155 protein-coding genes and 3 pseudogenes are annotated in these 230,041 nt (G+C 42.6%); 92 read left to right on the forward strand and 66 right to left on the reverse strand.

Annotated features, from left to right (window positions below; genetic code table 11):
* The 6 genes and pseudogenes from DWW10_RS02495 to DWW10_RS25950 form a co-directional block, all read left to right on the forward strand.
* Window positions 1–130, forward strand: a pseudogene (locus tag DWW10_RS02495) (UDP-N-acetylglucosamine 2-epimerase (non-hydrolyzing)); the annotation flags it as partial.
* Between the two features lie 8 nt (window positions 131–138).
* Window positions 139–1,350, forward strand: coding sequence for a glycosyltransferase family 4 protein (locus tag DWW10_RS02500; RefSeq protein ID WP_022394447.1), 1,212 nt, complete (start codon window positions 139–141; stop codon window positions 1,348–1,350).
* Window positions 1,351–1,377: 27 nt separating this feature from the next.
* The gene (locus DWW10_RS02505) at window positions 1,378–2,274 is read left to right on the forward strand and encodes an NAD-dependent epimerase/dehydratase family protein (RefSeq protein ID WP_022394446.1); all 897 of its coding nucleotides are present in this window, start codon (window positions 1,378–1,380) and stop codon (window positions 2,272–2,274) included.
* A 97-nt stretch (window positions 2,275–2,371) separates the two neighbouring features.
* On the forward strand, window positions 2,372–3,322 hold the full coding sequence (locus DWW10_RS02510) for an MraY family glycosyltransferase (protein ID WP_022394445.1): 951 nt from the start codon (window positions 2,372–2,374) through the stop codon (window positions 3,320–3,322).
* 148 nt (window positions 3,323–3,470) lie between these two features.
* On the forward strand, window positions 3,471–3,977 hold the full coding sequence (locus tag DWW10_RS02515; RefSeq protein WP_022394444.1) for an HU family DNA-binding protein: 507 nt from the start codon (window positions 3,471–3,473) through the stop codon (window positions 3,975–3,977).
* A gap of 93 nt (window positions 3,978–4,070) precedes the next feature.
* Window positions 4,071–4,166, forward strand: a complete 96-nt coding sequence (locus DWW10_RS25950) for a smalltalk protein (protein ID WP_022394443.1) — start codon at window positions 4,071–4,073, stop codon at window positions 4,164–4,166.
* A gap of 156 nt (window positions 4,167–4,322) precedes the next feature.
* Here the strand turns inward: DWW10_RS25950 and DWW10_RS02520 are convergent, their stop codons facing one another.
* The 9 genes from DWW10_RS02520 to DWW10_RS02560 form a co-directional block, all read right to left on the reverse strand.
* Window positions 4,323–5,207, reverse strand: a complete 885-nt coding sequence (locus tag DWW10_RS02520; RefSeq protein WP_118421067.1) for a TraB/GumN family protein — start codon at window positions 5,205–5,207, stop codon at window positions 4,323–4,325.
* Window positions 5,208–5,286: 79 nt separating this feature from the next.
* Window positions 5,287–5,799, reverse strand: a complete 513-nt coding sequence (locus tag DWW10_RS02525; RefSeq protein WP_022394441.1) for a C40 family peptidase — start codon at window positions 5,797–5,799, stop codon at window positions 5,287–5,289.
* The gene (locus DWW10_RS02530) at window positions 5,796–6,641 is read right to left on the reverse strand and encodes an ABC transporter ATP-binding protein (protein ID WP_022394440.1); all 846 of its coding nucleotides are present in this window, start codon (window positions 6,639–6,641) and stop codon (window positions 5,796–5,798) included. Before DWW10_RS02530 ends, DWW10_RS02525 begins: the two co-directional genes overlap by 4 nt.
* A gap of 8 nt (window positions 6,642–6,649) precedes the next feature.
* Window positions 6,650–8,143, reverse strand: coding sequence for a DUF5687 family protein (locus DWW10_RS02535; RefSeq protein WP_118421066.1), 1,494 nt, complete (start codon window positions 8,141–8,143; stop codon window positions 6,650–6,652).
* Between the two features lie 100 nt (window positions 8,144–8,243).
* A complete protein-coding gene (locus tag DWW10_RS02540) occupies window positions 8,244–11,081 on the reverse strand; it encodes a M16 family metallopeptidase (RefSeq protein WP_022394438.1) in 2,838 nt (945 codons plus the stop codon).
* Between the two features lie 151 nt (window positions 11,082–11,232).
* The gene (kdsA, locus tag DWW10_RS02545; protein WP_022394437.1) at window positions 11,233–12,036 is read right to left on the reverse strand and encodes a 3-deoxy-8-phosphooctulonate synthase; all 804 of its coding nucleotides are present in this window, start codon (window positions 12,034–12,036) and stop codon (window positions 11,233–11,235) included.
* Window positions 12,037–12,134: 98 nt separating this feature from the next.
* Complete coding sequence (locus DWW10_RS02550; RefSeq protein ID WP_022394436.1) at window positions 12,135–13,061, reverse strand: diacylglycerol/lipid kinase family protein; 927 nt, start codon at window positions 13,059–13,061, stop codon at window positions 12,135–12,137.
* Between the two features lie 75 nt (window positions 13,062–13,136).
* Window positions 13,137–14,057, reverse strand: coding sequence for a tRNA (adenosine(37)-N6)-dimethylallyltransferase MiaA (gene miaA / locus DWW10_RS02555; protein WP_022394435.1), 921 nt, complete (start codon window positions 14,055–14,057; stop codon window positions 13,137–13,139).
* Between the two features lie 474 nt (window positions 14,058–14,531).
* The gene (locus tag DWW10_RS02560; RefSeq protein ID WP_022394434.1) at window positions 14,532–15,281 is read right to left on the reverse strand and encodes a DeoR/GlpR family DNA-binding transcription regulator; all 750 of its coding nucleotides are present in this window, start codon (window positions 15,279–15,281) and stop codon (window positions 14,532–14,534) included.
* 229 nt (window positions 15,282–15,510) lie between these two features.
* On the opposite strand from DWW10_RS02560, the gene DWW10_RS02565 reads away from it, so the two are divergent.
* Window positions 15,511–16,026, forward strand: a complete 516-nt coding sequence (locus DWW10_RS02565) for a 5' nucleotidase, NT5C type (RefSeq protein WP_022394433.1) — start codon at window positions 15,511–15,513, stop codon at window positions 16,024–16,026.
* Window positions 16,027–16,108: 82 nt separating this feature from the next.
* On the opposite strand, the gene DWW10_RS02570 is transcribed toward DWW10_RS02565, so the two are convergent.
* The gene (locus tag DWW10_RS02570) at window positions 16,109–18,928 is read right to left on the reverse strand and encodes a M16 family metallopeptidase (protein ID WP_022394432.1); all 2,820 of its coding nucleotides are present in this window, start codon (window positions 18,926–18,928) and stop codon (window positions 16,109–16,111) included.
* Between the two features lie 248 nt (window positions 18,929–19,176).
* Between DWW10_RS02570 and DWW10_RS02575 the strand changes: the two genes are divergently transcribed.
* From DWW10_RS02575 to DWW10_RS02635, 13 genes are all read left to right on the forward strand, one after another.
* Window positions 19,177–21,675: a glycosyl hydrolase 115 family protein gene (locus tag DWW10_RS02575; RefSeq protein ID WP_022394431.1), complete on the forward strand. Its 2,499-nt coding sequence runs from the start codon at window positions 19,177–19,179 to the stop codon at window positions 21,673–21,675.
* 22 nt (window positions 21,676–21,697) lie between these two features.
* Window positions 21,698–23,626 carry a sialate O-acetylesterase gene (locus tag DWW10_RS02580; protein WP_022394430.1) on the forward strand — a complete coding sequence of 643 codons (1,929 nt, stop codon included), beginning with the start codon at window positions 21,698–21,700 and terminating at the stop codon, window positions 23,624–23,626.
* 682 nt (window positions 23,627–24,308) lie between these two features.
* A complete protein-coding gene (locus DWW10_RS02585; RefSeq protein ID WP_022394428.1) occupies window positions 24,309–27,470 on the forward strand; it encodes a SusC/RagA family TonB-linked outer membrane protein in 3,162 nt (1,053 codons plus the stop codon).
* A gap of 11 nt (window positions 27,471–27,481) precedes the next feature.
* Window positions 27,482–29,422: a RagB/SusD family nutrient uptake outer membrane protein gene (locus DWW10_RS02590; RefSeq protein ID WP_022394427.1), complete on the forward strand. Its 1,941-nt coding sequence runs from the start codon at window positions 27,482–27,484 to the stop codon at window positions 29,420–29,422.
* A gap of 44 nt (window positions 29,423–29,466) precedes the next feature.
* Window positions 29,467–32,331 (forward strand): SusC/RagA family TonB-linked outer membrane protein, encoded by a 2,865-nt coding sequence (locus DWW10_RS02595; protein ID WP_022394426.1) that lies wholly within the window; start codon window positions 29,467–29,469, stop codon window positions 32,329–32,331.
* Between the two features lie 18 nt (window positions 32,332–32,349).
* On the forward strand, window positions 32,350–34,158 hold the full coding sequence (locus DWW10_RS02600; RefSeq protein WP_022394425.1) for a RagB/SusD family nutrient uptake outer membrane protein: 1,809 nt from the start codon (window positions 32,350–32,352) through the stop codon (window positions 34,156–34,158).
* A 27-nt stretch (window positions 34,159–34,185) separates the two neighbouring features.
* Entirely contained in the window at window positions 34,186–35,232 is a 1,047-nt protein-coding gene (locus DWW10_RS02605) for a DUF5627 domain-containing protein (RefSeq protein WP_022394424.1), read from the forward strand.
* A gap of 60 nt (window positions 35,233–35,292) precedes the next feature.
* Complete coding sequence (locus tag DWW10_RS02610) at window positions 35,293–35,700, forward strand: hypothetical protein (protein WP_022394423.1); 408 nt, start codon at window positions 35,293–35,295, stop codon at window positions 35,698–35,700.
* 49 nt (window positions 35,701–35,749) lie between these two features.
* The gene (locus DWW10_RS02615; protein WP_118421162.1) at window positions 35,750–37,930 is read left to right on the forward strand and encodes an endo-1,4-beta-xylanase; all 2,181 of its coding nucleotides are present in this window, start codon (window positions 35,750–35,752) and stop codon (window positions 37,928–37,930) included.
* 413 nt (window positions 37,931–38,343) lie between these two features.
* Window positions 38,344–40,308, forward strand: coding sequence for a cellulase family glycosylhydrolase (locus DWW10_RS02620; RefSeq protein WP_409012344.1), 1,965 nt, complete (start codon window positions 38,344–38,346; stop codon window positions 40,306–40,308).
* A 296-nt stretch (window positions 40,309–40,604) separates the two neighbouring features.
* Complete coding sequence (locus tag DWW10_RS02625; RefSeq protein WP_022394419.1) at window positions 40,605–41,486, forward strand: alpha/beta hydrolase; 882 nt, start codon at window positions 40,605–40,607, stop codon at window positions 41,484–41,486.
* A 33-nt stretch (window positions 41,487–41,519) separates the two neighbouring features.
* Window positions 41,520–44,744, forward strand: coding sequence for a glycosyl hydrolase family 95 catalytic domain-containing protein (locus tag DWW10_RS02630; protein ID WP_022394418.1), 3,225 nt, complete (start codon window positions 41,520–41,522; stop codon window positions 44,742–44,744).
* A 38-nt stretch (window positions 44,745–44,782) separates the two neighbouring features.
* On the forward strand, window positions 44,783–46,039 hold the full coding sequence (locus DWW10_RS02635) for a family 8 glycosyl hydrolase (RefSeq protein WP_022394417.1): 1,257 nt from the start codon (window positions 44,783–44,785) through the stop codon (window positions 46,037–46,039).
* A 104-nt stretch (window positions 46,040–46,143) separates the two neighbouring features.
* Here the strand turns inward: DWW10_RS02635 and DWW10_RS02640 are convergent, their stop codons facing one another.
* From DWW10_RS02640 to DWW10_RS02700, 13 genes are all read right to left on the reverse strand, one after another.
* Entirely contained in the window at window positions 46,144–50,244 is a 4,101-nt protein-coding gene (locus DWW10_RS02640; protein WP_022394416.1) for a hybrid sensor histidine kinase/response regulator transcription factor, read from the reverse strand.
* A 245-nt stretch (window positions 50,245–50,489) separates the two neighbouring features.
* On the reverse strand, window positions 50,490–51,680 hold the full coding sequence (locus tag DWW10_RS02645) for a clostripain-related cysteine peptidase (protein ID WP_022394415.1): 1,191 nt from the start codon (window positions 51,678–51,680) through the stop codon (window positions 50,490–50,492).
* A gap of 111 nt (window positions 51,681–51,791) precedes the next feature.
* Window positions 51,792–53,822: an alpha-glucuronidase gene (locus DWW10_RS02650; RefSeq protein ID WP_118421063.1), complete on the reverse strand. Its 2,031-nt coding sequence runs from the start codon at window positions 53,820–53,822 to the stop codon at window positions 51,792–51,794.
* Window positions 53,823–53,843: 21 nt separating this feature from the next.
* Window positions 53,844–54,824 (reverse strand): Gfo/Idh/MocA family protein, encoded by a 981-nt coding sequence (locus DWW10_RS02655; protein WP_022394413.1) that lies wholly within the window; start codon window positions 54,822–54,824, stop codon window positions 53,844–53,846.
* A 17-nt stretch (window positions 54,825–54,841) separates the two neighbouring features.
* Window positions 54,842–55,819: a glycoside hydrolase family 43 protein gene (locus DWW10_RS02660; RefSeq protein WP_022394412.1), complete on the reverse strand. Its 978-nt coding sequence runs from the start codon at window positions 55,817–55,819 to the stop codon at window positions 54,842–54,844.
* Window positions 55,820–55,840: 21 nt separating this feature from the next.
* Window positions 55,841–58,540, reverse strand: coding sequence for an endo-1,4-beta-xylanase (locus DWW10_RS02665; RefSeq protein ID WP_022394411.1), 2,700 nt, complete (start codon window positions 58,538–58,540; stop codon window positions 55,841–55,843).
* Between the two features lie 15 nt (window positions 58,541–58,555).
* Window positions 58,556–60,052, reverse strand: coding sequence for an MFS transporter (locus DWW10_RS02670; protein ID WP_118421062.1), 1,497 nt, complete (start codon window positions 60,050–60,052; stop codon window positions 58,556–58,558).
* 31 nt (window positions 60,053–60,083) lie between these two features.
* The gene (locus tag DWW10_RS02675) at window positions 60,084–61,757 is read right to left on the reverse strand and encodes a sialate O-acetylesterase (protein WP_022394409.1); all 1,674 of its coding nucleotides are present in this window, start codon (window positions 61,755–61,757) and stop codon (window positions 60,084–60,086) included.
* A 37-nt stretch (window positions 61,758–61,794) separates the two neighbouring features.
* Window positions 61,795–63,486 carry a GH35 family beta-galactosidase gene (locus DWW10_RS02680; RefSeq protein ID WP_409012346.1) on the reverse strand — a complete coding sequence of 564 codons (1,692 nt, stop codon included), beginning with the start codon at window positions 63,484–63,486 and terminating at the stop codon, window positions 61,795–61,797.
* Window positions 63,487–63,794: 308 nt separating this feature from the next.
* Window positions 63,795–66,098, reverse strand: a complete 2,304-nt coding sequence (locus tag DWW10_RS02685) for an endo-1,4-beta-xylanase (protein ID WP_022394407.1) — start codon at window positions 66,096–66,098, stop codon at window positions 63,795–63,797.
* A 31-nt stretch (window positions 66,099–66,129) separates the two neighbouring features.
* Entirely contained in the window at window positions 66,130–67,539 is a 1,410-nt protein-coding gene (locus DWW10_RS02690) for a glycan-binding surface protein (protein WP_022394406.1), read from the reverse strand.
* A gap of 15 nt (window positions 67,540–67,554) precedes the next feature.
* A complete protein-coding gene (locus tag DWW10_RS02695; protein WP_022394405.1) occupies window positions 67,555–69,240 on the reverse strand; it encodes a RagB/SusD family nutrient uptake outer membrane protein in 1,686 nt (561 codons plus the stop codon).
* A 21-nt stretch (window positions 69,241–69,261) separates the two neighbouring features.
* Entirely contained in the window at window positions 69,262–72,411 is a 3,150-nt protein-coding gene (locus DWW10_RS02700) for a SusC/RagA family TonB-linked outer membrane protein (RefSeq protein WP_022394404.1), read from the reverse strand.
* Between the two features lie 366 nt (window positions 72,412–72,777).
* Here DWW10_RS02700 and DWW10_RS02705 point away from each other — a divergent pair, with 366 nt between their 5' ends.
* Window positions 72,778–76,872 (forward strand): hybrid sensor histidine kinase/response regulator transcription factor, encoded by a 4,095-nt coding sequence (locus DWW10_RS02705; RefSeq protein ID WP_022394403.1) that lies wholly within the window; start codon window positions 72,778–72,780, stop codon window positions 76,870–76,872.
* Between the two features lie 161 nt (window positions 76,873–77,033).
* Here the strand turns inward: DWW10_RS02705 and DWW10_RS02710 are convergent, their stop codons facing one another.
* From DWW10_RS02710 to DWW10_RS02760, 11 genes are all read right to left on the reverse strand, one after another.
* Window positions 77,034–78,965 (reverse strand): transglycosylase domain-containing protein, encoded by a 1,932-nt coding sequence (locus DWW10_RS02710; protein WP_118421060.1) that lies wholly within the window; start codon window positions 78,963–78,965, stop codon window positions 77,034–77,036.
* A 5-nt stretch (window positions 78,966–78,970) separates the two neighbouring features.
* On the reverse strand, window positions 78,971–80,182 hold the full coding sequence (locus DWW10_RS02715; protein ID WP_022394401.1) for a hypothetical protein: 1,212 nt from the start codon (window positions 80,180–80,182) through the stop codon (window positions 78,971–78,973).
* A 47-nt stretch (window positions 80,183–80,229) separates the two neighbouring features.
* The gene (locus DWW10_RS02720; protein ID WP_022394400.1) at window positions 80,230–80,874 is read right to left on the reverse strand and encodes an ATP-binding cassette domain-containing protein; all 645 of its coding nucleotides are present in this window, start codon (window positions 80,872–80,874) and stop codon (window positions 80,230–80,232) included.
* 12 nt (window positions 80,875–80,886) lie between these two features.
* Entirely contained in the window at window positions 80,887–82,443 is a 1,557-nt protein-coding gene (locus tag DWW10_RS02725) for a DUF4836 family protein (protein WP_022394399.1), read from the reverse strand.
* A 24-nt stretch (window positions 82,444–82,467) separates the two neighbouring features.
* Entirely contained in the window at window positions 82,468–83,166 is a 699-nt protein-coding gene (locus tag DWW10_RS02730; protein ID WP_022394398.1) for a 16S rRNA (uracil(1498)-N(3))-methyltransferase, read from the reverse strand.
* Between the two features lie 6 nt (window positions 83,167–83,172).
* Window positions 83,173–83,775 (reverse strand): bifunctional nuclease family protein, encoded by a 603-nt coding sequence (locus DWW10_RS02735; protein ID WP_118421059.1) that lies wholly within the window; start codon window positions 83,773–83,775, stop codon window positions 83,173–83,175.
* Window positions 83,776–83,821: 46 nt separating this feature from the next.
* The gene (locus DWW10_RS02740) at window positions 83,822–85,078 is read right to left on the reverse strand and encodes a nucleoside permease (protein ID WP_118421058.1); all 1,257 of its coding nucleotides are present in this window, start codon (window positions 85,076–85,078) and stop codon (window positions 83,822–83,824) included.
* A gap of 286 nt (window positions 85,079–85,364) precedes the next feature.
* Complete coding sequence (locus tag DWW10_RS02745) at window positions 85,365–86,546, reverse strand: class I SAM-dependent rRNA methyltransferase (protein ID WP_022394395.1); 1,182 nt, start codon at window positions 86,544–86,546, stop codon at window positions 85,365–85,367.
* 56 nt (window positions 86,547–86,602) lie between these two features.
* Complete coding sequence (locus tag DWW10_RS02750; RefSeq protein WP_022394394.1) at window positions 86,603–87,235, reverse strand: 3'-5' exonuclease; 633 nt, start codon at window positions 87,233–87,235, stop codon at window positions 86,603–86,605.
* A gap of 11 nt (window positions 87,236–87,246) precedes the next feature.
* Window positions 87,247–87,891: a DUF5063 domain-containing protein gene (locus DWW10_RS02755; RefSeq protein WP_118421057.1), complete on the reverse strand. Its 645-nt coding sequence runs from the start codon at window positions 87,889–87,891 to the stop codon at window positions 87,247–87,249.
* Window positions 87,892–87,956: 65 nt separating this feature from the next.
* Complete coding sequence (locus DWW10_RS02760; protein ID WP_022394392.1) at window positions 87,957–90,059, reverse strand: BT4734/BF3469 family protein; 2,103 nt, start codon at window positions 90,057–90,059, stop codon at window positions 87,957–87,959.
* A gap of 604 nt (window positions 90,060–90,663) precedes the next feature.
* Here DWW10_RS02760 and DWW10_RS02765 point away from each other — a divergent pair.
* The 6 genes and pseudogenes from DWW10_RS02765 (at window position 90,664) to trxB (ending at window position 102,099) form a co-directional block, all read left to right on the forward strand.
* Window positions 90,664–94,710, forward strand: a complete 4,047-nt coding sequence (locus tag DWW10_RS02765) for an AlbA family DNA-binding domain-containing protein (protein WP_022394391.1) — start codon at window positions 90,664–90,666, stop codon at window positions 94,708–94,710.
* 509 nt (window positions 94,711–95,219) lie between these two features.
* The gene (locus DWW10_RS02775; protein WP_022394390.1) at window positions 95,220–95,825 is read left to right on the forward strand and encodes an HU family DNA-binding protein; all 606 of its coding nucleotides are present in this window, start codon (window positions 95,220–95,222) and stop codon (window positions 95,823–95,825) included.
* Between the two features lie 200 nt (window positions 95,826–96,025).
* Window positions 96,026–97,757: pseudogene (locus DWW10_RS02780) on the forward strand (DUF4091 domain-containing protein).
* A gap of 130 nt (window positions 97,758–97,887) precedes the next feature.
* The gene (locus DWW10_RS02785) at window positions 97,888–100,389 is read left to right on the forward strand and encodes an FtsK/SpoIIIE family DNA translocase (protein ID WP_022394387.1); all 2,502 of its coding nucleotides are present in this window, start codon (window positions 97,888–97,890) and stop codon (window positions 100,387–100,389) included.
* A 14-nt stretch (window positions 100,390–100,403) separates the two neighbouring features.
* Window positions 100,404–101,048 carry an outer membrane lipoprotein periplasmic chaperone LolA1 gene (gene lolA1, locus DWW10_RS02790; RefSeq protein ID WP_022394386.1) on the forward strand — a complete coding sequence of 215 codons (645 nt, stop codon included), beginning with the start codon at window positions 100,404–100,406 and terminating at the stop codon, window positions 101,046–101,048.
* A 100-nt stretch (window positions 101,049–101,148) separates the two neighbouring features.
* Window positions 101,149–102,099 (forward strand): thioredoxin-disulfide reductase, encoded by a 951-nt coding sequence (trxB, locus tag DWW10_RS02795; protein ID WP_022394385.1) that lies wholly within the window; start codon window positions 101,149–101,151, stop codon window positions 102,097–102,099.
* A 96-nt stretch (window positions 102,100–102,195) separates the two neighbouring features.
* Here trxB and DWW10_RS02800 read toward each other — a convergent pair whose 3' ends face one another.
* The 3 genes from DWW10_RS02800 to DWW10_RS02810 form a co-directional block, all read right to left on the reverse strand.
* On the reverse strand, window positions 102,196–104,640 hold the full coding sequence (locus DWW10_RS02800; protein ID WP_118421056.1) for a glycoside hydrolase family 20 protein: 2,445 nt from the start codon (window positions 104,638–104,640) through the stop codon (window positions 102,196–102,198).
* 90 nt (window positions 104,641–104,730) lie between these two features.
* Window positions 104,731–105,432, reverse strand: coding sequence for a Crp/Fnr family transcriptional regulator (locus tag DWW10_RS02805; protein WP_118222702.1), 702 nt, complete (start codon window positions 105,430–105,432; stop codon window positions 104,731–104,733).
* A gap of 260 nt (window positions 105,433–105,692) precedes the next feature.
* Window positions 105,693–107,882: a glutamine synthetase III family protein gene (locus DWW10_RS02810; RefSeq protein WP_007666314.1), complete on the reverse strand. Its 2,190-nt coding sequence runs from the start codon at window positions 107,880–107,882 to the stop codon at window positions 105,693–105,695.
* A gap of 514 nt (window positions 107,883–108,396) precedes the next feature.
* Between DWW10_RS02810 and DWW10_RS02820 the strand changes: the two genes are divergently transcribed.
* From DWW10_RS02820 to bglX, 14 genes are all read left to right on the forward strand, one after another.
* Window positions 108,397–110,499, forward strand: a complete 2,103-nt coding sequence (locus DWW10_RS02820) for a DUF5686 family protein (protein WP_259320411.1) — start codon at window positions 108,397–108,399, stop codon at window positions 110,497–110,499.
* 210 nt (window positions 110,500–110,709) lie between these two features.
* The gene (locus tag DWW10_RS02825) at window positions 110,710–111,234 is read left to right on the forward strand and encodes a hypothetical protein (protein ID WP_147350450.1); all 525 of its coding nucleotides are present in this window, start codon (window positions 110,710–110,712) and stop codon (window positions 111,232–111,234) included.
* A gap of 44 nt (window positions 111,235–111,278) precedes the next feature.
* Window positions 111,279–114,362 (forward strand): tubulin-like doman-containing protein, encoded by a 3,084-nt coding sequence (locus DWW10_RS02830; RefSeq protein ID WP_022394379.1) that lies wholly within the window; start codon window positions 111,279–111,281, stop codon window positions 114,360–114,362.
* 11 nt (window positions 114,363–114,373) lie between these two features.
* On the forward strand, window positions 114,374–115,081 hold the full coding sequence (locus tag DWW10_RS02835) for a flagellar basal body-associated FliL family protein (protein ID WP_022394378.1): 708 nt from the start codon (window positions 114,374–114,376) through the stop codon (window positions 115,079–115,081).
* A gap of 15 nt (window positions 115,082–115,096) precedes the next feature.
* The gene (locus DWW10_RS02840; RefSeq protein ID WP_022394377.1) at window positions 115,097–116,224 is read left to right on the forward strand and encodes a PH domain-containing protein; all 1,128 of its coding nucleotides are present in this window, start codon (window positions 115,097–115,099) and stop codon (window positions 116,222–116,224) included.
* Window positions 116,225–116,228: 4 nt separating this feature from the next.
* Complete coding sequence (locus tag DWW10_RS02845) at window positions 116,229–117,041, forward strand: hypothetical protein (protein ID WP_147350451.1); 813 nt, start codon at window positions 116,229–116,231, stop codon at window positions 117,039–117,041.
* A 64-nt stretch (window positions 117,042–117,105) separates the two neighbouring features.
* Window positions 117,106–118,095 carry a hypothetical protein gene (locus DWW10_RS02850; RefSeq protein ID WP_022394375.1) on the forward strand — a complete coding sequence of 330 codons (990 nt, stop codon included), beginning with the start codon at window positions 117,106–117,108 and terminating at the stop codon, window positions 118,093–118,095.
* A 19-nt stretch (window positions 118,096–118,114) separates the two neighbouring features.
* On the forward strand, window positions 118,115–119,233 hold the full coding sequence (locus DWW10_RS02855) for a formylglycine-generating enzyme family protein (protein ID WP_022394374.1): 1,119 nt from the start codon (window positions 118,115–118,117) through the stop codon (window positions 119,231–119,233).
* Between the two features lie 2 nt (window positions 119,234–119,235).
* A complete protein-coding gene (locus DWW10_RS02860) occupies window positions 119,236–120,240 on the forward strand; it encodes a metallophosphoesterase family protein (protein ID WP_022394373.1) in 1,005 nt (334 codons plus the stop codon).
* 391 nt (window positions 120,241–120,631) lie between these two features.
* On the forward strand, window positions 120,632–123,787 hold the full coding sequence (locus tag DWW10_RS02865; RefSeq protein ID WP_118486971.1) for a SusC/RagA family TonB-linked outer membrane protein: 3,156 nt from the start codon (window positions 120,632–120,634) through the stop codon (window positions 123,785–123,787).
* A 27-nt stretch (window positions 123,788–123,814) separates the two neighbouring features.
* Window positions 123,815–125,365, forward strand: a complete 1,551-nt coding sequence (locus tag DWW10_RS02870) for a RagB/SusD family nutrient uptake outer membrane protein (RefSeq protein ID WP_022394371.1) — start codon at window positions 123,815–123,817, stop codon at window positions 125,363–125,365.
* 20 nt (window positions 125,366–125,385) lie between these two features.
* Window positions 125,386–126,789 (forward strand): hypothetical protein, encoded by a 1,404-nt coding sequence (locus DWW10_RS02875; protein WP_022394370.1) that lies wholly within the window; start codon window positions 125,386–125,388, stop codon window positions 126,787–126,789.
* Window position 126,790: 1 nt separating this feature from the next.
* The gene (locus DWW10_RS02880) at window positions 126,791–127,906 is read left to right on the forward strand and encodes a family 16 glycosylhydrolase (protein WP_118421049.1); all 1,116 of its coding nucleotides are present in this window, start codon (window positions 126,791–126,793) and stop codon (window positions 127,904–127,906) included.
* 10 nt (window positions 127,907–127,916) lie between these two features.
* On the forward strand, window positions 127,917–130,169 hold the full coding sequence (gene bglX / locus DWW10_RS02885) for a beta-glucosidase BglX (protein ID WP_022394368.1): 2,253 nt from the start codon (window positions 127,917–127,919) through the stop codon (window positions 130,167–130,169).
* A 62-nt stretch (window positions 130,170–130,231) separates the two neighbouring features.
* On the opposite strand, the gene eno is transcribed toward bglX, so the two are convergent.
* Complete coding sequence (eno, locus tag DWW10_RS02890) at window positions 130,232–131,512, reverse strand: phosphopyruvate hydratase (RefSeq protein WP_007666300.1); 1,281 nt, start codon at window positions 131,510–131,512, stop codon at window positions 130,232–130,234.
* A 104-nt stretch (window positions 131,513–131,616) separates the two neighbouring features.
* Window positions 131,617–131,991 (reverse strand): fluoride efflux transporter CrcB, encoded by a 375-nt coding sequence (gene crcB / locus DWW10_RS02895; RefSeq protein WP_022394367.1) that lies wholly within the window; start codon window positions 131,989–131,991, stop codon window positions 131,617–131,619.
* A 227-nt stretch (window positions 131,992–132,218) separates the two neighbouring features.
* Here crcB and DWW10_RS02900 point away from each other — a divergent pair, with 227 nt between their 5' ends.
* From DWW10_RS02900 to DWW10_RS02985, 18 genes and pseudogenes are all read left to right on the forward strand, one after another.
* Entirely contained in the window at window positions 132,219–134,375 is a 2,157-nt protein-coding gene (locus DWW10_RS02900) for a glycoside hydrolase family 97 protein (protein ID WP_022394366.1), read from the forward strand.
* 559 nt (window positions 134,376–134,934) lie between these two features.
* On the forward strand, window positions 134,935–135,483 hold the full coding sequence (locus tag DWW10_RS02905) for a UpxY family transcription antiterminator (protein ID WP_115502495.1): 549 nt from the start codon (window positions 134,935–134,937) through the stop codon (window positions 135,481–135,483).
* Between the two features lie 32 nt (window positions 135,484–135,515).
* Complete coding sequence (locus DWW10_RS02910) at window positions 135,516–135,989, forward strand: UpxZ family transcription anti-terminator antagonist (RefSeq protein ID WP_022394364.1); 474 nt, start codon at window positions 135,516–135,518, stop codon at window positions 135,987–135,989.
* Between the two features lie 115 nt (window positions 135,990–136,104).
* A pseudogene (locus tag DWW10_RS26305) lies at window positions 136,105–136,258 on the forward strand (GDP-mannose 4,6-dehydratase); the annotation flags it as partial.
* Window positions 136,259–136,578: 320 nt separating this feature from the next.
* The gene (locus DWW10_RS02920) at window positions 136,579–137,607 is read left to right on the forward strand and encodes a pyridoxal phosphate-dependent aminotransferase (RefSeq protein ID WP_259320403.1); all 1,029 of its coding nucleotides are present in this window, start codon (window positions 136,579–136,581) and stop codon (window positions 137,605–137,607) included.
* A gap of 2 nt (window positions 137,608–137,609) precedes the next feature.
* Entirely contained in the window at window positions 137,610–138,947 is a 1,338-nt protein-coding gene (locus tag DWW10_RS02925) for a Gfo/Idh/MocA family oxidoreductase (RefSeq protein ID WP_022394362.1), read from the forward strand.
* A gap of 5 nt (window positions 138,948–138,952) precedes the next feature.
* Window positions 138,953–139,747 carry a GNAT family N-acetyltransferase gene (locus tag DWW10_RS02930; protein WP_022394361.1) on the forward strand — a complete coding sequence of 265 codons (795 nt, stop codon included), beginning with the start codon at window positions 138,953–138,955 and terminating at the stop codon, window positions 139,745–139,747.
* A 35-nt stretch (window positions 139,748–139,782) separates the two neighbouring features.
* Window positions 139,783–141,249 carry a lipopolysaccharide biosynthesis protein gene (locus tag DWW10_RS02935; RefSeq protein ID WP_022394360.1) on the forward strand — a complete coding sequence of 489 codons (1,467 nt, stop codon included), beginning with the start codon at window positions 139,783–139,785 and terminating at the stop codon, window positions 141,247–141,249.
* Window positions 141,250–141,277: 28 nt separating this feature from the next.
* A complete protein-coding gene (locus DWW10_RS02940; RefSeq protein WP_182021343.1) occupies window positions 141,278–142,489 on the forward strand; it encodes a CDP-glycerol glycerophosphotransferase family protein in 1,212 nt (403 codons plus the stop codon).
* Between the two features lie 136 nt (window positions 142,490–142,625).
* Window positions 142,626–143,579 (forward strand): glycosyltransferase family 2 protein, encoded by a 954-nt coding sequence (locus DWW10_RS02945; protein ID WP_022394358.1) that lies wholly within the window; start codon window positions 142,626–142,628, stop codon window positions 143,577–143,579.
* Between the two features lie 52 nt (window positions 143,580–143,631).
* Entirely contained in the window at window positions 143,632–144,768 is a 1,137-nt protein-coding gene (locus tag DWW10_RS02950; protein WP_022394357.1) for an O-antigen ligase family protein, read from the forward strand.
* Window positions 144,765–145,979, forward strand: a complete 1,215-nt coding sequence (locus DWW10_RS02955; RefSeq protein WP_022394356.1) for a Coenzyme F420 hydrogenase/dehydrogenase, beta subunit C-terminal domain — start codon at window positions 144,765–144,767, stop codon at window positions 145,977–145,979. The genes DWW10_RS02950 and DWW10_RS02955 overlap by 4 nt, the downstream gene beginning before the upstream one ends.
* Window positions 145,969–147,018, forward strand: a complete 1,050-nt coding sequence (locus DWW10_RS02960) for a polysaccharide pyruvyl transferase family protein (RefSeq protein ID WP_022394355.1) — start codon at window positions 145,969–145,971, stop codon at window positions 147,016–147,018. Before DWW10_RS02955 ends, DWW10_RS02960 begins: the two co-directional genes overlap by 11 nt.
* Window positions 147,015–148,082 carry a glycosyltransferase family 4 protein gene (locus DWW10_RS02965; protein WP_022394354.1) on the forward strand — a complete coding sequence of 356 codons (1,068 nt, stop codon included), beginning with the start codon at window positions 147,015–147,017 and terminating at the stop codon, window positions 148,080–148,082. Before DWW10_RS02960 ends, DWW10_RS02965 begins: the two co-directional genes overlap by 4 nt.
* Window positions 148,083–148,089: 7 nt before the next feature.
* Window positions 148,090–149,256: a glycosyltransferase gene (locus DWW10_RS02970; RefSeq protein WP_022394353.1), complete on the forward strand. Its 1,167-nt coding sequence runs from the start codon at window positions 148,090–148,092 to the stop codon at window positions 149,254–149,256.
* Window positions 149,237–150,016 carry a glycosyltransferase gene (locus tag DWW10_RS02975; protein ID WP_118421048.1) on the forward strand — a complete coding sequence of 260 codons (780 nt, stop codon included), beginning with the start codon at window positions 149,237–149,239 and terminating at the stop codon, window positions 150,014–150,016. Before DWW10_RS02970 ends, DWW10_RS02975 begins: the two co-directional genes overlap by 20 nt.
* A 64-nt stretch (window positions 150,017–150,080) precedes the next feature.
* Window positions 150,081–151,301, forward strand: a complete 1,221-nt coding sequence (locus tag DWW10_RS02980) for a DegT/DnrJ/EryC1/StrS family aminotransferase (RefSeq protein WP_022394351.1) — start codon at window positions 150,081–150,083, stop codon at window positions 151,299–151,301.
* A complete protein-coding gene (locus tag DWW10_RS02985; RefSeq protein ID WP_022394350.1) occupies window positions 151,301–151,888 on the forward strand; it encodes a sugar transferase in 588 nt (195 codons plus the stop codon). The genes DWW10_RS02980 and DWW10_RS02985 overlap by 1 nt, the downstream gene beginning before the upstream one ends.
* A gap of 109 nt (window positions 151,889–151,997) precedes the next feature.
* Here the strand turns inward: DWW10_RS02985 and DWW10_RS02990 are convergent, their stop codons facing one another.
* Window positions 151,998–153,395, reverse strand: coding sequence for an MFS transporter (locus DWW10_RS02990; protein ID WP_022394349.1), 1,398 nt, complete (start codon window positions 153,393–153,395; stop codon window positions 151,998–152,000).
* 169 nt (window positions 153,396–153,564) lie between these two features.
* On the opposite strand from DWW10_RS02990, the gene DWW10_RS02995 reads away from it, so the two are divergent.
* The 3 genes from DWW10_RS02995 to gcvT all read left to right on the forward strand — a co-directional run bounded on the left by DWW10_RS02995 (window position 153,565) and on the right by gcvT (window position 157,463).
* The gene (locus DWW10_RS02995; RefSeq protein ID WP_022394348.1) at window positions 153,565–154,977 is read left to right on the forward strand and encodes an amidophosphoribosyltransferase; all 1,413 of its coding nucleotides are present in this window, start codon (window positions 153,565–153,567) and stop codon (window positions 154,975–154,977) included.
* 160 nt (window positions 154,978–155,137) lie between these two features.
* Complete coding sequence (gene pepT / locus DWW10_RS03000) at window positions 155,138–156,361, forward strand: peptidase T (protein WP_022394347.1); 1,224 nt, start codon at window positions 155,138–155,140, stop codon at window positions 156,359–156,361.
* A gap of 16 nt (window positions 156,362–156,377) precedes the next feature.
* Window positions 156,378–157,463, forward strand: coding sequence for a glycine cleavage system aminomethyltransferase GcvT (gcvT, locus tag DWW10_RS03005; protein WP_007212859.1), 1,086 nt, complete (start codon window positions 156,378–156,380; stop codon window positions 157,461–157,463).
* Between the two features lie 115 nt (window positions 157,464–157,578).
* On the opposite strand, the gene DWW10_RS03010 is transcribed toward gcvT, so the two are convergent.
* Window positions 157,579–159,099 carry a M48 family metallopeptidase gene (locus DWW10_RS03010; RefSeq protein WP_022394346.1) on the reverse strand — a complete coding sequence of 507 codons (1,521 nt, stop codon included), beginning with the start codon at window positions 159,097–159,099 and terminating at the stop codon, window positions 157,579–157,581.
* Window positions 159,100–159,277: 178 nt separating this feature from the next.
* Window positions 159,278–159,532: a type B 50S ribosomal protein L31 gene (locus DWW10_RS03015; RefSeq protein ID WP_007212861.1), complete on the reverse strand. Its 255-nt coding sequence runs from the start codon at window positions 159,530–159,532 to the stop codon at window positions 159,278–159,280.
* A gap of 259 nt (window positions 159,533–159,791) precedes the next feature.
* On the opposite strand from DWW10_RS03015, the gene DWW10_RS03020 reads away from it, so the two are divergent.
* Window positions 159,792–160,799: an endonuclease/exonuclease/phosphatase family protein gene (locus DWW10_RS03020; protein ID WP_022394345.1), complete on the forward strand. Its 1,008-nt coding sequence runs from the start codon at window positions 159,792–159,794 to the stop codon at window positions 160,797–160,799.
* A 281-nt stretch (window positions 160,800–161,080) separates the two neighbouring features.
* Complete coding sequence (locus DWW10_RS03025; RefSeq protein WP_022394344.1) at window positions 161,081–162,085, forward strand: class II fructose-bisphosphate aldolase; 1,005 nt, start codon at window positions 161,081–161,083, stop codon at window positions 162,083–162,085.
* A 958-nt stretch (window positions 162,086–163,043) separates the two neighbouring features.
* On the opposite strand, the gene DWW10_RS03030 is transcribed toward DWW10_RS03025, so the two are convergent.
* A complete protein-coding gene (locus tag DWW10_RS03030) occupies window positions 163,044–163,613 on the reverse strand; it encodes a YdeI/OmpD-associated family protein (protein WP_022394343.1) in 570 nt (189 codons plus the stop codon).
* Window positions 163,614–164,015: 402 nt separating this feature from the next.
* Between DWW10_RS03030 and DWW10_RS03035 the strand changes: the two genes are divergently transcribed.
* Together DWW10_RS03035 and DWW10_RS03040 are read left to right on the forward strand one after the other, a co-directional pair.
* Window positions 164,016–164,549: a DUF5034 domain-containing protein gene (locus tag DWW10_RS03035; protein ID WP_022394342.1), complete on the forward strand. Its 534-nt coding sequence runs from the start codon at window positions 164,016–164,018 to the stop codon at window positions 164,547–164,549.
* An 11-nt stretch (window positions 164,550–164,560) separates the two neighbouring features.
* On the forward strand, window positions 164,561–165,283 hold the full coding sequence (locus DWW10_RS03040) for a hypothetical protein (protein WP_022394341.1): 723 nt from the start codon (window positions 164,561–164,563) through the stop codon (window positions 165,281–165,283).
* 3 nt (window positions 165,284–165,286) lie between these two features.
* Here DWW10_RS03040 and DWW10_RS03045 read toward each other — a convergent pair whose 3' ends face one another.
* From DWW10_RS03045 to DWW10_RS03115, 15 genes are all read right to left on the reverse strand, one after another.
* A complete protein-coding gene (locus DWW10_RS03045; protein ID WP_022394340.1) occupies window positions 165,287–166,882 on the reverse strand; it encodes an MFS transporter in 1,596 nt (531 codons plus the stop codon).
* A gap of 12 nt (window positions 166,883–166,894) precedes the next feature.
* Complete coding sequence (locus DWW10_RS03050; RefSeq protein WP_022394339.1) at window positions 166,895–167,962, reverse strand: HlyD family secretion protein; 1,068 nt, start codon at window positions 167,960–167,962, stop codon at window positions 166,895–166,897.
* Window positions 167,963–167,999: 37 nt separating this feature from the next.
* Window positions 168,000–169,325 (reverse strand): TolC family protein, encoded by a 1,326-nt coding sequence (locus tag DWW10_RS03055; protein ID WP_118421047.1) that lies wholly within the window; start codon window positions 169,323–169,325, stop codon window positions 168,000–168,002.
* Complete coding sequence (locus DWW10_RS03060) at window positions 169,303–169,743, reverse strand: MarR family winged helix-turn-helix transcriptional regulator (protein WP_007215588.1); 441 nt, start codon at window positions 169,741–169,743, stop codon at window positions 169,303–169,305. The genes DWW10_RS03055 and DWW10_RS03060 overlap by 23 nt, the downstream gene beginning before the upstream one ends.
* A 232-nt stretch (window positions 169,744–169,975) precedes the next feature.
* Window positions 169,976–171,112, reverse strand: coding sequence for a 6-bladed beta-propeller (locus DWW10_RS03065; RefSeq protein ID WP_022394337.1), 1,137 nt, complete (start codon window positions 171,110–171,112; stop codon window positions 169,976–169,978).
* Window positions 171,113–171,147: 35 nt separating this feature from the next.
* Window positions 171,148–171,663, reverse strand: a complete 516-nt coding sequence (locus DWW10_RS03070) for an energy transducer TonB (protein ID WP_022394336.1) — start codon at window positions 171,661–171,663, stop codon at window positions 171,148–171,150.
* Window positions 171,664–171,834: 171 nt separating this feature from the next.
* Complete coding sequence (locus DWW10_RS03075; RefSeq protein WP_118421158.1) at window positions 171,835–173,016, reverse strand: helix-turn-helix transcriptional regulator; 1,182 nt, start codon at window positions 173,014–173,016, stop codon at window positions 171,835–171,837.
* A gap of 320 nt (window positions 173,017–173,336) precedes the next feature.
* Window positions 173,337–175,187, reverse strand: coding sequence for a glycoside hydrolase family 13 protein (locus DWW10_RS03080; protein WP_022394334.1), 1,851 nt, complete (start codon window positions 175,185–175,187; stop codon window positions 173,337–173,339).
* A gap of 111 nt (window positions 175,188–175,298) precedes the next feature.
* Window positions 175,299–176,666: a tetratricopeptide repeat protein gene (locus DWW10_RS03085; protein ID WP_022394333.1), complete on the reverse strand. Its 1,368-nt coding sequence runs from the start codon at window positions 176,664–176,666 to the stop codon at window positions 175,299–175,301.
* Between the two features lie 184 nt (window positions 176,667–176,850).
* A complete protein-coding gene (locus tag DWW10_RS03090; RefSeq protein WP_118421046.1) occupies window positions 176,851–178,011 on the reverse strand; it encodes a sodium ion-translocating decarboxylase subunit beta in 1,161 nt (386 codons plus the stop codon).
* Between the two features lies 1 nt (window position 178,012).
* Window positions 178,013–178,438, reverse strand: coding sequence for a biotin/lipoyl-containing protein (locus tag DWW10_RS03095; RefSeq protein ID WP_007212901.1), 426 nt, complete (start codon window positions 178,436–178,438; stop codon window positions 178,013–178,015).
* 22 nt (window positions 178,439–178,460) lie between these two features.
* Window positions 178,461–179,393: an OadG family transporter subunit gene (locus DWW10_RS03100; protein ID WP_118421045.1), complete on the reverse strand. Its 933-nt coding sequence runs from the start codon at window positions 179,391–179,393 to the stop codon at window positions 178,461–178,463.
* Window positions 179,394–179,425: 32 nt separating this feature from the next.
* Window positions 179,426–180,979: an acyl-CoA carboxylase subunit beta gene (locus DWW10_RS03105; RefSeq protein ID WP_007212903.1), complete on the reverse strand. Its 1,554-nt coding sequence runs from the start codon at window positions 180,977–180,979 to the stop codon at window positions 179,426–179,428.
* A 122-nt stretch (window positions 180,980–181,101) separates the two neighbouring features.
* Window positions 181,102–181,509 carry a methylmalonyl-CoA epimerase gene (gene mce, locus DWW10_RS03110; protein ID WP_118421044.1) on the reverse strand — a complete coding sequence of 136 codons (408 nt, stop codon included), beginning with the start codon at window positions 181,507–181,509 and terminating at the stop codon, window positions 181,102–181,104.
* A 144-nt stretch (window positions 181,510–181,653) separates the two neighbouring features.
* A complete protein-coding gene (locus DWW10_RS03115) occupies window positions 181,654–184,065 on the reverse strand; it encodes a TonB-dependent receptor (protein ID WP_118421043.1) in 2,412 nt (803 codons plus the stop codon).
* Window positions 184,066–184,215: 150 nt separating this feature from the next.
* Here DWW10_RS03115 and DWW10_RS03120 point away from each other — a divergent pair, with 150 nt between their 5' ends.
* The 9 genes from DWW10_RS03120 to DWW10_RS03160 all read left to right on the forward strand — a co-directional run bounded on the left by DWW10_RS03120 (window position 184,216) and on the right by DWW10_RS03160 (window position 191,423).
* Complete coding sequence (locus tag DWW10_RS03120) at window positions 184,216–184,449, forward strand: YecH family metal-binding protein (RefSeq protein WP_007212906.1); 234 nt, start codon at window positions 184,216–184,218, stop codon at window positions 184,447–184,449.
* A 263-nt stretch (window positions 184,450–184,712) separates the two neighbouring features.
* Complete coding sequence (coaW, locus tag DWW10_RS03125; RefSeq protein ID WP_118421042.1) at window positions 184,713–185,537, forward strand: type II pantothenate kinase; 825 nt, start codon at window positions 184,713–184,715, stop codon at window positions 185,535–185,537.
* A 226-nt stretch (window positions 185,538–185,763) separates the two neighbouring features.
* Window positions 185,764–187,560: a 30S ribosomal protein S1 gene (gene rpsA, locus DWW10_RS03130; protein WP_007212914.1), complete on the forward strand. Its 1,797-nt coding sequence runs from the start codon at window positions 185,764–185,766 to the stop codon at window positions 187,558–187,560.
* 196 nt (window positions 187,561–187,756) lie between these two features.
* On the forward strand, window positions 187,757–188,554 hold the full coding sequence (locus DWW10_RS03135; protein WP_118421041.1) for a hypothetical protein: 798 nt from the start codon (window positions 187,757–187,759) through the stop codon (window positions 188,552–188,554).
* Window positions 188,555–188,581: 27 nt separating this feature from the next.
* Window positions 188,582–189,496, forward strand: coding sequence for a ribonuclease Z (locus DWW10_RS03140; RefSeq protein ID WP_118421040.1), 915 nt, complete (start codon window positions 188,582–188,584; stop codon window positions 189,494–189,496).
* Window positions 189,497–189,598: 102 nt separating this feature from the next.
* Complete coding sequence (locus DWW10_RS03145) at window positions 189,599–189,919, forward strand: T9SS type A sorting domain-containing protein (protein WP_022393293.1); 321 nt, start codon at window positions 189,599–189,601, stop codon at window positions 189,917–189,919.
* 20 nt (window positions 189,920–189,939) lie between these two features.
* Window positions 189,940–190,494: an RNA polymerase sigma factor gene (locus tag DWW10_RS03150; protein ID WP_007212919.1), complete on the forward strand. Its 555-nt coding sequence runs from the start codon at window positions 189,940–189,942 to the stop codon at window positions 190,492–190,494.
* Between the two features lie 48 nt (window positions 190,495–190,542).
* Window positions 190,543–190,917 carry a hypothetical protein gene (locus DWW10_RS03155; protein ID WP_022393292.1) on the forward strand — a complete coding sequence of 125 codons (375 nt, stop codon included), beginning with the start codon at window positions 190,543–190,545 and terminating at the stop codon, window positions 190,915–190,917.
* A 32-nt stretch (window positions 190,918–190,949) separates the two neighbouring features.
* On the forward strand, window positions 190,950–191,423 hold the full coding sequence (locus DWW10_RS03160) for a hypothetical protein (RefSeq protein WP_007212921.1): 474 nt from the start codon (window positions 190,950–190,952) through the stop codon (window positions 191,421–191,423).
* Window positions 191,424–191,576: 153 nt separating this feature from the next.
* On the opposite strand, the gene mazG is transcribed toward DWW10_RS03160, so the two are convergent.
* Complete coding sequence (gene mazG / locus DWW10_RS03165; RefSeq protein WP_022393291.1) at window positions 191,577–192,365, reverse strand: nucleoside triphosphate pyrophosphohydrolase; 789 nt, start codon at window positions 192,363–192,365, stop codon at window positions 191,577–191,579.
* A 12-nt stretch (window positions 192,366–192,377) separates the two neighbouring features.
* Window positions 192,378–193,427 (reverse strand): DUF3810 domain-containing protein, encoded by a 1,050-nt coding sequence (locus DWW10_RS03170; protein WP_022393290.1) that lies wholly within the window; start codon window positions 193,425–193,427, stop codon window positions 192,378–192,380.
* Window positions 193,428–193,547: 120 nt separating this feature from the next.
* On the opposite strand from DWW10_RS03170, the gene DWW10_RS03175 reads away from it, so the two are divergent.
* Both DWW10_RS03175 and DWW10_RS03180 read left to right on the forward strand, forming a co-directional pair.
* Entirely contained in the window at window positions 193,548–194,189 is a 642-nt protein-coding gene (locus DWW10_RS03175; RefSeq protein WP_007212924.1) for a hypothetical protein, read from the forward strand.
* Between the two features lie 65 nt (window positions 194,190–194,254).
* Complete coding sequence (locus tag DWW10_RS03180) at window positions 194,255–196,888, forward strand: valine--tRNA ligase (RefSeq protein WP_022393289.1); 2,634 nt, start codon at window positions 194,255–194,257, stop codon at window positions 196,886–196,888.
* Between the two features lie 6 nt (window positions 196,889–196,894).
* Here the strand turns inward: DWW10_RS03180 and DWW10_RS03185 are convergent, their stop codons facing one another.
* The gene (locus tag DWW10_RS03185) at window positions 196,895–197,473 is read right to left on the reverse strand and encodes an RNA polymerase sigma-70 factor (protein ID WP_118421039.1); all 579 of its coding nucleotides are present in this window, start codon (window positions 197,471–197,473) and stop codon (window positions 196,895–196,897) included.
* Between the two features lie 122 nt (window positions 197,474–197,595).
* Here DWW10_RS03185 and DWW10_RS03190 point away from each other — a divergent pair, with 122 nt between their 5' ends.
* From DWW10_RS03190 to DWW10_RS03205, 4 genes are all read left to right on the forward strand, one after another.
* A complete protein-coding gene (locus tag DWW10_RS03190; protein ID WP_118486973.1) occupies window positions 197,596–198,618 on the forward strand; it encodes a FecR family protein in 1,023 nt (340 codons plus the stop codon).
* Window positions 198,619–198,871: 253 nt separating this feature from the next.
* The gene (locus DWW10_RS03195; RefSeq protein ID WP_259320404.1) at window positions 198,872–202,249 is read left to right on the forward strand and encodes a TonB-dependent receptor; all 3,378 of its coding nucleotides are present in this window, start codon (window positions 198,872–198,874) and stop codon (window positions 202,247–202,249) included.
* A 23-nt stretch (window positions 202,250–202,272) separates the two neighbouring features.
* Window positions 202,273–204,237, forward strand: a complete 1,965-nt coding sequence (locus tag DWW10_RS03200; RefSeq protein ID WP_182021345.1) for a RagB/SusD family nutrient uptake outer membrane protein — start codon at window positions 202,273–202,275, stop codon at window positions 204,235–204,237.
* A 73-nt stretch (window positions 204,238–204,310) separates the two neighbouring features.
* Window positions 204,311–205,696 carry an arylsulfatase gene (locus DWW10_RS03205; RefSeq protein ID WP_118421156.1) on the forward strand — a complete coding sequence of 462 codons (1,386 nt, stop codon included), beginning with the start codon at window positions 204,311–204,313 and terminating at the stop codon, window positions 205,694–205,696.
* A 75-nt stretch (window positions 205,697–205,771) separates the two neighbouring features.
* Here DWW10_RS03205 and DWW10_RS03210 read toward each other — a convergent pair whose 3' ends face one another.
* From DWW10_RS03210 to lnb, 5 genes are all read right to left on the reverse strand, one after another.
* The gene (locus tag DWW10_RS03210) at window positions 205,772–206,218 is read right to left on the reverse strand and encodes a hypothetical protein (RefSeq protein WP_118421037.1); all 447 of its coding nucleotides are present in this window, start codon (window positions 206,216–206,218) and stop codon (window positions 205,772–205,774) included.
* A gap of 66 nt (window positions 206,219–206,284) precedes the next feature.
* The gene (locus DWW10_RS03215) at window positions 206,285–207,394 is read right to left on the reverse strand and encodes a DUF6340 family protein (RefSeq protein ID WP_022393832.1); all 1,110 of its coding nucleotides are present in this window, start codon (window positions 207,392–207,394) and stop codon (window positions 206,285–206,287) included.
* Window positions 207,395–207,552: 158 nt separating this feature from the next.
* Window positions 207,553–210,849, reverse strand: coding sequence for a preprotein translocase subunit SecA (gene secA / locus DWW10_RS03220; RefSeq protein WP_118421036.1), 3,297 nt, complete (start codon window positions 210,847–210,849; stop codon window positions 207,553–207,555).
* A 189-nt stretch (window positions 210,850–211,038) separates the two neighbouring features.
* The gene (locus DWW10_RS03225) at window positions 211,039–212,607 is read right to left on the reverse strand and encodes an alkaline phosphatase family protein (protein ID WP_044534293.1); all 1,569 of its coding nucleotides are present in this window, start codon (window positions 212,605–212,607) and stop codon (window positions 211,039–211,041) included.
* Complete coding sequence (gene lnb, locus DWW10_RS03230) at window positions 212,608–213,795, reverse strand: lipoprotein N-acyltransferase Lnb (RefSeq protein ID WP_409012345.1); 1,188 nt, start codon at window positions 213,793–213,795, stop codon at window positions 212,608–212,610.
* 336 nt (window positions 213,796–214,131) lie between these two features.
* Here lnb and DWW10_RS03235 point away from each other — a divergent pair, with 336 nt between their 5' ends.
* The 11 genes from DWW10_RS03235 (at window position 214,132) to DWW10_RS25875 (ending at window position 229,892) form a co-directional block, all read left to right on the forward strand.
* Window positions 214,132–215,706 (forward strand): hypothetical protein, encoded by a 1,575-nt coding sequence (locus DWW10_RS03235; protein WP_118421035.1) that lies wholly within the window; start codon window positions 214,132–214,134, stop codon window positions 215,704–215,706.
* 318 nt (window positions 215,707–216,024) lie between these two features.
* Window positions 216,025–216,372 carry a helix-turn-helix domain-containing protein gene (locus DWW10_RS03240; protein ID WP_118222790.1) on the forward strand — a complete coding sequence of 116 codons (348 nt, stop codon included), beginning with the start codon at window positions 216,025–216,027 and terminating at the stop codon, window positions 216,370–216,372.
* Window positions 216,369–216,944 (forward strand): BT4734/BF3469 family protein, encoded by a 576-nt coding sequence (locus DWW10_RS03245; protein ID WP_118222791.1) that lies wholly within the window; start codon window positions 216,369–216,371, stop codon window positions 216,942–216,944. The genes DWW10_RS03240 and DWW10_RS03245 overlap by 4 nt, the downstream gene beginning before the upstream one ends.
* Window positions 216,914–218,833, forward strand: coding sequence for a DUF3987 domain-containing protein (locus DWW10_RS03250; RefSeq protein ID WP_147350452.1), 1,920 nt, complete (start codon window positions 216,914–216,916; stop codon window positions 218,831–218,833). Before DWW10_RS03245 ends, DWW10_RS03250 begins: the two co-directional genes overlap by 31 nt.
* A 353-nt stretch (window positions 218,834–219,186) precedes the next feature.
* The gene (locus DWW10_RS03255; RefSeq protein WP_118420820.1) at window positions 219,187–221,115 is read left to right on the forward strand and encodes an argonaute/piwi family protein; all 1,929 of its coding nucleotides are present in this window, start codon (window positions 219,187–219,189) and stop codon (window positions 221,113–221,115) included.
* A 430-nt stretch (window positions 221,116–221,545) separates the two neighbouring features.
* Window positions 221,546–222,253, forward strand: a complete 708-nt coding sequence (locus tag DWW10_RS03265; RefSeq protein ID WP_118420822.1) for a DUF6266 family protein — start codon at window positions 221,546–221,548, stop codon at window positions 222,251–222,253.
* A 94-nt stretch (window positions 222,254–222,347) separates the two neighbouring features.
* On the forward strand, window positions 222,348–222,791 hold the full coding sequence (locus tag DWW10_RS03270) for an N-acetylmuramoyl-L-alanine amidase (protein ID WP_118420823.1): 444 nt from the start codon (window positions 222,348–222,350) through the stop codon (window positions 222,789–222,791).
* Window positions 222,792–222,866: 75 nt separating this feature from the next.
* The gene (locus tag DWW10_RS25955; protein ID WP_158580793.1) at window positions 222,867–222,959 is read left to right on the forward strand and encodes a smalltalk protein; all 93 of its coding nucleotides are present in this window, start codon (window positions 222,867–222,869) and stop codon (window positions 222,957–222,959) included.
* 93 nt (window positions 222,960–223,052) lie between these two features.
* Entirely contained in the window at window positions 223,053–226,067 is a 3,015-nt protein-coding gene (locus DWW10_RS03275; protein WP_118420824.1) for an RHS repeat domain-containing protein, read from the forward strand.
* A 21-nt stretch (window positions 226,068–226,088) separates the two neighbouring features.
* Window positions 226,089–229,283 carry a DUF6443 domain-containing protein gene (locus tag DWW10_RS03280; protein WP_118420825.1) on the forward strand — a complete coding sequence of 1,065 codons (3,195 nt, stop codon included), beginning with the start codon at window positions 226,089–226,091 and terminating at the stop codon, window positions 229,281–229,283.
* 195 nt (window positions 229,284–229,478) lie between these two features.
* Window positions 229,479–229,892: a hypothetical protein gene (locus DWW10_RS25875; RefSeq protein WP_147350454.1), complete on the forward strand. Its 414-nt coding sequence runs from the start codon at window positions 229,479–229,481 to the stop codon at window positions 229,890–229,892.
* Window positions 229,893–230,041 lie beyond the last annotated feature (149 nt).

Here is a 230,041-nt window from a genome sequence, read left to right on the forward strand (position 1 = left end):
GATGAATCGTGCCGGAGCTTTGGGTATCCCTGTCGATGACTATACGGATGAGAATGTTTCGGTTAAGGTTGTGAAACTGATTCAGAGCTACACTGGGGTAGTGGATAAGATGGTTTGGAGAAAATATTGATATACTATATGCGTTCTAAAAGAATATGGGTTATTTCAGAAATCTATTATCCCATTAAGACTTCGACAGGCTATTATGTAACTGAAATCGCTGAATATCTGTCAACTAAGGGCCTTGATGTTCATGTGATATGTACCGGTTCTACCTATGGTGAGGGAGAATCTATGCCCCTTTTAAGAGAAGAGTACCATAAAGGAGTAAATATCCATCGAGTTTTCCCTCCTAATCTCGACAAAAATAATTTCTTTAAAAGAACCTTGAGATTATTTTTTTCTAGTTTCCGATTATTTTTGAAGGTGTTGTTTTTGGTACAAAGAGGTGATGAATTATTAGTAGTAACTAATCCGGCATTTTTGATTCTGATGATGCCTTATGTAGCATGGAGGAAGAAGATTAATTATACAATTCTTGTGCATGACATTTTTCCTGAGAATTTAGTAGCAATAAACAAAATGTCATCTTCTTCGATTGCTTATAAATGTTTAAAACGAGTTTATGATAAGGCTTATTCTAAAGCTCGTATTTGCATTTCAATAGGGCGCGATATGACTGAAGTCTTAATATCTAAAACTTGTGCGAATACTAAGATTTCTTTTATTCCAATATGGGCAGAGAATAAAGTCATTTATCCATTGGATAAAAGGGATACCCATTTGTATAAAAAATTAAAACTAGAAGGAAAATTCGTTTTTCAGTTTGCTGGTAATTTAGGTCATGCACAGGGCATTGATAATCTTTTGGCTGCAATAGAAAAGATAGATATTGAAGATATACATTTTGTGTTTATAGGGGGAGGGGCGAAGTTCGATGAGATTTCTTCGTTTATTAGTCATAGAGAGCAAAAGAATATTTCATTATTGGGTTTTCAAGACCGTTCACAGCAGAATGATTTCCTGAATGTATGTGATATTGGAATTGTTACGTTGAATGATGGCATGTATGGTTTGGGAGTACCTTCCAAATCATATAACATATTGGCTGCAGGTAAACCTATACTATATATCGGTGATGATAACTCGGAAATAGCTTTATGTATTAAAGAATTTACTTTAGGCTGGATTGTGGCACCTAATGATCCACATGCATTAAAGAATATGATTGAATTCATATATGATAATAAAAATAATCTGTCTTCTATAAGAAATAATGCCAGAACTGTATCAGACACCATATTCGCTAAAGATCAGATATTGGAAAGATATTATACCTTATTAAAGTAATTGTAGCTATATTAATTTTGCTTTTAAATGAAACTTTTATTTACTGGTGCTTCCGGTTTTCTGGGTAACAATATACGCCCTTTTTTAGAGAAAACCTATGATATTGTAACAATTGGTTTATCGCCGCAAGATAATTATATCGTAGATCTTTCAAAAGAAGTCCCGGAATTGCATGATAGATGTAATGTCGTATTGCATGCTGCTGGGAAAGCTCATTTTATTCCCAAAACAACACTGGAAGAACAGATTTTTTTTGATGTGAATTTGCAAGGTACCAAGAATCTTTGTTCTGCATTAGAAAAGGTTGGAACTCCTATATCTTTTATTTTTATTTCTACAGTAGCAGTGTATGGCTGCGATTATGGAGAGAATATAACAGAAGAACATCCTTTGAATGGAACTACGCCTTATGCAATGAGTAAGTATTTGGCAGAGGAATACCTACAGAAATGGTGTTATGAGCATAATGTAGTTTTAGGGATTATTCGTCCTTCATTGATTGTAGGTCCTAATCCCCCTGGTAATTTAGGAGCGATGATAAACGGTATCCGTAGTGGAAGATATTTCAGTATTGCGGGTAGTAAGGCACGTAAGAGTGTGTTAATGGTACAGGATATTGCTAATTTAGTTCCTTTACTTGCCGAACGAGGAGGTATATACAATGTATGTGATAGTTATCAACCTACATTCAGGGAATTGGAAATACTGATTTGTCAGCAGATGAATAAATCATTACCTTTATCAATTCCTTATTGGTTGGCTAAAGGAATGGCTTTGCTCGGAGATTGTTTCGGTAAGAAAGCACCTATTAATTCTTTAAAATTAGGTAAAATAACAAAATCACTGACTTTTAGTAACGATAAGGCAAAATGTGAGTTGGGATGGGAACCAATGAACGTGTTGGAAAATTTTAAAATACAATGAGATTATTCTCTGGAGTCATTCTTTCTATTATTGGAATTATGGTGCTTCTGTTTGTAGGCATGCAAATCTGGTTTCATTGGATTAATAAAAATGAATAATGTATTATGTTATGATTTTGGTTCTGCTATTTATAGCAGAACTTTTTTATTTTAAGATAGCCGATAAGTGTAATATCATTGATAAACCTAACGAGAGAAGTTCTCATACTCGGGTTACTTTGCGTGGTGGTGGAATTATCTTTTACTTTGGTGCTTTAGCATATTTCCTGAGTAATGAATGGGAATATCTTTGGTTTATATTGGCATTAACTCTGGTCACATTTATCAGTTTTGTAGATGATATCCGTTCTACCTCCCAAAGGCTAAGGCTTGTGTTTCACTTTTCTGCTATGACTTTGATGTTCTATCAATGGGGGCTTTTTTCTCTTTCCTGGTGGTGGATGATCATTGCATTGATAATTTGTACGGGTATCATCAATGCCTATAATTTCATGGATGGTATTAATGGCATTACAGGTGGTTATTCGCTGGTTATTCTTGGTGCACTAGCTTATATTAATGCTGAAATAACGCAATTTGTAGAACCTGCTCTAATCTATACGGTTCTCTGTTCCGTCTTAGTCTTTTGTTTCTTCAATTTCCGTAAGAAAGCGAAGTGCTTTGCCGGTGATGTAGGCTCTGTGAGTATTGCTTTTATTATTCTTTTCCTGATTGGGAAGCTAATTATTCAGACAGAAGATTTCAGTTGGATAATCCTATTGGTAGTTTATGGCGTCGATAGTGTTTTGACTATCATTCACCGTTTGATGCTTCATGAAAATATAGGTTTACCCCACCGAAAGCACATGTATCAGTTGATGGCGAATGAGTTGAAAATGCCTCATGTGATAGTATCATTGATCTATATGGCAGTACAAGCAGTTGTAATAATAGGATATATAGAATGTTTGGATCATGGCTATATATTTTTGCTATGCACTGTTCTATTACTTAGTTTTATATATATATGGTTTATGAGGAAATTCTTCCGATTACATCAAAATGCTTAAGATCAATTAATTATATATTAATATTAGAAAACAGCTCCTGGTGGGCTGTTTTTTTTGTTTATACCTGGTAATATCTTCACCTTTGCACTGTTGATCAACACAAGCTAATAAAAATGAAGTTGAATTTAAAAGCAAAAGGAGAAAGATTATGCCTTTATTGTATTATGCGAGACAATCGCAATTGAAAACGAAAGAAGGTGCTAAGCAGTGGCATCTGGCATTGAAGAAAGTGGGAAGAGCTGTTAATCTGCAGCAGTTGGGAGAAATGGTGGCTGAAAAGTGTTCGGCAACACCGGGTGATGTACATAATGTGGTCAGAAACCTGATGTCGGTGATGCGTTTACAGTTGTTGAACAGCCGTTCGGTTCGTCTGGATGGTTTGGGAACATTTACGGTGATTGCACGAACACGCGGAAAGGGTGTGGATGCAGAGAAGGATGTGAGTCCGAATCAGGTGACGTCATTACATTTTATGTTTACTCCTGAATATACACGTCCGGCTGCTCTGGGAACTACCCGGGCTTTGTGGCAGGGTGTTGAATTTGAGAAGTGGACGGGTAAGGATGTTTCTTCCGATGATGGTAAAGATCCGGATGATGGTAACGGAGGTGGTTCCGGTGGAGACGGAGGTATTGAAGATGATCCTCTGGGATAGGGTCTAAAGCTGGGGCTTTAGAATTTAAAGAATTAGAAATTAAAAATTAAAGGCTGCGCAGTCTATGAATTATTGAAATGCAAAGTAATTGATATGAAAAAGACGGTTTGGGATAAGATTTTAAAAATTGTAATCGCTGTAGCATCGGCGGTGTTGGGAGCTTTAGGAGCCAATACGATGAATATGTGATGATGAACATATACTAAGATTAGAGGGTATGTCGGGGGTATTTCCTGATGTACCCTTTTTTATAAAAGCGGGTGACCACAAATCACTTGCAATCACCCGGTATCTTGCATTTTCTTAGTTTTCAGAAAATGTCAGTAAAGAGAGAATTTATAGTTTTTATTTCATAGGTTCTACAGTATATCCCTGCTGTTTCAGCAGATTCAGGACTCCGTTAGTTCCTGGCAGGTGGCCTGCACCGACAACAAAAAGGGTAGGAGCATCCTTTATGAGAGCAGGCATTTTCTCAATCCATGCTTTGTTACGGTTATCCAGCATAGCTTCCATTTCGCCCGGTTGCGGATCGCACGAGCTGCCATCACGTTCTTCTATCAGCTTCAGCATTTCATCCAGGTTCTGAGCCTTGTATGCGTTGTTGAGACGTTTAGTTTGTTCCATAGCTTTATCTATGTCACTTACGAGGCAATAGAGTAAGTTTGCCTGACGCTGTAGAGTCTGACTTTTAAATAGCATATCTAACTGAGACTGCGGAGTTTCCAAACCACCTATTTTTTTACCGCTTTGTAATGCTTGTTGCTGGAAGTAAGTATCTAATTGCTCCTGTGGATTAAAACCACCCAGATGCTTCATGCATAATATCAGGGTCAGTTGTTGGGTTATGGCAGCGGGTTTTAATTTGCCCAACATGGCTATATCTGCCATCAGGTTCTCTTTCACTACCTTGCCTACTACTTCATATTGTTCCGGGGTAAAAAGTTTCTGGAGAGTAGTGTCGCCTGCCATCATCATGCTTTGTTGCATTACCTGCATGAACTCGGGTGACATCATATCGGACATGACTACTTCTCCGTATACCTGAGTAGTACCTTCTATGGCTTGTGGCAATCCGGCAATGCTATCTTTGATACTGAGAGGTGCCAGATGGTGGGTACCTAAAATGTATGAGGGCTTTTCTTGTCCGTTACCGGAGATTTTCCAAAGTAATTGTGCGTTGGCGTTCAGCGCAAGGCCGATAAAGAGAAGGACACCTAAAATCTTTTTCATCATTTTTCCTTTTTAAAGTTTTATTTGAACTATAAGTCGGGGAGGGAAAGGAAAAATCACAGGGGAAGAAAAAAGATTCTTATTTTACTCTGCCGCCGCAAAGCCAGTATTGCGTATAGTATTGTTCGTTGAGGCTACTGACAATAACTCCTTTGCTGGTACTTGCATGAATAAACTTCCCGTTTTTGAGATAGATACCCACGTGTGCCACCCTCTTCTTAGATGCACGGCTGGTGAAAAACACCAAATCTCCCTCACGCAAATTGCGGCGGGAGACTTTGTTGCTTTCTTTAAGTAGACCATCGGTGCTTCTGGCCAAACGGATATTATATACTTCTTTATAGAGTTGCGATACCAGTCCGGAACAATCTACTCCGTGCTTGTTGTCACCGCCTGCGCGGTAGCGGACACCCATCCACTCCGCAGAGGCAATGTACAACTTGTGGTTATCTTCCATATTTATGTCAACACCCATGCGGACAGAAGCTTTTGCCAGTGCCTTGTAATTGAGCCGGGGCGCTGATGTATGGCATGAGCTTAAACTGAATGTCAATCCGATGAGGGCAACTATATATAAGAAGTATTTTTTCATTCCTGTTCTTCTTTCTTTTCCGGTTGAGTGGAGGGTTCTTCAGTGATAGGTTCCTCAGCAATAGTTTCTTCAATGATTGTTTCCTGAACAGGTGTTTCTTCAATCACTGTTTCTGCCAGTTCTTCCTCAATTTCTTCTTCCACTCTTATGTTGAAGTAATCTTCAAGTTCTTTTTCTGCTGAGTTATGTTCATTTTGTATGTCACGGATGATGATACCATTTTCCAGCAAAGCAATGCGAGGGCATACGTCTACTGTATGGTTCAGGTTGTGGCTTGAAATGATAACCGTGGCATGGTGATCTTCATTATACTTCTTCAGCAGGTGTTTGATGATGGACTGTGAACTCGGATCAAGGAAGTTGAACGGTTCGTCCAGGATCAGCAATTGCGGATGATGCAGCATAGCGGATATGATACCGATTTTCTGCTTGTTTCCGGCAGAGAAGTTACGGATGAACTTCTTTTGTCCGATGACCTCATTATTCATGAATCGTTCGAAAGGAAGCAGGCGCTCATCTACTTCTTCTTTCTTCAGATCGTACATCTTACCGATAAAGTAGAAGTACTCTTCGGGAGTAAGGTAATCGATCAGGAAGCCATCATCGATGAAAGCACCGGTGAATTGTTTCCAGTCTTCGCTTTTGGCTACATCGATATCATTAATGGTTACATTGCCTTGATCTGCCTGGAGTAAGTCCAGCATCAGGCGGAAAAGGGTTGTTTTACCAGCTCCGTTGTTGCCTACCAAACCCAGCATGTCACCTTGTTCTATGACATATTTGTCAATATCTACGGCTTTCTTTTGGCCGAAGTTTTTTTGAAGATTGTTTATCTCTATCATATTCGTAATTATTTTTGTCTACTATCGTGAAATCCTTCCATATTCTTATACCGGCGCTTCATGAAGCGATGGTATACATTCCTTAACCACCATCTTGAAGTTAGGATAAATACAAGCCCGATACCAATAAGTACCCATGGTGTAGCTTCTTTGCCAACCGTTACCTTTAACCCGAACATCAGTAGTAGGGGCACACCAAATGCACCAGCTGAAATAAGGTTCTGTAATCCTGTTCCCACGTTTTGACGACCGGTCATCTTGGCATTCAGATTGAGGGTCTTGTTATTGTACACTGCCAGTTGGAACATGCAGAAATAGACGCAGCCCGGAACAAATACAAGCCATGAGATACATTGCAAGACAGATACCCTACCTGTCACCATACCGGGGATCATCAGTATAAACGGAATGATTAGAGCCAGGCTATATAAAATATATTTAGCACGTAGTAACGAATAGATGGATTCTTTACGACTCATTAGCCCGTCAATGTAGTTGCCCTCGTAGCTCATTAGAGGCGAGAGGAACAGAATACCGAAGATGATATAGTTGTAAAGCACGAAGAAGTCGCGTGCCCCTCCCTCATAAAGGTCAGAAAAACTGATAATGAGGCTAAAAGCTAATACTACAGCAGTGATGTTATAGAGTGATTTTTTGCAGACTTTATTACGAAGCAACAGCTTCAACTCTAACCGGATATATTCACCGATTTCACCATAACGATCCAGAAATTTGTATTCGGATACAGTCTTTACCTGTACGGTTGTATCTTCTACCTTGTTTAGTTCGTTATAGACTAATCTTTGCATGATACTCCTGTTGATGAACCACATGATAGCAATGGCTACCAGAACTCCGATAAACGTCAGTATATTTCCGGTGATGAATCCTTCACCCAAATTGACTGAAAAGGCAAATATCGGGCTGTTGTCCGGAATGAAAAGTGCAGCAGCAATACCACCATATACGGCTACCGGTAGGAGGAACCACCAGATGCGTTCGTCCATCAACGTACGGCACAATAAATACCAGTAATTATTGAATACGATAAGTAGCCAAATACCAATACAATAGGTCAACACACCTGCCACTCCATAAAACTTAGTAACTGTGATGATGGCAAATGGGACAAACAAGAAGAGCCAGAGCAGATTGAAACTGTTAAGCCCGGAACGCAGGAGAAGGAAGTCAATCAGACGACTCCGTTTTACGGGAAGCAGTAAGTAGGGTTTGACTTCCTGTGTAGGTGTCTTCAGGAAGGGTAAGCGCATGAGAAAGTCGAGGGCGAGCACAAATATGAGTCCGCTGTTCATTACATGGTAGGCTTCTCTGGCTCCACCGTCGAAAGCAAAGGCGAAGGTTGTTCCGAAGAATATGAGATAAGCTGCCCAGAACACACTCATGAAGTACATCCAAAACTTTCCGAACTTGCTCTTCTCGTACATCGGATGTCGCTTTTCTGCTAACTTTCCATGTTTACGTAGCTCAAGAAATAGATTCATGTTTTTAGTGATTAGTCGTTAGTGATTAATTGGTGATTAGTCGTTAGTGATTAGTGATAAGAACTGTATTTTCACTTATCACTAATCACTACTTCCTTAATCACTTTTTAGGTACCGTCATCGTTACCTCGATCTCATTACCTTGTTTCAGCAAGTCTGCTGCAAACTTCTGGATATCTTTGGCAGTGATACTGTTTACGATATCTGTATATCCTTGCGTCATATCCATATTATAGTAGAAGTAATCGTTCAGGTTGTTCAGCCAGTATGCATTTTCCTTTTGGTTATCAGCATACTTTTTTAACATGTACTCTTTTACCTTCTGCAAATGTACATCAGACGGTCCTTCTGCTGCCAGTTTCTTCAGCTCGTCTACTACGATACCGGCCAGTTTATCTTTCTTTTCAGGATCGGTCTGGAAGACAATCTGCATCAGCAATTGTTCTTTCGGATACTTCTGTAAGCTACCCATACAGTTTACACCGTATGTACCGCCTTCTTTTTCGCGTACTTCTTCTGTATAAACCATGTTCAGCACCTGGGTCATATAGCTCAACAGAATTTCATTTTTCAATGTATAAGGAGTTTTTCCGGTATACAGGAATACGATAGTTGCCATTGGCGTCTGTTGCTCTTTGGCAAATTCGTTCTTGTATGTACCTTTGCGGATCTCCATCTTGGTATCCTTGAAAGTCTCTTTACGGTTGATGGCAGGCAATGCACCCAGATATTCTGCAATCAGCGGTTTAGCTGTTTCCAGGTCAATGTTTCCAACGAAATAGAATGTAAAGTCGCTGGCATCTTTGAAACGGTCATTGTACATTTCCAGAATACGGTCATAGTTGATCTGATCTACCATTTCCGGTTTCATTATTACCATGCGCGGATGGTTGTTGTACATGGCTTTCTGCAATGTGTCGTTGATGGAAGAAAGCGGATTAGCTTGTGCACTTTCCAGTTCGGCCTTTGTACGGTTCTTATAAGACTCGAATGCTTCCATGTCCTTGCGGGGGGCGGTGAATGTGAGATAAGTCAACTGCATCATGGTCTCGAAGTCTTTCGGAGAACAAGTTCCGAATACATTTTCAGTAGTAGCACCCAGTCCGGCACGAACAGAAACTTTCTTTCCGGCCAATACCTTTGTAAGGTCTACCTGGCTGAAGTTACCCAAACCACCTACAGCAACCACATTGTCCATAACAGCAAAGTTCAGTGCGTCCTTATCGGGGAAAAGAGATTTACCACCCAGGCTGGTTGCTTTCATACGGATCTCATCTGCCTTGAAATCAGTTTTCTTGATGTAAACAGTTACACCGTTGGACAGAACAAGCTTCGTACTACCATAGATTTCACCTTCTTTCTCAGATACGATTTTGCCACCTTTCGGTGCTTCTTTCATCAGAGGTTCATCAGAAACCTTGTCAACATACGGTTGCAGATCGAGGCTCTTCATACCTTTCAGCAAAGCAATAACTTCTTCTTTCTGCGGATATTTTAATCCTTCTTTTTCGGGACCGGCAATGATAACTACCTGGTTGCTGTCCGGAATGAGTTGCTGGATTGCCATGTTTATAGCCTGTACCGGGAGGTTAGGAGCCAACTGGTTCATCATGGCATATTCTGTTTCAATACCGGGGATAGGTTCGGCATCCAGGAAGTTACGTACATACTCACGTACATAAGAACCGTGTTTGGTCTTCTCACGCTCATTGTATGCAGATTCCAGACGTTGCAGATAGTTAGCGCGGGCACGGGCGTATTCAGATTCAGTGAAACCGAAACGACGGGCGCGTTCTGCTTCTTGTAACAGGACTTTCAGGGCTTCTTCAATACCGTTCGCTTTACTTGAGGCTGAAAGATTGAGGGCCTCTTTGGTTTTAGCTACAAAGAAATTACCGTAACTGCTATATGCACGGTTAAACGGCGGATTAGCGCTCTGGGTCAGCTCACTCAGACGTGCGTTCAGCATACTGGTGATCATGCTTGTCATATACTGGGAAGCCAGATAACCTACGTTATTCTTTTCTGAATCGGGAGTTGCATCTTGTTTGAAGTAAACCTCGATAGACGGATCGTCTACTTCCTTATCTGTACCGATGGCTACGATAGGTTCCTTATTATCGGCAACAGGATAATAAACACGTTCTGCCGGATTTACAGCCTTCTGTACGTCGGCAAATACTGCTTTCAGTTTGGCTTCTACAGCGTCCACATCAATGTCACCTACGATAACGATACCTTGCAAATCGGGACGATACCATTTGTGATAATAGTCACGAATATCTTTGTAGGGGAAGTTATTGATCACATCGATAGAACCGATAGGCATACAATCGGCGTATTTGTCACCCGGATATATGGTGGGAAGCAGGTCGGTATAAACGCGCAACATACCACTGTTACGACTACGCCATTCTTCACGGATCACTCCACGTTCCTTGTCTATCTCGTCATCTTTGAGCAGGATGTAGTTAGACCAGTCGTGCAGAACCAGCAAACAAGAGTCCAATACACCGGCACGGTCTATCGGGGCATTGCTAATATTGTAGACGGTTTCGTCTATGCTGGTGTAGGCATTTAAGTTTGTTCCAAATTTGATACCTACGGTTTCACACCAGGGGATAACGCCGAGGCCTTTGTCATCGCCGGGGAAATTCTTTGTGCCATTGAAAGCCATGTGCTCCAGAAAGTGAGCAAGACCACGTTGTTGCGGCTCTTCGAGGATGGAACCTACTTTCTGGGCAATATAAAATTCAGCCCGGTTTTCGGGCAATTTGTTATGACGGATGTAATACGTCAAGCCATTGTCTAATTGGCCGATACGGACATTCTTGTCCACGGGAAGAGGCGGAAACTGCATTTGCTGTGCTACCGCTTGTTGGAAACTGGCGCATAAAACGAATGCTACCACCAGTAAACTACGAAATGAATGTTTCATATTAATGAAGATTAAAATTGTTTCTTGCTCTATTTGTCGAAAGACAGAAAAAGAAATCACAAGAGGAGGATTGTTTTTTTACACAAATGGGAATCTAGCGGCAAAACTTGCTAAATTCCCATTTATCTCAGTGCACTTTACAAGAGTGAACTTATTCTTTTATAGCCTCTCTTATCCGTACTAACTTAGTCAGCAATCTTTCCAGCAGATCCAGCTTCAGCATGTTGGCGCCATCGCTCTTGGCTATTTCGGGATGCTCATGTGTTTCAATAAACAATCCGTCGACACCTACGGCAATACCGGCTTTGGCTACAGTTTCAATGAGCTGTGGCATACCACCTGTAACTCCGCTTGTCTGATTGGGTTGTTGCAGCGAGTGGGTGACGTCCAGAATAACCGGATAACCGAAAGTTTGCATCTCCGGTATTCCACGGTAGTCTACAACGAGATCCTGATATCCGAAAGTCGTTCCACGTTCGGTGATCATCACCTCCTTATTGCCGGCTTCCACTACCTTTTCTGCAGCAAAGCGCATGGCAAGAGGGGAGAGGAACTGACCTTTTTTGATATTTACGACCTTTCCTGTCTTTGCGGCAGCTATCAGAATGTCCGTCTGACGGCAGAGAAATGCCGGAATCTGTAGTACGTCCACGTATTCGGCAGCCATGGCAGCCTCCTCGGCAGAATGAATATCTGTAACTGTGGGCACGCCAAACGTATCATGTACTTTCTGCAATACTTTCAGTGCTTTTTCATCACCTATTCCCATAAATGAGTCCAGGCGTGAACGGTTTGCCTTGCGGTAAGAACCTTTAAAGATGTAGGGAATCTGTAGTTTCTCTGTGATGTTTACCACACGTTCGGCAATGCGCATTGCCATTTCTTCCCCTTCAATCACACAAGGACCTGCCAATAAAAAGAAATTTCCGGCAGGGTTATTTTTTAATTCAATCATAAGTATTTAGTGTTTAGTGATTAATGATAAGTGATTAGCAGGTGATAGCACAGCTTGCTAATCACTTATCACTAAACGTTAATCGTTAATCGTTATTCTTAGTTGGGTATAATCAAGGTGATTGCCTCATGCATAATGCCGATGTCCAACGGGAAGTGCCTGTCGAGGAGGCGTCCATCCAGATCGACAGAGGCATTTTGTGCACGCAGTACTTTCACTTTCTGTGTCCGGTAGGGCATTACGACCTTATGGTTTAATATACGTCCCTGAATCAGCATCCATAAGCCTGATACAAGTTGTAGCAATTCCGGGCGGTAGATAACGGATACATCGAGCCAGCCGTTATAGGGAACGGCGCTGGGAGCTTGTCCATATCCCCATGCACTACCGATGCAAACCGTCATGATACGTCCGCGGATATGTTCTCCGTTTATTTTAAGATGCATCCGGTAAAGCTTGCGTTCAAAGAAAAGCGAAATGAGTGCCATGAGGTAAGATAAGAATTTCACTCCCCAGAAACGTTTGGTCTGATCACTGATCTTCACAATGCGGGCTCCTAACCCGATATTGATGGCATTGAGGAAATAACGGGTGACGTGCTTCTCGCCGTCGTAATAATTACAGAAGCCGACATCGATTTTCCTGCGACGGTTGTTGATGATGCAATCCACCGCATCTTTGTATTCCGAGGTCATTTCCCAGTATTTGGCGAAGTCATTCCCGATACCGTTCGGAATGATGCCTATGGCGATTTCTCTTTTATCTTCTGCATTGGACGACATGATGCCGTTAATAGCATCATTCAGTGCACCGTCACCACCTACTACGACAATAGTGCGGTATCCGTTATTGGCAAGAATACCGGCCAAACGTTCCACTGATCCGAACCCCTCGGACTGCACGTAGTCATAAGACACGCCTTTGCTGTCCATATATTCTTTTATTTCTTTCCACCGTTTCTGCACTTTTCGTGTGCCGGCTTTGGGGTTATATATCACTCCCCACTTTTCGGGTTCTACGCTCATATTGTTATCTCTTAGTAAAGTCCTACATAATCATTAGTTACCCTCCCAGGCTCCGTCTTTGCTGCTCCAAAGATACTAATTCCCTTTGAGTTTCGCTTGTACAAAAGCAATCTTTTCTTCCATCGGCAGCCCGGCATCCATCCAGTGAATGGTAAATCCGCGGCGTTCCATCCCCCGGAACCAGGTCATCTGCCGTTTGGCAAATTGGTGAATGGCGATTTCCAGTTCCTGGTACATCTCTTCGTAAGTCAGCTTGCCGATGACGTAAAGCGTCAGATACTTGTACTCCAGGCCGTAATAAATCAAGTCATCCGGTTGGATGCCTTGCTCTATCAGCCGGCGCACTTCATCCACCATTCCTTCGTCCAGACGTTGGCGCAGTCGGCGGGATATCTTTTCGCGACGTAATTCCCGGTCTATATCCACACCGATGATGAGGCTGTTCAGTTGGGGGAATGTACGCTCGTCTACCGGTGTATGTGCGTAATATTCTTCTATTTCAATCGCACGGATAGCACGCTTGGCTGTATCTACATCCGTTGTGTTGTGCAAGGTCTTGTACTGTTGCAGTATCCCGGTTAATTCTTCCAAAGACTTATCAGCCAGCCGTGCACGCAGTTCCGGATTTTCGGGAACAGGGAGCAACTTATACCCTTTCAATACGGACTCCAAGTATAACCCTGTACCTCCACACAAAACGGGTAATTTCCTTTTTTGTTTAATAGTCTCGTAAGCTGTCAGAAAATCACGTTGATATTCGAAAACATTGTATTTGTACCCTGGATCGGCAATATCAATCAGATGATAAGGGATTTGTTTACCATTTACGGTGTAGTCGATGAGGTCTTTACCCGTACCAAGGTCCATGCCACGGTAGATTTGCCGGGAATCCGCACTGATGATTTCGGTGTCAAGAACATTTGCCAGTGCCGCAGCAAAAGGAGTTTTTCCGGAAGCGGTAGGACCTAATATAGCTATCAAATCATAGTCAGGCATAAGTCGTTTTGATTATTTTTCTACAAAGATAATGTAATCCAAAAGCAATGCAAAATAAGCTTGCTTATTTTTAGTGCTAAGATGTAACTAATCTTCGCTTTTGAACAAAGATATGAAAAAGGAAGTGAAAAACGAAGAAGATTTTCTTAAAGGGTGTTATAAATACACTGTTTTCGCACACGGAGCTTGCAAAATTCAGAAAAGTCCGTACCTTTGCACTGTGTTTTCATAGTATTAGATTTAAGGTTAACAAAGGTTGGAGTACAGCGGTACTCCTTTTTTTATGTCCATACCTCATCTTCACACTGTCGACTCCCTTTACTAAAAAACTTATTCAGATAGATATATCTTCCTCATACGTGTTGCTTAGGTTTGCCTATACTACTCCCTACCTTCTCCCTCTCTATATATTAGGAGTAGGTAAGGAGTAGGTAAGGAGAAGGTAGGGAGTAGGTAGGGAGATGATAAGAGGAATTACACGAGCACATACGAGTGTTTGGGCCAATGCTGCCTGATATAATCTATTTTCTGATCTTCTGTCACTAAATAATCCACATCTCCCAAAGAAGCGATGCTGTATGCTTCTGCAGTGTTCAGTTTATGACTATCGGCTAATACGATTCGTTTTTGTGCTCTTTCCATCATAAAGCGTTTGATGAGTGCTTCTTCCCGGTCGGGACCTGTCAGACCCTGATGGGGGTGTACGCTGCATATCCCAAGTACGAGCCAGTCCGGGCGTACGGTTTGCAGGGCTTGAAAAACAGAAACGCCGACCGTCACCTGTGAAGAGGGGAATACTTTCCCGCCTAAGAATATTAAATCCAGTTTAGGATGATTGAAGAGGGCATTTACTATCGGAAAGCTGTTGGTATATACGGTCAGTTCCATATCTGTGGGGAGGCGTCGGGCGACTTCCAGATTGGATGTTCCGCCATCTATCAACAGTACGTCTCCTGAACGGAATAGTGGGATGACTTTGGAGGCTATCTGTTGTTTTTCTTCAATTCCCGTGTTCATCCGGTCCGTAAATTCTATCGGGATACCTGATTTGGCAACAGCTCCACCATGAACTTTAGTCAATAATCCACGTTCATCCAGTTCTATCAGGTCACGGCGAAGTGTGTCGTCCGATACTCCTAACTCTGTGCTTAATGTTGTAATATAAACCCGGTAATTCTGATTTATCTGGTTTAATATGTACTGTTGTCTTTCCTCTTTCAGCATATTCTTATATTAATTAAAGTTGCATATATCCGCAAATATATATATCTTTCGTAAGAAAACCTACGAATTATGCGCGATTTTATGTAAATATGCGGTTATTTGCGGAAAATGTTTTGCGGGAATATGAAACCCGAAAGAATCTGAAAAATCCCGCATAGAGGTTTTCTACTGATTCAGGATGTTTAAATATAAAAACGAAAAGCAAATCGTTAAATAAAACAAAAAAAGTATGAAACAGAAAGTATTAGTAGACATGGATGGTGTGTTGGCAGATGTGTATTCACAGTACATTGCCTTGGAGTACAAGGATACCGGTGTAAAGCCGGTTCTGGAGGATTTATATGGAAAAACGGAAGAGGAATCTTTTCCTTCATTCCATAAGTATGTACGAAGTAAGGGGTTCTTTGAAACAGCCCCGCTGCTACCGGATGCAGTGAAAGGATTGAAATATCTGAATGATAAATATAAGGTGCTGATTGTCTCTTCCGCAACAGAGTTCCCCAATAGCCTGACGGAGAAACAAAGATGGCTGAATGAGTATTTCCCCTTTATTACTTGGGAACAAATGATATTCTGTGGACGTAAAGATAGTATTCAGGGTGATATTATGATCGACGATCATCCCAAGAACCTGAGGACTTTTGGAGGACGGAGAATATTGTTTACCCAACCTCATAATATGTGTATAGATGAAGCCAGTTATCAGCGTGTATCGGGTTGGGAGGAGATAATGAATCTGCTGTAGATGCGTGGAGGCGATGAAGTTTAATAGAGAAGGCTGCACTAATTTTAAAACATAGTGCAGCCTTCCTATTATATTACTATTGTTACTCTTTATCAGGACTGATCATTGAGACTTCTATCTCATTTTTCTGTTTGAACAGGTCAGAGGCAAACTTTTGAATATCTTTTGCCGTAATACTGTTGACTATTTGTTCATAGTCTTTTATCGGATTCATTCCGGTGAACAAGTATTCATCAATACTTCCCATCCAGTAGCTGTTTTCTTTCAGGTCTTCGGCGTGCTTCTTCAACATAAACTCCTTCACCTTGTTAAGATTGGCTTCCGACGGCCCCTCTTTGGATATGCATTCTATTTCGGCAAAGATGATTTTCATCAGTTTCTCTCTTTTAGAAGGTGCTGTATCGAAAACAATTTGTATTCCAGCTATTTCCTTCGGATATTTGGAGAGATTGCCACCTACATATACCCCATAAGTTCCGCCTTCATCTTCGCGTACTTTCTCGGTATAAACTAAATCCATAATCTGGCAAGTCATGTCCTGCAGAATGGAATTCTTTAAATCATATTTGCACGTACCGATGAAACTGACGAAGTTAGAGGCTTTAGCTGTTTCTTGTTCACGGACGAACTCATTCTTATATACACCTTTGCGGTATTCTATCTTGTTATCCTTGAATGATTCCTTACGGTTGATGGCAGGCAATGCTCCTAGGTATTCGGCTATGAGTGGTTTCATACTTTCAACGTCTACATTACCCACGAGGATGAAGGTAAAGTCGCTGGCATCCTTGTAACGGTCTTGGTACATTGCCAGGATTTTATCATAATCCATATTGTCAATCATATCGGCCTTCATGCGGATGGTACGGGGATGTCCCATTTGCAATGCAAAGGTAATACTGTCGCTGAATGCAACGTTCGGGTTCATTTCCTGGTTCAGTAATGCTGCTCTGTTGCGGTTCTTATAAGATGCAAAAGCTTCATCATCACGGCGCGGAGCAGTGAATGTCAGATAGGTGAGTTGCATCATCGTTTCAAAGTCTTTCGGAGAACAGTAGCCATTGACTGTTTCGGTCTTATCACCGATACCGTAACTTACGGAAGCCCTTTTGCCTGCCAATACCTTTTCAAGATCTACAGCGCTGAAATTGCCTAAACCGCCTGCTGAAACGGCATCCAGGCCGTTGATGTTGATGATTTCAGAGTTGGGAAACAGTGAACTTCCACCTAGGCTTACACCCTTCATGGTAATCTCATCAGCTTTGAAGTCAGTTTTCTTGATGATAACTTTTACTCCGTTGGATAATGTCAGCATGGTAGTGCCGAATACATCATCTTTTTGTTCGGAGATGATTTTTCCACCTTTCGGGGCTTCTTTCATCAAGGGCTCGTCTGATACTTTGTCTACATACGGAGTCAGCTTCTCGGCTTTTACATCTTTCAGAATCTTCTTGATAGCTTCTTCTGTCGGCATTTTCAGCTCCTCCTTTTCGGGACCGAAAATGGCGACTACCTGGTTGGTATCTGTTATCAACATCTGCATCATCTGATTCAATGCTTGTACGGGGATGGCCGGAGCTATTTGGTTGATGATGGCATATTCGTTTTCAATACCCGGTATGGGTTCGTTGTCGAGGAAGTGGCGTACATATTCATCAATATATTCCTCGTTCCTACGTGTATCACGTTCGTTGTAGTCAGATTCCATATTGCGCAGATATTCGGCACGGGCACGTTGGTATTCGCTTTCAGTGAAACCAAACTGGCGGGCACGCTCCATTTCGCGGACCAGGGTGGTGATACCGTTTTCCACTGCATCTTCTTTGCAAACAACGATGCCGGTAAAGGCTTGTTTGGTTTTTGCAACGAAGAAATCTCCATCATAGGTTCCTGCGTAGATATATGGAGGGTTGGCAGCTTGAAGCAGTTCGTTCAGTCGGGCATTCAGCATGTTATTGATGAGGTCGATGGCATAGTCTTGTATCAGATAATTCATATTGCCTTTTTCTGAGTCGGGAGTTGCTTCGTGTTTGTTAAAGATGATAGCTTGGATATGGGGTTGTTCCTTATCCCGGGCAATCAGCACAATCGGTTCTTTATTGTCATTTACCGGATAATATTCGCGTTTGGCGGCATTGGGTTGTGCGGGAACATCGGCAAACAGTTTCTTAATCTGTGCTTCGATGGCATCTACATCTACGTCTCCCACCACAACTATACCTTGCAAATCGGGACGATACCACTTTTCATAATAATCTCTTAGTGTCTGCGGCTTGAAGTTCATCACTACATCCATGGTTCCGATGGGGAAACAAGTGGCATACTTGGTACCGGCAAACATGGCAGGGAGCAACTTTTCCTGGAAACGTTGCACTGCACTCATGCGTGTACGCCATTCTTCGTTGATGACTCCGCGTTCTTTATCAATCTCTTTAGGGTCCAGAGTCAGGTCATTGCTCCAGTCGTGTAGAATTAATAAACAAGAATCGATGGCTCCCGGAGTATTGACGGGTACATTCGAAATATTATATACGGTTTCATCTACTGAGGTGTAGGCATTCAGGTTTTCACCGAACTTAACTCCAATGCGTTCCAGATATTGTTTCAGAGCATCACCCGGGAAGTGGGTAGTTCCGTTAAAGCACATGTGTTCGAGGAAATGTGCCAGACCGCGTTGGTTCTCTTCTTCCTGGATGGAACCTACTTTCTGAGCGATATAAAAGTCTGCCCGTTCGGCGGGGAGATTGTTTTTGCGGATATAGTAAGTTAAGCCGTTATCCAGTTTTCCGATGCGTACATTGGAATCGATGGGAATAGGAGGCATTTGTTGTGCAAGAGCCTGTTGGAAATTACAGCATACGACAAATGCTATAATCAATAAATTACGAAATAGATGTTTCATGTTTATGAATATTAAAATTGTTTCTTGCTATATTTGTCAGAGAAGAACGAGGAAAATCACAAGGTGCGGATTGTTTTTTTGTAATTATGGTTGTTTGCAGGGCGGATGTTACATGAATGGAAATTTATGTAACATGAAAATGCCGGATGTAACATCGACTATAGTAAGTGGGAACATGCGGAATAAGAAAATAGATTGTAATAGACTATTTTTGTACAAGACAGAAATTAATTAAAAAGTATCATACCATGAAAACAAAAATTAGTTGGGTTATCTATTGCTTGATGAGTTTAGTGCTATTACAGCCATTATCTGCGGCAGAACGGTTTGTTGCAAATGAGGGGAGTGGTTTTGTCTGGATACAGCAGGGAAAAGCTTATCCCATATTGATAGATCCGCAGGAAGATAAGGGCGTAGTGCGTGCCGTAGTAAATTTACAGACAGATGCGGGTAAGGTAACGGGTGTTACCCCTGAAATTATTAACTCTGCATCCGGGAGGCGTATGCTGATTGTCGGTTCTATAGAAAATAGTTCTTGGATTAAACAATTGTTGCAGTCCGGGAAGATCAATGCGGCTGATTTGCAGGGTAAACGTGAAAAATATATTCTACAGACTGTGAAGAATCCCATAGACGGGGTAGAAGAAGCGGTGGTGATTGCCGGTAGTGATAAACGTGGTACTATTTATGGCATTTATGAACTTGCCCGGCAGATGGGAGTATCTCCCTGGTATTTCTGGGCGGATGTACCGGTAGAAAAACATGATGTTATATCTATCAAGGAAGGAATTTATACAGATGGTGAGCCTGCTGTGAAGTATCGCGGTATTTTCCTGAATGATGAATGGCCTTCTTTGGGTGGATGGGCCAGTGCTACTTTCGGTGGTTTTAACAGTAAATTCTATGAAACTGTATTCGAATTGGTGCTTCGCTTGAAAGGAAACTTTATGTGGCCTGCTATGTGGAATAGTGCCTTCTATGATGATGATCCGATGAATGGTCCGTTGGCCAATGAAATGGGAATTGTAATGAGTACCTCTCACCATGAACCGATGGGACAAGCTCAGAAAGACTGGAAACGTCGTGGAACAGGGGAATGGAACTATAACACAAATGCTGCCGTATTGCGTGACTTCTGGCAGAAAGGTATGGAACGCTGTAAAGATTGGGAAGCGGTGATAACTCTTGCTATGCGTGGTGATGGTGATGAACCGATGAGTGAAGATGCAAATATTTCCCTGTTACAGAATATTGTGAAAGATCAGCGGAAGATTATAGAAAAAGTTACTGGTAAGAAGGCGAAAGAAACTCCACAGGTGTGGGCACTTTATAAGGAAGTACAGGATTATTATGATAAAGGTATGCGAGTACCTGACGACGTAACACTACTGCTCTGTGATGATAACTGGGGGAATGTACGTAAATTGCCCGACTTGAAAGCTAAGCCCCGCAAGGGTGGTTATGGCATGTATTATCATTTCGATTATGTAGGAGCTCCCCGCAACTCTAAATGGATAAATATCACCCAGATACAGCGTACATGGGAGCAGATGACTCTGACTTATGACTATGGTGTACGTGAACTGTGGGTGGTGAATGTGGGCGATCTGAAACCAATGGAGTATCCGATCACTTTCTTCCTGGATATGGCCTGGAATCCGCAACGTTTCAACGAAAATAATCTGTTCCAGCATACAATAGATTTCTGTCGTCAGCAGTTTGGTGGAAACTATGCCGAAGAGTCAGCCCGTCTGATTGATACTTATACTAAATATAATCGTAGGGTGACTCCGGAAATGTTGGATGACAGGACTTACAGCCTGGAAAATTATAATGAATGGCAGAGTGTAAAAGATGAGTATGCCGCATTATGCCTGGATGCCTTGAAAATTTATTATCTGATGCCTGCTGAGTATCGGGATGCTTTTGATCAATTGGTACTTTTCCCGATACAAGCATGTTCCAACCTATATGATATGTATTATGCCGTAGCGATGAATCGTAAACTGGTAGAGGCCAATGATGTGCAAGCCAATAAATGGGCTGATAAGGCACGTGCATGTTTTGAACGTGATTCTGTATTGACTTATCACTATAACCATATAATGAGTGGTGGCAAATGGAATCATATCATGGATCAGACACATATTGGATATAAATCCTGGAATGATCCGAAACATAATATTATGCCTAAAGTTACTTTTGTTCCGGAACCTCGTATTGCCCCTGCACCACCTGTATTTGTAGAAAAGGATGGATATGTATCTATTGAAGCGGAACATTATACCCGTTCAGCTAACAGTATATCTGCTAATTGGGTTACAATTCCAAATCTGGGACGTACGTTGTCTGCTGTCACTACTTTACCTGCCACAGCCGTTCCGGGAGCAGATATGTATTTGGAATATGATTTTGAAACGGAGAAAAGTGGGGATGCTACAGTTATCGTTCGTTTTTCTTCTACTTTGAATTTCAATGATTATAAAGGATTGCGTTATGCGGTTTCACTGGATGGCGGCGACGAACAGATAGTCAACATCAACGGTGATTATAAAGGTGAACTTGGCAGATTGCAGGCGGAGCACATTATTACTACCCAAACGAAACATTTGCTTGATAAGAAAGAAAAGCATACCTTGCGCATCCGTCCGCTTGATCCGGCACTTGTTATGCAGAAAATAATGATTGACTTGGGAGGTTTGAAGCCTTCTTTCCTGGGAGCACCTGAAAGTTTTATAAAGGAGTAGGAATGTTGAAAATGACAATATTATGAGATACAAATTTACTTTATTGGTAGTACTGGCCTGTATATGTTCTGTATGGGCTGAGGCTAAGGTTAAACTCCCCTCCGTTCTTTCGGATGGAATGGTATTGCAACGTGAAAGTCCCATTAAGATATGGGGGACAGCTGAACCGGGTGAGGATGTAGTGGTAACTTTTAAGAAGAAGAAATACACGGCAAAGGCTGATGAGAATGGCAGATGGCTGGTCATGCTTCCTGCTATGAAGGCTGGCGGCCCTTATGAGATGACGGTGAATGAAGTGATAGTAAAAGATATCCTGGTAGGGGATGTGTGGCTGTGTTCAGGGCAATCGAATATGGAACTGACCGTGGCACGTGTAGCGGATATGTTTGGCAAGGAAACGGCTGTTTACGAAAATTCAATGATCCGTTACGTTAAAACTCCCTATGGTAATGATTTGCATGGTCCGAAAGAAGATATTTCCCGGATGAACTGGACATCCTTGAATCCGGAGGTTGCTCAGTCTTATGCCGCACTACCTTATTTTTTTGCTATAGAGATGTATAATGAGACGAAAGTTCCTGTCGGGATTATTAATTCAAGTTGGGGAGGAAGTTCTATTGAGGCTTGGATGAGTGAGGATGCTCTACAGGAGTTCCCAAAGAATTTGCGTGAAAGGGATATTTATAATTCTGACGAATATAAGGTCTTGATGAATAAGGCAGGTGGTATGATGTCGAGGTTTTGGAATCTCTCTTTGTATAAAGGGGATGAAGGACTTCATGCTCCGGTCAAGTGGTATGAACCGGAATTGGATGATTCCGATTGGGAGGAAGTGAATATGTTTTCTTATCAATTGGGTACTAAAAATGGTTATCCGGTAAGTGGTTCACATTGGTTCCGCCAGGATATTCGTCTTACGGCTGAGCAAGCTGATAAAGATGCCGTATTGCGTTTGGGTTGTATGGTGAATGCAGACTCTGTGTATGTGAATGGTGTCTTTGTAGGTACTACTTCGTATCAATATCCGCCACGTATTTATAAAGTTCCTGCATCGGTATTGAAAGCAGGTGAGAATCTGGTGACGGTTCGTCTTATCAATTCAGGGGGTCGCCCCAGCTTTGTAAAAGACAAGCCCTATTGTATGGCGATAGACGGAGACACGGTTCGTTTGACGGAACAATGGAAATATAGAATAGGTTGTGAAATGCCTGCCGGAAGAGGTGGTGTATCTTTTCAGAATATTCCGACCGGCATGTATAATTCCATGATTTCTCCTTTGCGAAATTTGCATTTTAAAGGAGCTTTGTGGTATCAGGGTGAGACAAATGCAGGACGTCCGGGTGAATATGAGGCTTTATTGACTGCAATGATAAAAGATTGGCGAGTGAAGTTTGCAGATGAAAATCTCCCGTTCTTTATTATGCAGCTACCCAATTTTATGCAGACGCATCCGCAGCCTGTAGAGAGTGGTTGGGCGGGTATGCGAGAGGCTCAACGGCAAGTGACCTTGAAGTTGTCTAATACTTCTTTAGTCGTGGCAATAGACTTGGGAGAGTGGAATGATATTCATCCATTGAATAAGAAAGAACTGGCAAGAAGAGTGGCACTTCAGGTTAAGAAGAAGGTATATGGTCATAAGGATATAGTTCATAGCGGTCCATTATGTACATCTGTATCTGTTGAAGGAGAAAAGACCATTCTCTCTTTTGAGGAAGGAACAAATGATTTAATGCCTGTAGCCCAACTGAAAGGTTTTGCACTGGCAGGAGCAGACGGACGTTTTAAATGGGCAAAGGCTGCTATAGAAGGCAATAAGGTGGTGGTTTGGAGTGAAGGCATTACTCAGCCCATAAAGGTTCGTTACGCTTGGGATGATAATCCCCAAGAGGCTAACCTGAAGAATAAGGCAGGGCTTCCGGCTTCGCCGTTTCAAATGGAGATAGTAAAGTAGATGGGGATTTTATAGGTTTGCCAATCGTCCGGTTTTAATCTGTAATTTACAGTAAAGGTACACGGTTATCTAACATAGGTAACCGTGTTTTTTTATCTATTTCTTTAAATGTGTTAATTGCCCTTTTGCTAAATGAATAGGACAAGGGAGTTTTTTTGCCTCTAACAAGTGGGTTACATATCTTTTGCGGTGCGTTACAAACCGTTTTTTCTTCCGTTTTTTGAGCCTTTTTTTACCTGTTTCAAAGTACTCTGAATGGTCGCTTTTTTAGTAAAATATATTTCGGATTTATAAGATTTTGTTTTAGATATAACTATTTTATAATGAGTGTTTTATGTGCTATTATGTAATGCTTTCAAAAAAAAATGTAACATCAAAAAGAAAGATGTAATACTGTCAAAAAAACGTGTAGCATGAATGTGCGAATTGTTCCGTTTATGTTGGATACATTTGCTGCCAAGAAGAGAGAAGTTTTGAGAGTTGAGGTAGTTGTTTGTGAAATGTCTCTAACTTCTATATGACTAAGAATGCAAATCTATGTAAAATATTGCAAATGCTAATCGCTGGAATTATTAATCTTAAAAGACCGATGTAATTATGAAATGCATGTATGATGACAGTTAGAGCTATTTCTAAATAGCTAATGTAATGAAGAGAATGTAGTTATTAATATCTTAAACTAATGGTAATGAAAAATGTAACAAAACAAATTCAAAAGATCCCTTACTTGATTCTTTTGTTGCTATTGAGTTGTTTACCGACTTTAGCACAAAATGGAGTAACGGTAAAAGGAACAGTCGTCGATGGAAATGGCGAAACGGTAATTGGGGCTTCCGTCGTTGTAAAAAACAATACTTCAATAGGTACAATATCAGATATAGATGGAAATTTTACATTGACTGTTCCTGATGACAAAGTAATTCTTGTAGTTTCATTTATAGGAATGAAATCGCAGGAAGTCAGAATTACAGGTCAGAAGATTTTGAAGGTCACTTTAGAAGATGACTCACAGCAACTGGAAGAGGTTGTTGTGGTAGGATATGGTCAGCAGAAGAAGGCCAGTGTAGTAGGCGCTATCACACAAACTACCGGTAAAGTACTGGAACGGGCAGCTGGTATCAGTGATATTGGTGCGGCACTGACGGGTAACTTGCCGGGTGTGGTTACTACCACAGGTACAGGTATGCCAGGTGCAGAAGAACCTAAAATAACGATTCGTGGTGCAAGTTCTTGGAATAATAATGAAGATCCGCTTGTGTTGGTTGATGGTATCGAACGTCCCATGAGTTCGGTGGATATCAGTTCTGTACAATCTATTTCAGTTTTGAAAGATGCATCCGCAACTGCTGTTTACGGTGTGAAGGGTGCCAATGGTGTAATTCTTGTAACTACGAAACGTGGTGCTGAGGGCAGTGCGAAAATCGATGTGGGTTTCAATGCCACTCTGAAGGCTCCCTCTAAACTTCCCAATAAGTACGATTCTTACGACGCTTTGTTGTTTCGTAATACAGCCATTGAGCATGAATTAGCTCTGAGACCTGATTCATGGGAATACATCCGTTCCCAATCGTTCATCAACAATTATCGTAATCAGACTACTGTTGAGCAGAGAGAACGTTATCCTAATGTAGACTGGCAGAAGGCTCTGTTTAAAGATAACACGATGTCTTACAATGCCAACCTTAATATTAGTGGTGGTACAAAGTTTGTGAAGTATTTTGCTTCGGCCGACTATGTACATGAGGGTGACCTCTTTAGAATTTATGACAATGGTCGTGATTACAACTCCGGCTATGGATACGATCGTATCAATGTGCGCAGTAATCTGGACTTCAATATAACGAAGACTACCGTACTGAAGATGAACCTTGCAGGCTCCAATGCTATTCGTAAGGCTCCATGGAGCAATACGGGTAATTCGGAATGGCAGATTGGACAGCAGTGGTCGGGTGCATACAATATTGCACCGGACGTGTTCCTACCGCAGTATTCCGATGGTAGCTGGGGTATGTATCCACTTGTTTCAAACACCACGAACTCTGCAGAAAATATTTCTTTAGGTGGTACGATGCAACTCACAACTACCCGTATCAACACCGACTTTACACTGGAGCAGGATTTGAAGTTTATAACTAAAGGACTTTCTGCCCGGGCCACTGTTTCTTGGGATAATATATTTGTTGAAAACAATCGTGGTATCAATGACTTGTTTAATAGTGCGCAGCGCAAGTGGGTTGATCCGGATACCGGTCAGGTGAGATATGAACAATCGTATGACACAAATAATGGTTTTGACTGGACACAAGGAGTCAATTGGAGTACTTCTCCCGGTGCCGTGGATAATAGCCAGACGGTTCGTAACCTTTATTATCAGGCGCAATTGAACTGGATGCATAGTTTTGGTAAGCATGATGTCACGGCTATGGGATTATTTAGTCGTCAGGAAAATGCACGAGGCAGTGTGATGCCAACCTATCGTGAAGACTGGGCTTTCCGTGTTACTTATAACTATGCCGACCGTTATTTCATTGAATACAATGGCGCTTACAATGGTTCTGAAAAGTTCAGCCCAGAGAATCGTTTTGCATTCTTTAATTCAGGTGCTATTGGCTGGATGGTCAGTGAAGAACCTTTCATGAAGTTTTTCCGTGAAAAGAAGATCATTGACATGTTGAAAGTTCGTGCTTCTTATGGTGAAATTGGTTCTGACCAGTTAGGACCTGATCCGTTTGATTCAAGTCGTCGGTGGTTGTACATGAACCAGTGGGCCTATGGTGGCCACACTACTATGGATCTGAACCATACAGAAAGTATCTATACCTGGTATCGTGAGTCTGCTATTGGTAATCAGGATATACAATGGGAGGTTGTGAAAAAATTGAATATTGGTGTTGACTATTCGCTTTTTGAAGGAGTGCTGGCTGGTAGTTTGGAATTCTTCCGTGATGAACGTTCCAATATCTTTGTCTATGGTGGCGACCGTTCCATTCCTTCTTATTTCGGAGGAACTCCTCCTTCTGTTAACAAAGGTAAAATCCGTACGAATGGATATGAATTGGAATTACGTGTAAATAAGACCTTTGGTAATGACTGGCGTGTTTGGGGTAACTTTAGTATGACGCATGCTAAGAATAAGGTGTTGGTGAAAGATGACCAAGCTATGCGTCCTGCCTATCAGAAAGCAGCTGGCTTCGGGGTAGGTCAATATACTTCTTATATTGATGCGGGATACATTCAAAACTATGACCAATTGTATGGTAGCCCTGCTCATGATGCTAATGATTCTCAAAAACTGGTGGGCGACTATTACATTGTCGATTTTAATGGCGACGGTGTGGTGGATAACAAAGATCAGGCTCCTTATGGCTACACCAGTCAGCCCGAAAATACATTTAATGCTACCATCGGTTTTGAGTGGAAAGGATTCAGTGCATTTGCACAATTCTATGGTGTGAACAATGTAACCCGTGATGTGGGGCTTACTAGTTTTGGCAGCAAACTGAACACTGTGTTTGACACTGGCACATGGTGGTCAAAAAATACTCCTAATGCCGATGTGGTAGTACCTCGCTGGAATTCTACGCCGAGCTATAACGGCGGAACCCAATCTCTTTATGACGGTTCTTATATTCGTTTGAAGAACGTTGAAATAGCTTATACTTGGAATAAAGGCTGGATCAAGAGAATGGGATTAAGTAACCTGAAAATTTATGTCAATGGTAATAATCTATGGTTATGGACTCGCATGCCGGATGACCGTGAAGCTAACCTCTCCGGAGCTGGTTATCTGGGAGCTTATCCCACAGTGAAACGTTATAACTTAGGTATTAAATTTACATTATAATAATGAACAAGATGAAATATACATATAAGACTCTTTTATGTTCAGGCCTTTTGGCTCTTGCAGTGGGGCTCGGCATGACGTCTTGCGAAGACTATTTGGATAAAAGTCCTGAATCGACTGTATCTGAAGAAGATGCATTTAAGAATTTCCGTAATTTTCAAGGATTTATAGAAGAAATCTATAACTGTATTCCTGATAAGGAGAAATGTAACTATTGTACTTCCTGGAACTGGGGCGATGATGAACTCTTCAATTCCATGGGAGATGCCCACATGACGCATCAAGCCGACTTAGGTAATTTACGTGCTTGGCAAAGTAATGGACAATGTTGGTTGTATAGAAATCCTAGCAATCCTGCTTCTACTGATAAGTTTCAGCATTCTTTATGGCCGCATTCCTGGTATTGCATTCGCAAGGCTAATGTAGGTCTTGCTAATTTGGACAAACTGGTGGGTACGCAGGAAGAAAAGGACTTGATTGCAGGCCAACTTTATTTCTTTCGTGCATGGTGGCATTTTGAGTTGATGACTTTTTGGGGAGGATTGCCTTACGTTGACCAGGTATTTGATGCTACGCAAGAGCTGAATTTGCCGCGATTGACTTATCAGGAGTGTGCTGATAAAGTTGCGGAGGATTTCCGTCGTGCTGCCGATCTATTACCGGTGGATTGGGATAAGACCAGTGCGGGTAAGGCTACAGAAGGTAAGAATCAACTACGTATTAATAAAATTATGGCATTGGGCTATTTGGGTAAGAATTATCTGTGGGCAGGAAGTCCCTTGATGAAGAACGGTGCACAGTTAGGAGGTACCCAAACTTACAATTATGATGAAAACTATTGTAAGAAAGCTGCGCAAGCGTTCGGTGAATTGCTGACTTTGGTAGAAAGTGGTCAGACGCAATATGCTCTTGTTGAGTTTAACTATAGTAATATATATGATCACGAGAAGGCAAAAGGTGCCTCGAATAGCTATTCTGACCTTTTCTATACCCGTCGTCAGAACTGGTTGATGCCGGGCTCAGTCGAAGCTATTTTCCGTGGTCCTTCTGCGGATTATAATGGTAGTAACTGGAATATGACGAAGTTATGGGGTCCGAAAGTAGCAGGTCTTGTTGCTCATGACAAAATTATACACCTGCCTACAGCCAATCTTGTAGAAATGTATGGTATGGCTAATGGGCTTCCTCTCGACGATCCGCAATCTGGATTTGATAAGAGACATCCATTCAAGAATAGAGACCCGCGTTTCTACCACGACGTCGTGTTCGATGGTTTCCACTATGTTTTGGCAGAAGATAAGTTGTCAGATGCACAAAAACCTTATGCTTATTGTGAACTTTATACGGGAGCGGATATGCGTTCAGCCGATCTGGGAAGTCGTACCGGCTATTTCTTCCAGAAACTGGTTCCTCACACTTGCAATGAAGGTGACAAGGAATATGATTGGGGTAGTAACTTACATACCTATTTGTCCTACATGCGTTTGGCAGACATTTACCTGATGTATGCCGAAAGTTGTGCTGCTTTTGGTGGTTCATCTGCCAAGTCTGATAACTGTACGCTTACTTCGCTCGACGCAATCAATAAGATCCGTGCCCGTTGTGGTGCTGAGGAAGTACATTCATCCTATATTGCAGACAGCAAGAAATTTATGGACGAGATTCGTCGTGAACGTGCTGTAGAACTTTCTATGGAAGGTTTCCGCTTCAATGATCTGCAACGTTGGCTGTTGCTGACCGAGTCACCTTATACCGAGAAATATTCTGTAGAATTCGATCGGGTAGAGAGTGCAGATTTCTATAAAAATAATGATCCTGCGGAAGCTGAAGTGGCTAACTACCGTCATGAACTGATTGTGAAGCGCATATACGGTACGAAGCATTATTGGTTCCCCTTACCTGATGATGATGTTTATCTTTATCCTGAGTTCGGACAGAATCCTGGCTGGTAATCGTGGAGGACTAAAAAGTATGTTTAATAATAAATGAATAAACAATGAAATATATACAAGCAAAATTCATTCTTTGTGCTATGCTGGCTGTTTCTCCGATGTTTGTCAGTGCGCAGGCCACAGACTGGAATGAAACCGATTCATTGGTAAGTGAAAAAGACCCGATGGTACAGGTGGCCTTTCGTAAGGTAGCTCAAAAGGACCTTTTGGGTGGTGTTTCTGTAGTCAATGTGGAGGAACTAACGAAGAAGAATTATAATACTTACAGCCTGGATAATATGCAGGGCTATGTAGGCGGTTGGAATGGTAACTCATTGTGGGGAATGGATGGTGACAATGCCGGTTATTTGGTTTTGGTAGATGGTGTGCCTCGTGATGCAAACAATGTTATGCCGTCTGAAATAGCACAGATTTCATTTTTAAAAGGTGCCCAAGCTGTAGTTCTTTATGGTAGCAAAGCTGCTAAAGGTGCGGTGGTGATTACTACAAAACGTGGTAATGTAGAGGGACTAAATGTCAGTGTCAGAGCTAATACCGGATTTCATGTAGCGAAGGCTTTTCCGGAATACTTGGGTTCGGCAGAGTATATGACTCTTTACAATGAAGCCCTTTTGAATGACGATCCCAGTGCGAATCTTCGTTATACGGCCGAGCAGATTTACAATCATAGTTCAGGGTTGAATCCATATCGTTATCCGAACATGAACTACTACTCTTCTGATTATGTGAAGAAAGCATATAATCGTTCGGAAGTGACTGCCGAGATTACTGGTGGTGGCAAGCGTGCACGTTTCTATAGTAATGTGAGTTATTATAGCAACGGTGATTTTCTTGACTTTGGTGAAGCCAAAAATAATAGGACAGACCGTTTTAATGTACGTGGTAATGTAGATGTAAACATCAATAGTTTTATCAATGCCTACATCAACGCCAATGCCACGTTCTACGACTCGAAAAGTGCAAAAGGTGATTATTGGAACGTTGCATCGACTGCACGTCCTAATTTTCCTGAAAATGCAGCTCCGCTCATTCCGCTGGATATGATTGATCCCAATGCTACGGCTGCTTGGGAACTACTGAGTACTACTGGTAATATTATTGATGGAAAGTATTTTCTGGCTGGTACACAAGCTAATTCTACTAATGCTTTTGCTGACAGCTATGCTGCCGGAAGCAGTAAGTGGACGAGCCGTCAGTTTCAGTTTGATGCAGGTGTTGATGTTAACCTTAATCAAGTCTTGAAGGGGCTTTCATTTAATGCCATGTTTGCTGTAGATTATGCCACTTCTTACTCAACTTCCTTTGATAATAAATATGCAGTGTTTGTTCCTACTTGGTCCAACTATGGCGGCAAAGACGTTATAGTGGCACTCAGCAAGGAGGGGAATGATGAAAGACCGGGTACTCAAAATGTAGGTGGAAGTACAGATAAGCAAACGATTGCATTCACTGGGCAGTTCAATTATCAGAATACTTTCAATAAGGATCATAATGTGTCAGCCATGCTTATAGCCAATGGTTATCAGCAAACGGTTTCTGCACAGTATCATCGTATTAGCAACGCCAATCTGGCATTGCAGGCGGGCTATAACTATCAGCAGCGCTATTATGCTGATTTTGGTACGGCATTGATTCATTCCGCTAAGCTTGCTAAAGGGCATCGTCAAGCCCTCTCTCCTTCAGTGACATTAGGCTGGCGCTTAAGCAATGAAAATTTCCTGAAGGATTCTCCGGTGGTAGATGATTTATTACTGAGCGTATCGGGCAGTATCCTCAATCAGGACATTGACTTGGTGATGGGTGATAATGAGTTTTATCTCTATGAATCGGTATGGACTCAGAACGATGGTTATGCATGGTATGACGGTCCGGCCGGTAAATATACTATTTCTACCAGAGGTCAGAACAGTGATCTTTCGTTCATCAAGCGCAAGGAGTTTTCTGCAAACCTGAAAACTTCGCTTTGGAACAGATTGATTACAGCCGATGCTTCATTCTTCATCAACTCTATGGAGGGATATTTGATCAATCAACCTACTTTCTATCCGTCTCATTTGAATACAGGATATCCTGCAGCGTCATTTATGGCTGTACTGAACTATAACAATAACAAGCGTGTAGGCTTTGATTTCAATATAAATGCTAACAAGCGCTTTGGAAATGTAGACTTGTCTCTGGGTGTGGCAGGCACATATTATGATACTAAGATTACTAAGCGTGATGAAATCTATGATGATACCTATCGTTATCGTGAAGGAAGATCTGTTGATGGTGTCTGGGGACTTCAGAGTGCCGGATTATTCCAAAGTAAGGAAGAAATCGAGAGTAGCCCTGAGCAGAAATTGGGTAGTACGGTTCAACCTGGTGACATCAAGTATGTGGACCAGAATGGAGATAACGTAATTGATGATAAGGATGAAGTCTTCTTGGGTAAAGGCGGTTGGTATGGTGCGCCCTTTACACTCGGTATTAATTTTACTGCCAAATGGAAAAGCTTGACTTTCTTTGTGTTGGGTACCGGTAACTTCGGTGCTTACGGATTGAAAAATAGTTCATATTATTGGGTGGATGGCGATGATAAATACTCAGCCATAGTTCGCAACCGTTGGACTCCTGAAACAGCAGCCACGGCCACTTATCCCCGTTTGTCTGCCAGAAGTTCAAGCAATAACTTCCGTGCTTCGGATTATTGGTTGTACAAGACTGACCGTTTCGATCTGGCGAAAGTACAGATTACTTACGATCTGCCGAAACGTGTTTTGCGCAACACTTTCATCAACGAACTATCTGCTTACGTAAGTGGTGCAAACCTGTTGACTATTTCGAAAGAACGTAAGCATATGGAGATGAATGTGGGCAGTGCTCCGCAAAGCAGATTCTATAATATTGGTGTGAAAGCTGTGTTCTAATCTAAAATTATGATAAAAATGAAACTAAGAAATATTATATTAACTACGGTACTACTGGCAACTTTTTCTGCTTGCGAGGATATGTTCGAACCTGCTAAGGAGAACAATCGCGGTGTTGAGGAGATGCTTTCAGATCCTAATTATGCTGTGGGACTTTTGGGGTATGGTTATGCTATGCTGCCGTATGACAATTCTAGTGTAAGTGATGTAGCTACAGACGATGCGGTGACCAATGATAAAGAGAGTGGTTATTCAAAAATGGCTCTTGGCTCATGGGCGTCGAATAATAATCCGATGGAGCAGTGGCAAGCTCGTAAGGCGGTTATACAATATCTCAATACATTTTTGGGTATCGCAGAACAGGTGAGTTGGGCTGAGAATGAGGTGACGAATAAGATGTTTATTGACAAACTCAGCGGAGAAGCTTATGCCTTGCGTGCCTTGAATTATTACTATCTTCTGATGGCTCATGGAGGTTGGACGGCAGATGGACAGTTATTGGGTGTGCCGATACTTCTGGAACCGGAAGATAACAACTCTGATTTCAATCAGCCCCGTGCTTCTTTCAGTGCATGTGTAGAGCAGGTATTTACTGACTTAAATAAAGCAGTTGAATTATTGCCTGTTGATTACGAAAATATAAAAAGTGATGCTGAGGTGCCTGCAAAATACAAAGAAATCGGTGCAAAGATGGGTAATTATAATCTTGTTTTTGGAACTTATCAACGCGGACGTATTACTGCCAGAATAGCTGAAGCCATAAAGGCACAGGTAGCTTTGCTTGCTGCAAGTCCGGCTTACCGGGAAGGTTCAGGTGTGACTTCTGAAACTGCTGCAAGCTATGCTGCTACTGTATTGAATCGTATTGGTGGTGTATCTGGTCTTGATCCGACGGGTAACACTTGGTATATGAATACAAGTGATCTTGATAATCTTGGTTCAGGAGAAGTGCCCGCTGAAATCCTTTGGAGAGGAAATAAGAGCAATGGAACGGAAGATTGGGATATAGGTATTAAGCAGGAGAAAGATAACTTTCCTCCTACACTCTATGGTAGCGGGCGTATTAATCCTACGCAAAATTTAGTGGATGCTTTCCCTATGGTTAACGGTTATCCTGTTGCAGACAAAGCTAACAGCAGTTATTCGGAAAACGCTCCTTATGAAAATCGTGATCCACGTTTAGCAAAATATATTTTATTCAATGGAGCTACATTTAAGGAAAAAGCCATTATCACAGGTACTTATCCTGATGCAGACAACAAACAAGATAATAACTTGAATCAATTGAGTACCTCTACTCGTACGGGCTACTATCTACGTAAGCTGTTGCGTGAAGATTGTAATGCCAATCCGAGTTCACTTAATGCCAAGTTTCATATTCCTGTTCGTATCCGTTATACGGAAATATTTCTGGCTTATGCTGAAGCAGCCAACGATGCTTGGGGACCAATGGGCAAAGGTAGTAATACCTATAGTGCTTATGACGTAGTTAAGGCTATTCGTGCTCGTGGTGGTGTAGGAACCAATAACGGCGACGCTTATCTGGAGAGTATCAAGGGAGATAAGGAAAAGATGACTCAACTTATCCGTAACGAACGTCGCATTGAGCTTTGTTTCGAAAATAAGCGTTTTTGGGATATTCGTCGTTGGCAAATGCCATTGGCAGAAACTGCTAAGGGAATACGAATTGACAAAGTGGGCGAAAGCCTGAGCTATACCGTAATTGATGTAGAAAATAGAAACTACAAGGAGTATATGAATTACGGACCTATACCTTATGGTGAGATGTTGAAGTGGAGTAATCTGCAACAGAACAAAGGATGGTAATCACATAATTATAAAATGCAAAAGAATATGGAAATGAAAATCTATAAATTATTATCTGTAATGTTGGGGAGTGCCATGTCATTTGCTTTCTCTTCATGTGAGAATGCAAGTAACTCTTTTCCCGATTATGAGGGTGGTGTGAGTGTATATTTTGCTTATCAATATCCGGTGCGTACTATTGTATTGGGCAATGACCCGGTAGTAGATAATTCGGCTGACCGTCAGCACAAGTGTGCCATTTATGCAACAATGGGAGGGGCATACGGTGGAAGAAATATCACTATAGATATTGCTGTGGATAATACACTTTGTGATAACCTCTTTTTTGAAGATGGTTCACCTGTATTACCTATGCCTTCCACATATTATACGTTGGCTGGTGATAAAATTAAATATAATGGTGACCACTGGGGGAATGTGGAGGTGCAACTTACCGATGCTTTCTTTGCTGACGAAAAAGCCTTGAGTAATAATTATGTGATTCCCGTGGTGATGAAGAAGCAGACTGGTGCCGACCGCATATTGACAGGTACTCCTTTGATTGAAGGTGATGCGCCGGCACGTCCCAATTCGGATTATTGGAGTGTGCAGCCCCAAGACTATGTGCTTTATTGTGTGAAATATATGAATCCATGGCATGCTTCGTATTTGCGCCGCGGTATAGATCAGGTAACAGAAAGTGGAACTACAACTACCGTTGTGCGTCATGCTCAATCTGTGGAAAAGGATGAAGTCTGTGATATTACTACTCGTTCGTTGAAGACTGCTGTTTTTCCTGTTAGTACAAAAGAGGTTGATGGAACAACGATGAAGTGCGATTTACTGTTGACATTTAATGACAACGATGAGTGTACCATTGTCTCAGGTACCACAGGAATAACAGCTACAGGTTCCGGGAAATTTGTGGAAAATGGAGAGAAAAAAGCCTGGGGTGGTAAAGACCGGGATGCTATCTACCTGGATTATAGTGTAGACTTTGGCATAAAAAAGGTGGCTACGAAAGATACATTGGTATTACAGACTCGTGGAACAAACAAGATAGAAACTTTTGTCCCTAAGTATCGCGCCAATTGAACGGAAACGTTTAAACGACCAATTAACATAATGTTGGATAATAACTAAAAATATTCAATCATGAAAAAAATATTAATATCTATATTTTTATGTCTTCCTCTTCTGCTTTGGGCACAAAGCGGACCGACTGTCAATATCACGGGAAGTTATACCGCAGTGCTATCTGACCCTTATACACCTCCAATAACGGCTGATTTAGGTAATCAGATGTATCTGAATGCCTTGTCCGGATTTGTCCGTATCGTAATGGACGTGCCGGATAGTTCATTGCATTATGAATGGGAAGCTTATTCTTCGGATGGTTCGGAGGTTTCTTTGCAATATTCAGGATTGCATAATGAGCGTTATCTGAGCTTGAACGGTACACCCAGAAGTGTAACCATACGTGTATTGTTGAAGAATGGTACCGGTTCGAATAATGTGGTGAATTATAGAAGTTTCACATTTACCACTTATCGTTACCCTTGATTGCATATTGACGAAAAGAATAAGAAATATGTTAATAAATGATTATACAATGAAAACAATTAAATACTCATTATCCTTGGGTTTATTGCTATCGCTTGCCTCTTGTGCCGATGACCAATTCGTTGACTTCAAGACTGAGAAGCCGGAAAGTATAGCCCAATATGAATATCTCAATGCTTACGATGCATTGAAAACATATATAGACCGAAGTGCAAGTCCCGACTTTAAGTTGGGAATTGCGCTGTCGGCGAGTGATTTTCTGAAAGGAGAAATGGTGCGTACTATGGCCATATCCAATTTCGATGAGATGACGGCGGGTAATGCCATGAAGTACGCTTCGTGTGTGGCTAATGACGGAACAATGAGCTTCAGCACAGTGGCGAAGTTTGTAGAGGAAGCAAAAGCTGCCGGAATCACTATTTACGGACATACGCTGGCTTGGCATGCGCAGCAGAATAATAAGTATCTAAACGGATTGATTGCTCCGATACCTTTGCCTGTTGATCCAAACGCTGCTAACAATTTCTTGCATATTACAGTACCGAATGCGGGAAAAGACCCTTGGGAAGCAGAAATTTATTATGATTTAAGTACGCCGCTTGAAGTAGGCAAAGAATATGTGATTTCAATGAAAGCTAAAGCTACTTCTAATGTAGACTATAACTTTTGGCCTGGTGTTATTGATGGTGATACACAATACTTGCCTTCTTTTTCTGCTGGTGAAAAATGGGAAGAGACTTCAATTACGTTTACAGCAAGTATGCCTATCAATCGCTTGCGCTTTTGTTTCGGTCCGTTCCAAGGGGAACTCTGTTTTGATGATGTGACATTGACTTCTGCTGATGGCGAAAATCTTATTGTAGACGGTACGTTCGATACAGGCGATTTATCCCATTGGACAAAGCCAAGTTGGATGGGTACATATACCTATGAAATAGGGAAGGAAGGCAACGATAATGCTGGTTTTTGTTTGACTATGACTAATACGGAAAAGAAAGGCAATAATTACGGTTCACAAGTGTGGTATCAATTTGCTGCACCGTTGACAGGAGGAAAGGCATATACCTTTACGGCCAAGGTTAAAGCAACTGATGTATACAATTGTACTATATTTTTGCAGTCTACCAGCGTTGGCTCTCAAGGTTATCCAGGTGGATTTGATATTGGTACAGAATGGACAGATGTAAGTTTTGCATTTACGCCGGGGTTTGACCAAGTAGATAAGTTTACCTTTAATTTTGGTGATTTTGTAGGAACTATTTATATTGATAATGTAGTGTTCTCTGATGGAACATCGGAAATTTATACTACTAACTTTGAAAACCAGTCGATCGCGGGGTGGACAAGTTGGGATGGTTATCAAACGTTATCTGCTGAAGGTGAGGGATATTCTTCTAATCAGACAAGTATTGAATTGACTCCCGAAGAAAAGAAAGATACCCTTACATGGGCCATGAACAACTGGATAGAAGGTATGATGGAAGCTACTGGTGGTTATGTGACTGCGTGGGATGTTGTGAACGAAGCTATTTCCGGAGGCGGTGATGACGGAGAAGGATTCTATCTTTTGCAGTCTGCTAAAACAGCTTCTGCAGAAGATATCAAGAATAACTTCTATTGGCAAGACTACTTGGGCAACGAAGACTATGTGCGCATTGTTGTAGCCGCTGCCCGTAAGTATTATGCCGAGAACGGTGGTGTTAATCCTTTGAAACTCTTCGTCAACGATTATAATCTGGAATCTGACTGGGACGACAATAAGAAGGTTAAGAGTCTGGTACACTGGATTAAAAAATGGGAAGCTGATGGCGTGACGAAGATTGACGGTATCGGTACACAGATGCACGTGAGTTGCTATGCTAATGCTGCTAAACAAAAGAGCAAGGAAGATCATGTGGTGAAGATGTTCGAAATATTGGCTGAGAGTGGCAAGCTCGTGAAGATAACTGAACTTGATATGGGCTATATAGACGAGAACGGTACCAGTGTGAAGACAGAGAATATGACCGAAGCTCAGCATAAAGCGATGGCAGAATATTATAAGTTCATCGTGAAAAAGTACTTCGAAATAATTCCTGCTGCTCAGCAGTATGGTATCACTCAGTGGTGTGCTACTGATGCTCCTGTTGATTCAGGTTGGCGTGGTGGTGAACCCGTAGGTTTATGGGATTCTAACTACAGCCGTAAGCATACCTATGCAGGTTTTGCTGATGGTTTGGCTGGAAAATAATAGAGTTTTATAAGAAAAGGCAGCGGGGCATAGTGTGAAACCGCTGCCTTTATTGTTTTAATAAAAATCGAATAACAATGAAAAATATATCCATTAGTTTATTATCATGGTGATATAAAAGGCTATAAATTGTATGAAGGAACTATTACAGGAGATGATATTTATACCTATAGCTTTGTTCGTTATTGGTAATATTATAATAAATAAGTCTGTTTAGGCTTTCAATTAAAAATGTAACGTCAGTGAACAAGTATGTAACATAAAGATACAGATTATTTCATTGCATCTGTTACATTTGAAACGGAAAAGAAGGAAACAAGGGAACGAGGGGCTGTATAATACTTCTATGCCGCATGGAACCTTGTCCCCTTGTAAACTACTGATTCACTCCCCCTAAAATAATGAAGAATGATATGAAAAAAATAATTTATTTGTTAACACTGGTATTAGGGATGTCTTTGGCGGCTTGTTCGGATGACACTATTCCTGTGCAGCCGGAGAAGCCGGAACTGGAGAAACCAGTCGAACCGGATCCGGAACCTGAGACTCCTGCTGAAGTCAAGTTGCCGATATTGCGTGTAGAGGGGCGCTATCTTAAAAATGAAAAGGGAGAAATAGTCAATCTGCATGGCTTTACGCAAACCTACAGCCCTTTCTTCAATAATAATGCGTGGGGTAACTACGACGTGCAGGCATGCCTCAGGTATAATAAGAGTATGGTAGACGGCATTGTGGCTGCCGGATGGAAGTTTAATTTCGTGCGGATGCACCTCGACCCGTATTGGAGTGATGACCCCTCCATGCAGTCCGTGAGATATGAAGGACATGAACGGTTCTCCGAAACCCGTTTTCAGAAGTATCTTGAAGAGTTGTTTGTGCCGATGGCAGAATACTTTATTTCCAAGGGAATGTATGTGGTGATGCGTCCGCCCGGAGTCTGTCCGGCTGATGTTCCCTATCAAGGTATAGAAATAGGAGACACTTATCAGCAGTTTTTGCTCAAAGTGTGGGATATTGTTTCGCAACATCCTAAACTGAAAAATAATACGGATGTTATGTTTGAGCTTGCCAATGAACCTGTCAGAATAAAAGGTACTGACGGAACATACGGCAGTAGCGGTGACGGTCATTTCAAGAACCTCCAACTCTACTTTCAGGCTATAGTAGACAAGATACGTACTAATTGTCGCAACATTGTTTGGGTGCCGGGACTGGCTTATCAGTCATCTTACGCCGGATATGCTACTCACCGTATCGAAGGGGAGAACATAGGCTTTGCCGTTCACTGTTATCCCGGTTGGTACGGTAGCGATGCCGAGCAGGACAGCGGCGAAGGAATCGGCTCTTCCACAGGGGGAGGTTACGAAGCTTTTCAGCGGGGGTGGGATGCGCAAGTAGGTCCTGTGGCGGCTTTCGCTCCTATCATGGTGACTGAAATAGACTGGGCTCCGAAGAAATATGATGCCACTTGGGGTAAAAGTATTACAGGGACGGCAGGTGCTGAAGGCTTTGGCGCCAACTTCAAATATATAGCCGATAATTCAGGCAATGTTTCCTGGTTGTTTTTCACCACCAGATCCCATGAACTGGCGGCATTCAAGGATGTGCCGGGTGAACCGGGCAACTATACTTTTCTCAATGATCCCGAAGCCTGTCCTTGGGCGATGTACCATTGGTTTAAAGAATATGCTGATGGGGTAGTAGTGAATGGGGAATTGGAGAAACTGGAGTTGATGGGACAGGAAGGAAATCTTCGTCTGCAAATGGGTGGTACGAATTATCTCAAAGTGAAAGCTGTTTATTCTGATGGAACGGTACGGATGGTGACTGCGGAAGCGACTGTCAACAGTTCAGATACGAACGTGCTGAAAGTAGAACAGGTAGCCAAATTAGTAGCTGTGGCACCAGGTGAAGCTACGGTAACCGTTACATATCAATCGGCTGCCGGAGTCAGTAAGCAACTGACATTGCAGGTTACGGTAATTTCTCCTTTCTCACTGACGGCAGATGTCTTCAATCCTTCTATATGGGAGAAAGGCACGTTCGACGAAAACACCCGCACACTGGTGACGGGACAGTATGGTTTCGGAGGGTGGCAATATGATAGTGGACTTGATTTGTCGGGATATAAGACTGTGACCGTAGAATTGGGTAATGATAATGAAAGTGGTGTTTCGTTCCGTCTGTTTGATATAAACAATTATTGGAGTGAGCCTGCTACGTATGATTTCGGATCTTCGCGTAAGGTTGTAGTGGAGCTGAACAATATGAAAGATAAGAACGGAGGAAAGATTGATCCTTCGCATCTTTACATTGCAGGTTTTTGGTCAACAGGCGGGAAACCGATTGTGATAAACTGTATAACTTTGGCAAACTGATTTTCTCTCGTAAGCTTATCTTTTTCTCACTTAAGCGAGAATCTTTTCTCATCGTGGAGAGAGTTTTTTCTCACTATGATGAGAATTTATTCTCACTCCGATGAGAAAAGATTGAGTATATAGTGTAGTTCCCTGATATTAGTTGACTGCTTTTAATCTTGTCCCTAAGCTTGATTGACTAAGTATTATCTAATATTGATATTTAAATGTCTAAAATTGTAAAGCGATGCTCAGATTCATGCCTTATTTTTGCAGATACAAATGAATAGTCTGATAAACTTTAAATAAAAGATATGATGAAGAAGATAATTTTATGGTTGGCTGTAATGATGTATATACTATCCGGTTATGCACAAAATGCACCTTGGAATTTCCAGAGTAAAGTAGTCACGGACACTCTTTTTAGTAAAGTATTAAATTCAAAGCGTGCTTATACAGTTTTTCTGCCAAAGAGTTTTGAACAGAATAAAGAGAAAAAATATCCGGTCCTATATCTATTGCATGGTATGTGGGAGACCAATCCTGTCTGGGCCGAACGTGGTCATGTAAAAGATGTGATGGATCGCCTTGTAGCCAGTGGAGAAGCATGCGAGATGATTATTGTTACTCCGAATGCCGGTGGTAATATACATATGGAATGGAACGGATATTTTGATATGCCCGGTTGGAAATATGAGACATTCTTTTATACGGAATTCTTGCCCTATATAGAGAAAGAATACAGGGTGATAGGTGATAGACAGCATCGTGCCATTGCTGGCTTGTCGATGGGAGGTGGCGGAGCTACTAACTATGGTCAGCGCCATAGTGATATGTTTTGTGCAGTCTATGCGATGAGTGCTCTGATGTCTATTCCTGAGCAGGGAGCAGTGTCTGCTGATGATCCGAATTCTAAAATAGCGATACTGACTCGTAGTGTTATTGAAAATAGCTGTGTGAAATATGTGACCGAAGCTGATGAGGCCCGTAAGGCTGATTTACGCAATGTGGCCTGGTTTGTAGATTGTGGAGATGATGATTTCTTGCTTGATCGTAATATAGAGTTCTACCAGGCAATGCGTAATGCCGGTATACCTTGCCAGTTCAGGGTGCGCGATGGAGGACATGATTGGGAATATTGGCACTCGGCTCTTTATCAGTGTTTGCCTTTCGTAACCCGGATATTTGGTAAGGAATGAATATGTATATAAACAAACAATAATAGGCAGATTATGAGAACATTTGTATTTACATGCTTGCTTCTTTTAGGTATGACGACATTTGCACAGGACGCGAATTTCCATATCTATCTGTGTTTGGGACAATCGAACATGGAAGGAAATGCAAAGGTAGAAGAACAGGATACAGTGGCAGTTGACAGTCGTTTTCAGGTATTAGCGGCTGTCGATTGTCCTAATCTGGGGAGGACCAAAGGGAATTGGTATAAGGCAGTTCCTCCTTTGGCGCGTTGCTATACAGGCTTGACTCCGGGAGATTATTTTGGCCGGGCTATGGTGGCTAATCTTCCATCTAATGTACGGGTGGGGATTATCAATGTTGCCGTAGGCGGTTGTAGGATAGAACTGTTTGACAAGGATAACTATCAGTCCTATGTAGAAGCTTCTCCGGACTGGCTGAAGAATATGGTAAAGGAATATGGCGGCAATCCTTATGCGCGTTTGGTTGAGATGGCAAAACTTGCTCAAAAAGACGGAGTGATTAAAGGTATTCTGTTACATCAGGGAGAGTCGAATACAAATGATAAAGACTGGCCCTCAAAAGTAAAAGGAGTGTATGATAATCTTTTGAAAGATTTAGGATTATCTGCCGCTAATGTGCCTTTGCTGGCGGGTGAGGTGGTACATGCAGATCAGAATGGCATTTGTGCCAGCATGAATACAATCATCGACAGCTTGCCACAGGTGATTCCTACTGCACACGTGATATCTTCTGCCGGTTGTCCGGCTGCATTCGATAATCTTCATTTTACAGCCGAAGGATACCGGATGTTGGGGGCACGCTATGCTGCTAAAATGCTTTCTATTTTAGGATATGGAGACTGGACGTCTGCTCAGAATATGAAGTTGTGGTATAATCGTCCGGCACAAGACTGGCTGGAAGCTTTACCATTAGGTAATTCCCGTTTGGGGGCTATGGTGTTTGGCGGAACTGCCCGTGAAGAATTGCAACTCAATGAAGAGACGTTCTGGGCTGGTGGACCTTACAATAATAATAATCCTAAAGGATTGCAGGTATTGCCTGAAATACGTCGACTTATTTTTGAAGGCAAAACCTTGGAGGCTCAGAAGCTCATTGATGAGAATTATATGACGCCTCAGCATGGTATGCGTTACTTGACATTGGGGAGTCTTTTCCTGAATTTCCCCGGGCATGAAAATCCTTCTGAATATTATCGGGATCTGAATCTGGAGAATGCTACTGCTACAACACGTTATGAAGTGGATGGAGTGAAGTTTGTCCGTACGGCATTTGCCTCTTTGAGTGATGATGTGATTATTGTACGTATTCAGGCGGATAAGGCAAAGGCTTTGAATTTTGCCGTATCATACAGCAGTCCGCTGAAATCAGATGTACAAGTAAAAGGGGGCAAGCTGATTATCTCTTGTCAGGGAGCTGAACATGAAGGAATTCCTGCTGCTATGCGTGCCGAATGCCAAGTACAGGTGAAAACAGATGGTAAAGTGAGTAAGGAAGAAAGCGCACTTGCCGTGAATGGGGCTACTGAAGCTACCTTGTACATTTCAGCAGCTACTAATTTTGTGAATTATCATGATGTCAGTGCGAACGAGTCAAAACGTGCAGCTACTTATTTGCAGAAAGCCACCCGCATTCCTTACGAACAGGCTTTGAAGAGTCATATCGCCTCTTATCGCAAGCAATATGACCGTGTGGTCCTGACTTTGGAAAGTACCGGAGTTTCTGCTTTGGAGACACCTGTCCGTGTGCAACGTTTTATAGAAGGGAATGATATGGCGATGGCAGCTTTGATGTTCCAATATGGTCGTTATCTGCTGATTTCTTCTTCTCAACCCGGTGGTCAGCCTGCCAATCTTCAAGGTATATGGAATCATAGTCCGTATGCTCCCTGGGATAGTAAATACACGATTAACATTAATGCGGAGATGAATTATTGGCCTGCTGAAGTAACCAATCTGAGTGAGACGCATGAACCTCTCTTTGATATGGTGGCCGACTTGGCAGTTACAGGTAGTGAGACTGCTAAGGTTCTTTATGATGCAAAAGGTTGGGTGGCACATCATAATACGGATATATGGCGTGCTTGCGGACCGGTGGATGCTGCATATTTCGGCATGTGGCCTAATGGAGGTGCCTGGCTGGCACAGCATCTGTGGCAGCATTATCTGTTTACCGGTGACAAAGAGTTTCTAAAGAAGTATTATCCGCTGTTGAAGGGGACTGCTGATTTTTATTTAAGTCATTTAGTGGAGCATCCGAAGTATAAATGGATGGTTACGGTACCTTCTATGTCGCCTGAACATGGTTATCGGGGTTCGCAAACAACGATTACGGCAGGTTGTACAATGGATAATCAGATTGCTTTTGATGCTTTGTACAGTACACTTCAGGCCAGTCGTATTCTGGGTGGAGATAAACAGTATGAGGATTCTTTGCAGGCAATGCTGAGTAAGTTGCCACCAATGCAGATTGGGAAACATAACCAATTGCAGGAATGGCTGATTGATGCTGATAATCCGTTGGATGACCATCGGCATATTTCGCACCTGTATGGCTTATATCCCAGTAATCAGATTTCTCCGACTGCAAATCCTGAGCTATTTCAGGCTGCCCGGAACACTTTGATACAACGTGGAGATATGGCTACCGGTTGGAGCATTGGGTGGAAGATTAATTTTTGGGCGCGTATGCTGGATGGCAATCATGCTTATAAGATTATACAGAATATGCTCCATCTTTTGCCTAGTGATAAGGTTCAGAAAGAATATCCTGAGGGACGTACTTATCCTAATTTATTTGATGCCCATCCACCTTTCCAAATCGATGGAAACTTTGGTTATACGGCAGGAGTTGCAGAGATGTTGTTGCAAAGCCATGATGGTGCAGTACACTTGTTGCCTGCACTACCTGAAGCATGGAAAAAAGGAAGTGTGAAAGGCCTTGTTGCCCGTGGTGGTTTTGTGGTAGATATGGAATGGGATGGCGTTCAACTGAAAAAGGCGAAGATACATTCTCGCTTGGGTGGGGTACTGCGTATCCGTTCTTATGTTCCTTTAAAGGGAAAAGGAGTGAAAGTGGCAGACGGTGCTTGCCCGAATCCTCTTTATGCATCGGCAGTTATAAAAGAACCGGTAGTTTCCAAACTGATAAATCCTCAGGTGCCGGTCCTTTATCGTACTTACGAATATGACATTGTTACTCAGCCGGGAGAAGACTATTCGCTGGAACGTAGTATGTAATGATATTAGTAGTCTATTAATTGTAACAAAACCTTGAAATGATGAAACTTACAACTTTATTTGCGGTTAGTGTCAGCCTGATACTTTCCGGTTTTTGTTCACTTGGAGTTCAGGCTCATCCTGTTCAGGAAGACAGTAGTGGGGACCCGGTTCCTGCTGGAGCTTACTATACTGATAACTATCGGAATTTGTTTAATGAGTATTTAGGTATTTCTCAGCAACAAACCGACCAGAAAATGGAGCAAATCTGGAATCACTTCTTTGTGAATGAAAAAACAAAGGTTTACTATGAGAGTGATGACAATACTGCCTATATTTATGATACAGGGAATCAGGATGTACGTACAGAAGGAATGTCCTATGGAATGATGATATGTGTACAGTTGGATAAGCAGGCTGAATTCGATAAGTTATGGCGGTGGGCTAAGAAATATATGCTGTATACTTCGGGCAAATGGTCGGGATATTATGCCTGGCACTGTACGCCTCGTGGTGTTAAAATAGGTAAGGAGCCGAGTTGTGCTTCTGATGGTGAAATTTATTTTATAACTTCTTTATTCTTTGCTTCTCACCGTTGGGGGAATGACGGGGCATATGACTATAATCAGGAGGCTCAGAAAATATTGAAAGATGTTATGTCTAAAGATGGTTCCCAAGGCGTTTATAACCTGTTCAATACTGAGAGTAAACTCGTTACATTTGTACCGGAAAAGGTCTATTATAACTATACGGATCCTTCCTATAATCTGCCTGCTTTCTTTGAACTTTGGGCTTTGTGGTCTGACACTAATAAGGAATTCTGGAAGCAGACACCTGATGCAGCCCGTCGCTTGCTGGCTGATGCATCGCATAAAAAGACGGGGTTGTTCCCTGATTATTCTGCATTCGATGGCACTCCTTGGAAACCTAAGAATTGGGGATATGATACAAGAAGATATCAGTTTGATGCTCTTCGCTGTGCCATGAATGTCGGTATGGATTATTATTGGTTTGGAAAAGATGCTGCTAACCAGGCAGAGATGATGAGTCGATTGCTTAACTTTTTCAAGCAAGATAATTTTACGCACGAATATTTCAATGTAGACGGTTCAGCACCTGCCGGTAATTATTCAACAGGTATGATCGGTGCAAATGCTGTAGGAGCTTTTGCTTTGAATGACAAGAATCTGGCGAAAGAATGCATACAGAAATTGTGGAATGAACCATTGCCTACGGGCAAATTTCGTTATTACAGCGGTATGGTATATATGATGTCTATGCTGCATGTCAGTGGCAATTTCCGGATTATCAAGTAGCTTGATGAATAGAAAATGTCAAGTAATATAAGCATAATATTAATATTATAGAGAAAGCCAGCTAATATGTATTAGCTGGTTTTCTTTTTGTTCTGTGTTTAGTTCTATTGCTTAATCTCGTCAGAAGAAGACTTTTGCTGCTCCTCCATATAGGTTGTTGGCGGAACTCCGTATAATTCTTTAAAAGCGGTAGAAAAATATGCAATATTAGTAAAACCTGTAAGAGTAGCAACTTCAGTAATGTTATGATATTGGTTTGCCAATAGTGATGCAGCCTGTTTCAGACGAACATTGCGTATTAAGTCGCGGGTTGACTGATTAGTCAGCTCTTTTAGCTTACGGTGCAAATGTACACGACTGATACCTACTTCAGTTGCTATCATTTCAACATTCAAGTCAGGATTACCTAGATTGTCATTAATCACTTTCATTACTTTATCAAGCAATCTGTCATCAGGTGATTGGACTTTTAGTTTCTTCAACTTCTGTTCCTGCATCTGACTGCCACTGAAACTGTTACGTAGTATTTCCCTGCTCTTAATAAGATTGATTGCCGTTTTTCTCAATATTTCGATACTGAATGGTTTCACTATATACGCATCTGCTCCCATGTTTAAACCTTCCAAATTATCTTCTTCTCTTGATTTAGCTGTCAAGAGGATAATTGGTATATGGTTAATGGTTACATTCTGCTTTATTTTTTTGCAAAGTGTCAACCCATCCATTTCAGGCATCATAATATCACTGATAATCAGATCCGGCTCCTTTTTTAGGATAAGGGTGAGAGCTTCCTTTCCATTTGCACACTCATGCATATGGAAATCGCTGGCCAATTCACGGCAGATATATTTGCGTATTTCTTCATCATCTTCTACTATCAGAACATGACACTTGGTTTTGGAACGTATTTTTTCATTTTCTTCGTCAGTTGGCGAGGGGGTAGGCAGAGCAGTCGTGATATGTACAGGAGCATTATTCCCAACTGGATTATCATCAATTTCTTCTACATTCAGATGCTCTTTGTTCAAGGGTAGCCGTATGATAAACCGGGACCCTGGCCTGTTCTCATTATTTTCAGCCTTTATGGTGCCATGGTGTAATTCTACTAGCGAACGGCTTAGATGTAATCCTATACCGGTACCTACATTCGAATTGTTATGGCTATTATGGATTTGATAGAAACGCTCAAAAATCCGTCCCATTTCTTCCGGATTAATGCCAATGCCGCTGTCTTCCACTATTATTTCAAAATAGTGTTTTAGAGATTGAGAAGCATTCATATCCTCACCTATACGCAAGTATATATTGATTTCTCCGTTCTCCGGCGTAAACTTGAATGCATTGGATATTATATTCAGAATAATTTTATCGAAATTTTTCGGATCAATCCATGCTTTTAACTTTTCAGTTTCCGGCTGGAAGCTCAATGTGATATGCCTGGCATTTGCCTGATATTCGAAAGTATAGTACAAATCACGGATAAATCCTACGATATCAACTTCTTGGAATTTTAGAGACATTTGTCCCTTATCTATTTTGCGAATATCCATCAGTTGATTGACCAATCGAAGTATACGTTCCGCATTTCGATAAATGGTATGATAGTTTTTCTGCCGCTCGTTATCTTTATCAGTGGCGATTAATTTCTGTAATGGGCTTATGATGAGAGACATTGGAGTGCGTATCTCGTGGGAAATATTAATAAAGAATTGTAGTTTGGCTTCATTGATCTGTTCTGCATGTATATGTTCCAATATCGCCTGACGAGCACGGTAACGATGACGTATCTGAATGACTATACCATAGATAATAACTATCAATAGTACTCCATATATAAATTTAGCCCATCCAGAGGCATACCATGCAGGATGGATTGTGATACTAAATTCTTTGATGTCTGAATAAGAATCATTATCTTTTGCTTTTACCTGGAATGTATAGGTACCTGGATTTAAATTGCTGAATGAAACCCGATTAATTCCCTGTTGTAAGCTAATCCAATTGGAATTATTAATGCTATATGTATAAGTAATTCGTTCCGGGCTGAAGAACTCCATAGCTGAAAATTCAATGCTGAAAGAATTATCTTTGTATGATAGTTGAAAGTGATCGGCATCCATGACTGCAGTGGCAATTATGTCTTTATTCCCTGATTTCATACCTTTTTTAACCTTTTTATCATGGATATAGAAGTCTGTAATCCGAATTTCCGGTTTCTTATCGGGCATGGTTATTTCTGTGGGATTAAAATAAGTGATACCATTCGTACCTCCAAAGATAAGTTCACCTTGTTTATCGGCAAAAGCGGCTCCTTTACTAAACTCGTTACTTTGTAATCCATCACTTGCATAAAAATTGATGAAACTTTGATTTTGAGGATTGAATCGGCTGATTCCATAATTCGTACTGATCCAAAGATAGCCATTTGCATCCTCTTTGATTGCACAGATATAATTACTGGGTAAACCGTCTTTTGTTGTATATTCTTGCACCTCAACGGTTCGTGGGTTTAGTCGTTTTAATCCTTTGGATGTTCCTATCCAGATATTACCATCCTTACCTTCATGTAAGGCATAGATTACATCGCCATATAATATTCTTCTGTTTTTCATGGGAGAAACGAAATCCATTGTTTTTATATCCAGACAGCCCAATCCATCGTAAGTACCTATGTACAGTTTGTCTTCGGCAGTATGTAACAAGCAATTTATCCATGAGTTATGTAGCATATTTACTCTGGTCCAATCGGTATTATTGGCAGTTGTGGTTGGACAACGGACTATTTCCTTAGTATTTATATTCATCTGATATAATCCTCCTCCCATAGTTCCTATCCATAAGGTTTTATTGTTATCTTCTGCAAAACAATATACATTTTCCATTAGATTAGATGTCTCGTCCACTAACTTCAAATACTCGCAACGACCGGTTTTTGTATCTAATTTGGCCATACCATTCAGATAAGAACCTATCCACATATTGTGGTTGGAATCTTCAAAAATGCTCATAATGGTTGCAGGAACGGAATGAGCATTGTCAGTAGGTGCAAAGTGTACTTTAGGTGTTTTATCTGGAGTCACTGCATAAATTCCGTCATTGTCAGTCCCTACCCAAAGAGTTCCTGTATGGTCTTTGTGTACAGACATGACGCAGTTAGAACCAATCACATTGTGCCTGGAAGATTTGTAACCTAGATACTTGAACTCGTTGGTTATGGCAGGTATAATCATAACTCCTTTCTGAAAGAACCCTAACCATATATTTCCCATTCTGTCTTTCAGAATAGAATGTATCTTTGCTTTTGTAAGGTCAAATGTTGTGATATTAAAATTGGCTTCTTTAATCTTTTGTTCTTGGATGTCATAAACTTTCATTCCCGAACCATCTGTACCAATAAGAATTTGATTCTCCTCCTCAGGGTATAGGATTTTGATAGGTAAGTTGGGATTAGGAGTGTATGTAATTGGTACAAATGTATCGGTTTTATCATTATATCTGAATAGTCCTTTCTTTAAGCTACCCATATAAAGATTTCCTTGTTTATCTTCGCACATGCTGGAAACTGTATTCCAGGCTATGCTTTTTTCACCGGAGTAGTGTTTGAATTGATTGTTGTTATCGAGACGGAATATTCCATTATCGCCTGTTGCTATCCATAGATTTCCTTTTTTATCCCGATATGAATATGTAATCAGGTTGCTGGCAATAAATTGGTCTATTTGTTGTGCTTTTATACTGTCTCCTTGTGTTTCCAGTAAAAATATACTGTGACCGGAAGTTCCTATTAATATTTCTCCGTTATTTTGTTCAAGTATAACTCCTACATTAGGAGCTATTGAAGCTCCACTGGAGAGGTACATTGGGATTGTTGTAAAACTATCGGTTGCGCGGTCGTATATTTGCAGTCCGTTTAGAGAACCTATAAAAAGGCGACCTTGACTGTCTTCGAACAGTATACGTACATAGTCACTTAATAAGGAATTCGGATTATCTTTTTCATTTCTATAAACTGTAAATTTTGCTCCATCGTATCGATTCAGACCATCTTCTGTTGCTATCCAGATGATTCCGTCACGATCCTGATAGATTTTATTGAGCATGCTGCTTGATAATTCTCTATCCACTGTGAACATTTTTCCTTCTTGTCCATAACATGGAAAGGACAGACACAAGCATAATAAACAGAGTATAGATAGTGTTTTCATAAGTATTAAATTTTAAGTCTACAAATATACTTAATATCCTCTATATATTCTTTTAAAAAGTGAACTAATTAGGCCTTATTGAGTGGTGAATAAGCAGTTGACTCATGGAATACCTTGTCAACAAGAAGTTAAGAGTCTGTCAACAAGAAATTAAGTCCTTGTTGACAGGAAGTAAATTTATTGTAAGTGGTTGATAATCAGTATGGATGTAATTGCAGGATTGTCCACACCAGTATACAAATGATTTAGTGTGTCGCTTTATACCAATTTGTCTCTGTCTTATCTGCTGCTAAAGAATTTACGCTCGGATCAGATACGGTAATACCTGAGAAGGTTTTAATTGGTGTGGTAGCTCCCGTCTTCATGGAATAATAAGTTTCGGTGTGCGTTTTATAAGGTACGGCCCGTTCTAACTGTTCTTTAAACTCTTTCAATAATGATGTATCATCACACAGATGTGCTACGTAGTCACCATAATCGTAGAAGATTACCGGATAGTAACCGTCTAAAGGTTGTAACTGGTTCCGCTTTGAAGTATCAAATGTATACCGATTATTTATTTCTTTCATGATAGTGGCCAGATGATCCAATTCTGCACAATTAGTTATGCCTAATGTTCCACAAGGTTTTTCTTCATAGGTGGAATAAAATGAATAGAAGCCGTCACAGATGGCTTGATAATTTGGTTCGCCCATCAAATCTTTTCCAATGATAGAATAGGGCATACCATAAGCCATGATTTCACAGGTGGAACCAATAAGGTAGTCTGTAACGTTTCTCAGGTCATAGGCTACTTCTATGGTTGACATATAGCAATCGTCGAACAGGATATACTCCATTTTGATTCCGGCACCGGCTATACCTTCCGCAAGGGTAGTGATATCTGTCTGATATTGACTTGTCCTACCGCCAAAGTAACGGGTTCGCGGGACACCTTCATAGTCCCAGTGCATTTTCATTGAAGTTCTTGCCCGTCCCTGGGCACTATGAACTGGAAGCCATCCCATGCCGTGACATCCGATAGTCATGGCGTAAGTGGGTGCAGGGGCGAAACTTTTTACATCATTGAGAATGGAAGTAATTCCTTCAGCGGTGGTGAAAGACGGATTGTTATATTCTTTTAGAGTAATCTGTTCACATTTACCTTTCTTGCAGGTTATTTCAAATAGAGTTGCTTTTTCCGAAGTAGTAGACATAAATACGATTACCCGTTCACCATTCAGTCCGTGCTGGCTGATTGCCTTTTCCATATCCGAGATATTCGTATAGAAAAACTCGGTTAGATCGGTGGACCAAGGTAGGTACATGAATAAAGTTTTTTGGTTTTCAACAGGCTCAATATCTCCTTTTTCACAAGACAGTACAAAGAAAGAGAGAGTAATCAGACAGAGTGATAACCGTATCCATTTTATAAATAATAATGTTACTTTATTCATATTTCATATCCTTTATAATATTCTATAAGGCACAAAAATACAAAAAGAACAGTTCAATGTATCATTTGAACTGTTCTTTTTAGTATTTTCTATTTGAAACAGGGCTATTGCTTATCTTCTTTCATTCAGCATTTTGGGTGTTGGACATTCATGGTTGTCGATAGGAAGCTTCACTTGCTTCAAATCATCCAATTCATGTATCGGCCTTTCCACTTCGTATGGGGCACGCATACCCGAAAATTCCTGGAAGTATAGCAGACAGGCATCTTTCCACCATACGGCATCACGTGCCTGTATCTTCAGGCGTGACTGTACATCCTTGAAACGTTCCGTATCGATATAATTCTCGGCCAGATCCCATTTTTTCTGAAAGCTTCTTACCTGCTGTACACCATGGTCGTAGCGATAGCAAAGCTCGTCCCATAAAGTACGTCCGCTTTGCATGGTGTGTTGCCAAGAGGCATGATGGAACCACAAGAGATACTCATCCGGACAAGTACGGATGTCATCGTAAAGGTGGCAGAGTGAATCGGGATATTGGGCTGTAGCATTGCTACCCGTATGACTGCGGTCGAAACCTATCCCCTGTTTGTCTGCTTTATGATAGTAAGACGGCATCCAGTCGGGGCGTGCACCGGGCACGTCGCACCAAGGCTCCGGGCCGTAATGGTGTCCCCATGCAAAGAGGTGATGCAGCCCGAGTGGCATCATGTAGTCTACCACAGCTTCGCGGCTTTCCATCATCATGTTATGCACTTCATAAGCAATGGGTGCATGTTTGGGATTACTTATATCGAAGAAAGTCTGTTTCAGCCATTCCTCTGCGATTGTTTCCGATGTCAGGGAAGGATTCCAGGCCATGCGCCCGAAGGCGTACCAGTTGGCTTGGGCGAAAGGATGACCGCACCAGTTTGTATCTGTGCCTATATTGGCGACGCCTGCTATGGCTTTCAGTGAAGACGGCTTCACAAAGTCGAAGAACTCTTCCCACATCGGGGCAAGATAGGCAAGGTGATTGGAGAAGCCCAGATATTCTTGTGTAATCTGGAATTCGACCATCTGCGGAGTCCGGGGCATAGCGCCGAATAAAGGACTATATGGTTCGCGAGGTTGGAAGTCGACCGGACCGTTCTTTATCTGTACGATGACATTGTCGCGGAATTGTCCATCCAAAGGCTGGAATTCCAGATAGGCTTGCTTAGCGCGGTCTGCATCCGTTGGGCTGTAGACGAAAGCGCGCCACATGACAATACCTTTATAGGGCTTCAATGCATCTGCCAGCATATTGGCACCTTCGGCATGTGTACGGTTGAAGTCGCACGGGCCGGGCTGTCCTTCGGAATTGGCTTTCACCAGGAAGCCACCGAAGTCGGGGATGGTGCGATAGATCTCTTTGGCTTTCTGCTTCCACCAGGCGATGACATCTTTGTCCAAAGGATCGGCTGTGGAAAGTCCGCCCAGTTGCATGGGGGAGGCAAAGTTGATAGAGAGATATACCTTGATGCCATAAGGACGGAATATGTCTGCCAGAGCCTTTACCTTTTCCAGATATTCAGCGGAAAGGATTTTAGAGGAAGCATTTACATTGTTCAGTACCGTTGCATTGATTCCGATGGAGGCATTGGCACGAGCGTATGCTTCGTATCTGTCGGAGAGTGTGCCGGGCAGTTCTTCCCAGTTCCAGAGAGATTTGCCGGCATAACCGCGCTCGATGCTGCGGTCGAGGTTGTCCCAATGATTGAGAATACGCAGGTCATAGGCAGGATTTTCCGTTATTTCCTGGTCTGTTTCCGAAGGCTTTCCGAAGTTCTGCATTTCTTGCAGACGGATCAGGTGATAGGCAGCATAAAGCAAACCCGTTTCGCTGGGAGAAGTGACGGTGAGTTTTCCATTTACCTGTCGTATGCGGAAGCCTTCAGAAGATAGCTGTTTGTCTTTCTTCAGTACAAGCGTAACGGGGAGCCCTTTCCATGCCTGCTTCAGTTCACGGACGGCTATGTTTAGTGTCGGAGACTGGCGAGGCGCTGTAATCTGTGCGTGGACATCTGTCGATTGCCGGAGCCACAAGCGGCTGCCGTCTTCCGCGGATACGGGTCCGAGTAAACAAGATAATAATAGGAATAAAGAGAGCAGTTTTTTCATAAACAAAAAGTATTGGTTGGTTTATTCATCGGTGGGGTAGCGTACTCCCCATTCGCGGCGTAAGTCATCCATCATGCGCATGATGCGCAGGGTTTCGGCGTGAGGCATATAGGGAGATTCGAGCCACCCGTTCCTCAGAGCTTCCATGGATGCATATACCTGGTATTCGTATCCGGTGATTTGTGGCGGACAGTTGTAGACAACTGCCGTCTTATAATCTTCCGTTACCACTCTGATTCGTTGCGGATTGTTGATATTTTCAATGATCAGGTGGCCTTTGTCACCGGAGATGATGCCTTGGCGGTCGGTCATACTCAGCATACTGCTGTGCAGTACAGCGATTTTCCCATCCTTGAAGGTAAGGGTGATACTGTTCTGTGCATCGACTCCGGTATCGGTCTTTACGCAGGTAGAGGTGACACGCTCTATGTCTGTCCCGAAAACCATGGAAACAAAGTTCAGTGCATACACTCCCAGGTCGAGCAGAGCCCCGCCTGCCAGTGCCGGCTGGCGGAGGCGCTCACGGTTACCGATTGGGTAACCCAGATTGGCAGACAGCGTCATGGGGCGTCCGATGATTCCACCGTTTACAAGGTCATTGATGGTTTGCGATAGAGGCATATAACGTGTCCAGATAGCTTCGGTGATGAAGAGCTCCTTTTCTTTGGCAAGATTCAGCAGTTCTTCCGCCTGGTGGGCATTGGTGGTGAATGCCTTTTCGCATAAAACCGCTTTGCCTTTCAGCAGACTCATACGTGCATGTTCGAAATGGTGGGAATGGGGAGTGGCAATATATACCAATTCCACCTCTTCATCATCCAGCATTTCTTCATAAGAACCGTAGGCACGGGTGAAACCCCACCGGTCGGCAAAGTCACAGGCAGTCTGCAACTGGCGGGAAGCGACTGCATAAGCTTCTACTCCCTCCATTCCTTCGAGGGTGATTGCCATCTTTTCGGCAATCCACCCAGTACCTATAATACCTATTTTGACAGTATTCATACTCTATCGGGCAAAGGTTAATCCAGTCCTTCAATGGTGATAATCTTTCCTTCGGCGTCGTATTCCAGTTCGCATACTTTCAGGCTGCGCAACCAGGTGCGTCCGCCGGAAGGCACACTATCGTGATGGAACAGATACCATTTGCCCCGGTATTCCACAATGGAGTGGTGGGTAGTCCAGCCTACCACCGGAGTCAGGATTACTCCCTGATAAGTGAAAGGACCGTAAGGATTGTCACCGATGGCGTAGCACAGGCGGTGAGTATCACCGGTAGAGTAGGAGAAGTAATATTTTCCATTATACTTGTGCATCCAGCTTGCTTCGAAGAAACGGCGTTCGTTGTCTCCGGCTGTCAGCGGTTGTCCGTTTTCGTCCAGGATCACTACGGCTTTAGGTTCTTCGGCAAATTGCAACATGTCCCCGCTGAGTTTGGCAACGCGTCCGGGGATGGACGGTTCGTTGTCTGCGGGGAAAGTAGCTCCATTTTCCAAGGCTTTGTTGTCGCGATAGCGTTGCAACTGTCCGCCCCACAGACCACCGAAGTACATGTAGTAGTTACCGTCTCCATCATTCAGAACGGCAGGGTCCATGCTGTAACTTCCGTGCATCGGGTCGGGTTGGGGAATGAACGGACCTTCGGGACGGTCGCTGATGGCAACACCGATACGGAAGATATCATTCTGGTCTTTCAGAGGGAAATACATATAATATTTGCCGTCTTTCTCAGCTACGTCGCAATCCCAAAGCTGGCGTCCTGCCCAGGGAATATCTTCAGTGGTGAGTACCAGTCCGTGGTCTACGATTTCACCTTTCATGGGGTCATCGGTAGAGAAGACGTGGTAGTCTTTCATATTGAAATGGTCACCGTTGTCATTTTCGGGGATACCGCTTTCCCAGTCGTGGGAAGGGTAGATGTAAAGGCGATCGTTGAACACATGAACGGCAGGATCTGCCATATAATCTCCGGGTACTAAGTATCTCTTTTCTTTCTTCATGATTTTATGATTTTAATGTGGTTAATTCTGATAGTTTCCTGTGGCATAAATGCCGACCATGGTTCCGGTGAAACCTCCGGCTGTCTGCGTGCTTATCAGGTCGGCGGAGACAGGTTCGCCTACTTGCGTCCAGTTACCTTTAGGACTGGTGGAGTAGCTGAAGGTATAGTTTACTGCATTATCTCCTTCTACTTTCAGATATACTTTCCCATCTGTTCGGGTTAGCGGGCTGTTTGCCTGGCTGCACAGTCTGCCATGGCTGTATGTTTCCAGAAGCATGACGGGTTTGCTGTCTTGGTCCAATGTCTTTCCGAAGCGAATATAGCAATTATCATCATGGAAACAGATGATACCTGCGAAATCCTTCGGCTGTTGTGGCACGAAGTCCAAGCCGGTCTGAGCTGTGAATGTCCAGTTGTTAATCCAGCGACCGATGGCGGCAGGCTGGCGCTTTTGGTTAAGATCAGTGCTGCTGGCAGTCATTTCCAACTGCCCTTTACTGTTTATATCGTAGCAGGGCACCAGTGGAGTGCGGATGAAAAATGCTTCTTTAGCCAGTCCGTTTGCTGTCCATAGTGGGGCAGGACCGTAGGAGCGGTCGGCGGTATAAGTGATGACGTCACCCTCAGGAAGGATAATGGGTTGATTCTCTTTCCAGGTCACCGGAAGCATGAAAGTTTCGCGTCCCATCACGTCGTGACCGTTGCGATAGGGGCGGACACCAAGGAAGACGGCATACCAGTCGCCATCGGGAGTTTCCACCAGATCGGCATGGCCGACGCAGGTTACCGGGTTGGGACGATCAGCCGGCAAGCCGCGTTGCGTCAATATCGGATTGATGGCACAAGGTTTGAAAGGGCCGAACGGAGATGCAGCGGTGAAGATCACTTCCGAGTGGTTGGGGCCTGTTCCACCTTCGGCGGCCATCAGATAGTATGTGCCGTTGATGTGGTAGAGGTGTGGACCTTCTATCCAAATGGGATGCCGGGTTTTGTCTACGCCCCCGTCAATAATCATCTTCTGTTTTCCTACGGTACAACCGTTTTTCCAGTCGAATTCGTGTATCCAGATAGCGCGATGACCGTCATATTCGGGCTTTCCTGCCGGACCGTCATTGTTCACAATGTATGCTTTCCCGTCTTCGTCGAAGAGAAATCCGGGGTCGATGCCGCCCACTTCGGGCAGGAAAGTGGGATCGCTCCAGACGCCTTTCTTCGGATCATCCGTGGTGACGAAGAAGTTGCCGCCACCGTCTACGGCTGTGGTGATCAGATAGAACAGTCCGTTGTGAGGATTGTATTTGATGTCCGGAGCATAGATACCGCCGCTGATGCGCAGGCCGTCGTACATAGACAACTGTGAGGGGCGGTTGAGGACGTAACCCAGTTGTTCCCAGTTCGTCAGATCTGTGCTGTGCCAGATGGGTACGCCGGGGTAGAAGGCGAAAGAGGAGTTGACCATATAATAGTCGTTTCCTACGCGGCAGATGCTCGGGTCGGGATAACACCCCGGTAACACGGGATTCAATGTGCCCAGTGTGGTAACCTGATCAGTTGCTTTATCGGTATCCTTGGGAGCTACCGTATACGTGAACTCATCGAACACTGCCTTTTTAGGTTCCAGAATTTCTTTCAGGAAGGGCTTGGGCTGATAGTTACGGTCGAAGAGTAGGGGATATTCCCGTCTTCCCGGTACGGGCCAGTCGTTCTTCCAGGAGTCGCCGTCCGATACTCCCCAGCCGGTTACGCGTGTAATGACGTCCGAGTGCTTTATGAAGAGTTCCATGAACGATTTCATGCGTGCATTCCACAGATTGGAAACACTATCCGGCAGAGCTTCGGGATAGGGATTTAAGGCTTTCTCAAAGGCTACTTTGTCGGCAATATTTGCTCCGCGGTTTACGGTTGGCAAAGCACTCATGTCCCATTCCGTTATCATCACTTTAGCGCCTGTGGAGGCAAAGGCGAGAAGGCTGGTTTCATATTCACCTATGCTCGGGTAATCCAATCCCATGTGTCCCTGCATACCTATGGCATCTACGCGCAGTCCTTTTTCTTTGAGTGAATTGACCATGCGCACCACTGCGTCTCGGCGTCCCGGTTCGTGCATACCGTAGTCGTTGTAGTAGAGTTCCGCTTCCGGATCTGCCTCATGTGCATATTGGAAAGCCAGCGGGATATATTCTTCTCCCAGTATCTCGTAGAACTTGCTTTTGCGGTAGCTTCCGTCTCCTTCGATGGCTTCGTTTACTACGTCCCAGCCTTTAATGCGACCTTTGTATCGGCCCACGATAGTATGAATATGGCTTTTCAACCGTTCTTTCAGGACTTCGGGTGAAACATTTTTTCCTTCGGCGTCTACGCAGAACCAAGGTGAGAGCTGGGAATGCCACACCAGGCAATGCCCGATGATGAACATTCCGTTATCCTCTCCAAACTTAACGAATTCGTCTGCCAGGCTAAAGTCATATCTGTCTTCTTCCGGGTGTATCACTTCACTCTTCATGCAGTTTTCGGCCACAATGGAGTTGAAATGGCGGCGTACTACATTGACTGCGCTGGTGTCGCGACCCGCAGCCTGTTCGGAATTAATGGCGACACCAACGAGGAATTTATTACCGAGAATATCTTTTAGAGTCGGGTCTGCCGCAACAGGTTTGTCACTATTACAAGACATTAATGCGGCAGTACAAACTGATAATGCTAAATACTTAAATTTCATTCTACTTTAGTATGATTAATAATCTTCTTTACTTCTGCGTTCCGTCAGTTCGGCCTGCATTTCTTCATTATACTTCTTTGTAATAGGATAGAAGTATAGCGCTATGACACCGATAAAGAACGTAATTGCCGGAATAATACTGGATGAAAGCACGATACCATGAATAGCCGATTCGCTTTGTGCCACCCCTGCGCCTGATACATAACCGAAACCGGAGAGCAGGAAACCCAAAATAGCGCCACCGATACCCAAACCGGCTTTCAGTGCAAACACCACACCTGCAAACACGAAACCCGTTGCACGGCGGTGATTGACATATTCCGAATGATCCGCTACGTCAGCAATCATAGCCCAAAGCAATGGAACGGTGGGAGCGTATGCCAAACTCTTGAGGAAGTTCAGAACGAACATTGTCTCTACATCCGTTTCATTCGGGAAATAGAAGAAGGCGGTGAACACTGCCGTCAATGCCAGACAAACGATGAACACCGATTTCTTTCCGAAACGGTTGGCCAGGAAGCCGGACAGGAAGATGACGCCGAAGAACTGTACCACTGCTCCCAGCATGTTGAACACACCGAAGCCTACTTCATAAGCTCTTTCAGGACTGCTGACAATAAGGCCGAAAGCATTCAGTATCGTATAACCCACCGAGTCACTGGCCTGTGTAGCCACCAACCCCAGTTTATCGAGGAAGGCAAACAGTGCGCCCGAATCCACATAATTCTCAAAGTAGTAGTTCATTGCGCTTCCCCACATAGCAAGGGTTGTGAAAAGGAAGAGCGTCAGGATGAACATCGCCCGCCAGGGAATATTCTTGAATACATCCCTGATATCCTTCTTGGTATCAGTTTTCTGATTTGCCGGCGGCGTGATACGCTCTCGGCTGGAGAAGAAGGTAATAACCAGGAACACGAAACCGATGACTGCAAATAAGGAGATAGTGCACAGCCAGCCGTGCCCCTTATCACCACTTTCACCTGCGAACTTGCTTACCAACGGGAGCGTCAAGCCCTGTACCACAAACTGCGCAATAGTAGCAGCTACGAAACGGATAGACGTAATACTCGTACGTTCCTTGATGTCACTTGACATAACACCACCCAACGATGCATACGGTGTATTGTTGAACGAGTAAAGCGTCATCAACAAGGTATAAGAGATTGTAGCATATACCGCTACCAAACCTTTATCCTCGATGCCGGGATTGTAGAATGCCAGCACATAGAACACCATGAACGGCAGCGCAGTCCAAAGTACCCAAGGACGGTATTTACCCCATTTGGTTCGTGTTCGGTCGGACAATATACCTACGGTAGGGTCTACAAAAGCATCCACAATGCGGGCAATCAGCATCACTGATCCGGCAATGGCGCCTTCCAGACCGAAGACATCGGTATAAAACTTGGTTTGGTAAATCATCATCATCTGGAACACGAGGTTCGCAGAACAATCTCCTAAACTATAGCCGATCTTCTCGGCCATAGACACTTTTTGACTTAGTGCGTTCATAGTGCTGTATTATTCAGTTATTAGTTATCTGTTATTTATTATCTGTCTCCAACGCACTTTCTGCCGCACGTTGTCCCGGGGTTTTCTTATCCAATGGATGTATATCGTTCCATTCACCCAGGTCGCTGTTGCGGATGAGACGAGTATTCCGGTTGGTTTCGGCTACTTTGGCTTGTTCCTTGCGCATCTCAGCCCATGCTTGCCTACCGCTGACGTCATCTTTGGACAGGAAGTCCGCCAATTCTACAATGTAGAAAGGTAATTCCGGCTTGTCGAATGTACTGCGCCAATCAGCAATCATAGCTGTCAACAGTGCGGCATATTCATTGCGGCGGTCCACATTGGACTCTCCCTGATACCAGAGGACACCACGGATGCCATAGTTTTGTAACGGGGCAATCATGGCATTGTACAGGCATACCGGTTTGTAACAGAAGAACATCATTCCCGGAGCCGGAGGCATGGAAGCACCTAATCTGTATTTCCATTCTCCTTGCAGGCTTACTTCTTCATTTCCGCAAATAATCTTATAAGGCTTCTCTTTTACAAAGTGCGGATAACCGTTATTGCTGATGAGGCGTATAGTTACTATGTTTTTTCCCGCTTTCAGTACACCTGCCGGAATGGTATAGATGCGTGGGGGATATTGGTAAGAAATTGTGCCTACGAATGTCCCGTTTACATAGACCGAGTCTGCATCTATGATGCAACCTAAACGCAGGGTCGCTTCTTTTCCGTTCCACTCCTGCGGTACTTCCACTTCTTTGCGGAACCAGTGCGAACCGTTTATCGCATTCAAGCCGTTGGTTCCCCAGTTGGTGGAGAATAAATCGACGGTCTGCCAGTCTTTATCGTTGTAGTCGGTGGCATACCAGGGCGTTGTTTCGTGCAGTCCTGCATCTCCCCGGTATAGGGCAGTATTCCAGTGATAGAAGCTCAAACCTTCCGTTTGCTTAATGCTTTTCAAATAAGCATCGTCTTCATATTGCCGTTTGTCATTCACATACTTCGGAAATTCTTTCAGTCCTTCTTCGCTTATCCACGCCTCAACGGGAGTTCCGCCCCAACTGGAGTTTATCAGCCCGACGGGTATGCTGTTCTTTTCATACATGGCTTTGGCAAAGAAGTAGGCCAAGGCGGAAAAGTTCATTACGTTTTCCTGCGTCAGTGGTTTCCAGGCAACGTAATCCGGCAAGTCCGCTTGCGGTGCATGGAAGTTGAAGATGTTGGGTACTTTCAACTGCCGTATATTCGTGTTCTCATAAGCGGCAATTTCATCACGGAACATATCTGTAACCCGACTGACAGGTAGTTCCATATTGGATTGGCCGGAGCACAACCATACATCTCCTACCAGAATATCTTTCAGTTCGATGTCATTAACTTGCAAAATGTAAGGTCCGCCCGGTTTCATTGCAGGCAGGGTGAGGGTCCACTTACCGTTTGCATCTGCTGTAACCGTGTAAGCAGCTTTCAGTTTGCCACCTTTCACACCTGTGGGGGTGGCATTCTTCAGGAACTTCACCTGTACACTTTCTCCAGCATCTGCCGTTCCCCATACTTTGATGGGTTGCTCGCGTTGCAGTACCATTCCGTCTGAAATCAAGGCAGGCAACTTCACCTTTGCGTCTACCATGGAAGTAGCGCAAAGGCAAAGCAGCACTGCCAGACTCAACCTAACTTTATTAAAACTAACCTTATTCATATCTAATTTTATCTTTTACCCACGACTTAACTACTACCTACTTATACTCGTACAATTTCACATGAAGTATCTGGAAATCTCCCACTGAGATGCGTACATGTCGCCCTTGGTGATCCTGATCACCATTCAGACGACGGATATAAGAGAGCGTACCGTCCTCGTTCACCTTCACTTCATCTACGGATCCGATGCCACAACGTGCTCCTTTCCACATCACCTTATCATTTATCACTCCATCACTTATCACCTTATCCCCCTTTCCTCCTGCCTGGGCAAATCCGTCTTCGCCCAATGCCCGGACTTTGGCCTGATTTTCTGTAGCTTTCTCAAACTCAATAACGATACCGCTACCTGCTACGATATACTCATTGGGTGCCAGTCTTAATAATACACCTCCTCCTTCAGGCCATACACTGCCATCGGTAGCACGCGCATCCCAGGGAAGGGTAAAGAAATGTCGGCAGGTTATCTTCAGATCATCCTGATAAATGATGCGTTCCTTATTTTCCTGATCGAAAAGTAATCCTTTCATTGTTCCTTTGCCTTGGTGCTTAGCCAGCAGCGGCATGAACTCTTTAAGCGTACGATAGCTTTTTACCAACGGAGAGTTGGGAGAGTCGGAACCACCTTCGATGGAGAACGGACTGATACCGATGGCATCATGTTCACCAAAGATGTAGAAAGCTCTTACTCCATTATTGTCTGTCAGTTTGATTTCGGGGATAAACAACGGGTTGTTGTGCAATTTATATTTAGCTACCCAATCTGTAAAGCCATTGTCGTACAGGTCGGGAGCAAGAAGGTCGATGCTGGGTGCTCCGCAATGCCATATATCAATAAGGTGTGCCAGCGGACCGGCAGAAGGATATTCTCCCGGCTTCCGGTTGCGGCTGTTCATGGCAGCGTTCACGAATAGTGGAATATTGTAGATGGACCGGGCGCTTTGTGCCATTCTTTCCACATAACGGGCGTAGTGCCAGGCCATAAATAATTCATCGGTGTAGATATCGGCTCCGAATATTTCTTGCCAGGTACCTTGTTTCTTGCTACCTTGGCTTTCCCATTTCTCAAGCATCTGGGGATGGAGCATTTTCTTATTTTTCTGCAAGTAACTCATTAATTCCGTGGGTACCGGTGCATTGAACAGTGCGTTGGCTTCTTTAGAATAGTCTCTTGCATCTTCCAGCATACCTATCTCATTTTCTATCTGTATCATGACGACGGTACCTTCCTCTTTATCAATGGCTGCGACGTGTTCCATCCATTGAGAAAAAGCACGGTTGTCGGCTTGGAGTACATTTTCAGAGAATGCGCTGGCTATTTCGAGTGGCTTTCCTTTTTGCGTATAGGCACGCGGGTATTTCTTATAGTTCTCCTTGAACCAGAGGGGAGCATAGCAACTCATGGAGTTCTTCCATGCACCAAACCAAAGAAAAATAACTTTAAGATCGTTCTGCCGGGCTTGCCGGATGACTTTATCTGTGAGGGTGAAGTCGAATTGTCCTTCCTGCGGTTCTATCAAATCCCAGTATGCGGGAACGAGCACTGTATTCAGTCCCATCCGTTGCAGCTTTGGGAAGATACGTTCGATATCTTCTGTGCATGCCGCCGATGAATTTCCTAATTCACCGCCTAAAATAAGAAATGGTTTACCGTCTACTACTAATTGAGTAGCGGTGCCTTGTTTTTGTAATGTACTCTTTTGAGCATTTGCCTGCCCAACTGTCATTACACTCAAAACTAAAATTAAAATCCAATTCTTCATCGTTTGTCTCTGGTATTGATTTGAGATGTTTTCCATTGCAACAAAGATAGTGAGCTATAAATTAGAAAGCTTTTCGCAGTGTTGCAGAAAAATTCATTTCGGTTACATTATCCCTCAATGATGTTACATAATTTTTTGTTTATCGTACATCTTCCTGTTTCAGGGGGTAAAACGGATGTTTTTGCCGGATTTGCAGAATGATTGGATGAATGGAATCCGGTAAGGCTGGAGCCTTACCAGATTCCTGTCTTCACACTTTATTCAGCCGGAGTTTATTCTCCTTCTGTTTCATAGGTATTCTTCCAGTCTTCACCACTGAAATCTTCACTGATATCTTTTCCGGCGATACCATCGCATACACCCTTATAAGCATGTTTGCGTCCGTAGTTTGCATCGAAGAGATTCGGTGCATCGTCCGATAACCAATATTCATGTTCTTTCTTACTGTCGGTCAGTGTCCAGATAGTGATTCCTGATTGCTGGGCTGTCGGGATGTTCTCCTTGTAAGATTCAAAGATCATTTGATAAACGTTGGCCTGTGTGGCCAATTGGCTGGCGTCAGGAGTCGTGGTGCCTACCTGTACGTCTAATTCCGTAACACGGACAAATTTACCGGTTGCAGCCATAGTCTGGAACATGGCGTCTATCTGTGCTCTTGTAATGCTGGTCGATACGTGCATCTGGGTACCAATACCGTCTACAATAGGTTGTCCTGTGGTATTGTTTTCGTCGATGTATTTCACGAATTCAATCAAAGCCGCGAGCTTGCCGGGGTTGCTTTCTAGATTATAATCGTTTACATACAGCCTGGTTCCTGTAGTACAGTACTTGCGGGCATATTCAAATGCTTTTGCTGCATACTCTTTGCCAATGTAGTAACCCCAGTAGAAATGTCCGTTACCGGCTTCGTTACTCCAATTTAAGGTTAAACCGCTTTCTTCATTTTCTACAGGTGCGGAATCTCCATCCATGAAGGTATTATCGAATCCACGCCATTTGCTGTTATCTCCGATAGGTTCGTTGATAACATCCCATTCAGTGACGCGTTCCATTCCCGGATGTTGAGCCATACCCTTAATCCATGTTTCCATAGCTGAGAGCAAAGCAGCTTTCTTTTCTTCTGCTGATTTAGGAATATAAGTGATGGAAGTTCCACGGGTTAGGGCACGTGTAGTTGCTTTCTTTACACCAAATTTAATATTGTCTAAGTAGAAAGTGGCAGCGTTCTTGCCAAAGTTTATAAGGATACGGTTTATGCCTTCTTTGGAGCATGTATATTCGTGCTCGCATAATACCCATTCGCTACTTAAAGGAATGGCATGATATCCTTCACCCGAATAATCGTTACTGTTTTGAGTCGCAAATTGTACCCCGGCTCCTGCCAAAGATGTTTTGGCATAGAACTGGATGATATAGGTTTCGCCTACTTTCAACGGGTCATCGAAAGTATAAGCCAATTGTGCTGCATAGTAATCGCTTCCGTCTGCTGGATTAACCAGTACAATGCAGTAGTTGCTGTTGTATCCTTCTCCACTTGCCGATACCGAGGTGGTTGAACCATTACCCCAGCTTCCCCAACTACCTTTTGTACCACCTTCGAAGTCACTGTTGTCACCGGATAAAACATTGGTCATTGGGTCTTCTACTTTAAGTCCGAATTGAATATCATCGATGTAATATGTGGCACCTACCTTGCCAAAATTTAATATGATACGGTTTACATCTTCATAATCAGTGGTAAATTCATATTCAAAGTCATTCCAGTCGGTACCGATATTAAAGTCGTTGTATCCGCCTTGACTCCCGTAAGTCGTTCCGTTCTGGTACTGAAATTGTAAATGTCCGGCACCTGAAGTCGATTTAGCCTTGAATTTAATCATATACGTTTTACCGGCTTGCAGAAAATCACTGAGGCTATAGGCACATTGTGCTTCCCAAGCGTTGCCATCTCCTTTGTTTTTCAATACCATACAGGCTGTACCGTCCGAACCCGCACCTGCTTCAACGGTTTGGCTGTCTTTATTGCTTCCCCAGCTTCCCCAGCCTCCGGTGGTTCCGCCGTTAAAGTCCGTTGCGTCACCGCTGAGTATGTTGGCGACACCTCCGCTGCTTTCCACCTTCATGGTGGGAGCAATGAGCGACTTCAGATAATTCTGATTCTGCTGGGTATGCCATAGGAAGTTATGCCCATAGATTTTAATATCGGTGGGTACAGCTTGCAGAAATGCATCTATAGTAGTGAAGTCAAGACTGCCGTCAGACTTTACAACAGACTGGTGTTTCATGGCATTGCCGGTCGTAAACATCTGGAAGTTCTCGTCAGCCACTTGCTTGTATTGTGTATCGCTGATATATTGATCGGCGCCCAATCCCAAACCGATGATCATATTCGGCGTATATTGCTTCGCATACGCTTTGATATAATCATAGTTCGCTAATTTTTCCTTCAGTGCGAGGGGAATATCTGAAATCGTGATGTTTTTATCAGACTCCTTCCACTCCATTATCTGGTCGTCGCAACTGCCAAGAGTCAGTGTGCAGGCCATTATCGGAAGAATGATTCTATTTAGTTTCATTTTCTGTATTCTTTAAATGTTCTTACTATGTTTATTCTGCGGTCTCTTCATCTTCCGGATAATCAGAGATTACTACACTTTTACAAGGCACTACGCGCCAGTTGTCGATGTAGATTTCAGGTCCGGTAAATGGAGTTGAAGTAACCTTTACATCCAGATAAGAGAAGTCTGTATTCACAAAGCCCATACCGAAATTACGGTAAGTAGCGGCGTTACGGTCGTCGATTACAGTCTGGAATGTAGGTTGAGTCGCTTCTTTATCCGCAATGAGAGTTGCATACTTGTTGAACTGGCTGAAAGGAATGGTAACCGTTTGCCAGCCTTCGGTAGAGAAGGGGACAATACCTCCGCTGGTAATCCAGGGCACATAGAAAGCTACCACATTATTAGCGCCATCGTCATCAGAACCTATACCTGCATAGTTGAAGTTATTGATTAAACAGATCTGAATATATCCTGTACCCGACCATGGGCTTGCAACATAAATGTCGAATTGCAATGCTACTTCCGTGAGCGGAGTAGTAGCAGGGATATACTTAGTCATACGGGTCCAGTCATCCAGTTCATCATCATTACCGGCAGTCCAGCATTCGGATACACGCGGTTTTCCTGAACTGACACCCGCAGTGAGCAGGCGTTTTGGAACAATCGGAAGACACTTGCCACGTCCGGAACCGGTGGGATCATTTACCAAGTCGTCTGCATTGGTCATGGAACCTGTTTCACTCCAACTCCAGGAACCTTGTGTTCCGTTTCCGTCGAAATCCAGAATCATACAGGAGCTATAATTGAAATAAGACGGAGATTGTGCTTGTCCGTTGGCCCCTTCTGAGAGAATATGACCACTTTCTGTAACACCACTCGGCATTGTAAATGAATACCAGTCGCCATCTTCAGAATTGGTGATGTCGGTAACTTCTATGCCTCCGGGGAGGGTAACTTTAGTGGTCTCGTCAAGACCTGTGCCATAAACGGTGACTGTTTCTTTAGCTTTGGGCAATGTATTGCTTATGCTGGTAACAGTAGGAGATGCTGCACGTATTATGAAATCATGGGGCGTTTGTGTTTTATCTTTCACAAACAGAATGATGTTACGATCTTCGGGTTCGGCATCCACAATAGGGGTATTGCTGTTTATCTGGATAAGCATGGATTTATCCGTTACATAGGCACGGTTGAAATAAGTTTCATATCCATTGATATAGACTTTCTTCATGCCATATAGTCCACTACCTTCCACACGGATCAGTTGGCCGAGGCGTGCAAAAGTAACCGGCCGGTCGGGTACGGAAGATTCATAATCTTCCAGATAAATCTGGTCAATAACTATTTTGACGTCTTGATACTTGTCATCAAAGTATTCATCATCATCGTTGCATGAGATGAAGCCTACTGACAAAAATGCCAGGCATAGTATCCAGGTATATTTTAAACTTTTCATATCTTCTTTCCTTTGTTAGTCATTAAACAAATCAGTAACAGTAACTTCTCGTTCGCCGAATTCGTAGGCTATAGGGGCGTTGTTCAATTCCGGGTTACGTCCACGGTCAACATCGGAGATCGGTAACGTAAGGTTGTTTACAGTGGCGGTAGCTACACCGGTTCCGTCGCTGCTCTTGGCATACTGGCATGTTTCGGACTCATCCCATTCGTAACCGGCATTGCGCTCCTGGTTATTGAGATAGTTCACTACTTCTTGCTGTTGGTAGTAAGAACGGCGTAATAAGTCGTACCAATACTGTCCTTCAAGGGCAAATTCGATACGGCGTTCATATCGCAGGTTTTCGTAAGTGATAGATTTCAATTCCGGCATTCCGGCACGTACGCGTACTTTATTGAAATAGGTGAGGGCAGTCTCGTCAGTCGTACTGGCATTGTTTCCAAGAATTGCTTCGGCAAGATTCAGGTAAACTTCGGCAAGACGCATCATGTATGTATTTACACCGCTGCTTTGCTGATAACTTTGGCCGTTATCGTCGATTTTACCGATCACATGCTTCTTGATGTTACATTTGTTGTCATATCCTGATTCGGTTACATTATAAGTATAACCGCCATTCTTGGAGTTAAGCTCTGAATAGTATTCACCTACGGTACAGATCGTGTTATGGCGGCGGATACGGTCTTGCGGATCATATTCGCGTACAAGGTCGTAAGATGCGTAAGTGGCATTACCCCAGTTGGTTTCACCTACCATTGTAGACCAGGCGAAGAATGCCTGCATGGCATTGTTACATCCCCAGCCTATGGCATCGGTACTACCGGTGAGCCATTGCAACTGGAATAGAGATTCGCTGTTGTTGTTGGCTGTCTGGTAAGCAAAAAGACTTCCATAACTGTCCAACAGGGAGTAGGGGCCTTCGATAGCCTTTAATGCAGCCTGACGGGCAAGATCCAGATAATAAGTATTGCGGGTGCCGCGGTTAAAATCGGTGGCAATGTTGCTCCCGTTATACTGCCCGTCGGTAGTCAGGCCTGCCATAGAGAGATAGAGGCGTGATAACATACCGTAAGCGCTATGTTTGGTAACACGTCCTTTATCACTTGCGGTAGTCGAAAGGTTGGCTGCTGCATATTCAAGGTCACGGATTGCAAATTCGATCACGTCTACACCACGGTGCGCAGGAGCAACGGAGTTGTTTACCTTTTCAGCCGTATTTTCATAGATAATCCCCTTGCCCCACAGAGAACCAATATACCAATAGGCAACTCCACGCATAAAACGGGCCTCACCGTAAGCCTGTCTCTTGGCAGCCTCGGTTACTTTAGGACCGGAGTAGTCCTTGATATTATTAATGGCATAATTAGATTGAGCCACTACCGAGTATAACGATCCCCATGCTTCTTCAAGACCTTCACTCAGGGCTGTTTCAGTGAAGTTGGTATAAGGATAGATATAAGCTGACCAACGGGCTGTAAGATTATTGGCACGTCCGTCTCCCATTCCATAATAGAATTTATCATTGAAACTGTTCCACACATAGTTGTAAAGTGGGGCAGTAGCTGCTTCAACCGCTTTATCACTGTCGAAGAAAGTCTCTTGATTGGCATTTGTGGTATTGGTTTGTTCCAGGAAATCATCACAAGAACCGAGAACCAGTGCACCTGCCATTGCTGCTATGATTAATATTTTATTTTTCATTGTATAGTTCATTTTAAAAGATTAGAAGGATACATTTAATCCGAATGTGTAGATACGGGGTGAAGGATAGCGTCCGTAATCTACGCCGGTCATCAATGCGTCACCATACATTGCACCTACTTCAGGGTCCATGCCTTTGTATTTACTCCAGGTATATACGTTCTGTATATTGGCATAGATTCTTACATTGTTGAGGTGCGCCTTGTTTATCCACTTCTTTGGGAAAGTATAGCCGATAGAGATATTCTGCAGACGGATGTAAGAGGCATCTTCTATCAACAGGTCACTTATACGTGAGTAGTTATTGTTGGCATCGGATGCTTGCAGGGCCGGTAGTATGGCAGAGCCTCCCACTACATGCAGGTTACGGTAATCATCGGACGGACCATTTGGGTCGATTAAATCGACAACAGCATAGTTCAAGGATGATTTCAGGATATTGGCATTGGAACGGGGATCTTCAATGCGGTAACGAGTCAGGTTCAGCGCCTTGTTCCCATAAGAACCGGAGAAAAATACCGTCAGGTCGAATCCTTTGTAAGAGAATGTGTTACCGATACCGTAAGTGAATTTAGGTTCGGGATTACCGATGAAAGTACAGTCTTCGTTATTGATAACGCCGTCACCATTTCTGTCTTCGAAGATGTAATCGCCAATCCATGTACTGTTCTTGGCTATGGAATTACCTTCGGGTATCGCTACTTGCTTCACGTTGCCCTGATCATCCTTGTAATAGAAATCGGTAGGTTCGTTGAAACGACCGATTACTTTGTAACCCCAGAATTGTCCAATAGGTTGTCCTACGGTGGTCTTCGTTACGATGAAGTTGGTGGAACTGGGTTGATAAGTCTTCTCAATGGAAGAATTGTCAGTATCAAGTTCTACGACCTTATTGCGGTTCAGTGAGAAGACAAGATTCGAAGTCCACTGGAAATCTTTGTTCGTAATGTTGGTGGTATTCAGGGTTAATTCGATACCCTTATTTTCCAGTGAACCTACGTTACCCCACGGATTGGATGCTGCACCCTGACCGCTTGATCCCAGATAAGCTGGTAATGGAAGCTGGAGAAGAAGGTTTTTAGTCTTCTTGTAGTAAACATCGGCTATAAACTCGATGCGGTTCTGAAATAAGCCAAGGTCGACACCGACATTATAAGAATAGGTAGTTTCCCAAGTCAGGTCCGGATTGGCGGTATTTCCTGTCAATACTCCTGTGCCCCAAGGCGTGGTCTTATAAGAAAGTAGTGCCATATAAGCATAATCGCTGACGTTCTGGTTACCGGTGGCACCCCAACCCGCACGCAGTTTCAGGTTGTTGATAACCTCATTATTATGCAGGAATGATTCCTGGGAAGCACGCCATGCCAGAGCCACAGACGGGAACCAGCCCCACTTGTTGCCTTTGGCAAATTTAGAAGAACCGTCACGGCGGATAGTAGCCGTTAAAAGGTAACGTTCGTCGTACGAATAGAATGCACGTCCGAAAGCGGATGCCAGTGAATTGACGAAGCGTGAACCGGTAGTGGTGGATGAAGTCACATCACCTGCACTCAGGTCGGGAGTCGTATTCGTCAGGAAGCCTGTGGCTGTTCCTACCTGAGTTTCGTAATTATAATGAGACATTTCCTGGCCGACCATGATGTTGATGTTATGCTTTTGAGCTATCTGCGTATTGTAAGTCAGGATATTGCGCCATGACCAGTACTTGGTGTTGGTTTTGGTCCACTTGGAAGTACGGGTGTCGCTGGTCTTGATACCGAACTGATAATCGGGCTGATAATAATAGTAATTATTGAAATTATAGTCGGTTGAGAGTTCCGTCTTCAAAGTAAGTCCTTTTAATAAGGTAGCTTCCAGATACGTGTTAAAACGGAAGTTCATTTTACGGTTGTTGTTGGTGCGGATAGAAGCCAAACCTACCGGATTTTCGGGCATCCATACGTCTTCCGGGCCATCAAAGCTTCCGTCGGTAGAAGTAACGGCAACGGTGGGTTGTTGGAGCAATGCGCTTATGATGGTATTGTTATCAGTTCCTACACTCTGTTTAGACTCGGCAAATGAGAAGTTGATGCCACCACGTAACCATGATTTAATCTGGCTGTCGACATTGGCGCGCAATGAAAGACGGCGGAAACTGGAGCCCAGTGCAATACCGTTCTGGTCAAGGAAACCGCCACTGAAAGCATAAGTTGTCTTATCATTACCACCGCTTACGGAAAGGTTGTGGCTCGTCATTAATGCTTTGCGGAATAATTCATCCTGCCAGTTGGTTCCTTCTCCAAGTAAGTCGGGGCGAACGAAGCTGCTGCTTTGATCGACAAGTCCCAATGCTGCACGACTATTGTGATGAGTTGCATACTCACTCAGGTTCAGCATGTTGAGTTGCGTGGGCATTTCCTGCCATCCTACATAACCGTCATAAGTAACTGTAGCTGTACCTGCCTGCCCTCGTTTGGTAGTAATCATGATAACACCATTAGATGCACGCGAACCATAGATAGCGGTTGCCGAAGCATCTTTCAACACGTCCATAGATACAATGTCCGACGGGTTGATACTTGATAGCGGGTTACTGTTTTCATCATCTGTGGCAGAATCCACTACTACGCCGTCAATGACGAAGATAGGCTGGTTAGTGGCATTCAAGGAGTTGACACCACGGATGCGGATAGAGGTGGACGCACCCGGTGTACCGGAGTTTGCCTGAATCTGCACGCCGGCAGCACGGCCTTGCAATACCTGGTCGATAGAAGTCGGAACCGACTTCTTAATAGCTTGGTCATTAACCGATACCACCGAACCTGTCAGGTCTGAGCGCTTCATCTGTCCGTAACCTACCACTACTACCTCATCCAGCATCTCAGTATCTTCCTTCATCGTAACATTGATTTGTGTCTTCCCGGCCACAGGAACTTCTTGAGTCTTGTAGCCCACAAATGAAATTACGATGGTACTGTTGGATGGAACATTCAGCGTGAAGTTACCGTCAATGTCGGTAATAATACCGTTACTGGTGCCTTTCTGCACTACGCTCGCACCGATAACCGATTCTCCTGTGGCGTCCTTCACCACACCTTTCACAGTGATGTTCTGTGAAAATGCCCATAGAGGTATCAGGCATAATAAGAATAGAAGCCCCAATGGCTTAAAACAATAATTTGTGCATTTCATAATGAAATTAATTTAGTTGGATAACAATAATATTCTCTTTCTTTATTAAAGATGTGAAGACGTGCATTTCATTTTTAAGTTTCCATATTTGTATTCAATTAGATTAAGTGATTAAACATTCCTTTTCGTTTGTGACAAAGGTATTCTATAATATGAAGAAGCAGGCATTTTATTGTAGCCTGTGTTACATTTAAATGTAACATGACTTTTCCCTGTGTTACAAAATCATTTGCTGGTGTTACGTTCGGGCTTAATTGACGCCCGAAAGATAAATAATTAAGTGATAAATCCTATATTCCTTTCACTGGCTTCCCTGTCCATTTCGAAAGTTTTCTTATCTTTGCTTACCTTTAAGTATAGAATGCAATGAAAACAGCTCCTAACAAAGCCCCCCTTATAGTCTTATTGTTGTGCTTGGTTGTTCTGCCTTTGGCAGCACAGACCGGTAAGTTTTATTCCACTAACAACGAATTGTCCAGCAGTCTTATCAACCAGATCTTTCAGGATAAGCGTGGATTCATCTGGATAGCCACCGAGTACGGGCTGAACCGGTTTGACGGGCTTCGCTTTTCTAACTATAAACACATGTCCGGTGATTCTACTTCCATTAAAAACAATTACGTACGTACACTTTATGAAGACAGCCGGCAGAATCTGTTGGTAGGTTGTATTGACGGACTGATGAAGTATGATTCGGAGACGGATACTTTTCGGGAAATCCCCATGATACGTGCAGGTAAGCAGGTCTTTCCGCATGTTACGCAAATGCAGAAACTGCATAATGGCGAAATCTGGGCGGTAACTACCGGTCAGGGAATTTTCCGCCTGGACGAAGAGAAGCAGCAGGCAGTATCCATTGATGCTATCATGAAACAGGTGAATTATAATTTCCAGTCTAACTTATATGAGGACTCTGATTATAATATCTGGATTGGCACAGAAGGGCATGGACTGATTTGTTATCTGCCCGCTACACAGGAAGTCCGCATTTTCAGATATCCGGCGATTAATGATAACTATGTATCGGCTATTGGTGAAGATAAGTATGGAAATCTGTTTATCGGAACTCAAAAGCATGGTTTGTCCCGCTACGATCGTGAACAGAATCGCTTTGTTCCTGTGCCTTATACAGGTAGTGAGGAGCTATCCATTTATTGCCTGACACTGGTGGACGACCGTTTGTTGATAGGTACCGACGGTCAGGGATTGAAGACTTACAACCGGATGACCGGAAAAATAGAAGATTATAGTATCAACTCTGCTCCGCTGGACTTCTCGGAGGGAAAGATACATGCCATCCTGGAAGACCGGGATAAGAACTTGTGGGTCGGGTTGTTTCAGAAAGGTATTGTCTTGATACCGAAGCAGGAGAATCCGTTTGAATATTATGGCAATAAGTCCATTTATTACAATCCTATCGGACAAGGGTGTGTGATGTCTATCTATCAGGACAGTAATCACCACTTGTGGGTAGGGGCCGATAATGAAGGAGTATTTGAACTGGATGCGGAAGGAAGAAGACTGCACCATTATCAGCCGGGTAATAATCCGCGTTCCATGGCTAATACCATTATGTGTATGTACGAAGATACGAACGGAGACTTCTGGCTCGGTTCGTATACCCGGGGACTGGCAAAGCTAAACAGAAGAACCGGTGAGTGTGAGTACCCGCTGCCCGTTGACAACGAGAAGATATTCTCAATTACGGAAGACCGGCATAAGAATCTTTATATTGCTACTTTCGGTTCGGGTTTCTATCAGTATAATCTGGTGACGAAAGAGTTGAAACATTTCGAGTCGTCTAAAGACGAAACGGGCGACCTGACGAGGAATGAACTGGCCAATGACTGGGTGAACTATATCTTTTGTGACAGTGAGGGAATGATCTGGCTGGGGCATTATAAAGGCATCAGTTGTTTCAATCCGGCTAATGAGAGTTTTATTAATTACCGGAAGGTGAACACCCTGGTTGAAGACCGGGTGGGCTATGTAGTGCAAGAAGACCATGCCGGAAATATCTGGGCAGGTACGACAGACGGTTTATATTGCTTCAACAAGAAGACTGAGGAGCTTACTTGCTTTACGGTGGCGGATGGTTTGCCGAATAATGTAATCTGTGGAATTTGTGAGGACGAGGAGCACAATATGTGGATTAGTACCTATATGGGTATCTGCAAGTATGATGCTAAAACCGGCCGTTATATCAATTATTATGCGGGCGACGGTTTGCAGGGCAACGAGTTTACACACGGTGCATTCTATAAGGATGAGGCTGGGAAAGTCTATTTCGGTGGAATCAATGGTATCACTTATTTTCAGCCTTCATCCATAGGGAGCGTGCTGAAAGATACCAAGGTCTGGATTACGGATTTCTCTATCTTTAACCAGCCTGTACGGAAGAATACACGTTCGGGAAGACATACCGTTATTTATACGTCTGTGCCGGATGCGAATATGTTCCAGTTGGCTCATTATGATAATACGTTCAGCATTGTGTTCTCTACGTTGCAATACAACAATCCTGAACAGATATCCTATCAGTATAAGATTGAAGAACTGAGTAACCAGTGGCTTAGCACTGAGCCGGGGGTGAACCGGGTGACGTATAATAATCTTCTGCCCGGCAAATATACTTTCCATGTGCGGGCATTGAGCCATGGCAATCTTTCGGAGATACGTACTGTGAAGATACTGATTACTCCGCCCTGGTATGAGATGTGGTGGGCGTATTGTATTTATGTGTTCCTGTTCGGCTTGCTTGTATTGGGTATTGTGAATTATATCCTGTCGCGTATGCGCCATCGCCGTGAAATCATGAAGCGCGAACATGCCGAACAATTGAATGAAGCGAAGCTACAGTTCTTCATCAATATCTCGCATGAGATACGTACTCCGATGACGCTGATTATTAATCCTCTGGAGAAATTGCTGGCTGAAAAGAAGGGAGGAGAAGTACAGAAGACTTATCTGATGATTTACCGGAATGCACAACGTATTCTTCGTCTGATAAACCAATTGATGGATATTCGTAAGCTGGATAAAGGACAGATGTTCATGAAATTCCGGGAGACGGATATGGTGGGTTTCATTGACGATGTGATGCTTACTTTCGACTATATGGCGCGGAAGAAGAAGATACATTTCAGTTTCGAACACGTCATGCCGCAGTTGAAGGTATGGGTGGATATGAATAACTTCGATAAGATACTGATGAATATCTTCTCCAATGCCTTTAAGTACACACCGGAGCAGGGAGAGATTACGGTTACACTTTCTACAGGACGTGATTCCACCCGGCGCGATCCACTGAAGGAGTACTTTGAAATAACTGTGACGGATAACGGCATCGGACTCGACCGGGAGAAGATAGAGCGTATCTTCGAACGGTTCTATCAGATAGATAATGATGTGACTAAATCGAACTTTGGTACGGGTATCGGTTTGCATTTGTCCCGTTCATTGGTGGAACTGCATCATGGCATCATCCTGGCAGAGAATCGGGAAGATGCTCCGGGCAGCCGTTTTATTATCCGTATACCGTTGGGCTCTGCCCATCTGCGTACGGATGAACTGGAAGATGTGGAAGCAGCCATTACTCCTCATACCGTGTTAGTTAAACCGGAGAAGACGGATTTGGAGGGAGCCTTTGAAGAAGAAGAGGACGAAGAAAGCAAGAAAACAGGTAAGTCAAAGAATCGCATGCGCATATTGATAGTGGAGGATGAGGAAGAAATCCTCTCTTACCTGAAAGAAGAATTGGAAGGGGATTATCGGATTATGACCCGGAAGAATGGTAGGGAGGCTTATGATACTATCCTTGCAGATACCCCTGACCTGGTGATCAGCGATATCATGATGCCGGAAATGGATGGATTATCATTATGTCGGAAGATTAAGCAGAATACGAATGTCAATCATGTGCCTGTAATCTTGTTAACGGCTAAATCGAAGCCTGAGGATACTATGGAAGGTATGGCAACCGGTGCGGATGCTTATATGGTGAAGCCTTTCAATACGGAACTTCTGAAGAGTACGATTGCTAATCTGATTGCTAACCGTAAACTGCTGAAGAGCAAGTTCAGCGGTGCGCAGCAGCAGGAAGATAAGGTACAGAAGCTGAGCATGAAATCGGCAGATGAGATATTGATGAGTAAGATAATGAAGGTTATCAACGAGAATCTGTCCAATCCGGATCTCAATGTGGAAATGTTGGCAGCGAATGTCGGCTTAAGTCGTGTCCATGTGCACCGGAAACTGAAAGAACTGACAAATCTTTCGGCACGCGACTTTATTAAGAATATCCGTTTACAGCAGGCTGCTGCCTTGTTGAAAGAGAAGAAACTGACAGTATCCGAAGTAGCGTATGCTACGGGCTACACGAACTTGTCGCATTTCTCCAGTTCTTTCAAGGAAGTGCATGGCATGTCGCCTAAGGAGTATATGTTGGCGCATCAGGGATAAGTTTTAGGAATTTATTTAGTATGGACGGGTTTTGAGGGAAAGTTGACCAGTTAACAAGTTGACAAGGGGACAAGGTGCCATGCGGCACAGAAGCATTGCGCAGCCCCTTGTTCCCTTGTCAACTCGTCAACTGGTTTCCTTCCTTTCTACATCGTTTTGCTTTATTGCCAACCTTCACTTACGAAACTTGATTTAGCCACTCCTTTTAGTACCACATTATTAATGTTTACCTGTGCCGCTTGTGCATTGGTAATCACTTCTTTCTTGGCCAGTCTTTCTGCAATCAGGCGGAAGTAACCTTCCTGACTCTCTTGCAGTTTGCCGCCTGTAGTAAATGAGTTTTTGAAGTGTTTCGGTTTAGGAACAATGGAAGCAAGAAAGATAGATTCCTCTATACTCAATTGTGAAGGACGCTTGGCGAAGTAGAAGTCAGCTGCTTCATGGATGCCGTAAACCATAGGACCCCATTCGGCTATATTCAGGTAAACTTCGTACATGCGGGCCTTTGGAGTGAGGTGTTCGGTTTCGATGAGCCAGACGATAAGCGCTTCTTCCAGTTTGCGGGCTATATTCTTATTGCGGTTCAGGAAGACATTCTTTACTAATTGCATGGAGATCGTGCTACCTCCGCGGGCAAACTTACGGACTTCCAGGTCATGAATCAAAGCTTCGCGCATAGCGTCCGGCAGGAATCCCCGGTGATAAAAGAATGCTCCGTCTTCACTTTGCATAACGGACATTTGCAGCAAGGGAGAAATGCTGTCCAGTGGTGTAAAATGTTCCCATGACGGACCGACAGGGAACGTATATACCGGTTGTCCGTTTTCGTAAGCTGTATAGATAAACTCACCGGACATTTTACCCAAATCTGTCTTTCCATAATGAAGAATACGGAAATCTTTCTCCTTCAGTTCCGATTCAAACTTCAGGCTATCCAGTTGTGAGAAATCTACATCCAGTAGAAAATGATAAGCTAATTGTCCGGTAGTGCTGAGGCCTTCCAGATTCTCGAAAAGTCCTTTGGGCAGCGAACCGAACAGTTCTTCCGAAGGGAACCAGGGTTTACGAACGGAAGCTGTAAAGTGCCACTCTTTTTGATTGGTCTTTTCTCCAACGCGCTCTGCCCTTAAATAAGGATGAAAGGTCAATGCATTGAAGCGTACAAGGCTGGCGCTATCCAGTTCTACAGCCTGTGGACTGACATTAACATGGAAGTCCAGTTGGCCGCGATCCAGATTGATGGTTTCGGGAGACAATCGTTTATGATATACTTGCAATCCCCGTACTTCCGACTGGCCGACCAGGCGAGTGATTCCGCCACTTACCTTTTCCTGTGAGAAGTTACATGTCAGGCTGTCAAATTGTACTTCTGCACCAAATCGGCGGTTGATATAGGGGACAGTCAGTTGTGGGGCATGCAAAGTGGCATACAACCGTCTTTCCGAAGGATTAAATTCTCCTTCAGTATTCCATTGTTGATTTAAGCTGTCTTCCTGAACTGTTATTTCGGACAGGAAATGGTAATCTTCAATAACGAAACGGGGAATGCGGAAACTGACAAAGTTATGATCTTTCCGTTCAGTGATAGTAAGGTGGGTGAGTTCCCCATTGCCAGGTAATAATCCGAAAAGGAGGTTCAATGTTGTATTGATGCGACGGGTATAATCGGTACTGGAACTTTGTTCACTGGGAGCGGTAGGCTCGGCAGAAGTGTGGAAAAGAAAATCGTAATTAGCTATGGAGTCCTTTTTAATGAAATTGAGTGAGAGCCCGTCAATCCGGACTTCTTTAATCTTGATATCTCCCCACATCAGTTTCCAAAGGCCGATACGAACATTGAGGGATTGCAGGGAAAATAGTGTATCTCTTTCCTGCGGAACTACGCTTAGTCCGTCGATAGCGATTGTGTTCAGACCCTTCATATGGAGTTCGCTGTAGCTGATATCCAGTCCATAACGTTGTTCCAGTAGGGTAATACGTTGATCTGAGATGTGACGCAGTAGGCTTCCCCGGAAGATGAAAATTCCTGCTGATAAAAGAAATAGCAGCATGAGACATGCTACTATTATTCTTTTTGCTTTTCGTTTTATCATACTCTTTACTTTTCTTTACTTCCTTTCCAGATAGAGAGTACTTTCCTTCGTATCAGAAGTATATTCAAGGCAGATACTGCTATAAATAAGATACTTCCAGCCAAAATACAGGGTAGGAGAGACCCGGTTTCCAATTGTGGAATGAGAGTTTGCAGGACGCCTGTATAGTAAGATCTTAACCAGGCCACACCGCCTATGGCAAGGATCAGTACCAGCAAATTCAATCCTACGGTCAATACGTGATAAGGTAATGCGACTTTAGAAGGGCTGTAACCTATTAATAACAGGTTCTCCAACTTTGCCGTATTCTTTTGAAGCAGCAGGAATACGCTTAACATCAGGATATAGAAAGAGAGGATACTGATGAATAGTCCCACGCCGGAAACAATACCTGTGATAAGGCGGAGGAAATAGGTGGTCTTTCCGGCATCCAGATTGTCCCCCTCGGTCTCATAGTTCTTCTGTTGAAAATAGTCGGTGATGGCTGTGTCCGTAGGGTTCTTTACTTCTACGATCAGGCGGGAAGGCTGTGCTTCTCTTTCGGATGCGAAAGCCTGATTGGCCCATTCCATAAACGATTGTGGAACAAGAATAGTGTTCAGGCGGTTGGAGAAACCGACGATATTTCCTTTGTATTGCTCTACGCGTCCGTTGCCACGCATCACAATGTCCATTTGTATTAGTCCCATTACACCTTCCGACAACTTCGGCAGGTTGCGGCTCTGTGCAAAACCAAAGTTATAAAGGTTCAGATAGTTGCGGGGAATGATAATAGGTATGGTTTGTGTACCTTCGTCAAAGTGCCATTTGTCCAGGCTGACATCTACAAACTCATCGGGAACAGATTCAAAAAACATATCCGTAGAGATACGGATACCGGCTTGCTCCATTCCCAGTCCTGCTGATACTTTGAAAAGGGTAGGTGTAAAAGCGCCTACACTACGTGTGAAAGGTTGTGCTTCCAGTTCCTTAATTTCATCTTTGGAGAAAGTATTGCTTTGTCCGGTAATGCTGCCGAGGGTGCTGATCTTTTTGGTAGCGATGATATAATCCTTCTTCATGAAACTATCTCCCTGCGTGAAGACGGGAAGGACGTCCTTATAAAATTGCACGCTCAACAATACAATCAGCATCCCAAAGATATTGGCGAGAAAAAAGCCGGTCAGTTGTCCGATGCTGATGTGTTGGCGGAGAAGTTTCCAAACAAGTTTGTTCATTGAAGTTATATTTTTTTAGTTGTCAACTTGTCCTCTTGTCAACTGATTTATAGTTTCATCACTTTATTATATTCTAACTCTATATGTTTTCCAATGGAAGTAACAACCACTCCCGCACCTTGCCGTTCGGCCTCCTCGGTCAGTATACGTCCCATGAGTGTACCGTTATCATCATCCAGGTGGCTGATAGGCTCATCCAGAAAAATGAAATCGAACGGTTGGCAGAGAGCACGAATAAAAGCTACGCGTTGTTGTTGCCCGAAAGATAACTTTCCAGCCTTTTCATTTACTTTGTCAGTGATACCGAGCGTCTCAAAAAGAGCAAGGATTTCTTTTTTCTTCTTATAGTTAGTAAGCCGGTTCTTCAACTGTACATTCTCCAGTGCAGTCAGTTCAGGGAAGATACGTAGCTCCTGAAACAACATGCTCAATGAATGTTTTCGTAATTCCACCCACTCATGAATGGAGAGCGAACGGATATTCCGTTCATCGAAGTTAATGATACCCTGATAGTCGCGGCGATATCCGTAGATATAGCTGCATAGAGAGGATTTACCTGTGCCCGAAGCAGCTTCAATCAGATACCGCTCTCCTTTTTGTAGCACAAGGTCTTGATGCCATACGTCGGATGAAATGGCATCCCGGTCGGCAAACACTTGGGGAAGTGTTTGCCGCAGATGAATGATTTCCATTATTTATCGGGATTAGATGCCTGCAAACTCTTTGATGAAGTTTACAATCTGTTTCAATGCATTTACGTTTTTGTCTTTCAGTTGAATAACCATATCTGCATTATTATTGGGGTCGCCAACAGCCTCTACATAAGCTATCTTGTCAACCAAAGCAAAAGCTGTTGCATATTGTGTGCCGCCATATTCCGATAACATCTTCACAATCGGCAAAGCAAGAATTGCTTCAGCATTAATGACGAAAGCGCTGTTCTTACCTTTGATATTGGATGCAAATTCGGTATCCTTAATAGATGGATTAACGGCTTTATCTATGCTCTTGTACAACATTTCGTCATTCGTAGCATACAAACTATTGTTGCGAACTCCGAAGAACAGGTTCAGTGCCTTTGATTTATATACATATTCGTTTTCTCCCAGTTTCAGGATGTCGTCTCCTCTTTTTAAGCCCAGTTCGCTTTTCTTCTCATACAATAACTGTACGGGGGCGGCACTCTTTACATTGGCGTACATCAGGAAAGTAGGAGCGTTATTCATAGTGAAGTTTATCAACCCCATTGCAATATCTTTCTGGAATGTGCCGAACAACTCTTTTACTTCATTAGCCTTGGCTATGGAGAAATTCTTCTGGAACTGCTCATTTTCCAACAACATGTTATAGAACTCTTCTCCATTGATACCCATGCTGAGATACATCAGGGTGGATTTCGGGAAGTATTTCAAGAAAGTGTTTTCTATGGGGCAGGTTGCCTTCTTTTGTTTGTCGAACAAAGCTTGCAGTTCCGGGTTTTCTGTGAAGCTCTCATACTTCATGCTTACCTTACCTTTCTCAAAGGAAAGGCTTCCCAACATTTTCATATCTTTCAGGTCAATGTTGTAGGGCATATCGCTTGCTTTGATCATATTGGCATAAGGGCCCAGCAGGCTTGCCGGAGAGAACATAGTGCTGATATCTCCTCCCATCTTCTGCATCTTTTTGAAGACAGTAGTTGAAACAATGCTGTTTTCATTCGTCTGTTTCAGCAAGGCAGGAATATTCTCTTTGATTTTCTCAAGCTGGGTAGTGCCGCTATAATTGGTCAGCATAAGCACTGAAGGAGTATATGCTATGAGTACCTGGTTCCCCATTTGTGTGAACTGAAAACCGTCACCGCTTGCCAGAGGCTGACAGACTTTTTCTTTCTCCAATGTTTCCAGCAGTGCATGCAGGTCGTCTTCACTGCTGACTTTGGCAATGATAGTAGTAGGGAATGTTTCCGTGGTGAAGATATACAAAGGTTCCGATACATCGATTCCCGATTTCTTCGGATCTTTCATTATCATTTCCACTTGCTGGAATGTTGCAGCGTTCATGCCGCTCTTCAAAGCATTCGTCAGCTTTTCCTGTACTTCTTTGTTCTCCTTGTCATTGAGGCCTGCTTTGTCAGCCAATGATTTCAGGTTGATGCTGACTACCGTATGGGCATTGGCAGGAATCACATCGGTGTATTCTTGCTTCTTCTGGGAACAGGCGCTGACAAGAGCTACCACTACAGCCATCAACGCCAAACGGGGAAACAAACTTTTCTTCATATAACTATTATTTAAGTGTGATTATCATTGATTTTGTAAGTTCAGAATGTGGCAGGCCACCAGAGCTGCCGTTTCTGTACGCAGTCTCGACTTTCCCAGACTAATGGGAGTAAAGCCGTTTTCTATTGCCTTTTGCACTTCTTCTTCACTGAAGTCTCCTTCCGGACCGATTAATACCAGTGCATCTTCTCCTTTGTGGAATACATCTTTCAACAGGGGCTTTTCTCCTTCGTAACAGTGAGCTATGAACTTCTGTCCTTTGAAAGGCTGCGTGATGAACTTATTGAAATCCGTCATTTCATTCAGTTGTGGCAAACGGGCTTTAAGGGATTGCTTGATGGCTGACACCAGTATTTTACTGATACGTTCGGTCTTGATGACTTTCCGTTCCGAGAAGCGACAGTTCAGGAAAGTCAGTTCATCGAAGCCTATTTCAGTGGCTTTTTCAGCAAACCATTCTGTGCGGTCCATATTCTTGGTCGGGGCCATGGCAATGTGCAGATGTCCATTCCATAGAGGTTCCTGATAAGTAGTCTCCAAAATGTTTACCATGCAACGCTTGTTGGTAGCAGCACTGATTTCTGCACGATAGAAATAGCCTTTGCCATCGGTCAATGTAATCTGATCGCCAATATTGAGGCGTAGTACGCGGATGCAGTGTTGGGCTTCTTCTTCGGGAAGTTCGGCACGGGTTTGTATGTCGGGTGTATAAAATACGTGCATAAGTGTCTATTGCTGTTCCTTTCGTTTGCTAATTTCGTCTCTGATGTAGGCGGCGCGTTCGTAATTCTCATTGGCTATGGCTTCCAATAGAGCCTTTTCCAGCATTTCCATGGTATCTCCGTGGAGGAAAGCATCTTCGTGTGGAGAAGGATTTTCTCCCATGGGAGCTATGCTTCCCGCTTCACTTCCTGTTCCGGTTTTAAGCTGTTCCGATTCCAGAATCTCCTCGTAAATGAAGATAGGCGCCTGCATCCGAAGAGCCATGGCCACCGCATCTGATGTGCGGGCATCCATACGAATGATCGCCTCGTCCGCTTTCAGATAGATATAAGAATAGAATACACCATTGTCTACCTTGTAGATAAGGGCACGCGGCATACTCACTCCCAATACTTCCAGACACGAAGCAAAAAGATTGTGTGTCAACGGGCGTGGTGGAATAATTCCCTTCAGACTGATTAACATTGCCTGCGCTTCCGCCGCACCGATAATGACCGGTAATTGACGGGTACCCTCTACTTCTCCCAATACCAGCGCATAAGCTCCTGCCTGTTCCTGACTATTGGAGATATTTAGTACTTCTAGTTCTATTTTTTTCTTTTTATCCATAATCTTTTTCCGAGTGGGTTGGCAACTGCCAGCCATTTACTACTTACTATTTTTTATTTACTGCTTCTTCCGGCCGGTGTTTGTACTTGAATACCAAGGCAAACAAAATACCGATAGCCAGTGCATAAGCAGCAAAGATCAACCAAATTTGGGGCCATTCACGGCTTACCAGTCTACCATCGGCATATACCGAGAAGGCATCTACTACGGCACCACTGGCGTATCCTCCAATAATAGCACCCAAACCGTTGGTCATCATAAAGAATAATCCCTGGGCACTGGCACGAATATTGGAATTGGTTTCTTGTTCAACAAACAACGAACCCGAAATGTTGAAGAAATCGAATGCCATGCCATACACAATCATGGACAGGATTAACATCCACAGGCCGGAACCCGGATCTCCGAAACCGAACAATCCGAACCGGAATACCCAGGCAAACATGCTGATCAGCATGACCTGCTTGATTCCGAAATGTCTCAGGAAGAAAGGTATGGCGAGAATAAATAATGTTTCGGACATCTGCGAGATGGATAGCAGAATAACCGAATGCTTCACACCGAAAGACTCTGCATATTCCGGAATACTGGCAAAACTACCTAAGAAAAGGTCACCATACGTATTGGTAATCTGCAACGCTGCTCCCAGAAGCATGGAGAACAAGAAGAAGATGGCCATTTTCTTTTTTTTGAATAGTACGAATGCGTCCAGTCCTAAAGAAGAAATCAGCGATTTATTTCCGGTCTTGGCAGGTTTACATGCCGGCAGGGTGAAAGAGTACAGCCCCAGCATTAATGCAGATGCACCACCTACATAGAGTTGGGCGCTTGAGTTCTTGAATCCGGTAAGGTCCACCGCCCACATTGCACAAATGAAACCGATAGTTCCCCATACGCGAATGGGTGGGAAATCCTTGATGAGGTCACACTTATATTGTTCAAGCGAGTTGTACGAAACTGTATTGGCCAGTGATAAAGTAGGCATATATACCAATAAATTGAGCAGCATTGCCCAATACATCTGGTCATATCCCGTAGCCGTGGAAGCATAGAAAAGACAGGCAGCCCCTGCGATGTGGCAAAGTCCGTATAAGCGTTCTGCATTAAACCATTTATCGGCAATGATACCAATGATGCCGGGCATAATCAGAGAGGCGATACCCATGGTTGCGAAGATTGCACCGATTTGGCCTCCTTCGAAGTGGAGTTCTCTGCCCATGTAACCACCTAATGAAATTAACCATGACCCCCATACGAAGAATTGCAGGAAGTTCATGATAATCAAACGAACTTTTATACTCATGACTTTTCTAATTTGTGTGTTTCCTTTTCACATTAAATAATAGATGCAAATATAATATTTTCGTTGATTGCGTGAGCATGTTTATGTATAAAAAAAAAGAAGGCTATCTATCCCAGACAGCCAATCTTTATTAACCTTAAATCTAATACCATGAAAAACACAGTGCAAATGTAGAGGTTTTATGTTATACAACATAACGTTTTAGTGATTTTCTTCTTTGGTTTAACATCTTTTAGAATATAAAGAATGCTTTCCCCCTTTATAAGGACCAAAGTACATGCACTATTTATTCTACATACAACACTAATCCTTTCAGATATTCCCCCTCGGGATGATATATACTTACCGGATGGTCGGCGGGTTGCGTCAGTTGATGCAGGATACGAACGCTGCGACCGGACATGGCGGCAGCTGTAAAGACTGCCGTGCGGAAGTTTTCTTTGCTGACTGCTTGCGAGCAGGAGAAAGTAAATAGAATACCGCCCGGTTTGATCTTCTCGAAAGCTTTTACATTCAGTTTGCGGTAACCTTGCAGGGCATTGCGCAAAGCATCGCGGTGTTTGGCAAATGCCGGCGGGTCCAGGACAATTAGGTCGTACTGGTCGCCCATACGATCCAGATATTTGAAGGCATCTTCGGCAAAAGCTGCATGGCGGGCATCACTGGGGAAATTCAATTCTATATTCTTATTCGTGAGGTCAATTGCTTTGGCTGAACTGTCTACGGAATGTACCAGTTGGGCATTTCCACGCATACCATAAACAGAGAAGCCACCGGTATAGCAGAACATGTTTAATATGGAACGTCCATTTGCATAACGTTCCAGCAGGGAGCGGTTTTCACGTTGGTCAACGAAAAAGCCTGTCTTTTGTCCTTTCAACCAGTCAATATGGAATTTCAGTCCATATTCCATAGCTACATTATCAGTGCTGCCACCTTTCAAGAAACCGTTTTCAGGGTAAAGATCAGCCTTGAAGGGAAGAGTCGTTTCTGATTTATAATAGATATTCTCTATTTTATCACCCATTACTTCACTGAGAGCATTGGCTATTTCCATACGGTCAAGATGCATACCGGCAGAGTGTGCCTGCATCACGGCGGTGCGGGCATAAATATCAATGATTAGTCCGGGGAGGTTATCACCTTCTCCATGTACCAGTCTGTAAGTATTATTAGTTGGGTTCTCTGCAATACCAATGCTGCGGCGCATCTCATAAGCAATACTGAGTTTACGTTTCCAGAAATCGGAATCAATAGCCTCATCCTGATGGAAAGAGAGTACGCGTACGGCAATGCTGCCAATCTGGAAATGTCCTTTGGCAATGAATTCCTTCTTGGAAGTATAAATTTCTACTACTTCGCCTTCTTCGGGTTCACCGTCGAAATGAGCGATAGCACCCGAAAACACCCAGGGATGAAAACGTTTTAATGACTCTTCTTTGCCAGATTTGAGATATACTTTGTACATGCTGTTATAGTGATTAACGATTAGCTGTTAGTGATGAGTGAGTAGTATCACACTGATTATTGGGTTATAATTTCCTCTGTTTCGTCTGGTGCCAACTCATAGTCACCGCTGATTTTTAATTCTTGCAGTCGGTTATAGATGTTGAGGCATGCCCATGCATCGGTAGCCGCATACTGTTTCTGAGGTTCGGTCAGGTGTTCTGCTTCCCAGTTGGAAAGACGTTGCGATTTGGAAATCTTTTCACCGAACAGGATACCATAGATTTTCTGCAGGCTCTTGTCCTGTATGCCGAACATACGGACATATTCTTGCAATTCGATGCAGGCGCGTTGTTCAAAGGGAGCACGTTTGTGCAGCATCATAAAGTCATCCCGCAGCGAAAGTCCGACTTTGGTGACCGATGGGCTTTCCAGCAACGAAATAATCGGAAGCGTCAGGCCGGTCAGGTTCAGGCGGAAGAGGAAGCAATCTTTTTCAGAGGATACCTGTAGCAGCGCAACCTTGTGTGATTGTCCTTTGGTGAACGACGGGCGGGTTTCGCTGTCAATTCCCAGCAAAGGATATTGCTTCAGGTAAGTAACTGCCTTTTCTGCTTCCCAGGGGGTTTGTACCAGATGTATTTGTCCTGGAAAGAGAACTTTGGGCATCTCTTTGATAGCTTCCTTATTGATTGTTTTTTTAATAACCATAATTAATTTCTTTATTCGTGATGGTGATGGCCGTGGCAATGGCAATCATCATCGTCGCAATCGCAATGACCATGATCGTGGCCATGACAACCGCATTCTTCTTCATCAAAATCTTCTTCAATTGTGTCTTCTTCTTCGGCGGCATGGTTGTATTTCACGTCGTGTAGTGCACGTAGCGTATTCACCAACGTTTGTCCCCAGTACTCTTTGAACTGCTCTTGGCAGATGGCGAGAGAGTCGTTCATCGTTTCATTCAATCCCAGTTGGAAGACGAAAATGAAATCTTTGATAGCCTGGTAAATATCCGCCAGGTCTTCGGAAATATTTTTCTTGATGGGTTGGTCGCTATAAACCATATCTTGTATGAATACATCCAGATAATCATCTTTTTCGGCAAGAATACCGGCAAGGTTGATGCGAAGCACTTCATACGTTTCCTCCGTCACATAGCTTTCGGGGGCTTCATCGCCTATTATTTCCGTTTCGGGTAGCATGGCAGCCTTGAGGTAAAGTAGCGGAAGTATCTTTAATGAGGTATCGACAAATGTATCACGTTTCATCGTTTCCGCCTGTTCCAGGAATTTACAGAACTCGGCAGCTACGGTGACGAACTCCACCACATTGCGGTCGAATATCACTTGGCTTTCTTTTTTCATAATCTACTTGATTTTGAAACGCAAAGATAGTGCAAACCGAGTGCAGTAGCAAATTTATTTGCATTTTACTGAAATGAAGTCTCATTTATTATTACGTGATATTCTGTTCCCCGGTTTCTTCTCCGACTGCTGATTCCGAGTTTGCGGAGTGCACGCCCGAAGTGCGCTACTTTGTTGATAGCTAATCGGTCTTTGGTTCTTTTTTGAAGGAAAGAAAGTATCTCCATGGGTGTCATCCATGTTCCTTCATCTTCTGTTTGTGCCGCCTGAAAGTGACACAAAAAGAGTTGTTCCAACGGAGTGGGTTGTTCAAACTCTTGATTGCTCTGTTTCAGAATGGCCTCGTCGGCGGCGTCCAGCCAGTAGCGTTCACCTTGCGAGATGGCAGTCATGGCTTGGGCATAGAGTTGGCGGTAGTTGATGGTGACATTGGTGTTGATGGGGCCGGTTACTTCAATACAGATGAAGCGGCGACTACCGCTGGGATCGGTCAGTAAGTCTTTTTGATTGCTGGTGCCTATGAAGGAGGCGTAACGGCGGATCTCCTGAATGGCGGTTCCATAAGGTTTCCGCAGGTTGGCTACGGGCTTTTGCAACAGATGTTTCAGGAAACCTTGCTGACTGACGCTGATCTGGTCGAATTCGTCGATGTTGATTAGAAAGAAGCGTCCCAGACTTCGTTCGGCATCTTGCTTGCTTTTGAAGTCGATACTGTCTGTATAGCCGAAGCGCAGTTCGGGTGGTAGAAGGATGCGACAGAATGTAGATTTACGATACCCTTGTGCGCCTACCAATAGGGGAGACGTGCTGTTTCCATGCTGCCGGTCGAGTCCCCTCCAATGGGCCACCATGCTGAGGAACCAGCGGAAGAACAATTCCCGCCAATGCGGGTTTTCGCAGGGCACGAGGTCGGCCAGGGCACGGATGCGGTCTTTTCCGTCCCAGCGTCCGGTGTCGTTAAGGTATTCTTCCACAGGGTTGTAAAGTGGGATGTAATCGGAGGTAAGGTAGCGTGCCACGTCCCGGTCCCATACTCGGATACCCTCTTTCAGGGCGTTCAGGGCGATACTGCTTCGTATTCGCTGGTCGGCTGGACGGAAGTGAAAATGTATGGAATCTCGCTGGCGGTATTCCAGTTCGCCCAATACGGTGTTGTAGCGGAGTTCGTAGCGGCGTTTCATGAATTCTTCCAGACGGAAGGCTGTATCCTGTTCGGCGGTCATGCTGCTGCGGGTGCCGAAACCTTTGCATTCGCGGTAAAAATTATGTATTGCGACACGCACTACGAGCTCATCTACGTCGCGATAGTAATGCATCAAGGTTTGCCGGACTACCTCTTCCTCGGGGATACCTGCTTTGTAGCAGTGTTCGGCAAGGCGTGCCAATAGGGGGCGCAGGTCGTCACCCCGCTTCCAGTTTGTCAGTTTGTCGAACGCGCGGTTGAGCGCTGCTTCGAAGAGCATGGAGAAGGTGTTTGATGAGCTGTAGTCGGACTGCATGCGTAATAGGGGATTGGTTTCCGCCTGTTTTTGTTCCTTGAAGGTGGTTTCGCCGGGCATGGCAAGGGGTTGTTCCAGGCAGAAGGGGATGGCGGCAGGGTTGTAATAAAGTTGCTCGTCTAGTGTCATGCGGCAACTTTGGTTGAGCGATGGCTCCTTCAGGGTGATGGAGTAGGGCAGCAGAGGTTGGTAACAGTTGACTGCCAGGCGGTAAGCGTGAGCATGAAACAGTGTCATGTCACTTTCCCGTTTGGGTAGTGAAACGTCGGGCAGGGCGAAGAGTACCCATATTTTGACGCTGCGTCCGCTGCTTCCGCAGAAAGCGGCAAAAGTCTGGGGCAATAGGGAGACTTGCCGTTTCACTTGCTCCACTTCGGTGATGCCAGTCAGGTGGTTTACTTCAATCTGTACCAATCCGTTGTAGTTTTTCACCTGATGTTCTCCGTCTTTGGTTCGGCTGTATTCCACGGCGGGGTAGATGCGAGGCAACTTGTCTATGTTTAGGTATTGATTGTTTGTTCCTTGCAGTGACGGGATGAGTTGGCGCAGGGTCGATACGTGTGCGATTTTGTTCTCCTTCTTTATCTTTTTTATCAGAGTTTCAGTATCAAGAGTACTGAAGAATGTTTTGCCGGTTTCACGGTCGGTGCGTATGAGGGTGAGTTTCATCGAGTGCATTTTTAGTTGCTGTTAAATACTGCAAATTACGGTAAAAAAGGTGAGAATGCGAAAAGATTTATACATTATCGCCTGCTGTCAGAGTGATATTTCTGTCTGAAGATTGAAGAAACGTCTAATTTTTTAAGAAGAATCATCTGATAGGAGGCGAAAATATTCTATTTTGCTTTATAAATATTTATAGTTACTTTTGCAAGGGGTTACTTTCATGCGTGAAAAATGACAAGACTTTAAGGAGTGTGTAATCCTGTTGATGCAACATCCGATCATGAATAAACCCATCTCTGCTTTGATAGAGAAAATATAGTCGTGCTCTATAGATCTGTTTCCCATTTATTAGAAAAGGGAGGTTTTGACATGAGTCTCAATAAATGGCTGGAATTAGTTAGTTTGCGTACAGTAGAAGCAAAAGAGTAATTGTCTGTTTTTTTATTTCTGGTGATATAGCTTGTTTTTTTACTAATTTTCTTTGTTGCTATAAAAAAAACATATAAATTGCCATACTTTAAATTTGGTGGATTAATCTGTACTCACAAACATGTTTAAGTTGAACAGTTTCCTGTCTATGGAACGATTGCCTTGAAAAATACGAATAATGCAATACGAGAAAGATGCGATTTATTCCCTAAAGGTAACAGGGACGATGATAATAAATGATAGTCATTATTATCTGATAGAAAATGAAGGGATCAAGTATAAGGTGAAAATGCTGAAATTCCAGCAAAAACAGCCGGTTCCTGATGAAGTGAAGTGCATTGTCTATGGTTATGATGCTGACGATACTCCCCTTTTTGCACAGCACAAGGGAGAAATAGCACATAAACTTTATTCGGTAGGAAGCACTTATTCATTTGTGGTGCATCAAAAACCAAACTATCTTTCGGGGCATCGCAATGTCTTCTATGGATATGACTTGAACGGAATACGGGTTTCTATTCAGGTAGGAATGGGAAAAGAATTAACCATCGGAAGAAATGTTCGTTGCACGGTTAAACATATAAATCAGGATGGAAACCTGGTGGTCGTTCCTGCCAGTCAGGATATAGATTATGAAACCAACTTTCTCACTTTCGGGCAGCTGGTGCATAATATCCATGTGGAAACGCTACCTTCTTGCATTCAATTGGAAACATTGCGTGACGAGGCGACCGGGGATCTGAAAATACAGCAGATGCTGAAGCAATATGATAGTCATGAGGGAGAATGGCTGCTGTCATTCCTGAGTATTCTGCTTGCCAAGAGAGAAGAGAAAATTGAGAACAAAGATTGGGAGGGAGTATGTGAATTGACCCGTTGCCAACTTCTTATCTATGAATGGATGCTCGAGGATTCTTTGTTTCTCACATTCTATTCATCATCCGTAGTCCAAGCGTTGCGCGAAAGAGGAGAACGGGAAATGTCCGTTTGCGAGGCGATTTTGAAAGCCATAGAACTTATCCGGACGAATGCGACAGATGATTTTCTGAAACATATTTTTGCCAAGATACATACTTCGGGCTATTTGTCCGATCGTAACCGAAAGGCGGAATTGGTGACTGCCTTGTTCTGGCTGGACGATACGCTGTTTGATAAGAATATGTTTGCCCTGACCGGATTCTGTCAATATATAGCCTGCAACAGTTCATCTCCGGAAACGACTGCTTTGACATCGGTTTCTGAACTAATCAAGAAAAAGATAGAGAAAAATAGAACGGTGCAAAATTCTCTACCTGCGAAGACATTGCATTTGCTGGCTGTTTATTTGCTATTATGCTATAATCGCGAAGTACATACGATACCCGTCTATCGAATAATGCTTTATCGTTATGCGGCTTTGACAAACCCGGCTTCTGCCGGAATTCTGATAAATAAAGCGTATGATGTCCTGACGCAGCCCAATCAACCTTACCGTCCGGAATTTACATGGGATGATGTGGTGCATTTTAAGTCCGAGCCATTCATTGCCAAGTTGCGGGCGTTCATGACGGATATATCTGCTGATGGAGATAATTTTATAGCGCAGCACATTGCTAAGGGGAGCCGGGCACTTCTGCGTAACGGAACATTCGGGCTGTATGTGGGTTGCAATCCCGGTGCCTTGCTGCCCGAACATCAGAAGGTGGCGGAGATGCTTTCCGTATTTGATGGCAGAATCAGCGTATTTGCAAAGAAGGATATGAAGCTTAAATCGAGTGATGCGCAGAATATACCGGCACTCAGGGCCTTTTGGGGAGCATTGTACGGACAAATGTCCCGGCAGGTGATGCCTTCCGCTCCAAAGGCGTCGGTAAAAACACTTCCCTCGGTGGGTATGCGCCTAAAGATTACGTTGCGGGCATTCAACCCGCGTTTTCCGCAACTGATGTTTGCCGATGTAACGGAACCAGGATATGAAGGGAGTGGTGCGCTAATGGCGAATGAAGTCTCCCGCATTTACCTCAGCAGTCTGGATGGAGTTTTCTATGAGGGAGATACGTTTGAGGCTACCGTAGTAAAAATCGGACAGAATAACCGGTTGACATTCAGTATTCTCCGGGAATTATTTGAGTTCGTTACGGGAACGCTGAAATTCGGATATCGCACATATGCCAAGTTAATCCGGATGTCGAAGGGTAGTTGTATCTGGCTGTGCGAAGAAGGATATACTCTGTTTTCGCCGGGCGTGGCACCTTATCCGGAAGTGGGTACGGTAGCCTTGCTGGAGGTGAGGGCGATCAATGATACGGGATATATCAATGCGGCCTATATAGAAGCATCCGATAAAAATATAGATGTGACGGAGGCATTGGCCAAACTGGTAGGTGAGTATATTGACTTTTGTTCTCCAAAGGATGAAAATACGGAAGAAGAAGAGGGTAACTTCGGGCAGGTGTTCACGGATGAAGACGCGATGCTGACCGGAGAGCAATTATCGCTTCCTTTGATACACGAGTTACCTGTGCTGTTGGCAATAGTGGCATCCACTGAGAAATCGCTGGTGATGCGTTATAACTTGTTGGGTACGGCTCGTCTGCTGGCCGAGATGACCAATGATCCGGTTCTGAGTGAATATTTGTCATTGCAGATGAACTATGAGGAGAATATCTACAGTTTTGCCACTTATACCGGAGAGGTGCGATGGTCTGACTTTTCACGCATAGACGATGCAGCTCTTTTACGCTACCCCTGGTTGAGGCCCCAAAAAGAATTGTTGCATATCCTCGGGTTGTTCTATAGCCACACTTTTGATCCGGCGCTTGCCTTAGGCATTGCGACTACCAAAGATGAAAACAGGGAACATATTGTCCGGCTGGTGCTGGCACATACGCTTTTGTTCCGTACCTTGCCTCCAGCAGCGCTGCTCCCTTTGCGTAACGAACTTTTGCAACGCATCGGTGCCGGAGAATTTGCTTTACCCGATGAAAAAGTCTCACCGGTTGCGGTCGCATCCAAGCAAAAGGAAGACCTCCCTTGCTTGGGCAGGGAAAGCGATAAAGTAGAGTTTAAATCGTCGGTGGTATATCCTGCCGGGCGTACCGTTCCCGATATGAAGCAGCAGTCTGAGATCATACTGCGTACTATTACGGGATTCCTGAATGCATCCGGCGGTACGCTTTATATTGGTGTGTCTAATGATGGAACTGTTATCGGACTGAAGGAGGATTATGCCTATATGGTATGTGATTCGGATGCTTACGAGCGTTTTATCCGCCAGCGTATCATAGCTACGATGGGAAAAGATATTAATGGTATCATCAAGATGGAATTTCCCCAGTATGGCAATCGTGAAGTATGCTGCATAACGATTCCCTGTTACGGCAAATTGATTACATTGAAAGGTGTGGTATGGCAACGGCAGGGTAACTCGACGGTGATGCTCGACGGCAATGCCCTGACTAAGCAGCAGAAAAGAAAAAATGATACATTGCAGGAAGAGCTCAATCAGATTGCTGAAAAGAATGTGGAGTTAATCAGTGAGAGCTTGCAGCATACCGGTGAAGTACAGACTGCAGTTGCCGCTGCCTTTGCCGCCAGTTTGGAAAAGAAAAAGAAAAAGGTGAATGTCAAGGCCGGGATAAATACGATACAAACATCCCTGATACGATCCAACCCGTGTGCAGCTAAAGATAATCCGGATGTACAAGTGATGACTTTTTTGTCCTTACTCGATAATGGTGGATATGTATTGCAGGATGAATATTCTTCAATGGACAATGCGATACTTACGTTGGCGGTAAGTGAAGATGAAATGGGTGGTTCATTGCTCCTTTGCTACGAAAACGGCTATGTCAACCGCGTTCCGTTGAAAATCTTATTGCGGAAAAAACGTGATTATATTTACAAAAATGGAGTGAATAAGGAGTCACACCTTATTTTCGCTACCATTGAGAATGGTGAACCGGGTATTTTGGTGCGTACTCTCCGCCAGAAAAGTGAATATCTGAAGATGTATCCTATGGATAAGATAAAACAAAATATGGATATGGTCCTGAAAGGAACCCCACTTTTCTCTTACGATTTCGGCAAAGTTATTGCCTGGGAAGTGATTCCGGAAATGGAGGCTGAAAAGTTACAGAAACTTTATAATGAGAATCCGGCTCATCAGGGTTTTATGAGTACGTCGGAGACCATTGCCAAAGAAAGAGAATTGCTTGGGGTACTGGGGTGGAATTTTGAGGGGTGAGGTTTGGGTTGTGTAATTGGCAATGATAATTTGGTTGGCTGAAAATCTGAAATAGACTCCAAATGGTTGAAAAGACAGTGTGGCTGTATAGTTCATCTTTTTAGGCTTCCCCCGTTTGGTTTTAGGTAAAAGGATTGTACGATTCTGTTCTGTATGCTCGCACAATTCGGCTTCATTTATTTTCTGCCGTCTTCATCCTTATGCTTATTAAAATGTTCTCTTACTCTTTCTTTTTTAAAACATCGCCCTTTCCTTGCTTTTGCATTGCCTTTTCTTTATCTTTGTATCCATTGTTTTGCTTTGACTACAATGGTGGATTATGTGCCTCATAACTGTGATTTTGCTGCTTCATTACTGTGAAGCATCTGCTTCACCATTGTGCTCAATATTAAAACATGACTTATGAACGAAAGAAATATAAGGAATTAACGAAAGAAATATAGGACGTTGATATAAGTAACCCCCGCTTTGGACATTATTGAAAAGGGCGGCATAAAAAACAAGAAGTTATGGCAATACTATTTGATTGGTACGAGAATCCCAAAACCAAAGACCGTCAGGATGAAGAAATGACTTTGCATCCGCGTATCCGGTTGAACGGCTCCACGGACACTGCTGCATTGCGAAGATTCATACAAGAATATTGTTCGCTGACCGAAACAGATGTTTTGGCTGTACTCGATGCCCTGTCGCATTTCATGGGACGGGAGTTGGGGGAAGGACGTCAGGTGCATTTGGATGGTATTGGCTATTTTCGTCCTACGCTGACCTGTACCGAACCAGTGAAAGTGGATACTAAACGAAAAAGTACCAAAGTCAAGTTGAAAGGCATCACTTTCCGTCCCGACATTGCATTGCGGAGCGAGGTGGGTAATATAAAAGTGAAACCTCTGAAACAGAGGGATGTATTGCGGAAACCATTGACTCCGGAAGAGATTGACAAACTGTTGGAAAAATTCTTCAGTACACACGATTTCATGATGAAAGGCGACTTCTATTCTCTTACTGGCATGACACGGACTACTGCTACCCGGCACATTCGGCGTCTTTGTGAAGAGGGAAAACTGGAAAATAAGGGCTTACAGAAGCAGCCTATTTATGTGTTGAAAAAGTAATAATCGAAAGATTTACAGTGATATATGCCTGTTTTTGTAAGTGTTGGTAATTTTGCTTGCACGCCATTTTAAATTGCTGCCACCACCGCTGTATGCCCGATGAATAAAGCGATTCAGGGCGTGAGTGCAAGCGTGTAGGTAAAAGTGGGTATAAAATATATTTAGAAAAACGAGAAACTTTAAACTAATAATTGCAGTCTATGATAAAGCTCTTATTCCTGGGAACTTTTTTGTTCTCTACAGTATGCCTGAATGCTCAAGATACGGAATCTTATCAGGAAGCCCCCAATCCAGTAGCCGTCAATCCGGTTTTATGGTCTGAAGTGAAAGCCCCGCAAGTCAGTTGGGGAAGTACGGACGTACGGTATAAGAAGGAAGAACCTGCTGCTGTTTCCGGAATAAAGAAAAGTATTAATCTCACAGCCTGGAAAGGTGAAAAAGTATCTGCCCAACTGGTAGTGTGGACTCCTGAAACATTAAACAATCTGACTTTCACTGTCAGTGATCTGACTTCCGGCTCCGAATCCATTAGTAAAGACGATATTCGGACTAGTTTTGTACGCTATGTTATGACCGATGAACTGAACAAGGATGGATTGGGGGCATGTGGCTATCGCAACAGTGTCGACTTTGACTCTACTCTGGTAGCGGATGTACTCGATCATCTTACCCCTTCTCTGGTGATTCCTGCCAACTCAGCCCAAGGAGGTTGGATCAGTGTTCGGGTGCCGCAGCATGCTGAAGCAAGAAAATATACGGGAACGGTTACCGTGCGAAACGGAGATACTGCTTTGTCTGAATTGAAACTGACTGTCAATGTAAAGAACCGCATCCTTCCTGTTCCTTCCGAATGGGCTTTCCATCTGGACCTATGGCAGAATCCCTATGCTGTTGCACGCTATTATGGTGTGGAACCATTCAGTGACAAACATTTTGAACTGATGCGCCCATTGATGAAGTTGTATGCCGATGCAGGCGGGAAAGTGATTACCGCTTCCATCATGCACAAGCCTTGGAACGGGCAGACGTATGATGCTTTCGAGAGCATGGTCACCTGGCTGAAGAAGGTCGACGGTACCTGGTATTTTGATTATACGGTGTTCGATAAATGGGTGGAGTTTATGATGAGCACAGGTGTCAGGAAGCAAATCAGTTGTTTCTCTATGGTACCTTGGCGACTTTCTTTCCAGTACTTTGACCAGGCGAGCAATTCATTCAAATATCTTAATGCCAAGCCGGGAGAAGCTGCTTACGAAGAGTTCTGGATAACGATGCTGAAATCGTTTGCCCAACATCTGAAGAAAAAAGGATGGTTTGAGATTACTCATATCGCTATGGATGAACGTCCCATGAAAGACATGCAGGAAACATTAAAAGTGATCCGCAAAGCTGACAAAGATTTTAAGGTTTCACTGGCCGGAACTTATCACGCTGAATTGGTGGATGAACTGGATGATTATTGTATTACGATTGCCGAGAGATTTCCGCCTGAAACGATTGATTCACGCCGTGAAGCCGGAAAAGTAACCACTTATTATACCTGCTGTTCGGAACCTTTTTAGCCCACCTGCCGAAGCCGAATGGCTGGCATGGCATAGCGCTAAAGAAAATCTGGATGGTTATCTGCGTTGGGCATTGAATAGCTGGGTGAAAAATCCGTTGCAGGATAGCCGTTTTACCGCGTGGGCGGCAGGGGATACTTATCTGATCTATCCCGGTGCTCGTTCATCCATCCGCATGGAGCGTCTGACCGAGGGTGTGCAAGCTTTTGAAAAAGTGCGTATTCTGAAAGAAGAATTTAAGAAGAAAGGTAATAAAGGTGCTATTAAGAATATTGAGAAAATATTGCAAATGTTCGACGAGCGGAGTTTGGGAGAAATTCCGGCAGCTACTGCTGTAAACAAAGCCAAAGGGGTAATCAACAGATATTGATAGACATCTGGCAGAAAGATTGGTTGATACCTCTTCTCCATTCGGAGAATCTTTAGAAGGTAAGGTTATAAAAAGAGCAATATTTTTATTACTTTTGCACCAATCTATCATTTACTAAGGAATTATATTCATGGCTAAGAAAAATTCAATTAAAGATACGGAACAAACTCTTTCCTTGTTTGGTAAAATAAGGGCAATCTTTAAAAACGAAACCATTCACTTTGTTATTGGCTTGATACTGGTCATCTTTTCAGTATATTTGCTATTAGCTTTTTCTTCGTTCTTCTTTACGGGAGCGGCGGATCAAAGTATTATTGACTCGGGCAGTGCGCAGGAACTGGCTTCTACCAATAATGGAGTGAAAAACTATGCCGGTTCGCGCGGTGCACAGTTAGCAAGCTATCTTATTAACGACTGCTTCGGTATCTCGTCTTTCTTCATTCTTGTGTTCCTTGCAGTGGCGGGACTGAAGTTGATGCGTGTGCGTGTGGTTCGGCTTTGGAAGTGGTTTATCGGATGCTCGCTATTGCTCGTCTGGTTTTCTGTCTTCTTTGGATTCGCTTTTGTGGAGCAATACAAAGATTCTTTCTTATATCTGGGCGGTATGCATGGATACAATGTCAGCAATTGGCTGGTGTCGCAAGTGGGCGTGCCGGGCGTTTGGATGATTCTGTTGGTGACTGCTATCTGTTTCCTTATCTATATCAGTGCACGTACCGTGATCTGGTTACGGAGGCTGTTTAGCCTCAGTTTCTTGAAGCGCAAACAGAAAGAAGAAGAAGAGAAAGGCGAAACACCGGAAGAGTTTACAGATTCCTGGACGGCGAAAGGAAAGAAGAAACCTGCTCCTGTTCCTGATGTGGCGGAGTCTGATACGAAAGAAGAAGAAACTCCCATTGAGGTTTCTGAGCCGGTAATAGAACCGGAAAATGAAATAACACTGGATTTAGGTGGTATTACAGAACCCCAACCTGTCAAGGCAACAGGGGAAGAAGTTTCTATGATTATTGAAACTCCAGTCTCCGATCCTGCTCCTTCTCTTCATGAGAAACCTGCAGCGGTAGAACCTACTTTTGAAATAGAAGCTGCAGAGGATGATGACGAATATAAAGGTCCGGAAAAGGAACCTTATAATCCTCGTCTTGATCTGGAAAATTATCGCTATCCTACTGTCGATTTGATGAAGCATTACGATAATGCCGAGCCGACTATCGACATGGCGGAACAGAATGCCAATAAAGACAAGATTATAAATACGTTGCGCAGTTTTGGTATTGAAATCAGTACGATCAAGGCAACGGTGGGGCCTACGGTGACGCTGTATGAAATCACTCCCGAACAAGGCGTGCGTATCTCTAAAATTCGTGGTCTGGAAGATGATATCGCCCTTAGCCTTTCGGCATTGGGTATTCGTATCATTGCACCGATTCCGGGAAAAGGAACAATTGGTATTGAAGTGCCGAACTCTAATCCGAAAATCGTTTCCGGACAGAGTATCATCGGTAGTAAAAAGTTCCAGGAGTCTACTTATGACTTGCCGGTTGCCTTGGGTAAGACGATTACCAATGAAGTGTTCATGGTAGACCTCTGTAAGATGCCGCATATGCTGGTGGCCGGTGCCACAGGTCAAGGTAAGTCTGTCGGCCTGAATGCCATTATTACTTCTTTGCTTTATAAAAAGCATCCGGCTGAACTGAAGTTTGTGTTGGTAGACCCGAAGAAGGTAGAATTCAGTATCTATTCGGTGATTGAACATCATTTCCTTGCCAAGCTGCCCGATGGAGAAGATGCTATTATTACAGACGTAACCAAGGTAGTGCAAACGTTGAATTCTATCTGTATAGAGATGGATACCCGTTACGACTTATTGAAAGCTGCACATGTGCGTAATATTAAGGAATATAATGAGAAGTTTATCAATCGCCAGTTGAATCCGGAAAAGGGGCATAAATTCATGCCTTATATAGTAGTGGTGATCGATGAGTTCGGTGACTTGATAATGACGGCAGGTAAAGAGGTTGAATTGCCTATTGCCCGTATAGCCCAGTTGGCGCGTGCGGTGGGTATTCATATGATTATTGCTACGCAGCGTCCGACAACGAATATCATTACCGGTACGATCAAGGCGAACTTCCCGGCGCGTGTTGCGTTCCGTGTATCTGCCATGATAGACTCTCGTACTATTCTCGACCGTCCGGGAGCTAACCAGCTGATCGGACGCGGTGATATGTTGTTCCTGCAGGGAGCTGATCCCGTGCGTGTGCAATGTGCCTTTATCGATACACCGGAAGTGGCGGAAATCACGAAGTTCATTGCCAAGCAACAAGGATATCCTACTGCATTCTACTTGCCCGAATATGTCAGTGAAGATGGCGGAGGTGATCTGGGAGATGTGGATATGGGACGTCTGGATCCGTTGTTCGAAGATGCTGCCCGTCTGATTGTTATTCATCAGCAAGGTTCTACTTCATTGATCCAACGTAAGTTTGCCATCGGTTATAATCGTGCAGGACGCTTGATGGATCAATTGGAAAAAGCCGGAATTGTGGGACCTGCGCAAGGCAGTAAAGCGCGTGAAGTGCTTTGTGTCGATGAAAATGACCTGCAAATGCGTTTGAACAATTTACTGTAAATCGTGTTAAACTAATGATGAAGAATGTTCTTTTAATCTGTATCTGCCTGTTCGGTCTGGCATTGCCGCTTTCGGCACAGAAAGTGGATGCCAAAGATATATTGGACCGTACAGCTACTGCCTTCCGTCAGGCGGGAGGTATTCAGGCTGATTTTACGGTTCAGACGTATGCTAAAAGTACCTTGCAAGGAAGTTCTGCAGGAACTATCCGTTTGAAAGGAGAAAAATTCCTGTTGGATGCCGATGGCGTGAAGACTTGGTTTGACGGTCGTACGCAATGGAGTTATCTTACTAACAGTGACGAAGTGAATATCTCCGAACCTACTCCCGAAGAGTTGCAAAGCATTAACCCTTATGCCTTATTGTCTATTTATAAACAAGGATATCATATGAAGTTGGGTAAAGCTGATGCTTATGGGGGTAAACCTGCTTATGAAGTGATACTGACAGCTTCTAACAGAAAACAGGATTTGCAGTGTGTTATTATCTATGTAACAAAAGATACTCTTCAACCTCTGTGTATCAGTATGACTCAGAAGGGTGGGAATAGCGTAGCTATCCGCATTACATCTTATAAAACAGGAGAATCTTACAACGATAATCTTTTCACTTTCGACAAGAAGGCGTATCCGACTGCCGAAGTGATTGATTTAAGATAAAGGTATATACCTTACCATTTACAATCTGAAGATTGTGCTACGGATGGTAAACAAAGAGTTTTTTCAATCGTAAATTGTAAATTGTTAAATTGTAAATAGAATGATGGAAACAGAAAAAGTAAAATGTCTGATTATAGGTTCTGGTCCAGCCGGTTATACTGCAGCTATTTATGCAGGGCGTGCCAACCTTTCTCCGGTGCTTTATGAAGGATTGCAGCCGGGTGGTCAGTTGACAACTACTACAGATGTGGAGAACTTTCCCGGTTACCCGGAAGGTGTCAGTGGCCAACAATTGATGGATGACTTGCGCAAGCAGGCAGAACGTTTCGGTGCAGACCTGCGTTTCGGTATTGCAACAGCTTCCGACCTGAGTGCAGCTCCATATAAAGTGACGATTGATGAAGAAAAAGTGATTGAAACAGATACGTTGATTATCGCTACAGGTGCTACCGCTAAATATCTGGGACTGGATGATGAAAAGAAATATGCTGGTATGGGTGTCAGCGCTTGTGCTACTTGTGACGGCTTCTTCTACCGCAAAAAGGTAGTGGCAGTAGTGGGTGGTGGTGATACGGCTTGTGAAGAGGCTGTATACCTTGCCGGACTGGCTAAAAAAGTTTATCTGATTGTGAGAAAACCTTTCTTACGTGCTTCTAAGATCATGCAGGAGCGTGTGATGAAGCATGAGAATATCGATGTACTGTTTGAACATAATGCCGTAGGTTTATTTGGAGAGAACGGTGTAGAAGGTGTTCATCTGGTGAAGCGTATGGGTGAACCGGATGAAGAACGTTATGATCTGGCTATCGATGGATTCTTCCTGGCTATCGGTCATCAGCCGAACTCGGATATCTTCAAGGCGTATCTGGATACGGATGAAACAGGTTATATCATTACAGAAGGCGACAGTCCTCGTACGAAAGTGCCGGGTGTGTTTGCGGCCGGTGATATTGCTGATCCGCATTATCGTCAGGCTATTACGGCGGCAGGTAGCGGTTGTAAGGCGGCACTCGAGGCTGAGAGATATCTTTCATCCAAGTGTCTTCTCTAAATTTGTATTGTGCAAGAGAAGCTTCTCAGGTGAGTAGCAGAATAGTATAAAAAGAAAGCTCCGGATTGTGAATGACAATTCGGAGCTTTCTTTTTATTAATATACTTCTATCTCATCTACATATAAGTCTGAAGGAATAATATCTTCCGGTGAATCTTTCCGGCAGTCGATGCCATTACGCAGTGTTCCACCACTCTTCAATGTCACTTTGATGTAACGTGCTTCGGTAGGCGTACATTCCAGCGTGTCGGTGAACATTTTTCTGCCATGCTCCGGATATTCGCGAGTGTAGGATGCCTGAGCTATTTCCTTGAATTCCTTACCGTCAGTTGATACCTCTACGCGGGCTGCACTTGCAGGCAGAACACGGAAAGCAGGATTATAAAGTGTACCGAAAACGACCTTACTGATAGTGACCGGTTTCTCCATATCTACAGAGAATACGAGTTCATTGTTGTTTTTCTCGTTCAGCTTAAAAGCCACCCACGGTGTGAAAGAAGCGATATTACCTCGTTTCCCATTGGTCAATCCCAGTGTAGTGGTATCTGTGCCCAATACATCGTTTTCTCCGAAGATATCGCCACTCATCCAACCCCAATGAGGAGTGGTAGTGTATCGTTTTCCGCTTATCAGGTTTGCATACAGTTTTTTACCGTTTACTTTCCCCAGCATCTTACCATCTTTGAAGGCAGCTGCCTGTAAGTCTATATTGCCTTCCCAAATAAAAGGTTGTGTGTAAAGTTCGGATTTGGCAGTCGGCACACTTCCGTCCGTTGTGTATCTGATTTCGGCATCCGGATAGAATGTTTCCAGCACGGCTTTCAATGTGCCGTCGTATACATGGGTGTTGATGTTTACATCAAAGAAATTACGGCAAGCTTTCACATTGATAACGTCCATACGTTCGAAATCTTCTACCATGCGGTTCCGGAAACTGTTCCAGTCTTTTCTGCTGTTCTGCGTCCAGCCCGTTTCTGCCAAGGCTACGGCACGGGGGAATGCTTGGTAGTCACGGCGTTCGTCATTCTGCATATATTCGTTCCAGATATTACCTTGTACACCGATAATATGTTTCTTTATTAATTCTTCCGCATCATCGGGGACGGGATTATAACTATATGTTTTCTTGAGTGTGTTATATCCGCCGATAGTAGTCGGTGCAGTTTCCGGTTCCTCCTGGTACTGGTCCAGATAAGCGTACGGGCTTGGAGTCATAATTGCATCGTGTCCGGCTTTGGCAGCAGTGATGCCGCCTTCTACACCGCGCCAGGACATGACTGTTGCATTGGGAGCCAGTCCGCCTTCCAGAATTTCATCCCAACCTATAATGTTCCGTCCTTTACTGTTGAGGTATTTCTCTATACGGGTGATGAAGTAACTTTGCAGCTTTTCTTCTTTCGTATGCTTCTTACCGTCAATGGCATTCGGAGTGGTGTCGTCTTTCAAACCTAACTCTTTGATTAATCCTTGGCAATGTGTGCATTTCATCCAGGCATCCTTGGGACATTCGTCACCGCCGATATGAATATATGAACTGGGGAACAATTCAATAACTTCATCCAATACACCTTCCAGGAATTGGAATGTTTCTTCTTTGGGACAGAAGACTTCTTCGAACACACCCCATGTGCCGGTTACTTCGTATGTCGTATCCGGTCTGCAAGACAGTTCAGGGTAGGAGGCAAGTGCTGCAATGGCATGTCCCGGCATTTCTATTTCGGGAATGACAGTGATATACTTACTTGCTGCATAGGCTACTATATCTTTAATTTCCTCTTGGGTATAGTATCCGCCATGTTCTTTTCCATCGAAGATTTGCGGCCAGTTTACATAGTAGTAGTCTATCAGTGTCTCTTTCCGTTTTGAACCTACTTCCTGTAGTTTCGGGTATTTCTTGATTTCTATTCGCCAGCCCTGGTCATCTGTCAGGTGGAAGTGGAAAGTATTCATCTTATGCATGGCAAGCATATCGATGAATTTATAAATATAGTCGGTAGTGGAGAAGTGACGGCAAACATCCAGCATCAAACCACGGTAAGGAAAACGGGGGGCATCTTCTATTTCGACAGCGGGCAGAGACCAGTTAGCACGTTTCACTGTTGTTTTTCCATAAACAGCAGGCGGCAACAGTTGGTACATAGTCTGTACTCCATAAAAGAAACCGTTGGGATGGGATGCTGAAAGGGTGATTTCATTTGGAGTGATAGAAAGCTTATATCCTTCTTTAGGCATTCCATTTTCCGTAACGAAACGTATATCAGGTTGTTCCGGATTTTCTTGCGGATTATTTTGCAAAGAGATACCGGAGGTCAGCTGGATACGGGCGATCAGGCTGTCTGCAATGGCTTGTACTTCCGGAGTGCAACCGGCAGTGGTGACAGATACTTTATTACTCAGTTGAAAACGTCCCTCTTGAGGAGTCATTTGATTGGGCATCGGAACGATGTTATACTCATTCACTACCTCTTTTTGATTTTGCTGACAGCCGGAGGAGGCACACAGCAGGCTTGCTAATAGCAAAGCACTTAATCCTTTTTTCATGGCATTTATGTGTGTTAAGTTTATAAATAGGGCAAAACAGAAGAGAGGAAAAACAATAATTGCCTTTAGGGGGAAGACAATCACTATCCTTTATCCTATTTTACTTATTTTCTTCAGTTTTTCCTCATCGATGACCTTTATTTTCCGTCCGTCAATCGTGATCAGACGTTCGGTAGCGAATTGTGATAAGGTACGGATAGCGTTGGAGGTTGTCATATTAGACAGGTTTGCCAGATCTTCGCGTGACAGATAAATACTGAGGGTAGAACCGTCTTCTTCCAGTCCATAACTTTCTTTGAGGAAAAGAAGCGATTCAGCCAGTCTTCCACGAATATGTTTCTGTGTCAGGTTGACAGTACGTTCGTCGGCAATACCCAGGTCGATGGACAATTGCTTGATGAAGAACATGGCAAGATCATTGTTTTGTGTAACCAATGTTGTAATAGCGCTCATTGGTATCAGGCAAATAAGAGAGGGTTCGAAAGCAGCAGCAGCAGTAACATAGTCTTCTTTGGCAAAATAGGCGCGATAACCGAAATATTCTACAGGCTTAATCATGCGGATAATCTGGCTTCTGCCGCCAACACCATCCTTGTAAATCTTGACCTTTCCGTTCAAGAGGCACATAAGGTATTTCGGGGTCTCACCTTCGCAGTGAATGACCTCATTTTTCTTATAATTCTGGAGCGTAAAATGGTTCGCGAGAAATTCCCGCTGCTCTTCATTCAGGGGCTCCCACATATCGGCTATCAGCTCCGGAACATTCACGTCTGACAAATTCATTTTTACCATAACTGCTGCAAAACTGTGTTATACAGCACAAATGTAAAAAGAAAAAATTAAATATTGCACAAAAGACACGAAAAGATGCAGTAATCGGGTAGGAATTTTCAAATATGGAATTAAGTGACAAGCTACGGGATACAAGCTACAAGTAGCTTTCGGGATGTGAGTGTAAGCTACTATATAATAGTTTTCAGGCTTATAGCACAGCAACTTGTGCACTGATAGCTCATAGCTCGTCACTTAATTTAGCGCGTAGCGCTAAATTATCATTTTGTGAACAACAATTCCCTATATTTCGGCAACGGCCAAATCTCGTCGTCAACCTCCATTTCAAGGTGATCGATATGATCACGTATCTTTTCCAGATACGGACGTACATTTTCTTCGTAGGCAAAAGCCTTATCTTTGTAGCTATCCATATGATTGGCCACTTTACGGGCTTCGGTCATTTCGCGTACAAGGACTTTGATAGCAGTTACACGCTTGGAAATTTCCCGTATCAGTTCTTTACGATCGGCACTTAGTACTTCGTATTCTTCAGGAGAGAAGATTTCTTTGAGTCCGAGCAGGTTCTCCAGCAGGCGGTTCTGGTAGCTGACTGCTATGGGGACAATATGATTGATGGCCAGGTCACCCAATACGCGGCTTTCAATTTGCACTTTCATGGTGTATTTCTCCAATTCTACTTCCAGACGACAGGCGAGCTCCGTTTCATTAAAGATACGTTCGCCGATCAATACCGAGCGGGATTGGTTGTCCATATAGTGCATCAGAGCTTCGGGTACATGGCAAATATTAGTCAGTCCGCGGCGGGCAGCTTCTTCTTTCCATTGGTCAGAGTAACCGTCTCCTTCGAAACGGATAGCTTCGGAAGCGATGATAGTCTCTTTCAGGATGCGGAAAATAGCTTCATCTTTACCAATTCCTTCTTCCATCAGTTTGTCGATGGATGCTTTGAATTCATTCAACTGGTTGGCCATGGCAGCATTGATGGCAATCATGGCAGCTGCGCAGTTGGATGACGAACCGGCTGCACGGAATTCAAAACGATTGCCGGTGAAAGCAAACGGAGAAGTACGGTTACGGTCTGTCGTGTCGAGAAGGATTTCCGGAATACGTCCGATTCCCAACTTAAGAGTTGTTTTTTCTTCGGCAGTCATTTTATCGTCTCCTACCTGACGTACGATATCATCCAGAGTGGCAGATAATTGTCTGCCCAGGAATATGGATAAGATAGCGGGGGGGGCTTCATTGGCACCTAAACGGTGACTGTTACCTGCACTCATTATAGAAGCACGCAGCAAATTCTGATTCTTATAAACCATCATTAATACGTTCACCAGGAAAGTGAGGAAAAGCATGTTTCCTTTTGGATTCTTACCGGGAGCGAAAAGGTTGATTCCGGTATCGGTACAGAGTGACCAGTTATTGTGTTTTCCCGAACCGTTAACACCACTGTAAGGTTTCTCATGCAACAACACGGCAAAGTTATGTTTACGAGCAATACGCTTCATCAGGTCCATTACCAACTGATTATGATCATTGGCAAGGTTTGCATTCTCAAAGATTGGAGCCAATTCAAATTGGTTGGGAGCAACTTCGTTATGGCGTGTTTTTGCCGGAATTCCAAGTTTGTGGCATTCTATTTCCAGCTCTTTCATGAAAGCTGTTACGCGTGGGGGGATAGAACCGAAATAGTGGTCTTCCAACTGTTGGTCTTTTGCAGACGAATGTCCCATAAGCGTGCGTCCGGTCAGACAAAGATCGGGACGGGCATTGTATAGGGCGGAATCTACCAGGAAATATTCCTGTTCCCATCCCAGATTCGTGAATACGCGGGTTACATTCTTATCGAATAACTGGCATACTTCCGTGGCAGCCTTGTCCACAGCACCCAGTGCTTTTAATAATGGAGTCTTATAGTCCAGTGCTTCACCGGTATAAGAGATAAAGATTGTAGGAATACACAATGTGGTATCTACAACGAAAGCGGGTGAAGAGACATCCCAGGCGGTATATCCGCGAGCTTCAAACGTATTACGTATGCCTCCGTTAGGGAAAGAAGAAGCGTCCGGTTCCTGCTGAATCAGTAATTTGCCGGAGAAACGCTCGATTACATTTGAATTTTCTCCAAATTCGATAAAACCGTCATGTTTTTCGGCAGTACCATCCGTCAGTGGCTGGAACCAGTGAGTGTAATGAGTGACATTCAGGGATTTTGCCCAACTCTTCATACCGTTTGCTATCAGGTCGGCTATTTCGCGACTGATAGGGGTGCCTTTTTCTATGGCATCTGTCACAGCTTTGTAAGCTTCCCGGGGTAAGTACTCCTGCATTTTTTTACGGTCAAACACATGGCTTCCGTAATAATCGGATAATTTGTTCGAAGGGGTAGTAACTTCAAGAGGGCGTCGGTTGGCGAGCTCTTGCAAGGCGTAGAATCTCATTTTTGACATACTTGTCTTCCTTTTGTTGATTGTTGGGCGCAAAATTATATGTTTTTTCTGAAAGTACCCCTATTTTTTAGGGGGTATTCTTGAAAATAATGCAATTTTTCTTGCAAGTACCCCCTGAAAAGAGTGGTTTGTTTTGTAAAGTGTGAAAATTGTGATATTTGTTGTTTCTATTCTCTGGAGTATCAATGCTGTATTGGAGCCAGGTCTGGTCCGTACCAACTCCGTGTCTATACACTTGGACTTGACACGGAGTTGGTACGGTCTTGACACGGGGTTGGTACGGGCTTGGTCTGGATTAGGTGTGTATTTGGTATGTATTAAAAAAAAGGCTATTCCTTCGTTTTACAACCTTTTTTTCTATATTTGTCCCAACTAATTTGAGGATTTACGTTTGAAACATCTAATATATATATGGATAGGGCTCGGACTTTTATTTTCCGTTTTTCAAAAGGCCAATGCAGAAAATGCGGTCGATGAGCGGGATAAGCAGTTGCAACATCTGGCGGACTCTGTGATGGAACGGGTTTTCTATTTCGCACCCTTTTATGCAAATATAGTGGAAAGCTATAATGCGGAACTCTATATAAAAGGAAAGGTGAATGTGAAAAAGCGGAATTTCATTATTCATTATTTGCCTACCATGTTCCGTACCAGGAAAGGTATGCATGAATATATGATGGAAACATATAGTGAACTCCACTTCACTGCTCCCAATCGTTATGAACAGGAAGTGAAGGCAAGTATGGGAACTACTAAAGGGTTCTGGGAAGCTGACGGGCGCTTGATGGAGCATTTTCACATAAATATTTATTCTTCTACGTTGCTATATGATAAACTCCTCTCCCCTTTAGCTTCGGATGCCAGAAAATATTACACCTATTTTGTGGATTCTATTATGGGAGATTCTCATAATCGTCAGTATAAAATTCGTTTCATGCCTAAAAATAGAAGCTATCAGTTGGTGGGTGGATATATGATTGTGAATACTGATGTATGGAGCATACGTGAAATCCGCTTCTCCGGACGTTCTGAGATGTTTCGCTTTACTAATCTACTGAAAATGGGTGAAGTAGGAGAGTCTGATGAATTTTTGCCTGTGAAATATGATGTTACAGGCACTTTCCGTTTATTGGGAAATTTGATAGACGGAAGTTATGTGGCAACACTTAATTATCGGGACATCCGTCAGCGCAAACCGGCCCATCTGACGCGGAAAACGGGTTCCAAATATGATTTATCGGGAATTTATAAAATGACTGCGGTACCTGATGCATACCGCTACGATACGGCTCATTTCAATCGTATACGTCCTATTCCTCTGACTACCCATGAACAGGAACTTTACCGTACTTATTCTCAACTTAACGACTCTACCCCTGTCAAGAAGCGAAAGGTGTTTTGGGGCCACTTGGGAGATGCGATGATAGATTACTATACCGTGGATCTGAATAATTACGGAAGGCTTCGCGGTTCGCCTATTATCAATCCTTTTATGTTCGGTTATAGTGCGTTGAATGGGCTTTCCTATCGCCAGACATTAAGGTATAACCAGTTGTTCTCAGGTGATCGGCGTTTGCAGATTTCCCCGGGAGCAGGTTATAACTTTAAACAGAAAGAATTTTACTGGCAGGTGAGGTCGAGTTTTGATTATAATCCTCGTAAAGGGGCTTCTTTGTATGTGGAGTTTGGTGACGGTAATCGTGTTTATAGTAGTGCCATATTGGATGAACTGAAGGATATTCCGGACAGTATTTTTGATGTGAGCAGGCTTCGGCTGAATTATTATAAGGATCTTTATCTCACCATGAGACATAGTTGGGAGATTGTCAATGGTTTGACATTGGATTTGAATCTCTCCATGCACCGACGTAGGGATACGGCGAAAGGTAAGGCTACGGTGATAGATTCCTCTACTTCTTCCACTGCTGAATCCGAGCAGCCTTCCGCACCACCTGACATTGATGAGGAGGTATTGGACAAGTTGCCCCGTGTTTATAATAGTTTTGCTCCGGGAATACGCTTGACATGGACACCGGGACAATATTATTATATGAATGGTAATCGAAAAGTAAATCTTCATTCCAAATATCCTACAATATCATTGGATTGGGAACGAGGATTCAAAGGGGTATTGCCTAATTCTAATAACTATGAACGCTTTGAAATAGACTTACAGCATACCATTCCATTGGGATTGATGCGTGACTTTTATTATCGGTTGGGCTGGGGTACTTTTACAGAACAAACCGGAGTTTATTTTATTGATTTTGCGAATTTCCGGCGTACGAATCTTCCGACAGGTTGGAATGACGATTTTGGCGGAGTTTTCCAATTGCTTGACAGGTATTGGTATAATTCCTCGCGCAGATATTTCAGGGGGCATGTCACTTATGAAGCTCCCTTCCTGATAATTCCTCATTTAAATAAAATAAGCCAATATGTACTGAATGAACGACTTTATTTTGGGGCTTTGTTTGTTCCTCGTCTGAAACCTTATATTGAAGTGGGTTATGGTATCGGTACGCATGTCTTTGATTTTGGCTTTTTCGCCGGCTTTGAAAATTGGAAGTATAAAGAAGTGGGTGTAAAATTTACGTTCGAATTGTTTAATAGGTAATTGGAAAGGGATAATTATTTACATTTTTGTTTTGCTGGCTACTTGCTTAATTTTTTACTGATTTTTTGAGGCTTTTGCTTGTTTTTTAAATATTATATATATATTTGCAATATCTTTATTTTTAGGCGAATATTGAAGAATCTCTTAGAGTTTCTTATCAATAGGTAGGGATAAAATCTGGTAGTTAATCAATATCTAAGTAGGGTTTAAGTGATGGATATTTTGTTTAATTATATTTCTGCTTTGCTCTGGGGAATATTAATAGGATTAATATTCTCAGGTTTTGTGATGTATATTGCTCATAAAATATGTGGCATTTCTTATTTGATAAGCGGACTCATAGGGGCCTTTCTGCTATTCTTTATGACTTTTCAGTTTACAGCATTGATCGGCGCTAATAAAACAAAAAAATATGTAGAAAATGTGGTTACTTCGGCACAGACTGTTGGTGAGAATATTGACTGGACAATTGTTAAGGATAAATATTCATTGCTGAAGCCTTATTTAGGCGAAGTAGAAATGAGCTCTGAAAATGTAATGAATATAAAAACCATGATCACTGATAGTATAGACAGGTATATTTGGCGACGTTTTGGATGGATTGTGGGAGGAATATTAGTCGCATTCGGTGTGATGATTGGTGGTGGGGCGATGGAGGCAAACCGAGTTTCTAATCATCGTAGGCGTACTTCCGGTACACATCGTAATAATCGAGGGCATCGGACCAGAAGATGATAAATGATATGGCTATGTAAAAACAATAAATATATAAATTATAGATGATGGAAAAATTAGATTCTCAGAGTCCTAACCACATTCTGATAGGTTTGGGCGGTACAGGAGGCAAAGTGTTGAAAGCTCTTCGTAAACGTTTGTTTTTAGAGTTTCCTAATGAGACAGATCGCGCTCAACTATCAATTGGCTTTATCTATGTTGACTCAACACGTGAGATGATGCAGCCTGGTGACCCGTCTTTCAAAGTAATGGGTAAAGATGCTTCTTTTACAGAGAGTGAGTTTGTGGACATTAAGTCAGTTAATCTTGGTCAGATATTAGACAATGTGGATAACTTTCCCGGATTGAAAAACATTGTACGTAATGGTGCATCAATGCGCAATACATTAGGCGAAGTAGGTGCTGCTGCCGGACAAAAAAGACGTGCAGGTCGCATCCTTTTTGCTGCTAATTGTAATAAGTACGTTGCTGCTTTGAGAGCACAATACGAAAAGGTGAGGGCTATCAGCCGCAAAGACTCTGTGAATATTCATATTTTTACCGGTTTGGCAGGTGGTACAGGATCGGGAGCTATCATTGATGCTGTGGCTCAAGCGCGTGCCCAAGCATCTTTCCGTGATGCTGTTATTACGGTCTATGCTATGGTGCCGGAATTGGAGATTCCTGCCGGATGTCAGGCTGGACGTTACCATCAGAATGGATATGCCGCTCTTTGCGAGTTGAGTGCATTGAATGTAGGACGCTTCCTTCCTTGTGATGTGATTCGTGGTGATGAACACATCTCACTTGATTTGGATTCCAACAAGCAGTTTGGCTTGATGCTTTATTCCAATATTAATGAAAATGGCGTTACTGTAAACTCTTTCACAGAATTGCCACAGTTACTGGCCGATACGATTTATTTCCGTATGTTTTTGGAATATAATGCAGATACCACCGGTGATTTTATCCGTGGACTGAGTTCTGAAAATATTAATGATTTTTGTGTAGAGTATAGCGTAAAATCTAAGGGCAATGATAAAGAACGTGCTCGTACGAAAGCTATCAGTTCGTTTGGTATCAAACGTGTTATCTATCCTGAGAAGCGTATCATCGAACATATCTCTTATACTATTGGACAACAGGTGCTTCGTCAAATGCAGTATAATAACTTTAAGGATGACTTTGGTTTTGTACAGGAGAGTGTGAAGAAGGATTATAAGCAACTCTATATTAATGATGCACATTTACGTGACTGGAGATTGAGCGACTCATTCCTCACGCTTAACGAGAAGATTTACGATACGGATAAGAATTTCGATTCAATACAGGATTATTGGAAATCAACCACAAACTTCTATTCTTATGATGATGCGAAAGCAGCCGATAAGAATCCGTTGAAATATCTGGAAAGTTTTTGTGATGGTGAGTTTAAGAATAACTTCCGTTTGAAAAAAGGCGTAGAGGAATACTACCAGGATAAGGGTGATGACCGTATTTTGAAAGAGCAAGCCAGTTATATTGTGGAACGTATCGAACGTGATCTTTATACAAAATGGTATGAAGGACAACTTTCTCTGGACGACTTGCTTCACATTTGTGATGAAATCCTGATTTATATTAAGAAACGCAGAGCCAACATCGATGCAGAGATTACGACTTGTGATGAAAAGATCAAGCAGTATTCAGACGATGCCGCTGCTAATGAATATGACTGGTCGCATGCTAGCCTTATAGCACGTGCAGCCGGTGCTTCTGCCCGTCGTTATACAGATCATCAGGAAATTCTTTCAGACCTTTACGTTGAGAAGACGACTAAATTGGCTAAAAAGTTCCAGGCTTCCTTATTGGGTAAGTTGCGTGCGGCTTTTGAAGAGTTCCATGCACAGGTTACTGAATTTGCCGGTAAACTTTACATTTCGATGGAAATTGCAGAAAAGCGCATTGCAGATCGTAATCAGAAGAGTAAAGGGGTAGCTGATCTTTCTAAAGCTATTATTGAAGTATGTGAAGATGAGAAGATGATTAAGTTTGAACGTGCTATCATCTTGGATAAACATCGCCAGGAAACTCTTTCGGGAGGTTTGCGTAAGGCAATTGTCGGCAACCGGACTTTTGCTCATTTCGATGAATTGGCTGCTCAGACTACTGAGGATACTATTTTTGATCTTTTTGATCTGCAATTGGCCGGACAAATCCGTGAGATTCATGATCAGGAGTGTCAGCAAGATAAGATACTCGGCATGAATATTTTGCAGCAATTGCAAAAAGTTCTCCTGACGGATGATGATATCAGACGTTTTGCCAGTGATGTTGTAAATCAGAGTGGTGTTTTCCTTAAACTTGATGAAGGACAGCTTAGCAAAGCTTTGAATAACAATCCGAATCCTGTATCTCATCCGGAGTCCATTAATCGCAAAACGATTCTGGTAAGTTTGCCAAGTTATGAAGGTAATGATTCTCTCAAGGCTTTTGCTGTGAAATTGGAGAATGCTTTGAAGAGCTCATTTGGAAACGGTACGCCGGGAAGTACCATCCGGTTCAATATTTCAGATCAGCGCATGAATGAAATCACCATTGCGGCTGTGAAGTATTGCTTCCCTATGCGTGCTATTTCTTGGATGACAAACTATGAAAGGGAGTATAATGATATGGTCCAGAACCCAAATCCTACCGAAGCTGCAGAAGCTCGTGTTCTGCTTCACAGTGAAGGTGACGGTACACAATTGCCGGGTATTATGGGTGAAAAGATTATTCCTCTGAAAGAATTTACTCCTTATCTCTTTGTGGCTGCCGCTAACGATCTTATACAATATGCTCAGGATGCCAGAGAAGAGCAAGGATGGTGCATGATTACAGAAGATGAGTGGGGAACGCCGACTACGACTTTCATTGCTGCCAGCTTTACTGATATCCCTGTTAGTGAAGATTTCACATCTGAAATGCGTGATAGTATTCAAGAGAAAGTTGATAATATTCTGAAAAATGCAGAATTGAAAGTTAGTGAGCGTAATGCTATGGTAGAAAAGGTGAAAGTGCTAATGCGTGACTTTGTCTCGAAAGAATGCTCAAGTCCCACTTCTCCCAAGTATACGCAGTTTGGTGCGGACGCGAGAAAAGCAATAGAAATGATTAATACGAAACGTTAAGGAAAACAATTATGGCAAGAAGTAATAATGCAAGAGACAGATATATGTATGGTATCTGTACTAATCGTGATAATGGTGATGGTAAGCCTTGTCCAAAGTGTGCTGAAAAGACAATTCAGCAGATTCGTGCAGGGAAAGATTTTGTTTGCGAAGAATGTGGTGAGAACTTGACAAAAGTTGCTCCTCCGCGTACTACTAATTGGGCTCTTATTGGTGGTATTGCTGCTGCTGTAATTGTGCTTGGTGGAGGTGGTGCATATTTTGCATTTTCAGGTGAGAAAGCTGCTACAGAAACTGTAGAAACTGTAGTAAAGGACACTATTGTATCTTCTGGTGGATCTTTAGAAGGTAAAGAAATTGTGGAGCAAGAAGCAGAACAGCTTGTGACTGAAGTGGAAGATTCGATTAAAGTTTCTACACAGGAAGATACCAAGTCTACTGATGTTGCAGAAACAGTGAAAAAGGATGCTCCTACACGTATAAATCTGCCTTATGGTTATTTTGAAGGACCAACGAATGGAAGTGGTAAACCTAATGGTATTGGTATTGCTTATGTTACGAAAGGGTATTCACTCGACTTGAAAAATAGAGATAAAGAAACTTTGGACTTGAAGCCGGGCGATAAAATTATGAACGCTAAGTTTAAAGATGGTAATTTACAGCAAGGTGAACTTCAACGTAAGGATGGAACGCGTAAGACAATTCAGATCGGTGGTTGATAAACATTGAATGTTATGAAGACCATCTTCTACTCATTATTCATGGTATTTGCCCTCTCGGGGGTGAATACCATGTCGTTGATAGCTCAGAACAGTTATCAGACCGATTTATTGGCTGATATGGCAACCTCATTAAAGTTGGCAGATCAGTTGAGTACTTTGAAAGATGGTCGTTATAATACAGAACTTTTTTATAAAAAACGTCCGTTGAGTGTTACTGTAGATGGTGGAAGGGTAAGCCATATTGGTTATCTTTTGTTTTCTGAGGAACAACGTCAATTGCTACAGGTTCCTGCTGTATACAATTTCTTAGAGCGATATGTGCTGAGCATTGATCTACCATTGAAACGTGAGAAGTCTGTAGAGAAACAATTAGCAGAAGATAATATCAATTTTACAGTTGGAGAAATGTCCGATCTGCGTAAACAGGTTGGTGATACCACTTTAAACCTGACTATTGACAATCTGTCTGACAGGCGCTATAAGGTTAGCTGGTATCGGGGTGATAAACTAACTTGTTCTGTTGATTTCCCTATTAGTTATGATTTGCTTCATGGTACTGAAATGGTAGAAAACGAGCGACGTATCGTTAGTGCTATAAAACGTGCTCCTTTGTTACCGGCAGATACCGCAAAAGTTAACCCTAAGTTTTTGGTTAAGACTTGGCAGCCGAATTATTTTGTTCTTCCCGGAGATACTTGTTACACGGCTGAACTAAGTACCACCCGTTATTATGAGAAATCGGATGATGGGAAATATCAGTTGCTGTTCAATCGGAAGCATCCTTTGGAGAGCTTGGCAAACCTGCTGACAACCGTTAATCTGAAAAATGATTTTAGGATAAATGTCCGTCTGAAAAAGTATGATGCTCCTGATGAAAACTTTGAAATGCCTTTGTTGCAGTTTGTTAGTTACTTTTTGAGACAAGGGTGTACCCCTTATTTTGGAGTAATTAGCTTTGAGGGTACGCTTGCCGTTTGTGAATTATTAATGCGCAATGCCAATGAAGGATATTGCCATGTGATGAAAGTAACTTGCGATGTAGAACAGTTACTGGATAAGAAAGGAAATATAACAGCCCGTCTGACTAGTTATGTTCCCACTTTTAAAATAAAAAATTTGTTTAAGGAAGATGAAAATTAAAGGTATGAAACAACGAATTCTGATGTTGCTGTTGGGCTGCCTCTCGGTTACGGGGGCTATTGCACAAAATTCGGGTATAACGAAACAGATAAACGACATTAAACGTGACGGAAAATATTTCTATGCCGAATCTACTATGGAGACTGAAGAGGAGGCACGTGAAGCTGCCACTTTGATGTTAGCCAACTATATTAATGATTATATCAATGACAAAAACTTACCTCCTGAAAGTAAGGTTACGGAGCATAGCTTGACGAAGGTGCAATGTATAAAAGGAAAGCGTGGCACTAATATGCGTGTTTTTGTCTACGTAAATAAAGCTGATTATGTTCCTTTTGAGTCAGCGGCGGATGATACGCCGTTCGAATCAAAAGTAGAGCCGATTGCAGCACCTGAACCTGTTGAATCAGTTGCAGCACCTGAAGCAGCTCCGACTGTAACTTCTGAATCGGTTGTGGTAACTGAACCTACAGCGGCACCTGTAACCTCTTCTGAAGCTTCGATGGCCCTTCCCGTGGAATGGCAGCAGGAAGCCTTGAATGAAATGTTGCAGAAACCTAATTTACAGGGAGTGATAGGAGTCCTTAATCGCATGAAGGTAGATTATAAAGTAAAACGTTTTGGTACATACAATGAATGTAAGAATGTAGCAGAATGTTTTTGGGTTATCTTGGAAGATGATACGGATAAAAGTTTAGTGACGATTCTGGGACCTGGCACCAATGACCGGGTTAATTTCAGAACCCGCCAGTATGATTCGTTGGATAACTATTTTGGTAAGGGAAAGAGTGCAGTGTGGTTTGAGTTTTCCAAATAAGAATAAGATTTGGTTTAGAAGCTTATGCTGTTTGTGTATATATAAATAGTAATGTTATAGAAATATGAGAAAATTAGTATTCGCTTTTTGGATGTTGGGTTGTTGCATGCTTTTACAAGCACAAAACGAGGTCCTTTTTGAGTTTTCTGATGGTATTCCGGATGGTGCTTTAAAAACGAAGATAGAGCAGCAGGTGATGGGCTTGCTGACTGCTATTAATACTGCCGAATCCAGCAATTCAGACATCAATTATAGTGGTATTGACATTGATAATTTGGCTTCACAGAGCATTGGGATGACGTGGAATAATGTTCATTTTCGTACGATGGATAATGATATCGTAGAGCATTGTGTACGTTTGGAACGGAATAATGGAAGCTTGCGCGGCTTTCAGGTAAGAAATATTGGGGTGGAAATGAAGCCATTAGATGCTGCATTTGACACCCAAAAATCTAAGTATCAGGAAATTTGCATTGATTTTAGTTCCGCAGGACGGATTGTTGATTTTAATTTTGCCATGGAAACCCGGCAATATCAGCAATTGCTGAAAGAAGGCGTACGTTTGAATGATGTGGACCGTCGTTTACAAATTATTCACTGGTGCGAACAGTTCAGAAAAGCTTATAATGATAAGAATCTGAAATTTATGGAAGATATCTTCAGTGATGATGCTTTGATTATTACAGGTAAGGTAGTGATGCAAAGACAAAAAAGCGAAGTTGGGATGGCAGATGCGGCAAAAGTAGAATATGTCCAAAAGAACAAACAACAGTATTTGGCAAGTCTTCGTCGCGTTTTCGACCGTGAAAAACATAAAGGTTATATCAATGTAGAGTTCAATGATTATGAGATTAAACGTAATGGTGCTCCGGGAAAAACTCAGTACTATGCAGTGACGTTACGACAGAACTGGTATTCATCGACCTACCATGATGAAGGTATGGTTGTCCTGATCTGGGATTTTACCAATGAAGAGCAGCCCAAAATACAGGTAAGAACCTGGCAGCCTATGGGAGAAAGTGTATTCGGATTTTCAGATGTCAAATTACCATAATAACAACAAACCAATTTATATGAAAAAGATTTTTTTTGCAGCAGTTTTGCTATGTTTCTCGTTATGCTCGCTTTATGCACAAGAGTTGACCATGAGCGATTTTCATGTTGATTCATCAGATTTATCAGCTCAGGTGCATCAAGTTGCTGATTTGAATGGCGATCCTTGTGCCTTAATTAAGGTAGGATTGACTGTGCCGGATGCTAAGTTTGAGGGGGATATTGTAAAGTCTGAGTACAAGGATGGAGAATATTGGGTCTATTTGATCGGAGGCTCCAGTTGGCTTACTATTAAAACCTCAGATTTTACTCCTTTGCGTTGCGATTTTGAGAGCGTGAAGTCGAAATCCACCTATATTATGACGGTTACTAAACCGGGTGAGAATTTCCTGAAACCAAGAATTACCGTGGACTTGAAGCCACAGGCTAATATCATTGGTGTACAGACTAAAAAGCCGGTAAGTTTTGACTTGTTGCTTGTGAAACCCGGTATGTTCAAAATGGGAGCTACTCCTGAACAGCAAAATGCGGACAAAGATGAGCAGCCTGTTCATTGGGTAAAGATTACAAAAGACTTTTATATGGGTGAAACGGAAGTGACACAGGCATTATGGGAGTATGTTATGGATAGTAATCCTTCTACTTTCAAAGATCCTAATAAACCCGTGGAAATGGTTAGTTGGGATGAATGCCAGGTTTTCCTTTCAAAATTGAGTGAACTGACAGGAGTGCGTTTCCGTTTGCCGACCGAAGCTGAATGGGAGTATGTGGCTCGTGGCGGAAACAAAACTCAGCTTACACAATATAGTGGAAGTGCTAATGTCGATGAAGTAGGTTGGTATTATCCGAATAGCCAGAATACGACACATGCTGTAAAAACGAAGAAGCCTAATGAATTGGGATTCTATGATATGAGTGGTAATGTGTGGGAATTCTGTATGGACTATAAGAATGAGTATCCCAAAGGAGAAGTTTCGGATCCTATCGGATCTAAAGCTGATAAGAACCGTGTGCGTCGTGGCGGTGCCTGGGATAGTGAATCACCTGATAACCTTCGTGTAGCTTTCCGCCGCAGAGTGGAGCAGGATTCGCGTGAAAAGGGCTTAGGCTTACGAGTAGTACTGGATCTTAGTAAGTGACAATGAAACGTAATATTGTTATTTGTATCGTGTTTCTGTGCATGGCTCTTGCTGGTCATGCACAAGAACCTGCTCTTCATTTTTCTTCCAATGGAGAGTTTAAAATTGTGCAGTTTACAGATCTCCATTATAAGTGGGGAAAGAAGGCCTCAAATAAGGCTATAGAATGCATGGAAGAAGTGTTGGATGCTGAAAAACCGGATTTTGTGATGGTAACGGGAGATTTGGTTTATTCTGCTTCAGTAGCAAAAATTCTACCGATATTATTTGCTTGTATTTCGGAACGTCAGATTCCATTTGCCGTTGTATTTGGCAATCACGATGAACAATTTGATTGTACATTGAGTGAAATCTACGATATCATTAGTGCTATGCCTTATAATATACAGCCCGATCGCAACGGAGCTTTCAGTCCCGATTATGCTTTACCGGTGATGTCCAGTGATGGATCGCATGCGGCAGCAGTACTTTATTGTCTTGACTCGCATGCTCGTCCCAAACTACAGGGAATTGGCGGATATGATTGGTTGAAGTTTGATCAAATCAATTGGTATCGCGAGCAAAGTAGTGCCTTTACTGAACAGAATGGTGGAACTCCTCTTCCGTCTCTTGCTTTTTTCCATATTCCTTTGCCCGAATATGCTGAGGCTGAGGCTGACGGAAAAAATCCATTATTGGGTTCAAAAGGAGAGAATGTTAGCTGTCCGAAACTTAATTCCGGCATGTTTACTGCCATAAAGGAGCAAGGGGATGTGATTGCTACTTTCTGTGGACACGATCACGATAACGATTTTGTAGTGATGTACAAGGATATTTTGTTGGCTTATGGACGCTTCTCCGGAGGAAATACAATCTATAATCATCTGAGGCCAAATGGTGCGCGTGTGATTGTTCTGAAAGAGAATCAAAGGACTTTTGATACTTGGGTACGGTTACGTGGCGGAGAGGTGATTAACCAGATGACGTATCCGGATAGTTTTCTAAAATCAAAGAAGAAGGCCAAATAATACCTATATTAAGTAATAAAAAGAAATTCTCTCTATCTGCTGATGATATGAGAGATTTTTTTTTCTTTGTACATTTCCTGAAATAATAAAGAACGCACTTTTTCTGTTATTGACTCCCTTTGTATATTTCCTTGCTTTTATCTTATTGTATTTTTGAAAAATGCTGTTTTATGCTCTATAACATGTAATGGCGTATTGGCTGAATGTATTGTGTTTTTGTTGATATTCAGTGGTTTATCTTGTGTTGACGTATTGTTAACGTATTTATAATTTTGAATTGACGTATTTAAGAATGGGCTATGTGAAGTCCTTTTATTGCATTTTACTCTATGTTTGCAGTGTTCGATTGAGAACATAACCGAGAATTGTTAATCTTAATTTAGTAAAACTTATGAAAAAGTTATTATCAGTTTTATTTTTACTGAGCTTTACCTTAGCTTCTGTATTTGCACAAGATATACAGATAAAAGGTACGGTGGTAAGTGGTGCGGACAATGAACCCTTACCTGGAGTAAATGTGGTGGTGAAAGGTAATGCCACTACGGGAACAATCACCGGTATAGACGGTGAATTTGCTTTGTCGGTTCCCTCCGACGCAATCCTTTCCATTTCTTATATAGGATTTAAATCATTGGAAATTCCGGTAAATGGTAAGCGTGAACTTAAAATTGTTCTGCAAGAAGATTCTGAAACATTGGACGAAGTAGTAGTTATTGGTTACGGTACTCAGAAAAAGAGTGTGGTAACAGCATCCATTGCCAGAGTATCATCTGAGGATTTGGCAAATACAGCTCCGGTTCGTATGGATAATGCTTTGAAAGGCTTGGCAGCTGGTGTTACGGTTACTTCCTCTTCCGGTCAGCCGGGTGCAGCAGCTCAGATTCGCGTACGTGGTGTAGGTACGATTCGTACGGAAAATGGTGCAGCCGATCCTCTTTATATTGTAGACGGTATGCCTATTGAAGGTGGTCTGGATTATTTGAATCCGAGTGACATTGCTTCTATCGAAGTTCTGAAAGATGCTGCTTCGGGTGCTGTTTATGGTGCACGTGCTGCGAATGGTGTAATTCTTGTTACTACTAAAAGCGGTAAGATTGGTAAAACGAAAGTGACTTATGACTTTTCTTATGGCTGGCAAAGTGCATGGAAGAATCGGGATGTGTTGAATGCTACGGAATATGCGCTCATGATGAATGAGGGTGCTATTAATGCAGGTATAGCTCCCAAATACAACGATCCATACTCTTATGGTACGGGAACTGATTGGCAGAATGAAGTATTTAATGATAATGCTCCCGTAATGAATCATCAGGTGAGTGTGAGCGGTGCGAGTGATAAGGTGAACTACTTGTTCTCAGCTGGTTATTATACCCAAGATGGTATTGTGGGTGGTAACTTTAATCGTTCTAACTATGAGCGTCTGACTTTGCGTAGCAATACACAATATACTCTCTTCGATGAATCTAAGAACCGTAATTGGTTGAATAGTCTGAAAGTGACTTCCAACCTTTCTTATGCCCGTATTAAAAGTACCGGTATTGAAGCTAACTCCACTTGGGGATCTCCGTTAGGTTCTGCTTTGGCTTTATCTCCGATGTTGACCGTTTATGATGAAGGAGATGCTGCACAGGCTCAGCTTGACAAGTATGCTAATACAACGGATTACACTCCGATTTATGACCCACGTAACGGTAAGCTTTTTAGTATTCCCGGTTCGGAATTTGGTGAAATGACCAATCCGATTGCTAATCTTTCTTTGCCCGGTGCAAAGAACTGGAGCCATAAGTTTGTGGCTAATTTTTCTGCAGAATTGCAATTATGGGATAATCTGAGATTCAAGACTTCTTATGGTGCCGACCTCTCTTTCTGGGGCAATGATGGCTATACTCCTCTTTACTATTTGAGAAGTGGTGGTGCTTCATCACGCTCTACTGCCTACTCAGAGAAGCATGACGGGACTGTTTGGCAGTTGGAAAATGTGTTGATGTATGATAAGACGATTGATAAGCATACCTTCTCAGTTTTGTTAGGTCAGTCAGCAAAGAAGAATACTGGTTCATATCTTAGAGGTACACGTAACAATATTATCAATTATAGCCGTCCTTATCTCAATGCAAGTACCGGACAGGCAGCAGATGGTGATCAGACAGCAGCGGGTGCTCCTTCTGAGATCGCTACATTGGCTTCTCTTTTTGCACGGGCCAGCTATAACTATGACGAACGGTATATGTTCCAGGTTACAATCCGTCGTGACGGCTCTTCCCGTTTCGGATCTAATAATCACTATGCTGTATTCCCTTCCTTCTCACTGGGATGGAATTTGACAAACGAAAAGTTTATGCAGAAACGTCCTGAGTGGCTGACATCTACAAAAGTCCGTTTCTCTTGGGGTAAGAATGGTAATGAAAATATCGGTAATTTTAAATATACTGTGTTAACTTCAACCGGTAATAATTACATTTTCGGAGCTGGAGAAAAGGTGATAAACGGTGTGAAGGCCAGTGGACTCGCTAATCCTGACTTGAAATGGGAAGAATCAGAACAACTGGACTTTGGTATTGACTTTGGTTTCTTTAATAACGCTTTGACTTTTACTGCCGACTATTACAAGAAAACTACCAATGGTATGTTGATGGAAATGAATATCCCTTCATATGTGGGTGAATCCAAACCGATTGGTAACGTAGGTAAGATGGAAAACAGCGGTATTGAATTGGAAGCAGCATACAGATTCCGCGTATCTGACTGGAACTTCCGCATTGGTGGTAATCTGACCTATTTAAAGAATAAGCTGATTGAATATGGAAACGAATCTGGTTGGGCAAACCTTGATTCTTTCCAAGGTACAGGTACAATCAGCCGTGCTCAGAATGGTAAACCTTTCCCATACTTCTATGGATACAAAACTGCAGGTGTATTCCAGAATATGGATGAAGTGAATGCTTATACTAACTCTAAGGGAGAACTGATACAGCCCAACGCAGTCCCCGGTGATGTTCGTTTCGTGGATGTGGATGGAAGTGGTTCAATTGATGCTGATGACCGTACCGATATCGGAAAAGGTATGCCGGACTGGACTTATGGCCTTAATTTGAATGTAAGTTGGAAGAACTTCGATTTGAGTATGATGTGGCAAGGTACTATGGGTAATGATATTTATGATGCAACTCGCCGTACCGACATCTCAGCTACTAATCTTCCTTCATGGATGCTGAACCGTTGGACCGGTGAAGGTACTTCTAACCGTATCCCTCGTTTTATGCTGGGTGATAATACAAACTGGCAATCATCTGACTTATATGTTTACGATGGCAGTTATTTGCGTCTGAAAAACATTCAAATAGGCTACACTTTGCCGGCGGCATTAACACAGAAAGTGTTTGTTTCTTCACTGCGCTTCTACGTAGCAGCAGAGAACTTGTTTACTTTCACTAAATATCATGGTTTTGACCCTGAAATTTCATCGGGTGGTACTTCACTTGGTGTTGACTATGGTGTATATCCTCAGGCCAGAACATGGACGATTGGTGCTAACCTCACTTTCTAATTTCTCATCTTTAAAATATAAAAAGTTATGAAAAGATATAAATATATAGTAGCAAGTTTGATAGCGTCCGCTTTCTTGGCTACAGGATGTTCAGAATCCTTTTTGGAGGTTTCTTCTCCAACAGATGAAACAATTAATTCTTATTTTACTACCGATGCGCATATTCAGGAAGCGGTAGTAGCAGCTTATGACCCTCTGCATTGGTCCGATTGGGCAATGGGTGAATATAATCCTGTAACTCTTATGAGTGATATCATGGCTGATGATCTTTGGATTGGTGGTCAGGACAGAACGGATAATCAGGCATGGCATTTGATGATGAATTTTGAAGCAATTCCTACAAATGTCATTAAAGGGCTGTGGACTGTTTCTTATAGTGGTGTGAAGCGTTGTAATGATGTCATTACTTACTTAGGTTGGGCAGGAGATAATGTAACTGAGGAGAATCGGAAATATTACGAGGCTCAAGTTATCACTCTCCGTGTACTCTACTACAATTGGCTGTGGAAGTTCTGGGGTAATATACCATATTATAATACAAACCTGACATCCCCCTATCTTGCGGAACAATTATCTGCAGATCAGGTGTATGAAAATATCATTACTGATCTTGAAGATGTGATTGCAAGTAATGCTCTTCCGATGAAAGAAAAAGCAGATAATTATGGCCGTGTGACCAAGGCTATGACATATATGCTTTATGCTGAAATTGTAATGTATCAGAATGATGAATCCCGTTATGGTAAAGCTTTACAATATATGCAGGAGATTATCGGTAGCACTCAGTATGATTTGCTTGAAAATTATGCTGATGTATTCAAGGAAGCAAATGAATGGGGTAAGGAATCCATATTTGAAGTGAACTATAAAGATGATGATGCTATTCGTTCATGGGATGGTCCATTGAATGCAGGCGGTACTGTACTACCTACACTGGTTAGCCCGCATACCTGGCCTAACGGGACAGATGGACATGATGAAGGCTGGGGATTCTGTCCGGTTCGTTTGGAGACATATGAACGTTATGCCAATAATGATACCCGCCGTGATGCCACTTGCTGGAATGCACAGGCTGCAATCAATGCTCATAATGCTGCAAATCCTACGAACCAGCTCACTTATAATCATCGCTATCAGGATACAGGTTTCTTCCTCGAAAAGTATGCCGCGCATACAGGTGATAATGCCGGACAGAAGGCAGATGCACAGTTGAACTGGAATAACAACCTTCGTATCTATCGTTTCTCTGAAACTCTGCTGAATGCGGCTGAATTGATTACTCGCGGTGCTGGTTCGGGTGATGCAAGAGAATATTTGAATCGCGTACGTAAACGTGCCGGATTGACTACAGAAAAAGAAGCAACAATTGATAATATCATTGACGAACGTCATCTTGAGTTTGTGGGTGAAGGTAAGCGCTATTGGGATTTGATACGTACAGGTAAAGCTACCAGTGTGTTGGTGCCCGATGGATATGGTTACCGTACAAATACCTGGTCAGTAAATAAGAAGCATCTGCCTATTCCGCAGAGCGAAATTGATGCTGCACAAGGCACTTTAACTCAAAACAATTATTAATTCATTAAAAAAGAAGGATTATGAAAAAAATATATAGCTATATCGGAGGAATGTTGCTGACGACGGCTATGGCTTTTAGCATCACAGCCTGCTCACCCGATGATTTTACATCACCTAATGAAGCCGGCATTCCGGTTGCATCAACTTATGAAAATACGATTCAAATAGATGTGGATCAGGAAACCAATTGGGTAACTTTTATTTTTAACGCTCAACCGGGCATTACTCCTGTCTGGATATTTGACGGTAAGACCTATTCATCTTCATTCTCAATGAAGAAATATTATAGAAAAGCCGGAGATTATAGTGTAGATGTAAAAATTGCTAATGCCAATGGTGTAAGTGATGGTAGTATTTCCAAAACTTTCCGCATCAATAAGACGATAATGAATGGTTTCGGTGGATTTGTGTATGAAAGTGATTTTAATATGTGGACGAAGGCTACGATAGCGGCTCCCACTTTTTATTATGCTCCGGGATGGTCGGCTATTGCAGATCCTGCATATACATTGGAAAATGGTACTTATACTGTAAAATTATCGGAGGCTACTGATGATACTTGGCAAGCGCAAATGGCAATGGCAACCAATATTTCAACAGAGGCTGCTAAGAATTATGACTTCTCAGTAATTCTTACAGCTTCAGTTGCACACTCCAATGTTACAGTAAAATTGGTGGATAGTACGGATGATGGTAATTTCTATTTTGAACAAAAGGGTATAAAGCTGGAAGCTAACGAACCGCTTTGCTTCTGGAAGAGTAATATGCCGGGCATTGATATCGCTAATCTGAAGCTTGTTTTTGATTTTGGCCGCAATGCAGCTGGCACGGATATGACTATTGAAAATATTGTGCTAAAAGACCATGCTGATGATGACGGCACTGAAGTTCCTGTGATCGATGAAACTCCTGAACCTACATGGGTTGCTGTTGATAGTAAGGATAACCTTTGGAATGGCATGACCTATGTTAACAAATTCTTTTATGCAAATAGTGACTGGAGTCCCAAGCCTAATCCGGCTTTGGTCATTGATGGCAGGTCTTACTCTTTGTCTTTCCCGGAAGCTACTGCAGAAGCATGGCAGAATCAATTCTCATTTGAGACTGATCTTACAGCTGACACAGAGACTGCCTATGACCTCCATGTTATCTTATATTCAACAGTGGACCTTAAAAATGTAACTGTTAAATTGGTGCAGACCAATGAAGTCGATGAAGATGGTAAAGAAATTAAGCATGATGGTAACTTTTTCTTTGATAAGAAAGTGGATTTAGTTGCTGACTCTGAAAAAGCTGTTTGGGCAGCTTCTGTCAAAGCACCCGAAGCTATGCATGCTATATCTTTAGTGTTTGACTTCGGAGGTAATCCTGCCAATACTGATGTAACTATTAAAGACATCATTTTCCAAAAGCATAAAGATTGATATGATTAAGAATATAAAGCTAATGACAATACTTTCTTTCTTTACCTGCCTGCTCGGTTTCTTTAGCTGTAGCAGTAGCGACGGCGAGCCGGAAGTATCCTCTCCTGTAGTCAGTGTAGCGCCAACTCAAATAACGGCTACTTATGAAGGCTCCGTCACAATACTCTCGGTTAAGTCCGATCAGGAGTGGACTGCCTTCAGCAATGAAGACTGGATTACTTGTAAAATATTGAGTAATGCTCTGCAGGGGACAGTTGAAGTAACGGTCAAAGCTAATACCACTTACCAACCCCGAGAGGGGTCGGTAGTGGTAAAGTCTGGTACCACACGTGTTTCTGTTCCGGTATCACAAGAAGCAAAACCTGACATTGTAGATCCGGATATCGATACTCCTGAAGGCTATCGGTTGATATGGCAGGATGAGTTTAATGACTCCAAACTGTCTACGCCCGACGAATCATTGTGGTGGTACGAGACAGGTGCCAGTGGCTGGGGAAACAATGAGATACAAAACTACATTCCCGGTTCGAAGAATGGAGAAACTTGTGCTCAGGTAAGTAATGGGACGCTGAAGATTATTGCTAAGAAGGTGAGCAACGAGGTTTATTCTATCCGCATGAATACAGTTGAAAGTTGGAAGTATGGCTATTTTGAAGCTCGCCTTAAGCTACCGGCAGGAAAAGGAACCTGGCCTGCATTTTGGATGATGCCGAAGAATTATACAGCTTGGCCCGATGATGGTGAGATTGATATCATGGAAGAAGTGGGTTATGATCCTAATGTGATTTTATCAACTGTTCATTGTAAAGCTTATAATCATTCTATAGGTACTCAAAAGTCAGGAACCATAAAAGTGCCGACTGCGCAAACGGAGTTTCATGTATATGCCGTTGAGTGGACGGAAGACTTTATCAAAGGGTATGTGGATGGTAAATGCTACTTTACTTTTGATAACGATAAAAAAGGAAATAAAAATACCTGGCCCTTTAATGCAGCTTTCTACTTGAAGCTGAATCTTGCATGGGGAGGTGACTGGGGAGGCGCTCAGGGTATAGATGAGTCGGCCTTGCCTGCAACTTACGAGATTGACTATGTACGTGTATTTCAGAAAAAATAATTGAATAGGTATGAAAGCTATAAGAATTTTTTCCACTTGCTTGCTCCTTCTGCCTTTTGTCTCTTGTACGCAAGTGGCAAATAAAGGTAGCGATGCGGCAACCGAGAAAAAAGTAGAATCCCTTTTATCCAGAATGACCCTTGAAGAGAAAATCGGTCAGATGAACCAGATTACCTCTTACGGCAATATCGAGGATATGAGTAGTTTAATTAAGAAAGGTGAAGTCGGGTCTATCCTGAATGAGGTAGATCCGGTACGTATTAATGCGTTGCAACGCGTAGCGATGGAGGAGTCCCGGTTGGGAATCCCTTTGTTGATAGCTCGCGATGTTATTCACGGTTTTAAAACCATTTTTCCCATCCCATTGGGACAAGCGGCTTCGTTCAATCCGCAGATTGCGAAAGACGGTGCACGGGTGGCAGCTATTGAGGCTTCTTCCGTAGGTATCCGTTGGACTTTTGCGCCGATGATCGACATTGCCCGTGATCCTCGCTGGGGACGCATTGCCGAAGGATGTGGTGAAGACACCTATCTGACTTCTGTAATGGGAGCTGCCATGGTAGAAGGTTTTCAGGGAGATTCTTTGAATAGTCCCACTTCCATAGCTGCCTGCCCTAAACATTTTGTGGGTTATGGTGCAGCCGAAGGCGGACGTGACTATAATTCGACATTTATTCCTGAACGTCGCCTGCGTAATGTTTATTTGCCACCGTTTGAAGCGGCAACGAAAGCGGGTGCAGCTACGTTTATGACTTCCTTTAATGATAATGATGGGATACCCTCTACCGGAAATGCTTTCATCTTGAAAGATGTGCTTCGTGGCGAGTGGGGATTTGATGGTTTGGTAGTGACAGACTGGGCTTCTGCCAGCGAAATGATAAGTCATGGTTTTGCTGCCGATTCTAAAGAGGTAGCCATGAAATCAGTGAATGCCGGGGTGGATATGGAAATGGTAAGTTATACCTTTGTAAAAGAATTGCCTGCATTGATAAAAGAAGGAAAGGTGAAAGAAAGCACCATCGACGAAGCCGTTCGTAATATATTGCGCGTCAAGTATCGTCTGGGATTGTTTGATGCTCCTTATGTAGATGAAAAGCAACCCTCTGTCATGTATACTCCTTCTCATCTGAAAGTAGCTAAGCAGGCTGCTGTAGAATCGGCTATCCTGTTGAAGAATGATAAAGAAGTACTGCCGTTACAGGAGTCTCTGAAAACCGTTGCTGTGGTAGGGCCTATGGCCAATGCGCCTTACGAACAATTGGGTACCTGGATCTTTGATGGTGAGAAAGCTCATACTCAGACACCACTGAATGCTATTAAAGAAATGGTTGGCGACAAGGTACAGGTGATTTATGAACCCGGATTAGCTTATAGCCGTGAGAAAAATCCGGCAGGCGTGGCAAAAGCTGCCGCTGCCGCTGCACGTGCAGATGTCATTCTTGCTTTTGTGGGTGAAGAAGCAATTCTTTCGGGTGAAGCACACTGTCTGGCAGATTTGAATCTTCAGGGTGATCAAAGTGCTTTGATTACGGCTTTGGCTAAGACAGGTAAACCTGTAGTAACCATTGTGATGGCAGGTCGTCCGTTGACTATCGGCCAGGAAGTGGAAGAATCAACAGCCGTTCTTTATTCATTCCATCCGGGTACGATGGGTGGACCGGCATTAGCCGATCTGCTTTGGGGTAAAGTGGTCCCAAGTGGAAAAACACCGGTTACTTTCCCGAAGATGGTAGGACAAATTCCGGTATATTATGCTCATAACAAGACCGGCCGGCCGGCTACACGTAATGAGGTGTTGCTGGATGATATTGCTGTTGAGGCTGGACAAACTTCATTGGGATGTACTTCTTTCTATATGGATGCTGGGTTTGATCCTTTATTCCCATTTGGCTATGGCTTGTCGTATACAACGTTCAAGTATAGTAATGTCAAACTTTCATCAGCATCATTGAAGAAAGATGATGTATTGACTGTGACATTTGATCTGGAAAATACAGGTAAATATAAGGGAACGGAAGTTGCTCAATTGTATATACAAGATAAGGTTGGTTCTGTAACTCGTCCGGTGAAAGAACTGAAACGTTTTACTCGCGTAACCTTGAAACCGGGCGAGAAAAAGAATGTTTCGTTTGAACTACCCGTTAGTGAACTTGCATTTTGGAACATCGATATGGTGAAAGTTGTGGAACCCGGAGACTTTGGACTTTGGGTGGCAACAGACAGCCAATCGGGAGAAGAAGTTTTCTTTAAGGTGGTAGATTGATTGGTGATTTTAAGGTTAAAGAAGAAGAGGGGCAGACCGTGATGGTTCGCCCCTCTTGCAATTTATTTGATGCGCTTGTAGCCGTAAACAGCATTAGCACCCAATTCTTCTTCGATGCGAAGCAGTTGGTTATATTTTGCCATACGGTCTGAACGGCTCAACGAACCGGTCTTAATTTGCCCGCTATTGGTAGCAACGGCAATGTCGGCAATCGTAGCATCTTCCGTTTCACCGGAACGATGGGAGGTTACAGTAGTATATCCGTGGCGGTGAGCCATTTCAATGGCATTCAATGTTTCGGTCAGGGAGCCGATTTGATTTACTTTGATCAGGATAGAGTTTGCACAACCTTTTTCAATACCCATAGCCAGGAAGTCAACGTTAGTAACGAAGAGGTCGTCACCTACGAGTTGGCAGCGGTTACCGATACGGTCGGTAAGTTTCTTCCAGCCTTCCCAGTCATTTTCACTCATACCGTCCTCGATAGAGTCGATAGGGAATTGGTTGATGAGTTGTTCCAGATAGTCAATCTGTTCATCGGCTGTACGTTTCTTGCCTTTTGCACCTTCGAACTTGGTATAATCGTAGATGCCATCTTTATAGAATTCGGAGGAAGCACAGTCCATAGCGATCATGACGTCTTTGCCCGGTTCATATCCGGCTGCTTTAATGGCAGCGATAATGCTGTTCAGAGCGTCTTCCGTACCTTCCAGGTTCGGAGCGAAACCACCTTCGTCACCTACGGCAGTACTCAGTCCCCGGTCTTTTAATACTTTTTTCAATGCGTGGAATACTTCAGCACCCATGCGCAGACCTTCACGGAAGGAAGTTGCACCCACAGGACGTATCATGAATTCCTGGAAAGCAATAGGAGCGTCACTATGTGAACCACCGTTAATGATATTCATCATCGGTACAGGCATTACGTATGTATTGGTGCCGCCGATGTAGCGGTACAAAGGTATATCGAGATAGGCAGCTGCTGCTTTGGCTACGGCAAGGGATACACCGAGAATAGCATTGGCACCCAGGTTAGATTTCGTTTTGGTTCCATCCAGTGCCAGCATGGCATGATCAATACCCATCTGGTCGAGGGCAGACATTCCAACTAACTGGGGAGCGATGATGTTATTGATATTTTCTACGGCTTTCAACACACCTTTACCTCCATAACGTCCTTTGTCTCCATCACGGAGTTCCAATGCTTCGTGTTCTCCGGTAGAAGCTCCGGAAGGAACGGAAGCACGGCCCATAAAGCCTGATTCCAACATGACATCTACTTCCACTGTGGGGTTTCCTCTTGAATCGAGGATTTCACGTCCGATAATCTTTTCTATTTTCATAACTATGATATTATTTGTAATTATTTTAAATAGAGAACAAGGGACAATCGGCTTTTGTTCAGTAAAAGATTCATGTTTTGTAAGTGATACCGGTTACTGAATTCTTATTTTCCTCCGATAACTCCTCCAACTATAGCTGCTACTACTCCTAACGTGATGCTTAATATAAAATAAGTGAAGAATAATCCGTATAATCCTTGTTTCAATAGAATTACTCCATCATTTGAAAAAGTAGAGAATGTGGTGAAACCTCCACATAAACCGGTTGTCAGCAGTACCCGGTATTCTGTTGCTAAATTGAAGCGTACCGACCACGCATAAAATAATCCGATAAGGAAACTTCCGAGGATATTGACTGTAAATGTCGCCCATGGAAAAGAGTAGGGGACAATCCGTTCGTGCAACATTTGTTGTACAGAGAATCGAAGTACACTGCCCAGACCTCCGCCTAAAAAGATAAATATGAATGTTTTAGTCATTTTCTATATTGATTTATGGGACTATTTCTAAGATCGCGGCAAAGTTAGTATTTATATTTCATCTATATTTTCAGAAAGAGGCTTTTTCTTTAAAATTCAGTCCTTTAATGTCTTATGCAAACGTTTGCCGGGAATTCATTTATATTTTCATTTTATTCCTTCGTCCGCATTCCTTTTCATCCTTATATTTGCATCACGATTACAATTCTCTAAAAATAATTCAAATCATGAAAAACATGAAAGTAATTAAATTGTTCTGTCTTCTGCTCTTTTTATTTGTGAGCAATTGGACAATGGCTGAGAGCATTACCTCTCCAAACGGACAACTGCAACTGAACTTTTCAGTAAACGCACAAGGTGAACCGATCTATGAACTTTCCTACAAAGGAAAAGCTGTTATCAAACCTTCTAAACTCGGTCTGGAACTGAAAGATGCTCCGGGATTGATGAATGGATTTACATTGGCAGACACCAAGACTTCTACTTTTGATGAAACTTGGGAGCCGGTATGGGGTGAAGTGAAGCAAATCCGCAATCATTATAATGAAATGGTTGTGACACTGAATCAGAAGGCGCAGGATCGTAATATGATCATTCGTTTCCGCCTTTTTGATGATGGGCTGGGTTTCCGTTACGAATTTCCTTTATCTAAGAATCTGAATTACTTCGTTATTAAAGATGAGCATACTCAGTTTGCTATGGCAGGCGACCACACTGCTTTCTGGATACCGGGTGATTATGATACTCAGGAGTATGATTATACAGAATCTAAACTTTCTGAAATCCGTGGTTTGATGAAAGGTGCCATTACTCCTAACTCTTCACAGACTACTTTCTCTCCGACAGGTGTACAAACTTCTTTGCAGATGAAAACTGCCGATGGCCTTTATATTAACTTGCATGAGGCTGCCTTGGTAGATTATTCTTGTATGCATCTTAATCTGGATGATAAGAACTTCGTATTCGAATCTTGGTTAACTCCTGATGCAAAAGGGGATAAAGGATATCTGCAAGCTCCCTGCAAATCTCCATGGCGTACGCTTATCGTAAGTGATGATGCCCGTGATATCCTGAATTCTAAGCTGACGCTGAATCTGAATGAGCCTTGTGCTTACGAAGATGTTTCCTGGATTAAGCCGGTGAAATATGTAGGTGTATGGTGGGAGATGATTGCCGGTAAGAGCACTTGGGCTTATACCGATGATTTGCCTTCCGTAAAATTGGGTGAAACGGATTATACTAAAACTAAACCTAACGGACGTCATGGCGCTACCAATGAGAACGTAAAACGTTATATAGACTTTGCTGCTGAAAATGGACTTGATCAAGTACTGGTAGAAGGTTGGAACGAAGGATGGGAAGACTGGTTCGGTCACTCTAAAGATTATGTTTTTGATTTTGTAACTCCGTATCCTGACTTTGATGTGAAGATGTTGAATGAATATGCTAAGAGTAAAGGTGTGAAATTGATGATGCATCATGAAACTTCTGCTTCCGTACGCAATTATGAACGTCATATGGATAAAGCTTACCAGTTTATGGTAGACAACGGTTACAATGCAGTAAAGAGTGGCTATGTAGGCAATATGATTCCTCGCGGTGAACATCATTATGGTCAGTGGATGAACAACCACTATCTCTATGCTGTGACTAAAGCTGCTGATTATAAGATTTGTGTAAATGCTCACGAAGCTGTACGTCCTACCGGACTTTGCCGTACTTATCCTAACCTGATTGGTAACGAGTCTGCTCGTGGTACGGAATATGAGGCTTTCGGTGGCAGTAAACCGTTCCACACTACTTTGCTTCCGTTTAATCGTCTGATTGGCGGTCCGATGGATTATACTCCGGGTATCTTTGATACGAAATTGGAATTCATGGGTGACCTTCCTCATGGGCAGGTACAGACAACTCTCTGTAAGCAGTTGGCTCTTTATGTAACATTATACAGTCCGTTGCAAATGGCTGCCGATTTGGTTGAGAATTATGAGAAGCATATGGACGCTTTCCAGTTCATCAAAGATGTAGCTGTGGATTGGGATGATAGTAAATATTTGGAAGCGGAACCGGGTGATTATATTACGGCAGCCCGCAAGGCTAAAGGCACGAGCAACTGGTTTGTAGGTGGCATCACTGATGAAAATGCACGTACTTCCAACTTTACTTTGGATTTCCTGGAACCGGGTAAGCAATATGTTGCTACTCTCTATGCAGATGGTAAGGATGCTGATTACAAAGAGAATCCGACCTCTTATCAGATAAAGAAAGGTATTGTAACCAATAAGACTAAGATGTCTGTGAAGTTGGCACGCAGTGGTGGTTTCGCTCTTAGTTTGATTGAAGCTACTCCGGCAGATAAGAAGGCTGTGAAAAAGTGGAAATGAAAAATCTTAAGTTAAGAAATACTCATAATTTAGGGTAGGAAGAAGTTTTTATTAGGCATTAGGTAACGCGCCCCGCAAGAGAGATAGTTCTTGCGGGGCGTTTATTATTAATAGCCTGTCGACAAGAAGTTAAGAGTTTGTCGACAGGAAGTTAACTTCTTGCTGACAAGAAATTAAGACCTTGTAAGTGACTAATTATCAGTATGGTTTGAAACTGTCTGAAAGTTATATAGCAGGCACTGTAAGAATTATTTTTATTAAACATTTTGTTCTTCCAAAAATCCCCCTTATCTTTGTGCCCGTTGAACGAACGATTAACGAAACTTTTCTATAGCTAATTTGTTCGTTTACTGTAAAATAAGAAGCTGAAAACTGTGCGTTATCTGCTTGGACAGATTTTTCACTCTTCAAAAGCGCCTGTTTGTATTTCCTGCGATAGGGAATTCAGATTTTGGCCATTGAACGTATCAAATTCAATATCACGAATTGACGTTTTAACCGGAAGGGGTTTTATTCCCCCGGTGTCCCCAAGGAATATCCTTTTCTGAACACTTCTGAAGTGAACAAACCAATTAGCGAAGATACATATTGGTACGCTTTGCGTATCACCTATAGTCGGGAGCTTGCTCTGAAAGAGTTTCTGGACCGGAATAATATTGAGAATTTCATTCCCATGCGCTATGAATATGTAACCCGGAAAGAGCAGCGTATTCGCAAGCTTGTTCCCGCAATACATAATCTGGTCTTCATTCATGCTACCCGAAAAAAGATAGATGAAATAAAGGAGGAAAATGCCATACATCTTCCTCTTCGCTATATTATGGATCGTGAGACGAGGCAGCCTATCGTTGTTCCTGAAGTTCAGATGCGCCATTTTATAGCTGTTGCCGGTTCGTATGATCAGCAGGTGATTTATTTGCCCCCCACAGAATATTCCATGCAGAGAGGGGATCGTGTCCGTATCACCGGCGGTGTTTTTGAGGGAGTAGAGGGTATATTTGTCCGGGTAAAGGGAGATCGTCGCGTAGTGGTATCTATTCAGGGAGTTATGGCAGTTGCTACAACTTTTATTCATCCCTCTCTTATTGTTCCTATAACAGAAGAATAATTCATAGTTTCTAATTTATAATTCATAATTATATGAAGTCTCAAATCGATGCTTTGCGTCAACTCACGCATGAGCTTCTTTATCTTGGCATGGATGGTGAGCCTATCTATGCAGATCGTTTTCATCAGCTAAATTCGGAGGTTTATAGTCAGGCGGAAGCTTTGTACGGTGAGAATACCGAGAATGATGAGGAAGAAGCAACTCTTTGTATTACCCTTTTGAAAGCCTATAGTGCTACGATTTATAATCATGGGGATAAAGAAGAAAAGGTTCAGGAACTGTTGAATCGTAGTTGGGAGGTTTTGGGTAAACTTCCGGATTCTTTGTTAAAATGTCAATTGTTGGTGGCTTGCTATGGGGAAACGCTTGATGAGGAATTGGCAGAATACGCACATAAGATTATGAGTGGCTGGGATGGTTTGTTAACGGCTGAACAACAAAATGTTTCCGATGAATTGCAGAATGTGGAAAATGATTCATATCTGCATGCAAACACAGAGTTGTAGACTGATAAATCTATAGCTGATCTCTTTGTTGTGTTTGTTCTTTAATACTTATCCTTATTTTATATGAAATTTCTTATTACTCCGCATGAATTTGGAGGATAAATAGGTAATGTAGATGCTTTTTGCCAATGAATATTTTGATAAGGTTGTAAATCTGGCGGTTTAGGCAGGAGTGCGTTATTCTATAGAAAACCCGTATGCTTATGTGAAAAGCAATTATAGATGGTTTCCTGAATTTATTAGAGGGTTGCCGTCATTATCAGATGAAACTGCGAAATAGTATGCTCTGTTTCGTCAGTGGCGAGGGGCGGCTACGTACTATAGGTAAAGATGCAGGACAGATCCGCATGAGAGTTTCTCGATAAGTTGTTTACTAATATTTTTAATGGTTGTAGAGGTTCTTTAAATCTCTCCATCTAAAACATAGGGCTATCTTCTCCCCCTCAAAAAAAAAATAGTTAATAAAATGTTATTTTTAACATGGTTATATTTAGGCATTGCAAAAGTGCCTGAAATTTGGACGCAGCCTTAAATTGAGTACTAACTTTAATTTAGATAGATGTATTACGTTAATCCGATTTTAAAAGATTTGGTCAGAGTATTTGACCAGAACGAACGTAAAGACTTTTTGCGTCTTGACTTGAACGAGAATCCTGGCGGATTGTCACAAGAGTTTATAAACAAAGTTTTGTCTGATATTACACCACAGTTCGTATCTCAATATCCTGAAACTTTGCATTTCACACAAGTACTAGCAGACTTTTTGCAAACAGACGTTTCACGCCTTTGCCTTGTGAATGGTTCTGCTGAAGGTATTCGTTATATCATTCAGGCTTTCACATCCGAAAATGGAAGAATAGTTGGAGTTATTCCATCTTACTTTATGTTCCAAGTTTATTCAGAAATGTACAATCGTAATTTCGTGAAAGTTCCCTATAACGAAGATTTAACAATGAGTATTACCAGTATTGTTAAGGAATTGACCGATGATACTCAATTACTAATTTTGCTCAATCCTAATAATCCGATGGGTAATGTTTATACTGAGGAGGAATTCAAGACTTTACTCGGGATTGCCAAGCAGAAGAACATCATTGTGCTTGTGGACGAAGCTTACCATTACTTTTATCCAAATACTTTCATCAAGTATGCTTTAGAAGATGAGCATGTATTTGTAACTCGTACATTCTCTAAATTATTTTCATTGGCAGGCTGCCGTTTGGGTTATGTTGCGGGTTGGCCAGAAGGCGTGAAACTTATTCAGAAGCTTTGTACTCCCCATAATACAAATGCATTTGCAATGAAGTTTGCAGAAGCAATCATTAAAAATCCTGATGTTTTGAATTCACTTATTTCAAACTTCAATGAAGGAAGAAAGTATCTGATTGACAGTCTTGATGTTCATGGCTACAGACATAAGGGGGAAGCAGGTAATTTCATCTTCATTAAGACAAGTACAAATGCAGACAAGATTGTAGCAAGAATGAAAGCTGAGAAGAAAATCTTGATTAAGTCGTATCCTAATGTGGGCGATTTTGGAACTTGTCTCAGAGTCTCAATCGGTGAAAAGAAATATATGCAACAATTCTTTGAAGCATTGCTTGAACTAGACAAATAGAGATGGTTAAAGTTATAACATACGGGACATACGACCTTTTACACTTCGGACATATTCGTTTGCTTGAACGCGCGAAAGCCTTGGGTGATTATCTGATTGTTGGTGTAACAGCCGATGACTTTGATATTACCCGCGGAAAGATAAATGTACAGCAGTCACTTATGGAGCGTGTAGAAGCTGTACGAGCAATAGGGATTGCAGATGAAATTATTGTCGAGGAATACGAAGGACAGAAGATTGATGATATACAGAAGTATGGAATTGATATCTTCACCGTAGGTTCAGACTGGACAGGTACTTTTGATTATCTTAATGAATACTGCAAAGTTGTCTATCTTGACCGTACGCAAGGCGTTTCCAGTAGCGAGTTACGTTCACAAAATCGTGAAATTGTAATTGGTGTCGTAGGTGAGTCTGTTGTCGTGCGAAAATTTATTACAGAGAGCAACTATGTTAATGGCGTCAGAATATCAGGGATTTACACAAAGAATAATGAAATTTTGACTGAATGTTTGAATGATATTTCGTTATTTGAAGCTTATGAAGTTCTCGTAAACCATAGCGATGCGCTGTATATAGCTTCGCACCCTACGTATCATTACGAACAAATAAAATATGCTCTCGAAAGAGGTAAGCATGTTATATACGAATCTCCTATTACTCTAAAAGTTGATCAAGCCAAGGAGTTGATTGTACTTGCGGAGAAAAAAAACTGCGTTTTATATGCAGGTATAAAAACGGCATATGCAACAGCATATGCCAGAATGATATTGCTTGCAAAAACCGGTAAAATAGGTGATATTGTTTCCGTTGATTCTGTCTGTACTAGTTTGCGAGAAGTGGATTATACCGATGAAGATACAATGAAACAAGTGTGGAATAGTATGGCTACTTGGGCCCCTATAGCATTATTACCTGTATTCCAGCTGTTGGGAACTGCTTATAGGAGAAAGCATATTTATTCACGTGTGGCAAAAGAAGTATGTGGTTATGACGAGTTTTCAAAGGTTGAATTTGTATTTCCCCATGCGGTAGCTTCTATAAAAGTTGGTAAGGGGGCTAAGTCTGAAGGGGCACTTGTTGTCTCAGGAACCGAAGGTTATATTTATGTTCCAGCTCCTTGGTGGAAGACTGAATACTTTGAAATTCGATACGAGGATGTTACAAAGAATAAACGTTTTTTCTATCAACTGGAAGGAGAGGGTATAAGATACGAATTAGCTTCATTTGTGAAGTCCATCACAAAGCATACTATTAATTATATTAGTCGCGATCAATCGTTGGCTATCACTAAAATCATGGAAGATTTCTTTTCAAAGAAAGATTTTACGGAAATATAAAGTCTATGGGAAATATTACCCTCTTTTCTTCAACCGCTAGTTTTAGCAATTTACTTGACTATATAGGTCCTGATTCAATAAAAGTTCCATACCTATATTCCAATTTGATGTTATGCAGCGACATTACACCTTTCATTAAGGTTTGGGTGGATTATTATGAGGATGAAATAATCGGAATATATCTTTTATATCATACCTGTTTACATTTCTATAGTAAAACTGCCGATTATCCAACTGATACGGTTTTATCAATGATTGAAGAAGTAAAGCCTTCGGTCATGATATTTGAAGAGAAAATGGGACAGCGTCTAGTGGATCTCTTACCTGAAAGATATAAACTTGATCTTGGTTATATTGCTGGAATGCAAAATAGTCCATCTAGTTACTCAAACATTGTAGAAAATGCAAACAGAGAAGATATTGAAGAAGTGGTCAGACTGCTTCTTGTAGAAGATATCTATCAAAAGGTTTATACCTACAATACACTTAGGCAACAGATGATTGAAAGATATGATGCGGGTTATGGCAGCGTGTTTTGTGTAAAGGAGAATAATCGTGTTGTCGCTGCTGTTTGTGTTTCAGCGGCAAACAAAGATTTTATTTTCGAAGGTGGCCTTATTGTTCATAAAAGTCAAAGAGGGAAAGGGTTTGCACAGTTGATGTTGAAGCATTTGTGGCAATGGGCAAAAGATGAAGGAAAGTTTTGTTTATGTTACATAGAGAGTGATAATATTACCAGCTATAAAATGCACGAAAAACTAGGAGCGGAATTCTTGTCTAAAATATATAAGTTTATATAATTTACGCTAATATTACGATTAAGTGATATTTCGTCATGAATGATAGTTTAAAGAAAGATACCACCAACGGAGTGGTTTGGAGTGCTATTGAACGTTTTTCAGCTCAAGGTGTCCAGTTCTTGATTGGTTTGATACTTGCGCGACTGTTAACACCGGTTGAGTTCGGCATTATCGGTATGTTGGCAATATTCATATCTGTCTCCAATGTTTTTGTTGACAGCGGATTTTCTTCAGCGCTTATCCAGAATCAACAGAGAACAGAGACGGATTTTTCAACTGCATTCTATTTCAACCTAGGCATTGGATTGGTGTGTTATGCCATTCTGTTTTTGATATCGCCTATAGTTGCTGATTTCTTTAATACTCCTATACTTAATCCAATTTTAAGAGTACTTGCTTTCATTGTCTTTATAAACTCACTGATTGTCGTTCAGATTGCAAAACTGACTATTAAAATAGATTTCAAGACACAAGCAAAGTCAAGTTTTATTGCAACGGTTATTTCTGGTATAGTTGGTGTTTCTTGTGCTTACATGGGGTTGTCTGTATGGGCGCTGGTGGTTCAGCAGCTGTCTTTCGCAGCTATCAATGCAATCTTACTTTGGTGGTTCTCAAAATGGATACCTAGTCGAGTGTTTTCAGTGGATTCGTTTAAGAAAATGTTCAGTTATGGCGGAAATATACTTTTATCAGGAATAGTTCATACTTTATATATGAATGTCTCTACAATTGCGATAGGGAAATATTATACAGCAAGAGCCTTAGGTTATTATACAAGAGGAAGGCAATTTCCTGACTTGATTTGTACAAATCTGACAAGTATCATACAGAGAGTAACATTTCCAATACTTTCAAAAATTCAGGATGATACAGAACGGCTGGCAAATATATATCGTAAGTATATTAAGATTACGTCTTTGGGGATTTTTTTCTTAATGGTTTTGCTTGCTTCTCTTGCTAAACCTATGATAATATTCCTTATTACGGACAAATGGTTTGATGCGATTATATTTGTGCAGATAATGTGCTATGCTCTTATGTTTGACCATTTGAATAAAATTAATCTGAATCTCCTATATGTGAAAGGAAAGACAAACTTGGTTCTGCGATTGGAGATAATCAAGAAAATTTTGGGTTTCATAATTCTTCTTATAAGTATTCCAATAGGGGTGCTTGCAATTTGTATAGCTAATGTTATAAATTGTCAGATTGCAATTATAGTTAATACATACTATTCAGGAAAATATATAAATCTTGGTTATTGGAAACAGTTCAAAGATTATTTTCCATATCTTTTAATTGCACATATAGCCTGCTTCCCAGCTTGGTTACTAAGTACATTAATTGATCTTCCAATCCTTGTCTTGGTTGTCGGACCTATCATATCAACAGTTATTTATGTGATTTGCCTTGAAATGATAAAAGACAGAATATATATAGAAGACATCAAGCCAATAATAAAGAAAACTTTTTCATATGTTTCAACCAAACTTATTCATTAGAGGCATTAACTTTATATATAGGCATGCTATGCTTAGACAGTATCTGAGCTATCAAAAAAATAAAATAAAGGAAGTTCGAGCAAAAGCCAAGATAAAGGTTCTTTTTGTGGTTGGTGATGTTTCTATGTGGAAAACGGAACTTTTGTATAAAGCTATGCTGAAACATGATAGGTTTCAACCTATTTTAGGTACAGCTTTGATAACGGCAGATATACCCAATGAATCCTTAAGAAAATATAATGCCTTACTAGAATATATTACCAAAAAAGAATATGATTATATCCAGTTGTACTCGGGTAACATACAAAATGTAAAAGCTGACATAATTTTCTATCAGCAGCCATATGATAATTTTATGGACGAGGGAGTGTCTTATAGAAAGAACCTCAATTCTCTTTTCTGTTATGCAGCTTATGGAATTTTATCTCTTGCACCTTCAAAGAAAAACAAGTGGATTTCTGATTTACTGTTACATAGATATTGTTGGCAATTGTATTTTGAGAATGAAATCACAAGCAAATTGAATAATAAATCTTATCTAAAAGGACAGAATAGTCGAATTACAGGAATTCCATTTCAAGATGTATTAATCAGTCCGAAGTCTGAGTTTGTCAATCCATGGAAGGAGCAGGAATGTATTAAGAAAAAAATAATCTGGGCCCCTCATCATACGATACCAGTTAGTGAAAATCCAATTCAATTTTCTACATTCTTAGATGTGTCTGATATAATGCTTCTTTTTGCCGAAAAATATAAAGGTCAAATTCAGTTTGTTTTCAAACCACATCCTTTTCTAAAAAGAAAGTTGAACGATTTTTGGGGAGAAGAAAAAACGAATGACTATTACAATCGTTGGGCAACAATGGATAATACTCAGATAGTAGAAGGTGATTATCTCGGTCTTTTCAAATATAGTGATGCTATGATACATGACTGTGTTAGTTTTACTATTGAATACTGTTATACTAAGAATCCGGTTATGTATCTGATTAAAGAACGAGATATAAACAGTCATAGATCGGAACTGAATAAATTTGGACAAAGAGCTTTTGATTTACACACTCACGGTTGTACAAAGGAGCAAATAAAAGCTTTCATCCAGATGGTAGCAGAAGGTAAAGATGATAAGAAGGACCAACGTGTACAATATTATAATGACTCTCTTTTGCCTCCTTGTGGGAAATCAGCGTGTGAGAATATTATTAATGCAATTCTTGGTCAGGCAAATTTGGAACACTAATATGGAGAGAATAAAATGCCTAAAGTTTCGAAAAAAGTACCAGTAATGAAAATAACTTGAGGTAGGCTATAGTAGTATTAGAAGCATTATAGTTAAGTAATGAGTGCTATCTTGAAATTCTTAGTAGATTAAAATTATGAGTTGTGATAAAGCATATAAAGTATCGATAATTATACCTGTGTATAATGTTGAGAGTTATTTAAAGAAGTGTATTGATAGTATTCTTTTGCAAACCTATACAAATTTTGAACTAATACTAATAGATGATGGAAGTACAGATCAATCTTATGAAATATGTGATGAGTATTCTTTGAATGATAAAAGAATTAAAGTTATTCATAAGATAAATGAGGGTGTAAGCAAAGCTAGAAATTTGGGGCTTTCAATTTCAACTGGAGATTATATTTGTTTTGTAGATAGCGATGATTGGATAGATTGTGATATGCTGGAATATATAATTGTGAATGCAGATGATTTTGATATAGTACAATTTGGATTTAGAAGAGTAGGACATGCAATAGTTGACAAAGGATTTACTCCTGAAAACATAATGAAGCTTCAGATGCAATCCTATTTGGGAAAAAATATGTTTAATTCAGTAATATGTGGATATGCTATTAAAAATGAGATAGTTAAAAAGTATAATATTGCTTTTCCTACATACATTAAATATGGTGAAGATCAAGCTTTTATTTTGAAAGTTTTACTATGTTGTAAAAATATATTAATACTAGATAAGCGATTTTATAATTATCTTGACCGGGATGGATCTGCTATGAATTGTTCTTACTCATTGCCAATGGCTGAAAATCACTTATATGTCATTGAAGATGTATGTAGCTTTGCATCAATAAATAAGCGTTCATTGAGCCGTCTTCATCTTAATAAATTTGAGAATTTTATACAACGTTTTTTTTGGATATCCATACAATGCTCTCGAAGCTTTAGAGATTTTATATCAATGAAAGAAAAATATAATGAATGGCGAAAAAGAGGAGGCTCTTTTTGCTATAAATCAACTAAAAGTCTGATATTCAATACTTACATCTTCGCTGCTTTGTATTATTTTTATGTTAAAATGAAACATTAAAAGCATTCACAAAACCTTATATCCTGTTTTCAACATCTTAGTCGACTCTGAAATGCGTTTATTGTGTATATTATTCTTTTGCTTTACCATTATATTTGCTTATAAAACTAATGAGACAGCATTTGGAATAGGTGGATATAGTTACTTCCCTATTATTTGTATAGTGTTTGGTCTGTTGAGGATACTAGAAGTTTCTTTGAAGAGACAAAAACTAAAAATAAGAAACATTCTTCCTCTGTCATTAGTATTTATAATGACAATACAGATCTTTGTATTTAATGTGCATTTTACTTCAGGAGTTGTTCTATCTTATATTATTTTTTTTATTTTATGTTGGCTTTTAGGCTCTGAAGAATCGACTTGGAACGAAATTCAATGCGTGGCTAATTCTTATGTGCTATCAGGAGTAATATTTGCTTATTTACTATTTTCTCAAATGCGAATTGCAAGTAATTCGGATATTCGTTTTTCTGTATTTTATTCAGATGATAAATTTTATGATTTGAATTTTTTGGCGTCATCTCTTTATTGTTCTTTTTCGATAGGAATGTTTATGATAAGTAAATATCATAGCAAAATAATAAAATGCATCTATGTGTCAGCAATATTGTTTATTGTGGCGGCGCTGTTGTTAACAGGTTCAAGAGCTGCCTTCATAGCAATTGGGATATCTTTAGTACCATATATAAATAGGAAGCAGCTGGTGTCTTTAATTATTATAGGGGGGGTATTATATATAGTTTTACCTTATCTGCTACCTGAATTATTGATACAGCGTTTTATGGGCGATAGTTATAATGACGCAAGCAATGAACATCGATTGGAAAATTGGAAAAATGCTATTCTTGGAATTTCAATGCATCCATTGACAGGATGTGGCTTGGATTATTCAATTGAAGCATTGGAGCGGGTAATCCACAAAACTGTTAATGCTCATAACACGTATCTTTATGCGATTATGCATTTTGGAATTCTATTTTCGATTCTGTTTTTTGTGTTTATGTTTCGACCTATTATCAAAATCATGAAATTTGGGTTAAGCAAAAAGTTGGTTTGGACTATATTGGGCTATTTGTTTACTACCACAATCATTGAAGCAACACTAAGTTTAACTTTTATTACAAATATTGCTTTCTATTATTTACTTAGCAGGAGTGATGTTACTGCAACAAATAAACTATTCCAATGATACCAAGATTAGCTAGTGGTAAATATTGTACAGGCTGTTTGGCCTGTGTGGATACTTGCAAATTGGGGGCAATAAACTTCTGCATTAAAGAAGACGGACATCTCTATCCTGTTGTAACTGAAAATAAATGTATCGATTGTGGTCAATGCACAAATGTTTGTATAGGCATTGATGACAAGTATAAAACTTATCAGTCTCATGGCAGATCAACGCCATTTGCTGGGTGGTCATTGGATGATATCGGTAGACAAAATAGTGCATCAGGTGGTATATTCTACGCTTTAGCATGCTATGTAATATCTGTTGGCGGATATGTAATTGGTGCTGTGTTAGAAAAAAATGAAGTTAAATTAGTCTCAACAAATGAAATAGAATGTGTTAAGAAAATGCAAAATAGTAAATACCAGCAGCCCAATACTGCTGGTATATACGAAGAGGCCAAATCTATTTTAGAGAAAGGCTATAAGCTACTCTTTACAGGTGCACCATGTCATATTGCAGCTTTATTTCTTTACTTAAGAAAACGTACATATAATAATCTTATCACTTGCGATTTTATATGTTCTGGATATCCCAGCTTACTTCCCATAAAAAAAACCATTGCATATTTCAATCCTGAAGCGGAAATAAAATCGTTTAGGGATAAAACAAATGGCTGGAAAAATCTTGGATTTATATATGAGTTAAAATTGAATTGTAATAATGTAGTAATAAATTGTGGATCACATAATTTAACGACTGCAGCCTTTAGTTCTGGTTTGACCCAACGATACTCTTGTACTCATTGTCAATTATGTTTTAGTTCGCGTAAATCGGATTTGACTATTGGTGATTTCTGGGGTGAGAAACGATTTGCAGAGCAACAAAGAAAAGGTATTTCATTAATAATAGTTCATACCCCAGCGATTGTATCATTAATAGCCAAAGCTAAATGTTTTATCCAAGAATCATCATGGGAGGAATGTTTACCTTACAATCCAAGAATTATTGATGGGAAAAGGAGATATGTTCGTTTTTCCCCATCGCGTTTATTTATGGTTTGGCTTTTTAGGAAAAATACTTATAAGAATCTGTGTAATTTCTATTATGGTGAAACGAATGTTGTGAATATATTCTATAAGTTATATTGTAAAATGACTATGTACATACATGAGTATTTTAGCAAACGAGTCATTGTTTTTTTTTTAAAAGCAAATAAAAATGAAAATTAAGTTATTAACTTTTTCATTAGGAGACAGTTTTGGAGCAATAATGCAAGCCTATGCGCTTTCTTATACATTAAGAAAAATGGGGCATGAAGTTGAGTTGTTTAATCTTACATGGTATAGATCGTTTAAACAGCAAGTGTATCTTACAGTTACGGGTGTCAATCATCGCTTTTCAAAATTCCGGAAGAATTATTTACCTGCTTACACAAAGAAATGTAAAACAAATGTAGACTTATATGAAGCGTCAAAAGGAGCGGATTTATGTATAGTGGGCAGTGATCAAGTTTGGAATCCTCAAATTACTCATAAATATGCTCTAAATTATTTTTTTGATTTTCTTGATTCAGACACTAAGCGCGGATCTTATGCTGCAAGTTTTGGGGATATAAAATGGAATTATCCAGAATATACGATTAGAATACAATCTTTACTTAATAAATTTTCATTTATCAGCTCTAGAGAAGAAACAGGTGTTGATATATGTACTAATATATTTAATGCTGATTGCGTCAAAGTTGTAGATCCGACTCTGTTGTTACCCTCATATATAGAACTATTGAAAGGAAAGAAGAAAAAAACTGGAATAGTTAGTTTTTCTTTATCTAATTCTGTGGGATGGAATAATTTACTATCTGACTTAAGTAATCAAATGTCTATGAATGTGTATGTTATAAATCCAATAACTTCTTTCTCACAATTGAGTAGAAGATGTACATTTCGATATAAGCCATTTATAACTATAGAGTCATGGCTAAGATATATTTATGGAGGAGAGATAGTTGTAACTGACTCTTTTCATGGTCTCGTATTTGCGATTCTTTTCAACCGTAATTTTATTTCTATATCTCCAGGGAGCGGGAGAGACGAGCGAATAAAATCATTACTCAATTCATTAGGATTAGAAAATCGCTTTTATAACACTATAATGGAAGTAGATAATTGTTGGAAAGAACCTATTAATTGGGAAATGGTTAATGATAAACTTGCGCATTTAAGACAAGAATCATTGTTGTATTTGGAAAATTGTATAAATAGAATATGAAAATATCGTTTATCATAAGTTCGTTGTCTAATACTGGGGGGACAGAACGTATGACTTGTTTAATGGCCAATGAATTAGAATTTCATGGATATGACGTGTCTATTATATCATTGACGGGAAGTGCCAATTCTGCTTTTGAATTGAATAGGAAAGTTTCTTGTTTATCATTATTTCCAAATGTGCAAAATATCAGACAAACTATTGGGTTTAGGAAAATTGTAAAATCTTTAAGAAATGAAGTCGTTAAGCAGAGAAGTGAATGTGTGATTATTGTAGATATAGGGCTTTCTGTTTTTACTATTCCGGCTTTAATAGGGAAAAACATACGCATGATTGGATGGGAACATTTTAATTATAACTCAAACTTACACAAAAAATGGCGTAAATATTTGAAACGTTTTTCGCTATTCTTTCTCGATGATGTTGTTACTTTAACCGAATCTGATAAAAAAGTTTATTTGTCTAAAAAGTTTCGCAAATCAAAAATAACTTGTATTCATAATCCTGTAATTATAAATCCGGTTCAAGCAAAAGCTAAGCTAGACAATAAAATAGCAATTAGTATTGGACGATTGACCTACCAAAAAGGTTTTGACATATTAATTGATATATGGAGTGAAATAGAAAGTAGGGATGATAATTGGCAATTATGGATTGTAGGAGATGGTGAATTATATCATCAACTTCGTTTAAATATTGAGGAAAATGGCTTAACGAGAGTAAAACTCTTGGGAGAAAGGCAGGATATTGAAAAACTATTATATAGTTCGTCTTTGTATCTTATGACTTCTAGATTTGAAGGACTTCCAATGGTATTATTAGAAGCAGCATCTGTAGGTGTTCCTATTGTTTCATTTGATTGCGAGACTGGACCTTCGGAGATTGTAAAAGACAATGGATACTTAATACCAATGGGAAATAGACAACAGTTTATTAATAAAACTTTAGAAATCATGAATAACGATGCAGAGAGGCTAAGGTTAGGCATGAATTCGAGTGGAGTGTTGAGTAATTTTAATAAAGATGAGATTGTAATGTCTTGGATTAGTTTATTAAACAAGTAAGAATCAAATGATAAATATTGCATTTATTACTAACTCAGTGAAACGTTGCGGACCTGTAAATGTTATTTATGACATAATAGAAAATCTCAATCGTGTTCATTTTAATCCTATAGTAATAACTTTAGCTACTACTGGTGATTTTACAAAGCAAGATTCGAGAGAAGAAGAATTTAGGAATCTGGGCATTCGTGTTATAAAGCTGAATATAGAATACATGCGGTTAGAACTAATGTCTAAAGTTATTGCAAAAAAAATAGATAAAATACTAGTTGAAGAATTAATAGATATTGTTCATTTACATGGATACCATCCGGTTATTATAGGGCAATATTTGTCAGTGCCTACAGTTGTGACACTTCACAACATAAGTGGAGAAGATTATGTTTTGTCCAAAGGAAGATTATTGGGAAACTATATGAATTACAGATATCTTAAAGCACTTGATAAGTGTCTTTATCTCGTTGCAATATCAAGTTATGTGGAAAAATATTACCTAAAAGAAAAACGTTTAAAATCATCAGTATCGACAATCTTCAATGGAATCTCTGAGTCAAATTTTAAAATTTCTATTGATTCTCAATCTCAACTAAGGACGAAATTATCATTGCCACAAGATGGTATTATATTGTTATGCGTAGGCAACCTATCATTTAGAAAGAATTCTTTATATGTCATTGAGAATTTTATAAAATTACAAAAAGAGTATTCGAATGTCTTTTTAATATTTCTTGGACAAGGAGAATTGGATGGTGCTTGTAAAGAATTAGCAAAATGCTGTGAACATATCTTTTTTAAAGGGTTTGTAGTGGATGTTCAAAGCTATATATCTGCATCGGACTTTCTTGTTAGTGCCTCGTGTTCTGAAGGATTCGGATTAAATATAGTAGAAGCTATGTTTTGTAATACTCCAGTCATAGTTTCAGATATTCCACCTCATAGAGAAATTGTTGAAATTATTTCGGAAAAATGCAATCATATTTTTCCGCTAAATGATAATGCTTTATATTCTGTATTGTCATCGGTTATCGCTGATTGGGGGTCAGAAGAAGAACATCCTGGTTTGCGCCCTAAAGCTATCCAATATTTCTCATCAAAAGTTATGTCAACAAAATATGCACAAATCTATGATCAAGTCTACAAAAACTGCGGTGATAATGTCCGTATACAAGAATGACCGTCTGGAGCAAATAAAACAATCTATTGATAGCATTGTATGTCAACTAGTAGATATATATGTATATATTGATGGGCCAATACAGACAGAAGTGAATAAATGGTTGCATACATTAAATACACAAATTACATATATAAGTGAGGGATTAGTAAATAAAGGGTTAGCATATTCTATGAATGAATTACTCAGAATTGTTCTAAGTAGAGGCTATCAATATATAGCACGCATGGATGCAGATGATATCTCAATGTGTAATAGATTTGAAAAGCAAATAGCTTTTTTGGATGTGCATTTAGAAGTTGATTGTTTGGGTACATGGGCTATAGAAATAGATGCAGACGGTAATGAATACTTCAAAAAACAAATGCCTACAACTCACGCTGAATGTTTTCAATTATTTAAAAAAAGGGATTGTATGATACATCCAACAGTTATGTATCGGCGTACATTTTTTGACAAGGCTGGTTTATATCCTGAAGATACCTATTTTGGAGAAGATACAATGATGTGGGCAAATGGTTTTAAATCAGGTTGCCAATTTGCAAATCTACCTGAGTATTTACTTAAGTTCAGATTAGATGAAAACTTCTTTAATCGCAGGAGAGGTATTAGGCATGCAATTTCTATTTATACTCTTAGAAAAAAAGTGAATAGGTTGTTAGGGTTTGGTATTAAGGAAGATATATGTGCGTGTTTATATGCATTAGCTAAAATGATGCCGACGTGTACTTTGAAAATAATCTATAAAATGGTGAGATAGTTTTAACTTTTAAAAGACCTGATATATTTTCATTCTAGATTTAATACTTTTAATAAATGAGTTTATGAAAATTCCATTTTCGCCCCCTTATATTGACGAGGCGGTCATCAACGAAGTCGTTGATTCGTTACGTTCCGGCTGGATAACTTCCGGTCCTAAAGTAAAAGCATTGGAAGAAGAAATAAAAGTATTCTCTAATGCAAAAGAAGTGCTTTGTGTAAACTCATGGACTTCGGGAGCCATTATGATGCTTCGCTGGTTGGGAGTAACTGCTGAAGATGAAGTAATTGTGCCGGCGTATACATATAGTGCTACGGCATTAGCAGTCCTTCATGCGGGTGCAAAGCCTGTTATGGTAGATTCCGGAGAGGATTTCAATATCTCTGTGGATGCTATTCGAAAAGCAATTACGCCAAGGACCAAGGCTATTATTCCGGTAGATATTGCGGGCTTCCCTTGTGATTACAACCGTATCATGAGACTCGTTAATGAACCGGAAATACGCAATCTGTTTCAGGCGACGTCATTGGTACAGGAAAAATTGGGACGTATTCTTGTTATGAATGATGCGGCCCATTCTTTGGGTGCTTATTATAACAAGAATCAGCGTACAGGATGCGAAACGGATATTGCTATCTTCTCCCTTCACGCCGTAAAGAATGTGACGACGGCCGAAGGAGGAGCCATCTGCCTGAATTTGCCCGAACCGTTTGATAATGCGGAACTCTACAAAGAATTGCGTATGATGAGTTTGAATTGTCAAACTAAAGATGCTTTTTCCAAATCCAAAGCTGGCGGTTGGCGTTATGACATAGTCGGTCTGGGAATGAAAATAAATATGGCTGACGTAAATGCGGCTATCGGTTTGGCTCAGATACGGGAATATCCTGAACTACTGAAAGAACGTAAAAGAGTATTCAATACCTATTCTAAAGCATTTGCTGATTGTGATTGGGCTATTTTGCCTCCTTCTGAAGATGGAGAAAAAGAAAGCTCATATCATATCTATGCGTTGCGTATCAAAGATTTCACAGAGGAACAGCGTGATCGTATGATTGATGAAATCGCGAAAAGCGAGGTTGCCGTGAACGTTCATTTTATCCCGATGCCGATGCTTTCCTTCTTCAGCTCATTGGGATATGATATAAAGAACTATCCACAAGCTTATGAGAATTTTAAAGGTGAAATCTCCTTGCCCATTTATCCACAGTTGGATGAAGAAAAGCTGGATTTTATAATCAAAGCTGTAAAAGATGCATACCTTAAAGTGACTGTTGATAGGTGATGATTCGTTTTTTTGATATTTTATTTTCCTTTCTGGGCATTCTATTCTTATCTCCTGTTTTCCTTTTCCTGTATATTGCTATCCGTCTGGAAAGTAAAGGTGGTGGTTTCTATAAACAGTTACGTGTGGGACGTGGAGGGGCGGATTTTTATGTCTATAAGTTCCGCTCAATGCGTATAGGAGCTGATAAGCAAGGTTTGATAACTGTAGGCGGACGAGATCCCCGGATTACCCGTATCGGGTATTTTATCCGCAAATATAAATTAGATGAACTACCTCAGTTATTCAATGTACTGAAAGGTGATATGAGTCTGGTAGGCCCGCGTCCGGAGGTTCGTAAATATGTGGAACTCTACACTGAAGAACAGCGGAGAGTGTTGTCTGTTCGCCCGGGAATTACGGATTATGCATCTATAGAATATGTAGATGAAAATACGATTTTAGGACAGGCTGAGGATGCGGACAACGCATATGTAGAGCAAATACTGCCGGATAAAATATGCTACAATATGAAATATATAGAGCATCGTTCGGTGAAGGAATATTTCAAGATTATATTTCTGACTATATGGAGTATTGCACATTGATCAAATCGGTAATAAAGGTTATGAGATGGTTGTTTATTCCATATTATGTTTGGAAAAAGTAGTTTAAAATAAGATATAGAAAAGGTCGAAGCTCAGTTTCGGCCTTTTTTTATTCTTTCAACACCGACGCTTGTGACAACCTCAAACTACTCACCACCGCCGCAATCAGCGCAAATACACTCCCTGTTATCAAGCATACTTCCGTACTTTTGCTTCCTACCACCCAACTGAATAGGAGTGCTACAAGCGTAGTTCCGAGAGTCTGTCCCATAAGTCGTGCCATTCCCATCATTCCGCTGGCTCCTCCTGAACGTTTGGTCGGGGCAGATGCGATTATAGTACTATTATTCGGTGTCTGGAAAAGTCCGAAACCAATGCCGCAAAGGACTGATCGAAGGCAGATACTAAGAATGGAAGACTCTGCGTCCAGCATGGAGAGCGAGTAAAGCCCGATACAAAATATCCCCATACCGATACTTCCCAATATTCCCGGATGAATACGCTCCACCAGATAACCGGCAACCGGTGCGGCAAATAAAGTTGCAAGAGGCCAGGGAGTTAATAATAACCCGGTCATCACCTCGCTATGCCCCAACGTATTCTGTAGAAAGAAAGGCAATGAAATCATAGCCAGCATTTGTGCGGTGAATGAACAGATGGATGTCAGTATCGAGAGCCTGAAGATGGGAATCTTTAGCAAATCCAAAGGAAGTAGGGGAGATTCCTGACCTAATTGGCGACGTACATAGTAAGTACCTACAACAATTAATATCACTAATTGAAGAATCAGATAATCATAGCGTTCATGATGCGCAAAACCATCCAATGTATAAATCAATAATCCGAAAGTAATAGCATTAGCCACCGCACTGATAACGTCAAACTTACGTTTGGACAGCTCTTTTTGTTCAGGCAGATACTTGATCCCCAATATCAGGGCAATGATCCCCAATGGCAGGTTTATCGCAAATAACCAGTGCCAGGAAGCTATTGACAAAATACCACTGGCAACAGAAGGACCTGCCGCCGCCGATATGGCAATTACCATTGCATTAATCCCCATTCCACGTCCTATCTGTTTTTTCGGATAGATAAGACGAAGTTGGGCTGTATTTACACTGGTGATGGCTGATGCACTGAATCCCTGGAAAATACGAGCGGTTGTCAGAGTCCAGAAGGAATCGGATAAGGCACATATAAGTGATGTCACACAAAATAAAGCAATTCCGGAGAGAAATACCTTACGATATCCGAAGATTTCGCCCAATGCAGAAAAAGAAAGTAATGACACTACAATAGCCAATTGATAACCGTTGACAATCCAAGTAATCATAGAGTCCGAAGTTCCAAAATCATGTGCGAGGGTAGGGAGGATTACAGTACTGATGTTGATATCGAGCACTGACATGCAGAGAGCGAATCCAATGGCCACTACCGCCCATATTCGTTGCGGAAATGGCAGCCCGTCCGTTTCGTCTATTTCCTGTGATTTTCCATCCTGAACCATATCATTTCTTTTATCTGCGAATTAAACAAAACGTTCAAACTGCTGTTCGGAAACCTGCATAAAAATAAGTTTTTTTAGAAATTGTCTCGTAGGAAAGTAATGTGGAGAAGAAACTTCTTTGTACCTTTGTGCCCGTCAATACTAAAATCAATAATAAATAATAGGATTTATGGGAGGATTTTTCGGGACAGTCTCCAAAGCGAGCTGTGTGACGGATTTATTTTACGGTACAGATTATAATTCACATTTAGGAACAAAGCGCGGCGGGCTTGCCACGTATGATGCAGAAGAGGGCATGTTTGCCCGATCCATTCATAACCTGGAGAGCACTTATTTCCGAACCAAGTTTGAAGACGAACTGGATAAGTTTAAAGGAAATGTCGGAATAGGAATCATCAGCGACACAGACCCGCAACCCATCATCATTAACTCCCACCTCGGACGCTTCGCCATTGTAACAGTAGCCAAAATTGTGAATCTGGAAGAAATAGAAGCAGAGCTACTTTCCCAAAATATGCACTTCGCCGAACTGAGTTCAGGCAATACCAATCAAACCGAGCTTATCTCACTACTCATCATACAAGGAAAAACTTTTGTAGAAGGTATAGAAAATGTTTACCGCCGTGTCAAAGGCTCTTGTTCTATGCTGTTGTTATCAGAAGATGGCAGTATCATTGCGGCTCGTGACAAGTGGGGACGCACTCCGATTGTAATTGGCCGGAAAGAAGGGGCATACGCTGCAACCAGTGAGTCAAGCAGTTTCCCGAATCTGGATTATGAAATAGACCGCTATCTCGGTCCGGGAGAGATTGTTCGTATGACTGCCGATGGAGTGGAACAATTGCGGAAGCCGGAGGAAAAGATGCAGATTTGTTCTTTCCTGTGGGTATATTACGGTTTTCCCACTTCCTGCTATGAAGGTCGCAATGTAGAGGAAGTGCGTTTTACCAGTGGCTTGAAGATGGGGCAGAACGATGATTCTGAAGTAGATTGTGCTTGCGGTATTCCTGATTCCGGTGTGGGCATGGCTTTAGGATATGCCGAAGGAAAAGGAGTTCCTTATCACCGTGCCATTTCTAAATATACACCGACATGGCCGCGCAGTTTCACTCCCAGTAAGCAGGAGATGCGCTCATTGGTGGCAAAGATGAAACTGATACCGAACCGTGCCATGCTGGAAGGTAAGCGCTTATTGTTCTGTGACGACTCCATAGTACGGGGAACGCAACTACGGGATAATGTGAAGGTGCTGTATGAATATGGTGCCAAGGAAGTACATATCCGCATTGCTTGTCCGCCGTTGATTTATGCTTGTCCGTTTGTAGGTTTCACGGCATCCAAGAGTCCGTTGGAACTGATTACACGTCGCGTTATAGAAGAACTGGAGGGAGATGCAGACAAGAATCTGGAGAAATATGCCACTACCGGTTCTCCGGAATATGAGAAGATGGTCAGCATTATTGCCGAACGCTTTGGCCTTACAACTTTGAAGTTTAATACCCTGGAAACTCTCATCGAGTCCATCGGATTGCCGAAATGTAAGGTTTGTACACATTGTTTTGATGGAAGTAGTTGCTTTTAAGTAACTCTAAATACTAACATTTTGTAAAAAGGGGCGTGAATTGCTTGGCAGTTCACGCCCCTTTTTCTACCTTTACGGCAGAACTATTGACTACTGTTGATAGACAATTGGTAGTTCATATTCTTAATCGTAAATTGAAAATTATTAAATCGTAAATATTATGGCTTTAGTAGAACGTTTTTTGAAGTATGTAAGCTTCGACACCCAGTCCAGTGAAGAGACAGAGGTGACTCCAAGTACTCCGGGGCAAATGGTATTTGCCAAATATCTGAAAGAAGAATTAGAGTCTTTAGGTTTGGAAGACATAACGCTGGATGAGCATGGCTATTTGTTTGCCACACTTCCGGCAAATATCGATAAACCGGTACCTACTATTGGTTTTATCGCCCACATGGATACCAGTCCCGATATGAGTGGCAAAGATGTGTCTCCCCGTATTGTTCAAAACTATGACGGCTTGGACATTGTGCTTTGTGCAGAAGAGAATGTGGTTCTTTCTCCGTCTCAGTTCCCCGAACTGCTGGATCATAAAGGTGAAGACCTGATCGTTACCAATGGCAAAACATTGTTGGGCGCAGATGATAAAGCAGGTATTGCCGAAATTGTTTCTGCGATAGTGTACCTGAAAGAGCATCCTGAAATCAAGCATGGCAAGATTCGTATTGGTTTCAATCCGGATGAGGAAATAGGATTGGGCGCACATAAATTCGATGTAGAGAAGTTCGGTTGCGACTGGGCTTACACAATGGATGGCGGTGAAGTAGGAGAGTTGGAGTTTGAAAACTTCAATGCGGCGTCTGCCAAAATCACCTTCAAAGGTCGCAATGTACATCCGGGTTACGCCAAGAATAAGATGATTAATTCAATTCGTGTAGCCAACCGCTTCTGTGCGATGTTACCTGCTCATGAAACACCCGAACATACTGAAGGTTACGAAGGCTTCTACCATCTCATCAGTTTCAACGGCGATGTAGAGCAGACTACAGTGGCCTATATTATCCGTGATCATGATCGTGCACGTTTTGAGAGCCGCAAGAAGAAAATAGAACGCTTTGTCAGTGAAATCAATGCTGAATATGGTGAAGGTACGGCAACACTTGAACTCCGTGACCAATACTATAATATGCGTGAGAAGATTGAACCGGTAATGCATATCATTGATACGGCTTTTGCCGCAATGGAGGCTGTAGGTGTGAAACCGAATGTGAAACCTATCCGTGGTGGTACGGATGGCGCACAGCTTTCTTTCAAAGGTTTGCCTTGCCCCAATATCTTTGCAGGTGGTCTGAACTTCCATGGACGATATGAATTCGCTCCTATCCAGAATATGGAGAAAGCGATGAAGGTCATCGTGAAGATTGCCGAACTTGTTGCTATAAAATAATTTAATACCTTAAGACATGAAAACCACTCCGTTTACAGAAAAACATATCTCGCTGGGTGCTAAGATGCATGAGTTTGCGGGATATAATATGCCGATAGAATATTCCGGTATCATTGATGAACACCTCACCGTTTGTAATGCTGTGGGTGTATTCGACGTTTCCCACATGGGAGAATTCTGGGTGAAAGGCCCTAATGCGTTAGCTTTTCTTCAGAAAGTGACTTCCAATAATGTGGCTGCCCTGACTCCGGGCAAGGTGCAATATACCTGTTTTCCCAACGAAGAAGGCGGTATCGTAGATGACTTGCTGGTTTATCATTATGAACCGGAGAAATACCTGCTGGTAGTGAATGCTTCGAATATAGAAAAAGACTGGAACTGGTGCGTTTCGCACAATACCGAAGGTGCTGAATTGGAAAATGCTTCCGACCACATGGCTCAACTTGCCGTACAGGGACCGAAAGCCATTCTTGCTTTGCAGAAACTGACGAGTATAAACTTGTCGGAACTGCCGTATTACACCTTTACGCATGGTGAGTTTGCCGGTGAGAAAGATGTGATTATTTCCAATACCGGCTATACCGGTGCAGGAGGTTTTGAGCTTTACTTCTATCCCGAAGCTGCCATGAAGATTTGGAATGCCGTGTTTGAGGCAGGTGAAGAATTTGGCATTAAGCCGATTGGCTTGGGTGCACGCGATACGCTTCGTCTGGAAATGGGCTTCTGCCTGTATGGCAATGATCTGGATGATACGACATCACCTATTGAAGCCGGTTTGGGGTGGATTACCAAGTTTGCTGAAGGTAAGAACTTTATCAATCGTCCGATGCTTGAAAAGCAGAAAACGGAAGGTACTGTCCGTAAATTGGTCGGTTTTGAAATGGTGGACCGTGGAATTCCCCGTCATGGATATGAACTGTTCAATACAGAAGGCGAAGCTATCGGAGTAGTAACCTCAGGTACTATGTCGCCTACTCGCAAGATTGGTATCGGTATGGGCTATGTAAAACCGGAATATAGCAAGATAGGTACGGAGATTTGCATTGATATGCGTGGACGCAAACTGAAAGCGGTAGTGGTTCGTCCGCCATTCCGTAAATAAGAGGAGTCTTTTTCACCACAGATTACACGGATTTACACAGATTAAATTATCAATATAAATATCTGTGTAAATCCGTGTAATCTGTGGTGAAAAAGACTTTATAACATTCTTTCCTTTATAGTCTGTTGATCTTATCTAATAATTGATTGGCCCAGGCTATTTCTTTGCTTGTCCATTCTTCCTCTTCTCCTTGCACTCCTTGTTCCTGATACCGGGAAAGTAATCCCAGATATTCCTTCAATGTGCCGGCGGCTTTAGCCTGTTTATTCATGCGCATTAGCAATAGAATTTCCTGTTTATATATGTCAAGATTCGGACTGTCTCCTGCTAGTTTTTTGGCTTTCCAAAGCAGAGTGGCACATTCTTCGTTTACCTCTTCTGTGTTGTAAAGCGCCATCCGTGATTTTGCTAAGATAACGTAATCATGGTCGGTAGCCAGATTGTTATTGATATTCTTCTGTATTAACCTTTCGGCTTCTTCATACCGTTGGTCTGCCATATTCATGGCTGCGTTGAAAGTCACTACATCCGATGTCGCTTTGAGATAAGGATGACTGATTTGGTTTTCTGCCTCACCGGCTTTGTCTATTCGCTTTTTCAGGTTGTCGATGCTGCCGTAACGAAGCAGCTTATGACCGCGTTGCTGTATATTATAGTATCCGATGACTTTGGAAAGTGCAGACGCCAATCCATCGGGATTCATCCCCTTGAATTCCAATAACTCACGTGCAACCCGGTCGGCTGCGTATTCCTGGTTATTCTTGTAATTCATTCCCAGGCGATTCACTACATTTACATTCAGCAGGGCGGCAACGCTTCCGATGCTGGCAACAGCGCCTACGCCTAAAGCCGTATCGTCGTCATCCCAGTATGCCACTTCCAGAGCTACTTCGGCAGTGACGGCAAGAACAGTTCCCCAAAAAGCTGCCCGCTTGGCACGGCGTTCAGCACGGTAGATGTTATTAACCTGATGGTCCAGTACGAAATGAGACATCTCATTGGCAATAATGGCGGCAAGTTCATCCTCCGAATCAAGTGTGCAGAGCAGACCGGTACTAATCAGCATTGTGCCGTTGGGCAGCATGTAAGCATCCGGTTCGGGCGACTGGATGACGCGTACATTCAACCGTTCGCTGCGATTGGGATCTATGCCGGTGGCAGTCAGTTTCGCAAAGATATTCTGTACGTACGAAGTGATGAAATCATCCTCATAGCCGATCTCTTCCAGCTTGTACAGGTAATCCCGACATTCTTCGTCCACTTCCTTGCGCAACTTAGAGTTATATCCGCGTTCGCCGAAATACTCATATAGATGTTGTTTCAGATAAGTTTGCTGCCAAAACTCCTGATTGGTTTCGGGAGGTGAGAGTTTAATGGTTTTCAGAGCAGAAGCAGGTACTGCGAATTGTATACCATTGATTTCGGTTGCATAGAAAATGTCGGGACCTGCCTGGTCTGCCGATTTCATTTTCACTACCTTGCGGATCACTACGGGAGTGCCGGCAGGAAAATTCTCATACTGTTGTTGTAGTTCGCCTTTTATGGCAATCGGGCCGCTCAAGTCTTTCTGTCTGGCAGCAAATCCTGCCGTGGAGAGGAGGACGGCGAGGATAACGAAAGTGATAAGACGTTTCATATGGATTCGTTTATGGTTTGTACAATTGACTTGCAATCAAAATTGCTGATACAAAAATAGGAAAGAGTTTTCTCTCTTTCCCGTTCTTTTCCCTACAAAGTGATAGGGAATTTCCTATAATAAAAAAGGGAAGACTTCGTGAAAGTCTTCCCTTTTTTAACTTCAAAAGAAGTCAATTTTATTTCTTCTTACGGTCACCGTAGCGGCTCATGAACTTATCAACGCGACCAGCTGTATCCACCAATGTAGATTTACCAGTATAGAACGGGTGAGAAGTGTTAGAGATTTCCATCTTTACCAACGGATAAGTTTCACCTTCAAACTCGATGGTTTCTTTCGTATTTACGGTTGAACGAGACAAGAACATGTCACCATTAGACATATCTTTGAATACTACCGGACGGTAATTTTCAGGATGAATACCTTTTTTCATTTCAATATTTGTTTTTTTAATTATTATATTCGGTTACTATTTTGGTAATAAATAGTGTAATGGTCTTATTTTTCAGAGCGCAAAGATAGTGCAAGTCGCAGATAATACAAAATAAATTCAGATTTATTTTTGCTTAAGGTGCAGTCTACCTTTGTTTAAAGGCAGTGTATTTCTCCGATTTAGAAAAAAGTTCCCTCAAAAAATAGGTTTATCGCTTTTTATTTCAGATTTTTGCATAGTATTTTAATTTATATTCAGCATGAAGAAGCTACTTTTCTTAATTTCCCTATGGCTCTGCGTCACTACGGCAGGTGCCCAGCAGAACGAGCGGGATCTGTATAGTGTTGCGTTTTATAATCTTGAGAACCTGTTTGATACGATTCATGATGCAGGTAAGAACGACCTTGAATTTTTGCCTTCCGGCAGTTATGCATGGACGGCTGAGAAGTATGAGGCTAAGTTGAAGAACCTTGCCAAAGTTCTGAATGAAGTATCGCGCGACCGCGTACCTGAAGGACCCGCCGTTATCGGTGTAGCCGAAGCTGAAAACAATCGGGTACTGACAGATTTGGTAAGCCAGCCGGCTATATCCAACTATAAATTCGTGCATTACGAAGGTCCGGATAAACGAGGCATTGATTGCGCCTTACTTTATGATCCGGAACAATTCACCGTTACCAATTCCAAACTGGTGCTTTCCACTCCTTTTGAAGGGGACACTGTGCATCTGACGCGTGGTTTCCTTATTGTAGACGGGCAGATGGCGGGCGAACGCGTTTGTTTCATCGTCAATCACTGGCCTTCCCGTGGAGCTAAGTCTCCGGTACGTGTACATGCAGCCAAGCAGGTGCGGGCATTGACAGACTCCCTGATGCGTACGGACAAGAAACTGAAACTGATAGTCATGGGTGATATGAACGACGATCCCATGGACGAAAGCATGGCTACACTGGGCGCACGCAAGTATACGAAGCAAGTGAAGAAGGGTGAATTCTATAATCCCTGGTGGGAAACCCTTGAAGATAAAGGTGTGGGAACATTGCTCTATCGTGGCAAGTGGAACTTGTTCGACCAGATTGTAGTCTCCCGTCCTTTGCTGAAAGCCAAGAAAGGTTTGAAGTACGATCATAATGAAGTCTTTATCCGTGAGTATCTTTTTCAGCAGGATGGCAAGTACAAAGGTTCTCCCTTGCGTACGCATGGCGGACGTGTTTGGTTGAATGGCTACAGCGACCATTTGCCCACTATCATTTATTTGAAAAAGTAATATATAATAATGTGTAAACGAAGACCGGGAAGCTAAACTTGCTTTCCGGTTTTTTTGTTATATATATAAAGGTATGCAGAAGAGGCTGATAAAGGCTACAGATGAAAAGAGTTTGTAACATAGAGATTACAATATTCTGTTAAAATCATCCAATAGCTTTAAAATAGAATTGTTTCAATGGGGATAATACGATAATTTATTCCCAACCTGTTCTTCCATTTGAAGGATAATGCTTACTTTTGCGTAGAATTTTTATTCACTAACAATAAACTTTAAACAAAATGATTAATTACAAAGATTTAGGGCTCGTAAACACAAGAGAAATGTTTGCGAAAGCTATTAAAGGTGGATATGCTATCCCGGCTTTCAACTTTAATAATATGGAACAGTTGCAGGCTATTGTAAAGGCTGCTGTTGAAACCAAATCTCCGGTAATCCTCCAAGTATCTAAAGGTGCCCGTCAATATGCTAACCAGACATTGTTGCGTTACATGGCAGAAGGTGCTGTAGAATATGCAAAGGAACTGGGTTGCAAACACCCTGAAATCGTTCTTCACCTCGACCACGGAGATACATTCGAAACTTGCAAGTCTTGTATCGATATGGGCTTCTCTTCAGTTATGATCGACGGTTCTCATCTGCCTTACGAAGAAAACGTTGCTTTGACGAAGAAGGTAGTTGACTACGCTCATCAATTTGATGTAACTGTAGAAGGCGAACTTGGTGTATTGGCTGGTGTAGAAGACGAAGTTTCTGCTGAACATCATACTTATACTGACCCTGAAGAAGTAATCGACTTTGCTACTCGCACAGGTTGTGACTCTTTGGCTATTTCTATCGGTACTTCTCACGGTGCATACAAGTTCAAACCCGAACAATGCCTCGTAGATCCGAAGACTGGTCGTTTGGTACCTCCTCCTTTGGCATTCGAAGTATTGGACGCTGTAATGGAGAAACTTCCGGGATTCCCCATCGTACTGCACGGATCTTCTTCAGTTCCTCAGGAAGAAGTTGAAACTATCAACAAGTTTGGTGGCAAGCTGGAAGCTGCTATCGGTATTCCTGAAGAAGAACTGCGTAAGGCTGCTAAGTCTGCAGTTTGCAAGATCAACATCGACTCAGACTCTCGTCTGGCTATGACTGCTGCTATCCGTAAGGTGTTCGCAGAAAAACCGGCTGAGTTTGACCCGCGTAAGTATCTTGGCCCGGCTCGTGACAACATGGAAAAGATGTACATGCATAAGATCATCAACGTGCTTGGTTCAGACGGTAAATTGGCTGAATAATCCACGGGATTTTAGACTGAATAGAAGGCTGCTCTTGAAAAAGGGCAGCCTTTTTTCGTGGTCAGTAGTCAAGCCGGTTTTTCATTTCCTCAGAACAATTTTATAGAATGCTATGAGGTTGAAGTATGGCTTTAAGTCCGTTCATGCGAAAAATTCTCTATTCGCGATGTGATTTCTTCTTTTTCACCTTCAAGCAATCGATATGGCATTATTTGAAGCCCGGTATCCTTAGCCATAAGGTAATGTCAACATTTCAGTTTAATAGTGATAAACTGGAAATTTTGAAGATATTTGCTCCGAGTATCTTTGCTCGGAGAATAATGACGAGATAATCAATGCACTTGATTTACATTTATAGTGAAGAGATGGATAGAGGTTTTTAGATATAAATCGATAAGTAATAATTCTAGTCAATTGTAAGCACTCCATTAATAACTGTAATCAGCGTTTTTAAAGAATAATAGCTACGTTTTTTAAGAATGTTCTCTGCGTTTATTAACAGCGCAAAAACAGGTAGTTAGATCTGAATTGAATATATATCAACAAAAAAGGCAGTAATCCTTGCGAGGAAATACTGCCTTTTTATCTTTTATACTCGTTATTATTTGGAGTATAAGTTTTCTGAATTCGCTATAATCAGTTCAGATGGTTTGGGAATAAGCTATCAGTGATTATATGTTTGATATCCGGTTTTTCTGAAATTATTGTCATATTTGTTCGCTTAATAATACTTTGCTGTAAGGATATTGTGGTATTCTTCAGAATAAAACGTGCCGGAAAATGCATTCCGGTAAGTTCCGAGAAAAGAAAAGGTAAGTTTTTCCATTAGCTAAAGTTTTAGGTTTATGTTAGAGTTCTATTCTTAAACTTCTACAAAGATACTACATCAGAAAGGTGAAGTCAAGTGTTTCAACCCTCATTTTAAATCGTTTTTCTATTTATGATGCTAATCTTTTGATTAATAGTATTTTTCAATTCCGCCAAATCCTGCTATTGTTTTATTGTCTTTCGTTTTGCTAATGAAGTTGTTTAACCGCTTCTCAAATTCTTCAGGACGTTTTCTTGCGGCTTCGATGTACGCTATTCGGATCCGCTTATATGCTTCGGAAAATGGTTGATAGTTTTTCCATACCGTTTCATCTTCTTTCAATTTATCAATTATATCATTGGGAAAAATGAAAGGTTCAGATAAAATGCTTCGCGTTTTATCTTCAAATTTTGGGTGTATCATTTTATTTTCCAATAGCCACTTAAGTCTTTCTTTGTTGGCTTGTGAGTAAGTACTTTTAGGATTTCTGGGTGTGAAACGCTGAATTTTATGATCTTTGTCAAGTGGTTTTGTTGTGCTGTCAATCCAATCGAAGCAAAGGGCTTCTTCAACAGCATCATTGTATAAAATACCTTTTTTACCTGGTGACTTATAGGGAAATACAAACCATATTTCACAGGAGGTTTCAAAGTTGTCCATTAACCACTTTCTCCAATCTTCTCGATTTTCAAAATACTTTATTTTATTTTCTGTAGTCATAACAGGTATTCAAATTGATCATTTTATAGCTTTACTTTCTTGATAATGAAGCATCTTGTTAATTTCCGTTTAGCCTCAGCAATTTCTGTATGTAGTGCAATTACTATTCTCCACGATAGTAATATGCAGGCTTCGATAGTTTAACGGTTTATTACAGCTGCCAAAAATACTAAATCTTTGAGAAAGTCCTCCAATTATCTCTTAAAACCTTTACCCTGATTCGATTGAACTTAGCCAAAGGCTTGATATGAATCTTAATTTATGCTTATGAGGCCACTAATTCATATTTAAAGTTACCGGAGCAGATGATATCATATATTTGTTGAGTTGTCTTATGCAGTATTTTACAATTTCTTGCATTTCTTAAAAGGTGAGACTGCTTACACACTAAAAAACTAAAATATGAAAAACAAGCTATCCGTTTTACTGGCACTACTTTTTTTGCTTTGTACGGCAATGTGCTGCGAGGAATTTGAGGAATACATTCCCTGTCAGGTGACCTTAACCGGAATAGGTAAGGTGGAACACTTGGATAATGCCGGAAGCGTGCCTGTTGCTCCGGTGGGTGGAGTGGTATCTCGCCAGGCATATATGTTGCGGATACCCTTGGACTTTGAATATGAGAAAGAGATTGTAGAGGGAACATATTATGAATACATCCTGACTGATACCATCGCCAATATACAGATTATCTCACTTACCGCTTATGATGAATCCCATCCTGCCGGTACGGATGTGAACGAACTTTTCATGGACTATCCTTTGCGTCAGGAGGATCAATTGACAGATTATAAATACGGTTATATGTATGGGACTGTTTTTTATAAGATACCCCGTACACTTCCTCAAGCCGGAGTGCATCGGTTTAAAATCGTAGTGACGACCCGCAAAGGGGAAGAGTTTACCAAAGAAACGGATGAGATCACCATGCAATAAATGAAGAGGCAATGAGGAAGCTATTTATCACTTTGCTGGCAGTGGGACTGCTGAGCATTATGGGCGGACAGGCACAAAATAGAAATTCACGTCATCAGCTTGACTTAACCACCGGAGTATCCTTTCATTTTCAGAGTGGGGAATCCTGGATTTCTTCTTCTCCTGTTCCCGTCATGAGCTTTGCTTATACTTTCTATGTACTTCCACACTGGGGAATCTTCTCTTCCATGAGTTCAGCCCCTCTCATCAGAGAAGGAAATGGGAATAAGTTGAGAAAACCTTATGAAAATGACCATTTCGTAAAAGATGCGTATGACTTTGATGATGGGATCGGTTTATCTATGGCTTTCGGCATTGCCTACCGGCTGAATAAACCGGTATGGGATTTACAGTTGCGCTTGGGATATTACATGGTTGATGCAGAGGAACATTCTTCTCATTTTTATGTGAAAGAAAAGAATTCCAATGTAGTACGTTGGATTAATTATGATCAGTCATTCTCCATAGAACCCGGTGGTTTAATGAGTGCTATTCAGACTTCGGCTATGTTGTCGAGGCGTATCTGGCGCAAACTCCATTTTTCGGTGGAGGCAAAATATATCTTCCTCCCTGAACGGGCTACGCAGACTTTTGAAAAGAGAAACCTGCTGACAGGAGAGATTGAGGATAGCTACTCGAAACGTGTACGTGTGCACTATCTGGAGATGGCATGCGGAATTAGCTGGCATTTATAATCTTTATACCATATCGTCTCCCGTCTTCACCACAGCCACTTTCAGAGTCTTATGGAAAGGGATGAAAGCGGAAACCACTGCGATAACCAATGCGGCAATCAGCAGATAGCCGATTACAGTCTTGATGCCCAGTAGCAGACTCTGTTGCTGAAGCGTGGAATAAAAGTTATTGGCGGCTAACTGGCTGGCTTCATCGTATCCGTGTCCCTGTGCCAAGGCACTGTTCATGGCTTGCGCATAGCGGGAGGAAGCCAGTGGATTGGTGAGTGTCATGTGCTCCGAAAGGGTGTTCATCCCCTTAATTTGTAAGTAATAGAGCAGGTTACTGAAAAAAGAAGCGGATATTGCCGGAGCCAGTACAGAGCGGAGGGATATCAGAAAGAAAGCGTTAGACAGCATGAGCTTAGGATCCAAATCTTCTACTACATATACACCGAAGGCTATGAAAAGAGTCATCATCCCCAGTCCGCGGAGGAAAACCGGAAAGTAAAGCATCTCGTAAGTGGAGTAGGGCGTGATGCCGAAGTAGAGGATGACCAGATAGATGACGTAGCAGAACATTCCTCCGGAAATGAGATAGCGGAAACGCCATCGCTGCCATCTGAACCACCAGAAACAGATGATGGCTCCCACAATGAATCCCGGTATAAGCATCAGGCTGAGCGAATTGGCATGTACGCTGTCTACGCGGATAATGCTGTTCAGATAATTGGTAATCAGGGAACTGCTGGCACTGAAAAACATGACCAATACCATGAAAGTGTATCCGATGATGGATTTATGGTGATGGAGTGGTTTCAGGCTGACGTACGGCTTCTCCTGGGTCCGTTGCCGATGGACGAAAAGGTAAATCAGTATGGGGATGGCAATCGTATAAATCCGTATTTTGGGAGAGGAGAACCAATCTAATGTCTTTCCGTAGGTAAATATGTAAATACTGAAAAGCAATGCAGCAGCTATGATAAACATGCTTCTTCCGTCGATTTCTTTGTAAGGGATGCGCATGGGGCGCTTGGCATACCGGAAAAACAACAGGATAAAGATAATGGCAATCAGCATCAGCAGGATTGTAAAGTAATACATGTACTGCCACTGATAGTAATAGGCCAATTGTGCCGTCAGCGCCATGGATATTTGTCCGCCGGAAAATACGATGGGGTAGAAGTAGGCGTAGAACTCGCTACGCACATTCTTCGGACTGAAAAACGGGCGTACCTGAATAATAAACTCCAACATAATGAAAGCTTTCAGGAAGCCGATGAAGAAGCTGCATATAATGGTGATGTCCATATTGCCAACCTGGGCGCAGATGTAGCTGAGAAAGATTTGCAGGATCAGGTCGGTAAGCAGCATCGTTTTTGGAGTGGCGATCGCACGAATCTTAGGAATGATGGGATAAGCTACCGCCATACCTGCCGCTGCCGCATAATACCCCATTGTGATGTCTTCGCTGAGTATCCCGAGGGTACTGCTGACTTCCAGCATGCTTCCCGTATAGGTTCCGTTGAGCATAATGATAGGGAACATCACCACGAACATAGTGACGATACCCAGCCATTGCGGTACCCAGGGACGGAGTGGAAGGTTTAGTTTTACCATCAGTGGACTTCCTTATTTTCTCAGTGCTTCGGTTTCTACCATCATGCCTGCGCGGAGGCTTTTCATCTCTTCGGGAGTGGCGTCGTCCAGCTCGATGCGAACGGGAATGCGTTGCTGCACTTTGACGAAGTTGCCAGCGGAGTTATCAGTCGGAACCAGGGCGTACTTGGAACCGGTTGCTTCGGATATGGCGGTAACAGTGCCGTGAAAGATATGCTCGCGGAAAGCATCGACCTTGATGCGTACTTTCTGCCCGATGTAGATGTGGGAAATCTGCGTTTCTTTGTAGTTGGCGGTAATCCATTTGTCGTTGCCCCGTACAAGATAGGAGATGGTTTGCCCGGCTTGTACGAATTGTCCCGGTTCGAGGGTGCGGCGCCCCATATATCCGTCGTAAGGAGCGGTGACTATCGTATAAGAGAGATTCAATTTTGCCATATCCAGATCCGCTTCTTTGCGAAGGATATTCGCTTCGATGCCGGTAGATTTTTTACTTGTTTCGGAGTATTGGGATTTTGCCGCTTCCTTTTGTTGCAGCAGGGCCTGATAGCGTGCTTGGGTTGCTTCGTAGGCGGTTTTTACCTGTTCATATTGTTGCTGGCTGACGGATTCTTCGGCAAGCAGGTTGGCATAGCGGCGATAATCCTGTTCCTGCTGCCAGAGCTTGGCCTTGGTTTCTGCAATGTTGGCTTCCTGAATGGCTACATTTACTTGCGAGGTCTGAATGCCGGAACTTAATACGTCTTTTGCACCTTTTGCATCCATCAGGGCAGCTTCTGCATCCTTTACTTTGATGAGGTATTCCCGGTTGTCAAGAATGAGAAGGGTGTCTCCGGCATGCACGGGCTGGTGCTCCGTGAAGCGGACTTCCTTGATATAACCCGAAGCGCGGATATTGAGCGGAGCTATATACTGGTCTACTACGGCATCATTGGTGATTTCGTAATGGACGTATTTCCAGAAGTAATTGATTGTCCATGAAATTCCCGCCAATGCAAGGAGGATACATACCGTATTGAGGGTGATATTCCTTATTCTTAATCTCTTCAGTTGCTTATGTTTCTTTTGTAATTCGGACATAGATTACAATTGTAAATTAAAAATTAATAATTAAAAATTAAAGCATGCCGCAGGTTCGCTGTAATTCATAGTAAGTGTAAATGGCCTGCGTACGGGCAACGGTCAGTTGCAGTTCAGCATCCAGCCGCACGCTGCTTGCATCCAGCAGGTCGGTGAGGATGGAAAGCTGGTTCAAGTAGCGGTTTTGCACAATCCGGTAGTTTTCTTCTGCCTGGCTGACAGAGAGCTTCAGGGCTTCTATGCGGTTCAGGGCCTCTTTATGGCGGGTGTAGGCAGTTCGGATCTGAATACGGACGTTCTGCATCAGGAGTTCTTCGGCATACTTTTGAAGTTGTACCGTCTGCCGGGCTTCGTGCATCTTGTGCTTATTCTGATAAAGAGACGACAGGTTGTATGAGAGGCTGAGGCCGATGTTCCAGTTGTTGTTGTACATGTCAGCCAGCGTAGTGCTGAGTGGGCGTGCAAGGGTGTTGCCCGCATGCAGTGACAGGCTGGGAAGGTAGTTTGCTTTAGTCAGCCGGATATCGTTTTCTGCCAGCAGGGTTTGTTGGCGGACAATTTGCATGCCCGGATAGTTGTTGTAGGCTAATTGTACATACGTATCATAATCAGACACACTGACGGCGGTATACAGTAAAGTGGTGTCCGGTGCTATCAGTTGTGATTCGTCCAGTCCCAGCAGAATATCGAGTTGTTGCGAAGCTATGGAGATGCTGTTGTCGGCTTCCTGATAGGCCAGGCGGTCGTTGGTCAGTTGCAGTTCACTGCGGATTTCATCATTGCGGGTGACTATGCCTTCTTTTTTCATCCGACGGATATCTTTCAGTCGGTGTTCGGACTCTTCGATGTTGCGTGCCAGCACTTCCCGCTGCTTGTAGTAACTGAAAAGCGTCATGTACTGTTGCAGCAGTGCCAGCTTGATTTCGGCTTCGTTGTCGGCACTGGTTAGGGCGGCTATTTGCTCTTTAAGTTCGGCCTGATGTATTTGGGCCTGTATCCTTCCTCCCTGGTAGAGGGGTTGCGTCAGGTTGATATTATAGTTTTGTGACCAGTCCGGCGTTTCGGGGCGCACGGGGTGTGAAAGTCCCCGCTGAAAGATGACGGGCTGGCCTATGATTCCGGCGCTGGCACCTACTTGGATATCTGGCAATCGGTCTGTGTATGCAGACTTCTTTTGGTCGTTATAAATAACCTCTTGTAGTTTGCTCTTTTTAAGTTGAAGACTGTTTTCTGTGCCAAGATGGAAAAGTTCGTCTACGGATAATAGATGCGCATTCTCCTGAGCGGTTAGCCACAGCGGAGCTACAGCAAGTATGTGAATGAGCAAGAGGCGAAGAAAATTAGAACTGGTTGAATATCTCATAGAGTGTCTCTAGTTGATTGGAACATGCGTTTAGGTTCTCTATTCCCATCAGTTGGCCCGTCTGGGTATAAAAATCCTTGATGAGCGGGCGTACACGGTCGGATATCTCTTCTCCTGCGGGAGTGAGGTACACAAGTCGGTTACGGCGGTCGTTAGGGTCTTCCTGGCGCATGATCCAGCCTTTCTTTTCGAGGTTTGCCATCAGATTAGTCATGCAAGCTTTGTCTTTGGCTGTCTTTTCGGCTAATGCCTGCTGGCTGATTCCTTGTTCCTGCCACAGGGAACTCAGTACTTGTAACATTTCAAAGGTGATATCTATGTTATTGCGTTTCAAAACGCGTTGCAGAGCTTGGCGGAATGCCATGCGGGTTCTTAGCATTTGCTGGATAAGCCCGCGGGATGAATTGTAATTCTCCATTGCTACGTTGCTTTTTATTTTTCGGGCGCAAAGGTAGAGCTTTTTATTGGAATTAGTCAAATGTTTGACTAATATTGTGAGGGGAGATTTGAAGAGCCTATATACCAAGCAACATTTTTTTTATACAATCTCTTACGGTGTAATGAGTATGAGTGGCATGCCTTTTAGGCATGCCAGGCTATATAATGCTGAAGAGTAATCTCTGATGTAACTGTCCATGTATCCTATCCTTTTACTTCAGTTTACCCATAAATAAAATATTATTATCCTCTGTGTCGATGGTGTCCAGCAATTCTTTTAACTGTTTACGGTCTTCGTCTGAGCAACTGCTCTCGGCAAGACGTTTCTCTATTTGAGTAATAAGCCGTCCTGGTTCATTCATCTGGTAGAACCATCCATTACTGAAATTGAATATAGGTGCCTCCATATGTCCGAAAAAGTCATTTATCAACTTGGCATAATTTGAAGTTTGCTTTTCTTTGTTCACTGCTATAACGCCTTTGCCCCCCAACATGGCGGTCAGATAATAACCCGGCAACTCATTATAAATATGCAGTGGGATTTCGGATACTTCACCAAAATCCATTTTGAATTTGGGATGGATTTTGTTCGCATTCTTGTCATAGTGGAAAAGTGTGTCACAAGAGGACAACCAGAAACTGAATCCGGGAACATTATGGTAAGCAAATATATCCTGATTGAAATCTTTTTGCAAAAAGTTGGGAGTAGGTTTTAGTTCTTGTTTGAATGAACCGTCTTTGTCATATACTGCGGCGAGGAATTTCTCCTTATTGTTTTCAAAGGGCATGTGAATAATGGTGATGTCTCCATCGTCATCCACTTCTATTTTAGGCTTACTTAACTTCTCTTTAGTAACAATCTCACGCACAAACTTCCCGTCTGTATTGTACACCAATATTTTGGGTAAGAAAGCAAAAGAAGCCAAATAAATTTCTTTCGTTTTCTCATTAATCACTTCATCATAAATAGACTGATTATATTCTTCCGGACCATTACCTATAGCACCGACTTGACATTTTAGCTTTCCATCATGAGTGAAAAGTAAGAAAGGAAGATTGTTTGATTGACGAATGCCTATATAATGGTCTGTAATACACAAACCATAACCTTTGAAGAAAGCACTATCTGAATTTTCAAAACGGACAATCTTAAACTCTTCTACTAGGTCACTTAGATTGATGTCAATCGTATTTTTTACTTGATCAAAATGGCAAACCGTCAAGGTATTGTCGGCATCGGTTTCTACGAAAGTTAAAGTACCGTCACCTTTAGGGGATGTGCTGCAACTTGCCGTTACTAAAACTGTACACAAGGCTGCTGCGACTTTAAATCCTTTTATATTCTTCATATTTTCCTTATTTATTGAATTTTGTATTTATGTTTTTATATATATTGGGCTGCTATCGCTGATCTGTATTTAGAACGTACCGGGGTTTCATTTATCTTACCAGGAATAAATTTGGGCAATAATTTGAGTACTCTGATAAATTCTTTATCTATAGCGGGATGGATGCCTTCAACGATTATCACATCCGAAACGGTACCGTCTCGTTCTATCACCAAATCAACCGTTCCTCTGCCGTTTACAGGATCTATATCCGGATATTTGAAGTGTTTACTGATAAAATCCATAAATTGGGAATTATTCAAAGAAGGAAATGCCCTTACTACTTCGGACTCTTCATAGATTTTATCCAAATCAATCTCTTTCCCTTTTCCGATGCTATCAATGGCATAACCTTTTTCCTCAATAACTGTTGCAGAAGTCTCACCAGTTAATGTGTCACATGAAACTGGCTTTACATCAGCTTGTTTGGTCGATTTTCCGGTACAACCTATTGTAATTATGAGGAAAAAACATAAAAAACAATACCGTACATTCTTAATTACTGCTTTCATAATATTTTATTTTGATTCTGTTGCGAATTTAGATGTTATATATGAGAAAATAATATGATAATGGAATAAATAGTGAGATAACTTACTTTATTGATAATTAGATGGGTAGCTTTGTATTGGAATGAGTTATGAGACAAAATGAAGAATGAATTTATATAATAATGTATACTTTTACTTATTGTGAGTAAACGCTATTATAAAATCAATAAAACTCTCTTTACTCCTTTTTCTAAAATCGAACTTCTCGCATATTCGAATGGTGTACCGTTCAATACTTCGGGGTTGTACATCCAAAAGTTGTGCAACAGTTTCAAGAGATAAGTTTAAGGCTGTCAGATAACAGATGTCTTTTTCTCGCCCGGTGAGTGATGAATATTGTTCGTTCAATCGAGTGGCAAAGTTTTGGTGAACGATATTTAACCAGTGTTGCAGTTTGTCTCTGTCGGCTGCGGGAATATACTTTTTTAGTTCTGTAATTTTGAGGAATGTTTGTAATGCTTCAGCATCTGCTGATGAAACGGTGATGTCTTTTGCCCGGAACATGGTTTCCAACTGCTTTATGCGTATATCTTTTTCTCCTTTTTCATTCTGCAAAGCCATGATTTTATTCAAGGCTTCTTCTTGTTCTAGGCTATGCAGATTCTCGTTTTCTTCTATCATTGTTTGGAAGGTATCTATCTGTTCTTGTAACTTAATAGCCCCTTGTTTCTGTTGGGATAACTCTTTTCCTTTCTGCTTCTTATACATTTTCAAGCTATAGAAGTAAAGGAGTATTAATACTATTACTATTAAGATTCCAATAGCAATAGTGAGATACCAACTCATTCGTATTTCAGCATTTTGCCTGAGGGTGATGGATTTGTCGTATTTTAGTTGCAATTCTCTGATTTCTGTACTCTTTAGTTCATCCCGAACGGAATCAATAACCGCAATGTAATTTTTAAGATATTTAATGGCTTTCTTATATTGTTTATTCTCTTCTGCTTGTTTATATAATGCAGAATAGATATTCACTTTTACATTTAGATCAGAAGTTTTTAAAGCTGCATGTAATAAACTGTCAGCCTTTTCTTTATAATAATCTATTGTAATATTTATCAGAGAATCTGAAGGTGCTGGGATGTTGTAGTGGTATTTTGCTTGTGTCAGTAGCAAAGCATAGTCAGCCTGTTCTTTTCCTTTGAGTTTTTCCGGTGAAGAAATCTGTTCCAGTATCTGTAAAGTAGAATCCGGGTTTTCCCATATTTGGACTTCTGCCAACTCTAATAGCTTGGTAGTATTATCACGCTGACACGAAAAAAGGCATGCACAGCATAATAAGACATATAAGATAGTAGTTTGTCTATTTTTCATAATACTTGATTTGAATGTAAATTCAATAGACAAAGGTGAGAACAATTATTTTATTATATGTTTAAAAATGATTCATTTGCCTGTTATAATTATGCCATTTCCCTTTTTCTTATCCATCATCTTTGTTGTTTTATGAAGCAAAGCATCTTTTTTGTTTTTAAATGTTTAAATGTTGTATCTATTATTTATAGGTAGTTGGTAGACTACTAATAAGTATTTGTCTGACTAAGGCAGGTTGATTTTTTAGTGAATTTGGCATAGGTATACAAAAAAACGCAGAGTGTATTTCTCTGCGTTTTTTTGTTTTTATGAAATGTTATTTATAACTCGATAACCAATGACTCTCTTGGTCCCATTGTCAGCGATTCACCGAATGCAACTGTCTTTCCACTAAGAATATCTTTTCCTTGTTTGGAATCTTTCAATATTTCTTTGTAGAATTTCAAAGGAACAGTAGTTTCGGCATCTGTACCATTCAACATTACGAATACGGTTTTACCTTCGTGCTGGCGGGCATACGCGTAAACACCATTCTGAACCATGAATTGCACCATGCTACCTTTGGCGATAACATCGTTTCCTTTACGCCAGTTCAATAAGGTCTTGTAGAAGTTATAACATTCGTTCTGTATCTTGCTGCGTCCTGCGGCTGTCAGTGCAGTTTCTGTATCGCCAGTCCATCCACCGGGGAAGTCCTTACGAACGTATCCGTCACTCTTGCTCTTTACACCGTTCATCATGATTTCCGTACCATAGTAGAGTTGCGGAATGCGGCGGGTGGTAAGTAGCAAGGTAGAAGCTTGTTTCAGCATTGGCAGATTGTCGCCTTCACCCAGAAAGCGGTCGGTATCATGGTTTTCGATAAATGCCAGTACGGAAGCCGGGTTGGGGTAGAGGAAGTCGTATACGAAGCTATTGTACACGCGATCCAGACCTTTGAACCATGTTTCGGTCTGCTCGTTCTTGGCAGTGTTGATTTTATCGAAGAAGCTGAAGTCCATGACGGTTTTCAGGTTACTGTTCTTCGGGGCAGAGAGTTTGGAATCCATTTGCCACCAGGCTGTATAAGCCGGTTCGGTAACCCAAGTTTCGCCTACGGTGTTGTAGTTGGGGTATTCTTCGTTCAGCTCTTTCATCCAGTTGCTCATGGCGTCATAGTCGGCATAAGGATAAGTGTCCATGCGGATACCGTCGATATTGGCATACTCAATCCACCAGAAGCTATTCTGTACCAGGTAGCGATATACGTGCGGGTTCTTTTGATTAAGGTCCGGCATAGCGGTAACAAACCAACCGTCGTTCATCTGGTCGAAATCGTATTGTGAAGTATAAGGATCAACGTGCGGAGTCAGTTTGAAAGAAGTCTGCACGAAGTTCTTTTCATGATCGGGATTGTTGAACCAGTCTTTAGACGGCATATCTTTAATCCATGGATGTTCTACGCCGCAGTGGTTGAAGATCATATCCATTACAATCTTGATGCCGCGGTCGTGGCATTTGGATATCAGTTGCTGATACTCTTCGTTGGTGCCGAAACGCGGATCAACTTTATAGTAATCGGTAGTAGCATAGCCGTGGTACGAACCACCGGTCATGTTGTTTTCCAGTACCGGAGTGAACCAAAGAGCGGTTATACCTAGGTCGGAGAAGTAATCCAGATTTTGCTCGATACCTGCAAGGTCACCACCATGGCGGGCGTTCGGATCATTGCGGTCTACTTTGTATTCGGCCATGCCGGGGATTTGGTCATTGTCCGGATTACCGTTTGCAAAGCGGTCGGGCATCAACAGGTAGAGGGCGTCGGAAGCATCAAAACCTTTGTGTTCACAGCTTTTCTTGCCGCGTGCTTTCAGTTCATACTCTTTGACGATTTTCTTTTTGCCTTGTGCAAAAGTGAGAGCTACTTTACCGGGTTTCATATCTTTCTCCAGGCTCAGGTAGACAATCAGGTAGTTCGGGCTTTCCAGCTTGACAGTGCTGCTCAAAGAAACGCCGGGATAGTTGACAGTAACGGAAGAGTTACCGATGTCTTCACCGTAGACCATAAGTTGGAGTTCGGGATTTTGCATTCCGGCGTACCAAAACGGAGGGTCGATTTTGTTTACGTTCATAGCTGCATACGTACTAAGGGAAAGTAAAAACGTTCCCAGGATAAGGAATAATTTTTTCATGATATTAGCTTTTCGTTATTATATCCGTATTTTGGTGCTAATATAAGCAAATAGCGGAGAAAGCTGCCGCTACTCCGCTATTATATACTTTATAATGTTATGCAAACGTTTTCACTTCTTTACTGTGTCTCTGGAAGTTTCTGTCTTTTTCGTATTTGTTGGTACTGCAATCACTTTCCCCTGAAAGAAGTCATCCACTTTCTTTTTCTCGCGAAGATCTTTCAGCCAAGTTTCGGCCGCACCATAATAAGTACTTAATCCTAATATTACATTTCCTTTATCATCTGTTTCGGGTTGCTCACTGCTGTTTTTGGGACGCGTTTTAAGGAAAGCCTCCAGACAACGTTCTGTATTCTTTTTATCTTTCAACTGATATTGGTAAACATATGCCATGTCATACAAGAGCTTATGATTTTCTATATCATATTTATCATATCTGTCTTGCATCGTTTTGATTTGCTCTTTAGGCATTAGTGCCATTTTATAGCAGTCTGTGAGGCCGACATAGAGGCGTACCATAGCACTATCGGGTGGGGTAGCATATGCCACAGCTTCTTCCAGATATGCAACTCCTTGATCCTTCCATGACGTTTTGGAACAGGAGCGTCCTAAATAATATAGCAGATTCACATTACGCTTATCATATTGGCGAGCTACTTCCAGTATATCATGTGCTTCATAAAACTTTTCTACTGCGTAGTAACTGACTCCTAAATAATAACAGGTGGTAAATGTACTGTCCCCTAGGCTTAGTAACTGTTCGTATCTCTGTATTGCGGTCTGATAATCTTTCATCAGGCAGTATGCCAATGCATTTTGTTGGTTTACAACAACGTTTGTACTGTCTATTTGGCGGTATTTTTCAGTAGCTTCTATAGCATAATTATAAAATGCTCCTTCGATGTGCAGTCTTGCTGCTTTGGCAGCAGCCAGAAAATCGTTGGGATATTTTTCCTGTATGTTTTCATAGCATCCCAATGCTGCTAAAATGTCATCTACCCCTTCAAAACTTTGAGCTTGTAGATGTAATGCAACAGCCGAGCTATCTGTTTCTGTAAGTAGACTGCTCTCTCCCAATGCTTCATCGAATTTCCGCTGATTCAGTAATAGAGTAATGTATTGAATACGGGCATATTTATTATCCGGATTCAGGTCCACTGCCTTTTGATAATATTTTAATGCCTGTTTGTTTTTTAATAATGACTTGCAGCACTCTGCTGCTTCAATATAAGCTCGTGGATTCAGAGAATCTTGCATCACGACTTCTTCATATACTTGAAGCGCTTCCCTGTTGTTGCCAAGACTTTTCAGCGCTTTCCCTTTCTGATAGAGTAGGGGAACAGTCGGCGTCTCTTGATCAATAAGCGTCAATGCCGTCTCATAATCATAGTTTGCCATTGCTTCCTGAATAGGGTTGGTATTTTGTGCCATCAGCAATGAAGAGGCACTGAAAAAGAGTAGAATAAAGAGTTTCCGCATAGTCTTTTTATCTTTAAAGTATTGCTTAATTGGCTGCAAGTTACTAAAAAGATTTACTTTACGAAATGTTCGTAGCTTCTTTTAGATAGATTAACGAATAAAAATAGCGCCCCTTCAGACGAAGGAGCGCTAAAATATACCGGATGTTTTGAATGGTAAAGATACCACTCAAAGCACATGTCTTTTACATTAAGAATCCCAGTAAGATACCGGCAGCTACTGCTGAACCGATTACGCCTGCAACGTTCGGACCCATGGCGTGCATCAGCAGGTAGTTTGTAGAATCATATTCCAGACCTACTACCTGAGAGATACGTGCCGAGTCGGGCACGGCAGATACACCTGCATTACCGATCAACGGATTAATCTTATTATCTTTCTTCAGGAAGAGGTTGAATATCTTCACGAAGAGCACACCTGAAGCGGTAGCAATCACGAATGACAATGCACCCAGACCGAAGATCTTGATAGAGTCAAGTGTCAGGAACTCAGAAGCCTGAGTAGAAGCACCTACTGTCAAACCTAACAGGATAGTAATTGTGTCAATCAGCGGACCACGTGCCGTTTCAGCTAAACGACGGGTTACACCACTTTCTTTCAACAGGTTACCGAAGAACAGCATACCCAACAAAGGCAGACCGGACGGAACAAGGAAACAAGTCAGCAACAAACCGATAATCGGGAAGATTACTTTCTCCGTGTGAGAAACTACGCGCGGCGGTTTCATACGGATCAAACGTTCGTGCTTGTTGGTCAACAGGCGCATGATAGGCGGCTGGATTACCGGTACCAACGCCATGTACGAATAGGCTGATACCGCAATCGCACCCATCAGGTTAGGGGCCAACTTGGATGAAAGGAAGATAGCCGTCGGACCGTCAGCACCACCGATGATACCGATTGCACCGGCTTGCATAGGATCGAAACCTATTTCCAAAGCGATCATGTAAGCACCGAAGATACCAAACTGAGCAGCAGCACCGATTAGTAACAACTTAGGATTGGATATCAGAGACGAGAAGTCCGTCATAGCACCAATGCCCAAGAAGATGAGCGGCGGATACCAACCGGAGGTTACTCCCTGATATAAGATGTTGAGTACAGAACCTTCCTCATAGATACCAACTTTCAGTCCGGCTTCCATGTTGAAGGGAATATTACCGATCAGCATACCGAATCCGATAGGAATCAGCAGCATCGGTTCAAATTCCTTGGCTACCGCCAAGTATATGAAGAACAAACCTACCAGGATCATAACGACGTGGCCTACCGTTGCATTGGCAAAACCCGTGTACGTCCAGAAGTCGGCAAGGTTGTTTCCTATAAATGTGATAAATTCTCCCATATTATTCAATAATTACAAGGTCATTACCTTCGAGAACGGAATCTCCTTTACTTACGTTGATCGCAGTGATTTTACCGTCTTTGTCGGCATTGATATTGTTCTCCATCTTCATAGCTTCGAGGATAATGATGGTTTGTCCTCTCTTCACTGTATCACCTACATTGACTTTGATGTCGAGGATAACACCCGGCAGCGGTGATTTAACACCTGATTTGCCAGTAGAAGGAGCAGCCGGCTTCACTACCGGAGTCGGAGCGGGGGCGGGAGTTGTAGGACGTACTACCGGTTTAACAACCACTTTCGGTGCCTTTTCCATTTCTACTTTGTAAGGGGTACCGTTCACTTCAACGTGAGCGATATTTTCGTCGATATCTCCAATGGTAACTTTGTATGTATTACCGTTGATTTTATATTTATATTCTTTCATCGTTTTATCAATTTATAGGTGATTACTTTTTCAGAGGAGTTTCACGCAATGTGTAAATCTTCGAACTCCACGGTGAATAGCTGCGTTTTACACGGGTGATGGTAAGAACGGTGTCTTCCACGTCGTGTACATCGCTTTGCATCTCGTACATAGCCATGGCAATAGCAGCAAATATTTCTCCCGGAGCTTCGCCCAGTTTCTTTTCTTTAGCTTCCTGTTTGTCAGTAATACCTTTAGCCTTCATTGCATTACGCTTACTGAGGCTTACAGATACCCTGCCAACAATCTTGAAAGCAATGAAAAGCAGAATCAAACCGCAGAATACTACACTCATGGCAGAAATAGACATACCGATACCGTCGCTATCATGCTCTTCGAATTTCTCCATCTTAGCATTGCTGTCGATAGTTTTGTTGTTGGTACTCGGAGTTACGTATTTCTCTGCACTACCGTCTTTAACTTCCCATTTTTCAGCGGCATCACTTATGCGTGCATAAGATTGGTTAGCTTGTAATACGCCTGCCGGTATGGTAATCTGATCCAGTAAATTGCGTCCTGAATCATATAAACCAATCCAGTTCTGTGTTTCCGGATTCAGCGTAAAGTTCGTGTGGAATGTACCACGTCTTGCTTCTCCATCAGCCCAGAATAATGAATGCTGACGAGGTTTCACCAAAGTCAGGACATCACCTTTAGGGATAAAGTAGCTGACAGTATCGCCCGGCTGGCTGCTGCATTTCAGATAGCAACCTGCGAGGTCGGCGCTGCCGTATGATCTGTTGAATATTTCAATCCATGCGCTGTGCAAGCCGTAATCGTCCTGATAATTACCTTCGTTGGTAATCAGTACTTCATTCAGCACCAGCTTATTGTTCGATTTCTTCTCTCCGCAGGAAGAGCATACACCTAACACCAGCAGCAAGGTAAAGAATATTCCGATTTTTGTTTTATTCATAATCGTTCTTGTTTTTAGTGTTAAAAGCCTGATTACAAAGGAATATTACCATGCTTCTTAGCTGGGTTGGACAATTTCTTAGTCTGCAACTGTTGCAAAGCGCGGATAATGCGGAAACGTGTGTTACGCGGTTCAATCACATCATCAATGTAACCATATTTGGCTGCATTATAAGGATTGGCAAACAGCTTGGTGTATTCAGCTTCTTTCTCTGCCAGGAATTGAGCAGGATTTTCCTGTTCCTTAGCTTCACGGGCATACAATACCTCAACGGCACCTGCACCACCCATTACAGCGATTTCAGCAGTAGGCCATGCGTAGTTCATGTCACCGCGGAGTTGCTTACAGCTCATTACGATGTGTGAACCACCGTAAGACTTACGCAATGTTACTGTTACCTTAGGTACAGTAGCCTCACCGTAAGCATACAGCAACTTAGCGCCATGCAGAATTACACCATTGTATTCCTGGCCTGTTCCCGGAAGGAATCCCGGAACGTCTACCAATGAAACGATAGGAATATTGAAAGCATCGCAGAAACGAACGAAGCGGCCACCCTTACGAGATGCGTTGCTGTCGAGCACACCTGCCAGATACTTCGGCTGGTTGGCAACGATACCTACGGACTGTCCGTTGAAACGTGCGAAACCGATAATGATATTCTTTGAGTAATCTTTCTGAACTTCCAGGAACTCGCCGTTGTCAACGATAGCGGCAATTACTTCGTACATGTCGTACGGCTTGTTCGGGCTATCGGGGATGATTTCATTCAGAGAATCTTCCAGACGGTCGATAGGATCGGTGCAATCTACGTAAGGAGCTTCCTCCAGGTTGTTCTGAGGAATGTAGCTCAACAGTTTACGCAACAAAGCCAAACCTTCTTCTTCAGTTTTGGCAGTGAAGTGAGTTACACCTGATTTGGTAGAGTGAACACTTGCGCCACCCAGATTTTCCTGAGTTACATCTTCACCCGTTACAGTCTTAACTACCTTCGGACCGGTAAGGAACATATAAGAAGTACCTTCCATCATCAACGTGAAGTCAGTCAGTGCAGGAGAGTAAACAGCACCACCGGCACAAGGACCGAAGATACCTGAAATCTGCGGGATAACACCTGATGCCAGGATATTGCGCTGGAAGATTTCAGCATAACCTGCCAAAGCGTTGATTCCTTCCTGGATACGTGCACCACCCGAGTCGTTGATACCGATACAAGGAGCACCCATTTTCATAGCCTGATCCATAATCTTACAGATCTTCAGAGACATCGTTTCAGACAAAGAACCGGCAGAAACTGTAAAGTCCTGTGCGAACAGATAAACCAAACGACCGTCGATAGTACCACAACCGGTCACAACACCATCACCGGGATAGTGTTTCTTTTCCATACCGAAGTTGGTACATCTGTGCTCTACAAACATATCCATTTCTTCGAAACTACCTTCGTCGAGAAGCATGGCTATGCGCTCACGAGCTGTATACTTACCTTTCTCATGCTGTTTGGCAATCGCTTTTTCACCACCACCCAGACGTGCAGCTGCGCGGCGATCGATAAGCTCTTTAATCTTTTCAAGTTGATTACTCATTTTATTAAATATAATGGGTTAATACTGTTTTTAATTATAAATTATGAATTACAAATTATGAATTGCAGATTACAAAATTACCCGTGAACGGAGTAATTTGTCATTTGTAATTCGTCATTATCTTACGGTTTTTCGCAAAGTTCCGTCAATACGCCCAGTGTTGATTTCGGGTGTAAAAAAGCAATGTTCAGACCTTCAGCACCTTTGCGCGGAGCCTTGTCGATTAAGCGAACGCCTGCAGCTTCTACTTCAGCTAATGCGTTTGCTACACCATCCTCGATAGCAAATGCCACGTGATGAACGCCTGCACCTTTGTTTTCGATGAACTTAGCAATAGTACTTTCGGGAGAGGTCGGTTCGAGAAGTTCGATTTTAGTATCACCAACTTTCAGGAAAGCGGTTTTAACTTTCTGGTCTTCTACAGTTTCGATGTTGTAGCACTTCAGACCTAATACGTTCTCGTAATACGGCAGGGCTTCTTCAATGCTCTTAACAGCAATGCCCAGATGCTCAATGTGTGAAATCTTCATAACTATATTTATTAATGTTGGTATAATGTCTTAATCAAAGGCATAAAACAGCACAAAGAAAGAGATTTCTTCCTTAATAGAGAAATTTTTCGTCAATTAATTATTGGATATTTGAAGTTTAGAAAGGTTTTTTTAGACTTCTGTTCAGAAGTCGAGCAACAGGCGGACATTAATCTGACGAGATGTCAGGTAATTGGGTACTGCAAACTGATTATTCCGGGTATCTGTCACCCAATAATAGGAGTTGACGTTGCTGATATTTAGCAAATTGAAAATATCCACCCCCAACCAAAGGCTGCGGATGCCGCGCTGATTTTCACGTTCACTGCGGTCGATAATACAGCGGGACATACCTATATCCACACGTCGGTAAGGGGATGTACGGAATACGGCAGCCTCGCGTCCGCTATGTGGAGGGCCGAAGGGAAGACCTCCGGCAAGTGTGCCTTTCAGGTTCATTTTCCACTTGCGGCTACCGGGAAAATAGTCCGTAAAATAGAGCGAAAGACGGTAGCGCTGATCGGTGGGGCGGGGGAGCCATTGTCCGTTTATTTTCTCTTCGGTTTTCATCAGGGAGAAGCTCAGCCATGAGTCTGTTCCGGGAACAAATTCACCGAACAGTTTCATGTCGATACCGGTGGCGTAACCTTTGGAAAGGTTGCGTCCGTAATAACTAATTCGTACATTATCTATATTATAAGGTATGAGATTGCTCAACGCTTTGTAATACACTTCCATGGAGAAGCGGAACGGGCGGTCCATGGCACGGAAATTATAGTCGCCACCTGCCACGAAGTGCAGGGAGCGCTGCGAACGGATGTCACGGTTCAGAGATACGGTAGCTATCCCGTCCACCTGGGTGGTATCCCGGAATTCTTTATAGAACGGTGCCTGGTAATAGACTCCGGCAGCTACTCTCAGGGTGAATTTCTCATTGAATGCCGGAATCAGGGCCAAGGAGGCACGCGGGCTGAAAATGAATTCTTTGTTCCAGTCCCAGTAACTGCCTCGTATGCCGGCAGTCAGGGTGAATAGTCCGGCAGTGGAGCGGAAGCGGTATGTATCTTGCAGGTAAAATCCATATCGTTTGCTGTCCGTCTCGTTGCGCGAACGGAGGGTGTAGAAGAGTTCCGGTCCTTCGGAAGTTTGTGGCATGGAGTATCCGGCAGAGTCGCGCATTTCCCATTCGCGCATCCGGTCTTTGATGCGCTCCCGTTTGAACTCCGCACCCCATTGCAGGGAGTGGCTTTTCAGTCGGTGGCGGCCTGTGATGGAATAACTTTGCACCTCTGCGGTAAGGTAATTGCGGGCATGTTCCATGTAAGTTCCTACGCCGATGGTTTCGGATGTTTCCTCTTCGTTGGTACTGCCGTCTACTTGCGTTCCGCTGTCCAGGGAGTTCAGCCAGTATTGCCCGGTGATGTCGTACGTTTCCTGTTCTTTCGTGTGGAAGGCGGAGGCTTGCAGGGTCAGACTGTTTTGTTCATTCAGCCGGTAGGTGGCGTAGGCGGTTCCGAACAGGGTGCGGAATAAATCTTTCTCCTGTCCTTCAAAATAGACTTTAAACTCACGTACATTGCTGAGAGTGCCGAAGCGGGTGTAGCGGTCTTCCGGCTGGAAGTTATAGCGGTTTTCTGAAATATTGCCGATGACGCCTACTTCCCAACGCTTCGAAGGTGTCCAGTTCAGATAAGTCTGATAGTCGATATAACGCGGGTCGTATTCTCCTTTTGTATCCAGCGTGCCGAGCAGATATTGGTTGGTTTTATAACGGATGCCGTTTGTCCAGGTTAGCTTCTTGGTGGCAAATCCTACGTATGCCGAGGCTCCCAACAGGCTGACGGAGACACTTCCTTCCAGCTGTTCGGGTTTCTTGTAAGTGATGTCCAGCACGGATGACATCTTGTCCCCGTACTTGGCCTCATAGCCTCCCGTGGAGAAGCCAACGGATTGCACCATATCGGGATTGATGAAACTCAATCCCTCCTGTTGCCCGGAACGGATCAGCAAGGGACGGTATATTTCAATGCCGTTGACGTACACCATGTTCTCGTCGAAACTACCGCCGCGTACGTTGTATTGTGAGCTGAGTTCGTTGTTGCTACTCACTCCAGCCTGCGTGGCTATCACGGCTTCTATGCTTCCACCCGAAGCGTCGGGGGCCAGGCGATTTTGCTTGGTTTCTATCTGTTGGATGGTTCCGGTTTGCCGGCGGCGCTCTGTTACGCTTACTTCGCCCAGTTCAAAGTTCATCGGGGGCAAGGTTATGTTCAGACTGATATTTCCTTGCGGACGTACTAATTTTCGTTTGCGGGTTTGGTATCCCAGCATGGAGAAGATGACCGTTACGCTGTCCCGGCTTTCGAATTTCAGTGAATATCTCCCTTTCAGGTTGCTGACTGTGCCTATAGCCGTCCCTTCCAATCGTATTGTTGCCAATTCAATCGGATTACCATTTTCATCCGTAACCGTTCCGCCTATCTTGACTGTTTTCTGGGCAAGGGCGGGAGTGGAGAATAGTATTATAAGAGATGTCAGTAACCAAAAATGTCTCATATCTTTTCTATAACGGAGAAACTTCCCGAAACGTATATCAGGAGGTAAAAAAGAGCTTTTAACTTTGCTTCTTTATTTTTTATAGGTTCGTGTCACATATGTTACAACTCCAATCTGTGTTTCGTGCTATCTTTGCAGAAAAAATAGATTATGGAACAATTACATGCTCATGAAGTCCTTCACATGATGGAAGGCAACAGTTATTCGGAATCATCATTAAAAGAGGCAATCATCCAGAAATTCGGTGAGCATCAACATTTCTATACTTGCTCGGCAGAAGATATGGATGCGGATAAATTGATAGAGTTTCTGAAAGCGAAAGGTAAGTTTATGCCTGCTGATGATGGATTTACGGTGGATATAACGAAGGTTTGCAGCCATTGATGCTGATGCATCCGTCTTCTCCGTATCAAGTCCGTACCAAGTCCGTGTCAAGTCCAAGTAAAGGTACTTTTATACGGACCAGATACGGACTTGGTACGGACTTGACAGGGTTAAGATAGGGCTTTGGGACTGAAAAATGAAGCAGAAGAATCTGCTCTTCAAGATGAATTTCTCTAAATGGATGTGTGGAGCAAAAAAAAATCTGAATACATATTTGCAATAAAACAATTTGTACCTTTGTAGCCGAATACAATATTGAAACTATGGGAATTGTAATAGGAATAGACGTTGGCGGAAGTACTACAAAAATTGTTGGAATCAACGGAGAACAGATACAGTCACCGATGTTTATCACTGCGACTGATCCGGTTACTTCTTTGTTCGGGGCTTTCGGGAAGTATATTTATGATAATGGTATTCAGCTTTCGGATATAGAGCAAGTGATGCTGACAGGTGTGGGTAGTGCATTTGTAGATAGTCCGTTGTATGGTTTACCCACGGATAAGGTCGATGAGTTTATAGCCAATGGGTTGGGTGCACGTCATGCCACGGATATTGACCAGCTGATCGTGGTAAGCATGGGAACGGGCACTTCTTTCGTAAGAATCAACGGAGAAAAGATAGAGCATATTGGTGGTATGGCAATTGGCGGAGGTACTTTGCAGGGACTTTCCCGCTTGTTGCTGAAGACGCATGATTTCAGGCAGATTGCAGCAATTGCCGAGAAAGGCGACATTACCCGTGTAAACTTGCAGATTGGAGATATTTGCAATCGTCCTTTGCCGGATCTTCCGGTGCATGCCACTGCTTCGCTGTTCGGAAAAGCGGATAGCAACGCTTCGCAGGAAGATATTGCAAAAGGGATTATTTATATGGTGCTGCAAACGATAGGTGGTGCAGCAGTGCTGTCTGCGCTGAATGGTCCTATCAAAGATTTCGTATTGATCGGTAATCTTACTAAATTTCCGCAATGCCATGAGGTCTTTCCGAATATGGAAAAGATATATGGGGTACGCTTCCATATTCCGCCCTATGCGGAGTATCGGACGGCGATAGGGGCGGCACTGGCATATTTATCTAAGCATTAGCAGCCACTTCCATACAGGGATCACTTCTATTCTTGAATGATTATCCATTTTGTAGCACGTTCAGAATGCTATCCTTGATCGTTTTTACCCGAATTGTATGTAAAATACCTAGAAATTTCGGATGGAACTTTTTGCTCTTCAAGAAAATACTCCTATCTTTGCGCCCGAATTTATGAGCTAATATAATGTCTCACTCAATTAATTATTAAACAACTTATTTTATTTAATGGAAAACTTAAAAAATGTAGCGCCTGTTGAAGACTTCAACTGGGATGCTTATGAAAATGGCGAAACCTTCGGTGGTGCCAGCCACGAAGAGTTGGAAAAGGCTTACGACAGTACGCTTAACAAAGTTAACGACCGTGAGGTAGTTGACGGAACTGTAATCGCGATGAACAAACGTGAAGTTGTTGTGAACATCGGTTACAAATCAGACGGTATCATTCCTCTGAATGAATTCCGCTACAATCCTGACTTGAAGATCGGTGATACTGTAGAAGTATACATCGAAAACCAGGAAGACAAAAAAGGACAGTTGGTTCTGTCTCACCGTAAAGCTCGCGCTACTCGCTCTTGGGATCGTGTGAACGCTGCTTTGGAAAACGAAGAAATTATCAAGGGTTACATCAAGTGCCGCACAAAGGGTGGTATGATCGTAGACGTATTCGGTATCGAAGCTTTCTTGCCGGGTTCTCAGATCGACGTGAAACCTATCCGCGACTACGATGTATTCGTTGGCAAAACTATGGAATTCAAGGTTGTTAAGATCAACCAGGAATTCAAGAACGTGGTTGTTTCTCACAAGGCTCTTATCGAAGCTGAACTGGAACAACAGAAGAAAGAAATTATCGGTAAGCTCGAAAAAGGACAAGTTCTTGAGGGTACCGTTAAGAATATCACATCTTATGGTGTATTTATCGACCTGGGTGGCGTAGACGGCTTGATTCACATCACTGACCTGTCTTGGGGCCGCGTAAGCGATCCGAAGGAAGTGGTTGAACTCGACCAGAAGCTCAACGTTGTTATCCTTGATTTCGACGATGAGAAGAAGCGTATCGCTCTCGGTCTGAAGCAACTCACTCCGCATCCTTGGGATGCTCTTAGCGCTGAACTGAAAGTGGGTGACAAGGTGAAGGGTAAAGTAGTGGTTATGGCTGACTACGGTGCATTCATCGAAATCGCTCCGGGCGTTGAAGGTTTGATCCACGTATCTGAAATGTCTTGGTCACAACACTTGCGTTCTGCACAGGACTTCATGAAGGTAGGTGACGAAGTGGAAGCAGTAGTTCTGACTCTGGACCGCGAAGAACGTAAGATGTCTTTGGGTATCAAACAACTGAAGCAAGATCCTTGGGAAACTATCGAAGAGAAGTACCCTGTAGGTTCTAAGCACACTGCTAAAGTTCGTAACTTCACTAACTTCGGTGTATTCGTTGAAATCGAAGAAGGTGTTGACGGCTTGATCCACATCTCTGACCTGTCTTGGACTAAGAAGGTTAAACATCCTTCTGAATTCACTCAGATCGGTGCAGACATCGAAGTTCAGGTACTGGAAATCGACAAAGAAAACCGTCGCTTGAGCCTTGGCCACAAGCAACTCGAAGAAAACCCCTGGGATGTATTCGAAACAGTATTCACTGTAGGTTCTGTACACGAAGGTACTATCATCGAAATGCTGGATAAGGGTGCTGTTGTTGCTCTGCCTTATGGCGTAGAAGGTTTCGCTACTCCGAAACACCTCGTTAAGGAAGATGGCTCTCAGGCTCAGATGGATGAGAAACTGTCATTCAAGGTTATCGAGTTCAACAAAGATGCTAAGCGTATCATTCTTTCTCACAGCCGTATCTTCGAAGATGCTGCAAAGGCAGAAGAAAGAGCTGAAAAGAAGGCTGCTGGTAAGAAGCCGGCTGGCAATAAGAGAGAAGACGCTCCGGCTATTCAAAACCAGGCTGCTTCTACTACTCTGGGCGACATCGACGCTCTGGCTGCTTTGAAAGAGCAAATGGAAGCTGGAAAGAAGTAATCACTTCTATAGATAGATAAAGATGAGAGGGCACTTACTTGAAAGTGTCCTCTCTTTTTTTTATATTTGGGTAGAATCTTGGGGAATAAAGTGTGCTTTTTTATTTTATGATTATCTTTGCAGAATAGTGGTTGAATGTGGTGGCTCTGAATCTACCGCATTCTGAATGGTATAAATAATTTAATGTAGATTTACTATGCGAAACATTATTAAGAATTTGGGAAGCATTATGTTGCTGACCTGTTTGTCTCTCATCTTGCTGACCGGATGTAGTCGGAAGTCTCAACTGAAATTAGCAATAGAAATGGCTAATAAGCGGTGTCCTATGAGTATAGGAACGACAGGCGAAATATCGAGCATTACTTTTGATGGAACGGATGTGATATACAGTCTGTTGATGAATGAAGACTATCTGGATTTGGATGCCTTGGGGAAGAATACCGATGCAATGAAGTCTGCTGTAATGGTTATGTTCAAGAATCCGAAAGGGGAAATAAAGTCAATGCTGGAAATGGTAGTGGATACTAAATCCGGTATTAGATTAATATATAAAGGAAAGTCTACCGGCAAAGAAGTGGAATGTAGACTGGACACTGAAGAACTGAAACGCATCTTGAACCAGAAGGGAACGGAAAAAGAGAGTGAGCGGCAGAAGTTGGAAGAACTGGTGAATGTTACCAATGTGTCATGTCCGATGACGATAGATGAGGCTACCATTCTTAATAAGTTAACGATAGAGGCGGATAAAGTAGTATACAATTATACGATTGATGAAGAAAAAGTGGCAATGGCTGCTTTAAAGAGTAATGAGGAGCAGATGAAACAGAATATAAAGGGGGCTTTGAATGTATCCGAACCTTCCTTAAAAATATTCCTGGAAGCATGTGTGAAGGATAATAAAGGGATAGTATACAGATATGTAGGCGATACCTCTGGTGAAAATATAGAATACCTTTTTACTGTTGCTGAACTAAAAGAGCTTCTGTCCAAATAAATAAGGATTGTTCAGAATGTATTGCTAATGGAAAAGTTTGAATTACATATACTGGGCTGCGGTTCTGCGCTGCCTACTACCCGTCATTTTGCCACTTCGCAAGTGGTGAATGTGCGTGACAAACTTTATATGATAGACTGCGGAGAAGGATCGCAATTACAATTCCGCAAGTCCCGACTGAAGTTTTCCCGCTTGAATCATATTTTTATTTCTCATCTGCATGGAGATCATTGCTTTGGTTTGCTGGGATTGATATCTACGCTCAATCTGCTGGGGCGTACGGCTGAGTTGCATATTCATTCACCGAAAGGATTGGAAACCCTATTGGCTCCGATGCTAAGTTTCTTTTGCCGGCAAATGACGTATAAGGTTCTTTTCCATGAGTTTGAGACGAAAGAACCCGGAATGATCTATGAAGACCGTTCTCTGACAGTGACTACCATTCCATTGCGTCATCGTATGCCTTGTTGCGGTTTTCTGTTTGCAGAGAAGCAGCGGCCTAATCATATCATTCGGGAGATGGTCGACTTTTATGAAGTGCCGGTATACGAGTTGAATAGGATAAAGAATGGAGAAGACTATGTGACTCCGGAAGGTAAAATCATTTCCAATTCCTTACTGACACGTCCGTCTGATCTACCGCGTAGTTATGCCTATTGTTCGGATACCATCTATATGCCTGAGATTGCGGAACAGATAAAAGGAGTAGATTTGCTATTCCATGAGGCCACTTTTGCAAATGCAGACTTGCCTCGTGCCAAAGAAACTTTTCATACTACTGCTGCTCAGGCGGGAGAGATAGCCAAGGCGGCAGGAGTGAAGAAATTGGTGATCGGGCATTTTTCTGCCCGCTATGAAGATGAGAATGTTTTGCTTAAAGAAGCTTCGGCTATTTTCCCCGAGACGGTGCTGGCTAAGGAAACGCTGTGTTTGGAGGTATAAATGATAATCACTAACAAATTATCATTTAACCGTCTGTTTTTTGTTTTATCGAATCGAATGCCGTATATTTGTACGGAATAATCTGAAAACATAGGCTTATAGATGAGAAAGTTACTCTACTGTTTTTTCTTTTTGTTGACTTTTTCGTCGCAGTCCGTGGCATGGGCGCAGGACGATCGGAAGCAGGAAACGGCTCAGAAAGAGCAGCCGTCTTCTACTATTGTGCTGACTGTTTCGGCAGAAAACCGGGTACGTGTGCAGAATGCAGAACCCGGTTCCCAGATGGAAGTCTACAATATTGTAGGCGTGAAACTTACCACGATACGCATTGACTCTACGGATGTCACCGTTCAGGTGAATTTGCCTAAAGGTTATTACATCTTTAAGATTGGGAATGTCGTGCGGAAAGTGGTAATCAAATAAACGAAACGGAATAGATACTTATGAATCCTTCCTATAATGAACGCGAAGTGCTGGAGCTTCTACAAGATGAAAGTACACAAAAGCGAGGGTTTGAGTTGATTGTTGCGCAATATAGCGAACAATTATACTGGCAGATCCGTCGTATGGTGCTTTTGCATGAAGATGCCAATGACTTACTTCAGAACACGTTCATTAAGGCATGGACCAATATCGATTATTTCCGTGGAGATGCGAAGCTTTCTACCTGGCTTTATCGCATTGCTTTGAATGAATGTTTGACTTTCCTAAATAAACAACGAGCTGTAACTACTGTTTCTATTGATGATGAAGATGCTTCTGTACTTCAGAAGCTGGAAAGCGATCCCTATTTCTCCGGCGACCGGGCACAGAAGTCTCTACAGAAAGCATTGCTTACACTGCCGGAAAAGCAACGTATGGTATTCAACTTAAAGTATTACCAGGAAATGAAATACGAGGAGATGTCCGACATCTTCGGCACATCTGTCGGTGCTCTGAAAGCCTCTTATCATCATGCCGTGAAAAAAATCGAGAAGTTTTTGGAGGGAGAGGTTTAAACCTTTACCCCAAAACGTAGTCTAACCTAACAGAGAGGAAAAAAGCTTATGAAAGAAGAAGATAACATATTGAAGAAGGTAGGGAAGGAAAATGCTTTCCGTGTTCCTGACGGATACTTTGAGAATCTTACTTCAGAGGTGATGAGCCGGCTTCCCGAAAAGGAAACACCTGCAATTATTAAGAGAGAGCCTACGAAGTGGGAGAGAATTAAGCCATGGGTATATATGACTGCCATGTTTGTCGGCGCAGCATTGATTATCCGCGTTGCTTCTACTGACCGTACACCTGTTAACAACCGGATGGCGATGGACGAACCTGAAACCGAAGTTGTTTCTGATGAATATATCAGTGCTGTGCTGGATAATTCCATGCTGGATGATTATTCGCTGTATGTCTATCTCACAGACGCCGGTGCAGAGTGATGTGAGTAACAACTTAACTGTATGAGAAGAAAATGAAAAAGCTGATTGTTTTGTTTATTGTGATGTGCAGTTTCATCCCCTTGTCATGGGCTATGGACGGATGTAATCAACATTTGTCTCCTGATGAATTCCGTGCCAAGCAGAAAGCGTATATCACAGAGAAAGCCGGATTGACTAAGGAAGAAGCCGCTAAATTCTTTCCTGTTTATTTTGAATTACAGGATCGCAAAAAGCAACTGAATGATGAGGCATGGAACTTACTTCGAAAAGGAAGGGATGAAAAGACGACCGAAGCGCAATATAATGAGATTTTAGAAGGCGTATACGATGCCCGTATTGCTACCAACCGTCTGGAGAAAACTTACTATGAGAAGTTTAAGAAGATACTTTCGAACAAAAAGATATATTTAGTACAGCGTGCTGAAATGCGTTTTAACCGTGAGTTGCTGAAGGGGATGCATCATAAAGGTGGAGAACCTCAAAAACCGCAAGGAAAGAAAAAATAACAGAATATTAGGAGCTTCGGCTCCTTTTTTCGTTTATAGCCGATACATGCGGCTGCGAAGGCTTACACTTGCGGGAGTGTAAGCCTTCACTTGTATAAGTGATGGCCTTCGCAGCCGCAAGTGTGAATCTTCGCAGTCCTATGCATTTGAGTTTTATTTTTCCAGCTTTTTAGCTTCGTTCCAGATGGCGTCCATCTCTTCCAGAGTCATATCATGCAGGTTTTTGCCTTCCTTGATGGTATGTGCTTCCAGATAATTAAAGCGGTTGATAAACTTCTGGTTGGTGCGTTCTAATGCATTATCCGGATTGATCTTGTAGAGGCGTGCGGCATTGATGAGGCTGAATAGTACATCCCCGAATTCGGCTTCTGCCTTGTCCTTATCCATATTGGCCACTTCTGCCTGAAACTCCTGGATTTCCTCTTTTACCTTATCCCACACTTGTTCCCGTTCTTCCCAGTCGAAGCCGACGTTGCGGGCTTTGTCCTGAATACGGTAAGCTTTGATGAGTGAAGGAAGGGCGGCAGGAACACCACTCAACACACTCTTGTTTCCACCTTTCTCTCTTAACTTCAGTTGTTCCCAGTTTTCGGAAACTTGTCCGGCAGTATCGGCTTTTACGTCACCGAACACATGGGGATGGCGGAAGATTAATTTCTCGCAAAGGTGGTCGCATACATCTTTCATGTCAAAATCGCCTTTCTCGGAACCTATCTTTGCGTAGAAAGCTACGTGTAGCAAGACGTCTCCCAGCTCTTTGCAGATATCATTTTTATCGTCACGTATCAGGGCGTCACAAAGTTCATAGGTTTCTTCAATGGTGTTGGGACGCAGACTTTCGTTAGTCTGCTTGCGGTCCCAGGGACATTTCTCGCGGAGTTCGTCGAGTATGTCCAGGAAGCGTCCGAAGGCTTCCATCTGTTCTTTTCTTGTATGTAACATATCTTTATAGGGTTATTTATTGCAATGTGTATAATAGGATATAAGCAAACCGACTACTTCGGAGTAGTTCTTGCGGCCACTTTGTATCTTGTTTCCTTTCAGGTACAGGTCGTATATCCAGTCTTGTATATCTCCGATGAGTGGACTGTATTTCTCCGTCCAGTATTCCTGATTACTTTTAGCCAGTTCAATGATTTCAGGGCGTATCCGCTTGAAGAGCTCTTTGTATTCTTCTTCATCCATCAGTCGGCGGGCATTGACAAGTACATGTCCCAGTACTGAAAAGTATCCGCAGAAGCGGATACCTCGCGCTTGCGAACGGGTACAGACCTGATAAGCATAGAAGTTTGCTTCCGCCTCGCTGGAGATGCCCAATAAATGTGCCAGTTCGTGGGCATACGTGGCAGGATACTGTGAAGGGAGCAGATCTCCATTCAAGGTAAATTCGCAGAAGAAAGGTCCCATGCTACCGGTGACGCCCACCATGGAAATCAGTGGAGTGAAAAGCATTGTCTTCACCCGTGGTGACTTATGGAAAGGATGATGTACACCCAGCGTATCACTGATCTGATTGTATCCGCGAACTGTTTCCCGGCGGATAAGGTCCTTATTGATAGTGGTTACATCTACATACGATCCATTCAATTTGTCAACGTAATCATCAACAAAGTTCCGGAAGTTCTCGGGAGTGTATGCGGTATAAGGAATCTTTGTCCGTTGGTAGAAATTGGGCTGTGAATAATTAAGTCCCCAAGCCAGATAGAACCAGACGTATATCCATAACAGATATTCAATATCATTCAGCAAGATACGTTTCCACTTTTTCTTCTGAAAGCGGCGGGCATAGGCAGGGTAGAGGAGTACGCCCGCAATGCTGAGGGCTATGAATAAGTCGCCTATGGCAAAGGGAATGAGGCGGGAGAAAGACGAAAGAATATAAGCTATGACAGGATATACACTGTGTGCATATATTTTTCCCATAGCCGGAATGAGCTGTGTGGCCCAGACTACTAACAAGAGTGTGCATAGCACGATATAACGAATCTTCAGCTTATATTTCATCGCAAATTTATTTGAAAGGCAAAAATATACATTTATTAAATGTCACGTAGGAAATTAGCTTTATATTTGCAAAAAAACTATTAATAAGCAACTTAAGTAACGACATTGGACACTGTAATTATGACTGATCAAAATGACATTGAACGCTATTGCCGTAATTGCGTTTCACGCGATTTCGTGAATGGCAGAGGACTGGTTTGCAAGCGTACCGGGGCTATTCCTGCATTTGTAGGTGAATGTGAAAGCTATCAGAAAGATGAAGAGCTGGAGAAAATGGCTCCTACTCCTAAGCCTGAAGATTATTCGGGATATGTAGACAGAGAGAAACTGTTGGCTGAGGAGAATTTACCGAAAGCTGTATTGTTCGGAGTGCTGGCATGCATTGCAGGTGCTGTGGCTTGGGCTTTGATCTCTATTTCTACCGGATACCAGATGGGATATATGGCCATTGGTGTCGGTTTCTTGGTAGGATTTGCGATGCGCCAGGGGAAAGGAATACGCCCTATATTTGGCATTATTGGTGCCGCTTTGGCGTTGATAAGCTGTGTGATGGGAGATTTCTTCTCTATCGTAGGTCTGGTGGCCAAAGAATATGAAGTCTCTTTTATGGACGTCCTTTTCGACGCCAGTTATGGTGAAGTGATGTCTGTGGTAATAGAAAATATGGCTTCCATGACAATCGTATTTTATGGAATTGCTCTTTATGAAGGTTATAAATTGTCGTTCTCTGCACAGAAAGCGCCGGAGGGTGGCAAGATTTGAATTTAATTTAGTAATTTTGCGCCCGTTATTCGCGATAAAATAAATTATATACAGATTTAAAAGATATGGAATTAGCAAGTAAGTACAACCCTGCTGACGTAGAGGGAAAGTGGTACCAGTATTGGTTGGACCACAAATTATTCAGTTCAAAACCCGATGGTCGTGAGCCTTACACCATCGTCATTCCGCCCCCTAACGTCACCGGCGTGCTCCACATGGGACACATGCTTAATAATACCATTCAAGATATTCTGGTACGCCGTGCCCGTATGGAAGGTAAAAATGCCTGCTGGGTACCGGGTACTGACCACGCTTCTATCGCTACGGAAGCGAAAGTAGTAAATAAACTGGCCGCACAAGGTATCAAGAAGACAGACCTTACCCGTGACGAATTCCTGAAGCATGCCTGGGAGTGGACAGATGAACATGGTGGCATCATCCTGAAGCAGTTGCGTAAACTCGGTGCTTCCTGTGATTGGGACCGCACCGCTTTCACTATGGACGAAAAGCGTAGCGAAAGTGTATTGAAAGTATTTGTAGACCTCTACAATAAGGGACTGATTTACCGTGGTGTACGTATGGTAAACTGGGATCCGAAGGCTTTGACTGCCCTTTCTGATGAAGAAGTTATCTACAAGGAAGAGCATGGCAAACTGTATTATCTGCGCTATAAAGTGGAAGGTGATGCGGAAGGACGCTATGCTGTGGTAGCTACTACCCGTCCTGAAACGATCATGGGTGATACCGCTATGTGTATCAATCCGAACGACCCGAAGAACGAATGGCTGAAAGGTAAGAAAGTAATCGTTCCTTTGGTAAATCGTGTGATTCCGGTAATCGAAGATGATTATGTAGATATTGAGTTCGGTACAGGTTGCCTGAAAGTAACCCCTGCGCATGATGTGAACGACTATATGCTGGGTGAAAAGTATAACTTGCCAAGCATCGATATCTTTAACGATAATGGTACATTGAGCGAGGCTGCCGGTCTTTATATCGGTATGGATCGCTTTGATGTTCGTAAGCAGATTGAGAAAGACCTGGATGCTGCCGGCCTGTTGGATAAGGTGGAAGCCTATACCAATAAGGTAGGTTATTCCGAGCGTACCAACGTGGTTATAGAGCCGAAGCTTTCTATGCAGTGGTTCCTCAAGATGCAGCATTTTGCAGATATGGCATTGCCTCCTGTAATGAATGACGATCTGAAATTCTATCCTGCCAAGTATAAGAATACCTATCGCTACTGGATGGAGAACATCAAGGACTGGTGTATCAGCCGTCAGTTGTGGTGGGGACACCGCATTCCGGCATACTTCCTTCCGGAAGGTGGATATGTGGTAGCAGCTACTGAAGAAGAAGCTCTGAAACTGGCAAAAGAGAAGACCGGCAATCCGGCCCTGACTATGGAAGATCTTCGTCAGGATGAAGACTGTCTGGATACTTGGTTCTCTTCCTGGTTGTGGCCCATCTCTTTGTTTGATGGTATCAACAATCCGGGTAATGAGGAAATCGATTATTACTATCCGACAAGTGACCTGGTAACCGGTCCGGATATCATTTTCTTCTGGGTAGCCCGCATGATTATGGCAGGTTATGAATATGAAGGAAAGATGCCGTTCAAGAATGTGTACTTTACGGGTATCGTTCGCGACAAGTTGGGACGCAAGATGTCCAAGTCCCTCGGTAATTCTCCCGACCCGTTGGAACTGATTGAGAAGTTTGGTGCCGATGGTGTGCGTATGGGTATGATGCTTGCAGCTCCTGCCGGAAATGACATCTTGTTCGATGACGCTCTTTGCGAACAGGGACGTAACTTCTGTAACAAGATATGGAATGCTTACCGCTTGGTAAGTGGCTGGACCATTGATGACAGTCAGCCTGTGCCGGAAGCTGCAAGACTGGCATCGCTCTGGTTTGAATCCAAGCAAAATGAGGTTGCTGCTGAGGTAGCTGATTTGTTTAGTAAATACCGTTTGAGCGAAGCTCTTATGGCTGTTTATAAATTATTCTGGGATGAATTCTCTTCCTGGTATCTCGAAATGATAAAGCCGGCTTATGGACAAGGTATCCACAGTTCAATTCATAGTGCTGCGATTTCTTATTTCGATAATCTGCTTCATTTGCTTCATCCGTTTATGCCATTCATTACCGAAGAACTTTGGCAACAGATGTATGAGCGCGAAGAAGGTGAAAGTCTTATGGTATGTCCTTTGACAATAAATACCTATGTGGACGGTGAGACAGTTCGGCAATTCGAAGTGGTGAAAGAAGTGATCAGTAATGTTCGTTCTATCCGTTTGCAGAAAAACATAGCTCAAAAGGAAACGTTGGAATTGCAGGTTGTAGGCGAAAATCCGATTGCAGAATTCAATCCGGTTATCATGAAGATGTGTAATCTCTCGGCAATTGATGTGGTAGATACTAAAACCGAAGGTGCTGCTTCATTTATGGTAGGAACTACGGAATATGCCGTACCTCTGGGGAATATGATTGATGTAGAAGCTGAAATAGCCCGTATGGAAGCAGAACTGAAGCACAAAGAAGGTTTCCTGCAAGGCGTCATGAAGAAGCTGAGCAATGAGAAGTTTGTGAATAATGCTCCTGCCGCTGTCCTTGAACTGGAACGTAAGAAACAGGCGGATGCGGAAAGCATTATCAACTCTCTGAAAGAGAGTATTGCTGCGCTGAAGAAAGCGTAATAAGAGCTAGTTAAGATATAATAATGGTAACAATAAGGGTAGATAGTCTTTGAGATCTACCCTTAATTGTTTTAATGCTTGCTGTATACGATAGTCCACCGTTTTTGGAGAAACATCCAAGGCGGTGGCTATTTCTTTATAACTCATATTCTGGAAACGATGCATACAAAAAGCCTCGCGATAACTGGGTGGAAGTGCTGCGATTGCCTTTTCTATCCGTTTGGTGAGTTCTTCTATATGGTAAAAGTCTATATCCTGTAATATCTCTTGCATCTGTTCATAGAATAGAGTATCTGCGCGTTGTCTTGTGCCTTGTTGCCGGATTTGTGATATAGCCCTGTGATAAACCATTCTAAAAAGATATCTGTTAAGAGAAGACTCTATAATAGTATGTGCATCCGGATTCTCCCATACCCATAATAATACATCCTGTACGATTTCTTCAGCATCTTCCAAATCGACAAAACGATGGCAATAGGCGCATAAGACAGAGTAGTATTTCCTGAATAATGCGTCAAAAGCTTTTTTATCTCTTTGACCTATGGCGGAGAGTAAGGAGCTATCTTCCTGTGATGTAATTCTCATAATATCATGTTAGCGAAGCAAAGATATTGTTTTCCCGGAAAAAAATCTAAAAAAGAAGCTTTTTCGTTTAGGAATCTTTTTTTTTCATGCGTCCTTTAAATAGAGAATAAGAATAAAATAGGATGGAAGAACAAAATATAAATGGAATAGAAGATTTGCTTTTGCGTTATTGCGAGGGTGATGTGACTGAGGAAGAGTATCAATTGGTAGAAAATTGGGTAAATGCTTCAGAGAAAAATGAAAGAGTAGCAAAACAGGTATTCTCAATTCACCTTGCTATAGATTCAGTTCAGATATTAAAAAAGATTGATACAGAGAAAGCCCTGAAAAAAGTGAGCTCCCGGATTGTAGCAAAGAAGCGTCAGATAGGGTGGGAATGGTTCCAGCGTGCTGCTGCCATTTTATTTATTCCCTTGCTTGTATCTTTTCTGATGCAACATTTCTTTATAGCAGATACTAAAGAGCAGGTAGCTCAGCTTATTGAAATAAGAACTAATCCGGGAATGATAACTTCCGTTATATTACCTGATAGCACAGTCGTTTATTTGAACTCAGAATCCTCTTTATCATATCCGAGCCGTTTTGACGGAAATACTCGTGAGGTCTTTTTAAAAGGTGAAGCCTACTTTGAAGTAATGAAAGATCCATCGAAACGTTTTTTGGTTTCTACTATGTATCAATCTCAAATAGAAGTATTGGGGACGCATTTTAATGTTGAGGCTTATGAAGGAGGAGAGAATGTTGTGACTACATTAGTCGAAGGAAAAGTAAACTTCTTATTCAAGAAGAATGAGCAGGCTCATGCAGTAAAACTTAAACCCGGTGAGAAACTGACATATAATTCAAAGGAAGGAAAGGTACGTCTCTCTGCTACTTCCTGCGAGTCTGAAACATCCTGGAAGGATGGTAAGGTTATTTTGAAAAATACTCCTTTGTGGGAGGCTCTTCATATGTTGGAGAAACGTTATAACGTTCAATTTGTAATAAACAACAGGAAAGGGTTAGATGATACATTCAACGGTACCTTTACAAATGAACGCTTGGAGCGTATATTAGATCACTTCAAAATATCTTCTAAGATACGCTGGCGTCAAATTGAAGATGCGAATATATTGGATAGGAAGATTAAAATAGAGATTTATTAGTTATATACTAACCACTTAATATTTTAATGACATGAAAAACAACTCTACCTAAAACAAAACATATGGAATGATATTGGCGTATCATTCCATATGAAAATCAGTCTATCTTTTTCTCAGCTTGTTTGGCGACAAGCGTAGATAAACCAGTTTTTTAACTTTAAATCATTACAAATTTATGCAAAATTATTTTAGCATCCAACTTTTGTGGGTGGTAAAGTCACTTTGGTTGACCTTTAAAAAAATTCCGCTTGCTATGAGACTATTCGTTCTAATTTTGATTTGCTCCGTTAGTTTTGCGTGTGCATCGGGTGTCTATGCACAGAATAATGCTGTCATTAGTCTAAAAGTACAGAATCAGACAGTAGGAGATGTATTGCAGAGAATAGAAGAACAATCCGAGTTTGGTTTTTTCTTTAATAATAAACATGTAGATTTAAATCGTCGGGTATCTGTTTCTGCTAATAAAAGCAATATATTTAAGATACTTGATGAGGTATTCGAAGGTACTAATGTTAAGTATTCTGTGCTCGATAAGAAAATTATATTATCTACGGAAATACCTGCTTTGCAGCAAGAAAAGAAAAATCGTGTGACAGGCCGGATTACCGATATTAATGGAGAACCTTTAATCGGAGCATCTATTCAGGTGAAAGGGACTTCTGTAGGTACTATTACTGATATTGACGGTAATTATTCGTTAGAAGTATCAGGAAATGTGATTCTGCTGGTTTCTTATATCGGATATGTACCCCAGGAAATTACCGTAGGGCTTCAGAAAGTCATAAATATTGTATTAAAAGAAGATACAAAGACCTTGGATGAAGTGGTGGTGGTAGGCTATGGAGTGCAAAAGAAGACAGATGTTACGGGAGCTATGGTACGGGTTGATGCAGAAGATCTAACCTCTCGTCCGGTGTCCAATGCTTTTGAGGCTATGCAGGGTAAAGCGGCTGGTGTAGATATTACGAGCAATGAGCGTCCTGGTGAAATAGGAACTATCAATGTACGTGGTGTTCGTTCTTTGAGTGCCAGTAACACCCCGTTGTATGTGGTAGATGGGATTCCCTTAATGTCTAATAGTGGTATTGAGACATTGAACCCTAATGATATAGAGTCTATTGATGTGTTGAAAGATGCTTCTGCCACTGCTATTTATGGCTCTCGTGGTGCTAATGGAGTCATTTTAGTTACTACGAAGCAGGGAAAAGAAGGAAAATTGACGTTGAATTATTCTGGAACTGTTACCTTCGAAACTTTGCAAGACTATTCCAGTATGATGAATTCAGCAGAGTATATTGAGTGGCGCAGATGGGCCTATTATTACTTTAACCCGGAAGCATACCCAAGAGCCGATCAGCCGACTAAAGAAAATGATTATAAAATATTTATGGGTTCTTCTGACCCTTATGCCTGGAGAAACATAGAAAAAGGATGGGCTAATGGAACCTGGGATGCATCTCAGGTGTCTACAACAGATTGGGGAAGTATGGTTACCCAAACAGGTATTACACATGAACATACATTGAGCGCTAGTGGTGGTTCGGAAAAGATGAAAGGGTATGCATCTTTCGGTTATTTGAATAATGAGGGTACCATAAAAGGAGAATCTTATACCCGGTATACAGCGAAAGCCAGTGTAGACTTAGATCCGGTGAAGTGGCTTAAACTGGGGATGAATATTAATGCAACCTTTAGCGAACAACAATATGGTTCTTCTGCTAAAGCGGTAGGACAGTTATCCACTAATATTCCCAGGAATTTATATGCAGCTTCAACCAGTGTATTTCCTTATGCAGTTCCTTATGATGATAATGGCGAACGTATCATTTATCCAGGAGGGGATGACGGTGTAAAGACAGTAATAGATGATTGGAAGTACAGTGAAAATGAACGGAGGATGTTTCGTGCTATCGGCAGTATGTATGCACAGTTGGACCTGGGGGAAATTTATACTCCATTAAAAGGGTTGAGATATCGTTTTAATTTTGGACCCGATTTCCGTTATTGGCGCAATGGAACTTACCAGGATGAGCAGTCTGTTAGTAGGAATGGCTCTCCTAATTATGCTTCATTGAGTAATCAACAGGATTTTTCCTGGACTTTGGACAATTTGATTTACTATAATAAAGAAGTAGGGAAGCATGGTTTTGGTTTAACTCTCTTACAAAGTGCCACTAAGTATCATTACGAGGAATCTTCTATGGGAGCTGTTGGTATACCTTTATCAAGTGCAAAGTGGAATGCATTGACACAGCAGGATATCTCGTCTTTGGACAGTTGGAATAGTGGTTTGATTGAGAAACAGCTGATGTCGTATATGTTCCGTTTGAATTACGATTATGATAATAAATATCTGGTCACAGTCTCCGGGCGTTGGGATGGTGCCTCACAGCTTGCTAAGGGCAATAAATGGGCATTCTTTCCCAGTGTTGCATTGGGGTGGCGTCTCGATCAGGAAGATTTCCTGAAAGATATCCGGTGGATAAGTCAATTGAAACTGCGTTTAGGAGTTGGAGTTACAGGCAATTCGGCTATTGATCCTTATCAGACAAAAGGTGCTATTGTTTCTCTTTATTATCCTTACGGAAGTAGTATAACGCCGGGATATGTGGCATCCGAATCTTTGATTGAAGGAGGAAATGTAGCCATGGCTAATCAAAACCTGACGTGGGAGAAAACCAGGCAATATAATATTGGAGTTGATTATGCTGTGTTGAATGGACGAATTTCGGGAGTGATAGATTTCTATACTTCACGTACTACAGATTTGTTGATGGAGATGACAATCCCTGCCTTAACAGGTTATACAAATACATATGCCAATGTGGGCGAAACATCCAATATGGGTGTGGACATCACATTGAATACCGTTAATGTGAAAACACGTAATTTTGAGTGGAGCACTACTCTTAATGCTGCCTGGCAAAAAGATAAAATAGAATCCCTGTCGAACGGGAAAGAAGATGATATCAATAATAATTGGTTCATAGGACAGGCATTAGGTGTTATATATGGCTATCAATCTGCCGGACTGTGGAAGGAAGAAGATGCTGCGGAAATGGCCAAATTCAACGAGAAGGGGCATAAGTTTGAAGCTGGCATGGTGCGTCCCGTCGATCAGAATAATGACCATTTGATAGATCCTAATGATGACAGAGTTGTGATAGGTCATACTCGTCCCCGCTGGACTTTCGGAATGACCAATGCTTTCTCTTATAAGAATTTTGATTTCTCTTTTATGCTCTATGGTCGCTTCGATTATCTGGTAGATACTGGTGGCGAATGGCAAGGAGGGCGCTATACACAGCGTAAGATTGACTATTATAATGAAAACAATAAGAATGTAGAATATCAAAAGCCCATTTGGAATGGTGCTGCAGGAGATCCTTACTACAGTATTCTCGGCTATAAGAACGGTTCATTCTTGAAAATACGGAATATATCTTTAGGATACTCTTTCCCAAAGTCATTGATGAAAAAATGGGGAATATCTAACATGAAGGTATATGTACAAGCCAAAAATCCCGGAAGGATATTTTCGAATATAGATTTCCTGGAACTGGATGCTTCACAAGCGGGTACTACAGCCTGGAATCGTGGTTATACAATTGGATTAAATATTGGATTCTAACTTAAACTAATAAAGATATACTTATGAAACTTTGTAGAAATATTGCATATAGTTTGCTGGCTACTATATTTGTAGGAGGTACATTATCTTCGTGCAGTGATTTTCTGAATGAGGAATTGACTACACAGAGAAATACTGATTATTTTGATACGGAAGAAGGTATAGCAGATTTGGCTACCGGTATTTATTATAACTTACGTTTCCATTTTTCTAAAGAGTGGGCATATGCTACAACTAATTATGGCACAGATGAATTCCGTATAGGAGGTAATGCATCTAATGCTGCATGGAATAGTTATAATGGTAGTTTTAAATCGCAAATAACAGCAATGGATTCCAATACAGCACTGATGGAGACACTTTGGGATAATATGTATATAGGGATCAATTCTGCCAATATTCTGTTAGAGAAACTATCCTTGGATATTTATAAGGGAACTAATAAAGATGTGTATATGGGCGAAGCTCATTTCTTGCGTGGGTTCAACTATCTGAAGTTGGTTTCCCAATATGGTGGAGTACCTCTGAAGCTACATCCGAGCACTACCCCCGAGCGAGAGTTTACTCGTTCAACCGCTCAAGCCACGGTAGAGCAAGTAATTGATGATTTAAAGAAAGCTTATGATTATTTGCCGGATAAAGTATCTATGACTGGTAAACTGACGAAAGATGCTGCTGCACATTTTCTGGCTAAAGCCTATTTATTCCGTGCCAGTGAGATTAATGATTCCTGGAATAGTAATACGAAGTCAGCAGATTGTGCAGAAGCTTTGCGCTTGGCAAAAGAAGTCATCTCTCACCGGACTTTGGCATCGAACTTCTCCGACCTTTGGAATTATACAGAACCGGACGGAGCCAATGAAAAATTAGATGAGATCATTCTGGCAGCTCAGTTCTCTTCTGATAAATCCTCAAGAGGGCGTTATGGTAATCCTTGTCATTTGTATTTCTTGTCTGTATACCAGAATCTCCCGCAAATGAAGCGTGATATTGCAGGAGGGCGTGAATATCAGCGTTTGAGAACTACGTATTATATGTATAATGTATACGACATGGTAAATGATTCACGTTTCTGGAAAAGCTTTAAAACAAAATATGCAGTCAATAATCCGGTTAAGGGATCTACCTATGAGAAAGGTGATTTGGGCATAATGTATGTTATTAATCGTCCGGGGGATACACGTTTTGATAATATGGAAATGAAAGAAAAGGTTGCTGATGAAAAAACAGGAAAGTTGATACCAACTGTGTTTGTTGCTTATCCGAAGGATCGAAATGGCAAAGATGATACGGCATTATATGATGAACTCTCACGTTTTGCTTCATGTAGCAAGTATCTGGACGGTTCACGTGAGGCTGTTAATGATATGCCTGGTTTTCGCGATGGTATACTTGCACGGTTGGGAGAGACTTATCTTATAGCAGCAGAAGCTTTGATTCGTCAGCATGAATATGATGATGCCTTATACTATATCAATGAAATCCGGAAGCGGGCAGCTTATAAGAAAGGTGAAGACCGTTCTGCTTATTGTGATGGTGGGGCAGCTTATAATTCCAATTCTTTAGGCTATGCCAGCATGGGAGATGTGAATTCATATATGGCAGAGAATTCTTACTATGAATCAAATGGTGTATCTGAAACTACAGATGCTACTAACTTGATAGTAACGGATATTCAGAATTTGCCAGCTGAAGATAAAGCCATAATAGATAAATTGAATTATACAGATGATTATGACCGAATGATGTGCTTCTTGTTGAATGAACGTTCCCGTGAGCTTTGTGGCGAATTCCTTCGTTGGGAAGATCTGGCAAGGACTAAAACCCTGGTTGCCCGTGCCAAAGCTTTTAATCCAGATGCAGCTTCCAATGTTGATGAACATCATTGTCTGCGTCCTATTCCTCAAACGTATTTAGATGCCATACAGAAAGATGGGCATGCACTGACTTCTGAGGAAAAGAAAGCAGAACAGAATCCTGGCTATTAATTTAATGTCGCTCGTTAAAATTGATAATATTACATTTATAGATAAAAATGAACATTTGTTATATTGATAGATGATGAAAAATAATTTGAAATATTTATTTCCCCTTGTGGCAGGTTTTTCAGGAACTGTCATGGCTCAAAGTACTACTGCCAATCTCCCTAATGTAGTTTACATTATGGCTGACGATTTAGGCATAGGTGATTTAGGGTGCTATGGTCAGAGGCAGATTAAGACCGTCAATATTGATGGTATTGCACAAAACGGAATGAAGTTTATGCAGCATTATTCCGGAGCTACAGTCAGTGCTCCCTCACGCTGTGCCTTGTTAACGGGAAAGCACATGGGGCATGCAGCTATCAGGGGAAATGACAAAGTCGAGGGATCAGATGGATTACTTTATGAAACCCCACTTCCTGCAGAAGAAAAGACGGTTGCGGATGTATTTAAAAGCAGAGGTTATGCAACAGGGTGTATTGGTAAATGGGGATTGGGAGGTCCAGGAACAGAAGGTATGCCCAATAAGCACGCTTTTGATTATTTTTATGGTTACTTGGGACAACGTTTTGCTCATAGTTATTATCCGGAGTTTCTGCATGAAAACGATGAAAAAATCATGTTGAACGGAAAATTCTATTCGCATGATTTGATGTTGGAGAAAGCACTGAACTTTATTGATAAAAACAAGGCTACTCCTTTCTTTCTTTATTTCTCACCAACCCTTCCTCACGCCGATCTTGATATTATGGATAAAGAGATGAAGAAATATGAAGGTGAATTTTGTGAAACTCCTTTTGGTGGCAGAGGCTATAAAGAGCAGCGAAACCCTCGTGCGGCTTATGCGGCAATGGTTACTTATTTGGATCATAGTGTGGGGCTGATCATTAATAAGTTGAAAGAGGAAGGATTGTATGAGAATACTATCATAATTTTCACTTCAGATAATGGAGTTCATGCCGAAGGAGGGCATGATCCTGATTATTTTGATAGTAATGGCCCTTTCAGAGGTCACAAAAGAGATCTTTATGAAGGAGGTATTCGTACTCCATTTGTAGTGCAGTGGCCAGGTGTTATTCCGGCAGGGGTAATAACAGATCATATTTCTGCTTTCTGGGATTTTTTGCCAACCATTAGTGATCTGCTTCAAACGAAATCACCTCAGGGTATCAATGGTATATCATATTTGCCTGCTTTAACGGGAAAGGGAAAACAGAAGAAGCATGATTATATCTATTATGAGTTCTTTGAAGCTGGAGGAAAACAATCTATTATGAACCTTGATGGTTGGAAATTGATAAGATTGGAAGTTAGTACTCCTTCAAAAACTTATGAAGAATTGTATAATATCTATAGAGATCCTGCAGAAACTACCAATGTGATCCGGCAATATCCTGAAATAGCTAAAAAGTTGAAGGAAAAGATTGAGTCTCAGCGTACGGAGAATTCTCATTTTCACTTCTGATTACTATAAACGAATTAGCCCTTGCAATATCTGATTACTGCAAGGGCTAATTTATTTTTTATAAATCAAATGCTATTACTTTTCCAGTAGTTCTTTCAGAAAAGAATCCAGCTCTTCATCCAGACCTTTCAGTAGTTCCTCATTTACAAGCAATGTATCATCATCCATTAATAATAACTCAGCAACTGTTTCTTTTTCTTCATCCACCAGTACGAATGAATAGGGCTTCAAGATGGTAAGCCGATCAAAGTCACCACCATTCTTCATGTTATTAAGTAATGTAGAAAGAATACGTTCTGCGCTCTCGTAGAAGTCATCTCCATCATACGTCATCCATTCTTCTATTGTGATACATGCCAAGTCCTCGTCATCATCGTCAAATATAGACAGTTCGCCGGAATTTTGATTAGCTTGCAGATGGATGTCGGTCACAATGGTTTGCTCGCAGCCACAAATATATTTGCTGACTGCTTGTCTTATGGTCTTTTCTAAGAGTGATAAAGATGCTTGACTCAGTTTCATAATAGATATTCTTTCTTAATGGATGTTCAAAGGTATAAAAAAAATAATTACCCTTGCATCATTTGATTAAAAATCATTCTTAAATCGTTCCATTTGGACATTCAATCGTGTCATTCCCTCTTTTCGTTCTTGTAATTCACTTAAATAGCGGGTTACTGCAAAGTAGTTGGGAACGTCGCTGACATCTATTCCTCCCTGCTTTTTTTTCTCTTCGATTTTGTCTATGTCGTATGCTTCTTTTTGCGCCTTCAGTGCCCATTCTTCTGCTGTCTGAATGCTATCTTGCATCTCATATCCTAAAGCAACGTTATAGGCTGCATACATTTTCTGTTTTCCTTTTTTCTTCTTCTCGTAAGTCTGTTTCCAAAGCTCAATGGCTCGTTTCCAGTCGTTTTCACGAACATAAACGGCTGCATCACGCATATTCACGGAACCACTTGTAAACAGGTAGCGGGAAGCCGTCTTCCAGTGTGGCAGCATATACTTTACAGGCACAGTGCCGGCAAATTCAGAAGCTTCTTTCAGCATTTCTGTTTCACTGATGAGTCCTGCACCGGCCTGAGCTATGCTGGGGGCAGCATAATCCCAGAAAATACTATCGTTGGTATTGATTGTTACCATCGGGCCATTTCGGTTAGGCAGGTATACTTTTACGGTAGGGTATACCTTTACGTCTATGGTTCCGGCATAAACACCCCACTCGCGCAGGTATTCAATTTTACGGAGAGAGCGTAGTTGTATGTTTTCCAAAGCTATCAGGAAATCCACATCCAGGCTTTCGGTAAGACTTTCCACTTCACTCTTGCTGAGGGTGCTTTCGCGGGGAATCATATCATTGGCCCGTAACATAGAATCGCAAATAACGACTTCGTCGAAATAGTTTTCATTGGCCAGTGCTTCAGCCAGTGCTTCAGTGGTTATTTTAGAATTTCCGTTGAAGTATTTTGTTTTGCGGGCAATTTCCGTCTCATCTTTTTTCTTTTCATCTGTTTCTTCTACGATCAGTTTGTTGTCCGGGATGGATGGCATATTATTTACCACGGCTACACGTTTGAGGCTGGGCGGAAAGCTAACTTCTGCCGGCAGCATATAGTCGATGGATAATTGCTCTACGGTCTGGCAACCGCCAAATAGCAGAGCACAACAGATCCCTAAGAGATGCGAATACTTAGTCATAGGCTTGTTCTTTATCTAAGAATAACAAAAATACACTTTTGTATGGATATATAAAAGCCTCAAACAGATTTTAACCGTTTGAGGCTTTTATTAGTGATTAGCGATAAGAGATTAGTGGTTAGCATACTTATCACTAGTCACTCATCACTAATCACTCATTACATATTCCTTCCGTGACAGTTCTTATACTTCTTACCACTTCCACAAGGACAAGGATCATTACGTCCTACAGTTCTTTCCGCACGAATCGGTTCACGTTTCACTTGCTCACGTGTATCCTGTTGGGCAGCAGCCTGTTGATTCGGGTCATTCAGGTCTTGCTTTTGCTCGCGATATTTGCTCATGTCCTGCTTCTGTTCGGGAGCAGCTTGCTGAATTTCCTGTGGCTCCTGTACCGGGATTTGTCCACGCATCAGGATAGAAACAGTCTGGTTATTGATCTTATTCACCATTGTATCAAACAGATTTACAGACTCCAGCTTGTAAATCAATAACGGGTCTTTCTGTTCGTAGCTTGCATTCTGCACAGAATGTTTCAATTCATCCAGCTCACGCAAGTTTTCTTTCCATGATTCGTCGATGACGTGCAGCAGGATAGACTTTTCAAAAGCTTTCACTACCTCCTTACATTCGCTTTCGTAAGCGGCTTTCAGGCTACAGGAGATGTTGTACATACGCTTACCATCCGTAATGGGGATAAGAATATTTTCATACATATGTCCTTGAGTCTCATACACCTGCTTGATAACCGGATAAGCAACCTGTGCCATGCGGTCAGTCTTGCGCTTGAACAGATCCATGGCTACATTGAAAGCCTCTTCTGCAAGTTTCTCTTTCTTTTCGTTGCGGAACTGCTCTTCGCTGAACGGAGTTTCCATAGCGAGTGTTTGCAGGAAGTCCATTTTGCAGTTTTCGTAGTCGGGAGCTTCAACAGCAGCGGCAACACGATCCCAGATCATGTTCACGATGTCCATGCCGATACGTTCACCCATCAAGGCATGACGGCGCTTGGTATACACAACAGTACGTTGTTTGTTCATTACGTCATCATATTCCAGCAAGCGTTTACGGATACCGAAGTTGTTTTCTTCTACCTTCTTCTGTGCACGTTCGATGGAGTTGGAAATCATCTTGTGTTCAATCATCTCACCTTCCTTGAAACCGAGGCGGTCCATCACACCGGCAATACGGTCGGAGGAGAACAGACGCATCAATTCGTCTTCCAGTGATACGAAGAATACAGAAGAACCCGGGTCCCCCTGACGTCCGGCACGTCCGCGCAACTGGCGGTCTACACGACGGGACTCATGACGCTCCGTACCGATAATTGCCAAACCACCTGCAGCTTTCACTTCCGGGCTCAGTTTGATATCCGTACCACGACCGGCCATATTGGTAGCAATGGTTACTGTACCGCTCAAACCGGCTTTAGCTACGATGTCTGCTTCCTTCTGGTGCAGCTTGGCATTCAGTACGCTATGCTCAATCTTGCGCATAGACAACATTTTGCTCAGCATTTCAGAGATTTCTACAGAAGTAGTACCCACCAGCACAGGGCGTCCGGCTTGTACCAACTGCTCAATCTCTTCGATAACAGCTTTATATTTCTCGCGTTTCGTCTTATAAACGCGGTCGTTCATATCTTTACGGGAAATGGGACGGTTGGTCGGGATTACCACTACATCCAGTTTGTAGATATCCCAGAACTCTCCTGCTTCCGTTTCCGCAGTACCGGTCATACCCGAGAGCTTGTGGTACATACGGAAGTAATTCTGCAACGTAATGGTAGCGAATGTCTGCGTAGCAGCTTCCACTTTCACGTTTTCCTTAGCTTCGATAGCTTGGTGCAAACCGTCGGAGTAGCGACGGCCTTCCATGATACGTCCGGTCTGCTCGTCTACGATCTTCACCTGTCCGTCCAGTACAACGTATTCATCATTGATCTCGAACATGGTGTATGCCTTCAACAATTGGTTGATGGTATGTACTCGTTCGGATTTGATGGCATAGTTTGTCATCAGTTCATCTTTCTTAGCCAGACGCTCTTCATCTGTCAGCTGCGTTTCGTTTTCCAGTTCGGAAAGCTGTGCGGCGATGTCGGGCAATACGAAGAGGGTAGGATCTTCTGAGTTACCGGTAATCAAATCCACACCTTTATCTGTAAGGTCTACACTGTTCAGTTTTTCTTCGATGACGAAATACAACGGATCAGTTGCTTCGTGCATGCGTTTATTGTTCTGCTCCATGTAGATTTCCTCGGTCTTCAGCATACCAGCCTTGATGCCCTGTTCACTCAGGAACTTGATCAATGCCTTATTTTTCGGCAAAGCTTTATGGCTGCGGAACAAGGCAAGGAAACCTTCTTCCTGTTCTTTCTTATCGCTGGAAGCAATGAGGCGTTTGGCGTCAGCCAGATATTGAGTAGCCAGTTTCTTCTGTGCTTCTACCAGACGTTCTACCAGTGGGCGAAGCTGTTCAAATAATTGCTCTTCACCTTTAGGGATAGGACCGGAAATAATCAACGGAGTACGGGCATCATCAATCAATACGGAGTCCACCTCATCAACGATGGCATAATTGTGCTGACGTTGTACAAGGTCTTTCGGGCTGATAGCCATATTATCACGCAGGTAGTCGAAACCGAATTCATTGTTCGTACCGAATGTGATATCTGCCAGATATGCCTTACGACGTGCGTCTGAGTTCGGTTGGTGCTTGTCGATACAATCCACACTTAAACCGTGGAACATGTAAAGAGGCCCCATCCACTCGGAGTCACGTTTAGACAGGTAGTCATTCACAGTTACCACATGCACACCGTTTCCGGTCAATGCATTCAGGAATACCGGGAGGGTAGCCACCAATGTCTTACCTTCACCCGTTGCCATTTCGGCGATCTTACCTTTGTGCAATACCACACCACCGAATAACTGTACATCGTAGTGTACCATGTTCCAGGTAACTTCCGCACCACCGGCCAACCAGTGATTCTGATAGATAGCCTTATCATCTTCAATACGTACGAAATCCTTCGTAGCAGCCAGATGACGGTCGAATTCAGTAGCTGTCACTACAATTTCTTCATTTTCAGAGAAGCGCTTTGCTGTTTCTTTTACGATAGAGAAAGCTACAGGCAGTACTTCATCGAGTGCTTTTTCGTAGCATTCCAGTATTTCTTTCTCCAGTTTGTCTATCTGTGCGAAAACCTCTTCACGGTTTTCCAGTTCAATAGCTTCGATGCCTGCCTTCAGTTCTTCTACCTTAGCGCGTTGCTCTGTAGCCGAATTGTAGATGTAGGTTTTCAGTTCTTCCGTCTTGGCGCGTAGGGCGTCGTTATCGAGTTTGGCAACTTCCGGGTAAGCGGCTTTGATCTTTTCCACCCACGGCTGAATTTCTTTCATGTCGCGTGCGGATTTATTGCCGAAAATCGAGCTTAAAAATTCATTAAATCCCATTATATATCTGTTTTTATTATTATTTGCTTAATTAGTTCGGGCGTAACTTTGCCTTAAATGCGGGTACAAAGTTACATTAAAATGCTGATTTACGAGAAGTTTACGAATTGTTTTTTGAGTAAAACACTCAACTTTCGATTCACTTCGTTAACATTTCACTTGATAATCCAAGTAAGATGTGTTTTCAGCTTAAAAGTTCAGTGGAGTAGCTGTACAAGCGTTCGGGGCGCGGATGCGCATCGCACTTGACAGGGTAGGGGCTATGCGGGTAATATTGACAGGAACCCGTATGGTTTCGGGTTTTATACCACCACCCAGGAAGATGAGTGGAGCAGGCACATCTGCATGACGTACTACGCGGCTATCTGTGACATTTTCTTCCACGATAGTCCAGCCGGGCAACACGTCTATCAGCAGGTCACCGGAACGTTTACGATGGAAACCGTTGCGTGCCAGTTCAATCTGGGGCGACCAGGGGCCTAATAATAAGCGATGGGCGGAATAAGCCTCATTCACTCCGCTGAACTGTATCAGGAAGTCGGCGGATTTATTTTGTATCTCCGCTAAATTCAGTTGCTTATTCTCTATTAACTTATGGTTAAGATAAATCTGCTGGTTATAGTAGGTTTCTACGTATTGTCCTTCGCCATACGTAGCCATGAGATACATATTCAGCAAGGTAGCGCAGCGGTTCAGGTAGAATTCCCCGCCCGGGATGCGGTACAGGCCCAGGTCCGGTGCTTCCGGGTCGGCATATCCCGTAGATGCAATGCAGAAAATGACATTGTGCAAGCCTACTTTGCGGTCGATGAGGTCGAGTAGGGAGCCGATACTGCGGTCCAGGCGTACATAAGTATCCTGCATTTCCATGGCACACTCCTGTGTGCTCTTATGGTTGTAGTTTCCTGCGTAATAAGTCAGTGCCAGCAAGTCCGGTATCTCATCTTTGGCAATCGTACTCTTTTCCAGGAGTTCCTCTGTGAGTAAGTTTACCTCATCATTGATGAAGGGACTGGTAATCAGCCGGCGGAATTTATTGATCCGTTCGCTGTCGAACTTATATTTAAAGGGTTGATCCCGCCATTCGGGTAGGAACGTATATCTATTTATAGGATGTATCGGTTCCCACACCATATCGCGGATGCGAAAATCGGGTGATTGCCGTTCATTGTATTGGCTCACCCACCATGGGAATTCGCTGTAATATGTAGTACTGCACCACTTACCAGTGTTTTCATTCAACCAGAACGCACCGTTTCCGGAGTGTCCGGCGGCAAGGATAGCTGCATCGCGCGAGGGGGCAATGGCATATACCATACCTTTGTTGCGGGTAGCTACTTTCAGTTCATCGGCAATGGTGGAAGTCAGTAATTGGGAAGGAGAGGAGCTCTCGTCGGTGAAGTTTCCCATAAAAGCGGGGTCGTCCACACAGTTCATCGGGCGCAATGTATTGGCATTCATCCATTGCTGGGAGATGATGCCGTTCATTGAGGGTGTCGTACCGCTGTAAATGGCGGCAATGGCAGAGGCGCGGTCTGTTCCGCTGAAGGGAAACTCGGTTTGATAGAAAACCTTGCCTTCGCGCATCAGTCTTTTGAACCCTTTTTCTCCGTATAGGGAAGAGAATGCTTCCATGTAGTCGGTGCGCAGCTGGTCAATCGTCAACGTTACCACTAATTTAGGAGTGGCAGGCAGCGGTTGAGCTTGCAGACCAGTAAAAGTTAATGCGAGTATGGAAGTTATCAGTCCCTTTTTCATTTATCTCTTTTTCGATGTCAAAATAAGATTGCTTGCTGAACGTACCAGCAAACAAAGTGCCAAAGGTAATACAGCTAAGTCAAATCTTTGCGGTATTATCGCCCAAAGCAGTATAAAAAGTGTTAAAACGATGAAATTAAGTACCATGTACCGACTTTTCTGCCGTTTTCTCACCTTATTTATCATCCACGGGAGGCAAAATAGGTGCAACGGGTGGAATACAAACAGTAAATAATTGGGGCTTACTGCCGGGTGTTGGGAAAACAAGGCCAGGAAAGCAAGGATACATCCAGCTATTCCGGCACAGAAGAACAAGATTAAATCCAGTCCCCAGAGGGTTTTCTGGCGTCGGATACCGTAGATGGTGGCGGCAGTTACCAGGATGAACAGCAGCAAGGCCGATTGCATCGGGGTAATACCACCGGAGCGGTGGTCGGCAGCTGTCAGTCCGGTTTCCACTATTTTCTCTTCAGAGGATACCAGCGGGCGTGCTTTTCCTTCTTTGTCTATGATTTGGGCTGTATTGAAGTACTCCTGTACATAGAAGGGGACGAACATCATCAGTCTCCGGTTGATAGGCTTGTCAGCTTCGCTACCCATACACATATCCATGCCAAAACGTGACCAAGGATGCCCCTCGCTGTATTTATGCAGTAAATCACGGAAAGAAACTCCCGTGTCATTGTCGGTCATATTGTCAGCATATTGCAGAGAGCCGTCGATGGCTTTCTCTATTTGGTCGCGCGGTCGGGTGGCGCAGTTGTCGTAGAAGAAGTTGTAACGATACTCACGGTTTTCCGGGCGATAGTTTTCCTGAAGCAGATTAAACAAATGTTCCTTTTCGTCCGGAGTAAGGTTCAGTGTTTGTTGCCATACGTCCCGCCCCAGGTAGTTGTATTCGGCTACAAAGTGCTCGTAATTGGTAGCTCCTAACTGGTAGTCCGTCTCTCCTAAAGCGAAGCGGAGAATGAAGTTGGGAGCATTGAAATTGAACATGCCATAGTTGAAAACAGCGTCGATATTCCGGGTAAAGTTTTCGTAGCGGATGGCAGTATGCCCGAAAAGAGAATATATTTCTCCACCCGAGGCGCAGGTCAGCAGGCTGATGCGGATCGAGTCGGCACGTTGTGCTTTCATGTTGAAAGCACAAAAAACTCCTAAAATCAGTAGAAGGATCGTTCGTTTCATTTCGGTGCAAAGATAAGCAAACTAAGAGCAGAATAAAATGAATTTATTTATTTTTTATATTGAAGTGCCGTTAATCTTGGGGGACTGTAGATTTCCCTTCATTTTCTTAGTAAAGATAATATAATCCATTCTCCTTACAAAATGCTCGGAATTAAAGATGATTAACGGTGAAACTTTGCTTTATTGTTTACAGTTTGCTACATTTGTGCGACTTCTTCTCAGCCCACCCTAAAGAACGATTTCGGTTATCGCTATGTCGATGAGCATTTTGAGAAAGACAGGACTACTGATTATTAACTTGTTAAACTAAAATGCTGGAAACTAAAATCGTTTACTATGTTTATCCCTTTGACCATCACCATCTTCAGTGGTGCATTGTCCCCTTCCTGTTTAGAGGGGCAGCGCTACGTTTCCGAGCGGCTTCAGCAGTCCACTCGAAAGCTGATGAACCTGCCCGGCTCGCTGGACGGGCTGACAGATCAGTTGAAGGAGATATTGTCCGACTGGCAGGTTGACTTACCGGTTCCCTCTTTTCTTTTTCTTTCCTCTACGTCCCCTTTTTCCGACTTTGATGCCACAGCTGTTCTCTGCCGCTTGCGGGTAGAAGAGATGGAGTATGTAGCCACGGTGTCTTATGGTGGGCAACAATCCACTCCCCGTTATTATTTTTATAAAACTCTTCTTCAGGCCGAAGCCCGGTGGCTGAATCTGTTGCTGAAAGATCGAATCAGTCGGATGAACTGTGACCATGCTGCACGTCTGCTGTTGTGTGAAGTGCTCGAAGAGGTGTATTGCACCGGAGTTGCAGTGGACGATGCCTGTCGGCGGGGAGTCTCCTCCGAACTGTGCGGGCAACTGAAAGGGGCATTGGCCTCGCTCTACCTGACGCTGACTATCGACTTCGGCTACTTATTGCAGCCAACTGATTTTATGGATTACCGATACCTGCTCAACGATGCTCGCTACTTTCACCCCATTCGGGAGTCGGAAGTGCGGAAGTATGACATTCTGCAAGCGGGAAATCAGGTGAAATGCCTTCTCAGCGCAGGAATCACAGCAGAACATGAATGTACTGCCATGCAACTTTACAATAAACTGGTGGGCTTGCTTGCCGGTCTGGAGCAACCTCCGCATAGCGATGCTCGTTTGTGGCAAGGCGTGGCAGCACTCGAGAACTTTCTTTTCTTTCTGCTCAGCGGTCTTCCACTCCATGAGAAGAATCTTTATGGGGTGCTGATTGATCAGGCGTGGATGAGCGATTGTCTGAACGATCTTTGTTTCCAGCAATATGCCGGACACTTGCACTACAATGAAGGGCGTGGTGCTTCCCATTGGATTATCCGCAAACAGAAGGAGCGGTGCCTCACCTTCCTCAGCCTGCTGATAACGCACGATATGAGTCTTCCGCGTCAGTTGCGCAGCTATCTGCTCCGCCAGCAGGAACTCTATGAGGAGAACTATTCACGGGCCTTCATCTCCATACAACCCAGCGAAAGACTTTCTTTCATTCCTTCACGTCCGCTTGGGGCGAAGCTTCCGGATGAGGGCGAGATACATGCTTTCCTGGCCTTCCTTTATCGTGTGACGGATGGCAATGGTGCTTATCTGGTGACTCCTGAACATGTACAGTGGTTGGAAGATGCTTTTCTCTTGTTTTTGCAGAGCGGTCAGATTGCAATGATTCACCGGAACAAGGTGAAAGTCCTGCGGAACTATATCGGGGTGCTTTACGGTCTTTTCTTTCATTATCAGCAGCGTAGAGGAGGATGGGATAAACAGGCGTATGCTGCTTTCCTTGCATCTATTTTCGATGTGGATGTGCAGCCCGAGAATCTGATAAGTAACAGTAAAAGGTATATAGAAACCTACGAGAAGTTTGCCGAAAAAGAGAAACTTCGCCTCACCTCTTGATGATTCGTTGACGAAACTGTCTCGTCAACGAATTTTTTTTCTAAGAATTTGTATGAAAGAGATGTCCATTTATGCAGAACTGCGGAATTAATTCTTTTCCTGATGGGTTATGAGGGAAAGTTGACAAGGGAACAAGTTGACAAGGGGACAAGGTTCCATGCGGCATAGAAGCATTGCGCAGCCCCTTGTTCCCTTGTCAACTTGTCCCCTTGTCAACTTCCTTTCTTTTCCATATATAAACCTTTGACGAGCATTCTCGTCAAGCTCACGTCAATTTAAACTCTTTTTCCTTTGCCACCAGACAAACGGAAAAAGAATATGAAACAGAATCCATTATTTACAGAAAAACTGGAGCAGGTACATGATAACCTGCTCGGCCTGGCACGCTTGTTGGAACGTGCCAACGTGACTCCCCGTCCACAGATTGCCAAAGACTGGGTAGACGGGCAAGAGGTGATGGCTGCGCTGCACATCAGCCAACGCACCTTGCAGAACTTACGCGATAACGGTACACTGGGATACACCACCCTGGGCAAGAAGTATTTCTATCGCATCCGTGAAATTGACGACCTGCTGCAAAACAATTATGTAATGTATAAACTCAGTGCACTGGGCAAGCAGGAGAAGAGCCCGGCTACTGATAATGGGAAAGGAGGCAGCAGATGAATCGCTTCAGTTTTTTCCTGGCTCCCGTCAGCAACGTGGTGCCCCACAAGACGGTGGAGCTGCATCAGATCTACAACGTCATCCGCGGCGATTATTATCGTCAGCCTACTGAGGAATTGCAGCGCCTCCGCCGTCTGTTGCAGGAAGAAAAAATCACTCAGAGGGATGTGCAACGCTTCAAAGCCCGCCATTTCGACTATGCCACTTTCAGTGGAGAGTTCACCCGCAGGCGCGATGATGCCCTGCTGGCCCATAGCGGACTGATTTGCCTTGACTTTGACCACATAAACCAGTGGCACGATGGCGGACGCCTGAGCGGTGTCTATGGCTTGCGCTATGCCCTGATGCACGATGCTTCGGTAGATACCGCCCTGCTTTTCCGCAGTCCCGGTGGAGACGGCCTGAAGTGGGTGGTGCCCATCGACCTGGCACAAGGCACACATACCGACTGGTTTGAAATCCTATCTTTCTACATATCCCGAAACTATGGTGTGGAACCCGATCCTTCGGGACGTGACCTCTCGCGTGCCTGCTATCTGCCTTGGGACCCGGACGTGGTGATGATAAAATAGTTACGAGCTACATAAATCAAAAATCAAAAATCATAAATCTTAAAATGTCAAAACAAAAATTCCACTTAAACGAGTGGCAGCCCAACGCTGCCCTCACTCTTTGTGACGAAATAGAAATCGTCACATCCCGCATCGAACTGGCTGGCACGGATATAGCTCCTACTTATAACGACTGGCGTGATCTCGGCTTCGCGCTTGCCCAAGGTCTGGGTGAGGGCGGACGTACCTTCTACCATCGCCTGAGCCGTTTCTACAGTAGCTATCAACCTGCCGAAACCGAGAAACAGTACACCGCCTGCCTGCATTCCCGCGGGCGGGGCATCACGGTGAATACCTTTTTCCACCTGGCACGGCAAGCAGGAGTGGACATCAATACCCAGCAGTTGCCAAATTGCCAAAATGCCAAGTTGCCGAAAGCTTCTCCGGTGGCACCGGGTAGCGGGGAACTGCCTCCGTCCGATGCCCCTCATGTAAACCCGCAAACAGAGAGGCTTACTGCACATACTGCTACCGCCACCGCTACGTCTGCTGATGCTGAACTCCCGGTCTTTCCCGATGAGGTATACGCTTCGTTGCCCCGCCTGCTGGATGATGTCTGCTCTTACGGCATCTCGCCCGAAGACAGTGACATGCTCTTGCTGGGGGCTCTCACCGCTCTTTCCTCCTGCCTGACGCAAGTATCCGGCATCTATGGACAGCGACAGGTTTGTCCCAACCTGTTTCTCTTTGTCAGCGCACAAGCCTCGGCGGGTAAGGGGCGGTTGACGCTGTGCCGTCATCTGGTAGATGTGGTGCATGCCGATCTGCGTCGTCGTAACCGGCAGGAGTGGGAGGAGTATCGGCGCGAGAAGTCGCTCTATGAAAAAAATAAAAGACAAGGGGGAGGCGACGAACCGCAACAGCCGCCTGTCAGGATGCTTTTCATTCCGGCAAACAGCAGTGCCACGGCTCTTTTCCAGACGCTGAATGACAATGAAGGTCAAGCTCTGATGTTCGAGACGGAAGGTGACACGCTGACTACCACGTTCCGCAGCGAACATGGCAATTACAGCGATGGGTTGCGCAAGGCTTTCCATCACGAGCCTATCACTTATAATCGTCGTAAGGACCGTGAGTATGTGGAGATAACGATGCCCCGCCTTTCGGTGCTGCTCAGTGGAACACCGCGCCAGGTAGGAGCACTGATTCCTGATCCCGAGAACGGGCTTTTCTCCCGCTTCCTGTTCTATAACCTTCCCTTGCGACCGGTGTGGAATGATGTTTTTGCCGGGAATGATGATGATACGCTCGACAGTCGTTTCCTGCGTTTGGGAGGTCGTTTTTTTCAGTTTTATACTCGTTTGCTGAAGGACGGGCCTTTGCGCTTCACGCTCACGGTGGAGCAGCAGGTGGAGTTTAACCGTTTTTTCGGCAATCTGCAGGAGCAGGGCTTGCAGTGCAAAGGTCCGGATATGCTTGCTTCCGTGCGTCGTCTGGGGCTGACGGCTTACCGCATCTGCATGGTGTTCTCGGCCTTGCGCCTGATGGATTATGAAGGAGATGCCCCACTGCCGGCTACTCTTTGTTGTCGTGATGATGATTTCCATACCACCCTTCTGATGATACAGGTGTTACTGCGTCATACAGAGGCGGCTTATGAAAGTTTACAGGCCGAGGCGTCGCATACGTCGCATCCGGCCTCCGTATCTCAGGGAAGTGCAAGTGAGAAGCGTCGGCAGGCCTTGTTGCAAATGTTGCCCCCTGAGTTCGACCGCACACTCTATCAGGATAAGGCGCGTGAAGCAGGTATTCCCACTCGTACGGCCGACCGTTACCTAATTGAGTTGTGCAATCAGGGGCGGTTGGAAAAAGAGGGGCATGGGCTGTATAAGGTTAAGACAATGATATAAAATTAGTTCGTTCCAATAGGGTTATGAATTAAATGGGTACGCGGACGACACGGATAAGGCGGACGAACGCGAATTTAAAAAGCTGCGCTATACTATTATAAATGATAAATTAAAGTCCGCGTTCGTCCGCCTTATCCGTGTCGTCCGCGTATCTATTTATTCATTTCTTTTTCGATATGAGTACTTTTGCTTCTTCTTTTCCCCCTGTCATCTCCGTACCATCTCCGTGTCTATGACTACGGACTTGGTACGGAGTTGGTATGGACTTGACACGGAGATGGTAAGAACTTGGTATATAAAAATAAAATCCTTACATTTGCATTAGAATACTTTTGTCTTGAAGTGATAATGCTATGAAAGAGCTTCTCTTGCAAGCCGTGCTCGATGCCGGCACCTGCGACATCACGCCGCCAGCCCTCTGTCGATGGCTGATCGCTCTTACGGGTGGTCCGACTGAAGGTGCAACGGGCCATACACGGAAGTTTTATCATACACCCTGTCCCGATGTACTGGAGATATGGTTTCAAGATACATTGTCCCAACAGGCAGAAAACGTAATTTGTTACAGTCGCATTTCCTTCCGTCCGCTTCTTCCTGCTTCTGCTGCCACTTCCTCCACCGTTACGGATTGCCGGATCGCCGTGGAGGTGCTTCCTCCCGAGCAAATATACATAGACGCCCCTTTGTCGGAAATGGGATTGGTGGGAGCTTCACCCCGTTTGGTAGCCATAGACGGGTGGGTGGTGCAGCATGGTTCACTCAGTCGCGGACTAATGGGAAGTTTGAACCGTGCGTATGCCGTACTTACTCCCGCTTTGGCTGTCCGGCTGGGAGTCTCTTTCCGTACGGAACGGCAGATGATGGCTTCGACCGGCCCTTACGATGTTTTGCGTCAGGAGGTGGAACGGTTGCTGGCACTTTGCTTCCCCGGAGGCGGTGAGGTGGAGGGTTGCCCCCTTCATGTATCGCTCCGACTGAATGAAGTGCCTGCCGATTGCCTGCTGAATATGAATGCCGACCATCGCTTGTTACGGTTCGGCTCATCGGGAGAGGGGAATGCTCCCCGCAGTACTTTTCCTCTTTATGGTGGCCGCCAACCGGGACGATACCGTTATCTCAACATCACGATGCTCTATCCACGGGGAGAACTGGAGACTGCCCGTCGGCTTTTCCTGCTTTTTGCTCCGACTGCCTCCCTGATGGCAGTGGAACCTGTGGGAGATGTGGACAGATGGGTGCCTTATGATGTGGACGATCATGCCATCGACACATTGACACAGGCACTTTATCAGCAGTCGGGGATGGATGCGCCCGACGTCGGACGGCTTTATTGTCTGCTCACACCTTCGGGCAGTGCTGCCGGTCCGCTGCTGCGGCAGCAACTTTCAGTCCGGCTTCGTAAGCTGGTTCGTTCTTTGGGGGCATTCTATTGGGGGCCAGTTCCGCTGCATGCCATTGGGAGTGAGGCTTTCAGCAGACACTTGCCTACGGTAGCCTCGCGTTTGCTGGTACAGATGGGTGGTGTACCCTGGGTGCCCCGGTGCTTTGCTTCGCAGAATACTGACCTCATTGTCGGATGTTCACACTCTCGCCTTTCGCAGAGCTTTGAGGCTTTCTGCGCGGCGACGTTCTATAATGATCCTTTGCAGTTCTGTCATTGCGATCTCTGCAAGCCTGCCGAACGATTCTCATTGTTCTTTCCGGAATACTTCAAGGTGGCTTACGGACGGTTTTGTACCGCCCATGACAACCGTCCGCCTGAACGCCTGGTGATTTATTGCCATCACGACTTTCCTGTAGAACCGCTGGCTTCTTTTGTGGCGTGGATGGGGAAGTCCCCGGCGGCTGTGCCGGTGGTATGGGTACGGGTGCGGCGCACGTCGGGTGCCCAGCTTCGGCATTATGCCCCTGACGCAACGGGAGGTATGCCTCCTGCGGGTACTTGCTTGCGCCTGGATGATGATACTTTTCTTCTTTTTTGCCGGGACTTTGTTCCTTCTCCCGGTTCTCGTGGTGGTTTCTATCCTTATCCGCTCGAAGTCAATCTGAAGCGCTTGTGTCCGGATGGGCAGTTGCTTTCACTGCCCCCGGAGGAGGTGGAGGGAGTGCTGGTGCAGGTTTGCCAGTTAGTCTGGGCCAATCCGGAGTGTGTGGATGGTAATCCCTTGCCGCTGGTGCTGTCGCATACCGACCGTCTGGTGCGTCATCACTGCCAGGAGTGGCGGGTGGAGATGGCGGACCGGAATGTCATCCGGGAGGAGTTTGGCAATTTGGCATTTTGACGGTTTGGCAATAGGATGCGAGCTGACTATTGATTCGTTTCTGTAGGGTTTTGAGGGAAAGTTGACGAGTTAACAAGTTGACAAGGGGACAAGGTTCCATGCGGCACAGAAGCATTGCGCAGCCCCTTGTTCCCTTGTCAACTCGTCAACTGGTTTCCTTCCTTTCTTTCCCGAAACGAATCCCTTTTGATGCGCTTGCTCTGAAATGGTATTCGTAGCTATATACGCAAACCAATGCAAACCGACGCAAAAATCACACGTTTCAGAAATCCCCCTTCTTCCCGCTTTACCTTTGTAACAACTGAATGACAGATGCGCTTGCATTGCCGTGCTGCTGCAGAAGTATTGTGTTTGCCTGCTGCTGCCTGTCCGTTTCAGCTTTAAGACTTGGACGCATTGTCCGGTCATGATCCCTAAAAATATGACAATTATGGGAGAAATCAAACAAGGAATCCTCGGAGGATTCAGTGGAAAAGTGGGTACCGTGATAGGTAGCACCTGGAAAGACGTGAGTTATATGCGTGCAATGGCCATCAGTGTCAGCAATCCACGTACCCCGAAACAACAAACACAACGCGGCAAGTTTGCCATGAGCTTGAATTTTCTGCGTTCCATTACCCCTTACGTTCGCGAAGGGTACAAGACTTATGCTTTGAAGTGTACGCCTTTCAATGCGGCGATGTCCTACAATTTGCGCTATGCTATCGGCGGGTCTGCACCCGATCTTACCATTAATTACGGGCATGCGTTGGTGGCTCGTGGCAGCCTGATGCCTGTCTTCAACGCCTCGGCTTCCGTGGAGGATGGCAAGCTGACTCTGAAATGGAAGGATAACAGCAAGATGGGCGATGCCCTGGCTGACGACATGGCTATGCCGTTGGTCTACAACAAGGCTCGCGGGGAGGCTGTCTATAGTCTCGATGCTGCCGCCCGTGCCGATGCTACTGCCGAACTGGATTTACCAGATAACTGGGCTGACGATGCACTGGCCGTCTATCTTGCTTTCCGCAGTGCGGACGGTACCCGTGTGACCAACAGCATCTGTCTGAAGAATGACGCTTACGAAGGTGGCGGTTCCGAAGGCGGCGGTGGCAGTCAGGGTGGTGACGGTGGTATCGAAGATGATCCGCTGGGATAGGGTCTAAAGCCGGAGGCTTTAAAAATTAAAGAATTAAGAATTAAAGGCTGCGCAGCTATTAATCACTAATCATTAATCACTAATCACTAATTACATGAGAACAATCAACTATATCGTGGTGCATTGCAGCGCCACCCGCGAGGACCGTCCTTTTACGGTAGAGGCTCTCCGTGCCGTGCATCTCAGCCGTGGTTTCAGTGACATCGGTTACCATTACTACATCCGTCGTGATGGTACGGTGGTGAAGACTCGGACGCTGGCTCTTGTAGGGGCGCATGTGAAGGGATACAATAAGTATAGTATTGGCATTTGCTATGAAGGCGGGCTGGATGCCCAGGGTTGCCCGAAGGACACCCGTACGCCGGAACAGCGTGCTGCCTTGCGATTGCTGGTACATCAACTGTTGCGTCGTTTCCATGGCGAAGTGCGCGTCTGCGGTCATCGCGATCTCAGTCCGGACAGGAATGGAGACGGGGTGGTGGAGCCGGAGGAGTGGGTGAAGGTATGCCCGTGCTTCGAAGTGGCTACGGAATTGTGATAAACTTAAAAGCCTGCCGGATCTGTAAACCGGAGGCTTGTAAACTAACAAACTCAAAAACTCAAAAGTATGAAGATCAATAAATCAGTTTGGGATATGATCCTGAAAGTCGTCATCGCTGTAGCTTCGGCAATAGCCGGGGTGGTAGGGGCGAATGCAATGAATTAGTAAACACTATCTCAATTCTCCTCCTCCGAGGAGGGGAGTTGAGATAGTACTTTTTTTATTATTCAATTAATCCATTCACAACAGATAATCATTATGAGAAATATTATATTTATTCTATTATTAGCACTGGGCACCCTCGCCCATGCAGAAGGAGGGCAGGAACTGCAACAGTTCTATACGCCCAACACATATGCCTTTGCCCGCTACGGCGACCTGCCCGTGGACTACAGCACCGGTCTTCCGCAAATCAACCTTCCGCTGACTTCCATCAGCGACCGCGACATCAAGGTGGACGTTTCACTAAGCTACTATGCATCAGGTATCAAAGTAGACCAGGAAGCCTCGTGGGTAGGGCTGGGATGGAGCCTGAATGCAGGCGGCATGATTACTTGCCAGCTTCGGGGAGCACCCGACGAGATGGATGCCAAGACAGGAAAAATGCGCCGTGTGAATCTGCGCTTTAAAAATGATCATGTGGAAACCATAGACCAATACATCAAAGCCGAAAGGAGCAACTGGGTGGGTGCGACCGACTTGAGACCTAACAGTTTCGACCCTGCACCGGATATCTTCTTTTTCAATTTCTGCGGAAGAACCGGAAAGTTTTACCTGGATGAAAACGGAAAAGGGCGCATGATCAATCAGGATGACTGTATCATAGAGTTCCAGCCGGACGGCACTTTCAAGATTACGGATGAAAAAGGGGTGGTATATCTTTTTAAGGATAAAGAATATGCTTATTACGGTGCGATAAGGGATAATTGTACTTCCGGATGGTATCTCTCCTCGATCACCAGCCCTGCCGGAGGCAGCATCACTTTCACTTATGTAAGTGGCGGCACATTAGGAATGAGTGTCATCCACCGCATTGATGATTCCTGCTATATGACCCTCAACAAAGATCTTAATACGCATGAGATTCCCCCCAGCTACCTGAGGCCTGCCATTGTAGATAATTCCAATGAAGGGATAACCGGACTTGTGGTCAGCCGCATCACTGCTTCTTCGGGAGCACACATTGACTTTACGTGCAGCAGCGAGAACCGTAAGGATGCCCACAGCATACGGGGGAGCATGCTCGAGAGTGTTACTTCCTATAATTCGGCAAACGACATTTATAAGAAGTACAAGCTGTTCTATGGCTACTTTGAACCGGATGAAAGGCATAAAATAGCCGCTTCATACTACCAATATCTGAACTATCGCCTGCGTTTGGAGAAAGTACAGGAACTTCCGTCTACAGGCACATCGGTACTTCCTCCCTATCGTTTTTCATATTATGGAGACGGTGGTTCCAAGACGGATAATATGTATGCATTGCCTTACCGGATGTCGCCTTGCCAGGACCACTGGGGATACTATAATTATACGGATAACAAGACCATTTTTGCGAATAACGCGGCAAATGAACCTTTCTACATTGACCCGTGGTTCAGAGAATTGTCCAACAGTTATGAACTGGCAGGCATAAAGGGTTATAAAATATCAAATGGCGCTAATCGTGAAATGGATACCGAGGCTGTCAAGGCTTGTACCTTGAAGAGGATCATGTATCCCACAGGCGGTTATACGGACTTTGACTTTGAAACGCACGATACCAACTATACATTAGGGAAAATCGGCATAGGAGGTTTGCGCGTCAAGAAGATAACGGACAATGATGAGAATGGCAATCAGAAAATCCGTAATTACGAGTATCCTTATTATTCATGGGGAGACAGCAAGTATCATTTAGCGGAGAATTTATATCATGTCTGGTATCATCAGATGCTTGATTCGAGCACTAATCTGGGGCGATGCAGGGACTATCTGGCTGGTTATGGAGTTCCTACCGACCTCATTGATTCACCTGATATCCTGCAAATCACGTCTTTCCCTGCCCTGACGCTGGGTGTGGAAGGTGACTTCATGTACCCCAATGTGACGGAATACATAAGCGGGCAGGGACGCACGGAGTATACCTATACTTATGAAACGAACCATGAACCTTATATCCGGCCGGGGGATGGCATCTCGGCTCCCGACTGGTTCCGCTCTTCTTACATTTACATAAATTCGGGCGGGGTAATCCCTTCCACGATTTTGGGGGGCACGGCTACTTCTTACACTTTCCCTTTCATGACGGACGTCGATCTGGGCTGGATGCGCGGGCAGTTAACAAAACGTGAAGTCTATACTGAGAGCAATCAGCTGACTGAGGCAGACTATATGACTTATGGGGAGTGCCTGTTGGGCGTGGAACCCGGAGCTAAGGCGGTACAATTTAATGATTATGAGTTCCTCTTTGCCCGGGACTACCTGACCACCGGACGCTCACGGTTGACGAAGGAGACTCATGAGGTTTATGGCGACAAGGGAGGCGTTTTGCGCACGACGAAAGAATATACGTATGCCTCGGATTATCATAAACTGGTGTCGGAAGTGAAGAAAACGGCAAGCGATGGCAGCGAGATTGTGACGAAGTATTATTATCCGCACGACTACAGTTCTGCTGCCAATGCAGCCCTTCAGACAATGAAGGATAAGCACATCCTCCTTCCGGTAGATGTACGCTCGTACAAAGGCGGCCGCCTGGTATCGGGTGAGCAGACCAGGTACAATGTATACGGTCAGCCGGAGATTGCTTACCGTGCGGAAACCACGGCTAAGGATATTGATTTCAACAAGGATACCCCTTTCACATTCACAGCCTACCTGTGGCGCACGTATGATGCCAACCGGCTGCTTGTATCCGAGAAAACACGTGAGAATGGCCTGAAGTATACTTACTTGTGGTCGTACGGCAACCAATATCCTGTAGCACGGATAGAAGGTGCCGAATACAGCGAGGTGACTGGCTGGTTGAGCAGTACTTCAGTCGGATTGCCAAACACGCTGACCCGCCCTTCGGATGTTGAGAGCCGGCTGACTTCCATTCGAAATGCCCTTGCTTCTAAAGACGTATTGGTCACCACCTATACTTATCTGCCGCAAGTGGGCATGACGGGTATGACGGATGCCAACGGTAAAACTACCAGCTACGCATATGATAACTACCGGAGGCTGTCTCTGGTAAAGAACCATGAGAGCAAGGCTGTGATGCAGTATAAATATAATCTTTACGACTAACCCTAAAAAGAAACAATACGTATGAAACGATTTAGTATATTCCTATTATTCCTGATAGTCGGTTGTGCCCTGAATGCACAGGATGACTACCGGAACTACGTGCTCAGTCGCACGATGCTGAATGGGACAGGAACGTCCTATCTGGACAATATCACTTATTACGATGGGCTGGGACGTCCTTTCCAGACGGTACAGAAAGCGGTATCCGGCGATAAATCTTTGAACAAGAACCTTGTTACCCTGCAGGAATATGATGCTGCCGGACGCGAATGGAACAGTTGGCTGCCTACCTTTGCCGGTTCTTCCGATTATCTTGCTCCTGCCAGTATCAAGAGCAGTGCGCCTGGAAATTACGACAATGACAGCCGGCCTTACAGCCAGCCGGTTTATGAAGCTTCGCCGCTGAACCGCCTTACGGCACAATATGGTCCGGGAGTTGCCTGGTACAATGCCGGGCGCTCGGTAAAGACGGAGTATCTGCTGAATACGAATGCTTCTCCATTGAAGTGTATCAAGTATGGTGTAAACTCTACGGGAGGGCTGACCGGTGATCCTACTACTTTCTATACTTCAGGTGAACTTTCTGTAGTGAAGACTACAGATGAAGACCTGAACGTAAGCTATTCTTTCACCGACAAACAGGGACACACAGTGCTTACCCGCCAGATGAACAACAGCGAGGAACATGACACCTATTATATATACAATGATAAAGGTAATCTTTGCTTTGTGCTTCAGCCCAAATATCAGGAGTCGGTGGATCTTGGCAAGTATGCTTTCCAGTACGAATATGACGCTTGCGGACGTTGTACGAAGAAGAAATTACCCGGAGCTGATTTTGTGGAATACACATACAACGCTGCGGACCAGCTGGTCTTCTCCCAGGATGGCAACCAGCGGGTGCAGGCTACCAAGAAATGGACTTATTATCTGTATGATAAGTTCGGTCGCCTCACCGAACAAGGGGAATGCACGAACAAGAGTGCTACTTCGAGTCCGGTGGTGTATATTCATAATTATTATGATGGATATGGGTTTATAAACGGAACAGGCTTTACTGATTCCAACTATAAACTTACAGAAGCTCAGAAAGCTTATGGCAAGGGCTATCAGACCGGTAGTGTCATCAGTATATTCGGTGACAGCAAGAAGATATATTTGATGTATCAATATGACATTCAGGGACGTGTAGTGAAGACTGTACAAAACAACTTGCTGGATGGGCTGGATGTGACTGAAACAACTTATACCTTCAGTAGCAATCCACAGACAGTGGTTCATAAAAACACATATAAGGAGAATGGGACACAAAAGTCTATTACCGAAACTTACACTTATACTTATGATTATGCTGACCGAATCAGTAAAGTGGAACATAAGTTGAACGATACCAAAGTTGTGCTTAGTGAGAATACTTATAATAAATTGGGCCAGTTGGTAAATAAATCCTTGCATGGTGCTTCGGCTGACATAATGGGATACGCATATAACATTCGGAGCTGGCTGACCCGCATTGAAAGTCCTAACCTTATTTTAAAGTTGAATTATGGTTATTCTGCCGGTGGAGGAAATATTGCTTCAATGTTTTGGAAAAGCGGTGAGGAAGGCCGACAGAAATACACATTTACCTATGACGGACTGGGACGCATGTTAAATGCCGACCATTTGATTCTGGGCCAGCAAGATGACGACGATGACGACTGGGGAGTGACAACCAAGCTTATGAGTACTCGAACCGGAAGGCAAATAGAAGAGACGCCTCTTGCCAGAGAAAACGCTTTCACGGAAAGAGTGAAGAAATATGATAAGAATGGAAATATCCTGGAACTGGTACGTTACGGACAGACCGGAGCTAACTCTTACGGCGTGATTGATAACCTTACAATGACGTTGACCGGTAATCAACTGAACCGTGTGGATGATGCCTCTACAGCTTCTGCTTATGGTGGTGGATTCGAATTTAAAGATGCTGTGAAACAGGATAATGAATATGCTTATGATGCCAATGGTAATTTAACACAAGATTTAAACAAAGGTATAGAGGATATTCAATACAATTGCTTAAATTTGCCAAGACTGGTAAAGTTTAAGGATCAGAGTACTATTACCTATACTTATGCGGCAGACGGTACAAAGCTCTGCGTGGAACATAAGATAGGAAATAGCACTACCCGGACAACTTACTGCAGTAATGTGATCTATGAAGGTGGTACAGCCAAGTGTTTATTAACGGAAGAAGGTTATGTCTCTTTAGACGACCGGGAATATCACTATTACCTGAAGGACCATCAGGGAAACAACCGGGTACTGGTTAACAAGAATGGTGGTGTAGAAGAAATCAACCATTATTATCCATTCGGAGGTGTCTTTGCAAGTGAAGAGAATGTGCAGCCTTATAAGTATAATGGTAAGGAACTGGATGCAAAGAAGGGGCTGAACTGGTATGATTATGGGGAAAGAATGTATGATGCAGTACTGGGACGTTGGAATAATATAGATCCTATGGCGGAAAAGTATTACTCTATAAGTCCATATGCGTACTGTTCTTCAAATCCTGTAAATGCTATTGATTATCAAGGCAAGCTTGTCATATTTATCAATGGACTTCATAATGGCTTTGAAGGGGCTGATCCTGATTACTGGAAAATGAAAAATCACTCTCCCAATTTCGATCAGGCTGTAATGGATCATTTTAAAGATTGGAATAGTCGGTATTATGATGGCTCTTTGGGAGGGATATTTGGTTTATCTTATAACATGCAAATTTCTACTCGTTTTGATTTTGGATATATTACTGGCTTGCGTGATGTGAAAGATATTATTTCAAAGTTAGCAAGAGATAGTAAAGGGAATATAATCGAAACAATTAAAATTATTTCTCATAGTATGGGAGGTGCTTACGCTAAAGGTTTCTTGAAAGCGGTTATGGAATATATACAAAAGCATCCGGAAGAATGTAATGGAATAAACCTTGCAGAATACGATTTTGCTCCTTATCAACCAGGGTCTCAAACTGCTATAGAAGGGGTGGATACGTATCAGTATTCACATAAGAAAGATAATATAGCGGGAAATACTCCCATTCGGGATGCAAAGCAAATGGACACGTATAGTGATGAAAAGAGAAGGCATTCTATAGAAGACTTTTTTGATTATATAAAGGCTTTGCCGGAAGGCAGTTATAAAATAGAAGATGGCAAGATTGTAAAATTGTAGCTGATTTTCATTAAGTTAGTACTTGTGAAATAAGTGTAATGGATAAATAGCTCTCTTTGGGGATTGTGGATATACTTTCTTGTATATTGATTCTCAAGGGAGCTTTCAAATCTTATAAGTATTTAGAATATGAAAAATGGGTCCTATTTTTTTAGATTATTATTAGTTATATGTATCACACTAATACATATACACTTGAGTTTGTATACAGTAAACAATGGTGGTAACCCAGTAACTCTCGTGATGTTAATTTTGCGTTCAGATACGGATTTTATTTGGATATTTACTGGCTTTTGTGTGCAACTTATAGTAACAGCTTTGGCCGCTTATTTAATTTTGGGTTGGAAGCGGCTTTGGTGTTGGTTTATAATTCTAATTTTGGGATTGTTTACCGTGCTTTATGCACTTGATTATCTGAAATTTTATTATTCATTACTTCCTGATATAGGTCTTTGTAGTATTTATTACAAGATTTATGAATATCCACAAGCTTTTGAGGGTGGAGTATATTATATTTTCTTGCAGTTATCAGCTATATTATTATATGGTTTCTTTGATTTCTTATTGAAAATCAAGGGCAAAAATCATGGGAAATCGGAGGAGAAGTAGTGTTTTCCTTTTTAAGTGAAGATTAAGGGCAAGGAATATAATTATGAAAATTCGAAATGGTAAAAGAACTTTTATCCTTCAGCAAGACATTGTGGCGGATAATAGAAAGGGGCTAACTAACAACTTACTGCAGTAATGTGATCTATGAA

The organism is Bacteroides intestinalis (assembly GCF_003464595.1).
GTDB lineage: Bacteria > Bacteroidota > Bacteroidia > Bacteroidales > Bacteroidaceae > Bacteroides > Bacteroides intestinalis_A.

Excerpts from the sequence above, each read along its gene's own strand:
- DWW10_RS03020 (WP_022394345.1), top strand. The coding sequence starts at position 159,792 with ATGAAGAAGCTACTTTTCTTAATTTCCCTATGGCTCTGCGTCACTACG.
- DWW10_RS02965 (WP_022394354.1), top strand. The coding sequence starts at position 147,015 with ATGAAAATATCGTTTATCATAAGTTCGTTGTCTAATACTGGGGGGACA.
- DWW10_RS02625 (WP_022394419.1), top strand. The coding sequence starts at position 40,605 with ATGAAGAAGATAATTTTATGGTTGGCTGTAATGATGTATATACTATCC.
- DWW10_RS03010 (WP_022394346.1), bottom strand. The coding sequence starts at position 159,099 with ATGAAACGTCTTATCACTTTCGTTATCCTCGCCGTCCTCCTCTCCACG.
- DWW10_RS03075 (WP_118421158.1), bottom strand. The coding sequence starts at position 173,016 with ATGAAAAATAGACAAACTACTATCTTATATGTCTTATTATGCTGTGCA.
- DWW10_RS03240 (WP_118222790.1), top strand. The coding sequence starts at position 216,025 with ATGAAACAGAATCCATTATTTACAGAAAAACTGGAGCAGGTACATGAT.
- DWW10_RS03190 (WP_118486973.1), top strand. The coding sequence starts at position 197,596 with ATGGAAGAACAAAATATAAATGGAATAGAAGATTTGCTTTTGCGTTAT.
- DWW10_RS02645 (WP_022394415.1), bottom strand. The coding sequence starts at position 51,680 with ATGAATAAAGTAACATTATTATTTATAAAATGGATACGGTTATCACTC.
- DWW10_RS02745 (WP_022394395.1), bottom strand. The coding sequence starts at position 86,546 with ATGTACAAAGTATATCTCAAATCTGGCAAAGAAGAGTCATTAAAACGT.
- DWW10_RS02520 (WP_118421067.1), bottom strand. The coding sequence starts at position 5,207 with ATGAAAAAGATTTTAGGTGTCCTTCTCTTTATCGGCCTTGCGCTGAAC.
- DWW10_RS03210 (WP_118421037.1), bottom strand. The coding sequence starts at position 206,218 with ATGAAACTGAGTCAAGCATCTTTATCACTCTTAGAAAAGACCATAAGA.
- DWW10_RS03030 (WP_022394343.1), bottom strand. The coding sequence starts at position 163,613 with ATGACTACAGAAAATAAAATAAAGTATTTTGAAAATCGAGAAGATTGG.
- DWW10_RS02570 (WP_022394432.1), bottom strand. The coding sequence starts at position 18,928 with ATGAAACATCTATTTCGTAATTTATTGATTATAGCATTTGTCGTATGC.
- DWW10_RS02750 (WP_022394394.1), bottom strand. The coding sequence starts at position 87,235 with ATGGTTATTAAAAAAACAATCAATAAGGAAGCTATCAAAGAGATGCCC.
- DWW10_RS03280 (WP_118420825.1), top strand. The coding sequence starts at position 226,089 with ATGAAACGATTTAGTATATTCCTATTATTCCTGATAGTCGGTTGTGCC.
- DWW10_RS02650 (WP_118421063.1), bottom strand. The coding sequence starts at position 53,822 with ATGAAAAAACTGCTCTCTTTATTCCTATTATTATCTTGTTTACTCGGA.
- DWW10_RS02720 (WP_022394400.1), bottom strand. The coding sequence starts at position 80,874 with ATGGAAATCATTCATCTGCGGCAAACACTTCCCCAAGTGTTTGCCGAC.
- DWW10_RS02740 (WP_118421058.1), bottom strand. The coding sequence starts at position 85,078 with ATGAGTATAAAAGTTCGTTTGATTATCATGAACTTCCTGCAATTCTTC.
- DWW10_RS03070 (WP_022394336.1), bottom strand. The coding sequence starts at position 171,663 with ATGAAAGCAGTAATTAAGAATGTACGGTATTGTTTTTTATGTTTTTTC.
- DWW10_RS02615 (WP_118421162.1), top strand. The coding sequence starts at position 35,750 with ATGAAAACAATTAAATACTCATTATCCTTGGGTTTATTGCTATCGCTT.
- DWW10_RS02550 (WP_022394436.1), bottom strand. The coding sequence starts at position 13,061 with ATGAGCGTAGAACCCGAAAAGTGGGGAGTGATATATAACCCCAAAGCC.
- DWW10_RS02715 (WP_022394401.1), bottom strand. The coding sequence starts at position 80,182 with ATGAACAAACTTGTTTGGAAACTTCTCCGCCAACACATCAGCATCGGA.
- DWW10_RS02930 (WP_022394361.1), top strand. The coding sequence starts at position 138,953 with ATGGGAAATATTACCCTCTTTTCTTCAACCGCTAGTTTTAGCAATTTA.
- DWW10_RS02995 (WP_022394348.1), top strand. The coding sequence starts at position 153,565 with ATGGGAGGATTTTTCGGGACAGTCTCCAAAGCGAGCTGTGTGACGGAT.
- DWW10_RS02695 (WP_022394405.1), bottom strand. The coding sequence starts at position 69,240 with ATGAAAAATAAAATATTAATCATAGCAGCAATGGCAGGTGCACTGGTT.
- DWW10_RS02840 (WP_022394377.1), top strand. The coding sequence starts at position 115,097 with ATGAAGACCATCTTCTACTCATTATTCATGGTATTTGCCCTCTCGGGG.
- DWW10_RS03200 (WP_182021345.1), top strand. The coding sequence starts at position 202,273 with ATGAAACTTTGTAGAAATATTGCATATAGTTTGCTGGCTACTATATTT.
- DWW10_RS03235 (WP_118421035.1), top strand. The coding sequence starts at position 214,132 with ATGTTTATCCCTTTGACCATCACCATCTTCAGTGGTGCATTGTCCCCT.
- mazG (WP_022393291.1), bottom strand. The coding sequence starts at position 192,365 with ATGTTACATACAAGAAAAGAACAGATGGAAGCCTTCGGACGCTTCCTG.
- DWW10_RS03185 (WP_118421039.1), bottom strand. The coding sequence starts at position 197,473 with ATGAGAATTACATCACAGGAAGATAGCTCCTTACTCTCCGCCATAGGT.
- DWW10_RS02640 (WP_022394416.1), bottom strand. The coding sequence starts at position 50,244 with ATGAAAACACTATCTATACTCTGTTTATTATGCTTGTGTCTGTCCTTT.
- DWW10_RS02960 (WP_022394355.1), top strand. The coding sequence starts at position 145,969 with ATGAAAATTAAGTTATTAACTTTTTCATTAGGAGACAGTTTTGGAGCA.
- DWW10_RS02580 (WP_022394430.1), top strand. The coding sequence starts at position 21,698 with ATGAGATACAAATTTACTTTATTGGTAGTACTGGCCTGTATATGTTCT.
- coaW (WP_118421042.1), top strand. The coding sequence starts at position 184,713 with ATGGGAATTGTAATAGGAATAGACGTTGGCGGAAGTACTACAAAAATT.
- DWW10_RS03080 (WP_022394334.1), bottom strand. The coding sequence starts at position 175,187 with ATGAAAAAATTATTCCTTATCCTGGGAACGTTTTTACTTTCCCTTAGT.
- DWW10_RS02830 (WP_022394379.1), top strand. The coding sequence starts at position 111,279 with ATGATGGAAAAATTAGATTCTCAGAGTCCTAACCACATTCTGATAGGT.
- DWW10_RS02955 (WP_022394356.1), top strand. The coding sequence starts at position 144,765 with ATGATACCAAGATTAGCTAGTGGTAAATATTGTACAGGCTGTTTGGCC.
- DWW10_RS03055 (WP_118421047.1), bottom strand. The coding sequence starts at position 169,325 with ATGAGATATTCAACCAGTTCTAATTTTCTTCGCCTCTTGCTCATTCAC.
- DWW10_RS02765 (WP_022394391.1), top strand. The coding sequence starts at position 90,664 with ATGCAATACGAGAAAGATGCGATTTATTCCCTAAAGGTAACAGGGACG.
- DWW10_RS02855 (WP_022394374.1), top strand. The coding sequence starts at position 118,115 with ATGAAAAAGATTTTTTTTGCAGCAGTTTTGCTATGTTTCTCGTTATGC.
- DWW10_RS02705 (WP_022394403.1), top strand. The coding sequence starts at position 72,778 with ATGAAAACAGCTCCTAACAAAGCCCCCCTTATAGTCTTATTGTTGTGC.
- DWW10_RS02980 (WP_022394351.1), top strand. The coding sequence starts at position 150,081 with ATGAAAATTCCATTTTCGCCCCCTTATATTGACGAGGCGGTCATCAAC.
- DWW10_RS03095 (WP_007212901.1), bottom strand. The coding sequence starts at position 178,438 with ATGAAAGAATATAAATATAAAATCAACGGTAATACATACAAAGTTACC.
- DWW10_RS03160 (WP_007212921.1), top strand. The coding sequence starts at position 190,950 with ATGAAAAAGCTGATTGTTTTGTTTATTGTGATGTGCAGTTTCATCCCC.
- DWW10_RS03175 (WP_007212924.1), top strand. The coding sequence starts at position 193,548 with ATGACTGATCAAAATGACATTGAACGCTATTGCCGTAATTGCGTTTCA.
- DWW10_RS03135 (WP_118421041.1), top strand. The coding sequence starts at position 187,757 with ATGCGAAACATTATTAAGAATTTGGGAAGCATTATGTTGCTGACCTGT.
- DWW10_RS02900 (WP_022394366.1), top strand. The coding sequence starts at position 132,219 with ATGAAAAACATGAAAGTAATTAAATTGTTCTGTCTTCTGCTCTTTTTA.
- DWW10_RS03105 (WP_007212903.1), bottom strand. The coding sequence starts at position 180,979 with ATGAGTAATCAACTTGAAAAGATTAAAGAGCTTATCGATCGCCGCGCA.
- DWW10_RS02685 (WP_022394407.1), bottom strand. The coding sequence starts at position 66,098 with ATGAAACTAAATAGAATCATTCTTCCGATAATGGCCTGCACACTGACT.
- DWW10_RS02870 (WP_022394371.1), top strand. The coding sequence starts at position 123,815 with ATGAAAAGATATAAATATATAGTAGCAAGTTTGATAGCGTCCGCTTTC.
- DWW10_RS25950 (WP_022394443.1), top strand. The coding sequence starts at position 4,071 with ATGAAAAAGACGGTTTGGGATAAGATTTTAAAAATTGTAATCGCTGTA.
- DWW10_RS02660 (WP_022394412.1), bottom strand. The coding sequence starts at position 55,819 with ATGAAGAAAGAAAAGAGATACTTAGTACCCGGAGATTATATGGCAGAT.
- DWW10_RS02850 (WP_022394375.1), top strand. The coding sequence starts at position 117,106 with ATGAGAAAATTAGTATTCGCTTTTTGGATGTTGGGTTGTTGCATGCTT.
- DWW10_RS03255 (WP_118420820.1), top strand. The coding sequence starts at position 219,187 with ATGAAAGAGCTTCTCTTGCAAGCCGTGCTCGATGCCGGCACCTGCGAC.
- DWW10_RS02600 (WP_022394425.1), top strand. The coding sequence starts at position 32,350 with ATGAAACTAAGAAATATTATATTAACTACGGTACTACTGGCAACTTTT.
- DWW10_RS02585 (WP_022394428.1), top strand. The coding sequence starts at position 24,309 with ATGGTAATGAAAAATGTAACAAAACAAATTCAAAAGATCCCTTACTTG.
- DWW10_RS02950 (WP_022394357.1), top strand. The coding sequence starts at position 143,632 with ATGCGTTTATTGTGTATATTATTCTTTTGCTTTACCATTATATTTGCT.
- DWW10_RS02690 (WP_022394406.1), bottom strand. The coding sequence starts at position 67,539 with ATGAAAAGTTTAAAATATACCTGGATACTATGCCTGGCATTTTTGTCA.
- DWW10_RS02530 (WP_022394440.1), bottom strand. The coding sequence starts at position 6,641 with ATGATAGAGATAAACAATCTTCAAAAAAACTTCGGCCAAAAGAAAGCC.
- DWW10_RS02970 (WP_022394353.1), top strand. The coding sequence starts at position 148,090 with ATGATAAATATTGCATTTATTACTAACTCAGTGAAACGTTGCGGACCT.
- DWW10_RS03100 (WP_118421045.1), bottom strand. The coding sequence starts at position 179,393 with ATGAATAAAACAAAAATCGGAATATTCTTTACCTTGCTGCTGGTGTTA.
- DWW10_RS03270 (WP_118420823.1), top strand. The coding sequence starts at position 222,348 with ATGAGAACAATCAACTATATCGTGGTGCATTGCAGCGCCACCCGCGAG.
- rpsA (WP_007212914.1), top strand. The coding sequence starts at position 185,764 with ATGGAAAACTTAAAAAATGTAGCGCCTGTTGAAGACTTCAACTGGGAT.
- DWW10_RS02500 (WP_022394447.1), top strand. The coding sequence starts at position 139 with ATGCGTTCTAAAAGAATATGGGTTATTTCAGAAATCTATTATCCCATT.
- mce (WP_118421044.1), bottom strand. The coding sequence starts at position 181,509 with ATGAAGATTTCACACATTGAGCATCTGGGCATTGCTGTTAAGAGCATT.
- DWW10_RS02565 (WP_022394433.1), top strand. The coding sequence starts at position 15,511 with ATGAAACAGAAAGTATTAGTAGACATGGATGGTGTGTTGGCAGATGTG.
- DWW10_RS02775 (WP_022394390.1), top strand. The coding sequence starts at position 95,220 with ATGGCAATACTATTTGATTGGTACGAGAATCCCAAAACCAAAGACCGT.
- DWW10_RS03045 (WP_022394340.1), bottom strand. The coding sequence starts at position 166,882 with ATGGTAAAACTAAACCTTCCACTCCGTCCCTGGGTACCGCAATGGCTG.
- DWW10_RS02710 (WP_118421060.1), bottom strand. The coding sequence starts at position 78,965 with ATGATAAAACGAAAAGCAAAAAGAATAATAGTAGCATGTCTCATGCTG.
- DWW10_RS03060 (WP_007215588.1), bottom strand. The coding sequence starts at position 169,743 with ATGGAGAATTACAATTCATCCCGCGGGCTTATCCAGCAAATGCTAAGA.
- DWW10_RS03215 (WP_022393832.1), bottom strand. The coding sequence starts at position 207,394 with ATGACTAAGTATTCGCATCTCTTAGGGATCTGTTGTGCTCTGCTATTT.
- DWW10_RS02875 (WP_022394370.1), top strand. The coding sequence starts at position 125,386 with ATGAAAAAAATATATAGCTATATCGGAGGAATGTTGCTGACGACGGCT.
- DWW10_RS02760 (WP_022394392.1), bottom strand. The coding sequence starts at position 90,059 with ATGAAACTCACCCTCATACGCACCGACCGTGAAACCGGCAAAACATTC.
- DWW10_RS03085 (WP_022394333.1), bottom strand. The coding sequence starts at position 176,666 with ATGCGGAAACTCTTTATTCTACTCTTTTTCAGTGCCTCTTCATTGCTG.
- crcB (WP_022394367.1), bottom strand. The coding sequence starts at position 131,991 with ATGACTAAAACATTCATATTTATCTTTTTAGGCGGAGGTCTGGGCAGT.
- DWW10_RS03140 (WP_118421040.1), top strand. The coding sequence starts at position 188,582 with ATGGAAAAGTTTGAATTACATATACTGGGCTGCGGTTCTGCGCTGCCT.
- bglX (WP_022394368.1), top strand. The coding sequence starts at position 127,917 with ATGAAAGCTATAAGAATTTTTTCCACTTGCTTGCTCCTTCTGCCTTTT.
- DWW10_RS02525 (WP_022394441.1), bottom strand. The coding sequence starts at position 5,799 with ATGAAAAAATACTTCTTATATATAGTTGCCCTCATCGGATTGACATTC.
- DWW10_RS02940 (WP_182021343.1), top strand. The coding sequence starts at position 141,278 with ATGCTTAGACAGTATCTGAGCTATCAAAAAAATAAAATAAAGGAAGTT.
- DWW10_RS02785 (WP_022394387.1), top strand. The coding sequence starts at position 97,888 with ATGGCTAAGAAAAATTCAATTAAAGATACGGAACAAACTCTTTCCTTG.
- DWW10_RS02510 (WP_022394445.1), top strand. The coding sequence starts at position 2,372 with ATGTATTATGTTATGATTTTGGTTCTGCTATTTATAGCAGAACTTTTT.
- DWW10_RS02730 (WP_022394398.1), bottom strand. The coding sequence starts at position 83,166 with ATGCACGTATTTTATACACCCGACATACAAACCCGTGCCGAACTTCCC.
- DWW10_RS02515 (WP_022394444.1), top strand. The coding sequence starts at position 3,471 with ATGCCTTTATTGTATTATGCGAGACAATCGCAATTGAAAACGAAAGAA.
- lolA1 (WP_022394386.1), top strand. The coding sequence starts at position 100,404 with ATGATGAAGAATGTTCTTTTAATCTGTATCTGCCTGTTCGGTCTGGCA.
- DWW10_RS03115 (WP_118421043.1), bottom strand. The coding sequence starts at position 184,065 with ATGAGACATTTTTGGTTACTGACATCTCTTATAATACTATTCTCCACT.
- DWW10_RS02910 (WP_022394364.1), top strand. The coding sequence starts at position 135,516 with ATGAAGTCTCAAATCGATGCTTTGCGTCAACTCACGCATGAGCTTCTT.
- DWW10_RS02880 (WP_118421049.1), top strand. The coding sequence starts at position 126,791 with ATGATTAAGAATATAAAGCTAATGACAATACTTTCTTTCTTTACCTGC.
- DWW10_RS03025 (WP_022394344.1), top strand. The coding sequence starts at position 161,081 with ATGATTAATTACAAAGATTTAGGGCTCGTAAACACAAGAGAAATGTTT.
- DWW10_RS02835 (WP_022394378.1), top strand. The coding sequence starts at position 114,374 with ATGGCAAGAAGTAATAATGCAAGAGACAGATATATGTATGGTATCTGT.
- DWW10_RS02945 (WP_022394358.1), top strand. The coding sequence starts at position 142,626 with ATGAGTTGTGATAAAGCATATAAAGTATCGATAATTATACCTGTGTAT.
- DWW10_RS03170 (WP_022393290.1), bottom strand. The coding sequence starts at position 193,427 with ATGAAATATAAGCTGAAGATTCGTTATATCGTGCTATGCACACTCTTG.
- DWW10_RS03245 (WP_118222791.1), top strand. The coding sequence starts at position 216,369 with ATGAATCGCTTCAGTTTTTTCCTGGCTCCCGTCAGCAACGTGGTGCCC.
- lnb (WP_409012345.1), bottom strand. The coding sequence starts at position 213,795 with ATGAAACGAACGATCCTTCTACTGATTTTAGGAGTTTTTTGTGCTTTC.
- DWW10_RS03265 (WP_118420822.1), top strand. The coding sequence starts at position 221,546 with ATGGGAGAAATCAAACAAGGAATCCTCGGAGGATTCAGTGGAAAAGTG.
- DWW10_RS02670 (WP_118421062.1), bottom strand. The coding sequence starts at position 60,052 with ATGAACGCACTAAGTCAAAAAGTGTCTATGGCCGAGAAGATCGGCTAT.
- DWW10_RS03225 (WP_044534293.1), bottom strand. The coding sequence starts at position 212,607 with ATGAAAAAGGGACTGATAACTTCCATACTCGCATTAACTTTTACTGGT.
- DWW10_RS02675 (WP_022394409.1), bottom strand. The coding sequence starts at position 61,757 with ATGAATAAGGTTAGTTTTAATAAAGTTAGGTTGAGTCTGGCAGTGCTG.
- DWW10_RS02820 (WP_259320411.1), top strand. The coding sequence starts at position 108,397 with ATGGAACGGGTTTTCTATTTCGCACCCTTTTATGCAAATATAGTGGAA.
- secA (WP_118421036.1), bottom strand. The coding sequence starts at position 210,849 with ATGGGATTTAATGAATTTTTAAGCTCGATTTTCGGCAATAAATCCGCA.
- DWW10_RS02605 (WP_022394424.1), top strand. The coding sequence starts at position 34,186 with ATGGAAATGAAAATCTATAAATTATTATCTGTAATGTTGGGGAGTGCC.
- DWW10_RS02810 (WP_007666314.1), bottom strand. The coding sequence starts at position 107,882 with ATGTCAAAAATGAGATTCTACGCCTTGCAAGAGCTCGCCAACCGACGC.
- DWW10_RS02755 (WP_118421057.1), bottom strand. The coding sequence starts at position 87,891 with ATGAAAAAAGAAAGCCAAGTGATATTCGACCGCAATGTGGTGGAGTTC.
- miaA (WP_022394435.1), bottom strand. The coding sequence starts at position 14,057 with ATGCCTGACTATGATTTGATAGCTATATTAGGTCCTACCGCTTCCGGA.
- DWW10_RS02865 (WP_118486971.1), top strand. The coding sequence starts at position 120,632 with ATGAAAAAGTTATTATCAGTTTTATTTTTACTGAGCTTTACCTTAGCT.
- DWW10_RS03065 (WP_022394337.1), bottom strand. The coding sequence starts at position 171,112 with ATGAAGAATATAAAAGGATTTAAAGTCGCAGCAGCCTTGTGTACAGTT.
- DWW10_RS03040 (WP_022394341.1), top strand. The coding sequence starts at position 164,561 with ATGAGGAAGCTATTTATCACTTTGCTGGCAGTGGGACTGCTGAGCATT.
- DWW10_RS02845 (WP_147350451.1), top strand. The coding sequence starts at position 116,229 with ATGAAACAACGAATTCTGATGTTGCTGTTGGGCTGCCTCTCGGTTACG.
- trxB (WP_022394385.1), top strand. The coding sequence starts at position 101,149 with ATGATGGAAACAGAAAAAGTAAAATGTCTGATTATAGGTTCTGGTCCA.
- DWW10_RS02635 (WP_022394417.1), top strand. The coding sequence starts at position 44,783 with ATGATGAAACTTACAACTTTATTTGCGGTTAGTGTCAGCCTGATACTT.
- DWW10_RS02985 (WP_022394350.1), top strand. The coding sequence starts at position 151,301 with ATGATTCGTTTTTTTGATATTTTATTTTCCTTTCTGGGCATTCTATTC.
- DWW10_RS03275 (WP_118420824.1), top strand. The coding sequence starts at position 223,053 with ATGAGAAATATTATATTTATTCTATTATTAGCACTGGGCACCCTCGCC.
- DWW10_RS03120 (WP_007212906.1), top strand. The coding sequence starts at position 184,216 with ATGGAACAATTACATGCTCATGAAGTCCTTCACATGATGGAAGGCAAC.
- DWW10_RS02975 (WP_118421048.1), top strand. The coding sequence starts at position 149,237 with ATGTCCGTATACAAGAATGACCGTCTGGAGCAAATAAAACAATCTATT.
- pepT (WP_022394347.1), top strand. The coding sequence starts at position 155,138 with ATGGCTTTAGTAGAACGTTTTTTGAAGTATGTAAGCTTCGACACCCAG.
- gcvT (WP_007212859.1), top strand. The coding sequence starts at position 156,378 with ATGAAAACCACTCCGTTTACAGAAAAACATATCTCGCTGGGTGCTAAG.
- DWW10_RS03090 (WP_118421046.1), bottom strand. The coding sequence starts at position 178,011 with ATGGGAGAATTTATCACATTTATAGGAAACAACCTTGCCGACTTCTGG.
- DWW10_RS02595 (WP_022394426.1), top strand. The coding sequence starts at position 29,467 with ATGAAATATATACAAGCAAAATTCATTCTTTGTGCTATGCTGGCTGTT.
- DWW10_RS02620 (WP_409012344.1), top strand. The coding sequence starts at position 38,344 with ATGAAAAAAATAATTTATTTGTTAACACTGGTATTAGGGATGTCTTTG.
- DWW10_RS02935 (WP_022394360.1), top strand. The coding sequence starts at position 139,783 with ATGAATGATAGTTTAAAGAAAGATACCACCAACGGAGTGGTTTGGAGT.
- DWW10_RS02505 (WP_022394446.1), top strand. The coding sequence starts at position 1,378 with ATGAAACTTTTATTTACTGGTGCTTCCGGTTTTCTGGGTAACAATATA.
- DWW10_RS03195 (WP_259320404.1), top strand. The coding sequence starts at position 198,872 with ATGAGACTATTCGTTCTAATTTTGATTTGCTCCGTTAGTTTTGCGTGT.
- kdsA (WP_022394437.1), bottom strand. The coding sequence starts at position 12,036 with ATGATTGAATTAAAAAATAACCCTGCCGGAAATTTCTTTTTATTGGCA.
- DWW10_RS03205 (WP_118421156.1), top strand. The coding sequence starts at position 204,311 with ATGAAAAATAATTTGAAATATTTATTTCCCCTTGTGGCAGGTTTTTCA.
- DWW10_RS02655 (WP_022394413.1), bottom strand. The coding sequence starts at position 54,824 with ATGAATACTGTCAAAATAGGTATTATAGGTACTGGGTGGATTGCCGAA.
- DWW10_RS02860 (WP_022394373.1), top strand. The coding sequence starts at position 119,236 with ATGAAACGTAATATTGTTATTTGTATCGTGTTTCTGTGCATGGCTCTT.
- DWW10_RS02560 (WP_022394434.1), bottom strand. The coding sequence starts at position 15,281 with ATGCTGAAAGAGGAAAGACAACAGTACATATTAAACCAGATAAATCAG.
- DWW10_RS02680 (WP_409012346.1), bottom strand. The coding sequence starts at position 63,486 with ATGACAGTTGGGCAGGCAAATGCTCAAAAGAGTACATTACAAAAACAA.
- DWW10_RS02990 (WP_022394349.1), bottom strand. The coding sequence starts at position 153,395 with ATGGTTCAGGATGGAAAATCACAGGAAATAGACGAAACGGACGGGCTG.
- DWW10_RS02665 (WP_022394411.1), bottom strand. The coding sequence starts at position 58,540 with ATGAAATTTAAGTATTTAGCATTATCAGTTTGTACTGCCGCATTAATG.
- DWW10_RS02925 (WP_022394362.1), top strand. The coding sequence starts at position 137,610 with ATGGTTAAAGTTATAACATACGGGACATACGACCTTTTACACTTCGGA.
- DWW10_RS03050 (WP_022394339.1), bottom strand. The coding sequence starts at position 167,962 with ATGTCCGAATTACAAAAGAAACATAAGCAACTGAAGAGATTAAGAATA.
- eno (WP_007666300.1), bottom strand. The coding sequence starts at position 131,512 with ATGAAAATAGAAAAGATTATCGGACGTGAAATCCTCGATTCAAGAGGA.
- DWW10_RS02800 (WP_118421056.1), bottom strand. The coding sequence starts at position 104,640 with ATGAAAAAAGGATTAAGTGCTTTGCTATTAGCAAGCCTGCTGTGTGCC.
- DWW10_RS02735 (WP_118421059.1), bottom strand. The coding sequence starts at position 83,775 with ATGGATAAAAAGAAAAAAATAGAACTAGAAGTACTAAATATCTCCAAT.
- DWW10_RS03180 (WP_022393289.1), top strand. The coding sequence starts at position 194,255 with ATGGAATTAGCAAGTAAGTACAACCCTGCTGACGTAGAGGGAAAGTGG.
- DWW10_RS02725 (WP_022394399.1), bottom strand. The coding sequence starts at position 82,443 with ATGAAGAAAAGTTTGTTTCCCCGTTTGGCGTTGATGGCTGTAGTGGTA.
- DWW10_RS02630 (WP_022394418.1), top strand. The coding sequence starts at position 41,520 with ATGAGAACATTTGTATTTACATGCTTGCTTCTTTTAGGTATGACGACA.
- DWW10_RS02700 (WP_022394404.1), bottom strand. The coding sequence starts at position 72,411 with ATGAAATGCACAAATTATTGTTTTAAGCCATTGGGGCTTCTATTCTTA.
- DWW10_RS02610 (WP_022394423.1), top strand. The coding sequence starts at position 35,293 with ATGAAAAAAATATTAATATCTATATTTTTATGTCTTCCTCTTCTGCTT.
- DWW10_RS02535 (WP_118421066.1), bottom strand. The coding sequence starts at position 8,143 with ATGAATCTATTTCTTGAGCTACGTAAACATGGAAAGTTAGCAGAAAAG.
- DWW10_RS02590 (WP_022394427.1), top strand. The coding sequence starts at position 27,482 with ATGAAATATACATATAAGACTCTTTTATGTTCAGGCCTTTTGGCTCTT.
- DWW10_RS03155 (WP_022393292.1), top strand. The coding sequence starts at position 190,543 with ATGAAAGAAGAAGATAACATATTGAAGAAGGTAGGGAAGGAAAATGCT.
- DWW10_RS03145 (WP_022393293.1), top strand. The coding sequence starts at position 189,599 with ATGAGAAAGTTACTCTACTGTTTTTTCTTTTTGTTGACTTTTTCGTCG.
- DWW10_RS03150 (WP_007212919.1), top strand. The coding sequence starts at position 189,940 with ATGAATCCTTCCTATAATGAACGCGAAGTGCTGGAGCTTCTACAAGAT.
- DWW10_RS03015 (WP_007212861.1), bottom strand. The coding sequence starts at position 159,532 with ATGAAAAAAGGTATTCATCCTGAAAATTACCGTCCGGTAGTATTCAAA.
- DWW10_RS02540 (WP_022394438.1), bottom strand. The coding sequence starts at position 11,081 with ATGAAACATTCATTTCGTAGTTTACTGGTGGTAGCATTCGTTTTATGC.
- DWW10_RS02575 (WP_022394431.1), top strand. The coding sequence starts at position 19,177 with ATGAAAACAAAAATTAGTTGGGTTATCTATTGCTTGATGAGTTTAGTG.
- DWW10_RS02805 (WP_118222702.1), bottom strand. The coding sequence starts at position 105,432 with ATGGTAAAAATGAATTTGTCAGACGTGAATGTTCCGGAGCTGATAGCC.
- DWW10_RS03035 (WP_022394342.1), top strand. The coding sequence starts at position 164,016 with ATGAAAAACAAGCTATCCGTTTTACTGGCACTACTTTTTTTGCTTTGT.